This window comes from Klebsiella variicola, from assembly GCF_000828055.2.
GTDB classification, from domain to species: Bacteria; Pseudomonadota; Gammaproteobacteria; order Enterobacterales; family Enterobacteriaceae; genus Klebsiella; species Klebsiella variicola.
Map to the genome: position 1 here is coordinate 5,078,712 of NZ_CP010523.2, position 230,686 is coordinate 5,309,397.

Here is a 230,686-nt window from a genome sequence, read left to right on the forward strand (position 1 = left end):
AGGAACAGCCTGAGCGGCGAGTCACCGGCTTTATGGATGCCGCGGCATTCAGCGCCCATTTGCGCGATTGGCAAGCGTGAGCGACACTTTAGGAGGAAAGATGGAGGAGAACACCGTGCTACGTGAAGACGTCCTGGCAGAAGCCATTAAAATTCTTGAAATTGAAGGTATCGCCAACACGTCGCTGGAGATGGTCGCTGAGCGCGTGTCCTGTCCGACGAGCGACCTGAAACGCTTCTGGCCCGATCGCGAGGCACTGCTGTACGACGCGCTTCGCTATCTGAGCCAGCAGGTGGATGCCTGGCGCCGACAGTTGCTGCTGGACGACACCTTAAGCGCAGAGCAAAAGCTGCTGGCACGCTATGCCGCACTCACCACCTGCGTTAGCAACCACCGCTACCCCGGCTGTCTGTTTATCGCCGCCTGCACCTTCTATCCCGATCCCCAGCACCCCATTCACCAGCTGGCGGAACAGCAGAAGCAGGCTTCGCTGGCCTATACTCATGAGCTGCTGACTCAGTTGGAGGTGGATGACCCGGAAATGGTCGCTAAACAGATGGAGCTGATCGTCGAGGGCTGCCTGAGCCGTCTGCTGATCAAGCGTAGCCAGACGGATGTGGATACGGCCCGGCGGCTGGCAGAAGATATTCTGCGCTTCGCCCAGTGTCGTATGGGCGGCGCCTTAACCTGATTCTGATATCCTAACCGCCACGTCGCGCCTATAATTTCCCCCTCACTGATTGCTGACAGGGATTGATATGCGCGCGTTCTTCTGGGCTGCCTGGCTGGGGCTGTGCTCCACACCTCTGCTGGCGGCTCCCCTGCAAGGTTTTTCCTTTACGCAAAAAGACTGGGAGCTCGCCTGCGATAACACTGGCACCTGCCGGGCGGCGGGTTACGGCGTCCGCATGGGCGAGGTCAGCGTGCTGTTGACCCGCAACGCCGGCAGCGAACAGCGCCTCGCCGCCACGGCCACCTTTGCGCAAATCGAGCACGATATCCCCGCCGACTCCACCGCCAGCCTGCTGATCGACGACCGGGATCTTGGCGCGCTGGACGCCCAGGACGACAGCCACTTCCGTCTGGACAGCGATCAGACTGCCGCCCTGCTACAGGCGTTGACGAATCAGCGCAAAATCGAATTCACCCTTAACGGCCAGCACCTGCCGCTTTCCAGCGCCGGCAGCCGCGAGGTGCTGGGTAAAATGGATGCGTTTCAGCGACGCACTGGCACCGCCGACGCGCTGCTGGATAAAGGCGATGCCGGCGACGATGCCATTTTGCCAGCCACTGCCGCCCCGGAGATTATCGCCGCCCCGGTGATCCATAACGCGCAGCCGGTGGCGCTGAGCATACTTCAGCGCCAGAAGCTGCTGCCCTCCCTGACGCCGCTGCTGAACCAGCGCTGTGACGACTGGCAGAACCCGGCCATCCCGGCGGCAGAGCGCCAGATCACGCTGACCGCGCTGGATAAAACCCATTCTCTGGTGCAGGCGCTCTGCTGGCGAGCGCCCTATAACGACGGCTATGCGCTGTGGCTGGTCGATAACGCCCAGCTGAACAGGCCACGGTTGCTGACCACCGAGGCCTCGAGCTACGCCAACGGCACTATCGTCTTTTTGCACAAAGAACGGGGCATTGCCGACTGCCTAACCGGCGAAACCCGCGTCTGGGACGGTAAAACCTTTACCCCCAGCCTGAAGTACAGCACCGGTATGTGTCGGGAAATCACCCCCGGCGGCACCTGGATGCTGCCGACCTTTGTCAGCCAGGTGATCCCCAGGCAGCAGAAAGAGGCGGATAACCTCGCCCTGCGCACGCTGTATAACGCAGTGCTGAAAGCGCAAAAAAGCGATCCAGAATTGTCGCTGAATAAGGTCGCCGAGCAGTTTCCGTTAACCGGCCATATTACCGACTTCACGCTCACCTACGCCGATGACACCCTGGTTTCGACCAGCAAACCTTCCCCGGATATCAGCGATGACGAGTGGCAGGCGTTTCTGCGCTCCTCGATTAGCGCGGATTCAGAAAACGGCAAAGTCAGCTTTACCCTTATCGACCTCGACGGCGACGGCAAACGCGACCTGATCATCGACAGCTACGTGGGCGGCACCGGGCTCTTCAGCTACACCGGGGTGCTCCGGCGCGGCGATAATGACTTTGCCGCTGTCGACGGCAGCGACAGTGATAACGGCGATGATTTCGATGCCGGGGTGCCCGGCGCCCTCTTTTCTATCAATGGCCGCGGGGCTAACCAATGGAACCACTGGGTCAAAATCAACGGTCAGGTGTATGCCCTGTGGTACAACGGCCAGTTTGGCGAAGATAATCTCTACCTGCTGCGCCCGTTCAGCACTGCGAGCCAGACGCCCGCGGTGACGGTTCGCTATCGCTATACGCTGAACAGCATCCGCTCCCCGGAGAAAGACCAGCCGTTAACCCCACCCCTCAGCGACAGCGATAAAGCGGATCTGCTGCGTTCGCTGGAGGTCATGCAGGGCAGCCTGCTGAAAGACAAACCCGTCAGCGACAACGATGCGCCGATCTGCCCCATCCCACCGGGCACCTCCGCCGACGAGGCGGATAACTACTACAGCGGCGTCGCCATCAACTATATCTATGAGACAGTGGCCTATATTCCGGTCTGGCTGAACGGGAAGTGCTATATCGGCACTATTTTTAGCCACCATGGCGCCTATCGCCACGGCGTGGATGCGGAAATTACGCTGAGCTCCCCGCGCGAGGATGAAGAGGTCATTGGCGATTATATTATCTCCGGGTTGCGCCACGTAATCGCCATTACCAGCGGCTGGAAAACCCGGGAGGGTGATAACGGCATGCAGTGAAGTTAAGTCAAAACGCGCCTTTGAACGCAGAATTGCCGTAAAGATAAGCAATCGATAAGTAATTTAAGAAATTTGGTTGACGGGGTGGGCGGATTACGGTTTAATGCGCCCCGTTGCCCGGATAGCTCAGTCGGTAGAGCAGGGGATTGAAAATCCCCGTGTCCTTGGTTCGATTCCGAGTCCGGGCACCACTATTTAAAGAACCCGCCCAAAAGGCGGGTTTTTGCTTTTCTACATCCGGACTCTTCATCGAACTGCGTTCGATTATTCGCCGCACAGCGGCTCACCCCTTCGGGGCCAGCGCGACAAGCGCGCTGTTCAACGCCTGCGGCGTTAGTCCGAGTCCGGGCACCACTATTTAAAGAACCCGCCCAAAAGGCGGGTTTTTGCTTTTCTGCATCCGGACTCTTCATCGAACTCCGTTCGATTATTCGCCGCACAGCGGCTCACCCCTTCGGGGCCAGCGCGACAAGCGCGCTGTTCAACGCCTGCGGCGTTAGTCCGAGTCCGGGCACCACTATTTAAAGAACCCGCCCAAAAGGCGGGTTTTTGCTTTTCTGCATCCGGACTCTCCATCGAACTCCACTCTATGATCCCCTACCCGGCGGCGCTGCGCTTGCGCGGGCCTACGCTGTTTGAGCCTGCGGGGGGACCCGTAGGCCGGATAAGGCATTTATGCCGCCATCCGGCACAACCGCGGGTACGGCGTCTGATGTGTATCGCCCGGTGGCGCTGCGCTTGCGCGGGCCTACGCTGTTTGAGCCTGCGAAAGGACTCGTTGGCCGGATAAGGCATTTATGCCGCCATCCGGCACAACCGCGGGTACGGCCTCTGATGTATATCACCCGGCGGCGCTGCGCTTGCACGGGCCTGGGGGATGAGGAAACGCCTGCGCAAACGCAGGCCGGATAAGACGAAGCCGTCAGGCAAACGCCATGAAGAAAGGGATTACTCGGCGGCCGTTTTCCCTTTGCCGGGCAGCCTGAACGCTTCGCCATAGGGCTTCGCGATACCCATGCGATATTGCGTCTCTTTGGCCGCCTGGTGGAGGTCGGCAAACTCCTCTTTCGGCGCTGGCGGACGTTGCGCCTTTTTCAGACACTGATTACGATGGTGACGGATCCACTCTCTGTCATCATCGTTCAGGCAGCGCTGCATCACCTCAATCCATCTGGATGCCGCCCGACGGTAGAGCCCACTCGCCTCTAACCGTTCAGCAATACTGTCCCTTATTCTCATCCACCTCGCTCCTCTGATGCTTTCACGATATCCCATGGTATTCCGACACCTGAGCCGGAATACCATGGTAGAGTTAATTTATGACAAAACTATTCCTGTGCAGCGCAAGGAATATATTCATTATAATAATCGCTGTGCATAGCAAACCGCATTCGCGGTAATTACTTCCAAAGAGCTCCGGAATTATATGTCGAATGCCGCCATGGATACCGGATGGTATCGACGGTTGTACCTATCAATAGCTATTTAATTTATTATATTTCCGTTATCAAATACCTTGCGATGTCATCCACTCCCTGTACAACCAAGCCTCATGGCGACCTAACGGAGTGCTCCAGCAGTTTATTTCTGAAGATAAATAAGCAGGCTTCATTAAAATTATCTAACCCCAGTCGCTCATAAAGCGCAGTGCGCTTCCGGTAAAGGCTTTTTACCGAGGTATTCAGATTCACCGCCACCTCCTCCATGGTCATACCCGCCCCAAGCAAACGTAGCATTAACTGTTCAGACAAACTTAAGCGCAGATCGTCAAACCACTCTTTGGTCAGCCGCTTGCTCTTCATCTCCAGAAAAAGCCCAAATAATGTCGCCATATCGGCGGGTGATAATGACATGTTTAAAAACGATTTCAGACTCAGTAAATGCTCTTCCCGATGGCGCATATCGAGGACGATACAACATATTCGCTTTCTGGATTGTGCCGCCTCCATCACCAGGTAATCGTAATGACAAAGCGGCGAACGGCTATCAACCAGCAGAGAGACCTCATCAACCTCATTATCTAAAATCGTTTTTCCGCTAGAATCTAACTGAATGATATCAGGAAAGAAATTCTTAACCCCTTGAAAAAGATAGTAATCCTGAGTAACCAATATCATTGAAGTTGCCACAAATCGTCCCTTTAACATTTAATCAACAAATTCTCGTCAACCAGACGTTTTCCTTCCCCCTTTGGACGCTTCGCATGGCGGTAAAAATAACGAGACCTGTGATTTTTCATTAGCGCGGCATCTGACTCTGGCTGTGAAAACCCTCCTTGCGTTCTGATGGAAAATAAACGGATTAATTATAAATAAAAAAAATCCACAGAAAAGATGCTTTTTTTGGCATTGAGAATTTTTGTCAGAAATCATCTTAAATATCCAGTGAAAAACACCAACCCCTTCACAATATAAGCAGCACATCAATTTTGAAACAAAATTCCAACCCTCTTTCTTTTTTATTTATTTCAGTAAGTTAAAGAAATCAACTTCAACAACGCCGCTCGAATTAAGTCGGTTTTACAGAATTATCTTAAAACGCAGCTCATCATTTATCCATATTTATCCGCTGCCGTATCGGGTATAAATTATCCATTCAATTATCAGCAGGAGATATGTTTATTACTTTGCAATAAGTCATTCACCCGCAGTGCCAGTCAGCTAAATGGGACCATCCTCATCCTTTAACTCACCGTCAAAGGACGGTCGTGTTGTGCAATGGATTCTTGATGAACATATGGCAAATAGAAATGGAAAGATCACCTTATTCAAATACGTTATTGTTTAATCGCAACACGAAACTCTCGCTGTCAATCGGCTTGCTTTTGCTCTTCCCGGCGCTGGTTCAGGGAGCAGATTCGCTCTATGACCAGCAGATCCTGCAAGCGCGTCAAGGCCAGTACGCCCCCTTTCTCTCTTATCTTCAGCAGTACCAGCTGCGGCATGCCTTAACCCCTTCTCAGGTGGCGGACTGGCTGCAGGTAGCTCTCTGGGCCGGCCAGGACGATGAAGTGGTGAAAGTCTGGCGACGCTATCAGGTTTATATGCCGCTTCCCGCACGCGGTACCGCCGCGGCGGCACAGGCCCTGCGTAACCAGAAACAGTGGCAAGCCTCGCTCACCCTCTGGCAGCAGGCTCTCAGCCAGGCCCCTGACAGTGACGATTATCGTATCGGCTATATCAAAACGCTGGCCGATGCCCGCAAGGACGGCGAGGCGCTCAGCGAAGCGCGTCGCCTGGTAGCGGAGCAGGCGAGCGTTGCCCACCTGCAGACGCTCTCTTATGTCTACCTGCGGCTTGGCAAAAGCTGGGACCAGCTGTTGGTGGACACGCAGATCCTCGATCGCGAACCGCAAAACAAAGCCGCGCTGGCCAGCCTGATGGCGACCCTGACCCGCAACCGGATCGATTCCCCTGCTCTCGGCCTGGCGAATAGCGTCGAACTGACGCCTGCGGAAAAGCGCAATCTGCAGTTGAACGCCGCCGCCGAACTGGTGCGCCTTGCCGATACCCCTTCCCGCGAAGAAAACGCGCGTTACGCGCTGGCCCGCACGGCGCTCACGCAGTATGACGCGATGATTGCCGCCTGGCACCCCGACCCACAGGCTGCGTCCGACATCATCCGGGCGCGCATTGATCGTCTGGGTGCGCTGTACGCCAATGCAGATTACGCGCAGGTCATCCGTGAATACCAAAATCTCATCGCGCAGCAGCAGACCGTTCCCGACTGGGCCATCGGCTGGGTCATCTCCTCTTATATCGCCCTTAAGCAAATTGAGCCTGCGCTGACGCTTATTCACCAGCATCCCTCGTGGCTGACAAGCCAACAGAATGAGGAACACGAGCTTTTCTACGCCCTGCTGGACACCGGTCAGTACCCGGCGGCGCAACAGTATGTCGCCCGCCTCACCCGGAATGCACCCTACATCCGTCGTCTCTACGGTTCGCCGACGCCGCAGCCGAATGACGACTGGCTCACCGCACAGTCGCTTAACGTGCACTATTTAGCGGCCACCAACGCCCTGCCGCAGGCCGAAGCCCGGATGCAGCGCCTGGCGGCAACGGCCCCCGGCAATCAGGGCCTGCAGATAGATTATGCCGCCCTTCTGCAGGACAGAGGGCTACCGCGAGCCGCCGAAAGCCAGCTAAAAGCAGCGGAATCTCTGGAACCCGCCAGCCTGCAGCTGGAGCGCCAGCAGGCCTGGGTCGCCCTCGATCTGCAGGAGTGGCGGCAAATGGATCTGCTGACTGACGACGTCGTCGCCCGCTCGCCACGGGATCTGAATACCCAGCGCCTGGCCAGAGCGCGCGAGGTCCATCATCTTTCCGACCTTCGCCTGAGCGTTGGCAAAGGGCTGCACTCCGACAACCCGGTGAGCGGCACCCACGACCTCAGTTTTGAGACGGCGATCTACAGCCCGCCGCTAGCCGACAGCTGGCGGTTGTTCGGCGGGCACCGCTTCGCTGAAGGCAATTTTGAAGAGGGGAAAGGCAGCCGTCGCCAGCTGTTCGCCGGCGTTGAATGGCGCCCGCGCGACTACTGGGGCGAGCTTGAACTCTCCAGCGTCAATTTTCACGGCGAGAACAAGCCCGGCGTCCGCCTTTCCGCCGCCCACGACGTCAGCGATCGCTGGCAGCTGGGCGGCGAACTGGAGCGGATTTCGCAGCAGACTCCGCTGCGCGCGTTACGCAACGGCGTCAGCGCCAACCGCGGCGAAGGCTGGCTGCGCTGGTATCAAAACGAACGCCGGGAATACCGCGTCAGCGTGGCCGCCAGCCGGTTTACCGATCGCAACCGCCGCCAGGAGTACACCCTCTCCGGTAAAGAGCGCCTCTGGCAGACGCCGTGGTTAACGCTGGATCTGCAGCCCGGTCTGTCGGCCAGCGCCAATAGCCGCACCGACACCGCCTACTACAGTCCGGCACGGGACCTCGCCGCCACCGCGGCGCTGGCCGTCGATCACACGCTTTACCAGCGCTATGACACCGTCTGGAGCCAGCAGCTGCTCGCCGGCGGCGGCAGCTACTGGCAAAAAAATCACGCCGCCGGGGCGATCACGGTGCTGGGTTATGGGCAGCGCCTGCGCTGGAACAACGTCGTCGACACCGGGGTGATGCTGAACTGGGACAAACGCCCCTACGACGGTAAACGCGAAAACAACCTCGCCATCACTCTTGATGCAAATATACGGTTTTAAGGATGACCATGCTGAACACGACCCTGCGCAACGGCCTGATGCTTCTCGTCTGGCTGTGCCTTATCTTCAGCGTGCGTGCTGAGGAAGTCCCCTTCCTCGCCCCGCAGCAGCGCCCCCAACCGGAGGCCAATCAACCCTGGCCGGCGGATCGCTTTCTGGTGCTGGCCTACCATGACGTCGAAGACGATGCCGCCGACCAGCGTTATCTTTCAGTGCGCACCAGTGCGCTCAACGAACAGATCGCCTGGCTGCTGCATCACGGCTACCATGCGGTGAGCGTCCAGGACATTCTCGATGCACACCATGGCGTTAAGCCGCTGCCGGCCAAGGCTTTTCTTCTCAGCTTCGACGATGGCTATAGCAGCTTTTACACCCGCGTCTGGCCGCTACTTAAAGCCTGGAATGTTCCGGCGCTGTGGGCGCCGGTGGGCAGCTGGGTGGACACTCCCGCTGGCCAGCCCGTTAATTTTGGCGGCCTGATGACGCCGCGCGAGCGCTTCGCTACCTGGGAGATGGTGCGCGAGCTCAGCCGCTCGCCGCTGGTGGAGATCGGCGCGCACACCTGGGCCTCGCACTACGGTCTGCCGGCCAATCCGCAGGGCAGCCGCGAGCCCGCCGCCGCCAACCGCGGCTGGGATAAAACCACCGGCCGCTATGAAAGCGACGCGCAGTTTACCCGGCGCATGGCCGATGACGTGCAGAAAGTGACGGCGAAAATCCACGAGGTCGCCGGGAAAGCGCCGCGCGCCTGGGTGTGGCCCTATGGCGCCGCCAGCGGCAGCACCCTGGCTATCGCCAAACAGCAGGGGTATCAGCTGGCGTTTACGCTGAACGACGGCCTGGGCAATGTGAAAGATCTGGACAATATTCCGCGCATGCTGATCGCCGGTAACCCGTCGATCAAGGCCTTTGCCAACGCCGTAACCCAGATTCAGGAAGCCGATCCTGTTCGGGTGATGCATGTGGATCTGGACTATGTCTATGACCCCAATCCCGTCCAGCAGGCGAAAAATATCGATAAGCTGGTGCAGCGCGTCTATGACATGAAAATCAGCCATGTCTTTCTGCAGGCCTTTTCCGACCCGCAAGGCGACGGCACGGTCAAGTCGCTCTATTTCCCCAACCGCTGGCTGCCGATGCGCGCCGACCTGTTTAACTTCGTCTCCTGGCAGTTGCAGACCCGCGGCGGGGTGAAGGTCTATGCCTGGATGCCGGTGCTGGCCTTCGATCTCTCGTCCGATCTGCCGCGCGTTCAGCGCTGGGATCCGCAAACCGGGAAGGCGTTACTTGCCCGCCAGCCGTACGTTCGCCTGTCGCCCTGGGATCCCCGGGTTCGCCAGCAGATCACCGACATCTACGAAGATCTGGCCCGGCACGCCAGCTTCAGCGGGATTCTGTTTCACGATGACGCCGTGCTGACCGATTTTGAAGACGTGAGCCCGGAGGCGGTCGCCGCCTGGCGGCAGACGGGTCTGGGGCACGATGCCGGCCCGGTGCCCCAACGTCCGCAAGAGCGCCAGGCATGGATGCGTTTCAAAAGCCAAACCCTGACCCGCTTCACTCTGGATCTACGCCAGGCGGTGCAGGCCATCCGCGGCCCGCAGGTGAAAACGGCGCGTAATCTCTTCGCCCTGCCGATCCTGGAGCCGCAGAGCGAAGCCTGGTTCGCGCAGAATCTGGATGACTTCCTTGCCGCCTATGACTGGACGGTACCCATGGCGATGCCGCTGATGGAGTCCGTACCGATTGACGCCAGCCAGGCCTGGCTGACGCGGCTGGTCCAGGCCGTCGCCAGCCACCCGGGCGCGCTGAAGAAAACCATCTTTGAACTGCAGGCCCGAGACTGGAACCGACGCCAGCAAAACGCCATTCCCGACCAGCAGCTGGCGGACTGGATGCGTTTGCTGCGGCTGAACGGCGTCAAAAACTACGGCTACTACCCTGACGATTTTATTAACAACCAGCCTGATATCTCCCGTATCAGGCCGCAATTTTCTTCCTGGTGGTACCCTGACCATGACTGATCGCATTATCGCATTGTGCATTTTATGCCTCGTATTCGGGCTGCCGTTAGGCGTCGCAGCGGTATTTACCGGCGAGCTTATCCTCGACTTTGTCTTCTTCTGGCCGCTGTTTATGTCAGTGCTGTGGATCACCGGGGGCCTTTATTTCTGGTTTCAGCTGGAACGCCACTGGCCGTGGGGGGAGGATACCCCGCCGCCGACGCTGCCGGGCAATCCGCTGATTTCGATCCTGATCCCTTGTTTTAACGAGGAGAAAAACGCTCGGGAAACCATCAGCGCGGCGCTGGCCCAGCGTTACGCCAATCTCGAAGTGATCGCCATTAACGACGGCTCTTCGGACAACACCGCCCAGGTGCTCCAGCAGCTGGCGCAGGAGGAGCCGAGGCTGCGGGTGATCCACCTTGCCGCCAATCAGGGAAAAGCGGTAGCGCTCAAAGCAGGCGCCGCCGCCGCCCGCGGCGATCTGCTGGTCTGCATCGATGGCGACGCCCTGCTGGACCGGGATACCGCGGCCTGGCTGGTCGCGCCGTTGATCCACTATCCGCACGTCGGGGCGGTCACCGGCAATCCGCGGATCCGCACCCGATCCACGCTGATCGGCCGCATTCAGGTGGGTGAGTTCTCGTCGATCATTGGGCTTATCAAGCGGACGCAGCGGATCTATGGCCGGGTCTTTACCGTCTCCGGTGTGATTGCCGCCTTCCGGCGCCAGGCGCTGGCGGACGTCGGCTACTGGAGCCCGGATATGATCACCGAAGATATTGATATCAGCTGGAAGCTTCAGCTCCGCCACTGGGACATCTTTTTCGAGCCGCGGGCGCTGTGCTGGATCCTGATGCCGGAGACCCTCAAAGGGTTATGGAAGCAGCGTCTGCGCTGGGCGCAGGGCGGCGCGGAGGTTTTTCTGGTCAACCTCCGTCGCCTGTTTCACTGGGAGCATCATCGGATGTGGCCGCTGTTTCTGGAGTATGCCTGCTCCACGCTGTGGGCCTTTGCCTACGCGGTTACCATTCTGCTGTTTATCCTCAGCCGCCTGATGCCGCTGCCTGACAATCTGGCGGTGCACAGCCTGTTTCCGCCGGAGTTCACCGGCATGCTGCTTGGCGTGATGTGCCTGCTGCAGTTCGTCGCCAGTCTGTATATCGAGCGACGCTACGAGAAAAAGGTCGCCAAATCACTGTTCTGGGTGATCTGGTTCCCGATGGTCTACTGGATGATCGGCCTGCTGACCACGCTGGTCGCTTTTCCGAAAGTGATGGTGAAACGTCAACGTTCCCGCGCGCGCTGGGTGAGTCCGGACCGGGGAAAAGGAAGCCTGTGATGAATGAAAATACGCTCATCTTAACCGAACACCGTGTGCTGCCCCGGCTGGTCGACGCCGGTTTAACGCTGCTGGCCTGGCTCGGTTTTCTGTTCTTTCTGTACGCCAATTTGCTGATGCAGTTCATCGCGCCGCCCTCTCCGCGCTGGGAGTCGCTGATGGCTTCACTGAATACGGCGCTGGTGTATCTGCTGATTGCCGCACTGAACGGCTGGCTGTTGATCCTCTGGTATCATTACAACCGGCGCCGCGCTCGCACCCGGCATCATACCGCGGTGCTCACCCTGCGACATGATGAGCTGGCGAGCAGCTTTAACGTTGCGCCGCAGATTATCTCGGAGATGAGCCGCTATAATTTGCTCACCGTTTACCACGATCAAATCGGGCAGATTATTGATTTAAAAAGCCACGCGTTACCGCCGCCGCAGGAAGAGAGCGATCGCGCATGAGAGCAAGGCCGCCGTCGGCGGCCTGTATGGGTTACGACGCCGTGGATCAGCCGCCGGCTTTTTTGATGGCGGCTTCCAGCGAGGCCTGATCCGCCAGCCCCGGGAAGACGGTGATGCTGGCTTCCGTGGCGCCGGTGGTCGGCATCACGATCACGCCCGGCGTGCCGCTCAGACCAATCTCCTGCGCCAGATCGTTAATGCTCTGCAGCACCGGTTCGACGTCGGTGGCCTTCTTCGCATCAAAGCCGGCTTTCTTCGCCTGCTGCTGGATATCCGCCGTCGTCAGCTTACCTTCGTTATGGCCGGTAGCGTAAATCCCGTTATGGTAGGCCAGATAGGCATCCGCCCCTTTCTGCTGATAGATCTGCAGGCCGGTTTTTGCCGCCTCCAGCGAGCTTTCCCAGCGGCCGCCGAAAATCGGCCACTCTTTAAAGGCGAAACGGGTCTGCGGGTGCGCTTTAATCACCTGCTCCATCACCGGCGCCAGACGGCTGCAGTACACGCACTGGTAGTCGAAGAATTCGATCACCGTGACTTTGCCGTTGGCCGGGCCGTAGGTCGGGGTATTTTTATCCTGGGTCAATACAGCCGCGTTTTTCAGCACTGCCTGAGTGGCCGCGCTGGCCTGCTGTTCAGCCTGTATTTGCTGCAATTTCTGGCTCGCCTGCAGGAGGACTTCCGGGTGGGCGACCAGGTAGTCGGCGGCGATTTTGCCGATTTTCGCCTCCTGTTCCGGGGTGAAAGTCGCCGGCGCGTCAGCGGCAGAGGCCATCGCCGGCAGTAAGACAGCGCTCAGCAGGGCGACAGAGAGGTATTTCTTGTGGCCAGACATAGTGGGGATCCTTGCGATAAGTGAACGGCAGGTGAGTCTGGGTGACAAAATATCACCCTTTTTCGCCGAAGCCTTGCCCAACGGCGCGTTGATTCGTAACTTTATTTTTCAGGCACGCTTTTCCCGCGCGACGGCGTGGGTCTGCGTCAGTGGTCAATGCGCCCCAGGCGGAGTACCCTGCGCAGCGGTTTTTCTTGCTCTTTTTTCAGGTGGTTTCTCTCGAAATGAATGCGTTACTCCAACAATGGGACATGGCGGTGATTATGCTGCAGATTGTCGCCATCGATTTACTGCTGGGCGGCGATAACGCCGTGGTGATAGCCATGGCTTGCCGCAAACTGCCGCCACAAAAGCGCACCAAAGCGATCATCATCGGTACCGTGGGGGCGATCCTGGCGCGCGTGCTGCTGCTGGCGCTCGCCCTGTATCTCCTGTCGCTGCCGTGGCTGAAAATAGTCGGCGCGTTGCTCCTGCTGTGGATTGGTATGAAGCTGGTGAGTAATGAGGAAGAAGAGAGCGTGGTCGGCAGCTCCGCGAGCCTGTGGCGCACCGCGATCACCATCACCGTCGCCGATGTGATCATGTCGCTGGATAATGTGTTGGCGGTCGCTGCGGCGGGGAAAGGGCACATTGCGCTGGTCGCCCTCGGCGTGGCGATCAGCATTCCGATTATCGTCGCGGGCAGTAAACTGGTCCTGGTCCTGCTCACCCGCTTTCCCGCCGTGGTGCTGTTGGGCGGAATGCTCATCGGCTGGATTGCCGGCTCAATGCTGGTCAGCGATCCCACCATTCAGCAACTGTTTCCCGCCGCCGGGGACGGCACCGCGCGCGTGGCTGGCGCCGTCGGCGCGCTGCTGGTGCTGTTTGAAGGATGGCGCCGCCGCCCACGGCCGCAGGCGAAAGAGTAGCCTCGCCCACGACGCCGCCGACCCCGACGGCGTCAAGTTTCCGCCACTTTTCTTCCCCTTCAGGGCGCATTTGCCCTACGCTTTATACTGACGCCTGTTCCAGGGAATATGTAACCACCGCACTGAGCATAGATGAGATAAAATCATGGAATTGAAGGATTATTATGCCATTCTCGGGGTGCAACCAACCGACGATCTGAAAACTATCAAGACCGCCTACCGCCGCCTGGCGCGCAAATATCACCCCGACGTCAGTAAAGAAAGCGATGCCGAAGCCAAATTCAAGGATCTCGCCGAAGCCTGGGAAGTCCTGAAAGATGAGCAGCGGCGCGCCGAATACGATCAGCTCTGGCAGCATCGCAACGATCCCGGCTTCGGTCGCCAGCAGCAGACACACGAGCAGAGCTACAGCCAGCAAGATTTCGACGACATCTTCTCCTCCATGTTTGGCCAGCAGGCGCATCAGCGTCGCCGTCAGCATGCCGCACGCGGCCACGATCTGGAGATCGAAGTGGCGGTGTTCCTTGAAGAGACGCTGGCCGAGCAGACCCGCACCATCAGCTATAACCTGCCGGTGTACAACGTGTTTGGCATGATCGAAAGTGAAACGCCGAAAACGCTGAATGTGAAGATCCCCGCCGGGGTAGTCGATGGTCAGCGTATCCGTCTGAAAGGCCAGGGAACGCCGGGCGAAAACGGCGGCCCGAACGGCGATCTGTGGCTGGTTATCCACATCGCTCCGCATCCGCTATTCGATATTGTCGGCCATAACCTGGAGATCGTCCTGCCGCTGGCGCCATGGGAGGCCGCGCTGGGCGCGAAAGTCACGGTGCCCACCCTGAAAGAGAGCATTCTGCTGACGGTGCCGCCGGGCAGTCAGGCAGGGCAGCGACTGCGTATCAAGGGCAAAGGGCTGGTGAGCAAAACCCACACTGGCGATTTGTTCGCCGTCATCAAAATTGTCATGCCGCCAAAACCAGATGAAAAAGCGCGTGAGCTCTGGCAACAATTGGCCGCCGCCGAAGCCAGCTTCGATCCGCGTAAGACATGGGGGAAAGCCTGATGGCTACAGTAACAGTGACGTTTACCATTACCGAATTGTGCCTGCGTACCGGGGTATCGGAAGAGGAGCTGACGGAGATCGTCGGCTTGGGGATGATTGAACCGCACCAGCCGCAGGCGGAAACCTGGCTATTCGACGACAGCGCGGTGACGATTGTCCATCGCGCGGTGCGCCTGCGTAACGAGCTGGAGCTGGACTGGCCGGGGATCGCGGTGGCGCTGACCCTGCTGGATGAAAACGCGCGGCTGACTCGCGAAAATCGCCTGCTGCAGCAGCGCCTGGCCCGCTTCCTCGCCCACGGATAGGGCGACATCCCGGGTGGCAGCGTTCCGCCTTCGTGCCGGATGGCGGCTACGCCTTATCCGGCCTACAAACTAAGCACAGCGCAAGCCGGGGAATTTCCCGGGTCGCGGCGTTCCGCCTTACCCGGGCTACCGGACAGTGCAAACAGTAGCCCGGCTAAGCGCAGCCGAAAGCCGGGGAGTTCCCCGGGTCGCGGCGTTCCGCCTTACCCGGGCTACCGGACGGTGCAAACAGTAGCCCGGCTAAGCACAGCGCAAGCCGGGGAATTTCCCGGGTCGCGGCGTTCCGCCTTACCCGGGCTACCGGACTAGCGCCGCCGGGCATGGCCACAGCCAGGGAGCCGCCTGTATGCCGGGTGGCGGCTACGCCTTATCCGGCCTACAAACTAAGCGGAATTTCCCGGGTCGCGGCGTTCCGCCTTACCCGGGCTACCGGGCAGTGCAAACAGTAGCCCGGCTAAGCGCAGCGCAAGCCGGGGAGTTTCCCGAATAGCGCAAACCGGGAATAGCGCTTAATCCGGTAACGAACCGGCGAGATTACGCGCGGAGACGCTCTCGCTGACCGGCGCGGGTGGCTCCGGCGCCTTAGCTGGAGCCGCCGCTGGCGCGGATGCCGGGGCGGAAGAGGCCGGCTGGATCTCAAGGAACGAAGCCAGCATCTTACGCAGCGTTTCCGGTTTAGTATCTTCCGCCAGCAGCGCCGCCAGCATCGACGGCAGGCGGCTATCGACTTCCCCTAACGCCAGCCCCGCCAGCAGCGCCGTACGCGACATATCGCCGCGGTCGCCACGGTGGTGGGCCTCAATTTTTGCGTCCGCGAAGCGCTCGCTGGCGCTGATATCCGGGCGCAGGTAAATCAGCACTTTTCTGCGATCCAGAGTCATAGACGCTCCTTAACCAATAATTTTCAGACCACGCACCAGGGCAAACTGCGGCTCTTCAGCCACCACGAAACGGTCCTCGCGCAGCCCCATACGTTCACGAATCGCATCGGCCACCAGCGGCGCGCCGCCACCAATCACGATGGCGTGCGAATAGCCTTTAAAGCTATCAATCGCCGTCAGGACGCGGGTGGTCAGACGTTCGATGCTGTTATTGATCACCTTCTTCACCTCAGAAACCGCATCCGGATCGTTGATGTTGTCGGTCAGGTATTCTTCGTCGTGGCGGTTGATGATTATCTGGTCAACGTTATAGCTGGAAGTGTCGGTATTCGCCCGGGCCAGCGCCAGCTTAACGGCATCGGTCACCAGCGACACGCCCAGCTTCGGATCGCCGTAAATGCGCGAAACCGAGGTCATCTGCCCGGCGACCATTGAAATATCCAGCGTGGTGCCGCCGAGGTCGATAATCAGCACCGAATGCGACGGTTTCAGTTCATCGCACAGGCTGATCCCCGCAGGAATGGATTCCGGACGCACGGTAACTTTCGTGATATTGAACACCACGCCTTTGTTCAGTTTAACGTCGCGCAGCAGGCTCTTTTTCTTGCGCTCAATATTGTCGAGGCGATATTGCGCATCTTCGTCGTAAAATTCGGTCAGCGGCAGGGTGACCACAATCTCGACATCCTGCGGCTCAAGACCGCTGGTCAGCAGCGCGTGATGGACAGCGATGGAGTTCAACGGGCTATATTGCCAGTCAATGTTATTGGTGGGGAGCGCATCGGGAGTGATCAGGTCGAATGAGTACTTTTCATCATCCACGGTGTAGTTAAAAGGCTTCCCGGAACCGAAGGTGGCAGACCAGCCGCGTTTGAAACTGTTGGGGCTGATATGGGTGAAAGTTTCGCCATCTTGCTCCCACAGCATTTTGATATTGGTTGAACCATCATCGATAAAAATGCGCATCGCATTGCTCCATCACTGAGACAAATAAGAGAAAAATGTAAGACCCAAAAAGAGTAGCAAGAGTTAAAAAGCCGCGCAAGAGCACGAAAAAGAGACAATTCCGAGTTTTATTTGAGAACAAATGGAGAAACGAACAGTTCAATGCGCCCTGAAAGAGAAATAAATGAGACAAAATAGAGAAATACAGTTTCTCTCTTTCTGTCTGTTTCAGACACTGTTCTTGTACAAAAAGAGAGCATCCCTCCCCTCTTTCCTCAGCGGTTTTCGCACGCTTTTTACACCTGGTTGGGTACCACAATCGGCCGTTCCGGCTCGACGACATTTTCCGGTACCCGGCGATATTTATCCAGCAGGTGAATCTGAATACGGCGCAACATATCGCCATTCAGTTTGTAATAACGGAAATAGAGAAACAGCGTCAGGGCGAAAAAGAGCGTCGGCAGCGCAATCATAATCGCCTGCATCCCCAGCAGCGTGTGAGATGACTGCACAACATTCGGCACGTAGCCGATGATACCGAGCACGATGGCAATAAACCAGGCCGCAAACGCCGAGCCCGCTTTCACCACCAGCGTCTGTACCGAGTAGGCGATGCTTTCGCAGCGGATATTCATCGTATATTCGCCATAGTCGACGGTATCGGCCACCATAATAACCTGCAGCACCCAGAACAGCGCGGTGCCGATATTCAACAGCACCCCGGCCAGCGAAATCAGCGCGATGTTGTAAACGCCGCTCAGCGCCATCAGCAACAGCACGCCGCAGCCCAGCACCGGCATGATCGATGCTCCTGCCCACAGAATGCGCCGCGACAGCCCTTTCACCAGTCGTGGGAACAGGATCAGCGTCAGCAAATTCGCCGCCCCCGCGTAGGACATGTAATACGGGAACATCTCCGCGCTGCCAATCACGTAGGTAAAGTAGTAAATGGCAAAGCCGGCGATAATATTCGCCGCCTTGTTATAGGCCAGCGCCATGCCTAACAGGCAGGCCAGCTGATCGTTTTTATAGATAAGCGCCACCATCTGGCGCAGTGAGAGATGGCTGGAATCTTCGCTCAAACCACTGTCGGAGGAGTAAACCTCATGGACGTTACGCAGGGTGACCAGGGTGGAAACGACGAAGAAGGCGATCAGCACCAGGGTAAACATCTGGAAACCAAAACCGCGGTCGGCGCCGCCCACGGCGCTGACGAACGGCAGCGTGACGCCGGCCGTAACGAATCCCGCCAGACTGGCGAAAAAACGCGGATAAGGTACCAGCTGTTCGCGTTCACGTTTATCGAGGGTAATGGTCGGCACCAGCGACCAGAACGGCACATCCATGATGGTATAGGTGAAGCCCCACAGCAGATAGGTCAGCCACACCCACGCCAGTAGGGCCCCGCCGCTGAAGTGATGGGCGCTGAACAGCATATACAGCACCACCGAGTTGGTTATCGTGCCGATCAGGATCCACGGTTTAAACTTCCCCCATCGCGATCGCGTACAGTTGACGATCCATCCCATGATCGGATCGGCTATCGCATCGAGGATCCTTGCCACCAGGAACAAGGTGCCAACCACCCCAACCGACAGGCCAACAATATCGGTGTAGTAATACATCAGATACATGTAGACGATACCGATAGCGAAATCTTTACCAAAGGCACCAAATCCGTAGCTGAGCTTTGTTGTCATTGAAATACTCATAGGGTCCAGGTCGCTGTCGCCAGCGCCTCCTTCAGCGTTTGATAGAGCGTGACAGGCACCGCCGGGGTCGTTGTCCCGGCGGCATGAGAAGATTAACGGTGCAGCCAGGCCGGCAGCCAGTCGCCATGGCTGGCGATCAGATCGTCCACCAGCGCGTAGATCTCTTCGATCCCCAGCACCGCGGCGGTGTGCGGATCCATCATCGTGGCGTAATAGACGTAATCCCGGTCTTCATTGAGGATCGCCTGCGTCAGCAGCGTTTGTACGTTGATGTTTGTCTGCATCAGCGCCGCCAGATGCGCCGGCAGCGCGCCCACTTTGGTCGGCTGAATACCGTTGGCGTCCACCAGGCAAGCCACTTCCACGCAGCAACCCTGCGGCAGGTTGTCGATGAGACTATCGTTGCGCACATTGCCGTACACCACGCTTGGCTCGCCGGTCCAGATGGCGTTCATGATGGTGCTGGCATACTCGCGGGATGGTTTCACCTCTATGCGCTCGCCGCGCTGATAGCTCTCCAGCTCCTGATGCCAGTTGGCCAGCTGCTCGACGCAGCGTTTAGGGTATTCATCCAGCGGCACTTTATAGTGAGCGATAAGGTCATCGCGGCCCGGCTTGATAAACCATGGCGTATATTCCGCGAAATGCTCCGACGATTCGGTGACAAAGTAGCCCAGCTTTTTGAACATTTCGTAGCGGACGATGTTTTCGCAACGCGGGTTGCCGTGCAGGTTAGGCTTCGGCGCCCGGCCCTCGGCGTAGGCCTGCAGCAGGTCGGGATAGAGACTGCCGTAGCTGCCATCCGCGAGCTTTTTCTCCAGCGACAGATAGAACGCCATATGGTTGATTCCCGCGCAGCGGTAGCGTAAATCCGCCGGATCGAGATCGAGGTCGCGCGCCAGCTCTTCCGCCGTCCCCTGTACCGAATGGCAGAGGCCAACCTGCTTGATATGCGGGTAGCGGGCGTACATGGCCCAGGTATTCATCGCCATCGGGTTGACGTAGTTAAGCAGGGTGGCGTCCGGGCAGACCTCGGTCATATCGTCGCAGATAGCCCACAGGTGCGGGATGGTGCGCAGCGCGCGCATAATGCCTCCCGGCCCCAGCGTATCGGCAATGGTCTGCTCCAGGCCGTGGCGCTTGCAGACGGCAAAATCGGTGACCGTACAGGGCTCATAGCCGCCAATCTGGAAAGCGACCACAACGAAATCGGCGCCCTGCAGGGCGGTTTTACGATCGCGATGGCAGCTGATTTCGCCGTTCGCGCCCACCGAATCCATCAGCTTGCGCACCACGATATGCGACTCTTCCAGCCGGGTTTCATCGATATCCATCAGCGCGATATGCGCCGATTTCAGCGCCGGGCGCTGGAAAACATCACCGAGAATATTTTTGACGAACACCGTCGAACCGGCGCCGATAAAAGTAATTTTTGGGGCGGTCATCACGCACTCTCCATCAGGTCATTGAACACTTGCAGAGTGGCACGTCGTTCAGCGTTACGCTGCCCTGTTCCCGCCGGAGCATTCCCGTAAACTCAGATCGGCCATTAAGCGCCACAAAATCTGAGTTTTTGGCAATAGATCGACTTAAAAGTAGAGAAAACGGGCCGGTTATTCCGCTAAGCTGTAGTCAGTTCTGGCGAAAAATGCAGCCACTCTGACAATCCAGGAATAGGTTAATCATGGAACACCGCTTTACTTCCCTGCCCCCCGATCCCTTTATGTGCAGCAGCGACGAAAAGCAGAGCCGCAGCCCGCTGGCGCTCTACTCCGAGTATCAGCGTATGGATATCGAACTGCGCCCGCCGCACGCCATGCCCACCAGCCACTGGCACGGCCAGGTGGAGGTCAACGTGCCGTTCGACGGCGATGTAGAGTATTTGATTAATAACGAAGTGGTGCGCATTGAGAAAGGCTATATCACCCTCTTCTGGGCCTGTACGCCGCATCAGTTGACCCGCCCCGGCGATTGCCAGCAGATGGCGATATTCAACCTGCCGATGCATCTGTTTCTGTCGTGGCCGTTGGACCGGGAGCTTATCAACCACGTCACCCATGGAATGGTAATTAAGTCCCTCGCCGCGCAGCAGTTAAGCGCCTTTGAAGTGCGCCGCTGGCAGCAGGAGCTGAACCACGACAATGAACAGATTCGCCAGCTGGCGATCGATGAAATCGCCCTGATGCTCAAGCGGCTGAGCCTCTCCGGCTGGCAGCCGATTCTGGTCAACAAAACCTCGCGCACCCACAAGAACAGCGCCACGCGCAGTTTTATGTCAGCCAGATGCTGGAGTTTATCGCCGCCCACTACGACCAGGCGCTGACCGTCAATGCCGTTGCCGAGCACGTGAAGCTCAACCCGAACTACGCGATGGGGGTCTTTCAGCGGGTGATGCAGCAGACCATGAAGCAGTATATTACCGCCATGCGTATCAATCATGTGCGGGCGCTGCTGAGCGATACCGACAAGACCATCCTGGATATTGCCCTTACCGCCGGGTTCCGCTCCAGCAGCCGCTTCTACAGCACCTTTACCCGCTACGTGGGCATGCCGCCGCAGCAGTACCGTAAACTTAGCCAGCAGCGACGTCACGGGCTGGCCTTGCCGGAGGCATAAAAAATGCCGCCGGGGTCTCCCCAGGCGGCATGATTAACAGTGAAAACGGTTAGTCGTTGATACGCGGATGCTGCTGCACCAGACGCGACCGTTTTGCCTGCAGATCGGCGATCTCCTGATCGATATCTTCGATTTTTTGTTCGATGTTATCGTAGTGCTCGCCAAGGATTTCTTTCGCTTCCTGGATATCCGACGCCGCCGGGGTCGCCCCTTTCAGCGGGCGGTTAGCCGTCTCTTTCATCGACAGACCCGTCGCCATCCCCACCACCGCGATGACCATCAGGTAGTACGCCGGCATCATCAGGTTCTGAGTGGTTTCCACCAGCCACGCCGCCAGGGTTGGCGTCAGACCAGCAACCAGCACCGAGATGTTAAAGGCGCTGGCCAGGGCGCTGAAGCGGATGTGCGTCGGGAACATCGCCGGCAACGAGGAGGCCATCACCCCGATAAAGCAGTTCAGCACGACCGCCAGCAGCAGCAGACCAGCGAAAATCAGGCCAATCACGTTGCTGTTAATCATAATGAAGGCCGGGATCGCCAGGGCAAACAGCGCCACGCTACCAATCAGGATGAACGGACGACGGCCAAAGCGGTCGCTGAGCATACCGATAACCGGCTGCACAAATAGCATCCCGACCATGATGGCGATGATGATCAGCACCCCATGATCTTCCGAGTAGTGCAGGTTATGCGACAGGTAGCTCGGCATATAGGTCAGCAGCATGTAATAGGTCACGTTGGTGGAAATCACCAGACCAATACAGGTCAGCAGGCTACGCCAGTGCTTGGTGGCAATCTCTTTAAAAGAGACCTTCGGCCCGTCCTGCAGTCCTTCACGGTCGCCCTGCTCCATGGTGTCCACATGCTGCTGGAACGCCGGGGTCTCTTCCAGCGCATGGCGCAGATAGAGACCGATGATGCCTAACGGCAGCGCCAGGAAGAACGGGATACGCCAACCCCAGTCGAGAAAGTTCTGTTCCCCCACCACGCTGGAGATGAGAACCACCACGCCGGCCCCCATCACAAACCCGGCGATGGAGCCAAAGTCCAGCCAGCTGCCCATAAAGCCGCGTTTACGGTCAGGAGAATATTCCGCGACGAAGATCGATGCCCCGGTATATTCACCGCCGACCGAGAAGCCTTGCGCCATTTTACACAGCAGCAGCAGGATCGGCGCCCAGATGCCTATCGTGGCATACGACGGAATCAGGCCGATACAGAAAGTACTTATCGACATGATCACGATGGTTATTGCGAGGATTTTCTGCCGACCATATTTATCGCCCAGCATCCCGAAAAACAGGCCGCCTAACGGACGAATTAAAAATGGAACGGAGAAGGTACCCAGTGCGGCAATCATCTGCACGCTTGGGTTGGCATCGGGGAAGAAGACTTTACCTAAGGCGTAGGCCACAAAGCCATAGACGCCGAAATCGAACCACTCCATCGCGTTACCCAGGGAGGCCGCGGTGATCGCCTTTTTCAGTTTACCATCATCGATGATGGTCACATCCTTAAGGGTGATGGGCTTTATTTTTTTCCTTTTAAGCATATTTTTCCTCTGCTACTCCGCCTTGAGTACACGCATCATCGCCGAATGACAAGGCCATTCGTATCGTGCGTCAGGAGCGGTGAATTGCTGTGCTCCTCATTTCAAGCGTAGCAGGTTTGCCTGCACTGTCTGCTGACAGAATGTACAACCGAACCTGTTGACGCCTGCTCTGGCTACTGGTGAATAAATAGAGCGGCCGATCGTGATACCCGATGAAATTGACCTGCTCCCCTTTTTTACCCTAACAGCGTTTATATCTGCGATCAACTTCACATAAATTTACCGCCCTATTACAGAGTGTCCGAAAATAAATAAGTTCATTTTACTGGCTGCTCGCAAAAATTATTTCCTCATTCCCCCTTATCCTCTGGCGGATAATTTTGGCGGTTATTCTGCTTTTACCCGAATAAGGTGGTGGGTAATTTTTACTAAAAAAACACCCGACAAAAGTGGGTGATTGCGCTATAATCAGCCACACTTTCGGCTATCAGCCGCTGTTTAGAGGACCAACGTCCTGTTTTCCGACGACATCATGAGGAACGTCATGCAACTGCCACACTGCCCAAAATGCGATTCGACTTACACTTATGAAGATAACGGCATGTACATCTGCCCGGAATGTGCCCATGAGTGGAACCCTGCCGAGGCGACAGAAGAGAGCGACGTTCTGATCGTTAAAGATGCCAATGGCAATTTACTGGCCGATGGCGATAGCGTTACCGTCGTGAAAGATCTGAAGGTAAAAGGCAGCTCTTCGATGCTGAAAATCGGCACCAAAGTGAAGAATATCCGTCTGGTCGAAGGCGATCACAATATTGACTGCAAAATTGACGGTTTTGGTCCGATGAAGCTCAAGTCGGAATTCGTCAAAAAGAACTGATTTATTTCCGGGAGGGCGGCGTCATTATTTTCCTGCACCACCGTCGCCGCTCCCGATATCATCGTGCCCCACCCGCTCCCTGTGCAACCTGTTATTTTCCGCCTCAGTCCCCGCTATTTTCACTGACCATTTCGCCGCTATGCCGCTACACATTTTCGCGCTGCCGTCTGGCTCAACAGCGTCCCCGGCGACTACGCTTTACGGGTTACGGTCACTGAGGTATTCACCATGTCCTTAAGTCCCTACCTTGCCTTTGCAGGCAACTGCGCCGAGGCAATCGCCTTCTATCAGCAGACGCTGGGCGCGGAGCTGATGTTTAAAATGACCTTTGGCGAAATGCCGCCCCCGGCGCAAGAAGCGTCAGACGGCTGCCCGTCTGGCCAGAAGATGGCAGATGATGCCATCGCCCACGCCAGCCTGCGCATCAATAATGGCGAGCTGATGCTGAGCGACAGCGCCTTCGGGCCCGATGTGCATTACGCCGGCTTCACCCTCGTCCTCGATCCCAGCGATGTCGCTGAAGGCCAGCGCTGGTTCGACGCGCTGGCCGTCGGCGGGCGCATTGAGATGGCCTGGCAGGAAACGTTCTGGGCCCACGGCTTCGGCAAAGTCGTCGACCGCTTTGGCGTCCCCTGGATGATCAACGTGGTCAAACAAGGCTGACCCCGCCAGGGCGGCCCGGCCGCCCTGTCATCCGTCTGGCACCAACTCTTCATCCTTTGGTCATCATCACTTAACCGAAATGCAACATAAACCGGTCAGGATCGGCCCACAACGCGAGGGACCTCCTCGCCTATGCTGTGTGAGGCTTGATGACTATGCACCTGTCCAGACATCCGACCAGTTATCCCACGCGCTATCAGGAAATCGCCGCCCGACTTGAGCAGGAGCTGCGCCACCACTATCGCTGCGGCGACTATCTGCCCGCCGAACAGCAGCTGGCGACGCGCTTCGACGTTAACCGCCATACCCTGCGCCGGGCTATCGACCAGCTGGTTGAACGCGGCTGGGTCCAGCGCCGTCAGGGCGTCGGCGTGCTGGTGCTGATGCGGCCGATCGATTACCCGCTTAATGCTCAGGCGCGGTTCAGCCAGAACCTGCTGGAACAGGGCAGCGATCCCACCAGCGAAAAGCTGCTGTCGGTGTTGCGCCCCGCCAGCGCGCATGTTGCCGAGGCCTTTGACATCAATGAGGGCGAGAACATCATCCACCTGCGCACCCTGCGCCGGGTCAATGGCGTCGCCCTGTGCCTGATCGACCACTACTTCGCCGACCTGCGCTTCTGGCCGGTATTGCAAACCTTCAGCCACGGATCGCTGCACGACCTGCTGCGCGATGAACTCGACGTCAAACTGACCCGGGCACGCACCAAAATCAGCGCCCGCCGCGCGCAGGCGAAAGAGAGCAAGCTGCTGGAGATCCCCAACATGGCGCCGCTGCTCTGCGTACGCACCCTCAACAGCCGCCAGGGCGAGCAGACCCCCATCGAATACTCCGTCAGCCTGACCCGCGCCGACATGATTGAATTTACCATGGAGCACTGAATGCACTTCGATACCGCCACCCGCCAGCGCTGGATGTCCGTGCTGGCCCACAGTGAACCGCAAGATCTTCTGGCGCGCATGCAGTCCCTGCAGCTGGCGCCGGCGTATGAATTGATTCGCACCCCGGAAACCGGGCTGGTACAGCTCCAGGCCCGCATGGGTGGCATCGGCGACCGTTTCTTTGCCGGCGACGCCACGCTCACCCGCGCGGCGGTACGTCTGGCCGACGGGACGCTCGGCTACAGCTGGATCTTAGGCCGCGACCGCCCGCATGCCGAACGCTGCGCGGCCATCGACGCCCTGCTGCAGTCGCCTCGCCATTTTCATACGTTAATGGAAACCCTGATAACCCCGCTGGAAGCGCTACGCAGCGCGCGCATTGAAGCCCGACGCGCCGAAGTCAACGCCAGCCGGGTCGACTTCTTTACCCTGGTTCGCGGAGATAACGCATGACCTTACAACCCGCTTTTACCCTGGCTGTGCAGGATGCCCAACACAGTTTTCGTCGCCTGCTGAAAGCGATGAGCGAGCCGGGGGTGATTGTCTCCCTGCAGCAGCTTCAGCACGGCTGGCAGCCATTGAACGTGGCCTCCACCAGCCTGCTGTTGACCCTTGCCGATCATGAAACGCCGGTCTGGCTCGCCAGCGCTCTGCATAACGATCTGGTGGGACAGAATCTGCGCTTTCATACCGGCGCGCCGCTGGTGGATCAGCCGCAGCAGGCGGTTTTTGCCGTCGCCAATGACGGCATCAGCGCCGAGCAGCTCAACGTCCTTTCCGCTGGCACCGTCACTGCTCCGGAAACCGGCGTCACGCTGATTGTTCAGCTCGCCAGCCTCAGCGGCGGACGCATGCTGCGCCTGACCGGGGCAGGCATTGCCGAAGAGCGAATGATTGCGCCGCAGCTGCCGGACTGCATCATCGACGAATTAACTGAACGCCCGCATCCGTTCCCGCTGGGCATCGACCTGATCCTCACCTGCGGCGAGCGCCTGCTGGCGATCCCGCGCACCACCCACGTGGAGGTTTGCTAAATGTATGTAGCCGTCAAGGGCGGCGAGAAGGCGATCCTCGCCGCTCACGCCTTACAGGAACAGAAACGGCGGGGCGATGGACGGCTTCCCGAACTGAGCGTTGATCAGATAGGCGACCAGCTCAACCTGGCGGTGGACCGGGTGATGACCGAGGGCGGCATCGCCGACCGCGAACTGGCGGCGCTGGCGCTCAAGCAGGCCAGCGGTGATAACGTCGAAGCGATCTTCCTGCTGCGCGCCTACCGCACCACCCTGCCGCGGCTGGCGGTCAGCGAACCGATTAACACTGCGGAGATGCGCCTCGAACGCCGCATCTCCGCAGTGTACAAAGACATTCCCGGCGGCCAGCTGCTGGGCCCCACCTACGACTACACCCATCGCCTGCTCGATTTTACCCTGCTGGCCAACGGCGAAGCGCCGTCTGTGCAGCAAGCCGATGGCGAAGCAGAGCCGACGCCGCACGTCTTTAGCCTGCTCACGCAGCAAGGGCTGGCGAAGGCCGAGGAAGATCGCGGCACGCCGCCCGACGATATCACCCGTACCCCGCCGGTCTACCCCTGCTCGCGTTCCTCGCGCCTGCAGCAACTGATGCGCGGCGATGAAGGTTACCTGCTGGCGCTGGCCTATTCGACCCAGCGCGGCTATGGCCGCAACCATCCGTTTGCCGGCGAGATCCGCAGCGGCTACGTGCAGGTGGAAATCGTGCCGGAAGAGCTGGGCTTTAGCGTCAATATTGGCGAGCTGCTGCTCACCGAATGCGAAATGGTCAACGGCTTCGTCGCCCCGCAGGATGAGCCGCCGCACTTCACCCGCGGCTACGGTCTGACCTTCGGCATGAGCGAGCGCAAAGCAATGGCCATGGCCCTCGTCGACCGCGCCCTGCAGGCGCCAGACTATGACGAAGAGATTGCTGGCCCGGCTCAGGATGAAGAGTTTGTGCTGGCCCATGCCGATAACGTCGAAGCGGCCGGCTTCGTCTCGCATCTGAAACTACCGCACTATGTCGATTTCCAGGCCGAACTGGCGCTGTTGAAACGCCTGCAACGGGAGAACGAACGTGGCTAACCCACTGACTGGCTATAACTTTGCTTATCTCGACGAGCAAACCAAGCGCATGATCCGCCGGGCGATCCTCAAAGCGGTGGCCATTCCCGGCTACCAGGTGCCGTTCGGCGGTCGCGAAATGCCAATGCCCTACGGCTGGGGCACCGGCGGCATCCAGCTGACCGCCAGCGTCATCGGCGAGAACGACGTGCTGAAGGTGATTGACCAGGGCGCGGATGACACCACCAACGCGGTGTCGATTCGTCAGTTCTTTAAGCGCGTCACCGGTGTCGCCACCACCGAGCGTACCGAAGACGCCACCCTGATCCAGACCCGCCACCGGATCCCGGAGACGCCGCTGGTGGAGGATCAGATCCTGATCTATCAAGTGCCGATCCCGGAGCCGCTGCGCTTTATCGAGCCGCGCGAAACCGAAACCCGCACCATGCACGCGCTGGAAGAGTACGGCGTCATGCAGGTGAAACTGTATGAAGATATCGCCCGCTTCGGCCATATCGCCACCACCTACGCCTACCCGGTGAAGGTCAATGGCCGCTACGTGATGGACCCTTCGCCGATCCCGAAATTCGATAACCCGAAAATGCACATGATGCCGGCGCTGCAGCTGTTCGGCGCCGGGCGCGAAAAGCGGATCTACGCGGTGCCGCCCTATACCCCGGTGGAAAGTCTCGATTTCGATGACCATCCATTTACCGTGCAGGAGTGGGATGAGCCCTGCGCCATCTGCGGCTCGCGCCACAGCTACCTCGACGAAGTGGTACTGGATGACAGCGGCCAGCGGATGTTTGTCTGCTCCGATACCGACTATTGCCGCCAGCAGAGCGAGGGGCAGAAAAAATGAGCCAGCCATTACTTGCTGTGAATAACCTGACCCATCTCTACGCCCCGGACAAAGGTTTTCGCGATGTCTCCTTCGAACTGTGGCCGGGAGAAGTTCTCGGCATCGTCGGGGAATCCGGCTCCGGTAAAACCACCCTGCTGAAGGCGATCTCTGCCCGCCTGACGCCGCAGCAGGGTGAGGTGCTGTACCAGCAGCGCTCGCTGTATGCCATGAGCGAAGCCGAACGCCGCCGCCTGCTACGTACCGAATGGGGCGTGGTGCATCAGCACCCGATGGACGGCCTGCGTCGCCAGGTCTCCGCCGGGGGCAACATCGGCGAACGGCTGATGGCCACCGGCGCCCGCCACTACGGCAACATTCGCGCCACCGCCGAAAAGTGGCTGCAGGAGGTGGAGATCCCGCCCTCACGCATCGACGACCTGCCCACTACCTTTTCCGGCGGCATGCAGCAGCGTCTGCAGATCGCCCGCAATCTGGTTACCCAGCCGAAGCTGGTGTTTATGGATGAACCCACCGGCGGGCTGGATGTGTCCGTGCAGGCGCGGCTGCTTGATCTGCTGCGCGGCCTGGCGGTGGAGCTGAATCTGGCGGTGGTGATTGTTACCCACGATCTCGGCGTCGCCCGTCTGCTGGCGAACCGTCTGCTGGTGATGAAGCAGGGCCAGGTAGTCGAGAGTGGCTTAACCGACCGGGTGCTCGACGATCCGCATCATCCTTACACCCAGCTACTGGTGTCGTCGGTGTTGCAGAATTGATGCTGTTTTGCCGGGTGGCGGCTGCGCCTTACCCGGCCTACAGGTGCGTTATTCGTAGGCCGGGTAAGCGAAGCGCCACCCGGCAACCCAACCCCGCGAGGGCTAACATGATCCGCGTTGAAAACATCCATAAAACCTTTGTTCTGCACCAACAGCACGGCGTGCGCCTGCCGGTGCTGGCCGACGCCTCGCTGACCGTTAACGCCGGGGAGTGCGTGGTACTCCACGGTCACTCCGGCAGCGGCAAATCGACGTTGCTGCGTTCGCTGTATGCCAATTATCTGCCGGACAGCGGCCATATCCACATCCGCCACGGCGAGGAATGGGTGGATCTGGTCACCGCCACCCCACGCAAGGTACTGGAAGTGCGCAAAACCACCATCGGCTGGGTCAGCCAGTTTCTGCGGGTGATCCCGCGCATTTCAGCGCTGGAGGTGGTGATGCAGCCGCTGCTCGACCTTGGGACGCCGCGTGAAGCGAGCGCCGCGAAAGCCGCCCAGCTCCTGACCCGCCTCAACGTTCCGGAACGCCTGTGGCACCTTGCGCCGTCGACCTTTTCAGGCGGCGAGCAGCAGCGGGTCAACATCGCCCGCGGCTTTGCGGTCGACTATCCGATTCTGCTCCTTGATGAGCCCACCGCCTCACTGGATGCCAAAAACAGTGCTGCCGTGGTCAACCTGATCCACGATGCCAAAGCGCGCGGCGCGGCCATCGTGGGGATTTTCCATGACGAAGGGGTACGCCGTCAGGTCGCCGACCGACTGCACCCCATGGGAATGACAGCATGATTATCAATAACGTAAAACTGGTTCTCGACGACGACGTGGTCCACGGTTCACTGGAAGTCCAGCACGGTCGCATCCTCGCTTTCGCCGAAAGCCAGAGTCGGCTGCCGCAGGCGCTGGATGGGGAAGGCGGCTGGCTGCTGCCGGGCCTTATCGAACTGCATACCGATAACCTCGACAAGTTCTTTACCCCGCGACCGAAGGTGGACTGGCCGGCCCACTCGGCGATGAGCAGCCATGACGCCATGATGGTCGCCAGCGGCATCACCACCGTGCTCGACGCCGTGGCGATTGGCGACGTGCGTGATGGCGGCGATCGTCTTGAGAATCTGGAGAAGATGGTCAATGCGGTGGAAGAGACGCAAAAGCGCGGCCTCAACCGCGCCGAGCATCGCCTGCACCTGCGCTGCGAGCTGCCGCATCACACCACGCTGCCGCTGTTTGAAAAGCTGATTGACCGCGAGTCGGTGAGCATGGTCTCTCTGATGGACCACTCGCCAGGCCAGCGTCAGTACGCCGATCGCAGCAAGTACCGCGATTACTATCAGGGCAAATACCATCTCACTCACGACGAAATGGACCGTTTTGAAGCCGAGCAGATGGCCCTGGCCGCCACCTGGTCGCAGCCGAATCGTCAGACCATCGCCGCCATGTGCCGCGCCCGTCGTATCGCCCTCGCCAGCCACGACGACGCCACCGAGGCGCATGTGGCCGAATCCCGTCAGTTAGGTAGCGTCATCGCCGAGTTTCCCACCACGCTGGCCGCAGCGCAGGCTTCACGTCAGCATGGGATGCACGTCCTGATGGGCGCCCCCAATATCGTGCGCGGCGGTTCCCACTCTGGCAACATCGCGGCGCACCAGCTGGCGAGCAGTGGTTTGCTGGACATTCTCTCGTCTGACTATTACCCCGCCAGCCTGCTGGATGCCGCTTTCCGCATCGCCGACGCCGAGGATAACGCCTTCACCCTGGCGCAGGCGATCCGTCTGGTCAGCAAGCATCCGGCGCAGGCGCTGGGCCTTGACGATCGCGGCGTCATCGCCGAGGGGAAACGCGCCGACCTGGTGCTGGCGCGCCGTCGCGGCGAGCATGTGCACATCGACCATGTCTGGCGCCAGGGAACGAGGGTCTTTTAATGCCGGGAAAACTGATTTGGCTGGTGGGCCCCTCTGGCTCCGGTAAAGACAGCCTGCTGGCGGCGCTGCGCGAGCGCGAGCACCCGCAGCTGCTGGTGGCCCATCGTTACATTACCCGCCCGTTTAACGCGGGCAGCGAGAATCATATCGCCCTCAGCGAACATGAATTTTTTACCCGCGCCGAGCAGCATCTTTTTGCTCTCAGCTGGCACGCCAACAATACTTACTATGGCATTGGCGTGGAGATCGACCTGTGGCTGCACGCTGGCTTTGACGTGGTGGCCAACGGCTCCCGCGCCCACCTGGCGCTGGCCCGGGAACGCTACGGCGAGGTGCTGGTGCCGATCTGTCTCGCCGTCTCGCCGCCGGTGCTCCGCCAGCGGCTGGAGCAGCGCGGCCGGGAAAACGCACTGGAAATCGCCCAGCGTCTGGATCGCGCCGCGCGCTATAAGCCGGACAATTGCCTGACGTTGAATAATGACGGGAGTCTTCGACAATCGGTTGACGATTTCTTCCGCCTGCTGCGCAGCCACGTGGCACGCGTAGAGGATCAGCCGGTATGAGTGAAAGGTGACACGATGAGCCTGACAATCCGTTTAACCGGCACCGGCGGCGCCCAGCTGGTGCCCGTCTTCGGTTGCGACTGCGCGGCCTGCCGCCGCGCCCGCCGCGAGGAGAGCCACCGACGCCGCCCCTGTAGCGGCGTGGTCACGTTCAACAGCGCCGTGACGCTGCTTGATGCCGGACGACCGGATCTGATGGAACATCATCCCGCCGGTAGTTTTCAGCAGGTGCTGCTGACCCACTACCATCTGGATCATGTGCAGGGGCTGTTTCCGCTGCGCTGGGGAGTCGGCGCGTCGATCCCGGTCTATGGCCCGCCGGACGACGCCGGCTGCGACGATCTGCTCAAGCACCCCGGCCTGCTCGATTTTAGCCATACCGTCACGCCGTTTGTGGTGTTTGACCTGCAGGGGTTGCGGGTAACGCCCCTGCCGCTCAACCACTCGAAGCTCACCTTCGGTTATCTGCTGGAGTCGGCCCACAGCCGGGTGGCCTGGCTCTCGGATACCGCCGGGCTGCCGGACAAGACGCTGAAGTTTTTACTCAACAACCGCCCGCAGGCGATGATCATTGATTGCAGTCATGAGCCGCGCGCGCAGACCCCGCGTAACCACAACGATCTAAACACCGTCCGCCACCTTAACCAGGTGATTGGCTGTCCGCGGGTGATCCTCACCCATATCAGCCACCAGTTAGATGTCTGGATGATGGATAACCCGCTGCCGACAGGTTTCGAAGCGGGATATGACGGGATGGAAATCGTGCTGGATTAAGTGCAGGTCCGTTGCGGAGCGATCAGTAGCTATCATCCAGACGACGCTGGTCGCTTTCTAACTGGCGACGATCCTGATCGAGCTGGCGCTGGCGTTCGTCAAGCTGGCGGCGGCGATCGTCCAGTTGCCGTTGTCGATCGTCATACTGACGCTGGCTGTCGCGGCTCTGCTGACGGCTCCCCTGATAGCGCCCGTCATCATACCGGCCATCATCATCGTATCTGTCGTCGTCATCGGAGCGGTTGCTACCCGGGTTATAGGCGTCGTTAATGGCTTGCTGAATATTGCCGATCGCGTCATCGATAATATCGGCGCGAGCGGCCAGGCTGGTCAGCGACAGGGTGCAAAAGAGCAGTGCGGTTGCGTAACGTTTCATCGGGGCCAATCTCGTCAGAGTCCTGCCGCTACCTTAATCAAGCGTACAACCCCCGAGTAGCGGAGGAATCTCAAATCCTCGCGTACGCCGCGCTCAGCGCCTGCGCCAGCTGGGCGCGGGTAAACGGCTTACGCAGCCACTCTACTTCCGGCAGGGCCGGATTCTGCGCCGGACGCAAATCCTGGCCGCTGATCAGCAGCACCGGCAGCGCCGGAAAGCGGCGTCGGGCGGTATGGATCACGTCGGCGCCGCTCAGCGCGCCGGGCAGCATCAGATCGCTAATCAACAGAGCGATATCCGGCGACGCCTCCAGCAGCTGCAGCGCCTCTTCGCCACTCGGCGTCTCCAGCGTCAGCCAGCCCAACTGATGCAGCTGTTCACACAGCGTCTGGCGTACATCTTCTTCATCTTCCAGCACCAGCGCCAGCCGTTCTCCCGCCGGCAGCGGCTCGTCCTCCGCTGGCGCCACCGTCGTCTCAACCTCGGTCATCGCCCGCGGCAGCTGCAGCCGCACCGTCGTCCCCTGCCCCGGCGCGCTCTCCAGCGCCACCCGGCCGCCCGACTGGCGCACAAAACCATACACCATCGACAGTCCCAGACCGCTGCCGCTGCCGGTGGCTTTGGTGGTGAAGAACGGTTCAAACACCCGGGCTTTCACCGCCTGCGACATCCCGCTGCCATGATCGATCACCTCCAGGGCCACCATATCCTGCCGCTGACCGCTGCTGCGGGTGACCCGCTGATTCCATGTGCGTATTTTGATAACCCCGTCGCGCCCGGCCATGGCGTCGCGGGCGTTCATCACCAGATTGATCAGGGCGTTTTCCAGCTGGCCAACGTCTATCCATGCCGGCCACGCCGGCGACTGCGCCTCAATCTCCAGACTTAAGGTCGCTGGCAGGGAGTGACGCATCAGCTCGCTGAGGTTCTCCAGCAGCGGCGCCATCGCCACCGCCTGGGGATGCAGCGCCTGTTTGCGCGAAAAGGCCAGCAGCCGCTGAGTCAGAAGCGCCCCACGCTCCGCCGCCTTCAGCGCCCTGGAGAGGCGCGGCGCATCGCGTGCGTCCGGTTCCACCAGCTCGAGGCTGCCGATGATCACCGCCAGCAGGTTGTTAAAGTCATGCGCCAGCCCCCCGGTCAACTGGCCGACGGCCTTCATCTTCTGGCTGTGCAGCAGCGCCTCTTCCAGCTCCTGGCGCTTAATCCGATCGATCTCCATCTGGGTGGTCTTCTCTTTCAGCAGCCGGGTGGTGTGCTCCAGCGACGCCGTATTGCGGGCGAAAACGTTAAAGGCTCGCGCCAGCTCGCCCAGCTCATCGCGCCGCTGCAGGGCCGGCACCGAGACGTTCGGCTCCCCCTGAGCCAGCCGCGACATCGCCAGGGAGATGGCGGTCAGGTTCGAGCCAAGGTTACGGTAGATATACCACCCGGCGCAGCCGGTGATCGCCAGCGCCAGCAGCGCGGAAAGCAGAATAAACATGCTGATGGAGCGCAGCTCCCGATGGCTCTGCGCTGCCCGCTGCTCTGAGGCTTCCGCCACCCGGGTCACGTACTGATTGATATCCTCGTTAAGCAACGCGACCAGCGCTTTGATGTGGTACATGTACCAGCTGATCGTCAGGTCGCTCTCCTCCAGCTGGGCCGACAGCGGGGCCAGCGTCGCCAGTTCCCGGGTGACGTCGGGCAGGAAAAACGCCAGCGCGGGATCGGCGCTGCCTGCCGGCAGGTCGCCGCGCAGCTGGTCGAGCTGCAGAACGATCGACCGCGGCGTAACGGTATGGATCGCGGCCACGATCAGCCGGTCCATCTCGGCCAGCCGGCGCGGATCGATCGCCTTATCCCCGCCGCGATCGTTAAGATCGGCGAGATGGCGCAGATTGCTCTGATTCTGGTAAAGCGAACTCAGCAGCGCATTGCGCTGCAGATGGCGGCGCTGGCCGCGCTCCAGCATCTCCGCCACGCTCTGCTGCAGCGCGTTGCTGCGTCGAATAATATTGGCCACCCGCGCCTGCTCCTGCTGCGCCAGCGGGGCCGCCGCCAGCTGGGCCAGCGAGTGCTTCAGCGCCTGCTGCGTCGCCAGCAGCCGTTCCGCTTCGCTTTTGTACTCCAGCGCCCCCACCACCTGCGACAGGCGCACCGCCGCCGTGGCGACATTCGCCGTGTCCCGCGCCAGATCCATACTGCCGCGCATGTCGTTGAGAGTCTGGCGCTGCACCTGCTCCTGCAGCTGGCTGGCGTGGTGAAAGCCGAACACCGCCACGCCGCTCACCAACAGGGTGACCACGCCCATCAATAGATTAAAGGAGAGCAGGCGGCCACGGGCGCTGGTGAAAAACGGGTGTCGGCGAGCGGTCATAGCAACTCCAGTGAAGGATAGGTCGGCATATAGGCGTGACGGTGCAGAAAATGACGCCGCGTAACTGTGATCGCGGTTAACTATTTATCACTATGACAAATATGAATGGATTCTGACATTCTGCATTTATTTTCCGGTGGTGGACTGCAGCTATTGTTCTCATAGACAGGAGCGCCGCGATGACCGCCACCCCGGTACTGGAAATGCGCCATATCGCCAAAGCTTTTGGCAAATTCTACGCGCTGAAGGGCGTCGACCTGACGGTCTGGCCAGGGGAGATCCATGCCCTGATGGGAGAAAACGGCGCCGGAAAAAGCACGCTGATGAAGATCCTTGCCGGCGCCTATACCGCCACCAGCGGCGAGATCCTGATCGACGGAAAACCGCAAACCATCCGCGGCCCCAAGGACGCGCTGGCCGCTGGGATCACGTTGATCTATCAGGAGATGCAGCTGGCGCCGAACCTGACCGTCGCGGAAAACATTTTCCTCGGCAGCGAGCTGGCGCGCGGTGGCCTGGTGCAGCGCAAAGCCATGCTCAGCCAGGCGCAGGCGGTGATCGACCGTCTCGGCGCCCAGTTCAAAGCCAGCGACCGGGTGATGACCCTGACCATCGCCGAACAGCAGCAGGTGGAGATCGCCCGGGCGCTCCACCGTCAAAGCCGCATTCTGGTGATGGATGAACCCACCGCCGCCCTCTCCTCGCGGGAAACCCAGCGCCTGTTCGAGCTCATCCTGCGCCTGCGCGATGAGGGGATGGCGATTATCTATATCAGCCACCGCATGGCGGAAGTGTATGAGCTCTCCGACCGCGTCAGCGTCCTGCGCGACGGGCAGTATGTCGGCAGCCTGGTGCGCGACAAGCTCAACGCGCCGGAGTTGGTGCGCATGATGGTCGGCCGCCCGCTCAGCGATCTGTTCAATAAAGAACGCGACATTCCCCGCGGCCAGCCGCGCCTGCGGGTCGAGGATCTGACCGATGGCGGCAAGGTTAAGCCCAGCAGCCTCGTGGTGCATGCTGGCGAAATCGTCGGCCTCGCCGGACTGGTCGGCGCCGGGCGGTCCGAACTGGCGCAGCTGATCTTCGGCGTGCGCAAAGCCACTGGCGGGGTGATTGAGATCGACGGCGAGCCGGTGGTGATCCACTCGCCGCGCGAAGCCATCGACCTCGGGATCGGCTTTCTGACCGAAAACCGCAAAGAACAGGGGTTGTTTCTCGAACTGGCAGCCCAGGAAAACATCACCATGGCGACGCTGGAACGCGACGCGAACTGGGGGATGCTCAACCGCCGGAAGGCGCAAACCATCTCCGATGACGCCATCCAGTTGCTTAACATCCGCGTGCCGCACGCCCAGGTGCGCGCCGGCGGACTGTCCGGCGGCAACCAGCAGAAATTATTGATTTCACGCTGGGTGGCGATTGGCCCGCGCATTCTGATCCTCGATGAACCCACCCGCGGCGTCGACGTCGGCGCGAAAAGCGAGATTTACCGCATCATGAACGACATGGCGCGCCAGGGCGTCGCCATTCTGATGATCTCCAGCGAACTGCCCGAAGTGGTGGGCATGAGCGACCGGGTCTATGTGATGCGCGAGGGCGCTATCGCCGGCGAGTTACAGGCCGGCGATATCAGCCAGGAAAGTATCATGACGCTGGCCACCGGCGTGAACGATTCTCACCTTAAGGCAGGGCAACTATGAGCATACCGAAAGAGACCTCCGCGCCGGTCGCGAAATCCGCTTCGGCGAAAAAAATGTTGATGGGCGACCTGATGCAGACCGTCGGCATTCTGCCGATCCTCATCCTGATCGTCGCCGTTTTCGGCTTTATCGCCCCCAACTTTTTCACGGAAAGCAATCTGCTGAATATCACCCGCCAGGCCTCGATCAACATTGTGCTGGCGGCGGGAATGACCTTCATCATTCTTACCGGCGGCATTGACCTCTCCGTTGGCTCCATTCTCGGCACCACCGCGGTGGCGGCAATGGTGGTGTCGCTGATCCCGGAGCTGGCGTTGCTGTCGATTCCGGCGGCGCTGATGCTCGGCCTGCTGCTTGGGCTGTTCAACGGCGCGCTGGTCGCCTTCGCCGGGCTACCGCCGTTTATCGTCACCCTCGGCACCTACACGGCGCTGCGAGGCGCCGCCTATCTGCTGGCCGACGGCACCACGGTGATCAACTCCGATATCAGCTTTGAGTGGATCGGCAATGACTACCTCGGCCCGGTGCCGTGGCTGGTGGTCATCGCCCTGGCGGTTATCGCGGTGTGCTGGTTTATCCTGCGCCGCACTACCCTTGGGGTGCATATCTACGCGGTGGGCGGCAACATGCAGGCGGCGCGGCTGACCGGCATCAAAGTCTGGCTGGTGCTGCTGTTTGTCTACGGCATGAGCGGCCTGCTCTCCGGTCTTGGCGGGGTGATGAGCGCCTCGCGGTTATACAGCGCCAACGGCAACCTCGGCGTCGGCTACGAACTGGATGCCATCGCCGCGGTCATTCTCGGCGGCACCAGCTTCGTCGGTGGTATCGGCACCATCACCGGTACGCTGGTGGGGGCGCTGATTATCGCCACCCTCAATAACGGCATGACCCTGATGGGGGTCTCCTACTTCTGGCAACTGGTGATCAAAGGGGCGGTGATCATCATTGCGGTGCTGATCGACAAATACCGTACCCGACACCATCAAAGTGCATAACAACACCATCTTACCTGCGAGGAAAAGCGAATGCGTTTAAAACCGATAGTGACCGCGCTGTGTGCTGGCGCGCTGCTGGCCGCCTCCCCCTTTGCGTCGGCCAAAGAACTGAAAGCGATTGGCGTGACAGTGGGCGACCTTGCCAACCCGTTCTTTGTGCAGATCACCAAAGGGGCGGAGCTGGAGGCCCGCAAGCTGGCGGGAGATAATGTCAAAGTGACGCTGGTCTCCAGCGGCTACGATTTGGGCCAGCAGGTGGCGCAGATCGATAACTTTATCGCCGCCAAAGTCGATATGATCATCCTCAACGCCGCCGATTCGAAGGGCATTGGCCCGGCGGTGAAGCGGGCCAAAGAGGCCGGGATCGTGGTGGTGGCGGTTGACGTCGCCGCCGAAGGCGCCGACGCCACCATTACCTCCGATAACACCCAGGCGGGCGAGCTGGCCTGTAAATACATTAGCGACCGCCTGAACAACAAAGGCAGCGTGGTGATCATCAACGGGCCGCCGGTATCTGCGGTACAAAACCGCGTCGAAGGCTGCGAAACGGAGTTCAAAAAACACCCGGATATAAAAATCCTCTCCTCCAACCAGAACGCTAAAGGCAGCCGGGAAGGCGGCCTGGAGGTGATGACCTCCCTGCTGGCGGCCAATCCGAAGATTGACGGCGTGTTCGCGATCAACGATCCGACGGCGATTGGCGCCGATCTGGCGGCGAAACAGGCGCAGCGTAGCGAGTTCTTCATCGTGGGCGTCGACGGCAGCCCGGACGGCGAAGAGGCGCTGAAGCGTAAGAACTCCCTGTTCGTCGCGACGCCGGCGCAGGATCCGCAGGTCATGGCGGCGAAGGCGGTGGAGATTGGCTACGACATCCTACAGGGCAAACCGGCGCCGACCGCGCCAGTGCTAATCCCGGTGACGATGATCGACAAAAACAACGTCAGCTCTTACAAAGGCTGGACCGTGAAATAAGCGCAACCCGGCGCACAATCGTTCCGCCGATTGTGCGCTACGCTTAACGAGTATGACGGCGCGGAGTAGCGATCATGGAACGTAAAGGGATTATTGCCGCAGGCAACATGCTGGTCGATCATGTCCACCAGATCAGGCAGTGGCCGGAGCGCGGCTGGCTGGTGGAAATTGTCCATAGTGAACGCGCCACCGGCGGCGCCCCGCTGAATGTCCTGCTGACCCTGGCTAAAATGCATGCCGGACTGCCGCTGCAGGCGGTTGGCCTGATTGGCGAGGATAACGACGGCGACTACATTACCGCCATGCTCGATCAGTACCATATCAATCGCCAGCTCGTGCAGCGCACCAGCTCCGCACCCACCTCGATGACCCAGGTGATGACCGACGCCGACGGCCAGCGCACCTTCTTTCACTCTCCCGGCGCCAACCGACTGCTTGACCTCCCGGCCTTTGAGCCGCTGGATACGCCGCTGAAGATTTTTCATCTCGGCTATCTGCTGCTGCTCGAAAGCCTTGATCGGCCCGACGAGGCGTTCGGCACCCGCAGCGCGCGACTGCTGGCGCAGATGCGCGATCGAGGCTATGAAGTGTCCCTCGACCTGGTGTCGCGCAAAGGCGATCCGCACTACCGCCCGCGGGTCCTGCCGGCGCTGGCGCATCTCGACTACCTGACCATCAATGAGCTGGAGGCCAGCGAGTTTAGCGGGCTGGAAATCCGTCTGCCCAACGGTGAGCCGCACGTCGCTAATATCGCCCGCGCCGCCAGCGCATTACTTGACGCCGGCGTGCGCCAGCGGGTGGTGATCCATTGTCCGGAGGGCGCATGGGGCGTATCCCGCACGGAAGCCGGGCGCTGGGTACCGTCATGGCGGCTGCCGCCGGAGGAGATTATCGGCAGCGTCGGCGCGGGAGATGCCTTCTGCGCCGGCCTGCTGTATGGCAGTCACGAACGCTGGCCGTTAACCGACAGTCTGCAGCTGGCCCACGCCTGCGCCCGCGCCAGCCTGCAGGCTGCCAACGCGATCGACGGCGCCAAAACGCTCCCTGAGCTGCAGGCGTTTATTCAGTTGCAGAATGGTTAGACTGGGCAGATCCCGCTATCAGGGCGATGCCACAGGAGAACGACGTATCATGGCGAGAAAAGGGATACGGTTTATTCAAATCACGCCTGTTTTACGCTGAGTTCAACAAGCCCGGGCCAGATGACTAACTGCGCCACTCGGCCAACACCTTTTCCAGTTTATCTAATGACTCAGCGCGTTTTATCGCTGGCATCTGATGAATATTGCGCAATTTCCACTGCACGGCAGGCAAATCCTGAATACGCGTTTCCGGCGCTAAACGCCAGTCTGGTTCGCCTCGTTTAAATGACAGCAAAAAATCGACATCCTGTTGCGTGAAACAGGATTTTAACGCATCAATCATCCTGTAGGGGACTGCTGTCAGTTCCTCCAGGGCTATCGTCTCAAATGTCATCCCGCTGAATTCACGGTAAAAGGGTTCAGCAATATCTTTCCAGCGAGGACTAAGCACTTCAGCCAGAGGCCGATTATGGCTAAGTAAATACGCGATAAACCCATTGAAAATGGGACGGTTAAGCTCCTGCGCATCAAGAAGTAATTTCACATCATAAAAATCTCTGGGATGCTGGCGATCCAGCGCCGCGCATAATTTTCCACCGTAGAGATCGGGCAACGAAACCACCGGAAGGCTGGCATAGCCAAAAACGTCCTCTACCGCCCCCACCACCTCTCGCTCCTGTGGTGGATATAATGTTCCCCGTGCGACCGGTGAGACCTCTATCTTTATTTGTGCGCTATCGGTAGTAACAACGACACGCATCTCATCGGAACGATTAGCTTGTAATACAGCGTTCATACCTGCCTGTTGTTGCAGATTAGCGGCAATACGTGCAAGCGCATCCCGTATATGAGGTAAAGCGATCGTTCTGCTTTCCAGGGGCACCCAGGCGAGGTCGATATCCACCGATAATCGTGGGAAATCACGGATAAAGAGATTGATTGCCGTGCCACCTTTCAGAGCAAATTCCCGTTCGACGGCAACATAGGGTAAAACCTGCATTAACAGAGCAACCTGCCGATAATAGGGCGCCTGTATATCCATATTTTTTATTCCTTTTGAAAGCGTTCAGGCACAGTGATTTGATATTGAGCATTGAACTTGCCATTTACCACGATTTGCCGCTTACCCGCACCCAGATCGATTTTTTGGCTATCGATTCGTCTGAGCCAACCATGCTCGTAAAAACTGGCGAAAAAGAGATACAAACGCTTGGTCTGCACGGACTGGCTGACAGAAAGCAGATACTCTACTTTACGAGGATTAAGATTAACCAGTCCCTGGAAAAGCTCTGCCGCGTGGTTAAATGAGAGGGTCCCCGGTACCGCGCTCAACAACTCGTAAGCAGCCAGTTCCGGCGCACTGCCGGTGAGTCTTTTCCCTTTTACATCAAGCATTACGCGGTATTTATCATCCAGCACCGGCAGTTTTTGCCCCGATATGACTATCCACTCCACACCCGGGAATTCCCTGAACCATTTTGGCAGCAGCGCTTTATTTTCCATACTCAACCAGCACTGGTTTTGTTTGAGCTGTAGATAGTGTGAACGACCCTGCCAGACTAAGCTACTGAGCCCCGCGACATACACCGGAGCGGCTAGCTGATTTTGCAAACATGCTAATGCATCGTTCCACTCCGGCTCACGTCCCGCACGCGCGTATACGCCGTTGCCTCGTTTTTTTAACCAGCCACTTTGCGTGTATTTAAAGGCCAGAGAGGGAGAGATGGCATGCCGGCTTAACCAGGACTGAAGGATCACATCTCCGGGAGCACTGTTTTGCAGCAGCCAGTTTAATTTTGATGGCATAGATTAACCCAAGGTGTCACTTTAATAAAAAAAGTAAACTCGCCGCGCTAAATAAAGTCAAGAGCAGGTTGGCAGCACCTCGCCCTACGCCGCCTTATCGCTGTGGGTCACATCGGCGGAAAAGACATAGCCCAGACCGCGCAGGGTTTTAATCAACGTCGGCTGATGCGGGTTTAACTCGATTTTGCGGCGCAGGCGCATGATCAGCACGTCGATGGTCCGGTCGAACACCTCAGTGCTTTCATTATGAGTCAGCGCCAGCAGCTGTTCGCGATTCAATACCCGGCGCGCGTTCTGCGCCAGCGCCAGCAGCAGGCCATATTCTCCCTGGGTCAGCGGGATCGCCTGCTGCTGCGGGTTATACAGTTCGCAGCGCGTGGTATCCAGCCGCCAGCCGTTAAACGTCAGGCCGCTGCCGACGCCCGACGTCTCGCCGGCCAGCGCCCCGCTGCGTCGCAGTACCGCTTTCACCCGGGCGACCACCACCCGCGAGCTGAAAGGTTTGGCGATGTAATCATCGGCGCCCATCTCCAGGCCAACCACTACATCAGACTCACTGCCCAGACCAGACAGCATCACCACCGGCAACTCAGGCCGCGTGCGCTGCAGCTGCTGAAGCACCTGCAGACCATGGGTATCCGGCAGGATCATATCCAGCAAAACCAGCGCGATGTCTGCCCGCTGCGCCACCCTCGCCAGCGCGTCGCCGCCGGTCTGGCAGACCAATACTTCAAACGCGTGCGCGCCAAGCACATCGCTGAGCAGTTCGCCCATCGCTATGTCGTCATCCACCACCAAAATGACTGGTTTCATCTTTGCCTCTGCCCGCGGGGAATTAGTGTCAGTCTGATCGATTCTGCAAGCCTGCGCCGACAAATTCCTCTCCCGGTGACATTTTTTCAAGCGCCGTCACATCTCCGGCGTATCGACACGTCAAATCTGTCGACAGGCTGTTTTTCGTCAGCATTTCGCCCAAAAAAGCCGCGTATCATCAAGGAATATCCACAATGAAAATATGGCATAGAAGATGCATAGTGACGGCGCGATAGCGCAAACGCGCCCATTGAATAACTGGAGCAAGACCGATGAAAAAAGTCGTCACGGTTTGCCCGTATTGCGCATCAGGTTGCAAAATCAACCTGGTGGTCGATAACGGCAAAATCGTTCGGGCTGAAGCGGCGCAGGGGAAAACCAACCAGGGAACCCTGTGCCTGAAGGGCTATTATGGCTGGGACTTTATTAACGATACCCAGATCCTGACGCCGCGCCTGAAAACCCCCATGATCCGTCGTCAACGTGGCGGCAAGCTGGAAGCTGTCTCCTGGGATGAGGCGCTGGATTACGTCGCCACTCGCCTCAGCGCCATTAAAGCCAAATATGGCCCGGATGCGATCCAAACCACCGGCTCCTCCCGCGGCACCGGTAATGAAACCAACTATGTGATGCAAAAATTCGCGCGCGCCGTTATTGGTACCAATAACGTCGACTGCTGCGCTCGCGTCTGACACGGCCCTTCGGTTGCAGGTCTGCACCAGTCGGTCGGTAACGGCGCCATGAGTAATGCCATCACGGAGATTGATAACACCGATCTGGTGTTTATCTTCGGTTACAACCCGGCGGATTCCCACCCTATCGTGGCGAATCACGTCATTAACGCCAAACGCAACGGGGCGAAAATCATCGTCTGCGACCCGCGCAAAATTGAAACCGCGCGCATCGCCGACATGCACATTGCGCTGAAGAACGGCTCGAATATCGCGCTGCTCAACGCCATTGGCCACGTGATTATTGAAGAGGATCTGTACGATAAATCCTTCGTCGCCAGCCGTTCCGAGGGCTTCGAGGAGTATCGCAAAATCGTTGAAGGCTATACGCCGGAGTCGGTGGAAGCGATCACCGGGGTTAGCGCCCAGGAGATCCGCGCCTGCGCCCGGATGTACGCCAGCGCCAAATCCGCCGCCATCCTGTGGGGCATGGGCGTCACCCAGTTCTATCAGGGCGTGGAGACGGTCCGGTCGCTGACCAGCCTGGCGATCCTCACCGGCAACCTCGGCAAGCCGAGCGTCGGCGTCAACCCGGTACGCGGCCAGAACAACGTCCAGGGGGCCTGCGACATGGGCGCGCTGCCGGATACCTATCCGGGCTACCAGTACGTCAAATTCCCGGAGAACCGCGAGAAGTTCGCCAAAGCCTGGGGCGTCGACAGCCTGCCGGAACATACCGGCTATCGCATCAGCGAGCTGCCGCATCGCGCGGCGCACGGTGAAGTGCGGGCAGCGTACATCATGGGTGAGGATCCGCTGCAGACCGATGCCGAACTCTCGGCGGTCCGCAAAGCGTTCGACGATCTGGAACTGGTTATCGTCCAGGACATTTTCATGACCAAAACCGCCTCCGCGGCCGACGTCATCCTGCCGTCCACATCGTGGGGCGAGCACGAAGGCGTGTATACCGCAGCGGACCGCGGCTTCCAGCGCTTCTTTAAAGCCGTGGAGCCGAAGTGGGACCTGAAAACCGACTGGCAGATCATCAGCGAAATCGCCACCCGGATGGGCTATCCGATGCACTACAACAATACCCAGGAGATCTGGGATGAGTTGCGGCATCTGTGCCCGGACTTCTACGGCGCCACCTATGAGAAAATGGGCGAACTCGGCTACGTCATGTGGCCATGCCGCGATGAGTCCGACGCCGACCAGGGGACGTCGTATCTGTTTAAAGAGAAGTTCGATACCCCGAACGGGCTGGCGCAGTTCTTCACCTGCGACTGGGTCGCGCCGATCGATAAGCTCACCGACGAGTACCCAATGGTGCTGTCGACAGTGCGCGAAGTCGGCCACTACTCGTGTCGTTCAATGACCGGTAACTGCGCGGCGCTGGCGGCACTGGCGGATGAACCTGGCTATGCGCAAATCAACACCGCCGACGCCGAACGGTTAGGCATCGAAGATGAAGCGCTGGTGTGGGTGAATTCGCGTAAGGGTCGGATCATCACCCGCGCGCAGGTCAGCGACCGGCCGAACAAAGGCGCGGTGTATATGACCTACCAGTGGTGGATCGGTGCCTGTAACGAGCTGGTCTCAGAGAACCTGAGTCCGATAACCAAAACGCCGGAGTACAAGTACTGCGCGGTCAACGTTGAGCGGATTGCCGATCAGCGCGCGGCGGAACAGTACGTGATCGATGAGTACAACAAGCTGAAAGCCCGCCTGCGCGAAAGCGCGATGGGTTAAGGTTCGAACCTTTGTACCATTGAGTAGCCCCGGTAAGCGGTAGCGCTACCGGGGATTTTCCCCGGAGGCGGCGCATTGCGCCTTCTCCGGGCTACCAAATCGCACAACGCTGTAGCCCCGGTAAGCGTTAGCGCCACCGGGGATTTTCCCCGGAGGCGGCGCATTGCGCCTTCTCCGGGCTACCAAATCGCACAACGCTGTAGCCCCGGTAAGCGTTAGCGCCACCGGGGATTTTCCCCGGAGGCGGCGCATTGCGCCTTCTCCGGGCTACCAAATCGCACAACGCTGTAGCCCCGGTAAGCGGTAGCGCTACCGGGGATTTTCCCCGGAGGCGGCGCATTGCGCCTTCTCCGGGCTACCAAATCGCACAACGCTGTAGCCCCGGTAAGCGTTAGCGATACCGGGGATTTTCCCCGGAGGCGGCGCATTGCGCCTTCTCCGGGCTACCAAATCGCACAACGCTGTAGCCCCGGTAAGCGTTAGCGCCACCGGGGATTTTCTCCGGAGGCGGCGCATTGCGCCTTCTCCGGGCTACCAAATCGCACAACGCTGTAGCCCCGGTAAGCGTTAGCGCCACCGGGGATTTTCCCCGGAGGCGGCGCGTTGCGCCTTCTCCGGATATTTACCCCGCTAATTCCCGCCATTTTCTTCTTTTTCGCCTCCCTTTATACTGCGCGCTATGTTCCTTGCTGATAATAAATACAAATGAAATACCTCTTTTTATTTTTACTGGTTTTCACCAGCGGCGCAGCGGTCGCCACCGAACCGGGCAGCCAGTATCAACAGCAGGCGGAAGCCGGCGATCGACGCGCGCAATATTACCTTGCCGATACCTGGGTCAGCTCCGGCGATTATGAGAAAGCCGAATACTGGGCGCAGAAGGCCGCCGCCCAGGGCGATGGCGATGCACTGGCGCTGCTGGCGCAGCTCAAAATTCGCAACCCTCAGCAGGCGGACTATCCGCAGGCCCGCCAGCTGGCGGAAAAAGCCGTCAAGGTCGGCAGTAAATCCGGGGAGATCGTTCTGGCGCGGGTGCTGGTGAACCGTCAGGCTGGCCCCACCGATGTGGCGCACGCCATCACGCTGCTGCAGGATGCCGCCCGGGATAGCGAAAGCGATGCAGCGGTGGACGCCCAGATGCTGCTGGGGCTGATCTACGCCAGCGGCGTGCACGGCCCGGAAGATGATGTGAAAGCGAGCGAATACTTCAAAGGCAGCTCGGCGCTCTCACGGACCGGCTATGCCGAATACTGGGCCGGGATGATGTTCCAGCAGGGAGAGAAAGGCTTTATCGAACCGAATAAGCAGAAGGCGCTGCACTGGCTTAACGTCAGCTGCCTGGAGGGGTTTGATACCGGCTGCGAAGAGTTTGACCGGATCAGTAAAGGATAAGAAAAAGCCCGGCGTTCGCGCCGGGCTTTGTGTTTTATTGGGCGGTTTTATCAAACTTGCCCAGCACTTCGCGTTCATACGCCAGCGCTTTTTTGCGGTCGAACTTATGCTCCCATTTGGCGATAACCAGCACCGCCAGCGCATTGCCCACCACGTTCAGCGCGGTACGCGCCATGTCGAGAATACGGTCGACACCGGCGATAAAGGCGAGGCCTTCCAGCGGGATCCCCACGCTACCCAGGGTTGCCAGCAGCACCACGAAGGAGACGCCCGGCACGCCAGCGATCCCTTTCGAGGTCACCATTAAGGTCAGCACCAGGGTGATCTCCTGCCAGATAGAGAGGTCGATACCGTACAGCTGGGCGATAAAGATCGCCGCGATGCTCTGATACAGCGTTGAACCATCGAGGTTAAAGGAATAACCGGTCGGCACCACAAAGCTGGTGATCGACGCCGGCGCGCCATAGGCTTCCATCTTCTCGATAATGCGCGGCAGCACGCTCTCCGAGCTGGCGGTGGAGTAGGCCAGAATCAGCTCATCTTTCAGGATACGGATCAGGATCCAGATGCTCAGGCCACACAGACGCGCGACAATCCCCAGCACCACCAGCGCGAAGAACAGGATCGCGAAGTAAACCAGCAGTACCAGCTTGGCCAGCGGCCACAGCGAGGCGAAACCAAAGGTGGCGACGGTCACCGAAATCAGGGCGAACACCCCGATCGGCGCATAGCGCATCACCATGTGGGTGACTTTAAACATGGTTTCGGAGATGGAGCGGAAGACCGTCACCAGCGGCTCACGGTGGGTCGCCGGCAGCGAGGAGAGCCCCAAACCAAACAGCACCGAGAAGAAGATAATCGGCAGCATATCGCCTTTCGCCATCGACGCCACGATGTTGGTCGGGACCAGCGACAGGATAGTGCCCATCAGGCCATGCGCATGGCTTTGCACCTCGGCAGTCGTGCTCTGATATTTCGAAATATCAACCGCCGCCAGCTGTGACATATCAATGCCGGTCCCCGGCTGAAAGACGTTGGCCAGGGTGATACCCAGCACGATCGCCACCGTGGTGATCACTTCGAAATAGATAATGGTTTTGGCGCCGATCCGGCCTAACTGCTTGGCATCGCCCACGCCGGCAATCCCGACCACCAGGGTCGAAATGACAATCGGGACCACGATCATTTTAATCAGATGGATAAAGATATCGCCCGCCGGCGTCAGCAAATTGCTAATCAACCAATCGCGACTTTCGGCGTGGTAATGCAGATAACTGCCCAGAAGGATACCCAGCACCAGGGCTAGCAAGATTTGCCAGGCCAGACTGACTTTTTTCGTTTTCTTCACTACTGACTTCCTCAATGAAAGGCACCATTCCTTTTCGTCATGGTACCCACTGCAGGGGGTATGAATTGTGTTGCGTTGCTTTGTGGGGTTATTTAACGCGCAATATCAGTATCATTTGCACGGCATGCTGCGCAAGCCTTTAAGAATAGGGCTTTCTTCTGGTTTTCTGCATAAAGTCACGAATTTTCCCCAGTTACAATGCATAAGTATTTGTAATAAAAAATATTTCACACCTTCCGTTTCTATAAATTCATTTACGTAATTATTTCACTTCAAAGTTTCATTTGATGAAATTTCACTCAGTTGAATCATTGCGTGATCTGCCCCCCAATTAACAAACAAAGCTGTCAAAACCCCTACTATTAACGTTTGTTTGACATATATTTAACAAGTTCAAAGGAGAAAAAAAGCCATGAGCCAAATACACAAACACCCTATTCCCGCTAATATCGCGGAACGTTGCCTGATTAACCCGGAACAGTACAAGGCGCAGTACCAACAATCCATAACCGACCCTGATACATTTTGGAGCGAGCAGGGCAAGATCCTTGACTGGATACGCCCCTATACCCGCGTGAAGAACACCTCTTTCGCGCCGGGTAATATTTCCATCAAATGGTATGAAGATGGCACCCTGAACCTCGCCGCCAACTGCCTCGACCGCCATCTCGCCGAGCGCGGCGATCAAACCGCCATCATCTGGGAAGGCGACGACGCCAGCCAGAGCAAGCACATCACCTACCGTGAACTGCATGCGGACGTGTGCCGCTTCGCCAATGTGCTGCTCGACCTTGGGATTAAAAAAGGCGATGTGGTCGCCATTTATATGCCGATGGTGCCGGAAGCCGCGGTGGCGATGCTGGCCTGCGCCCGCATCGGCGCCATCCACTCAGTGATTTTCGGCGGCTTCTCGCCGGAGGCGGTGGCCGGACGCATTATCGACTCCAGCTCGCGCCTGGTGATCACCGCTGACGAAGGGCTGCGCGCTGGTCGCGCCATCCCGCTGAAGAAAAACGTTGATGACGCGCTGAAAAACCCGAACGTCAACAGTATTGAGCATGTCGTGGTCCTGAAACGTACCGGCGGCAAAATCGACTGGCAGGAAGGCCGCGACCTGTGGTGGAGCGACCTGATGGCGAACGCCAGCGCCGAGCACCGGCCCGTCGAGATGAACGCCGAAGATCCGCTGTTCATCCTCTATACCTCTGGCTCCACCGGTAAACCGAAAGGGGTGCTGCACACCACCGGCGGCTACCTGGTCTACGCGGCCACCACCTTTAAATACGTTTTCGACTACCATCCGGGCGATATTTACTGGTGCACCGCCGATGTGGGCTGGGTCACCGGCCACAGCTATCTGCTGTATGGTCCGCTGGCCTGCGGCGCCACCACCCTGATGTTCGAAGGGGTACCGAACTGGCCAACCCCGGCGCGTATGTGCCAGGTCGTCGATAAGCATAAGGTCAGCATTCTCTATACCGCCCCGACGGCTATCCGCGCCCTGATGGCGGAAGGCGACAAAGCTATCGAAGGCACAGACCGTTCCTCGCTGCGCATTCTCGGCTCGGTCGGCGAACCGATTAACCCGGAAGCCTGGGAGTGGTACTGGAAGAAGATCGGTAACGAGAAGTGCCCGGTGATGGACACCTGGTGGCAGACCGAAACCGGCGGCTTTATGATCACCCCGCTGCCGGGCGCAATCGAGCTGAAGGCCGGCTCCGCGACGCGTCCGTTCTTCGGCGTCCAGCCGGTGCTGGTGGATAACGAAGGCCTGCCGCTGGATGGCGCCACCGAGGGCAATCTTGCCATCGCCGACTCCTGGCCCGGCCAGGCGCGTACCCTGTTCGGTGACCATGAGCGCTTTGAGCAAACCTACTTCTCCACCTTCAAAAATATGTACTTTAGCGGCGATGGCGCGCGTCGCGATGAAGATGGTTACTACTGGATCACTGGCCGCGTGGATGACGTGCTGAACGTCTCCGGCCACCGTCTGGGTACCGCGGAAATTGAATCCGCGCTGGTGTCGCACCCGAAAATCGCTGAAGCGGCGGTGGTGGGGATCCCGCACAACATCAAAGGCCAGGCCATCTACGCCTACGTGACGCTCAATCACGGCGAAGAACCAACGCCGGAGCTGTATGCCGAAGTGCGTAACTGGGTGCGCAAAGAGATCGGCCCGCTGGCGACGCCGGATGTGCTGCACTGGACCGATTCGCTACCGAAAACCCGCTCGGGCAAAATCATGCGTCGCATTCTGCGTAAGATTGCCGCGGGCGACACCAGCAACCTCGGCGATACCTCGACGCTCGCCGATCCTGGCGTCGTGGAAAAACTGCTCGAAGAGAAGCAGACCATAACGATGCCATCGTAAGCAAGGACCGATTCCCTACACCCTCTCCCCCGCCGGGGAGAGGATAAAAATAAGTCCCTCCCCCAGGATTCCACTCGCAGGAACGCCGTCAGCAAACCGTATCCCGGCGCCATCGCCGGAGGGGTTGCTGTCGCCAGCGTCCGCTGAGTGGATGACGAAAGGGAGACCTCTGGAGACGCTAAGATGAATGAACAACTTTGTCAGCGGATAGAAAATAGTGCGCATTTCAGGGAGTTAGTTGCATCACGGCAACGGTTTGCCGCCATTCTGTCAGTGATTATGTTAGTGATCTACGTGGGCTTTATTTTGCTTATCGCCTTCGCGCCCGGCTGGCTCGGCACTCCGCTGCACGCCGGTACCAGCGTCACCCGCGGGATCCCGCTCGGCATTGGCGTGATCGTCATTTCGTTTATCCTGACCGGTATTTATGTCTGGCGGGCCAATGGTGAATTCGACCGTTTGACCAAGAGCGTTCTCAACGAGGTAAAAGCATGATCAAGAGAGTCCTGACGGCGCTCGCCGCCACGCTGCTGCCCCTCGGCGCTCACGCGGCAGACGCCATTACCGGCGCGGTACAGCGCCAGCCGACCAACTGGCAGGCGATTGTCATGTTCCTGATTTTCGTCGCCCTGACGCTTTACATCACCTACTGGGCCTCAAAACGGGTACGTTCGCGCAGCGATTATTATACCGCCGGCGGCAATATTACTGGCTTCCAGAACGGGCTGGCGATTGCCGGCGACTTTATGTCGGCAGCGTCGTTCCTCGGTATTTCCGCGCTGGTGTATACCTCAGGCTACGACGGCCTGATCTACTCGCTGGGCTTTCTCGTCGGCTGGCCGATTATCCTGTTTCTGATTGCCGAACGACTGCGCAACCTTGGCCGCTATACCTTTGCTGACGTCGCTTCATACCGCCTGAAGCAGGGGCCGATCCGCACCCTCTCCGCCTGCGGATCGCTGGTGGTGGTGGCGCTGTATCTGATCGCGCAGATGGTGGGCGCCGGCAAGCTGATCCAGCTGCTGTTCGGCCTCAATTACCATGTCGCCGTGGTGCTGGTTGGCGTGCTGATGGTGCTCTATGTCCTGTTCGGCGGCATGCTGGCAACCACCTGGGTGCAGATTATTAAAGCGGTTCTGCTGCTGTGCGGCGCCAGCTTTATGGCCTTTATGGTCATGAAGCACGTCGGCTTCAGCTTCAATAACCTGTTTACCGAGGCGATGGCCGTCCATCCGAAAGGGGCGGCGATTATGAGTCCCGGCGGACTGGTGAAAGATCCGATATCCGCGCTCTCTCTGGGTCTGGGTCTGATGTTCGGTACCGCCGGCCTGCCGCATATTCTGATGCGCTTCTTTACCGTGAGCGATGCCAAAGAAGCGCGTAAAAGCGTCTTCTACGCCACCGGTTTTATGGGCTATTTCTATATCCTGACCTTTATTATCGGCTTCGGCGCCATCATGCTGGTCGGCGCGAACCCGGCGTTTAAAGACGCGGCCGGACAGCTTATCGGCGGCAATAACATGGCGGCGGTACATCTGGCGGATGCGGTGGGGGGCAATCTGTTCCTCGGCTTTATCTCCGCGGTCGCTTTCGCCACTATCCTGGCGGTGGTGGCTGGCCTGACGCTCGCCGGCGCCTCAGCGGTGTCGCACGACCTGTACGCCAACGTCTTCCGCAAGGGCGCGACCGAGCGTCAGGAGCTGAAGGTCTCCAAGATCACCGTGCTGATCCTCGGGGTGGTGGCCATTCTGCTGGGTATTCTGTTTGAAAATCAGAACATCGCTTTCATGGTCGGCCTGGCCTTCTCCATTGCCGCCAGCTGTAACTTCCCGATTATTCTGCTGTCGATGTACTGGTCGAAGCTGACCACCCGCGGCGCGATGGTCGGCGGCTGGCTGGGCCTGCTGACTGCGGTCATTCTGATGATCCTCGGCCCGACCATTTGGGTGCAGATCCTCGGCCATGAGAAAGCGCTGTTCCCGTATGAATATCCGGCGCTGTTCTCCATCGCCATCGCGTTCATCGGTATCTGGGTCTTCTCCGCCACCGATAACTCACCGGAAGGGATGCGCGAGCGCGAGCAGTTCCGCGCCCAGTTTATCCGTTCACAAACCGGGATCGGTATCGAACGCGGCCAGGCGCATTAATCGTTCTCTCCCCTTCCCCGGCGCCGTCCGGAGAAGGGGCTCACCCCCGACCTCTTAGTTATAGGTTAAGGTGATCACCCCGGTGGCGTTTGCCGAACCCGCGGTCACCGCGCTCCCCGTCTTGTAATAGTTAGTGGATAAGGCAAGCGTCTGCATGGCCGCGGCCCCGCCTGGGCTGTCGGGGTTGGTGAAATAGCTATAGCTGGCGTCCGCGCCGCTGTTGGTCACCGTCGTGCGGCTCGAAGTATAGAGGCTGATATCGGTATTTAACGGCAGCGCTTCGCCATTCATATTCAACTGAACCCCCACCCCGGTGGCAACATTCTCCTCTGCCGTTAAGGCTATCACCGTGTTGCCAGGGTTATCCCCACTCGCTTGCGCCGCCGCCACACGCATCGAAACGTTGGTTCCCGGCTCGCAGGCAAGGGTCAGGGACTGCCGCGCGTTCCCCACCTTCGTCGCGGTGTTGAACTCGCTGGCATTGATGCTGCCCATGGCAAAACTGAGATTATTGCTACCGACAATACACCCCATCGGGATCATCTGGATGCTGGTGGTGCCGCTGATGTGCAGCCGGGAAATGGAGAGCGTCGCCTTACTATCCTTCGCCGAAACCGTAGCCACCGGATCGCTGAACGATAATTGACTGTTGCTGGCGATAGCGCCGCCGGTGGCCACCAGCTGCAGCTGATATGCCGGGGTGTAATGGGTCGAGGCATAATAATCAAACAGGCCGGTGGGCTTACCGAGATAGTAATTCACATCGCCGATATAATGCACCTGCGAGTCGGGGCTGAAATCATCGGTATCACCGTCATATTCACCGCTGATATTGAGCCACACCTTGACGCGGAGGCCAATCCCCTGCACCGAGGTGGCATAGATATTATCCCCTATCAGCGCCCCGGCATTGTTCGAGGACCAGGCAAACACCGCGTAGGTGCTTCCCTCGCAGTTAATCAGCTCCGTTTGCGCGCGGGTAATTTTCCCCGAGTCATACAGCACGGTGCCCGCGGTGTAGCTCCCGGCGTTGACCAGAATCTTTTCCGGCAAGTTAGTCATCGAGACATCGCCATAGTTGGTTCCCGTGCAGGCCGCCCAGCTATAGAGGGGACACAGTACCAGCATGAACAAGAAGATCAGTTTTTTCATACCCATCCCTGTCGAAACGTTATTTGTAAGCCACATCGAACGTGGCGGTAAAGCCGACAATCCCCGGCCTTACCTGGCCATAGGGCGAAAACATGCGTGCTACCATATTGAAGATATGGACGTCGGCACGGCCACCAAAGGTATAAAGATACTGGTCGCCAGGCCCGAGGGGCTGCTGATCGGCAAGAGTGAGAAGTTGCATACCGACGCCGCTGGCCCCGTCGCTGCCTGTGCGGAAGTTTTTATAAACCGAGGTGTAAGTGTTATCGAATTTTGCTCCGCTAAATGCGATGGTTACCGCCGACGCATCGGCGGAACAACTGGAAAAGACCAGCTTAACCGGCACGCTGGCGCCGCTCGACCCGGCATTTCCGGAGAACGTCTGCGAGGAGACGGTGCCTAAATCGATACTGTTCGACGGTTCCACGGCCACCTCGCAGGAAGGCGCTTCGATGGTGCCCGTGACGTTAAAATTGACCGTGCTGCTGCCTTCATAAGCCAGCGCCGGAAGGGAGAGCAGCAAAAGGCTGGCCACCAGGATGCCCCTTGTGCTGCCGTCTCGCATATTCATATCAGCCCCTTCTTCCATGTTGAAAACCTGCATCCATTACCGGCATTCGGCCTGATAGAACAGAATATCGTCGCCAAGAGCCATGCTGGAGAAGTCGTAATGAACGGTGCACTGCTCACTGCTTTTCTCCCCCCAGCGCGCTAACAGCTGGCCTTTTTTCTGCAGCCCCGTGAGATACACCTGCCCCTCATCGCCGACAATATTGCTGCGCGCCGCGCTGGCGCGATCATTATCAAGTGTCACCAGCGCGCCGAAAGGCACAACACCGTTGCGAGTACGCAGGGTGAGCATCGCCTTATAGCCAATTCGGGTGTCATACTGCACTTTGACGATTGCATTGCGCGTTGGGACCACCGTTCTGGCGACGTTATCCACCTCGGCGCCAGCCATCTGCTGTTCATCCAGCGCCAGGCTGTTGCGATGGTAAGGGCGAACATACGGTACGACGGCATACCCGGCGGCATCCGTCGTCACGTTGGTCTGGCCCTGCACCCGCACATCGCTGACGCCGGGCGTTTCGACCAGCGCAGCACTCTCACCCAGAAAGCGCGACAGCGTGAGCCCGCCCGCGTGGGCAACCATGCCGCCGCGCAGCGAATAATTGTAGTGATTGCTGTAGTGGTCGTAGCCATAGCCGCCGGCGACATCGCCTTTTGAGCCCTGATAATTGACGCTGAGGTTGCCGGAGGTGCTCTTATCCTGGGTGTTGTAACCCTCCTGGAGGCTCCAGTTGAGAGAACGATCCTCGAACGCCGAGCCATTGAGCCCCACGCTGTGCGTGGTGTCGTTATGCCGACCATGGTTCAAGGTGTAATTCGCCGAGAGCGTCTCGCCAAGCGGGATGCTTAGCGTCAGGGAGACGATGGTATCGCTGGCCGGCCGGTTATTGCCGCTGTCATCGGTGCTTTGCACATTGCGGTTATAGGAATAGTTAATAAAGTAGGAGGCCCTGCCAATCGACCCGCTATAGCCCACGCCTACCGACTCCATGCGCGAGCTGTCCCAATAGGTTTCATTGACCAGCGAAAGCGAGAGCGAACCATAGCCGAACAGCGTCTGCGACAGCGAAGCGTCAAACCGGCCTTTCGTTCTGCCGCTCTGCGTACAGCAGTCGCGCTGCGTGGAGGCGTTATCGACAAAATCCTGAAACGAATAGTATCCCGCGGTGGAGTAGCGATAGCCGGCCACGGAAAAGCTGGTGCCCGTCTGCAGAAAGCTTTTGCTGAAGCGGACGCGATACGATTGCCCCTGTTCTTTGCGGGTTGACGAGGCCGTATCGCTGGTTTTCACGTCGGCCCACGACTGAGAGCCGTCAAACGACAGCGCGCCGATGGTGCCAAGGTTAAAGCCAGCGCCTAACAGCAGGTTGGTGTATTTATCTTCCGCCTGCTGAAAGCCGGTATAGAGAGTAAAGTTACTGGTGGCGCCATAGGCCAGGGAAGACTGAATAAAGTTGTATTCTTTATCGTCGGAGCTGCCTGAGCGCGTCCTGCCGCTGCTCAGCGCATAGTCCAGCTGGCCCTCACGCTGCAGGACCGCCAGCGAGGCAAAAGGCACCACAAAGTTTTGCTCGCTGCCGTCAGACTCTTTAACGGTGACGTACAGATCGCCGGCGCTGCCGGTGGCATACAGATCGTTAATCTCAAAGGCGCCGGGAGCGACGGTGGTTTTATAAATGCTGTAACCATTCTGATAAACCGAGACCTCCGCGGTGGTGCGCGCGATCCCTCGAATCGTCGGCGCGAAGCCATGCAGGCTATCCGGCAGCATCTCTTTGTCCGAACTGAGCTGCAGGCCGGTAAAGCTCACACTGTCGAAGATGCCGGAAGAGGTATAGGTATTACCGACCACCAGTTGACTGCGCAGGGTGTGAATATCGCGGGCAAGGTACGAGTAAACCGACTCCCAGCGGCTGCTGTTGTCGCTGTGGCTATAGGTGCTGTAGTTGCGCAGACGCCATGGCCCCAGATTCACCCCAGGCTGCAAGCTAACAAACTGGCTGTCTACGGTCGCGCCATTATGCCGCGGCGCATTGCGCTGCCCGGTGACACTATAGTTGAGAAGACCGGCGTTGATCCCCTGCTGCCACTGGCTCTCCGGTATATAGTCTCTTGGGCGATTCAGCATCGCGGCCTGCGGCACGGTAAAATCGATTCGCTGTTGGGCAAGAGACACCGAAAATGTCATCCCGGGGATCGCCGACAGCCGGGCGCAGGTTTCCCCTGCCGCGAACAGCTGGGGATAGGCGGTGGTATTAATCAACCACGAATTCAGATACTCCGCGGAAAGACAGGGAGAAGCGGTCGCGCCTGCGTCATGGCCAATTTCCTGAAAGGTCAGCGATTCTGAACTGACATACTTATCATTGATGTAAACATCCAGATGATAGGTGCCCGGCGGTACGCCATCTTGCGAAAAATAGGACAGATCCACCGAAGCCGCAGGATCCTCGGCGACTTCGAGTAAATTCGGGTTGAAATATTCACCGGCCTCAGCGCGAGAAGACAAGGTACTCAGGCACAAAACAATAGCGACGCAGATACTTTTGGTTGAAAACAGTAGCTCAACGCTACTGAATGATAGCGGTATATTTCTTCCCTGACATACCATAATCATTAATCACGCTCCATGTGATCTCTTTTTTCCCTGTCGCGGACAGGGTACTCTGCACGGGTATTTTTAAAGTAGAAAATGGGGCAGCAAACCATGCGCCAGAAATATTTTTTCCGTTAAGGCTAACCTGGGAAAAATTCATATACAGCGGTGAGTTATTTTTTACCGTCACCGAGTCCCCCGCTTTTCCCCACTGTAATTTTTCGGCATACGATTCCGGTGTATTGCCTTTTAACGCGGCAGGTCGATAAATCAATTTTATTTTCGAGTTGATGGCAAACTGCACCACATTTTTATCCGGGACATATTCCGTTGCCGGGATCCCTTTGATATTGAGCCAAAACATCGACTCGCGATCGTCGGGTAATTTTTTTCCTGAGCGGACAACGCGCACGAATCCTTTCTCTCCGGCTTTGAGACGGAACAGCGGCGGCGTAATAATAAACGCGTCTTTGGCTGGCGACGCGGCATCCACCACCGAGAGCCAGGACTGGACGATATTGCTGCTCTGATCTTTATTCTCAACCGTGATGACGGCGTTGTTTTTCGCACCATCAAACACCAGACGCGTGCCGCCCACGACCACGCTGGCTTGCGCAATAGAGGAAGACAGCAAAAAACCGACCACAAAAAAAGGATATCTCATACGTTTAATTAAAGGGGAATAGCAGACGATTCCCCTTTCTCCATTCAACAAAACGCCGAATTAATAATAAGTCACGTTATAAGTCACAGTTGTCTGAACGGTACCTTTCGTCGGATCGGTATCACCCGACTTCACCATTTTAACGGTGAATGGAATGGTTGCGGCACCGGAAGAAATATCGACATCCGAACCCTCTTCATTATTCTTCATTACCTTACCCGCTTCGTCGAAAAGCGCCACAGCAACACCGGTTGCCGGCTCATCAGTCGCCTGGTTTTTAAAATAATCGCTGTTCGCGGTATCGGAAACACCGCCAAAAGTGACGCGAGCGATGCTGTTGCCACCGTCTTCCGCGGTCGGGCAATCGGCTAAGCTAAAGGAGAAGTTCTTGGCAGCGCCGAAGGTATACGCTTTCAGATCTGCCACTGAGGTGGTGCCCATATCAATAGCCGTTACGCCGCCGTCAATGGTCGCCGTACAGGTCGTATCGGAAACAACACCATTAAAAGTAATGGTGTTATCGGCCTGAGCAACGGTAGACAGCACGCTGCAGGCAGAGAAAATCAGGGCACCAGCCAGAATTTTTTTACTCATCTTCATATTTATTCCCATATCCATTATAAACGACAATCAGTCCGTCAATTGTTTTATGCAGATATATTAGAGAATGAATTTGCATCCGCGCGGCGTCACATACACATTTACGTGACATATGATTTATGATAATTAATATTATACATAAATAAACGACCAGCATTTGAATCCATTCAATAATACAAGCCCGCGTAAAAAGAATAACGAACAGAGGGTAAAAGCTCAATTATTAATGTAAAAATTGATTTTTAAACAAATCGCCTTAAAAAATGAGAAAAATAAAATGAAGTTCCTTTGAAATCATAGCGATACAAACTTATAAAATTCTTAGAGATAATAAAAAGCCTATACATCATTCGCAATATAATTAGATCACTATTGATTATGAAATATTTAGTTACAAAGAGAGGATGGTAATAAGAATTGCCTTAATCTTTTCTGATGACCAATAACCGGCATAAACAAAAAGGGGCGAAAATAGTTCACAACTATTCCGCCCCTCAATATTTCATAACAACCGGTTACACGAGAACGCTAAAACAGCAGCCAGCGCACTAACGGCGCCGCCAGCACCACCACTACGCCAGACAGCATCATCACCAGGCTGGCCACCACGCCCTCCTGCTGGCCCAGCTCATAGGAGCGCGCCGTCCCGGCACCATGGGAAGCCGCGCCGAACCCGGCTCCTTTCGCCATCCCTTCCCGGATAGCCAGGCGTAAAAACAGCATATCCCCCACCGCCATGCCAAAGACGCCGGTGATCACCACAAACAGCGCCACCAGATCGGGCTGACCACCGAGCGGTTTCGCCGCCGCCAGCGCAAAGGGCGTGGTCACCGAGCGCACCGCCAGGCTGCGCTGGATTTCATCAGACAACATCAATCCGCGCGCCAGCCATACGGAGCTGGTCACCGCCACCACCACCGCCGTTACCACCCCGGCGCTGAGCGACATCCAGTGGCGTTTGATCACCGCGACATTTTCATAGACCGGGACGGCAAAGGCGATAGTGGCGGGGCCCAGCAGCCACAGCAGCCAGTGGGTCTCTCCCATATAGCTCTGATAAGAGATATGGCCCAGCACCAGGATCAGCACCAGCAGGATCGGCGTGAACACCAGCGGCATCAGCGGCAGTTTATGAAAACGGCGATACAGTCTTTTATTGGCGTAATAGAGACCCAGCGTCGCCACCAGACACAGGACGCTCAGCATGACATCATTCATTTTTTTAGCCGGCTCACTTCGTAACGGTAAACCCTGTCGACGACCCAGGCCGTCGCGCCGAGCACCATCAGCGTGCTTAAGGCGATCACCAGGAAAATCCGCCAGCCATCAACCATCAGCAGCTGGGTATAATTGACCACCGCGACCACCGCCGGGACGAAAAACAGCAGCATCTCCGCCAGCAGCCAGCGGGCGCCGGCGCGAACCCAGCTCAGGGGGATCACCCGGCAGACGATCAGCAGCAGGAGCATCACCATGCCGACCAGGTTAGCCGGCAGGGGTACCTGCCACCTGTTCACCAGATATTGCGCAAAAATAAATAACCCGACATAAAGAAGCACCTGCAGCGGGATTTGAAGACGCTGCGCCACGGCGGGGGCAACGCGAGCTGGCGCGAAGGCCATGAGCGATATTCCTGAAAAAAAGAAGTCAGGGGTGCAGTATAGAGAGCCGCCGAAGCGGACAGAAATGAATTAAAATCATCGCAGGTATAGTCTCAGGGAATAATTATGGATATCCGAACGCTGCGCTATTTCGTTGAAGTGGTTCGTCAGCAGAGTTTTACTCGCGCGGCGGAAAAGCTGTTCGTCACACAGCCCACCATCAGCAAGATGCTCAAAAATCTCGAAGATGAACTGAACTGCACGCTGTTGATCCGCGATGGCCGTAAACTGCTGCTCACCGATACCGGGCGCGTTGTTTTTGAACGCGGCCAGGCGATCCTTGGCGAGTTCAGCCAGCTGGAGTCAGAACTGAGCGATATCAACCACCTGCATAAAGGGGTGCTGCGGCTTGGCATTCCACCGATGGTCGGAATGCTGATGGCGGAGCCGATCAGCCGCTTCCGCGAGCGCTACCCGGGCGTCGAGCTGAAAATCGCCGAGTTTGGCGGCCTGACGGTCCAGCAGGCGGTCAGCAACGGCGAGCTCGATATGGCGATGACCGCCCTGCCCATCGAAGAGGGTAGCCACCTCACCACCCTGCCGTTGTTCAACCACCCGCTGTGCGTCCTGACGCCAAGAACCGCGCCGTGGGAGGGCGTGACCTCGCTCTCGCCGGCCGAGCTGGCGGCGTATCCGCTGGTCATCTACAACGAAGAATTTGCCCTCAGCCAGCAGCTGATGCGCCTGTTTGCCGAGCATGACGTAAAGCCGCGTATCGCGGTGCGCAGCGGCCAGTGGGATTTTCTCGCCGCGATGGTGCAGGCCGGCATTGGCGTGGCGATCCTGCCCGAGCCGATTTGCCAGCGTCTCGACCCGCAGAACTTTTGCTGGATCCCATTGCAAAGCGAGCTGCGCTGGGAGCTGGGGATGATTTGGCGGGAGGGCGTGTATATGTCGCGCAGCGCTGAGGCCTGGCTGGCGTGCAGTAAAGCGTTCTGGCTGGAATAATTCCCTGGTGACAACGCATTTCACAGAGGAATGGGTAACCCGGGTCAGGCGCTTGCGCCGCTGCCCGGGTTTCCCCCGGTCGCGCTAACGCTTACCGGGGCGACACATTTACTGCAGTCTCGCCAGTAGCCCGAATAAGCGTCGCGCTATCCGGACTAAAGGTTATTGATCTTCGATTAACAGCGCTTCCAGCAGGTCGAGATCGTGCAGCAGCTTCTGCAGCGTCTCGTTACTGATCTGCCGGGTGGCGCGCAGGTGATACAGCTCTCCACGCTCGGAGCGCAGCGCCGCCAGGCGGAAGCGACGCTCCAGACTCTCCTCCAGCATAGAGGTCTCCACGTCGTTACGACCATCGGCGCGCCGGCGCAGGTTACCGATCACCCGCGAACTGACTTCGGTCAGCAGCTGATTATCGATATTCTCTTTGGTATCCGCCGCCAGGCGCTCTTCCATCTTCTGGATCGCCACAATCGCCACGTCTGCCGTCGCTGCGCGCGCCAGCCGTTCCTCTTTCCGCTGCTGCACGTTGTCACTGGATTCAATGTGGCGCAGCAGGATCGGCAGCGCTATCACCCCGACGAACAGCGAGAACAGGATCACCCCGGCGGCGAGGAAAATCAGCTCATAGCGCGCCGGGAAAACATTCCCGTCCGGCAGCAACAGCGGAATCGAGAGCACACCGGCGAGGGTAATCGCCCCGCGCACCCCGGCCACAGAGGAGATCAGCAGCTCGCGGGTGGTCCAGGAGCCAAACTCCATCGGTTTCTTCTTCAGGAAGCGCTGACTAAGCTTACGCATCGACCACAGCCAGCCAAAACGCACCAGCATCAGCGCGGCATAGATCAGGATGATGTCGGTAAACAGCATCCAGGTCTCGACGTTGGGGTCAGCTTCCGCCGCCACCAGCGAGCTGGAGAGGATATCCGGCAGCTGTAGGCCCAACAGCAGGAAGACCATGCCGTTGAAGACAAATTCCAGCATCGCCCAGGTGCTGTTGGCGCGCAGACGCATGGCCAACGGCGCGGTACGCATCACGCCGGAACGGGTGATGGTCATCCCCGCCGCCACCGCCGCCAGGATACCGGAGACACCGATATGTTCGGCAATCAGATAGGAGGCAAACGGCAGCAGGAACAGCAGGACAATCTGCGTGGCGGGTTCATCCCCGCCCCAGCGGCTGAGGAAACGCATCGAACGGCCATACGACCAGCTCACCACAAACCCGGCCAGCACGCCGCCGATCGCCACCTTCAGAAATTCTACGGTCGCGCCGCCAACGGTGAAGACCATAGTGCCCATCGCCACCGCGACGGCAAACTTGAGCGAAACCAGACCAGAGGCGTCGTTCATTAACGCCTCCCCCTGCAGAATGCCCATGATTTTTTTCGGTATCCGCCCTTCCCCGACGATGCCGGAGAGCGCCACGGCATCGGTCGGCGAGAGTACGGCCGCCAGCGCGAACGCCGGGATCAGCGGAATGCCAGGCACAATCCAGTAGATCAGAAAGCCGATGCCGACCACCGTCACGACCACCAGCGCCAGCGCCAGACCAAGGATCTCCCGCCCGTGTTCAATAAACTCACGGGTCGGCGTTTTCCAGCCGTCGGCGAACAGCAGCGGCGGGATAAACAGGACCAGAAACAGCTCTGGATCAAATTCAACGTGCAAACCGAAGGTCGGCCATGCCAGAAGCGCGCCAATGGCGATTTGCATCAGTGGGAGTGGAACCTGAAAGGGCAGTACACGCGTCACTACCCCGGACAGTGAGACCACGAGGGTCATGATGAGGATGGTAAAGAATATTTCCATGTGTTCCCTGTTTGCTGCGTTTTCTTTTATACCTGTGAGGCGTCGTGCCTGTGAATCATACGCTACCCAGATTAACGCAAATGGAAACAGGATGTGGCTTAAAAATAAAACGGGCGGCCTGAGCCGCCCGTGAGGAGCACGAAGGGTTTAAATCGCCCAACCGCCCGCGTAAAACGCCACCAGCGCCACGGCGATAATTACCGTACCGAGGTTCAGCTTGCGCCACTCGCCGGAGACCAGACGGCCAATCACCAGGGTAGCGAAACCGATCATGATGCCGGTCACGATGTTACAGGTCAGCACGATAAACACCGCGGTGATCAGGCCAGCCATCGCGTCAACGAAGTCGTTGAAATCGATTTTTGCCACGTTGCTCAGCATCAGCAGGCCGACGTACATCAGCGCCGGCGCGGTCGCGTAGGCCGGTACCAGATAAGAGAGCGGGGAGAGGAACAGGATCAGCAGGAACAGGACACCGACCGTCACCGCGGTCAGACCGGTTTTACCGCCAGCCGCGGTACCCGCCGCCGATTCGATATACACTGCCGCTGGCGCCGCGCCAACTAAACCGGAGAAGACGCTGCTCAGGGAGTCGGTGGTCAACGCTTTACCGCCGTTGATGATCTGTCCGTCTTTGTCCAGCAGGTTTGCCTGGCCGGCCACCGCGCGGATAGTACCGGTGGCGTCAAAGACCGCCGTCATCACCAGCGCCAGCACGCTGGGCAGCACGACCGGGTTCAGCGCGCCGATGATGTCGAGGCTGCCGATCAGCGAGTTGCCTTTATCATCGCTCAGGGATGGCATGGCGAAAATACCGGAGAAATGGACGTTCGGATCGAAAATCAGGCCCACAATCGACACGCCAATAATGGTCAGCAGAATACCGCCCGGCACCTTCATTTTTTCCAGACCAATGATCACCGCGAGGCCAATCAGCGACATCACCACCGGGAAGCTGGCAAATTTGCCCAGCGCCACCGGCAGACCGTCCAGCGGATTTTTGATCACCAGACCAACGCCGTTGGCGGCGATCAGCAGCAGGAACAGGCCAATCCCGATCCCGGTACCATGCGCCACGCCCTGCGGCAGGTTGCGCAAGATCCAGCTGCGGATGCCGGTCGCGGAAATCACCGTGAACAGGACACCCATCAGGAATACTGCGCCGAGGGCCACCGGAATACTGATCTGCTGCCCCAGCACCAGGCTAAAGGCGGTGAAGGCGGTCAACGAAATGGCGCAGCCGATAGCCATCGGCAGATTTGCCCATAACCCCATCACCAGCGAGCCAACGCCCGCCACCAGACAGGTCGAGACAAACACCGCGGCCGGCGGGAAGCCCGCTTTACCGAGCATGCCCGGCACCACGATGACGGAGTAAACCATCGCCAGAAAGGTAGTAAGACCTGCAACAATCTCCTGACGCACGGTGCTACCGCGCGCCGAAATTTTAAACCAGGCGTCTAATGAACCGCCGGTACGCGCTGAAGGCGTAGACATAGAAAACTTCCCCTGAAAATTTTTATTGTTCGTTGATATGCGTGGTGGACCCTCCACTGCCAGTTAAACGCGATCTCCTTGTACCGAATCGCAGCGCCAGGGGGGCTGCAAAAAAGCAAACGTTTAACTCCGCGCATACACTACGGTGTGTCAACCTTATCTCCTCCCCCTGGATAGCAGAAAAAAGAGGGAGCAAAACAGAAAGGCAAACGATTATCCGGCCTTTAGATAACCCTTTTCAACCGATGTTTATCGTATTTCGCTAAATTTCGCTTATGACGAGCAGAAAATAACCAGACGATGCGCAAACGTTATCGTCTATGCGCAATCCGCTAACAAATTTTTAGTGAGTTGCTTTCATTTGTCGGCGTCATCGGATCCGCTGATACCTCAGGCGCCGGGTAAGGTGAAGGGACCGCCGCGCTCGATGGCCCGCTGCCAGGCCGGACGCTGCTCCACCCGCTGTCGCCAGGCCTCAATATGGACAAGGTCATGCACGCCACCGCGCGCCAACAGCGCCATCACCGGGAAGCTCATCTGGATATCGGCCATACTTAGACGCTCGCCGGCAAACCATGGCCGCGTGGCAAGATGGTCGTCAATAAACCGCGCATGGGTGGCCAGCTGGGGATCCAGCCACGCTTTCTGAATGCCCTTGCCCAGCAGGGCGCCCAGCGAGCGGACGCCAAAGGGCACAGGGGGTTTACCCAGGCTGGCGAACACCAGCTTCATTAACAGCAGCGGCATCAGCGAGCCTTCGGCATAGTGCAGCCAGAAGCGGTACTGCAGTTTGTCCTCTATCGCCTGCGGCTTCAGCAGCCCGCCGCTGTCCCAGGTCTCCTGCAAATACTCGAGAATGGCCCCGGACTCCGCCAGCACATAGCCGTTGTCTTCCAGCACCGGCGATTTCCCCAACGGATGGACTTTCTTCAGCGCCGCCGGCGCCAGCATCGACTTTTCCCGCTGATAGCGGACTATCTGATAAGGCAGCTGCAGCTCTTCCAGTGCCCACAGTACGCGTTGCGATCGTGATTGATTAAGATGGTGTACCGTCAGCATGGGCCTCTCCCGTGGTTTGTTCAAATTAACTATAGGAACAGGCGCTCATTGCCGGGAAAATTTCGGCAAAATAGTGAGGAAAAAATGACGGCAGCTGCCATAGTTAAAGTGTCGACGCAAACCGGAACCTCCATCAACAGATTGCGCAATACTGAGGGACGTCGATGTCGGGGGAAACCCTCTCGTGAACCAGCGAGATAATGCGAAAGACAAAGACCGGAAAACAACTAAAGCGCCCAGTTGTGGCGCTTTAGTTTTATTATTCCTCTTCCAGCAGCCGGGCGCCGGTCCCCTCTTCCCCCAGCTTATCGCCCGGGTTGCGCAGCGGGCAGTCGCGCCGTGATAAACAGCCGCAGCCGATACAGCCGTCGAGCTGGTCGCGCAACGCCGTCAGGGTATGAATACGCCGGTCCAGCTCCTCACGCCACTGCGATGACAGCATCTTCCACTCTTTTGCGCTGAGGTTGTGCCCTTCCGGCAGTACGCCAAACGCGTCGCCGATGGTCGCCAGCGGGATGCCGATGCGTTGCGCAATTTTGATAATCGCCACCGCGCGCAGGACATCGCGCCGGTAGCGCCGCTGGTTGCCGGCATTCCGCTGGCTATGGATCAGGCCTTTACTCTCATAAAAATGGAGAGCCGAGACCGCCACGCCGGTTCGTTTTGCCACTTCCCCGGGCGTCAGCAGCATTTTGATGCGGGGTGATTTCTTTTCCATAAAGCGCTTTACCTCAAGTTAACTTGAGGAATTATACTCGCCCGCAGACAAAACGACGAATCGAGAATTGAGAGAGGCCGCTTTATGTCCCATCAGGATATTATTCAAACACTGATTGAATGGATTGATGAACATATCGATCAACCACTTAACATTGATATAGTCGCCAGAAAGTCAGGATACTCGAAATGGTATCTGCAGCGGATGTTCCGTACCGTAATGCATCAGACGCTGGGTGATTATATTCGTCAGCGCCGCCTGCTGCTGGCGGCGGAAGCGTTGCGAACCACTCAGCGACCTATCTTTGATATCGCGATGGATCTGGGCTACGTCTCGCAGCAAACCTTCTCCCGGGTGTTCCGCCGCGAGTTCGACCGCACTCCCAGCGACTACCGCCATCAGATCTCCGCGTGACGCGGCGGCTGAGGCCTGCTTATGGGCGTGGGAGCATTCGCTAACCACTGCATAAACTCCCGCGCCGGCATGGCTTTCGCAAACAGCCAGCCCTGACAAAATTGCACGCCGCGCTTGTAGAGCCAGCTTACCTGCTCCGGGGTCTCCACCCCTTCCGCGATAGTTTTTAAACGCAGCCCGCGCGCCATCTCAATGATGTGCTCAGCGATCAGATGGCTGGTGTTGTTGGTGGTCAGCGTATCAACGAAGGTTTTATCGATTTTGAGGATATCGACATTCAGCGCGTGCAGATTATGCAGATTCGAGTAGCCGGTACCGAAATCATCGATCGCAATCTCATAGCCTGCTTCGCGGAACGCCTGGATCACCGGCGTCGTTTTCGCCACGTCGATAAACCCGCGCTCGGTCACTTCGATTTTGATCTGTCCGATGCAGACCGCATAGCTGTGCGCTTTCTCACTGATCTGTGAAATCAGCCGCGCCGAGTGGAAATCGGACGCAGAGAGATTGATCGCCACATACAGCTGCGGATGGCTGGCAAGAAACTCACCCATTTCATAAAACAGCTCATCCACCACGTAGTCCGTGATCTGGGCAATCATGCCTTCATTTTCCGCCAGCGGGATAAACTCCGCCGGGTTCATCACCGGGCCATCAAACCCCGGCCATCGCAGTAGCGCCTCCGCCCCGACGCAGCGGTTATTTTTAATATCGATAATCGGCTGGTAGTGCAGCCGCAGCTGGCGGCAGCTCAGAGCCCGCTGTAGCATATTGCGCGGCGAGTGATACTGGCGGCGGGTTCGTGTCCACACCAGCACCAGTAAAATACTGCAAATGATCCCCAGCGGCAGCGTCAGGCTCGCCTGGTCACAGAAGTTGTGGTAGTAGCTGGCCCGGGAGGTGGACATGATGACCGCGATCGGCCGGATAGCGGAGCGGGCTATCGTATACACCCGACCATTCTGATTAAAAAAAGCATCGCCTTCGCGAATTAACGCCTGGAGTTCGGCGGGCTCAACATTATTACTCAGCGAGAAAAAGAGGTTGGTTTTAGTATCGAAAACGCCATAGGCTAAATCGCGGTCGCTGGCAATCACCGAGCTGAACGAGTAGGGGTTGACCACCACCACATAGGGCCCCTTCTGCATATAATTCATGGCAAAGCCCGGGTAAAACGGCGTATCCCGATAGTAGTAAATCGCCACATCCGGCTTTTTGGTGTAATTCGCCGCGGGCATCCGCCAGCCGGTCTCGGGATGAGCGGACGTTGAACAGATAAAGCGCTGACCGTTGGCGTAGATCAGATCTTCTACATACAGCAGACCGCGAACAATATGCAGTAAATAACGCTGGTGCTCCGCTGAGCATAGCTCACCACGATACTGGCTGGCTTTAAACCGCGCCTGATCCGCTTCCCGGATGACCATTTCTGTTTTTTGCAGCGCCAGCTGCGAAAATGAGTGCAATTGATCAATGGTTTCGGCTTTGGCCCGCAGCTGGGCAAACCACAATGCCAACATCACCGGCAATAAAATAACCAGCCCCATTCCGACAAGTCTGAGCGCCTTATGCGGCGCACTGTCAGCCATTTACGCTTTCATCCATGCGATATGCCTTAATTAAGGTAGCCCGAACACGTTAGCAATCGCGACTGCGATAGACATCAGCAGATATCTGCCAGCCCTTCAGGGCGTCAGCTTTTCAGCTGGTGGTGTTGAATAATACTTATTTATCAGGTATTCGAAAGATATTCTCGTCAGATTAAGAATAGACGCGCATCTGACTCGGTTTCTCCGTGTAATAAACAGGAACTGGTAATAAAACCCGCAGAATAATAATCATTAGCAAGAGAATGAAAATAAGATAATCGGGTTTTGCTTACCTATATCCACACAAAATCAAAGCTTATTCAGCGCAGCGAAAGCTCATTTTTTGGCTGGCGAATAAAGCATCAAGTGTGATATAGTTCACACAAGTTGATGAAACAGAAATGACGTTTCATCACTCTCTAGTTTGCCAGTCGAGACCAGAGCGCTATGCCATCGTCAGTCGCGCCAGGTCATCCATGGCTCCCCGACTTTCTTTGAGGATAGGTTAATGGCTTCCATTACTACCAGTGTCGTTTTGTTGCGCTGGCCCCTGGTGAGCGCGGTACTGATGTTTCTCGCCAGCTCGTTGAATATCCAGTTACGGAAAAGCGATTATGCCGGTCTGGCAGTGATCTGCAGCTGCCTCGGCCTTGCCGCCGCCTGCTGGTTCGCCACCGGTTTGCTGGGCATCACCCTGATCGATATCGCAAAAATCTGGGGTAATATCAAAGATGTGATGATTGAGGTCATGAGTCAGACGCCGCCAGAATGGCCAATGATGATGACCTGAGGTTAAAAAGCTTCCCACCGGGAAGCTTTTTCGTTTTCTACGGTCCTTACTTCCCCAGTTTCGCCATCATCTCCGGGCGCATAAATTTATGGATCACCACCATAAAGAGCAGCGATGGCACCAGCAAAATCAGCGCCGTAATCGACGAGACCTGATAGTTACCCGACATGCTGGCGTTATAGAGCAGTAGCGGCAGCGTGGTGATATCCGGCGCGCCGACAAAGAAGGTGCCGGTAAACTCATCCAGCGACTCCAGAAAAACGAAGATGCTGGCGGCAACGATCCCCGGCGCCGCCTGCGGCAGCACAATGTGCCAGAAGGTATACACCGGTCCGGCGCCAAGGTTACGCGACGCCCGCGCCAGCAGCGGGTCGATGGATGAGAAGGCTGCCACACAGATCCACACCGAATACATCAGGCCGTGGACGCTATGCACCAGCACCACCCCCGCGATACTGCCGTTCAATCCCCACTGATAAAACAATCGGGCAACATTCATGTATACCGTCAGGTTGGGAAAGGCCTGCGGGATGAGAAACAGCAGCATAAACAGCACCCGCAGCGGCATTTTCCGCCGGGAAAGCGCATAGCCGGCGGGGACGGAAATCAGCAAACAGACCCCCACCGATAACAGGGCGATCAACACGCTGGTTAACAGCGAACCGGACACATCGCTGTATGGATTGAAAACCTGATACCAGTACTTCAACCCCCACTGACTGGGCAGCGAATGGGGAAAATACCAGCTTTCCGCTACGGTCCAGATCAACAGGTTCAGCAACGGGCCAAACATCGCCAGCAGCATAAACAGCAGCAGCAGGGTCTGCAGCGCCAGGCTGGCGCGCACTTTACGGCGCCCTTTTATCCACCATGACGGGGATGAGGCGAGAGTCAGCGCTTTCATGATTCCCCTCCTTTTTGCTGCAGGCTGTGGCGCAGGTAAAACCACGACAGCGCGCCGCAGATCGCCAGCGACACCACACCCAGCGCATTCGCCACCGCGTAATCGCCATAGGAATTCACGCGAAACGCCATATCCACCGTCAGCATCGTCGGCGTTCCGACGCCGATCATCAACGGTACCGACAGCACCGACATCATGGTCACCGTCGACAGCACCAGCGCCACGCCGATGGTCGGCAGGACCTGCGGCAGCATGATATCGAACAGGATCCGCGGCCGGGAGGCGCCAAGGTTACGCGCAGCAAGGATCTGCGACGACTCCAGCGCCGCCATCGCCCCGCAGATCAGCAGCGTGGCAAAGGCCAGTTGCTTCCAGACAAAGGTGATCACTATCCCTTTCCATCCCAGCCAGGAGAGCGTCTCCAGCGGTGTGACCAGGTCGGCCGCCACCAGCGCATTGTTCATCAGGCCATTTTTGGCGAGAAAAGTGCGCATCATCTGGGCGACGACAATAAACGGAATAAACAGCGGTAAGCGATACAAAAAACCCAGCAGACGAACAACGGGTCGGCACGGTGACAGCGCAATCACTGCCGACAGAGTAATGGCGATCAGCGCTAACAGCGCCACTGAGACCAGTACGATAATCAGCGAAAAGAGCACATCACTGGCGTAAAGCGCATAGACCTTGCGGAAGTGATCGAGCGTGAACGGCTGTCCCGGCGCGGTAAACGCCGAGACCAGCGAAAACCCCAGCGGATACAAAAACAGGATCGCGATCATCAGCGCCGCCGGAGCAACCAGCAGCAGATATTTTAATGAACTGGACATAATGCACCTGGCGTCAGCACAAGAAAGCGCCCGGGCCGACAACCCGGGCGGGAGAAGGCGTTAGTTGGCCACCTGGCTTTCGTAACCCTCTTTGATGTCGTCAAAATAGGGAGCGATCGGGAAGCTTTTGCCATACTTTGCCAGCGCTTCCGGCGAGATTTCGGCAAACAGCTTTTGCCAGGTCGCCGTATCCAGCTTCGGCTTCACCTGCCCGGCGTCGATGCCCGGATACCAGTTAAACTGCTTAACGATCCCCTGCGCCTGCACTTCCGGACTGGTGGCCAGCGCGATAAAGTCGCGCGCCAGCTGCGGATTCGCCGCCTTCGCCGGGATGACGTAATACATCGGCTGACCCGGCATACCCGGCGCCAGTAAAGCAAGCTTGATCGAGGGCGGCAGCTTGCCCTGATCTTTCCAGCTATAGAACATATCGACCCACACCGGGCCCATGGCGATTTCCCCCCGGCTCAGCATATCGAGCGTCCCGGCGTTGCCCGGGGTAAAAGTTACGTTTTTATTGAACGCCTTCAGCTTCTCATAGGCCTGCTGCCAGCCTTTTTCGACGCTTTTATCATAGGGCCCGGCGGAGAGACGCTGGGCGTCGGTCCCGTAGGCGTAGATCCAGCCCACCACAAAGCTGACGCCGGACATGCCGTTCTTGATGCCGTTATAGCCAAAAGCCTGCGGATGTTTCTGCGTCCAGGCCACCAGCTCGTCATACGACGCCGGTGGGGTACTGAGCAGATCGCTGTTCCAGGCGATAGCGGTCTGGCTTAAGAACATCGGCATGACGTATCCGTCGACGTTAACGCCCAGCGCCTGAGTGGCGCTCGGCGAACTCACCATGCCGCCGGTCTGAATATCCTGACGGTATTTTTGCAGTAATCCCTTTTCCACCTGCTCACCGCCCGCCTTCTGGTGCACTACCGCGACGTCGATATCCCACTGCTGCGCGCCGCTCTCCTGCTGGGCCGTTAGCTTCTCGCTAATTTTATTCGACCCGGCGTCGCCGGGGCCGGTACCGATCACCCGCACCTTGACGCCGGGATGAGCGGCTTCAAATTTTGGCCCCAGCCAGGTTTTTACATAATCCACCATATTCTGATCGCCCGCGGTGGCGACATTCAGAATGGTGTCGGCCTGTGCGCCAAGGCTCAGGAAGAGGGTCGTTACGATCGCTGCTTTCGTCTTAGTCAACATGGATTGTCCCCAGAATGAACACGCTGATATCACTGTGATAGTGGTAAAGGAAAAATATGCAGGGCCGGCGTTGGCACATGGAGCCGAACGCGGCTTTTTGTCGGCCAGCACTGCGCGGCATCGGCCAGTAGCAGGCGGTCATGACAGCGCACGCTGTGGCGATACAGATTGCCCAGAAACGCGCTTTGCTCCACCACGCCCTCCAGAGCAAGTCCCTCCTGCGGCGCAGGCTGCGTTAATTCAGCGAGCGCGGCATCGGCGCTGCGAAAATAAATAACTTTTTCCTCCTGCTGAGCGGCGGATAAACCGGATATTGCGGCAGCGGATAATTCACCGGAGGTTATTTTATTATCGGCGCCCATAAAATCAGCGACGAAGGGCGTCGCGGGACGTTGATATATTTGTTCCGGGGTGCCAGTTTGTTCAATACGCCCCTGATTTAATACCGCAATGCGGTCCGCCATCACTAAGGCTTCCTGCTGATCGTGGGTGACAATTAATGACGTGAAACCCAGTCTCTTTTGCAGAGATTTAATTTCATGGCGCACATTCAGGCGCACTTTGGCATCCAGATTAGATAACGGCTCATCCAGCACCAGCACCTGGGGCTCTATGGCCAGGGCTCTCGCCAGCGCCACCCGCTGCCGCTGACCGCCCGACAGTTCGGTCACTTTCACCTCGCCAAGTCCCTCAAGATTCACTATTCGCAGCAGCTCCGCCACCCGCCGCGCGATATCCGCCCCGCGCCATTTGCGCAGTTTCAGGCCATAGCCGATATTGCGCGCTACCGTCAGGTGCGGCCACAGGGCGTAGCTTTGAAACACCATGGTGATATTGCGCTGCTCCGGCGCAAGATGGGTGATCGTTCGACTGGCAATCGCCATCTCGCCGCTTTGCACCGGAATAAAGCCGCAGAGCGCGTTCAGCAGCGTGGTTTTTCCGCATCCCGACGGACCCAGCAGGGCAATCATTTCCCCTTGCTCGACCGCCAGATCGATATTATGTAAAACCACGTTATCGCCATAACTAATTTTAAGGCCGGTGATCTGTAAATAACTCATATTCGCTACCTGAAAGCGCTGCTGCGGCATTTTTTTAGCAAGGTGAACACGTGTTCATTTGGCTGTAAAAAAAATGCAACGTTAACTCGACATGATGTGAGCCTACTTTGTCGGGTATTTATGACAATTTAATTAAGCGGCAAAAAATTTTGGCGAGGGTCAATGAAAATAGATGTGCTTGGCTGCGGGAGCGCCTTTTCCTGCACGCAAAATACCTCCGCGCTGCGGGTGATCGACGCGGACAACAAACAGTGGTTAATCGACTGCGGCCCCACCGTTCCCCGCGCACTCTGGCAGCGCGGCGGTGGGGTCAATGATATTGACGCAATCTACTTCACCCACGTCCATCCGGATCACTGTACCGGTCTGACGGCGCTGCTGAATTACTGGAAAAGTGGCTCCCGTCAGAAGCCGCTGATTATCTACTGCCAGCCAGCGCAGCAGCCGGTGCTCATGCAGCTGGCCGCGCTGGCGAACTGGCCTCAGGCGGACCCTGGTTTCACCATCGACTGGCAGGAATGCCGCGAAGCCTGGACGTGGCAGGACTGGCAGATCCGCACCGCCGCCACCCAGCATGAGCTGAGTAATCGCGCCATCCGCATCACCATTGCCGGGCAGACGCTGTTTTACAGCGGCGATGGCCGGCCAACCGCCGACTCGATAGCCCTGATGGCCGGCGCCGGGCTGGCGTTTCAGGAGTGTGCCTCAGTGGCGGCCCTTGACGACGATGCTTCTCATGGCGATTTCCCCTCCTGCCTGATGCTGTTCAGAACGCTGAAGCTCCCGGCGCTGGGGCTCTATCACTGCGAGGACGCCGCCCTGTCGGCGCTGAAGCAAGCCTGTCAGCCGTGGCAGGGATTATTCGTGTCGCAGGATGGGGACCACTTTACGCTGCCGCGTCCCGCATTCGCCGACGAGGCGCATGCCCTATGAGCCCACGTAAACCCAGCGTCACCGCCCAGGATGTGGCCAGACTGGCCGGCGTCTCGCGGGCGGTGGTGTCACGCGCGCTGAGCAGCAACGGCAGCATCTCTCCCGACGCCCGGGCGCGGGTGCTGCGCGCCGCCGAAGAGCTGGGGTACCAGGTTAACTTTCTTGCCCAGGGGCTCAATCGCCAGCGCAGCCACTTAATCGGCGTGATCGTCTCACGCATCAGCGATCCTTTTCGCAGCGCCCTGCTTGATGCCCTGCTCAACGAGATCCAGCGCCAGGGCTTTCAGGCGCTGGTGAGCGAGATCCACAGCGAGCAGGACCTGGCGCACACCCTGCGCCGTTTCACGCAGTTTCGCGTCTCAGGCGTTATCGTCACCTCCGGCCAGCCGCCGGAGGCGTTGGTGAATGAGTGCGTCCAGCAGCATATCCCGGTAGTGGGCATAAACCGCCAGCCGACGATACCCGGGGTGGATTATGTCTGCTCTGACAACGTCGCCGGCGCCGAACTGGCGGCCGACCAGCTGCTGCGCAGCGGCTGCCGGCGGTTTGGCTGGCTCAACCACTCACCTTCCACCTGGGCCGGGCGCATGCGTGGGGAAGCATTCAGCCGGGCACTGCAGGCGCGCGGAGTGGACGTCGAACGCAATCTGGCGATCCTCGCCTGCCCGGAAGAGGGCTATACGGGCGGGTTTCAGGCCGCGGCGCTCGCCGACGAGGCGCTGGAGGGGATCTTCTGCGCTAACGCCCAGATTGCCTGTGGCTTTCTCGATGGAATGCGCCAGCGCGGCAAACAGGCGCCTGAGGATTATCAGTTGATTGGTTTTGATAACACGCCGCCGACCGCGCAATATAGCTACCAGCTCACCACGCTACATCAGGATGTGGCGGCGATCTCCCGCCAGACCCTCGCCCGGCTGCAGGAGCGCACCGTCGACCCTTTACAACCTTCACGCACCACCTGGGTGGAGGTGACATTAATTCACCGGCGCACGTCGCCCTTTATTATCTGAGAGCAAGACCATGACGGAAGCACAACGAGAGTCATTATGCGCCTTGATTCGCCAGGCAGGCGCCCACGCCCAGGCGCTGCGCGATGCGGGATTGCAGGTCGATAAAAAATCGCGCCAGGACTTTGTTTCGCAAGCAGATCTCGCGGTAGAACAGGAGATTAAAGGGTGGCTGAAGGCGCACTTTCCGCAGGAGGGTTTCCTCGGTGAAGAGAGCGGTTTCGAAGGCGATGAGCACACCGTCTGGGTGCTTGACCCCGTGGATGGCACCACCAACTTTATCCTTGGCATGGATTACTGGTGCATCTCACTGGCGAGAGTGTGCCAGGGCGAACTCTCGTTCGGCATCATCTACGCCCCCGATCGCAATGAGTTTTTCTTCGCCGGCCGCGGCGAAGGGGCGTTTCTCAACGGTCGTCGCCTGACGCTGCGTGAACCGGATCCCGACGCGGTGGTGATCGGCATGGGGCGCTCCAGCCGCGCCCCGGCCAGCGACTATGCCCGGGCCATCGACACGCTGCTCGACGCCGGCCTGGAGTATCGCCGTTTTGGCGCAGGCGCCCTGATGCTGGCGCATGTCGCTGCCGGTCAGATCCATGGCTATTTTGAAGCGCATATGAACAGCTGGGACGCGCTGGCGGGCATGCTGTTGATTGAGGAGGCGGGCGGAACGTGCAATGCATTTCTCGCCAATGAAGGGCTGCGGCAAGGCAACCTCGTCCTCGCCGGCTGCGCAAGCGTCCAGCCACGAATGGCCGCCCTGCTGGTCAAATAACATCGCGCCGCCGGTAGCCGACCGGCGGCTTTCTCGGGCTAACGCCAGGGTTCACCGCGCGGAATATTATTCGGGCAGCGCTTAATCGCGCAAAAGGACTGGAAAAAACAGGAGTCAGACTGCTTGCCGCCAGCCTGATACGGGCAAGATGGCCGTTCGCGTAATTTCTCCCACTGCGCCTCGTCGTACACCGTAATATTGTAGATTTTTAATGAATGATACTGGTCATTAATTAAAACTCTCGAGGAATAGAGCTTCATCGACTCGCCGGGCAGCAGTATCACATCGGCCTCGTACCACATAATAAATTTTAAGAAACGCAGGCTGGATATTGCCGAAAAGGCGATGCCGGATTGCGGGCAGATGAGAGTATTAAGAATAGTCCATTTCATATTCCTTCCTTATAAAAGATGCTACAAATTATTATCTTATATAGTGATAGCATCCATTATTATAAACTGCAAGCACACCTGACAATTATGTGACTTAAGACAATTCCTAACAACATAACCCATTATCGGTAACCTTAATTTTTCATCAAGAGATTAATGGTTAACCTCTATAAAAAAAGAAATAAATTAACCACAGAAAAGAAAATATAATAAAAAATAAGATAATATAAACATAATTGACAAAACGTCTTAGTCCTTGTGGATGAGCCCTCAGTCATAGGCATCAGGTAATGTCGCGCACAGCGTCGCCAGCGCCTCGGCAGGCATGGTCAGCAGAGTAATTAATGCCCGGGCAGCGGCTGACTGGCTTTTATGCGGCGGGTAAAGCACCGAGAAAGGCCGTGAACGTCCGGCGAACGCCGGAAGAACAGGAACCAGCTCCCCGCGCGCGATCGCCTCCTGCACAATAAACGCATAGCTCTGACAGATCCCCGCCCCCTGCAGGGCCAGCGAGACCACCCCGAGCACATCATCGGAGACATGCAGAGATGACGTCGGTAGCCAGCTGATATCCTGGCCATCCTCACGAAATACCCATTCGGCGACTTTTCCCGTTGCCGGCATAATAAATGTCAGGCATGAATGATGGCGCAAATCGGCTATTTTACTCAGCGGTCTCGCTGTCGAGCGTAAATAGGCCGGCGAGGCCACCAGACATAGCGCCGCATCCTCCAGCTTTTTTGCCACCAGGCCGCTGTCGGGTAAATGTCCCTGGCGCACCACCAGATCGAAGCCCTCAGCGATAATATCGACATTACGGTTGGTAATATTCAGCTCAATCTGTACGTCGGGGTGCAACTGACGGTACAACGCCAGCCGGGCGGGCAAACGATAGTGTCCCCAGGTGGTGGGGGCGCTCAATTTAACGCGCCCGGATAACGCCCCTTTTTGCCCCTGCGTCTCCCGTTCGGCATTATCCAGCACCTCAAACGCCTGGCGGACCTGACTCAGATAGGCGCTTCCGGCCTCGGTCAGGCTGATCCGACGGGTGGAGCGGCGCAGCAGCTGGCACCCCAGACGCGTTTCAAGACGGGTGACGGCCCGGCTTAACACCGACGGCGTCGACGACAGCGCCACCGCGCCGGCGGTAAACGACCCGCGCTCGGCCACCGCCAGAAAGACTTCTACATCCGCAAGATAATCAAACCGCCGGGCCATTTGGTTCTCCAGAGAACAAATGATTGTCATTCCAGGCATCTTATCTTCCCGAAGGGATTTAATAAAATCGTTTACCGAGGCTTAACCGGGCCATCTGCCCCTCTTTTTTACTGCTTTCTGGAGACCATGATGCATCGTTTTTCACTCTTCGTTCTCGGCCTGCTGTCCCTGGGGCAGACCGCACTGGCGGCCGGGCCTGACGCCCCTGCCCATCTGGCGCTATGGCGCAGTTATACCGGGGTCACCTGGCAGCAGCGCGTCGATGCGCATTCCGTCAATGCGCCCATCGCAGGATTGCACTTTGACGCCGCCGGTCGGGCATTTGTTAGCACCCCACGTCTGATTTCGACCCAGGCGCCCGCCACGCTCAGCCTGCTCGATACCAAGTCCCTGAGCGGCCCGGCACGACTCACCGCCTTTCCGTCCACCGCGGCCAACAGCATCAGCGCCGATCCCCGCACGCACCTGCGCAATGTGCTGGGCTTTTACGTCGATAACCGCAACGGCTGGCTATGGGCGTTAGATCAGGGCTTTGTCGCAGGGGAAAAGACGGCGCCGCCGGGGGCGCAAAAAATCATGATCTATGCGCTCAGCGACGGTCATCTGGTGCAGCGTATTCCGCTCGACAGCGTCGCCGACCGGGAAGGAAGCTTCCTCAACGATATTGTGGTCGATGAGGCGCGCCGGGTGGCGTATATCGCCGACAGCGGCCTGCGCAGCGCGCCGGACAATCAGACCGGACTGATCGTCGCGGATGCTAACCGTGGGACGGTCCGCCGGGTACTGAACCAGCACCCGGCGTTGATGCCGGTTGCCGGTCTGCAGGTGGTTTCACATGGGGAAACGGTCTGGCCGGGCAACCCCATTATGCTTGGTATCAATGGTATTGCGCTGTCACCGGACCAGGAAACCCTCTACTGGACGGTCACCACCGGTACCACGGCGCGGACCATCGCCACCGCCGCGCTGCGCGATCCCGCGATGAACGAACGCCAGCTCGCCGCGGCCATCCGTACCGCGGGTGAGGTCGGCGGGAATAGCGATGGGATCGTGGTCGATAAGCATGGCGCACTCTATATCACCGATGTGACCCATAACGGTATTGTCCGTTATCGCCCGCAGAGCGGGCGGTTCACCCTGCTGGCCGCTGACGATCGCGTGTACTGGCCCGATACGCCGACTATCGGCCCGGATGGCGCGGTAATGTTCACCGCCAGCCATTTGAACCAACACTTCGCTCAGGCGGTAAAGCCGGGAGAAGAGAAATATACCATCTGGAAAGTGGTGCAACCCTGATCCACACGGCAGGCAGGCCCGTTGGACCTGCCTGCGTTTTTACCAGGTTTTGCCAATATTAAACTGAAACTGTTCTGCTTTATCGCCATCATACTTTTTAAATGGCTCTGCCCAGGAGAAGACCAGTGGACCGAGGGGAGACATCCACTGCACGGCAATCCCCGCGGAGAGACGAATATGACCCGGATCGCCGTAATCAGGGATCCCTGCCGCCAGCGTCTGCGCGGTGTTCTGCCAGGATGTGCTCCAGACCGTCCCGGCATCAACAAACAGCGAGGTTCGCAAGCTATCGGCGTACTTATCATTCACAAAGGGGGTTGGAATGATAAATTCGCTGTTCAGCACCGCCATGGCATTCCCGCCGACCGCATCAGATGAGGCGTCCAGCGGGCAGGCGCTATAGCTGCTTTCGCTACCATTGCAGCGGTAATAGGCCGCTTTAGGCCCAATGGTGTTAGAAGAGAAGCCGCGCACTGACGACGAGCCGCCGGCGTAAAAGTTATCGTAGAACGGTACACTTTTGCCGTCTAACCCACCGGCATAGCCTGCACGCAAACGTTCCATCCAGACCCAGCGCTTATTCTCGCTCAGCGGCAGATACTGGGCGGTGTCAAATGAGAGCTTGTAGTAGCTATTATCCGAACCGGGGAGGGTCACTTTACCGCTAAGACTGCTCTTGTTTCCCGCACGCGGGAAGAAGCCGCGATCGAGATCGTTATATCCCCATCCAAGACTCACAAAATAGTCGTTGGCGCTATATTTCGCGCCGCTGTCGCCATCTTTCGTCACCACGCTGGGCTCGATTCCCCGGGAGCTGAGGTAGCGCCAGGTCGTCAGCTCCGGATCCATATTGGTCAGGCGATTATGAACATAATCCAGTCCCAGGTTCAGGGAGTTATTTTCGCTAATGGGAAACCCCAGCGTACTGCCTAAGCCATAGCTCTGCTGGTTATAGCTCCCGGCATCCGCATCGGAAGCATCATAGCTGTTATAAAAAATCTTTCCGCCCAGGCTGATGCCATCGACGGTAAACCACGGGTTCGTCGCCCCCAGTTCAAGATAAGACTGGTAGCTGTTGCGCGTCCCGTTGAAGCTAACGCTATTACCCGTTCCCAGCCAGTTATCCTGAGTCACGCCAAGCTGATAGCTCACGCCGCTGTCCGTACCAAATCCCAGGCCCACGTTAAATGAGCCGGTGTTGCGCTCCTTCACCTTGTAGACCACATCGACCTGATCTGCCGTCCCACTGACCGGAACGATCTGCTGTTCAACGTTCTCAAAAAAACCCGTTCGGTCAAGACGTACTTTCCCTTGTTCGACTTTTTCGTTGTTGAGCCACGCCCCTTCCATTTGGCGCATTTCACGACGCAGCACCGCGTCCCGGGAGGTGTCGTTACCGGAAAATCGGATCTGGCGTACCGAGTAGCGGCGGCCCGCGTTGACCTGAATATGCAGCGCCACGCGGTGATGCGCATCATCGATTTCCGGCGTGGTCGTCACCTGCGGCCAGGCATAACCATACTTACCGAAACGCTTTTTGATCTCATTTTCAACTGTGGTGACTTGCGCCCCGCTGTACCATGCCCCCGCCAGCGGCTGGGCAAGGGCCTCGATCTCTGGGCCATGCTGCGCCAGGTCGCCTGTCACCTGAGTTCGGTCGACCCGATAACGTTCGCCTTCATTGAGGGCGATAGTGATATACAGGGATTTTTTATCTGGCGTCATACTGACCTGCGTGGACTCGATAGCAAAGCGCGCATAGCCGCGATCGAGATAAAAACTGCGCAGCGTTTCCAGATCGGCTTCCAGCTTCTGCTTCTGGTATTTTTTATCGGCTACCACGTTCCACCACGGCACATTATCGCGTAGCTGAAGCTGGTCCAGGAGCGTCTCTTCCCGAAACGCCTGATTACCGATAATGTTTATTTGTGCGATTTTCGCCGAGATGCCTTCCTGAAAGACGAACGTTAAGTCAACGCGATTACGCGGTAACGGGGTCACCACCGCGTGAACCTGCGCACTGTATTTCCCCGCACTGTAATAGAAATCCTGTAACCCTTTTTCTATTTCGCTAAGCGAATTTCTGTCCAGTGCGCTACCTGCAGAAATACCGGACGCGGTGAGATTTTCCTTTAGCGCATCATCCTTCACTGACTTATTCCCGGAAAAACTGACGCTGGCAATAGTGGGCCGTTCCTTAACCTGCACCACCAGCGTTTTCCCATCGCGCAGGATCTGGACATTCTCGAAATTGCCGCTCGCATACAGCGCGCGCACAGCCTCGCTGACATCTTCTGGCGTCACCGCATCTCCCGCGTGCAATGGCATACTTAATAGCGCTGCCCCGACGGTCACGCGCTGTAGCCCTTCAAAACGGATATCATCAACTTGATATGATGTTGCGGCATATAACGTTAAAGGGGCGATCAATAATCCGCTGATGATATGAGTCTTTTTTAACATGAATGTGTCGTCTACGAGATAATGAGCAATAGCAGTATTCTGCTGGCGTTGAGCTTATTTGTTCAGGATGCATCTCTAAAATGTGCGACAGAAAATAACCTGAGCGAGGCGCAGAATTACATGCAATTATGGCGATAAAATGGAGAAAAAAAGGATGTTAAATCATCTTTAAAAATATATTTAATGATGGAACTTTTGCTGAACGCCGTGGTTCTAATGGCCAACACCAGGGCTATATTTAGATTTACCTGAACGTTTTTTTATTAAAAAAGCCCCCTTTCTTGTTAATGAAAAGGGGGAAAATTCTCGTTAGGAATGATGCTCTCTGGGATCACCAGGAACAGGGAGAAAAATATCCTGAAACCCAGCAGATATAATGAAGAGAAATTGAATAAATTATGCAACTGATATCACAACATTCTACCCCGTATACACTGCCAAAGGCCGTTAACGAACATCTCCATATTTTCCTCAAAATAGCAGAATACAGTAGGGTCGCCTTATCAAGGCATCAAGGAAAGTCTATCGTTATCTACAATAGCCAAGCAGTGGCGCCTCGCCAGGGAAGGTGAGGCATAGGCTTCGCCATCCTGCCGCCTCCCATCATTAGCAACAGGGAACTGCGTATGACACGCTTACTCAAGACGATCTTACCCGTCATCCTCTGCACCCTCTTTGGGTTATCGTTCGCTTCACCCACGCAGGCTGCCGCCAGTCTGCCGATGGTTCTCCCCGCGCTAACATGCGATGCGCTGAGCGCGACCGACTTCAGCGCCGCCGTTGGCGCAAAGGTCACTATCAACCACACTGAAATGCAAACCTCCGCGCAGGGAAGCTGGTGCAAGGTGAGCGCCACTATCGCCCCCCAGATTGGCGTGCAGATTGCCCTGCCGACCCAACGCTGGAGTCAACGTTTCTTGCAGGTCGGCTGCGGCGGACTGTGCGGGAGTATTAACCTGAGTCTGTCGAATGCCAGCGGCTGCCTGCCGGCAATGAACGGCGAGTTTGTGGTGGCAGCAACCGATATGGGGCACCATGGCAGTATGATGGATGCTTCATGGGCCGAGGATCCGCAAAAGCGCATCGATTTTGCCTGGCGCGCCAACCACCTGACCGCCGTGCTGACCAAAGCGGTGATTCAGACGCTTTACCGCCAGCAACCAAAGTACGCGTACTTTATGGGCTGCTCAGACGGCGGTCGCGAAGCATTGATGGAAGCACAGCGCTTTCCGCAAGATTTTGACGGTATCAGCGCTGGCGCGCCTGCGGCCTTTTTCCAGTTTCAGAATTCCTTCTTCCACGGCTGGAATGTGGCCGCCAATCAGCGTCCGGACGGTACCGCTATCCTGCTGAAAGATCGCCTTCCTCTGATTCACCAGGCCGTGCTGGCTCACTGCCCGACGCTTTCCGGCGTGCAGGATGGTATCCTGCAAAATCCGTATGCCTGTCAGTTCTCTGAGTCATGGCTCCCCCGCTGTCCTGCCGATGCTCAGGACCGTTCTACCTGCCTGACGCAGGAAGAGATCGAGGTGGTGAAAAAACTCTACCGCGGCGCTTACGACAGCCACGGCGCCCAGTTTGTCGCTGGCGGTCTGCCGCTGGGCTCCGAGCTACGCTGGCCGGTGCCCGAGACCCCGACCGGCCACTCGATGTCGGAAATGATGGTACTGCCGGCTCTGCAATCCGTGCTCCTGCCGGGAGGAAAACAGAAGATCCAATCGATGCGGGATTTCCCACTGAACCAGCAGAATTTTGACGCCGTCGCTCAACTGGCACCGCTCTATAACGCGGCAAATACCAATCTTCATGCCTATCAACAGCGCGGCGGCAAGCTTATCCTGTGGCACGGTCTGGCCGATGACTCCGTCAGCCCAGCCTTTTCTATCGCCTATTACCGCGGCGTAGAAGCAGAGATGGGCCATGCCGCAACGGATACCTTCCTGCGGTTATTCCTGCTGCCTGGGGTAGCCCATTGCGGTAATGGCGAAGGTTACGATCAAATTGATCTCCTTACCCCGCTGATGCGCTGGACCGAGGAAGGCATCGCGCCGCAAGAGATCATGGCCGGAAAACGGGCGCCAACCGCCACCAGCCTGCCGCCGATGACAGAAAAACCAGATGCCCAAACGCAGTTTCACGGCGTGCAGAAAGTCAGTCAGCCTTTCGCTGACGCCGCCCCAGCCGTTATCGCGACTCGCCCGGCGTACCCCTTTCCGGCCATTGCCCGTTATAACGGGCACGGCGACGTGAATGACGGCGAAAATTATCATGCAGAGCAATCAACCGCGTTTGGTCATCTGCAGCTGGCAAAACCCGCCAGCGACTATATTGGCCCTGATAATCAAAAAAATTATCAGGTTCGCCACGGCGAACTCACTGTTCAATAAACCCCAAGGCTCCTCGCTGAGGAGCCATTCGTTATGGGATTAGCCGCAATCATGCGTAGCAAAACGCTCCAGCAATCGGTATTAAACGACCTGCTCTTGTGGATCGATAATAATCTGGATAAGAAACTGACCGTCGACGATCTGAGCGATATCTCTGGTTATTCCCCCTGGCATTTATTTCGACTCTTCCGCCATTATTTTGATCGTTCGCCCATGGAATATATCCGCCAGCAGCGCATGTCGCTGTGTTGCCGTTTATTGCTGACGACGCCTGGTTACCGAATCGTCGATATTTGTATGATGGTCGGTTATGACGATCTCAGTGCGTTTAATCGTACCTTCAAAAAATATTATGCGCTCACACCCACTCAGTATCGCTATCAGATCACGCGGCAAAAATAAGGAGGTCCCCCTCCTCCGCATCGCTGCGGTTGGGAATGGAAGGGGGACAGGGGATATTACAGAAGGGAAATAGCAGGATGCTATTATCGAACCCGGTCGGGATCAACGACCTTGCGCGACGGAAATCAGTATAAAAGGATATGTTGAGCTAATAATGTAGAGGGCGTGAAGATTTTGTCACGATTTATAACCGCCTCCTCCGCTCTCATCTGAAATAAAAAAACCGGGTCGCGCTGCACCCGGTTTACTCCTCATCAGCATCATCAGAAATGAGTATTAACGCTCATAAAGAAGGTCCGCCCCGACTCGTTATAGGTCTCCGCACCCGCGCCATACAGATAAGCCCCCGTCGTCGCGTTGCCGGTCGTTTGCGCATTCCCTGCCCGGTAGTGGCGAATATCAAACAGGTTATCTATCCCGCTGGTGAAGCTCAGATTTTTGTTCACATCCCAGGTCGCACTGAGGCCGACAATGCTGTATGGGCTGACTTCGTTTAGTTCGCTGCCGCTGACCGCCTCGCCCTTATAATTAAAGCGTTTTGGTTTCTGTCGACCATACCAGGTAAAGGTGCTCTGCAGGGAGAGATCTTCACGAACCTGCCAGCTCAAAGTCGAGTTCAGGGTAAACTGCGGGATCACTGACAGCCGGTCGCCTGTCGTCTTATTCTTGCTCTGCAGCATCCATGTCAGGTTATTGCTCCAGTTAACCGTCTCCCCCACCGGAAGATTCAGCGTTCCTTCCAGGCCTTCCACTAACGCCTTTGGTACGTTTTCCCACTGATAGATATTGGTGGTGCCGTTGCTGGCGGTGCCCACCGCCGCGTACCCTGACTCAATCTTGTTGTGATAGTCGTTACGGAACCAGGTGATTCCCGCCTGATAGCCATCATGCTTGTACTCAAGACCAATCTCTTTATTAACGCTGGTCTCCGCTTTCAGGTCGCTATTCCCCATCAGATAGCAGGCGGAACTACTGGCATAACAGCCTTGACCGTTGCTGTAGAGAATATAGTTCGGGTTCAACTGGTAGAGGTTAGGTGCCTTGTAAGCGCGGGCAATGCCCAGCTTCAGCGTCCAGTCATCCGTCAACTCCTGGGAGAGGTTCAGTGAGGGGCTCCAGTTATTGCCGACGATGCTGTGGTGATCGAAGCGCAGGGCGGGTGTCAGCATGGTACTGTCCGTTAGCGCCATATTATCTTCGGTAAACAGCGAGAAGATCTCGGCGCTGGAGTACGGGCTACGACCGGTAGCCGACACACCGTCGATAGTCCCGTAAGAGAGCGCCTGGGTTGTCGATACGCCATCTTTCATCCGCTGCTGATTCCATTCGGTGCCCAGCGTCAGATTCTGATCGACCCCCAGCGTAAACGGAATATTCACTTCGCTATGTAGCAGGACATCGGCCAGATCGATATCTGAAAACTCGCTACTGGAGAAGATCCCTTCCGTACCGCCCGCCAGCCCTTCATTCATTCGCGAGTTACGGGTGTGTTCGTACTGGGCATAGCTGTTGCTGGTCACGCCATTATCCCAGCCGCCGGTCCATGTGACGCCGTAAGTTTGCCGGTAGAGACGGTTGGTCTCTTTCCCGTACATACTCTTCACCAACGTACTGGTATTGGTGTTTTGCGTGTCGCCGGCATAGAGGTTGCCCTGGCGGCTGTAGCCGGCCTCAAACTCCAGGGCCTGCATCGGGGCGAACTCCCAGCGTAGCTTACTGTGAATATCTTTGTTCACCACCCCTTCACGTCCGGCGGGATAAGAACCGGCGTAGGAACCGGTACGCTCCGCTTCATGCCCGGCGTTAATGTCCTGAGCATCAGCCTGGGTTTTACTCAGATTACCCCAGAGATTGAAGCTGACACTGTCCGACAGTGGACCATTGAGGCTAAAGTTGGTACGTTTCGTCGCCCCTTCTTTACGGTGCTGCGGAGCATTCATATAGGTATTCCACGACCCGTGCCATTCTGGCGTGGTCGGTTTGGTCACGATGTTGACGACCCCGCCCATCGCGCCATTACCATAGCGCGCCGCCGCCGGGCCGCGGATCACATCGATATGATCGATCATCTCCGCTGGCACCCAACTGGTATCGCCGCGGGAGTCACGATCGCCGCGCCATCCATACCGCACCGAGTTACGGCTGGTCACCGGTTTACCATCGACCAGCACCAGCGTATTCTCGGGCCCCATGCCACGGATATCAATTTGCCGGTTGTTGCCGCGCTGACCACTGGTGGAGTTGCCGGTCAGGTTTACCCCAGGTTGCGTACGAATTAACTCCGATACATCGCGGGCGGGGGGATGTTTGCGAATCTCCTCTGCGGTAATGGTCGACACGCCCGGTGCCTGCAGGTTCTGCCTGGCAGCGGTCACCACCATCGTTTCCTCCTGGTTTTCGGCCGTTGGGGTGCTCTTATCGCGCGTCGATTGTTCTGTCATATTCTCTGCCGCCTGCAGCGGCACGCTACAGGCGAGCAAAGGAATGACGATCCCCAGCGGGAAGTGAGACGTGTATTTCATAGAATATGCCCTGTTTTCTGTTGCTGTCGGGCATAACGCCTTCCCCAATTGAAAAAACAATGGGATAAAATACTCGCCTCTGCGCCTCGCCAGATTTTGGCGTAGGTCAGCCCCTTCCCGATAGTCATGGGAATAAGAAAACAGCATGAGGCATAATAAAATTAAGTGCCCTGTTTCATCATTAGAGAAAAAGCGCTGCGCGCTATTCTTTGATAGCGTAATCCAGACAGCGAATAATAAGAGTAATGTGCTGTGCTACGGTAATAAAAATGAGATTCATTATCAAGATGATAATAATCAATATCGGAGAAAAATAAAATAAACACAAATAATCAAACGGTTACAACAAAACAAATGGAGAAGAATAAAATAAAAATATCATCATCATTTTCTATTTATCATTAAAAAAACACATTTCCGCCATATTATCTCCATAGTTAAAGTAAAGATAAAAGCACATTAATAGCAAGCGATAGAATGGGAGAAGACTATTTGTCGGCATCGTTATGTTTTTTACGCCCTTGTCGTGCCCGGCTAACGGCAGCCGTTCTGCTAAAATAATCACATCCCCCTGCGGAGTGTTCCTCCATGAACGCCAACTTGCTATCACGCCTGTTTATCGCCTGGCTCACCTGCCTCGCGGCGCTGTTATTCGCCCCTATCCTGCTTGCGGCGGAGGCGGAAAAAGCGCCGCCAGTCGCAACCGAAGACAATACGCTGTCGATCCACATCGACGATATGCTGCAGCCATGGAAAGGCGATCTGCCCGGCATGACCGAGCGGCGCACCATTCGGGTATTAACCACCTACAGCAAGACCTTCTTTTTTATTGATAAAGGCACTCAGCGCGGAGCAACCCACGATATCTTTATGGCGCTGGAAAACGATCTGAATAAGCAGTTGGCGAAGGATAAAAAGCTCAAACAGCGCCACCTGAAGCTGCATATCGTTTTTGTGCCGGTCAGCCGGGATAATCTCTTTATCGCGCTTAATGAAGGTAAAGGCGATATTGCGGCTGCCAATCTGACCATCACGCCCTCGCGGGAAGCCCAGGTCGATTTCGCCCAGCCGCTCTACAGCAACGTGAAAGAATTACTGATCTCCGGGCCGGCATCGCCGAAGATCGACAGCCTGGAGCAGCTCTCCGGCCAAACCGTCTTTGTTCGCCGCTCCTCCAGCTATTACGAGAGTCTGCAGGCGCTGAATGCCCGATTTGCCAGTGAGTCGCGGCCGCCGGTTATCCTGGAGGCAGCGCCGGAAGCGCTGGAGGATGAAGATCTGCTGGAAATGCTCAACGCCGGGCTGATTCCGCTGATCGTCGTCGATCAACACAAAGCCGTTTTCTGGAAACAGGTGTTTCCGAAAATTCAGATCCATGACAACGTGGTGCTGCGCGACGGCGGCAACATTGCCTGGGCGGTACGCAAAGACAGCCCGCAGCTGCTGGCGGTGCTAAACAACTTCGTCAAAAAGAATCGTCAGGGCACCACGCTGGGTAATACCCTCCTGCTGCGTTACCTGAAAAATGCCAAATATGTCAAAAATGCCGCCGCGAGTAAGGAAAGGCGCAAGTTCCTCGCCATGGTGGAAGTCTTCCGCAAATATGGCGATCGCTACGATGTCGACTGGCTGCTGATGGCGGCCCAGGGGTACCAGGAATCGCGACTGAACCAGTCGGTGCGAAGCCACGTCGGCGCCGTCGGGGTAATGCAGGTGATGCCCAGCACCGGAAAAGAGCTGAAAGTGGGCGATATTAAACAGCTGGATCCCAACATCCATGCTGGCGTGAAATACATGCGCTGGATGATAGATCGCTACTATGCTGATGAGCCCATGACCCGGCTCGATAAGGCGCTGTTTGCCTTTGCCTCCTATAACGCGGGTCCGGCGCGTATCGCCCGCCTGCGCACCATGACTAAACAGCGAGGATTTGACCCGAACGTCTGGTTCGGTAATGTCGAAAATCTGGCGGCAGAAAAAATTGGCGCCGAGACGGTCACCTACGTCAGTAATATCTATAAGTATTACATCGCCTATCGGCTGATCGTCGATGATATGGCCCGCAAACAGAAAGCGACGGCCGCGCCGCGACAGGAGCCAGCAGCAGAGCCAGTGAAACCGCAGCCCAGCGTGGCGACGCCGGAGACCGCTCAGGCGCCCTCTGCCTGAAACGCTCGTCGCCGCAGGTTAAAAACCGGTTCTGACACGGTGGCGCAGAAAAAATGCTGAAAGGATAAAGAAAAAGCCCCGGCGAAACCGGGGCTTTTTGTATTTTACGGCGCAGGCAACGCGTTTAAGGCAAGCCTTAAAACGGGATGTCGTCGTCGAAGTCCATCGGCGGTTCGTTAGAAGAAGGCGCTGCCGGGGCCTGCTGCTGCGGACGGGACTGTGCGCCGCCGCTGAACTGGTTGCCGCCCTGCGGCTGCTGAGGCTGACCCCAACCGCCCTGCTGCTGGCCGCCGCCTGCCGGCGCGCCGCCACCCTGACGGCCGCCCAGCATCTGCATGGTGCCGCCAACGTTAACCACGACTTCGGTGGTGTATTTCTCCTGACCGGATTGATCGGTCCACTTGCGGGTACGCAGCTGGCCTTCGATATATACCTGAGAGCCTTTGCGCAGATACTCGCCAGCGACTTCCGCCAGTTTGCCGAACAGCACAACGCGGTGCCACTCGGTCTGCTCTTTCATTTCGCCGGTCTGCTTGTCACGCCAGGATTCGGAAGTTGCCAGCGTGAAGTTGGCGACAGCGCCGCCACTTGGCATGTAGCGTACTTCCGGGTCCTGCCCCAGATTACCGACGAGAATCACCTTGTTTACGCCTCTGCTGGCCATGTTCGTGTCTCCTGAATACGTTTCTTAATAGTTTAAACGCGCGAGTGTACCATTTCCACGTAGCATTTTGATAGCTGCGAGGCTGATTCCAGAGATAGCACTCGTACAAGACATTGTTGCACACTCCCCCTGAATTTGCATTCCGATACTGTATATTCATTCAGGTTAAATTGTGTCATAATTAGCCGTTTCTGCCGTTTGTCCTTCAAGCAAACCAGGCAATCCGTGTATCTACCTACCGGGAAAGGTGAATGGATAAGATCGAAGTTCGGGGCGCCCGCACCCATAATCTCAAAAACATCAACCTCGTTATCCCGCGCGACAAACTCATTGTCGTCACCGGGCTTTCCGGGTCTGGCAAATCTTCACTCGCTTTCGACACCCTGTATGCCGAAGGCCAGCGTCGCTACGTCGAATCGCTCTCCGCCTATGCGCGACAGTTCCTGTCGCTGATGGAGAAGCCGGACGTCGACCATATCGAAGGGCTGTCGCCGGCGATTTCCATCGAACAGAAATCAACCTCTCACAACCCCCGTTCGACGGTGGGTACCATTACCGAAATTCACGACTACCTGCGTCTGCTGTACGCCCGCGTCGGTGAACCGCGCTGTCCGGATCACGACGTGCCGCTGGCGGCGCAAACCGTCAGCCAGATGGTCGATAACGTCCTCGCGCAGCCGGAAGGCCTGCGCCTGATGCTGCTGGCGCCCATTATTAAAGAGCGTAAAGGCGAGCACACCAAAACCCTGGAAAACCTCGCCAGCCAGGGCTACATCCGCGCGCGGATCGACGGCGAAGTCTGCGATCTTTCGGATCCGCCGAAGCTGGAGCTGCAGAAGAAGCACACCATCGAGGTGGTCATCGACCGCTTTAAGGTGCGCGACGATCTGGCGCAGCGCCTGGCCGAGTCGTTCGAAACCGCGCTGGAGCTCTCCGGCGGTACCGCCATTGTGGCCAATATGGATGATGAAAAAGCGGAAGAACTGCTGTTTTCCGCTAACTTCGCCTGCCCGATCTGCGGCTATAGCATGCGCGAGCTGGAGCCGCGCCTGTTCTCCTTCAACAACCCGGCGGGCGCCTGCCCGACCTGCGACGGCCTCGGCGTTCAGCAATATTTCGATCCCGACCGCGTGGTGCAGAATCCGGAGCTGTCGCTGGCGGGCGGCGCCATCCGCGGCTGGGATCGCCGCAACTTCTACTACTTCCAGATGCTGAAGTCGCTGGCGGAGCACTATAAATTCGACGTCGAAGCGCCGTGGGGCACCCTCAGCGCCAGCGTGCAGAAAGTGGTCCTGTACGGTTCCGGTAAAGAGAATATTGAATTCAAATACATGAACGATCGCGGCGACACCTCGGTACGTCGTCACCCGTTCGAAGGCGTGCTGCACAATATGGAGCGCCGTTACAAAGAGACGGAATCCAGCGCCGTGCGCGAAGAGCTGGCGAAATTCATCAGCAACCGCCCATGCGCCAGCTGTGACGGCACGCGGCTGCGTCGTGAAGCGCGCCACGTGTTTGTAGAGAACACCCCGCTGCCGACCATTTCCGATATGAGCATCGGCCACGCGATGGACTTCTTCAACAACCTGAAGCTCTCCGGCCAGCGGGCGCAAATCGCTGAGAAAGTGCTGAAAGAGATCGGCGATCGCCTGAAGTTCCTTGTCAACGTCGGTCTGAACTATCTGACGCTTTCCCGTTCGGCGGAAACGCTCTCCGGCGGCGAAGCCCAGCGTATCCGTCTGGCGAGCCAGATTGGCGCCGGGCTGGTTGGTGTGATGTACGTGCTGGATGAGCCTTCTATCGGCCTGCACCAGCGCGATAACGAACGCCTGCTGGGTACCCTGATCCATCTGCGTAATTTAGGCAACACGGTGATCGTCGTTGAGCATGACGAAGACGCGATTCGCGCCGCCGACCATGTGATCGATATCGGCCCTGGCGCTGGGGTCCACGGCGGCCAGGTGGTGGCCGAAGGGCCACTGGACGCCATTATGGCGGTACCAGAATCCCTCACCGGGCAGTTCATGAGCGGTAAGCGCAAAATCGAAGTGCCGAAACAGCGCGTACCCGCCAATCCGGAAAAAGTGCTGAAACTGACCGGCGCGCGCGGCAACAACCTGAAGGATGTGACGCTGACCCTGCCGGTCGGTCTGTTTACCTGCATTACCGGCGTTTCCGGCTCGGGTAAATCGACGCTGATTAACGACACCCTGTTCCCGATTGCTCAGCGCCAGCTTAACGGCGCGACCATCGCCGAACCGGCGCCGTATCGCGATATCCAGGGGCTGGAGCACTTCGATAAAGTGATCGATATCGACCAGAGCCCGATCGGCCGTACGCCGCGCTCCAACCCGGCGACCTATACCGGGGTGTTTACGCCGGTGCGCGAACTGTTCGCCGGGGTGCCGGAATCACGTTCACGCGGCTATACGCCAGGGCGCTTTAGTTTTAACGTTCGCGGCGGGCGCTGTGAAGCCTGCCAGGGTGATGGCGTCATTAAGGTTGAGATGCACTTCCTGCCGGATATCTATGTGCCGTGCGACCAGTGCAAAGGCAAACGCTATAACCGCGAAACGCTGGAGATTAAGTACAAGGGTAAGACCATCCACGAAGTGCTGGATATGACCATTGAAGAGGCGCGTGAATTCTTTGATGCCGTACCGGCGCTGGCGCGTAAGCTGCAAACCCTGATGGACGTCGGCCTGACCTATATCCGTCTCGGCCAGTCGGCGACGACGCTGTCCGGCGGCGAGGCGCAGCGCGTGAAGCTGGCGCGCGAACTCTCCAAACGCGGTACCGGCCAGACGCTGTATATCCTCGATGAGCCGACCACGGGTCTGCACTTCGCCGATATTCAGCAGTTGCTGGAAGTGCTGCATCAGCTGCGCGATCAGGGCAATACCATCGTGGTGATTGAGCATAACCTCGATGTGATTAAAACTGCCGACTGGATTGTCGATCTGGGTCCGGAAGGCGGTAGCGGCGGCGGCGAAATACTGGTCTCCGGTACACCTGAGACCGTCGCCGAGTGCGAAGCCTCGCACACCGCGCGCTTCCTGAAGCCGATGCTGAAATAATTAGCGGGATAGCTGCTGCCGGACCGACTCCGGCAGCATTTTCACCGCCTGCTGGTAAGATGCATCGACCAGGTAGTAGATTTGCGAATCCGGCAGCGAGCCATCCAGAAAGACGGTGCTCCAGTGCGCTTTATTGAGATGCTTGCTGGGCCGGACATCGCGATGCTGCTCTCGCAGCAGCTCCGCCAGTTCCGGGCTCGCTTTCAGCGCGACCGCCGGCCGCTGGTCCTCCACTTCCTTCACCATGGCAAACAGCACGTCCGAGACTTTGATCTGCGTGGCTTTCCAGTCGCTATGGACGCTCTGCTCCGCTCCCGGTTTCGCCATGCAGTACTGCAATAACTCCGAAATTGTCATCTTTTATTCCCCCATGAGCGTCGCAACGATGTGCCGCGAACCGCCGTGTATCCGATGCTCCCCCAGCCAGATGCCCTGCCAGGTTCCCAGCCTGACGCGCCCGTCCTCGACCGGCAGCATCAGCGACACGCCAAGCATCGATGATTTGATGTGCGAAGGCATATCGTCAGGACCTTCATAATCATGTTCGTACGGCGCATTGTCCGGCACGGCGTTGAGAAAATACTGCTCCATGTCATAGCGGACGGTGGGATCGCAGTTTTCGTTGAGCGTCAGGGAAGCGGAAGTATGCTGGAGCAGGAGGTGCAGCAGGCCAACCTTCACCCCGGACAGCCCGCGAATCTGACCGAGGACCTCATCGGTGACCAGATGAAAACCGCGGGATTTTGGCCCAAGCGTCAGGGTTTGCTGATACCACATCATCGACTCCTTTTGCGAATGAATCCTTCTAAGTGTGCAGCAATACGTGAAAAGGTAAAACCTTCCACCCCTGATTTTGCATAAAAAAACGGCAGCGCTACCGCTGCCGTTTATCGCGTTCAGGCGATCGTCAGTATTCGGAATTGACGATCACTTCTTCGCCCAGCGCCCCGGCCATCGGCAGCGGCTTATAGGAGGAGTTGGCGGCCCGCAGCACGCGGATCCCACGGGCGCCGGCCTCACGGGCAGCGGTGATGTCGTTATCCGAATCGCCGTAGAAAACCTTTATCTGCTTCGCCTGCAGCCACTGGGTCTTGGTGTTCTGGCCAGGCTTATCACCGGCGAAAATCACCGGATTCATATTGGCGGCCGGAATGAGAAAATCATCCTGCAGGGTTTTAGAAACGGTTTCTGTTTTGGTCTGGCTGCGGCCGGTGACGAACCAAATGCTGTCCCCACGCTTCACATGCATCGCAATCAGCTGGCGCGCCACCTCTTTCGGCATGCTGAATTCATCCCAGCCGTTGTTCATTTTTTCCCAGAACTGCGGGTTTTTCAGGTAATCCTCACTGCCGGGGGAGAAAGTTTTTTGCCCGCGCCAGAAGCCCGGACTGGAGAAGAGGACGGTGTCATCGATATCAAAACCGACGGCCATCGGCGGCCGCCCCAGCAGGCTGTTCTCGATTTGCGCCACCGAAACCCAGTGGATCGGCGCCTGCTCGGCCAGCTGGGCCACATTGGTGCCCACCCACAGCGGCTGTGGCGTGGAGGCGCGCGCCACAACGGCGCTGTTCAGCGTGAACAAAAGAGAAGCCGCCGCAAAGGCGAGAGTAAGTTTGCGCATATTTATCCCTAAATCTATCAATCATTATTATTTTTAATAATGTGCATGCTTAGCAACGCCCCGACCTTACCCGCCGATCGCGTGGATGAAAAGCCTTTTTCGCGTAGATGTCATAGAAAAAGAGGATGATCACAATCAGAGAGGAGGTTGCCGCTGCCCGTTGACCGGCAGCGGCAACCCACTGGAGAGCGGCTTACATCACCGCAGCAAAGGCTTTCGCCACCTGCTGAACATTACGTGAGTTTAACCCTGCCACGCACATACGACCGCTGGCAATCAGGTAGACGCCAAACTCGTCGCGCAGACGATCGACCTGCGCTGCGCTGAAGCCGGTGTAGCTGAACATCCCGCGCTGCTTAAGCAGGTAATCCACCTTGCTGCCCGGAGCAACCTGCTGCAGCGCGTCGACCAGCGCCTGGCGCATGGTCAGGATGTGCGCGCGCATGGCGTCCACTTCCGCCTGCCAGGTGGCTTTCAGAGCTGCATCGTTCAGCACCGTCGCCACCACCTGCGCGCCAAAGCTTGGCGGGCTGGAGTAGTTGCGGCGCACGGTGGCCTTCAGCTGACCCAGCACGCGGCCTGCAGTTTCGCTGTCTTCACAGACCACTGACAGGCCGCCGACACGCTCCCCGTACAGGGAGAAAATCTTGGAGAACGAGTTGCTGACCAGCATCGGCATCCCGGCGCTGGCGATGGCGCGAATGGCGTAAGCATCCTCTTCCAGCCCCCCGCCAAAGCCCTGGTAGGCGATGTCGAGGAAGGGGATCAGCTGACGCGCTTGTAATACCTCAACCACGCGGTCCCACTGGGCTGGCGTCAGGTCGGCGCCGGTCGGGTTGTGGCAGCAAGGGTGCAGCAGCACAATATCGCGCGCCGGCAGCGTTTGCAGCGTCGCCAGCAGGTCCTCAAAGCGCACGCCGTTGGTGGCTTTGTCAAACCAGGGGTAAGTACTTACTTCGAAGCCAGCCCCTTCAAAAATGGCGATGTGGTTTTCCCAGGTCGGATCGCTGACCCAGACATGAGACTCCGGAAAGTAGCGTTTGAGGAAGTCGGCCCCGACCTTCAGCGCGCCCGAACCGCCGACCGTCTGAATGGAGGCAATGCGGTTTTGCTTAAGCGCGGTATGCTCTGCGCCAAACAGCAGCGGCGCAATCGCCTGACGGTAGCCGCTCAACCCTTCCATCGGCAGATACAGCGAGGCGCCATGCGGCCCGGCGTTCAGGCGTGCTTCCGCTTCCGCCACCGCCTGCAGCTGCGGGATAATGCCGTCATCGTTGTAGTACAGCCCGATACTCAGGTTGACTTTGTCGCTTCGCGGATCTTCTTTGAAGCGTTCCATCAGAGAAAGAATAGGGTCGCCGGCGTAGGCGTCAACTTTTTGAAACACGCGATGTATCTCCAGGTTTACATAGGGCAGGTTCTTACACAATAAACCGGATATGACGACAGGTCGAGAGGATGTTGAGGGGAAAATGACCGCGAGGTGGCATAAACCGCTTTTTCGCTCGCGGCTGTGCCGATGGCGTACCGGATAACATCAGGGTTATCCGGTACGGCTGGTGCTTAGTCGAGGTATTTCATGGCGACGCGGGAGGTCAGTCGCGTAATAAGTTCGTAAGCACTCACTTTCGTTATCTCGGCGATGCGCTCTACCGGGAGTCCCTCTCCCCACAGCACTACCGCGTCGCCGGCTTTATCCTGGGCCTGCGGTCCGAGGTCAACGCAGATCATATCCATCGCTACCCGGCCGACAATCGGCACTTCCCGGCCATTGACCAGCACCGGCGTGCCCGACGGCGCGGCGCGCGGATAACCGTCGCCATAGCCCATCGCCACCACGCCGAGACGGGTATCGCGTTCGCTGATCCAGGTGCCGCCGTAGCCGACGGGCTCCCCTGCTTTATGCTCGCGCACCGCAATCAGGCTGGACGTCAGGGTCATCACCGGCTGGCAGCCAAAATCTTTCCCGGTGGAGCGATCGTCCAGCGGCGACACGCCATACAGGATAATCCCGGGGCGCACCCAGTCGTAATGCGATTGCGGCCACAGCAGAATGCCGCCCGAGGCGGCGATAGAGCGCAGCCCCGGTTTGCCTTCGGTAAAGGTGGTGAAGATATCCAGCTGGCGTTCGGTGGCGCCGCAGGTCGGCTCATCGGCGCGGGCGAAATGGCTCACCACGTTCACCGGCTGGCGGACGTTTTTACACTGGCTCAGACGCTGATAAAACGCCTCGGCTTCCTCCGGGCGCACCCCTAAGCGATGCATGCCGGTATCCAGCTTCATCCACACGGTTACCGGCTCGGGGAGATCGGCTTGCTCCAGCGCCGCCAGCTGTTCGGGGCTATGCACCGCCGTATGCAGGCGCTGGGCGGCGATCACCGCCAGGTCTTCCGCAGCAAAAAAGCCTTCCAGCAGGAGGATCGGCTGGGCGATGCCTCCTGCTCGCAGGCGCAGCGCCTCTTCCAGGCGGGCGACGCCAAAGGCGTCGGCGTCGGTCAGCGTTCGCGCGGTCTCAAGGAGGCCGTGTCCGTAGGCGTTCGCTTTCACCACCGCAACCAGTTTGCTGGCAGGCGCCAGGTCACGCAGACGTTGCAGGTTGTGTCGCAGAGCGCGGCGGTTGATAACTACAGTTGCCGCTTGCATTTGAATTCCTTAAAAAAAGACAGACAGAGTTTTACTCATCGTCATACTGAGGGCCGGCATAATTATCGAAACGCGACCACTGGCCGTTAAAGGTCAGTCGCACGGTGCCGATCGGGCCGTTACGTTGTTTACCAATGATAATTTCCGCGATGCCTTTAAGATCGCTGTTCTCGTGATAAACCTCATCACGGTAAATGAACATGATCAAGTCGGCATCCTGTTCAATGGATCCGGACTCACGCAGGTCGGAGTTGACCGGGCGTTTATCGGCGCGCTGTTCCAGCGAGCGGTTCAGCTGCGACAGCGCCACCACCGGCACCTGCAGCTCTTTCGCCAGCGCCTTCAGCGAGCGGGAGATTTCGGCGATCTCAAGGGTACGGTTGTCGGAGAGCGACGGCACGCGCATCAGCTGCAGGTAGTCGATCATGATAAGTCCGATGCCGCCGTGCTCACGGGCGATACGCCGCGCGCGGGAGCGCACTTCCGTCGGCGTCAAGCCGGAGGAGTCATCGATATAGATATTGCGTTTTTCCAGCAGGATGCCCATGGTGCCGGAGATCCGCGCCCAGTCTTCATCGTCCAGTTGACCGGTACGAATGCGGGTCTGATCGACGCGCGACAGCGAGGCCAGAGAACGCATCATGATCTGTTCCGAGGGCATCTCAAGACTGAAGATGAGTACCGGCTTATCCTGCAGCATTGCCGCGTTTTCCACGAGGTTCATCGCGAAGGTCGTTTTACCCATCGACGGACGGGCGGCGACGATAATCAGATCCGACGGCTGCAGGCCAGCGGTCTTTTTGTTGAGGTCGTCGTAGCCGGTATTCACCCCGGTGACACCGTCATGCGGCTGCTGGAACAGCTGTTCGATACGGGCGACGGTGGCATCAAGCACATCGGCGATGTTTTTCGGCCCTTCGTCTTTATTGGCCCGGCTTTCGGCGATTTTGAAAACCCGGGATTCGGCGAGATCGAGCAGATCTTCGCTGGTTCGCCCCTGCGGGTCGAAGCCGGCTTCGGCGATCTCGTTGGCCACCGAAATCATCTCGCGCACCACCGCGCGTTCGCGCACGATGTCAGCATAGGCGCTGATGTTCGCCGCGCTGGGCGTGTTTTTGGACAGTTCGGCCAGGTAGGCGAAGCCGCCGACGCTGTCCAGCTGCCCCTGACGCTCCAGCGACTCCGCAAGGGTGATCAGGTCAATCGGGCTACCTGACTCCTGCAGACGCGCCATCTCGGTAAAGATATGACGATGCGGACGAGTATAGAAATCTTCCGACACCACGCGTTCGGCGACGTCGTCCCAGCGCTCGTTATCCAGCATTAAACCGCCCAACACCGACTGCTCCGCTTCAATCGAGTGCGGCGGGACTTTCAGCCCGGCGAGCTGCGGATCGCGTTCGCGGGTTTCTGTCTGTGGTTTGTTGAAGGGTTTATTTCCTGCCATAGCCTAACATTTCACCGATACGGAAAAGAGCGTGACAGTATAGCGAGAAAGCCATTGCCGCTAAAGAACCCATTAAGCGTGGCAGGCCTGAGGCGGATAAGAAAATCCGTCGCTGCCGCCGCAGGCTGTTAAGCTTACTGGATAATCTCAGAACAACACAGGAGCGAACATGGCAACACGCATCGAATTTTCAAAACACGGCGGGCCGGAGGTGCTTCAGGCGGTTGAGTTCACGCCCCGCGATCCTGCGGAACATGAAATTCAGGTCGAAAACAAAGCCATCGGTATCAACTATATCGACACCTATGTTCGTAGCGGCCTCTATCCGCCACCATCGCTGCCGAGCGGTCTGGGCACCGAGGCAGCCGGCGTCGTCAGTAAAGTTGGCCATGGGGTAACGCACATTAAGGTAGGCGATCGGGTGGTGTACGCGCAGTCGGCGCTCGGCGCCTACAGCACGGTACACAATGTGCTGGCCGACAAAGCCGCGGTCCTGCCGGACGCCATCTCTTTCGAACAGGCCGCGGCATCGTTCCTGAAAGGATTGACGGTGTGGTATCTGCTGCGCAAAACCTATGAAATTAAGCCTAATGAAGTATTCCTGTTTCACGCGGCCGCCGGCGGCGTGGGGCTGATTGCCTGTCAGTGGGCGAAAGCGCTGGGCGCGAAACTTATCGGCACCGTCGGCAGCGCGCAGAAAGCGCAGCGTGCCAAAGAGGCTGGCGCCTGGCAGGTAATTAACTATCGCGAAGAGCAAATCGTGGAGCGACTCAAGGCGCTTACCGACGGTAAGAAAGTGGCCGTGGTCTACGACTCGGTGGGGAAAGATACCTGGGAAGCCTCTCTGGACTGCCTGCAGCGACGCGGCCTGATGGTCAGCTTTGGCAACTCCTCCGGCCCGGTGACCGGCGTCAATCTGGGGATCCTGAATCAGAAAGGTTCTCTGTACGTCACCCGCCCATCGCTGCAGGGCTATATCACCAACCGGGAAGAGCTGGCGGAAGCCTGCAGTGAACTGTTTTCACTGATCGCCAGTGGGGTAATCAAAGTGGACGTGCCCGAGAGTCAGACCTATCCGCTGACCGAGGCCCGTCGGGCGCATGAAGTTCTGGAAAGCCGGGTAACTCAGGGGTCTAGTCTGCTGCTGCCGTAAGCGGACAAAGGGACAAAAGTTTAGGGCTTCCACCTGGGAAGCCCTTACTTTTTTTTAGTTCGGCTGTATGTAGGGTACAGCGCGATGAATTCGTTAACGCGCTAATAGTGACAGATTTGCTCAGTAATGCCTACGCGGTTGTCTGCAAAATTGTTCAGGTTGTGACAGACCCCTCAATACCTTAGTAACGCCAACGGTTATTGTCGCGATAAGCGTTTCCGTTCGGGGATTTCAGCGCCCGAATAATCCACACCACCACCACGGCCAGCAGCAGCCACGGCAGTAATTTGATCATCAAGGCAAACAACCCGCCGACGAACATCAGCGCGGTAGCGGCCACGATAGCCGCGATAATCCCCAGCAGCGATACGCCGGTCACCAACAGCATGACAAAAAATCCAATGACAAATAGCAGTTCCAGCATGGTTCTCTCCCCAACGAATGAATACTTCACTCTGCAGGTATTACAAAAAGCATGCCAAACATAAACATTTGACTTTAAAAGAAAACGCCCCGCGTCAGTGCGCGAGGCGTGGTCAATTTCACCAGGTTTTCGTCAGAAATTAACGTTTATCGGCCACCAGCTTCAGCGCATGCTCCAGCACCGCAATATCGGCGCCGGCTTTATGCGCGTTCTCGCTCAGGTAGCGACGCCACTGGCGAGCGCCGGGGATGCCCTGAAACAGCCCCAGCATATGGCGGGTAATATGGCCCAGATAGGTGCCATTGCTGAGCTCGCGCTCAATATACGGGTACATGGCTCGCACCACCGCCACCGGATCGGCATCCGCGCCGGCGATGCCGAAAATTTCGCGGTCGACCGAGGCCAGAATACCCGGGTTCTGATAGGCCTCACGCCCGACCATCACCCCATCCATATGCTCAAGCTGCAGTCTGGCTTCGTCCAGCGATTTGATCCCGCCGTTAATCGCCATCGTCAGGTGGGGAAAGTCGCGCTTCAGCTGCCAGACGCGGGGGTAATCCAGCGGCGGGATCTCGCGGTTCTCTTTTGGGCTCAGGCCGGAGAGCCAGGCTTTGCGGGCGTGAATAATAAACATCTCACACTCGCCCTTGCCGGAGACCGTCTCAATGAAATCGCACAGAAACTCATAGCTATCCTGATCGTCAATCCCGATACGGGTTTTCACCGTGACCGGAATCGACACCACATCGCGCATCGCCTTGATGCAGTCGGCCACCAGTGGCGCATTGCCCATCAGACAGGCGCCAAACATCCCATTCTGCACGCGGTCGGAGGGGCAGCCGACGTTGAGATTGATCTCATCGTAGCCACGCGCTTCAGCCAGCTTCGCGCACTGCGCCAGGGCCTGCGGATCGCTGCCGCCGAGCTGCAGAGCAACCGGGTGCTCTTCTTCGCTATAGGCCAGATAGTCACCTTTGCCGTGAATAATCGCCCCCGTGGTCACCATTTCGGTATACAGCAGCGTATGCCGCGACAGCAGCCGCAGGAAGTAGCGGCAGTGTCGGTCAGTCCAGTCGAGCATCGGCGCGATGGAGAAGCGGTGAGCAGGGAAAACAGGTGACGTTGATTCAGGCATCATGGCGAATAAATAAGCATCCGGGTAAAAAGGGGCGCTACTATAGCACAAAGATAAACCACAGGCGCATAGTGCGCCGCGCTTCGCCCCTTCCCCGGGTCGATTACTTTTTCCGCGGCTTGCCGTCGTGTGGACCGAAGAATTGCGGCGGATGGTCAACCCAGCGATCCTGGCGCGTCGCGGCATAGCCTGGATTGAGCGGATAATAGATGCGGTTGTATTTCTTGTTGGCCTCGCCCACCACCAGCAGACGAACCTCCTGCTCGGTGTTATTGAGAAAAGTGTGGCAGATACCGGTACCCGCGGGAAAACCCACGCTGTCCCCTGGCTCCAGCTTCCAGAGATAGCCGTTTATCCACACTTCCGGATAGCCCTCCAGCACGTAGATGAACTCTTCCTCATCGCTCTCCGCGTGCGGGTACGAGGTGCGCCGCCCGGGCGGCAGTCGCTCGTGGTGGATCCCCAGCCGGTTGAGACGTAAACCGCGCCCCAGCGGCGCGCCAATCGAAAAACGCTCCGGGCTGTCGGGATAAGTGGCATCGTCGGGCCCTTCCAGTTCGCGCCAGTGGCGAATGCAATCAGGTCGTTTCATCGTTTTCTCCCGAAAATGAGACACTTCAGATATAGCATACCCAGGGTCATGCGTGTTGCGATTAAATCGGGCAGGACGGTTTTAGCGATCGACTAAGGCGTAGTCTGCACGAAAGTCAGCGGCCAGCACCCGGAACTGGCGCAGGTACCGACAATCTGAAGTATGACCCGTATCACCTGCCGGCTCTCGGTGTTTTCTGAGGAACGTGATAAAGTAACAGATTCAAATTCACGCAACCCGAGGATGCTCATGGATAAGACCCCTTCGCAAGAGATGTTAGCGCATGCTGAAAAGCTATGCGCGCAGCGCGGCGTACGCCTGACCCCACAGCGTCTGGAGGTGTTGCGCCTGATGAGCCTGCAACAAGGGGCGATCAGCGCCTACGATCTGCTGGATCTCCTGCGTGACAAAGAGCCGCAGGCTAAACCGCCGACGGTTTACCGCGCGCTGGAGTTTTTACTCGAGCAGGGCTTTGTTCATAAGGTTGAATCGACCAACAGCTATGTGCTGTGCCATCTCTTTGACCAGCCGACCCATAGCTCAGCCATGTTTATCTGTGACCGCTGTGGCGTGGTGAAGGAAGAGGCGGCGGAAGGGGTGGAAGATATCATGCATACGTTAGCGGCCAGAATGGGCTTTGCCCTGCGCCACAACGTGATTGAAGCTCACGGCCTTTGTGCAGACTGCGTGGAAGTCGAAGCCTGCAGCACGCCGGGACACTGCCAGCACGACCATTCCATTCAGCTGAAAAAGAAAGCCCGCTGAGCGTCAGCCGCAGCGGGAAACAGGGTTAACGGCGCATCCTTACGCCATTCAGACAGGCACTAACACAAATGCTTTATTCTTTGAGCCACGGAACGCTACCAGCGGTAGTCGTTTTTATGCTCCCAGTCTGAGACTTCTTTCTCAGCCTGATCCTTCGCATAGCCGTACCGTTCCTGAATTTTACCGACCAGCTGATCGCGCTTACCTTCGATCACGGTCATATCATCATCGGTAAGTTTGCCCCACTGTTCCTTGGCTTTACCTTTCAACTGTTTCCAGTTACCGCCGATTTCGTCTTTATTCATGATAACGTCCTCATCATTCGGTGGGTTTACAGCCCGTTTTGTACCGGACATGGTATTAACTATAGATGAGAATGCTGGTACCGATTCGTTATTCGGAATTTTTAACCATCATACCGATGGGTAAGGCTGAGGCGATTTTCCCGGCTTGCGCTACGCTGAGCCGGGCTACTGAGTTGCCCCGGTAAGCGGCGCGCAACCGCGGGAATTCATAGATGGCCGTGATGAACGGCAATGACTAGCTAAACCAGGTGCCGTGTCGCCAGTGGCGACGCCAGATCAGCGCCAGAGACAGGCCGCGCAGGGCGAGGAACACCGCCAGCGCCAGCCACAGACCGTGGTTACCGAGCAGCGGGACCGAAAGCAGCGTTACAGCAAACCCCGCCGCGGCGACCGCCATGCTGTTCCGCATCTCCGCGCCGCGTGTGGCGCCGATAAACATGCCGTCCAGCAGATAGCACCAGACGCCCACCACCGGCAGGATGGCCTGCCAGATCAGATAGCGATCGGCCAGCTGCTGCAGAGAAGGCAGCGAGGTTAACAACGCGATGATGTACTCCCCCGCCAGGCTATAAATCAGGGCAAACGCCAGCGCCACCATGCCAGACTGCCGGCAGGCCGCCCGCCAGACTTCCAGCAGCTGGCTGCCGTCGCGCGCGCCGTAGGCCTGGCCGGAGTGGGCCTCCACGGCATAGGCAAAACCATCCAGCGCATAGGCGGTAAAGGTCAGCATGGTCATCAGTACCGCATTGACCGCCACAATGTCGCTGCCCAGACGCGCGCCGTACACGGTCAGCGCGCCAAAGCACAGCTGTAGCAGCAGGGAACGCAGCATGATGTCCCGATTCAACGCCAGCAGACGGCGCAGATCCCCGCGCCAGGCGTTTTTCAGCATTGCCAGCGACACGCCGCGCAGCGTCAGCACCCGCTTCGCCATCATCAGGCCAATAATGAGAGTGGCGTACTCCGCGGTGACCGTGGCCAGCGCAGCCCCCTGGACGTTCATCCGCAGGCCCATCACCAGCCACAGGTCGAGCACAATATTCAACAGATTACCGACCACCAGCAGAATCACCGGCGCCCGTGCGTACTGGACTCCCAGCAGCCAGCCGAGCAGCACCAGGTTGGCCAGCGAAGCGGGGGCGCTGAGCCAGCGAATTTCAAGGAACCGCCGTGCCTGCTCAAGCACCGCCTCACTGCCGCCAACAATATGCAGAGCGAGGTTAATCAGCGGCAGGCGAAACAGGATGATGAGAACCCCGGCGCCCAGCGCCAGGGCCAGCGGCTGCACCAGCGCCCGCGCCAGTCGCAGCGGATCTTTGGCACCCCAGGCCTGAGCGGTGAGCCCGGTGGTGCTCATGCGCAAAAACAGCAGCAGCATGAAGAGGAAACTGGTAGCCGTCGCCCCAACCGCGACGCCGCCGAGGTATACCGGGCTGTCAAGATGGCCGATCACCGCGGTATCCACCAGCCCCAGCAGCGGGACGGTGATATTGGAGAAAATCATCGGGATCGCAAGGCGCCACAGCGCTTTATCGGCAGCGTTGAGCAGCATGTTCGGAGACCTGATTGAGGACAAACGTCGCAGCGTCATGCATCAGATGACGCTGCGCAGGGGCAGGCGTTACAGCCATTCTCCATTACGGATCACGCCAACGGCCAGACCCTCAATGGTAAAACTCTGCTGACGCAGATCGACAACGATAGGGGTAAATTCGCTGTTTTCCGGCAACAGTTCGACGACGTTACCCTGCTTTTTCAGGCGCTTCACCGTCACTTCGTCGTCAATGCGCGCTACCACCACCTGGCCGTTACGCACGTCCTGGGTTTTGTGGACCGCCAGCAGATCGCCATCAAGGATACCGATGTCTTTCATCGACATGCCGCTGACGCGCAGCAGGAAATCCGCGTTGGGTTTAAACATCGACGGGTCGACCTGATAGTGCCCCTCAATGTGCTGCTGCGCCAGCAGCGGCTCGCCGGCGGCGACGCGGCCGATCAGCGGCAGGCCATGTTCTTCTTCCGTCAGCAGGCGGATACCGCGAGAAGCACCGGAGACGATCTCGATCGCGCCTTTACGCGCCAGCGCTTTCAGGTGTTCTTCCGCCGCGTTTGGGGAACGGAACCCCAAGCGCTGAGCAATTTCCGCACGCGTCGGCGGCATGCCCGTCTGGCTGATATGATCCCGAATGAGATCAAACACCTCTTGCTGCCTGGTCGTTAACGCTTTCATTCCGCCCCCTGGGTGTATATACAGTTATGCTGTGAGTATATACAGCTACCGGTGATTTTGGAACCACATGGCACACAAAAATCGGCAGATTGTTTATATTTTGCGAGGCTTAGCGAAGAACGTTAATGATAATGGCTCCACAGCAGCGTTCCCCAGGTGATCAGTGCGATGATAATCGCCAGCAGGACCGCCGCCGATCCCATGTCTTTGGCGCGCCCTGAAAGCTCATGATATTCCGAGCCTATACGGTCCACGACCGCCTCAATCGCGCTGTTGAGAATTTCGACTATCATCACTAGCAGGACCGACCCAATCAGCAATACGCGGGTAATGGCGTCGACGTCCAGCCAGCAGGCTATCGCGACGGCCACGATGGCGGCGATACCTTCCTGACGAAACGCGGCCTCGTTGATCCACGCTGCGCGAAATCCTTTCCAGGAGTAACCTGCCGCCTTAATGATTCGGGTTAACCCGGTGGTATTATTGGCCATCACAAAACCTTTTTACGTAAATGACGTCGATGAGTGTACGCGTTTGCCGCGTGGTAACGGAAATTTTGCCCACTTTCTGTTATTCTTGCCGCGCATTTGCATGATTAACCAGAGGCTTCACATCGTTTATGTCCGGCTGGCAACGAATTTACTATAAATTACTGAATTTACCATTACGGGTGCTGGTAAAAAGCAAGTCTATTCCGGCAGAGCCTGCCCAGGAATTAGGACTCGATACCTCGCGTCCGGTCATGTACGTCCTGCCCTATAATTCCAAGGCGGACCTGCTGACGCTGCGCGCCCAATGCCTGGCGCATGATTTACCCGACCCGCTTGAACCGCTGGAGATCGACGGCGCGCTGCTGCCGCGTTACGTATTCATCCACGGTGGGCCGCGCGTGTTTACCTATTACACGCCAAAAGAAGAGTCCATCAAGCTGTTCCACGACTACCTCGATCTGCACCGCAACCATCCGGACCTCGATGTGCAAATGGTGCCGGTTTCGGTCATGTTCGGCCGCTCGCCGGGTCGTGAGAAAGGAGAAGTCAATCCGCCGCTGCGGATGCTGAACGGCATTCAGAAATTTTTCGCCGTCTCCTGGCTCGGCCGCGACAGTTTCGTGCGTTTCTCGCCTTCCGTGTCGCTGCGTCGCATGGCGGATGAGCACGGTACCGATAAGATCATCGCCCAGAAGCTGGCTCGCGTCGCCCGGATGCACTTTGCCCGCCAGCGCCTGGCCGCCGTCGGCCCGCGTCTGCCGGCCCGCCAGGATCTGTTTAATAAACTGCTGGCCTCGAAAGCGATTGCCCGCGCGGTGGAAGACGAAGCGCGCAGCAAGAAAATTTCGCATGAGAAGGCTCAGCAGAACGCTATCGCGCTGATGGAAGAGATTGCCGCGAACTTCTCGTACGAGATGATCCGCCTGACCGACCGCATTCTCGGCTTCACCTGGAACCGCCTGTACCAGGGGATCAACGTGCATAACGCCGAGCGCGTGCGCCAGCTGGCTCACGACGGCCATGAGATTGTCTATGTCCCCTGCCACCGCAGCCACATGGACTATCTGCTGCTCTCCTACGTCCTGTATCATCAGGGCCTGGTGCCACCGCATATCGCGGCGGGCATCAACCTTAACTTCTGGCCAGCCGGGCCGATCTTCCGCCGCCTGGGCGCGTTCTTCATCCGCCGCACCTTTAAGGGCAACAAGCTCTACTCCACGGTGTTCCGCGAATATCTTGGCGAGCTGTTCAGCCGCGGCTATTCCGTCGAGTATTTCGTCGAAGGCGGCCGCTCCCGTACCGGCCGTCTGCTCGATCCGAAGACCGGTACGCTGTCGATGACCATCCAGGCGATGCTGCGCGGCGGCACCCGGCCGATCACTCTGGTGCCTATCTACATCGGCTATGAACACGTGATGGAAGTAGGCACCTACGCTAAAGAGCTGCGCGGCGCCACCAAAGAGAAAGAGAGCCTGCCGCAGATGGTGCGTGGCTTGAGCAAGCTGCGCAACCTTGGCCAGGGCTATGTCAACTTCGGCGAACCACTGCCGCTGATGACCTACCTTAACCACCATGTGCCGGAGTGGCGGGAAGCCATCGACCCGATCGAAGCCATCCGCCCTTCCTGGCTGACGCCAACGGTGAACAACATCGCCGCTGACCTGATGGTGCGCATCAACAACGCCGGCGCGGCCAACGCCATGAACCTGTGCTGCACGGCGCTGCTGGCCTCGCGTCAGCGTTCACTGACCCGGGAGCAGCTCACCCAACAGCTGGAGTGCTACCTCGCGCTGCTGCGCAATGTGCCCTATTCGCCAGATGCGACGACACCTTCCGCTTCGGCCAGCGAGCTTATCGACCACGCGCTGCAAATGAACAAGTTCGAAGTGGAGAAGGACACCATCGGCGATATCATCATCCTGCCGCGCGAGCAGGCGGTGCTGATGACCTACTATCGCAACAACATTGCCCATATGCTGGTGATACCGTCGCTGTTAGCCGCCCTGGTGACTCAGCATCGTCAGCTCAGCCGCACCGAAGTGCTGCGCCATGTCGAAACGCTGTATCCGTTCCTCAAGGCCGAGCTGTTCCTGCGCTGGGAGAAAGCAGAGCTGGCCGGGGTGGTGGATGCGTTGATTGCCGAGATGCTGCGTCAGGAGCTGATCGTCGTCGATGGCGAGGTGATGAGCCTCAATCCGTCGCACTCTCGCTCCCTGCAACTGCTGGCCGCTGGCGCGCGCGAGACGCTGCAGCGCTATGCCATTACCTTCTGGCTGCTGAGCGCCAACCCGTCGATCAACCGCAGTTCGCTGGAAAAAGAGAGTCGTACCGTGGCCCAGCGCCTGTCGGTGCTGCATGGCATTAACGCGCCGGAGTTCTTCGACAAAGCGGTGTTCAGCACCCTGGTGCTGACCCTGCGCGATGAAGGCTACATTAGCGACACCGGCGATGCCGAGCCGGAAGAGACGCTGAAGGTTTATCGGATGCTGGCGGACTTGATTACGTCGGATGTGCGGCTGACGATTGAAAGCGTCACGCAGGATGACGCGTAACGCGGTGTTTTCTGCCCTCGCTTCCCCCCGATACACCGGGGGGAAGCGGACAGGGGATTACAGGTAGCTCATCGCCAGGCCCAGGAATAGTACCAGCCCGACGTAGTTATTGTTCATAAACGCTTTGAAGCAGTTATCGCGCTCGCGATTGAAGATAAGCTTCTGCTGCCAGCCAAACAGACCTGCCGCGACAAACAACGACCAGTAGTATTCCCAGCCCAGCCCATTCAGCCAGCCCACCGCGCCCATCAGCGCCAGCACGGCCACCTGCAGGATACCGATAATCAGACGATCGTTTTCGCCGAACAGGATCGCCGTGGACTTGATGCCGATCTTCACGTCGTCATCGCGATCCACCATCGCATACTGGGTATCGTAGGCCACCGCCCACAGAATGTTGGCGAGGAACATCAGCCAACAGCTCAGCGGCAGCGATTCGCTAACGGCCGAGAAGGCCATCGGGATCGACCAGCCAAAGGCGGCCCCCAGCACCACCTGCGGCAGATGAGTGTAGCGCTTCATAAACGGGTAGACCCACGCCAGGGCCAGCGCCGCGACCGACAGCAGAATGGTCATGGTGTTGAGGGTGAGCACCAGCAGGAAGGAGAGCAACACCAGAACGATAAACAGCGTTCGCGCCTCTTTCTCGGTAACGTCGCCGCTCGGTAGCGGACGACGGGCGGTACGCTTTACGTGACCATCAAATTTTCGATCGGCATAGTCATTCACCACGCAGCCGGCGGCGCGCATCAGCCAGACGCCGGCGACGAATACCGCCAGGATCCACAGCGGCGGGACGCCCGGCGAGGCCACCCACAGCGCCCACAGCGTCGGCCACAGCAGCAGCAAAGCGCCGATCGGTTTGTCAGTGCGCATCAGGCGATGAAACGCCAACAGCTTATTCTGCGACAGACTCCACTCCATTTTTTCTTCCTCTTAGTACAACGGCGACGCAGGCAAAAACAGCTCGGTCAGCAGCAGGGGTTTGCCGCTCAGCCGCAGGCGGGAACGACGCCCCCACAGCGCTGCATCGCGACCAATTTCAATAAAATCGCGGGTTAATGTCGACGACGTGAACAGGTATCGGCCCAGCGGGATCTGCCCGAGCTGCTGTAGCGCCAGCTCCGGACCACACAGTGTCGACTCCGGCACCACCGTGCGCCCGGCCAGCCAGGGTTCGCCATCGGCATTGAGTATAATCTCCCGCAGCCAGTAGCGCGGCTCGTCAGGTAGCAGCGCCGCTTCGTCAGTCAGCGCCTCACGCTCAATATACCCTTCGTTAATCAGGGTCACGGTGACCTGCTTTCCTTGTTGCTCAAAGCGCTGGGTCATTGAGTCCTCCAGCAGCAGCCAGTCACTCAGGGGCGGCGCCAGGGATGGCATAACGGCAAAATAGCGCAGCGCACGCAGTCGCGTAAGCGCAGGATGGGACATGCCTGATTCTCCGGTACATAACGTGAAAGCATTGTATCGCAGAATAGGCGGTTGGTGGCGGGCAAACGTCAATATACGATCATTCACGCAACAGCCATGCAACAGGCTGCCGCGCGTGCAAAAAAAGGTGCATCCCGAAGGATGCACCTAAAGGCTGTGCCTAAACATCAGCATTGTGGGGAGACGATTACCCCTTGCCTTTTACACTGCTGATAAAGGTGGAACGAGCGGATTTCGAGCCGAGGCGCTCAGCTTCGTTCATCAATTTCAGGGCTTTGTCGATGTCACCTTGTTTCACCGCCTGCTTAATACCGTTGTTGAAGTAGGTTTCGGTATCGCTGAGCATCGGTTCGCTTTTGGCTGCCGGTGCAGCAGCAGCAGCGGCGGCTGGCGCGGCCACCGGCGCGGCGGTATTGCCTACGGTGACCGGACCCGGGCCGGAGGAGCCGAACAGCGGGCCCACCAGCACGCTGGAGGTGCTATTGGTTTTCACTTTCAGCTTCAGCACGCCATCGGTGGTATGTTTAGCGATCGGATCCGGGATATCCGGGGCCGCATTGCCGGCGCCTTTGGCATAGGCTTTCGCCGGATCCAGCAGGGTCGTGGTCTGCTGGAGATCTTTTTCAGTGGTAAACACCAGCACATAGAGTTTTTGCTGGCCCAGCGCCGGGGTCAGGCGCATCACGCCGCCCAGGCGGTCAGCGGTCATGACGCCCGGCTGCTGATAGGTAAAGTAGTTGCTGGGGAAGAACGCCGCTGGCGTCATGTTCTGATCCAGAATCAGCACGTTCGGCGCAAAAATCTGCTTATGTTTGTTAAGTTCGCTGTCGAGCGTCAGGGTCAGCTCACCGATATTGGCCGGTACGCTCCAGGCGGCGACCGGTCCGACGATCCCCGGGACATCCAGGCGTTGACCGCCGGTGGTTAAATCAACGCTCTGCGTCTTTGATTGATCGGCAGGCGTCCAGATCAGCTGCTGCAGCGCGCTGGCAGGAATAGACGGAGCGGCGCTGGTGTTTTGCGGTACAAAGTTAACATCGGCAAGGCTCATCCCCGGCACGCATGCCAACATCCCTGCGGATAAACACAGAGCGACGAGAGTTTTCTTCATTTTCATTCTTCTCACCTTGGATAGCATCGGTTTAGCGGTAGCCAGGCAATAGCGCGCTAACCCTGAATAGTCAGGAGGGGCTGACGCCCCTCCCAGGTTACACCCGTCCTGCGGACGGTATTACCACCACACTTCCATCTGGGCACCGAAGGTAACTTCGCTGTCGTCACCGCGGCTGGAGGTGTACATGCCGCTTCCGCTGCTGTCTTTGGTCTGCAGACCGGAGGCGTTGCTGTAACCCCAGTTTTCATCCCACTTCGCGTAGGTTGCGAAAATACGGATAGCCGGACGAGACCAGACGCTGTTGCCTGCCTGCCACTGTTGAGCCAGAGTAATTTTGTACTGGTTGTTGTTTTCGCTGGTACGCTGGGATTTCACGTTGTCGTAACCGATTTCCAGCTGGGTGCTCATGATCGGCGTCCATTTGTACATCGGACGGACACCCACGGTGTACCAGGTCGAACCGTTTTTGCTGTCCAGGTCCACGTCCTGGTACATCGCCACGTACATCAGGCCCCAGTCATCGTTGAAGTCCATCGCACCGTGATCCAGAACGCGGATCATGCTGCCGTTGTTATCGATGCTGGTCCCTTGAGAGTGGCCGCTGTTCCAGGAGGTCATTGCGTCGGTCGCGTACTGAACGACAAACTTGTTGAAGCCGCCCCAGATGGACTGAGTATGTTCACCGGTCCACATCCAGCCGTCTTTCGACGCGCCGTCTTCCAGGCGGTAGTCATCCTGCGGGTTCGCACGGCCGTAATCGACGCCTAACTCCAGCACGCCGCCCGGGTTGGTTTCCAGGCCCGCCAGACGGATGTCAAAGACGTCGTTGGCCGTTTTCGCTGCATATTTTTTGGTGTCATCGCTGGAGAAGGTATAAGAACCGCCGCTTTCTGAGTTACGGGTAGCGGCCAGAGAGAGCTTACCGAAGCCAAGGTCAACGTTTTCCAGACCTGCACCCGGGCCGGAGATATCCCAGTAGTAGAAGTCGATCATGTGAACGTCATGACGCTGATAGAAGCGTTTACCCGCCCACAGCGTGGAGCCCGGCAGCCAGTCGATCAGGTTTTTACCCTGGATGTTGGCTTCACGGAACGCCGGAGAGGTGCTTTCCCAGTCATCTTCCTGATTCACGGAATAGGCAACGTTAGTATCGAAATAAAAACTCTTATCCCCTTCTTTCCACAGTTCCTGGCCCAGCTTCAGTTCCGCATAGGTTTCACATTCGTTACCAAGACGGTATTTACTTTGAGCACCGGTCGCTTTGAAGCACTGTTGCTCGCCGCCGCTGCCGGTCCAGCCAATGCCGGAACGCGCGTAGCCATGGAAATCGACAGCCAGCGCCTGAGCAGACATTACGCCTGCTGCGACGGCGACCGCCAGAGGAAGTTTGCGCAGAGTAATCATCATTCTATCTCCTGAGATCATTGCTTTTCTTTGAACGCTTCGCCGGTGTACCGCCTGCCGGGTTCGCGCCTTTTTTTAATGGGAAGCCTTACACGCCCGGCTCTTTATGCAGCCGACGACAAGCGGTGCCATCCTCACGGAATAAGTGGCAACGTTCTGGCGGCAAACCGATGGCGAATGTGGCTCCTTCTTCTACCAACACCACGTCGTTCTGGCGGTAAACCAGGTTCTGACGGATGGCGGGGATCTGGATATGAATTTGCGTTTCATGACCGAGCTGTTCGACGACCTGAACCTCGCCTTCGAGGGTCACATCGGCGATATCGCTGGGCAGTAAATGCTCCGGGCGGATACCTAAGGACATGTTGGCGCCCACCTGAACGTTGGCGCTGTCCACCGGCAGCCAGACTTGCTGACGGTTCGGCAGTTCTACCTGCACCTGATCGATAGCCGTCGCCGTGACTTTGACCGGCAGGAAGTTCATCTTCGGCGAACCGATAAAGCCAGCAACGAAGCGGTCAGCCGGATAGTGATAGAGCTCCAGCGGTTTCCCGACCTGCGCCACACGGCCGGCGTCCAGAACCACGATCTTGTCGGCGAGGGTCATCGCTTCCACCTGATCGTGGGTGACATAAATCATGGTGCGGGCCAGTCGCTTATGCAGACGGGAGATCTCGATACGCATCTGGACGCGCAGGGCGGCATCCAGGTTAGAGAGCGGTTCATCCAGCAGGAAGACGCTTGGCTCTGCCACCAGCGTACGACCGATCGCCACACGCTGGCGCTGACCACCGGAAAGCGCTTTCGGTTTACGCTCCAGGAGATGCGCCAGCTGTAAGACCTCAGCCACCTGAGTCACACGCTGGTTAATAACCTCTTTTTTCGCGCCGGCCAGCTTGAGGCCGAAAGACATATTTTCGGCAACGGAAAGATGGGGATAAAGCGCATATGACTGGAATACCATGCCGATGCCACGTTCGGCTGGCGGCACGTCGTTCATCCGGGTATCGCCAATAAACAGATCGCCGCTGGTGACGGTTTCCAGTCCGGCAATCATACGCAGCAGGGTGGATTTGCCGCAGCCCGACGGTCCAACAAACACGACGAACTCCCCATCCTGGATCTCGAGATTGATATCTTTAGATACCACCACGTCGCCCCAGGCTTTCGTTACATTTCGCAGCTGTACGCTCGCCATGCCCTTCTCCCTTCGTTACAACCTGTCACTTAAAGACACATTCAAGATGGGTCGACTATGCGGCATTCCTTAGGCTGGCAAATCCTCCACCCCCCGGCTTTTTTATGGGGGAGGAGATGGGAGGATGAGAGATTGCCTCTCGCCGCGGGGGATGGCGGACGCAGCGTGATTTCGTGATGGGGACGACAAAATTGGGCACTTTTTTCTGTGCTCCAGGACGCAATACGGCCGTTTTTGCAATGGAGATCACACAACCAGCGGGTGGGGCGTAGACCTAGGGAGGATGGAAAGGGGTTGTTAAAAAAGGAAACTCATCATCGTTAAGCCACCGAAGTGTATCCACGAGTACATCACCAAATAGGACGGGTATATGAAAATCAAAACTGGCGCTCGCATCCTCGCGCTGTCAGCACTGACCACGATGATGTTTTCCGCCTCTGCCCTCGCAAAAATTGAAGAAGGTAAGCTGGTTATCTGGATTAACGGCGACAAAGGCTATAACGGCCTCGCTGAAGTGGGTAAAAAGTTTGAAAAAGACACCGGCATTAAAGTTTCCGTAGAGCATCCGGACAAGCTGGAAGAGAAGTTCCCGCAGGTTGCGGCGACCGGCGACGGCCCGGACATCATCTTCTGGGCGCATGACCGTTTCGGCGGCTACGCGCAGTCCGGCCTGCTGGCTGAAATCACCCCGGACAAAGCGTTCCAGGACAAACTCTATCCCTTCACCTGGGATGCCGTGCGCTTTAACGGCAAACTGATCGCCTATCCGGTGGCGGTTGAAGCCCTGTCCCTGATTTATAACAAGGACCTGGTGCCGAACCCGCCGAAAACCTGGGAAGAGATCCCGGCGCTGGATAAAGCGCTGAAAGCGAAAGGTAAGAGCGCGCTGATGTTCAACCTGCAAGAACCGTACTTCACCTGGCCGCTGATCGCTGCCGACGGCGGGTACGCCTTCAAGTTTGAAAACGGCAAATATGACGTGAAAAACGTCGGCGTAGACAGCGCAGGCGCGAAAGCGGGTCTCACCTTCCTGGTTGACCTGATCAAGAACAAGCACATGAATGCCGACACGGATTACTCCATCGCGGAAGCCGCCTTCAACAAAGGCGAAACCGCCATGACCATCAACGGTCCGTGGGCGTGGTCTAACATTGATAAGAGCAAGGTTAATTACGGCGTCGCCCTGCTGCCGACCTTTAAAGGCAAACCATCGAAACCGTTCGTTGGCGTGCTGAGCGCCGGTATCAACGCCGCCAGCCCGAACAAAGAGCTGGCGAAAGAGTTCCTCGAAAACTACCTGATGACCGATCAGGGTCTGGAAGCGGTTAACAACGACAAACCGCTGGGTGCTGTCGCGCTGAAATCCTTCCAGGAGAAACTGGAAAAAGATCCGCGCATCGCCGCCACCATGGCGAACGCCCAGAATGGCGAAATCATGCCTAACATCCCGCAGATGTCTGCCTTCTGGTATGCCGTTCGTACCGCGGTAATCAACGCCGCCAGCGGTCGCCAGACGGTCGATGCTGCACTGAAGGATGCACAGAGCCGTATCACCAAGTAAGAAAACGGCGGGTGGCGCTTGCGCTTACCCGCCCTACCACTGCGGCTCGGACCGTAGGTCAGGTAAGCGAAGCGCCGCCTGACAAATAAGTTTTCACCGCTGTAGAGGATGATCCCCATGGATGCCGTTAAAAAGAAACACTGGTGGCAAAGTCCGCAACTCACATGGTCTGTGATTGGCTTACTATGCCTGCTGGTGGGTTACCTTGTTGTTTTGATGTACGCCCAGGGGGAGTACCTGTTCGCCATCATGACGCTGATTTTAAGCTCAGTTGGCCTGTATATTTTCGCTAATCGCAAGGCTTATGCCTGGCGCTATGTCTATCCCGGCCTCGCCGGCATGGGTCTGTTCGTCCTGTTTCCGCTGATCTGTACCATTGCCATCGCCTTCACTAACTACAGCAGCACCAACCAGCTGACCTTTGAACGTGCGCAGCAGGTGCTGATGGATCGCTCTTTCCAGGCTGGCAAAGCCTATAACTTCACGCTGATCCCGGCGGGGGACGAGTGGAAACTGGCCCTGACCGACGGCGAGAGCGGTAAAAACTACCTTTCCGACGCTTTTAAATTCGGCGGTGAGCAGAAGCTGGCGTTAAAAGAAACCGATGCCCTGCCGGAAGGCGAGCGCGTCAGCCTGCGCGTCATTACCCAGAACCGCACCGCGCTGAACCAACTGACCGCGGTGCTGCCGGATGACAGCAAAGTGATCATGAGCTCGCTGCGTCAGTTCTCTGGCACTCAACCGCTGTATACGCTTAGCGAAGATGGGGTGCTGACCAACAATCAGACCCACGTTAAATACCGCCCGAACAATGACGTAGGCTTCTACCAGGCGATTAACGCCGACGGCAGCTGGGGCACTGAAAAGCTGAGCCCGGGCTACACCGTGACGATCGGCTGGGATAACTTCACTCGCGTCTTCCAGGACGAAGGTATCCAGAAACCGTTCTTCGCTATTTTCGTCTGGACCGTGGTGTTCTCGGTGCTGACGGTGATTTTGACCGTGGCCGTGGGAATGGTGCTGGCTTGTCTGGTGCAGTGGGAAGCGCTGAAAGGCAAAGCAATTTACCGCGTCCTGTTGATTCTGCCGTATGCCGTACCGTCGTTTATTTCGATTCTGATTTTCAAAGGGCTGTTCAACCAGAGCTTTGGTGAAATCAATATGATGCTCAGCGCGCTGTTCGGCATTAAGCCGGCCTGGTTTAGCGACCCGACCACCGCGCGTACCATGATCATCATCGTCAATACCTGGCTGGGCTATCCGTACATGATGATCCTGTGCATGGGGTTGCTGAAGGCGATTCCGGACGATCTGTACGAAGCGTCGGCGATGGATGGCGCCGGTCCGTTCCAGAACTTCTTTAAAATTACGCTGCCGCTGCTGATCAAACCGCTGACACCGCTGATGATCGCCAGCTTCGCCTTTAACTTTAACAACTTCGTGCTGATTCAGCTGTTGACCAACGGTGGTCCGGACCGTCTCGGCACCACCACCCCGGCCGGTTATACCGACCTGCTGGTGAGCTACACCTATCGCATCGCCTTTGAAGGCGGCGGCGGTCAGGACTTCGGCCTGGCGGCGGCTATCGCAACGCTTATCTTCCTGCTGGTTGGCGCGTTAGCGATTGTGAATCTGAAAGCCACGCGCATGAAGTTTGATTAAGGGAGATAACGATAATGGCTATGGTCCAACCCAAATCTCAAAAGCTGCGTCTCTTTACTACGCATCTCCTGCTACTGATTTTTATCGCGGCGATTATGTTTCCGCTGCTGATGGTTATCGCCATCTCGCTGCGCGAGGGTAACTTCGCCACCGGCAGCCTGATCCCGGATACCATCTCCTGGGAACACTGGCGTCTGGCGTTAGGCTTCAGCGTCGAACACGCCGATGGCCGCGTCACGCCGCCGCCGTTCCCGGTGCTGCTGTGGCTGTGGAACTCGATTAAGGTCGCCGGCATTACCGCGATCGGTATCGTCGCCCTCTCCACCACCTGCGCCTACGCTTTTGCCCGTATGCGCTTCCCGGGGAAAGCGACGCTGCTGAAAGGGATGCTGATTTTCCAGATGTTCCCGGCGGTGCTGTCGCTGGTGGCTCTGTATGCGTTGTTTGATCGCCTGGGCCAGTACATCCCGTTCGTCGGCCTCAACACCCACGGCGGCGTGATCTTCGCTTATATGGGCGGTATCGCGCTGCACGTCTGGACGATTAAAGGCTACTTCGAAACCATCGATGGTTCGCTGGAAGAAGCGGCGGCGCTGGATGGCGCGACCCCATGGCAGGCTTTCCGCCTCGTGCTGCTGCCGCTGTCGGTGCCGATTCTGGCGGTGGTGTTTATTCTGTCGTTCATCGCGGCCATCACCGAAGTGCCCGTCGCCTCGCTGCTGCTGCGCGATGTGAACAGCTATACCCTGGCGGTAGGTATGCAACAGTATCTCAACCCGCAGAACTATCTGTGGGGCGACTTCGCCGCTGCGGCGGTGCTCTCCGCCATCCCGATCACGGTCGTCTTCCTGCTGGCGCAGCGCTGGCTGGTTAACGGCCTGACGGCGGGTGGGGTGAAAGGTTAAGTTTTTTTGTAACACCGGCCCCAAATTTCAGATGAGGGCCGACGGTCTAGCCGCAATACACGACCCCAACCGGGTATTGTCGCCGTCGCCCTCAGCTGAAAAAGTAAGGCCAATGCCACTGCTATCCTCAACTGGACCCTACATAAATTTTATTTGTGACTGTTGGTCAGCGGCCCTGGAGGCCGCTTTTTTTTATTCGCGTTTCAGGCGATTGGAGTTACACAGCCAGAGCGTAATCACCAGAATCAGGATCGCCGCGGAGTAAATCAGCACCGCCATCGGCGACTCATGGTCGATGATAATCAGGCGCACAATCGCGGTGATGCCGATATAGACGAAATAGCGCAGCGGGAAGTGGAACCCCGACTGAAAATACTTGACGATCAGCGCGATAAACTCGAAGTAGAGGAAGTAGACCACCAGACCTTCCACCAGCCGGTACTTACTGGTCGGCTCCGGGGTAAAGAGGACATCGGCCAGATGCAGCGTCTCTTTCCCGAGGAAGACGATCAAAATAATCCCCAGGCACAGCAGCCCAAGATTCAAAACCGTTTGCATCGCGGTGGCGATAAAATTCACCAGCGGACGATAAACCGACGACATAAATACCCCTCATCATTATGCTTCTTTGAGACCTGTATAACGCAAAAATGTGATCCAGATCGACATTATTCGCTAACTTTTTGCCACCACCGGCGAAGATGTAACAATCACAGCCCAGACGGACGGGTTAAAAAGGAAACAACCATGCTGAAGATTCGTACCGCACGCGCAGAGGATGCGGCTTTACTCAATGAAATGGGCAATGCCAGCTATCGCCATCACTTTGCTCACCTCTGGCATAACGCCGACGAGCTGGCGTGCTACCTGCAACAAGAGTATTCCCTGGCCTCGCTGCAACGCAGCCTGACCGATTCCCAGTGCTGTTGGTTGATTGCTGAAGCCCCCCACCCTGTCGGCTTTGCGAAATACGCCTGTCGTCAGGCGATAAGTCCTGAAGGTCCGTCCGGTACGCTGTTGCATAAGCTCTATCTGCTGCCTGACACAACGGGCCGACGCTACGGCGAGCAGATATTTCGCGCCGTCGAGGCGAGAGCAAAAGCGGCCGGTGAACGCTGGCTGTGGCTGGAAGTGCTCGCCGATAACCCCGCTGCGCGCCGCTTTTACGAACGTCAGGGGATGCAGCACGTGAAAGATGTCGCATTTCATTCCGCCAGCCAGCAAAGCACCTTACATATTCTGGCCAAACCGATCTGAGAGGCACTATGCATACCCTTCGGGAAACGGCGATCCGCAACGTCACCAGCGGTGAGAACGTGGTGATCTACCTGCCCGCCAACCTGTACGACTGTGTCCTTGGCGATAACGTCTTCGTCGGGCCGTTCGTTGAGATCCAGGGGAATACCCGCATTGGCGCGAACAGTAAAATTCAGTCCCATACTTTTATCTGCGAGTACGTCACCATTGGCCAGCGCTGCTTTATCGGTCACGGCGTGATGTTTGCCAACGACCTGTTTCGCGAGGGTAAACCAAACGCCGACCGCGCCAGCTGGGGGCGAATTGAGATTGGCGATGACGTGTCGATCGGCAGTGGCGCCACGATTCTGGCCGTCAGCATCTGCGACGGCGTGGTGATTGGCGCGGGCAGCGTGGTGACGAAGTCCATTACCGAGAAAGGGGTGTGGGCGGGAAATCCGGCGAGGCTGCTGCGGCGGCTGTAAAAAAAATGCCGACCTAAGGGTCGGCATTGCGTCTTAGCTGCGCAAGATTATGCGCGCCAGGCTTTATAACGGTTAATCAGGCCGTTAGTCGAGCTGTCGTGGCTGCTAACTTCGCTGCCGTCTTTCAGCTCCGGCAGGATGCGGTTAGCCAGCTGTTTGCCCAGTTCAACGCCCCACTGGTCGAAGGTGAAGATGTTGAGGATCGCCCCCTGGGTGAAGATCTTGTGTTCATACAGGGCAATCAACGCCCCCAGGCTGAACGGGGTGATTTCACGCAGCAGGATGGAGTTCGTCGGACGGTTGCCTTCAAACACTTTGAACGGCACCACGTGCTCCAGGGTCGCCGGATCTTTACCCTGATCGCGGTATTCCTGCTCGACCACTTCACGGGATTTACCGAAAGCCAGGGCCTCGGTCTGAGCGAAGAAGTTGGACAGCAGCTTCGGATGATGGTCGGACAGCGGGTTGTGGGTGATAGCTGGGGCGATGAAATCGCACGGTACCATTTTGGTGCCCTGGTGGATCAGCTGGTAGAACGCGTGCTGACCGTTGGTGCCCGGCTCACCCCAGATGATCGGGCCAGTCTGGTAGTCTACCGCGTGGCCGTTACGGTCAACATACTTACCGTTGGACTCCATGTTGCCCTGCTGGAAGTAGGCGGCAAAACGGTGCATGTACTGGTCGTACGGCAGAATCGCTTCGGTTTCTGCTCCGAAGAAGTTGTTGTACCAGATACCGATCAGCGCCAGCAGCACCGGCAGGTTTTTCTCCGCCGGGGTGGTGGAGAAGTGTTTATCCATCGCATGCGCGCCGGACAGCAGCTCAACGAAGTTGTCGAAGCCCACGGAGAGAATGATGGACAGGCCAATCGCCGACCACAGGGAGTAGCGGCCGCCAACCCAGTCCCAGAATTCAAACATGTTGGCGGTGTCGATGCCGAACTCGCCAACCGCTTTCGCGTTGGTAGAGAGCGCGGCGAAGTGTTTAGCCACGTGCTTGTCGTCGCCCGCGGTCGCCAGGAACCAGTCGCGCGCGCTGTGGGCGTTGGTCATGGTCTCCTGGGTGGTGAAGGTCTTGGACGCCACCAGGAACAGGGTCGTTTCCGGATCCACGTTCTTCAGCACTTCGGCGATGTGGGTGCCATCGACGTTGGAGACAAAGTGCATGTTGAGGTGGTTTTTGTACGGACGCAGCGCTTCGGTGACCATGAACGGACCGAGGTCGGAACCGCCGATACCAATGTTAACCACGTCGGTGATCGGTTTGCCGGTATAGCCTTTCCAGCTACCGGAGATAATCGCTTCTGAGAAGGTTTTCATCTTCTCCAGCACAGCGTTCACTTCCGGCATCACATCTTTGCCATCAACCACAATCGGCGTATTGCTGCGGTTGCGCAGCGCGACGTGCAGTACCGCACGGTCTTCGGTACGGTTGATCTTTTCGCCGGAGAACATCGATTTAATGGCGCCTGCCAGATCGGTCTCTTTCGCCAGATCCTGCAGTTTAGCCAGCGTCTCTTCGGTGATGCGGTTTTTGGAGAAGTCCACCAGCATCAGATCGTCGAACGTCGCGGAAAACTTAGAAAAACGGTCGCTATCTTTGGCGAACAGCTCGCTGATAGTGACATCTTTCATTTCGTCGAAGTGTTTCTGTAATGCCTGCCAGGCAGAGGTCTGCGTTGGGTTGATGTTTTTCATTAGCAATACTCTTCTGATTTGAGATTGTGACTTCGGTCGATTGTAGCGCCGGTGACGGAAAATTGTGATGATTTTTGTGACTTGTCCCTGACGCCGGTCAGGAATCGGGTCAAAACGGAGTAAAAAGCCCCATTAGTATAGCTATCATAAGGCTTTTTTCTGTTAGCCGCAGGGGCATGAAAAATCCGCATAACCGCAGCGTTGACATAGCTGGTGTTAAGCCTTTATATATCCGCAGTGCTTACGTATTGGTAGGTATCTATTGCTCGCGCATTTCACGCTACAGCGAAAGGGTATTCGCGGGGGATATAATGTCCCTGTTCCCCCGGCCAGGTGAAAGACGTCGGTAATTGCCAGAAGAGGTGCGTTGCCCAGGTAACCGTATTGGAGGAACCAGTCCGGGGAAAATACGTGAGGGGGAGCAACGCCGAGGTGAAAGAGCGTCTGGTCACGCTCCTCACCGGCCACAGGGGCTGAATCCCCTGGGTTGTCACCAGAAACGTTCGCAGTCGGGCGTTTCATACCCGAACACCTCAGCGCCCAGAGCGGTGAGTCGGGTCTACAAGGTGGAGCACTTCTGGGTGACATCGTAGTTGTTTATCACTCTGCGCCACCCTGTTTATCGCTCTTCCCTTGTGCCATGGCTGAATAATTTGGCCTGGCTTATTAAGACATTTTGTTGCGATCCGGCGGCGTCCAGCCCCTGCCACGATCGGTGTTCAGGAATCGTTTTAATAAGTCAGGCCCCCTGACACGAGGTTGTTATGACAGATCTAGTCGTCGCCAAATTTGGCGGCACCAGCGTTGCCGATTTTGACGCTATGAACCGCAGCATCGATGTGGCGCTGCTCGATGCCAATACCCGTATTGTTGTGCTCTCCGCCTCCGCCGGCGTGACCAACATTCTGGTGGCCTTAGCGGGAGGGCTGGAACCCACCGAACGTTTTTCCCAGCTGGATGCTCTGCGCCAGATCCAGTTCAATATTCTGGAGCGTTTGCGCTATCCCAACGTGATCCGCGAAGAGATTGAGCGCCTGCTGGAAAATATCACCACGCTGGCGGAAGCCGCCGCGCTCGCCTCCTCGACCGCCCTGACCGACGAACTGGTCAGCCATGGCGAACTGATGTCCACCCTGCTGTTTGTAGAAATTCTGCGTGAACGCGGTATTCAGGCGCAGTGGTTTGACGCCCGTAAAGTGCTGCGCACTAACGATCGCTTTGGCCGCGCCGAACCGGACATCGCCGCCGTCGCCGAACTGACCCAGCAGCAGCTGGCGCCGCGCCTGGCGGAAGGCCTGGTGGTGACGCAGGGCTTTATCGGCAGCGAAGCGAAAGGCCGCACCACCACCCTCGGCCGCGGCGGTAGCGATTATACCGCCGCTCTGCTCGGCGAAGCGCTGAATGCCACCCGCGTCGATATCTGGACCGATGTGCCCGGGATCTATACGACCGATCCGCGCGTGGCGCCAGCGGCGAAACGCATCGACGTCATCGCCTTTGAAGAGGCAGCGGAAATGGCCACCTTTGGCGCCAAAGTGCTGCACCCGGCGACCCTGCTGCCCGCTGTGCGCAGCGATATCCCGGTGTTTGTCGGCTCCAGTAAAGAGCCTAAAGCGGGCGGTACGCTGGTGTGTAAAACCACCGAGAACCCGCCGCTGTTCCGCGCGCTGGCGCTGCGTCGCCGCCAGACGCTGCTGACGCTGCACAGCCTGAATATGCTGCACTCCCGCGGCTTCCTCGCCGAGGTATTCGGCATTCTGGCGCGCCATAACATCTCAGTCGATTTGATCACCACCTCCGAAGTGAGCGTGGCCCTGACCATGGATACCACCGGCTCAACCTCTGCAGGCGATACCCTGCTGACCCAGGCGCTGCTGACTGAACTCTCCTCGCTGTGCCGCGTGGAAGTGGAGGAAGACCTGGCGCTGGTGGCCCTGATTGGCAATGAGCTGTCGAAAGCCTGCGGCGTCGGCAAAGAGGTCTTTGGCGTCCTCGAGCCGTTTAATATCCGCATGATTTGCTATGGCGCCTCCAGCCATAACCTCTGCTTCCTGGTGCCTGGCGCCGATGCGGAGAAGGTGGTGCAGAAGCTGCATCATAATTTGTTTGAGTAAAATTTCTTAGCACGATAAACAATACCTATAGCCGGGCTCGAACCCGGCTTTTTTATAACAACATCAACACAACCAGCGGACCTGCTCGCCGCCCCATCGGGATGGCGCGGCCCGGTTCGCGTATCGCAAGGAACACAACATGCTCGCAACTCTGACGCGGCTGTTCCCGTTATGGGCACTGCTGCTCTCCGTTCTGGCCTATTACACTCCCACCACCTTCACCCCAATTGGCCCATGGGTCACCACCCTGCTGATGCTGATCATGTTCGGTATGGGTGTGCATCTGAAGCTGGAGGATTTCAAACGCGTCCTGTCGCGCCCGGCGCCGGTCGCTGCAGGGATCTTTCTCCATTATCTGGTGATGCCGCTCGCCGCCTGGCTGCTGGCGCTGCTGTTTCATATGCCGCCGGAGCTTTCCGCCGGGATGGTGCTGGTCGGCAGCGTCGCCAGCGGGACCGCCTCCAACGTGATGATCTTTCTTGCCAAAGGGGATGTGGCGCTGTCGGTGACCATCTCCTCGGTCTCCACCCTCGTCGGCGTCGTGGCGACACCGCTGCTCACCCGTCTGTACGTCGACGCGCATATTCAGGTCGACGTCATGGGCATGTTGCTCAGCATTCTGCAGATTGTGGTCATCCCCATCGCGCTGGGACTGATTGTCCATCATCTGCTGCCGAAGGTGGTGAAAGCGGTAGAGCCGTTCCTGCCCGCTTTCTCGATGGTATGCATACTGGCGATCATCAGCGCGGTGGTGGCGGGTTCCGCCGCCCATATCGCCTCCGTCGGCCTGGTGGTGATTATCGCGGTGATCCTGCATAACACCATTGGCCTGCTTGGCGGCTACTGGGGCGGACGTCTGTTTGGTTTTGATGAATCCACCTGCCGTACGCTGGCGATCGAGGTGGGGATGCAGAACTCTGGCCTGGCGGCCGCGCTGGGTAAAATTTACTTCGGCCCGCTGGCGGCGCTGCCAGGCGCGCTGTTCTCCGTCTGGCATAACCTGTCCGGTTCGCTGCTGGCCGGGTACTGGTCAGGAAAGCCTATCGCCAAAAAAGCCGACAAGCGCTGAGCGTGATACGTCCGGGCGCAGGCCCGGGCGTGTGCGTTATCCAATCTGCAAACGTACTGGTTTACCTAACTTCATTAACATCATGACTAACGCATCCAGGGTAAACTTACTGGTTTTCTGATTGACCACATCTGAAATACGCGGGCGCGAAATGCTCAACTTCGCGGCAGCATCGGCCTGCTTCAATTGATGTTCATCTATCCACTCAGCGATTTCCTGCATTAACTGTCGTTTAAGCGCCATCAACTGCTCAACTTCTTTTTCCGCTTGTCCCCGAAGCTGCTCTGCGTCAGCATCATCAAAGCCCAGTTCACTGAATATATTGCTCTCTTCAGAGGTCACATGACGAATACCATCCACCCTCTTACGATTCATTTATGACTCCTGTGTTCCTGCTGTATTACCTGCAAACGGTTTCTGACAATCTGTTTTTCGTGTTCGGCGGTACGCCGCGTCTTTTTGTTAAAACAGTGCAGGACATATATCGCCTCTGCAAAACGGGCCAGATAAATTACCCGATATGCACCGGAAAAGTGGCGCAGGCGGATTTCTTCAACGCCCCGCCCCAGTTGAGGCATCGCTTTCCAGTCCGCAGCCTCTAAACCCGACTGTAAACGATAAAGCTGGAATCCGGCATCTCTGCGGACGTCCTCAGGAAACTGGCGCAGATCGTCAAAGGAAGAGCCCATCCAGACGATACGCCTTAATCTCTGTTGCTGATTGAGCATATCACATCCTTGTATAAAATTTTATACATCACCCACCCAAAATTTGTCGTCATTGGACGGTAGACGTGCCATTACCCTAAGCCAGACCCGCGCACTGGTCACGAACGAGGGAAATATTCTGCGAGGCGCTTTCCGGATGCGTTCTATTTTGCGCTGATTGCCGTACACTGGGTGCTCTGGTCTGACTGAGGGCACCACCATGGCACTCCCCCGTATTACACAAAAAGAGATGACCGAGCGCGAACAGCGCGAATTGAAAACGCTGCTTGACCGCGCGCGCATTGCGCATGGCCGCCCGCTGAGCAATGCGGAAACGAACAGCGTGAAAAAGGAATATATCGATAAGCTGATGGCGCAGCGTGAAGCGGAAGCGAAGAAAGCCCGCCAGGTGAAAAAACAGCAGGCTTATAAAACGGATAAGGAAGCGACCTTTTCCTGGTCGGCGAATACGCCGACCCGCGGCAGGCGTTAACGCCCTTTCTTTTTACGTCCCGGCTGGGTGAAACGTTTCCCGTTAGCAGCCGGGCGGCCCTTATCGTTGCTATTTTCCATCTTCACCACCGGGCGCTTGATGCCGGGAGTCGCCGCTTTGGCCTTCGGCCTGGCTTTCGGCTTCGCTTCGGAAGAGGAGTTTTCAATCAGCTTGAACAGGTCGATCAACTCGTCATCGGTTAGATCACGCCATTCCCCCAAGGGGATCCCCGTCAGGCTCACGTTCATAATCCGCGTACGCTCAAGCTTCGTCACTTCATAGCCAAAGTGCTCGCACATACGACGGATCTGGCGATTCAGCCCCTGCACCAGAGTGATGCGGAAAACGAACGGCGCCTCTTTCTTCACTTTACATTTTTTCGTCACCGTCCCGAGAATCGGCACCCCCGCGCCCATCCCGCGAATGAACTCATCGGTCACTGGCTTATCGACCGTCACCAGATACTCTTTTTCATGGTCGTTGCCGGCACGCAGGATCTTGTTCACCAGATCACCGTGGTTGGTGAGGAAGATCAGCCCCTGAGAATCTTTATCCAGACGGCCAATAGGGAAGATACGCTTGCTGTGGTTGACGAAGTCGACAATATTGTCGCGTTCGCCATCTTCGGTGGTGCTCACAATACCGACCGGCTTATTCAGCGCAATCAGCACCAGATCATCCGCTTCACGCGGCTCAATCAACCGTCCGTTCACTTTGACCAGGTCACCAGGCTTCACCTGATCGCCAATGGTGGCGCGCTTGCCATTGATAAAGACGTTGCCTTGTTCAATAAAGCGGTCCGCTTCGCGACGCGAGCAGATGCCGCTTTCGCTGATGTATTTATTTAATCGGGTTGATGAGTCGGGCAGCATAGATTCTCCTGTAAAAGCGAAATATACCCTACCTTGTGGGCGAGAAAAAAGATGTGCCTTTGCGCCCTCCGGCGCAAGGTGTGATCGACTACGCCTTTTTTCACAAAAGTGTCCCGCTCAACGCCTGGCAACTTTGCATGATGAAATATCACAGAATCAGCGATTTAGCGTGCAATGCACAAAGGTGCCAACAACCCGCTATTGATAACGCAAATGTGCAAGATTATTCGCCAGATTAGGGTGATGAAATAAAAGAAAATCGCTTTAAACGGTGGCTCTAATAGGGTTATATCAGATCAACAGCACAAACCCGCGATTTGCACAAATGTGCAGGAGCCTGCAGATGACCATGGAAAACAGCGATGATATCCGGTTGATTGTCAAAATCGCCCAGCTCTATTACGAGCAGGATATGACTCAGGCGCAAATCGCTCGCGAGCTGGGGATCTATCGCACCACCATCAGTCGCCTGCTGAAGCGCGGCCGCGAGCAGGGCATTGTTACCATCGCCATCAACTATGACTACAATGAAAACCTGTGGCTCGAGCAACAGCTCAAGCAAAAATTTGGCCTGAAAGAGGCGGTGGTTGCCAGCAGCGATGGGCTGCTGGAAGAAGAACAGCTGAGTGCGATGGGCCAGCATGGCGCCCTGCTTGTCGATCGGTTGCTGGAGCCAGGCGATATCATCGGTTTTTCATGGGGCCGCGCCGTGCGTTCGCTGGTGGAGAACCTGCCGCAGGCCAGCCAGTCACGCCAGGTGATCTGCGTCCCCATCATCGGCGGGCCTTCCGGTAAACTGGAGAGCCGCTACCATGTGAACACCTTAACCTACGGCGCGGCAGCCAGACTGAAAGCGGAATCCCACCTTGCCGATTTTCCAGCCCTGCTGGATAACCCGCTGATCCGCAACGGCATCATGCAGTCCCAGCACTTTAAAACCATCTCATCCTACTGGGACAGCCTGGATGTGGCGCTGGTGGGTATTGGTTCACCGGCCATTCGCGACGGCGCAAACTGGCACGCCTTCTACGGCAGCGAAGAGAGCGACGATCTCAACGCCCGCCACGTCGCCGGGGATATCTGTTCGCGTTTCTACGATATTAACGGCGGGTTAGTCGATACCAATATGAGCGAAAAAACCCTGTCGATCGAAATGGCGAAGCTGCGCCAGGCTCGCTATTCCATCGGCATCGCCATGGGGGAAGAGAAATACTCTGGCATTCTTGGCGCATTGCACGGACGCTATATTAATTGTCTGGTGACAAACAGAGAAACGGCTGAGTTATTACTGAAATAACACACAGGATATGATTTCACGCAGCACCCGCTGCGGGGGATCCCTTTATCTAAAGAAATGGGAGTGAATAATGAATACCTGGTTAAATTTAAAAGATAACGTCATTATCGTGACCGGCGGCGCCTCGGGAATTGGGCTGGCCATTGTCGATGAATTATTATCACAAGGTGCTCATGTCCAGATGATTGATATTCATGGCGGCGATCGTCATCACAATGGCGATAATTATCACTTCTGGCCGACGGATATTTCCAGCGCGACAGAGGTGCAACAGACTATCGATGCCATTATTCAGCGCTGGTCGCGTATCGATGGTTTGGTCAATAACGCTGGCGTGAATTTCCCGCGTTTATTAGTCGACGAAAAAGCACCGGCCGGCCGCTATGAATTAAACGAAGCCGCTTTTGAAAAAATGGTCAATATCAACCAGAAAGGGGTGTTTTTCATGTCGCAGGCGGTGGCGCGTCAAATGGTCAAACAGCGCGCCGGTGTGATTGTCAATGTCTCTTCGGAGAGCGGCCTGGAAGGCTCTGAAGGTCAAAGCTGCTACGCCGCGACCAAGGCCGCGCTCAACAGCTTTACCCGCTCCTGGTCCAAAGAATTGGGTAAATATGGGATCCGCGTGGTCGGCGTTGCGCCGGGGATCCTCGAAAAAACCGGTCTGCGGACACCGGAATATGAAGAGGCGCTGGCCTGGACGCGCAATATCACCGTCGAGCAACTTCGCGAGGGATATACCAAAAACGCCATTCCCATCGGGCGGGCAGGAAAGCTCTCGGAAGTGGCTGATTTTGTTTGCTATCTCTTGTCAGCGCGCGCCAGCTACATCACCGGAGTCACCACTAACATTGCCGGCGGAAAAACGCGCGGGTAAGGAGGCAGTATGGTTCACGCTATCTTCTGCGCCCACGGCCAGCTGGCCGGGGCCATGCTTGATTCGGTATGCATGGTCTACGGCGAGGTTAACGTCAGCGCCGTCGCGTTTGTCCCCGGCGAAAACGCGGCGGATATCGCCATTAACCTGGAAAAGTTAGTAAGCGCCCACACCGATGAGGAGTGGGTAATCGCGGTAGATTTGCAGTGCGGAAGCCCATGGAATGCCGCAGCTGGGCTGGCAATGCGTCACCCGCAGATCCGGGTGATTAGCGGCCTGTCGCTGCCGCTGGCGCTCGAGCTGGTGGATAACCAGCATACCCTGAGCGCCGATGACTTATGCCAGCATCTGCAGGCCATCGCCAGTCAGTGCTGTGTGGTCTGGCAGCAGCCAGAAACCGTTGAGGAGGAGTTCTGATGCAAATTACCCTCGCCCGTATTGATGACCGACTGATTCATGGCCAGGTCACCACCGTGTGGTCAAAAGTCGCCAACGCCCAGCGGATAATTATCTGCAATGACGATGTATTTAACGATGAGGTTCGCCGGACCCTGTTGCGCCAGGCGGCTCCGCCAGGCATGAAGGTAAACGTTGTCAGTCTGGAAAAAGCGGTTGCGGTCTATCATAACCCGCAATATCAGGACGAGACCGTCTTTTATTTATTTACCAATCCACACGATGTTTTAACGATGGTGCGCCAGGGCGTGCAGATCGCCACGTTAAATATTGGTGGCATGGCCTGGCGACCCGGTAAAAAACAGCTAACCAAAGCCGTTTCTTTGGATCCGCAGGATATTCAGGCATTCCGTGAACTCGATAAACTGGGCGTAAAACTCGATTTACGCGTGGTCGCATCAGATCCGTCAGTCAATATTCTCGACAAAATTAACGAAACAGCTTTCTGCGAATAAAAAATAGCGCCTGTTGTGATATGCCGTAGCAGGCAGGATGACTCACACCTTAAAGGTCAAAAATTATGGAAATTAGTACCCTACAGATAATAGCCATATTTATTTTTTCCTGTATTGCCGGAATGGGCAGCGTGCTGGATGAATTTCAGACCCATCGGCCCCTTATCGCCTGTACCGTGATTGGCCTCATCCTGGGCGATTTAAAAACCGGGGTTATGCTCGGCGGTACGCTGGAGCTGATCGCCCTCGGCTGGATGAACGTGGGGGCAGCGCAGTCGCCAGATTCGGCGCTGGCCAGCATTATCTCCGCCATTCTGGTGATTGTGGGCCACCAGAGCATTGCCACCGGTATCGCCATTGCTCTGCCGGTGGCCGCCGCCGGGCAGGTGCTGACCGTTTTCGCCCGTACCATTACCGTGGTGTTCCAGCACGCCGCGGACAAAGCGGCCGAGGAGGCGCGCTTTCGCACCATCGACCTGCTGCATGTCTCCGCACTGGGGGTGCAGGCACTGCGCGTGGCAATCCCGGCGCTGGTGGTCTCGCTGTTCGTTAGCGCGGACATGGTCAGCAGTATGCTCAGCGCGATCCCGGAATTCGTCACCCGCGGCCTGCAGATTGCCGGTGGTTTCATTGTCGTCGTGGGCTACGCGATGGTGCTGCGAATGATGGGCGTGAAGTACCTGATGCCCTTCTTTTTCCTCGGTTTTCTCGCCGGGGGTTATCTCGACTTCAGCCTGCTGGCCTTCGGCGGCGTGGGCGTCATCATCGCGCTGATCTACATCCAGCTCAATCCACAGTGGCGTAAGGCTGAACCCGCCGCCTCCACTGCCCCCTCTGCCCCCGCCCTTGACCAGCTTGACGACTAATGGAGCCGAAAATGGAACAGAAAAAAATCACGCAAGGCGACCTGGTGAGCATGTTTCTCCGCTCCAACCTCCAGCAGGCCTCCTTTAACTTCGAACGTATTCATGGCCTGGGATTTTGCTACGACATGATCCCGGCGATCAAACGCCTGTATCCGCTCAAAGCCGATCAGGTCGCGGCGCTGAAGCGTCATCTGGTGTTCTTTAATACCACGCCGGCGGTGTGTGGCCCGGTGATCGGCGTCACCGCCGCCATGGAGGAGGCCCGGGCTAACGGCGCGGCCATTGACGATGGCGCTATCAACGGCATCAAAGTGGGTCTGATGGGCCCGCTGGCCGGCGTCGGCGACCCGCTGGTCTGGGGCACGCTGCGGCCGATTACCGCGGCCCTTGGCGCCTCGCTGGCCCTCTCCGGCAATATTCTGGGACCTTTGTTATTTTTCTTTATTTTCAATGCAGTGCGGCTGGCAATGAAGTGGTACGGCCTGCAACTGGGCTTCCGTAAAGGGGTCAATATCGTCAGCGATATGGGCGGTAACCTGTTGCAGAAGCTGACCGAAGGCGCCTCCATTCTCGGCCTGTTTGTCATGGGGGTGCTGGTGACCAAATGGACCACCATCAATGTGCCGCTGGTGGTGTCCCAAACGCCCGGTGCAGACGGCGCCACCGTCACGATGACCGTCCAGAACATCCTCGATCAGCTCTGCCCCGGCCTGCTGGCGCTGGGCCTGACGCTACTGATGGTGCGTCTGCTGAACAAGAAAGTGAATCCGGTCTGGCTGATTTTCGCCCTTTTCGGCTTAGGCATTATCGGCAACGCCCTCGGCTTTCTGTCCTGATTATTCCGCCCCGGCGATGCCGGGGTGACGTCAACAACATAGCCCCGAAAGATGAAGGGGATGAGGTGGTTTATGCAAACAACAACGGCCCTGCGCCTGTATGGCAAACGAGACCTGCGCCTGGAAACCTTTACCCTCCCGGCGATGCAGGACGATGAGATCCTCGCCCGGGTGGTCACGGACAGCCTGTGTCTTTCCTCATGGAAAGAGGCCAATCAGGGTGCCGATCATAAAAAGGTGCCAGATGATGTGGCCACCAGGCCCATTATTATCGGTCATGAATTCTGCGGCGAAATCCTTGCCGTCGGTAAAAAGTGGCAGCATAAGTTTCAGCCAGGGCAGCGCTACGTGATTCAGGCCAACCTGCAGTTGCCCGACCGACCCGACTGCCCCGGCTACTCATTCCCATGGATCGGTGGCGAAGCCACCCATGTGGTGATCCCCAATGAGGTGATGGCGCAGGATTGCCTGCTCACCTGGGAGGGGGATACCTGGTTTGAAGGATCGCTGGTGGAGCCGCTCTCCTGCGTCATTGGCGCTTTCAACGCCAATTATCATCTGCAGGAGGGGAGTTACAACCACGTGATGGGGATCCGTCCTCAGGGACGCACTCTGATCCTGGGCGGGACGGGGCCGATGGGGCTGCTGGCTATCGACTATGCGCTGCACGGCCCCATCAATCCTTCACTACTGGTAGTGACCGATACCAATAAGCCGAAGCTCAGCTACGCCCGCCGTCATTACCCCTCTGAGCCGCAGACGCTGATCCACTACCTCGACGGCCATGAGGCCAGTCGCGATACGCTGCTGGCGCTCAGCGGCGGCCATGGCTTCGACGATATCTTCGTGTTTGTGCCAAACGAACAGCTGATCACCCTGGCCTCCTCGTTGCTGGCCCCGGACGGCTGCCTGAATTTCTTTGCTGGCCCCCAGGATAAGCAATTCAGCGCCCCGATCAACTTCTACGACGTGCACTACGCCTTTACCCACTACGTCGGCACCTCCGGCGGTAATACTGACGATATGCGCGCCGCGGTGGCGCTGATGCAGGCGAAAAAGGTCCAGACGGCGAAAGTGGTCACCCATATTCTCGGCCTGAACGCCGCGGGCGAAACCACCCTCGATCTGCCTGCCGTCGGCGGGGGAAAAAAGCTGGTGTATACCGGAAAAGCCTTCCCGCTCACGCCGCTGGGCGAGATCGCCGATCCCGAACTGGCAGCGATTGTGGCGCGTCACCATGGGATCTGGTCCCAGGAGGCTGAAGCGTATCTGCTGGCCCACGCGGAGGATATTACGCATGATTAACCGCGATACGCTGCTGTGCATCTCCCTGGCGGGTCGCCCCGGCAACTTCGGCACCCGCTTTCATAACTATCTGTATGACAAGCTGGGATTGAACTACCTCTACAAAGCCTTTACGACTAAGGATATTGAGGCGGCGGTAAAAGGGGTTCGCGCATTGGGTATCCGCGGCTGTGCGGTCTCCATGCCGTTTAAAGAGAGCTGCATACCGTTTCTTGACGCGATCGATCCGTCAGCAAAAGTCATCGACTCCGTCAACACCATCGTCAATGACGACGGGAAGTTAACCGGGCTAAACACCGATTACATCGCGGTCAAAAGCCTGATCGCCAGCCATCGGCTCGATACCAACGCCAGAGTGATGATTCAGGGTAGCGGCGGCATGGGGAAAGCCGTCATTGCCGCCTTCCGTGATGCCGGTTTCCGCGACGTGATCATTGCGGCCCGCAATCGCCAGCGCGGCCTGGCGCTGGCAAAACAGTATGGCTTTCAGTGGCAGCCCCTGCCGGAAGGGATCGCAGCCGAGATTCTGGTCAATGTCACACCGCTGGGCATGGCAGGGGGAGCGGAAAGTAACACGCTGGCGTTCAGCAAGGCCATGGTGGCCCAGGCCAGCGTCGTGTTTGACGTGGTCGCGTTGCCGGCGGAAACTCCGCTGATCCGCCTGGCGCAACAACGGGGTAAGCAAACCATCAGCGGTGCGGAAGTCATTGCCCTGCAAGCTGTCGAGCAGTTCGCCCTTTATACCGGCGTACGACCGGATAACGCGCTGGTGGCAGAAGCCTCGGCGTTTGCCAGAAGCTAGGATGTCCCTCCCGGGAAGGCGTCAGCCACGTCCCGGGAGGGCTACCTCGCCAGAAAAGAAGCGACATAGACGGAAAAATAATCCGTCTCAGTAGTCATCCCGTTCGTCGTCTTCATCCGGCTGCTCCATCACGCTGTAAGCCACTGAGCAGAACAGGCTGTTCAGACGCTTCATATCCCCCAGCAGCGCCAGGTGCAACGTACTGGTTTCGATACTCTGCACGTTCTGCTGATGCAGACGGTCAACGTGCGCATGCGAGTAACGGCGGTTAAGAATGCGGAACCGGTGTTTGCTGCGCCGCAGACGGCGGGCGCTGGGTACATCGCTGGAGAAGAAGACCGACATCGCCAGCTGCAGATTGCTGAGCAACAGATCGTACAGCGCATCCAGCTCCTTTAACCCTTCCACCGAGAAGGCGCGCCGCGCCGCCAGCGATTTATCGGCGATCTCGCTGCCCATCCGCTCGACGATATCGGACGCCTGCTCGAGGTTTAGCGACATCTCAATGATTTCCGCCCAGCGCCGGGACTCCTCCTCCGCCAGCTCATCCTTTGGCATTCGCGCCAGATAGAGCTTAATGGCGGTGTAGAGCACGTTGATATCGTCCGCCATACGACGTAGCTCTTTCTCCTGACGCGGTTCGCCATGCATCACTTTATGCAGGCTCCCCAGCATCTGCTCCATCGCATCTCCAATGCGCAGCGTCTCGCGCGCGGCATTGGCCAGCGCCAGCGCTGGCGTATCCAGCGCCGACGGGTCAAGATGCTTGGGTTTCAGCTGGTTATCCAGCTCGGGCTCATCGCGGATCATACGCTGGCACAGCTTCGCCATCGGTCCGGCAAAGGGCACCATCGCGATGCAGCGCAGCAGGTTATAAAAGACGTGGAAGTAGATAACCAGCTCAGACTCCGCCAACGGCAGCTTGTGCATCGCCGCGGCCAGCGGATGGACAAATGGCAGAATAATCAGGCTCCCCACCAGCTTAAACAGCAGGCTACCCAGCGCCACGCGGCGCGCCGCCGCGTTTGCCGCGCTGTTGTTGAGCATCGCCAACAGCCCGGAGCCCAGGTTGGCGCCAATTACCAGGCACAGCGCCACCGGGAAGGAGATTGCTCCCGCCGCGGTCAGCGTCGCCGTCAGCAGCACCGCCGCCAGGCTGGAGTAGCTGATGATCGCGAATACGGCGCCAATTAAGGCATCCAGCATGATATCGCCGGTCAGCGAGGCGAAAATCACCTGCACGCCGTTGGCCTGGGTGATGGGGTTCACGGCCTGCACAATCAGCTCCAGGGCCAGCAGGATCAGCCCCAGACCAATCCCCACTCGCCCCAGCTGCCCGGCGCGGGTTTGCTTGCGGCCAAGGAAGAAGATCACCCCGATAAAAATGAGTAGCGGCGATAGCCACGACAGGTCGAAGGTCAGCACCCTCGCCATCAGCGCCGTCCCGACGTCGGCCCCCAGCACCATTACCAGCGCTGGCGTCAGGCCCACCAGATCCTGGGCGACAAACGAGGTCACCAGCATGGTGGTGGCATTGCTGCTTTGCACCAGCGCAGTGACGCCAAGACCCGCGCAGAAGGCGAGCGGCTTTTTCTCTACGCTGCTACTGAGAACGGTACGCAGGCGAGCGCCATAGACGCGCATCACCCCGGTACGCACAATATGCGTGCCCCACACCAGCAGAGCAACCGCGGACAACAGGTGTAGCAGAGTTAACACGGAATCAGCTTCTCCTTATCGTTATAGGTTTTCCGAAGATCAGGAACCTCTCTCAGTATAAGGGGTTAACCTCAATAAAGAGACAAGGCGCTCACAGAGCGCCTTGTTTGTTGTAAGGAAAGGTGACGATTTAGTCGGCATCATAGCCCAGATTAGGCGCTAACCAGCGCTCGACTTCCGCCGGGGTCATCCCTTTACGCAGCGCGTAGTCTTCGACCTGGTCGCGCTGGATCTGCGCCACGGCGAAGTACTTGCTGTCCGGATGGCTGAAGTACCAGCCGGAAACCGATGCCCCCGGCCACATGGCGAACGATTCGGTCAGCTTCATGCCGGTATGGGCTTCGACGTCCAGCAGCTGCCAGATGGTGCCTTTTTCGGTGTGCTCCGGACAGGCCGGATACCCCGGCGCCGGACGGATCCCCTGGTAATTCTCGCGAATAAGTTCCTCATTGCTGAGGTTCTCATTGGCCGCATACCCCCAGTAGACCTTACGCACTTTCTCGTGCAGATACTCGGCGAAGGCTTCCGCCAGACGATCGGCGATGGCCTTGATCATGATCTTGTTATAGTCATCATGCTGCGCTTCATAGGCGTCCGCCAGCGCGTCCTCTTCCAGGCCGCCGGTCACGGCAAAGGCGCCGATGTAGTCCGCCTTGCCGCTCAGCTTCGGCGCGACAAAATCGGCGAGGCAGTAGTTCGCGAAGCCGACCTTCTCCGTCTGCTGGCGCAGATGATGGCTCACCATCAGCACGTGGGTGCGGGTTTCATCGCGATAAATTTCAATATCGTCGCCCACGCGGTTGGCCGGGAACAACCCGACCACGCCGCGCGGGTTCAGGGTTTTCTCTGCGCTGAGTTTATCTAACAAATCGTTGGCGTCTTTGAACAGGCGCTGTGCCTCTTCGCCCACCACTTCATCTTCCAGAATCCGCGGGTATTTACCCGCCAGCGACCAGGTCATGAAGAACGGCGTCCAGTCGATGTAGTTGCGCAGCGTCTCGATGCTCGCTTCCACCTCCTGTACCCCCAGGCGATGGGCCACCGGCGGCGTGTAGCTCTCCCAGTCGAAGGCCAGATCGTTTTCCCGCGCGGCGGCCAGGGTCACCGGCGGCGTGCGCGGTTTTTTACGCCCATGCTGAATACGCACGGTCTCATACTCTTTACGCGTGCGGGCGACAAAATCATCGCGCTGCGTATCCGAGAGCAGCGCAGCCACCACCCCGACGGTGCGCGAGGCGTTCTGTACGTAAACGGTCGGGCCACTGTAGTTCTGCTCGATTTTCACCGCCGTATGCGCTTTCGAGGTAGTCGCGCCACCGATCAGCAGCGGGATGGTAAAGCCCTGGCGCTCCATCTCTTTCGCCACGTTAACCATCTCGTCCAGTGACGGGGTAATCAGCCCGGAAAGGCCGATCAGATCCGCATTGACCTCTTTGGCGGTTTTGAGAATTTTATCCGCCGGGACCATCACGCCAAGATCGATAATTTCGTAGTTATTGCACTGCAGCACCACGCCGACAATGTTTTTACCGATGTCGTGAACGTCGCCTTTTACGGTGGCAATCACCATTTTGCCGTTACTGGAGCCCTGTTCTTTGCTGGCTTCGATATAAGGTTCGAGGTAGGCCACCGCCTGTTTCATCACGCGAGCGGATTTCACCACCTGCGGCAGGAACATTTTACCTTCGCCGAACAGGTCGCCGACCACGTTCATGCCGTCCATCAGCGGCCCTTCAATCACCTCAATCGGGCGGGCAGCCTGCTGACGCGCCTCTTCGGTGTCCTGTTCGATAAATTCGGTAATGCCCTTCACCAGCGAATATTCGAGACGCTTTTTCACGTCCCAGCTGCGCCATTCCGCCTGCTGAGCATTCGCGCCGTCGTCCGCTTTGCTGCCGCGATATTTTTCCGCCAGCTCAAGTAACCGTTCGGTACTGTCATCGCGGCGGTTAAGGATCACATCTTCGACCGCGTCGCGCAGCTCGCCCGGCAGATCGTCGTAAATCGCCAGCTGGCCGGCGTTGACGATCCCCATATCCATGCCGTTACGGATCGCATAGTAGAGGAACACGGCGTGGATCGCCTCACGTACCGGGTCATTACCGCGGAACGAGAAAGACACGTTGGAGACGCCGCCGGAGATCAGCGCATGCGGCAGCTCGCGCTTAATGTCTTCACAGGCGCCGATAAAGTCCTGCGCATAGTTGTTGTGCTCTTCGATACCGGTCGCTACCGCAAATATATTGGGGTCAAAGATGATATCTTCTGGCGGGAAGCCGACCTCTTCGGTAAGAATTTTGTAAGCGCGACGGCAAATCTCAATTTTGCGTTCGCGGGTGTCGGCCTGGCCGACTTCGTCAAAGGCCATCACCACTACCGCGGCGCCATAGCGGCGAACCAGCTTCGCATGGTGGATAAAGGGTTCGACGCCCTCTTTCATCGAAATCGAGTTAACAATGCCTTTGCCCTGAATGCATTTCAGACCCTTTTCAATGACTTCCCACTTGGAGGAGTCGATCATGATCGGCACGCGGGCAATGTCCGGCTCGCCGGCAATCAGGTTGAGGAAGCGCACCATCGCCGCTTCCGCGTCGAGCATCCCCTCATCCATGTTGATATCGATAATCTGCGCGCCGCTTTCGACCTGCTGACGGGCAACGTCCAGCGCTTCGCTGTACTTCTCTTCTTTGATCAAGCGCTTAAATTTCGCCGAGCCGGTGACGTTGGTACGTTCGCCGACGTTAACGAACAGGCTGTCGTCGCCGATGTTCAGCGGCTCCAGGCCGGCGAGGCGGCAGGCCACCGGCAGTTCCGGCAACTGGCGCGGCGGTAAACCGGCCACCGCCCGGCTCATAGCGGCAATATGCTCCGGGGTCGTACCGCAGCAGCCGCCGACGATATTGAGGAAACCGGCTTCCGCCCATTCGCGAATTTGCGTCGCCATGGTGTCGGCATCCAGATCGTATTCACCGAAGGCGTTGGGCAGACCGGCGTTCGGGTGCGCCGTGACGTAGCATTCGGCGATGCGCGACAGCTCCTGGACATACTGCCGCAGTTCGTCCGGCCCGAGGGCGCAGTTCAGACCAAACGATAAGGCTTCGGCGTGACGCAGCGAGTTATAAAAGGCTTCGGTGGTCTGTCCGGAAAGCGTGCGGCCGGACGCATCGGTGATGGTGCCGGAGATCATCAGCGGCAGGTCAACGCCCAGCGCCTCCAGCTCCTCTTTCACCGCATAGATGGCCGCTTTGGCGTTCAGAGTATCAAATACCGTTTCAATCAGGATCAGATCCACGCCACCTTCCACCAGCGCCCGGGTGGATTCGCGATAGGCGGCCACCAGCTGGTCAAAGGTAATATTACGGAACGCCGGATCGTTCACATCAGGCGAAATAGAGGCGGTACGGTTGGTCGGGCCAAGCACGCCCGCGACGTAGCGCGGTTTTTCCGGCGTGCGGGCCGTCCAGGCGTCGGCGCTGGCGCGGGCCAGCTTCGCCGCGGCAAAGTTGATCTCGGCCGACAGGGATTCCATCTGGTAATCCGCCATCGCGATGGTCGTCGAGTTAAAGGTGTTGGTCTCAATGATATCCGCACCGGCCTCGAAGTAGGCGTCGTGGATCTCGCGGATCACCTCGGGCTTGCTGAGCACCAGCAGGTCGTTGTTGCCTTTCAGGTCGCACGGCCAGTCAGCAAAGCGCTCACCGCGAAAGTCCTGCTCACTCAGACGATAGCCCTGGATCATGGTGCCCATGCCCCCATCCAGAACCAGAATACGTTCTTTTAACTGCTGATGCAGTTGCTCAACTTTGCTGCTCACACTTGCTCCCGACAACGCTCAACTCAGGCCAAATAGCCAACAAACCATACTGGCATAAACCACCGGAGCGGAAAAGACAACAACAGGCAATATGAGACATGTTCAGCTTCACTCCTCCGATGAGTCCGGTTGTGATTGCATTATCGCCAAATAAAACGAAAATCATTTCCACGATACAGAAAAAGGAGTCCGCGATGGCCACTACCCCCGTTCCCGCGAAACGCGGCAGAAAACCCGCGGCTGCCACCGCCCAGCAGGCTGGCGGTCAGGTTCAGTCGCTGACCCGCGGCCTGAAATTGCTCGAATGGATTGCCGAGTCTCACAGCAGCGTCGCGCTGACCGAGCTGGCGCAGCAGGCGGGTCTGCCCAACTCCACCACCCACCGCCTGCTGACCACCATGCAGCAGCTGGGTTTCGTCCGCCAGGTCGGCGAGCTGGGCCACTGGGCCGTCGGGGCGCATGCCTTCGTGGTGGGCAGCAGCTTTCTGCAAAGCCGCAATCTGCTGGCGATTGTCCACCCGATCCTGCGCCAGCTGATGGAAGATTCCGGTGAAACGGTGAATCTGGCGGTGCTTGACCAGAGCGACCACCAGGCGATCATTATCGACCAGGTGCAGTGCACCCAGCTGATGCGTATGTCGGCGCCGATCGGCGGTAAGCTGCCGATGCACGCCTCCGGCGCCGGGAAGGCGTTTCTCTCGCAATTAAGCGAAGAGCAGGTCACCAGCCTGCTGCACCGTAAAGGGCTGCATGCCTATACGCATGCCACGCTGGTCTCGCCGCTGCATCTGAAGGAAGATTTAGCGCAGACCCGCAAGCGGGGCTACTCTTTCGATGACGAGGAGCACGCGCTCGGCCTGCGCTGCGTCGCCGCCTGCATTTATGATGAACATCGCGAACCGTTCGCGGCAATCTCCATCTCCGGGCCGATTTCACGCATGACCGATGACCGGGTGACCGAGCTGGGCGCGCTGGTGATCAAAGCGGCGAAGGAAGTGACGCTGGCGTATGGCGGGGTTAAATAAAAAAATGCCCCACAGGGGCATTTTAAGTAGGCCTGATAAGCGTAGCGCCATCAGGCAGATCGGCGCACCCTGCCGGATGGCGGCGTAAACACCTTATCCGGCCTACTGTCAGCGCCATAGCGCACGCTAAAACGCTGCTTGCGCCGGTAGGCGTAAACATCTTCCACATGGCCGTTTTTAATCCGCGTCTGCAGCTCGCGCCAGTAGTCCGCGCGCAGCAGGTCGGCATGCATCTCCTCAAACAGCGGCCCAACGCGCGGGTCGGCGCACAGCCAGTGGCGGAACTCCTCCGGAAACACATCCCCCGGCGAAACGCTGTACCACGGCTCGCTGGCCAGCTCATCTTCCGGATAGCGCGGCGGCGGGATCTGGCGGAAATTTACCTCTGTCATATAGCAAATTTCGTCATAGTCGTAGAACACCACCCGGCCGTGGCGGGTGACGCCGAAGTTTTTAAACAGCATATCGCCGGGAAAGATGTTGGCGGCGGCCAGCTGGCGGATAGCATTACCATACTCTTCTACCGCATCACGCAATGCCTGGCCGTTAACCTGCTCCAGCCACAGGTTGAGCGGCACCATTCGCCGTTCAATATAGAGATGACTGATGACGATGCGGTCGCCGAGATCGGTAAGTTTGTTCCCCGCTTCCGCCTGCAACAGCGCCAGCAGCCCCGGCGCGATTTGCCGTTTATCCAGCACGAAATTTTCAAACTCCTGGGTATCCGCCATCCGCCCGACGCGGTCGTGTTCCTTTACCAGCTGATAGCAGGCGCGCACGTGGGCGGCGGTCACCTCTTTCTGCGGCGCGAAGCGGTCTTTGATCACCTTAAACACCCGGTCAAACCCCGGCAGGGTAAACACCAGCATCACCATCCCGCGAATGCCCGGCGCTTCAATAAACTGCTCATCGCAGCGAGTAATGTAGTGTAAATATTCGCGATAGCTTTCGGTTTTGGCGTGCTTCTGACAGCCAATCGCCATGTACAGCTCGGCCGTCGTTTTGCCCGGCAGGATCTCACGCAGCCATTCCACCAGAGCGCCGGGCAACGGCGCATAAACCATAAAATAGGAACGCGCGAAGCCAAAAACGATGCTTGCTTCGGCATGGGTGGTCAGGCAGGTGTCAACAAACAGCTCACCCTCATCGCTGCGGTGGATCGGCAGCAAAAAAGGCAGCGTCGCCATCGGCATGACCAGTTTGCCCACCAGCCAGGCGGCTTTATTCCGGTAGAACAGTTCATTGGCGACCTGCAGATGACAGGTGGCGAGCAGTTCCTCCCCCAGCGCCTCCTGCAGACTGGCAATGATATAGCCGATGTCCCGCGCTTTGTTCTGCCACGGCAGCCGCAGCGGCAAATCGGACAGTACTTTGCCCAGCAGGTGCGACCAGCCGCGTTCCGGAAAGAAATCTTTCGCCAGCGGTCGCGGTAGGGTGCGAAAGGGACGCTCGGGCTGCGAACTGAAAATAAAGAGCCGCTCGGGGGTCAGCGAGCGGTGGTCAAACAGTCGGCAGTAGACCGAATTGAAAAAGCTCTCGGCAATTTCAAAGCGAGGGTAATCCGGCAACAGTTGGGTGTACTGCTGTTTCACCCGCAAAAGAAAATCGACGTCGGTACTTTTCCCTTCGGTAATGCAGCGCAGCTGCTCTACCACCAGGCCAACGTGGTGATCGTAGAGATGGATACGCTGCTTCATCGCCTGCTGTACGGCGTGCCAGTCAGCCTGTTCAAAGCGCTGCTGCGCGCCGGAGGTCACCTCCAGGAAACGCCCGTACTGGGCGTCGAATCCCTGTAAAATGGTTTGGGCAATCAGTAGTTCCAGGCCACGCGTCATCGCTTTCCCCCATCCGGCACCACGTCATGCCGGATGGCGCGCTCGCTTATCCGGCCTGCATCCCTTCCCAGGCCCGGCCAGCGTCGCGCCGCCGGGCATGGCTCAAAACTGATCTTCTTCGGTCGAGCCGGTCAGCGCCGTCACCGATGAGGCGCCGCCCTGGATAATGGTAGTGACTTTGTCGAAGTAGCCAGTGCCCACCTCCTGCTGGTGCGAGACGAAGCTATAGCCTTCCGGCGCGGCAGCGAATTCCGGCTGCTGCACTTTCTCAACATAGTGGCGCATCCCCTCACCCTGAGCGTAGGCATGGGCGAGGTCGAACATGTTGAACCACATGCTGTGGATCCCGGCGAGGGTAATAAACTGGTATTTGTATCCCATGTCCGACAGCTGCTGCTGGAAGCTGGCGATGGTTTTATCATCGAGATTTTTCTTCCAGTTAAACGACGGCGAGCAGTTATAGGCCAGCAGTTTGCCAGGGAAACGCGCATGGATAGCCTCAGCAAAGCGGCGCGCCTGCTCAAGATCCGGTTTCGACGTTTCGCACCACACCAGATCCGCATACGGCGCATAAGCCAGCCCGCGACTGATCGCCTGCTCGATCCCGGCGTGGGTGCGGAAGAACCCTTCGCTGGTGCGATCCCCGGTAATAAACTCACGATCGTACGGATCGCAGTCAGAGGTAATTAAATCGGCCGCATCGGCATCGGTACGGGCGATCACCAGCGTCGGGACCCCCATCACGTCGGCTGCCAGACGCGCCGCCACCAGCTTCTGAATCGCCTCCTGGGTCGGGACCAGCACTTTACCGCCCATATGACCGCACTTCTTCACTGACGCCAGCTGATCTTCGAAATGAACCGCCGCTGCACCGGCTTCAATCATCGATTTCATCAGCTCAAAGGCGTTAAGGACGCCGCCAAAACCGGCCTCCGCATCCGCCACGATCGGCAGGAAGTAGTCGATATAACGCGGATCGTTCGGTTCAATCCCGACCGACCACTGGATCTGATCGGCACGACGGAAAGTGTTGTTGATCCGATCCACCACCGCCGGTACCGAGTTGGCCGGATACAGCGATTGATCCGGATACATGCTGGACGCCAGGTTAGCATCCGCCGCCACCTGCCAGCCGGAGAGATAAATGGCTTCGATACCCGCCTTCGCCTGCTGCAAAGCCTGGCCGCCGGTCAGCGCGCCGAGACTGTTGACGTACCCTTTTTTCGCCTCACCGTGCAGCAGACGCCACATTTTCGCCGCGCCAAGCTGCGCCAGCGTGCATTCCGGATTCACCGAGCCGCGTAACTTCACCACCTCTTCCGCGCTGTACGGGCGGGTAATGCCTTCCCAGCGCGGGTTCGTCCACTCTTTATTTAATTCTTCGATTTGTTGGGTACGGGTTTTCATGTGCAGATGCTCCATATAATTTCCTGGCTCCCCAGGCGCATTGGTGAAGGACTAAATGGCGAACCACACCATCTGGCGATCAGGCCAGCAGGCGGTAGCCCGGTAATGTCAGAAAATCAATTAGCTCGTCGGAGGTGGTGATCTGCTCCATCAGTCGCGCCGCATCGTCAAAGCGGCCGTGGCTGAAACGGTGCTCTCCCAGCTCCTCCTGAATCACCATCAGCTCTTCCGCCAGCCACTGGCGGAACAGCGCCTTCGTGACCGGGGTGCCGTCGTTCAGGGTTTTCTGATGATGGATCCACTGCCAGATAGAGGTGCGCGAGATCTCGGCCGTCGCGGCGTCTTCCATCAGGCCATAAATCGGGACGCAACCGTTGCCGGAGATCCAGGCTTCGATGTACTGCACCGCCACGCGAATGTTGGCGCGCATCCCGGCTTCCGTGCGCTCGCCCTCGCAGGGGGCCAGCAGCTGTTCGGCGGTAATTGGCGCATCCGCGCTCCGGGTGACCGAGAGCTGATTCGGCTTATCGCCCAGTACGCGGTTAAACACCGCCATAGCGGTATCCGCCAGCCCCGGGTGGGCAATCCAGGTGCCATCGTGACCATTGTTCGCCTCCAGCTCTTTATCGGCGGTGACTTTGCTCAGCACCTGACGGTTACGTTCGGCATCTTTGCTCGGGATAAACGCCGCCATGCCGCCCATCGCAAACGCACCGCGTTTGTGGCAGGTCTTAATCAACAACCGTGAGTAGGCGCTGAGGAACGGTTTATCCATCGTCACCACCTGACGGTCAGGCAACACGCGGTCCGGATGGTTTTTCAGCGTTTTGATATAGCTGAAGATGTAGTCCCAACGGCCACAGTTCAGGCCAACAATATGGTCGCGCAGCGCATGCAGGATCTCATCCATCTGGAACACCGCTGGCAGCGTCTCAATCAGCAGCGTGGCCTTGATGGTGCCGCGCGGCAGGTCAAAGCGATCTTCCGTAAAGCTAAAGACATCGTTCCACCATGCCGCCTCCTGCCAGGCCTGGGTTTTTGGCAGATAGAAGTAGGGACCGCTCCCCTTCGCCAGCAGCGCCTGGTAGTTATGAAAAAAATAGAGCACAAAATCGAACAGACTGCCGGGGATGGCCTCATTACGCCAGGTGACGTGCTTTTCCGGCAGGTGCAGGCCGCGCACACGGCATACCAGCACAGCGGGATTGGGCTGCAGCTGGTAGATTTTGCCGGCCTCGTTGGTGTAGCTAATAGTCCCGTTCACGGCATCACGCAGGTTAATTTGGCCATCAATGACTTTACGCCAGTCAGGCGCCAGCGAATCCTCAAAGTCCGCCATAAAGACTTTGACGTTGGCATTCATCGCGTTAATGACCATTTTGCGTTCAACGGGACCGGTGATTTCAACACGGCGATCCTGCAAATCCGCCGGGATACCGCGGATGGTCCAGTTTCCATTTCTAATGGAAGCGGTTTCCGAAATAAAGTCAGGAAGTACACCTTGATCAATGGCCTGCTGCTGCTGCTGACGCGCGGCCAGTAGCTTATTACGCGCCGGCGCAAAGCGGCTCACCAGTTCCGTCAGAAATTCTACCGCCTCAGGCGTTAAGATCTGCTTCTCCTGCTCGCCATAGGGCTGACTAAAGGCCAGTTCATCGGTGATTGTCGCCTGCTGCGTCATTGTGCTGTTCCTCTTGGTTGATCCGCTGGAAGCGAGCGAGAGATCGTTGTGTAGTTTTCGCTCAGCACAATTAAGACTACTCAATTAATTTCCAAAATCAAAAACAATTTCCATTTTAATTTTAAAACAGACTTAACATATTGATAACAATGGAATTAAAGTTATCATCGAGCATGAAGTGAATTTCGGAAATAAAAAAGGCACCCGAAGGTGCCAGAGGCAAAGTGCTGAAACGCTTTAGGATCGTTTCGTGTAGAGTATTACTCCAGTGTAGGATTCATATGGCGCAGATCGTATGGTGTAATCTGGTAGACATAATAGTTAAGCCAGTTAGCAAACAGCAGATTGCCGTGGCTCCGCCAGGTGGCGCGCGGTTTGTTCTGCGGGTCGTTTTGCGGAAAATAGTTGTAAGGAACCTCTGGATTCAAACCGGCTTCCACATCGCGGAAATATTCGCTTGCCAGGGTATTGGCATCGTACTCCGGGTGGCCGGTAACAAAGGCGATGCGCTTATCTTTGCTGGCAAACAAATACGCATCGCCCTCTTCCGTCTCCGCGAGGATCTCGAGATCGGTGTAGTCGCGGATAAGTCCCGCCGGAAAATCAGCATAGCGTGAGTGCGGGGCCAGGAAAGAGTCGTCGAAACCGCGGGTCAGTAAGGCGTGTGGATGCAGAATATGGTGTTCATAAACGCCAGAAATCTTTTCGGCGCGGGTCTGCTTCGGAATGCCGTACAGAATATTCAGCGCGGCCTGAACCGCCCAACAGACGAACAACGTGGAGGTGACGTGATCCTTCGCCCACTCCAGCACCTGTTTGATCTGTGGCCAGTAAGCAACATCGTTAAACTCAACCAGGCCTAAGGGGGCACCGGTGACAATCAGGCCATCAAAATTCTGATCGCAGATCTCATCGAAATTGCAGTAAAAGTTATTCAGATGCTCCGCCGGCGTATTACGCGACTCACGCGCATCAATACGCAACAACTGGATGTCCACCTGCAGCGGAGAGTTCGACAGCAGACGCAGGAACTGATTTTCCGTCTCGATTTTCTTCGGCATCAGGTTGAGGATTAACACCTTCAGGGGGCGAATTTCCTGAGTCGTTGCACGTGTTGTCGTCATCACAAAGACGTTTTCATTGCGCAAGAAACTGACGGCTGGTAGCTCGTCCTGCACCCGAATTGGCATAACTGTATTACCTCATAGCATACGTATAAACGTTTAGACATCCAGATAGCTGAAGATAACCAGGAATCGGGTGAATGTCGAGTCTGCATGTTCACGGTGAGAAAATTTCACGGCGCGCATTGAGTTAGAATATAAGAATGAAGAAAAGGAGAAACTATGGTTATTAGCATCCGCCGTTCCCGGCCAGATGAAGGGGATAAACTGATTGCGATATGGTGTCGGTCGGTCGACGCCACGCACGATTTTCTGTCAAAAGCGTATCGAAAGGAGCTGGAGGAGATGGTACGCGCATTTTTACCGGAGGCTCCGCTGTGGGTGGCGGCTAACACCCAGGACCAGCCGATCGCCTTTATGCTGCTTACCGGAGAGCATATGGATGCGCTGTTCGTCGATCCGGATGTCCGCGGCTGCGGCGTGGGGAAATTGCTGATTGAGCATGCCCTGTCGTTAACGCCAAAGCTGACGACGAATGTGAATGAGCAGAATGAACAAGCGGTCGGGTTTTATCAGAGGATGGGTTTTAACGTGACAGGGCGTTCTGAGACGGACGATCTGGGGCAACCGTATCCGTTATTGAATTTGATACATGAGCAGCAGGCTGAAGCAGACTAAGATTGACGTCGCAACTGCTGACCCTTAGACAGGGACCTCCCCGGAGGCGGTGCTGCGCACCTTGTCCGGGCTACAGGTCGTGCAGGGCGGGTGCGAATCCGTAGCCCCGGTAAGCGCAGCGCCACCGGGGAGACATACCCACACAGCAAAAAACCCCGCACCTTTCGGGACGGGGTTCTTGTTAAAACGCAAAAACAAAAAGCTCAGTCTTTCGACTGAGCTTTCTGCTTTGTTTGATGCCTGGCAGTTCCCTACTCTCACATGGGGAGACCCCACACTACCATCGGCGCTACGGCGTTTCACTTCTGAGTTCGGCATGGGGTCAGGTGGGACCACCGCGCTAGTGCCGCCAGGCAAATTCTTTGTGATCAGTACGCAATTCTTTATCGCATCAGCCGCGTTGCCTGCGCTCGTAAAGTCAGTCACATACTTCAGTATGCTCCTTCCTTTACTTCGCTTGTCGCCTTGCTGCTGCGCAAATTATTGCGTACTCAACTCTGAATCTAAGCTGAAAATTCTCTCAAATCCGCCAAAACAGCTTCGGCGTTGTAAGGTTAAGCCTCACGGTTCATTAGTACCGGTTAGCTCAACGCATCGCTGCGCTTACACACCCGGCCTATCAACGTCATCGTCTTCAACGTTCCTTCAGGAGACTTATAGTCTCAGGGAGAACTCATCTCGGGGCAAGTTTCGTGCTTAGATGCTTTCAGCACTTATCTCTTCCGCATTTAGCTACCGGGCAGTGCCATTGGCATGACAACCCGAACACCAGTGATGCGTCCACTCCGGTCCTCTCGTACTAGGAGCAGCCCCCCTCAATTCTCCAGCGCCCACGGCAGATAGGGACCGAACTGTCTCACGACGTTCTAAACCCAGCTCGCGTACCACTTTAAATGGCGAACAGCCATACCCTTGGGACCTACTTCAGCCCCAGGATGTGATGAGCCGACATCGAGGTGCCAAACACCGCCGTCGATATGAACTCTTGGGCGGTATCAGCCTGTTATCCCCGGAGTACCTTTTATCCGTTGAGCGATGGCCCTTCCATTCAGAACCACCGGATCACTATGACCTGCTTTCGCACCTGCTCGCGCCGTCACGCTCGCAGTCAAGCTAGCTTATGCCATTGCACTAACCTCCTGATGTCCGACCAGGATTAGCTAACCTTCGTGCTCCTCCGTTACTCTTTGGGAGGAGACCGCCCCAGTCAAACTACCCACCAGACACTGTCCGCAACCCCGGTCAGGGGCCTACGTTAGAACATCAAACATTAAAGGGTGGTATTTCAAGGTTGGCTCCACGCAGACTGGCGTCCACGCTTCAAAGCCTCCCACCTATCCTACACATCAAGGCTCAATGTTCAGTGTCAAGCTATAGTAAAGGTTCACGGGGTCTTTCCGTCTTGCCGCGGGTACACTGCATCTTCACAGCGAGTTCAATTTCACTGAGTCTCGGGTGGAGACAGCCTGGCCATCATTACGCCATTCGTGCAGGTCGGAACTTACCCGACAAGGAATTTCGCTACCTTAGGACCGTTATAGTTACGGCCGCCGTTTACCGGGGCTTCGATCAAGAGCTTCTCCTTACGGATAACCCCATCAATTAACCTTCCGGCACCGGGCAGGCGTCACACCGTATACGTCCACTTTCGTGTTTGCACAGTGCTGTGTTTTTAATAAACAGTTGCAGCCAGCTGGTATCTTCGACTGGTCTCAGCTCCATCCGCAGGGACTTCACCTACACACCAGCGTGCCTTCTCCCGAAGTTACGGCACCATTTTGCCTAGTTCCTTCACCCGAGTTCTCTCAAGCGCCTTGGTATTCTCTACCTGACCACCTGTGTCGGTTTGGGGTACGATTTAATGTTACCTGATGCTTAGAGGCTTTTCCTGGAAGCAGGGCATTTGTTACTTCAGCACCGTAGTGCCTCGTCATCACACCTCAGCGTTAAAAGGTACCGGATTTACCTGGAACCTCCGCCTACATGCTTAAACCGGGACAACCGTCGCCCGGCTAACATAGCCTTCTCCGTCCCCCCTTCGCAGTAACACCAAGTACAGGAATATTAACCTGTTTCCCATCGACTACGCCTTTCGGCCTCGCCTTAGGGGTCGACTCACCCTGCCCCGATTAACGTTGGACAGGAACCCTTGGTCTTCCGGCGAGCGGGCTTTTCACCCGCTTTATCGTTACTTATGTCAGCATTCGCACTTCTGATACCTCCAGCAACCCTCACAGGTCACCTTCGCAGGCTTACAGAACGCTCCCCTACCCAACAACACATAGTGTCGCTGCCGCAGCTTCGGTGCATGGTTTAGCCCCGTTACATCTTCCGCGCAGGCCGACTCGACCAGTGAGCTATTACGCTTTCTTTAAATGATGGCTGCTTCTAAGCCAACATCCTGGCTGTCTGTGCCTTCCCACATCGTTTCCCACTTAACCATGACTTTGGGACCTTAGCTGGCGGTCTGGGTTGTTTCCCTCTTCACGACGGACGTTAGCACCCGCCGTGTGTCTCCCGTGATAACATTCTTCGGTATTCGTAGTTTGCATCGGGTTGGTAAGTCGGGATGACCCCCTAGCCGAAACAGTGCTCTACCCCCGAAGATGAATTCACGAGGCGCTACCTAAATAGCTTTCGGGGAGAACCAGCTATCTCCCGGTTTGATTGGCCTTTCACCCCCAGCCACAAGTCATCCGCTAATTTTTCAACATTAGTCGGTTCGGTCCTCCAGTTAGTGTTACCCAACCTTCAACCTGCCCATGGCTAGATCACCGGGTTTCGGGTCTATACCCTGCAACTTAACGCCCAGTTAAGACTCGGTTTCCCTGCGGCTCCCCTATACGGTTAACCTTGCTACAGAATATAAGTCGCTGACCCATTATACAAAAGGTACGCAGTCACACCCGAAGGTGCTCCCACTGCTTGTACGTACACGGTTTCAGGTTCTTTTTCACTCCCCTCGCCGGGGTTCTTTTCGCCTTTCCCTCACGGTACTGGTTCACTATCGGTCAGTCAGGAGTATTTAGCCTTGGAGGATGGTCCCCCCATATTCAGACAGGATACCACGTGTCCCGCCCTACTCTTCGAGTTCACAACCTGTGTATTTTGGTGTACGGGACTATCACCCTGTACCGTCGGACTTTCCAGACCGTTCCACTAACACACAAGCTGATTCAGACTCTGGGCTGCTCCCCGTTCGCTCGCCGCTACTGGGGGAATCTCGGTTGATTTCTTTTCCTCGGGGTACTTAGATGTTTCAGTTCCCCCGGTTCGCCTCGTTAACCTATGTATTCAGTTAACGATAGTGCAACGAATTGCACTGGGTTTCCCCATTCGGACATCGCCGGCTGTAACGGTTCATATCACCTTACCGACGCTTTTCGCAGATTAGCACGTCCTTCATCGCCTCTGACTGCCAGGGCATCCACCGTGTACGCTTAGTCGCTTAACCTCACAACCCGAAGATGTTTCGTAAAACACCATCGTGTCGCGAAAATTTGAGAGACTCGAACACACCATTAAAGATGTGTCGTTTCAATTTTCAGCTTGATCCAGATTTTTAAAGAGCAAATATCTCAAACGTCACCCGAAGATGAGTTTTGAGATACATCGGCACGCGTCTTTCACTCACGAACCAGCAAGTGGCGTCCCCTAGGGGATTCGAACCCCTGTTACCGCCGTGAAAGGGCGGTGTCCTGGGCCTCTAGACGAAGGGGACACTGAAGTCTCAATCGCAAGACGCCTTGCTTCTTTACTTTCATCAGACAATCTGTGTGAGCACTACAAAGGCAGGTTCTTTAAGGTAAGGAGGTGATCCAACCGCAGGTTCCCCTACGGTTACCTTGTTACGACTTCACCCCAGTCATGAATCACAAAGTGGTAAGCGCCCTCCCGAAGGTTAAGCTACCTACTTCTTTTGCAACCCACTCCCATGGTGTGACGGGCGGTGTGTACAAGGCCCGGGAACGTATTCACCGTAGCATTCTGATCTACGATTACTAGCGATTCCGACTTCATGGAGTCGAGTTGCAGACTCCAATCCGGACTACGACATACTTTATGAGGTCCGCTTGCTCTCGCGAGGTCGCTTCTCTTTGTATATGCCATTGTAGCACGTGTGTAGCCCTGGTCGTAAGGGCCATGATGACTTGACGTCATCCCCACCTTCCTCCAGTTTATCACTGGCAGTCTCCTTTGAGTTCCCGGCCGGACCGCTGGCAACAAAGGATAAGGGTTGCGCTCGTTGCGGGACTTAACCCAACATTTCACAACACGAGCTGACGACAGCCATGCAGCACCTGTCTCACAGTTCCCGAAGGCACCAATCCATCTCTGGAAAGTTCTGTGGATGTCAAGACCAGGTAAGGTTCTTCGCGTTGCATCGAATTAAACCACATGCTCCACCGCTTGTGCGGGCCCCCGTCAATTCATTTGAGTTTTAACCTTGCGGCCGTACTCCCCAGGCGGTCGATTTAACGCGTTAGCTCCGGAAGCCACGCCTCAAGGGCACAACCTCCAAATCGACATCGTTTACAGCGTGGACTACCAGGGTATCTAATCCTGTTTGCTCCCCACGCTTTCGCACCTGAGCGTCAGTCTTTGTCCAGGGGGCCGCCTTCGCCACCGGTATTCCTCCAGATCTCTACGCATTTCACCGCTACACCTGGAATTCTACCCCCCTCTACAAGACTCTAGCCTGCCAGTTTCGAATGCAGTTCCCAGGTTGAGCCCGGGGATTTCACATCCGACTTGACAGACCGCCTGCGTGCGCTTTACGCCCAGTAATTCCGATTAACGCTTGCACCCTCCGTATTACCGCGGCTGCTGGCACGGAGTTAGCCGGTGCTTCTTCTGCGGGTAACGTCAATCGGTGAGGTTATTAACCTCACCGCCTTCCTCCCCGCTGAAAGTGCTTTACAACCCGAAGGCCTTCTTCACACACGCGGCATGGCTGCATCAGGCTTGCGCCCATTGTGCAATATTCCCCACTGCTGCCTCCCGTAGGAGTCTGGACCGTGTCTCAGTTCCAGTGTGGCTGGTCATCCTCTCAGACCAGCTAGGGATCGTCGCCTAGGTGAGCCGTTACCCCACCTACCAGCTAATCCCATCTGGGCACATCTGATGGCATGAGGCCCGAAGGTCCCCCACTTTGGTCTTGCGACATTATGCGGTATTAGCTACCGTTTCCAGTAGTTATCCCCCTCCATCAGGCAGTTTCCCAGACATTACTCACCCGTCCGCCGCTCGTCACCCGAGAGCAAGCTCTCTGTGCTACCGCTCGACTTGCATGTGTTAGGCCTGCCGCCAGCGTTCAATCTGAGCCATGATCAAACTCTTCAATTTAAGTTTGATGCTCGTGAATTAAACTTCGTAATGAATTACGTATGTTCACTCAGAGACTTGGTATTCATTTTTCGTCCGAGGACGTTAAGAATCCATGTCACTTTGAGTGCCCACACAGATTGTCTGATAAATTGTTAAAGAGCAGTTGCGACGCGCTTTAGCGCTCTGTCGCGAGGTGGCGTATATTACGCTTTCCTCTTTCAGAGTCAACCCTGAATTTCAGGATTTTTCTCTTCAACCGAACCGGCTGTTTGTGTGAAGTGATTCACATCTGCCGTGTCGATGGAGGCGCATTATAGGGAGTTCTCGAGCGCCTGCAATAGAAAAATGGCAGAAAAATGACTGATTGCTGCATTCCCCAGCAAAACCCCGCTTTATACCCTTTTACACACAGAATTATCCACAGAAGCGCGATGAAAGGGCGACAAAAGCCCGGTGGGTCAGCTTCTATATAAAGAAGAAACGGTGCCTGAAAGAGAAAGATAAAAATTCGCGAGCGTTGCGCAAACGTTTTCGTTACAATGCCGCGCTATGACACGGATGCCCGGTTGGGTGCGTTAGGTGAGTTTTTAGGCAAAAACTCACCTAACGCTCTCTGTAATGTTCAAATCCTGGGGATTTAATACCATGCAACAACGTCGTCCAGTCCGCCGCGCTCTGCTCAGTGTTTCTGACAAGGCCGGTATCGTCGAATTCGCGCAGGCGCTTTCCGCTCGTGGTGTCGAGCTGCTGTCCACCGGCGGCACCGCCCGCTTGCTGGCAGATAAAGGCCTGCCGGTTACCGAAGTCTCTGACTACACCGGTTTCCCGGAAATGATGGATGGACGCGTGAAGACCCTGCATCCGAAAGTACACGGCGGCATCCTCGGTCGTCGCGGTCAGGATGACGGTATCATGCAGCAGCACGGTATTGCGCCTATCGATATGGTGGTCGTTAACCTTTACCCGTTTGCCCAGACCGTCGCTCGTGAAGGATGCTCGCTGGAAGACGCGGTGGAAAACATTGATATCGGCGGCCCAACCATGGTGCGCTCCGCAGCGAAGAACCATAAAGACGTCGCTATCGTAGTGAAGAGCAGCGACTACGACGCCATCATTAATGAGATGGACGCCAACGAAGGCTCCCTGACGCTGAACACCCGCTTCGACCTCGCCATTAAAGCCTTCGAACACACCGCAGCTTACGACAGCATGATCGCTAACTACTTCGGCAGCATGGTTCCGGCCTATCACGGCGAAAGCAAAGAAGCCGCTGGCCGCTTCCCACGCACCCTGAATCTGAACTTCATTAAGAAGCAGGATATGCGCTACGGCGAAAACAGCCACCAGCAGGCTGCCTTCTATATAGAAGAGAATGTCAAAGAAGCTTCCGTGGCGACCGCCACTCAGCTGCAGGGCAAAGCGCTCTCCTATAACAACATTGCCGATACCGATGCGGCGCTGGAGTGCGTGAAAGAGTTCAATGAGCCAGCCTGCGTGATCGTTAAGCACGCTAACCCATGCGGCGTTGCCGTCAGCGACTCGATTCTCGACGCCTACGATCGCGCCTATAAAACTGACCCAACCTCCGCGTTCGGCGGCATCATCGCCTTTAACCGCGAGCTGGATGCAGAAACCGCGCAGGCGATCATCTCTCGCCAGTTCGTCGAAGTGATCATCGCGCCGTCCGCCAGCGAAGAAGCGCTGAAGATCACCGCCGCGAAACAGAACGTCCGCGTACTGGTCTGTGGCCAGTGGGATACTCGCGTTGCCGGCCTCGATTTCAAACGTGTCAATGGCGGCCTGCTGGTTCAGGACCGCGATCTCGGCATGGTCACTGCGGGCGAACTGCGCGTGGTCAGCAAACGTCAGCCGAGCGAGCAGGAACTGCGCGATGCGCTGTTCTGCTGGAAAGTGGCGAAATTCGTTAAATCCAACGCCATCGTCTATGCCAAAGACAACATGACCATCGGCATAGGCGCCGGTCAGATGAGCCGCGTCTACTCAGCGAAAATTGCCGGGATTAAAGCCGGTGACGAAGGTCTGGAAGTGAAAGGCTCCGCCATGGCCTCTGACGCCTTCTTCCCGTTCCGCGACGGCATTGATGCCGCAGCCGCAGTAGGCATCACCTGTGTGATCCAGCCGGGCGGCTCTATCCGCGACGAAGAAGTGATTGCCGCCGCGGACGAACATGGTATCGCCATGATCTTCACCGACATGCGCCACTTCCGCCATTAATTCACGGAGCAGCAGATGAAAGTATTAGTAATCGGCAACGGCGGGCGCGAACACGCGCTGGCCTGGAAAGCGGCCCAGTCGCCGCTGGTTGATACCGTCTATGTCGCGCCGGGCAACGCGGGTACCGCCCTGGAGCCGGCGCTGCAAAACGTCGCCATCGGCGTCACCGATATTCCGGCGCTGCTTCGCTTTGCGCAGGATGAGAACATCGATCTGACCATCGTTGGCCCGGAAGCGCCGCTGGTCATTGGCGTGGTTGACGCGTTTCGTGCCGCAGGGCTGACCATCTTTGGGCCAACCGAAGGCGCCGCGCAGCTGGAAGGCTCAAAAGCCTTCACCAAAGATTTCCTCGCCCGTCATCATATCCCGACGGCGGAATACCAGAACTTCACCGAGGTCGAGCCTGCGCTGGCTTATCTGCGGGAGAAAGGCGCGCCGATCGTCATCAAAGCCGACGGTCTGGCGGCAGGTAAAGGCGTTATCGTGGCGATGACCCTTGAGGAAGCCGAAGCGGCAGTCGAAGATATGCTGGCCGGCAACGCCTTTGGCGATGCTGGCCACCGTATCGTGATTGAAGAGTTCCTCGATGGCGAAGAGGCCAGCTTTATTGTGATGGTCGACGGCGAGCACGTCCTGCCGATGGCCACCAGCCAGGATCACAAACGCGTCGGCAACGGCGATACCGGCCCGAACACCGGTGGGATGGGCGCTTATTCTCCGGCGCCGGTCGTGACTGATGAAGTCCATCAGCGCACCATGGAGCGGATTATCTGGCCAACCGTGAAAGGCATGGCCGCTGAAGGCAATACCTATACCGGTTTTCTGTATGCCGGTCTGATGATCGACAAACAGGGTAACCCGAAGGTAATTGAGTTCAACTGCCGCTTTGGCGATCCGGAAACCCAGCCGATCATGCTGCGCATGAAGTCCGACCTGGTAGATCTGTGCCTCGCCGCCTGCGCGGGCAAACTGGACGAGAAAACCTCCGAGTGGGATGACCGCGCGTCGCTGGGTGTGGTGGTTGCCGCCGGCGGCTATCCGGGCAATTACAACACGGGTGATGAGATCTTCGGCCTGCCGCAGCAGGAAGCGGCAGATGGTAAAGTCTTCCATGCCGGCACCAAACTGGCAGACGACCAGCGCGTCGTCACCAACGGCGGGCGCGTGCTGTGCGTGACCGCGCTGGGTGAAACCGTGGCGCAGGCGCAGCAGCGCGCCTATCAACTGCTGACCGATATTCGCTGGGACGGCAGCTTTAGCCGTAACGATATCGGCTGGCGCGCCATCGAACGTGAAAAAGCTAACGGCTAAGTTTTGCCAGCAGCGTTTTCCGCGTAATGCCTAACTGACGGGCGGCTTCAGTTTTGTTGCCGCCCGTTTTTTCCAGCGCCGCCAGAATCACCTCTTTTTCAACTTCCACTAACGGCTGAATCAGCGCGTTCTCGCTACCACCCGACGGCAACGGCGTGCCCGCTATCGCCAGCGGCAGTTCTCGTTCGGAGATATAGTTTCCGGTCAGCAGCACCACCGCCCGCTCCACCGCGTTTTCCAGTTCACGGATATTACCCGGCCAGGGGTAGTGGATCAGCAGATCCATCGCCTGCGGCGTAAACCCCTGCACCGTTTTGCGATTGCGTTCGGCATAGCGCTTAAGAAAGTGTTGCGCCAGTAGAGGAATGTCTTCCCGGCGCTGACGCAGCGGCGGCATATCAATGGTCACGACGTTCAGGCGATAATAGAGATCCTGGCGAAAGCGCCCGGCGCTCACCTCCTCCGCCAGATTACGATGGGTAGCGGCAATCAGCCGCACATCAACGGCAAGCGTCTGGTTACTGCCAACGCGCTGCACCTCGCGTTCCTGAATCGCCCGCAGCAGACGCACCTGCATCAGCGGTGAGATATCACCAATTTCATCAAGGAACAGCGTGCCGCCATCCGCCTCGACAAAACGCCCTTCCCGCCGCCGATCCGCCCCGGTAAACGCCCCTTTTTCATGACCGAACAGCTCGGACTCCAGCAGCGACTCATTCAGCGCCGCGCAGTTTAGCGTCACCAGCGGCTTCTCGCGGCGTTCGCTGCAGGCGTGAATGGCGCGCGCCACCAGTTCTTTACCGGTTCCCGATTCGCCGCAGATCAGCACCGTCGCATCCGAGGGCGCCACCAGCGTAATATTGTTGATAAGCGCCTGCATTGCCGGGCTATCGCCAATCATTCCCCATCGTAATTCTGTCGCGCCGCTGAAATCGCCCTCGCTCTGCCGGGTGTGTGCCAGCGCCTGAACCAGCGTCTGCTGTAGGGTGTCAAAATCCAGCGGTTTGACCAGATAATCCAGCGCCCCGGACTTAATGGCCTCCACCGCCGTGCCGACGCTGGAAAACGCCGTCATGATCAGCACCGGTATCGCCGGGTTATAGGCTTTTATCTCTTTTAACGTCGCGATACCGTCCAGCTCCGCCATACGGATATCGCACAGCACCAGGTCGAAGACCTGGTGATGGATCTGCTCCAGCGCCTGCAGGCCGTTGTGAGCTAATGCCACCTGATAGCCCCAGCCGCGTAGCAGCGCCTGCAGGATCGTGCAGTGGCTGACGTCATCATCGACAACCAGAATCTGTACTTTATCGCTGCTCATCTTCCCTCCGTTGAGCCTCCACCGGTAACCAAAGCGTAAATATCGCTCCGGCCCCCGGCTGGCTTTCGGCGCGGATTGTCCCGCCATGTTGTTCGATAATATTCTGTACCACCGCCAGCCCCAGCCCCGTGCCGTCCGCCTTGGTGGTGAAATACGGTGTGAAGATGGCCTGCAGCTCTTCATCGCTCATCCCCTTACCGCTATCCGTGACGACGATTTTCACCCGCTGACGATCGGCTTCGCTTGCCGATACGTGAATGACGCCATCACGGCCAATCGCCTGCATCGCGTTCAGGTACAGGTTCAACAGCACCTGGTTCAGGCGGTCAGCATCGGCGTTGATCGTGGTTAACTCAGGGCGCGGAGTAAATTGCAGCGCGATCCCGCGACTCTGCGCATCCTGGCTTACCAGCTGCAATGAGTGCCGGATAAGCGCGTTGATATCCACCGGCTGGTAATTTAAATGCGCGGGCCGGACCAGCTCCAGCAGCTCGCTGACCACCCGGTTCAGGCGGTCGGCTTCTTTCGCCATCACCTGGGCTAATTGCTGCGCTTCGCCGCCTGGGGGAGTGCGTTCGGCAAAATACTTCGCCAGCCCTTTAATCGAAGAGAGCGGATTGCGGATCTCATGCGCGACACCCGCCGCCAGATGGCCAAGCGCCACCAGCTTTTCTTTGCGGGCCATCGCCTCCAGCAGCTGCTGGCGTGAGCGACGATAGCGGCGGAACCAGAACTGAGCGAGGATCGTCGCCGCGATGACCAGCGCCGCGGCACCCAGCATGATCATCATGTTACGCTGGCCGCGGGCCTGCGCCGCATCCAGCTCGCGGCTATCAAAGGCGATAAAAATCACCTGCGGGACAGTGGGCTGAGCCAGCGCGCTGTTGCCGCGATTCATCATCCCCATATGATGGCCGCGAGCAGGATTGAGCGGGCGGAACTGGCGATAGATCTCCAGTGCCGGCTGCGGTTCGTTAAGCCGGCGCCAGCGGGCCTGTTCGCTCACGTGGAGTTCGCGCATCTGCGCCGGACTGTACAGCGCGTTATCCACCTGTTGCGGATCGCTATGGGCGATGATTTTACCGTTTTCATCGGTCACCGCGAACCACAGCACTCCGGGTTGCCAGGCCATCTCTTCCAGCAGGGCCTGCAGTTGCGCATGATGCATACGCATCCCCATCCCGACGCGCGTGCCAGACTCCAGCGCGCGGATCAGCACGCTCCCCTTCTCCTCAATGGTTTGTCGGGCGGCGGTCGTCTCACGACCATAGTCGCGGACGATCATTACGGAGAACAGCATGACCAACAGCACCATTGTGCCGGTCAGCAGCCAGCTCAGGGCGTCCGCAGTGGCGTGCCGGGAGAAAGGTTTGATCTTCATCGGTGAGTCCTTGTCATCTCTTTTTCGCTTTCTGCAGGATCCTTCAGCAGAAATCATGCCATTTTCCCACGCCGTCAATCCTGTTCTCAAACATATCGCCTGCGGTTTAGCGAGTAAAAATGACCCACCTGATCCGCCAGGAACGAGTCATTTTTACTCACCTTCCCCATCGGCTCCTCCGGCAGGCCCGTACGGGCGGGCTTTTTCAGGCTGGCATGGAAGATGCAATAACGAGAGAAACCACACAGGAGATAATGCCATGAAACGGAACCGTAACTTACCTCTCACCCTCGTCACCCTTGCCGTACTGACCTTTGGCAGCAACGCGGCCTGGGCCAACCATCACTGGGGCAATAACACCGGGATGGGCAATCAGCGTTACAGCCAGCTGACCCAGGAGCAGCAGGCTACCGCGCAAAAGCTGCATAACGATTACGCTGCGCAAACCAGCGCCCTGCGCCAGCAGCTGCAGTCCAAACGCTATGAGTACAATGCGCTGCTCACGACGCAAAAGCCGGACAGTGGAAAGATTGAAGCTGTCGCTCAGGAGATGGAAGGCTTACGCCAGAAGCTGGATCAGCAGCGGGTGAAGTTTGATGTCGCCCTGGCTGAGGCGGGCGTTCCCCGTGGCGCAGGAATGGGATACAACGGCTGCCGCGGTAACGGCGGTGGTCATAGGGGCATGAACCACTGGTAATCGTTAGAAGCTTTTTTCTGTCGGCTGCCAGGTGCAGAAGTTTTCATTGGCGACCAGCAATAGTTGAGAGCCTTCAGACGCCTCCAGCCAGGCGATGCTCACCGCGGCGGAGGAATGACTCTGGCGATGTTCAATATGCGCCAGGGCCCGGCTATCGAGGTCAGGCTTAACCGTCTGACCTTCACAGGTCAACACGGTATGCGCGGCAGCGTTCCAGCGCCCCTGACGCAGGACGACGCGTCCCTGCCGGAGAGCATCGCTGGTCTGGCGGATCTGCTCGGCGCGATAACGATACAGTGCGACCTGGTCGCTGGAGAGCTGTTGCTTCTGCCCGTCGACTTCCCGCTGCATAAAGCTGAGATCGCCCTGCGCGTCGAAGCGGGCGCGAATATGTTCCGGCGGCTTACCGTAGACATTGAGTTCGATAAACGTCAATTGATCGCCCTGCCAGCGATATTCACTGGTCGAGGTATCCCCGTGACGCCACGGGCTGAAAGCGGCGAGAAGATGGACTTCATCACCTGAATCTTTACGCCAGATACGCATCGCCCCCTGATTATCCGCATAACCGCTGGCGGTAAACGGTGGAAGCGAGGCGTCGTGGCTGCAGGCAGTCAGCAACAGGATGCCCGCCAGCGCCAGAGGCCGGCGCCAGACAGACAAAAGGGGCTTAATAGCCCCTTCGATAAAACTGTTCACTGCCACGCGGTCTTACTTAACTGCGTCTTTCAGTGCTTTGCCAGAAACAAATGCCGGCACGTTAGCTGCAGCGATTTTGATCTCTTTACCGGTCTGCGGGTTGCGGCCAGTACGCTCAGCGCGGTGGTTCACTTTGAAGGTACCGAAACCAACCAGTTGAACAGCATCACCTTCTTTCAGAGACTCAGTAATTGCAGCCAGGGTAGATTCCAGGGCAGCTTTAGCCTGTGCTTTGGACAGGTCAGCTTTGTCCGCAATTACATCAATCAGTTGAGTCTTGTTCATAAGTTATCCTTACAATGTGTTTATCGCTTGCTAAGCATCGAGTGCGACGGAAATGCCAAAAAAGCACCCTCCTGCATACACGCACCGATAGCCACTTTTTTTCGCCCTCCAAATGTAGACCAGACGGGGGGCGGAATGGAAGCCTTCAGACGCTACAATTCAGGCGGTAAATCACGTTTTCTGGTCTCACTGCTGAAAATTTATACCAATATTGCTCTCACCGGCCTCACGCAGGTCCGCGCGCAGACCTTTTATCAGCTCAAGGTCACGCTCTTCGCAGTCGGCCAGCAGGCGGAAAATTTCCCACTGAATATCCCATTCCTGCTCTACCGCCGGGTTCGCTTTCAGCTCTTCATCGGTCATTTCGCGACCGGCCTGGGTCATTTCCAGCATCGCCACGCTGGTGATGGATGTCTTGCTCACCTCAATCGCGTGCTCAAGTGTTTCACCGCTCAGACGCGAATGGATCAGTTCGCTCAACGCCACGCAGGCGTCTATAGCCGGGTAAACACCGTACAGGTCGAAATCATCTGCCGCCGGGATGGCCTCTTCCAGCTTCTCCAGCTGACTGTCGAAATTCACCTTCGCATCTTTAACCGTCAGCGTTTCCCAGATCAGGTCCAGGATACGACGGTACAGCTGGCCGTCGCCGAACTCGGTTTGCTTGCAGAACATGGCGTAGTTAGGGTACATACGCTCGCACAGGCAGGCCATAAAAGTGACATGCTGCCAGCTTTCCAGCTTCTCCAGGCGCAGGTGAATCGGGTTTTGTAACATGATGAATTCTCGAAGTCAGAAATTAGGCGCAGTGTACCTGAATCAGCCGTGATTTGCTTGCCAACGCACAAACGACGGACGACGGGACGCCACCGCATCGGCCCAGCGCGTCGGCTCGGGGAGACGATAGCCTCGCATGCAGCGCTCAACCCACATTAAGGCGCTGTCCATGCCCACCCGGTGACCGGAGCTAATAAACAGCGGGTTGCAGCGCACTTTGCTGCGCCAGACCCAGGCCAGTTGCTCATTTTTATCCATCAGCGGGGCCAGTGCGCCGGGCTCATCACCCAGTTCGCCGATTTTTCCGCACAGCCGTTTTTTCGCCACCCCGATGGTCGGCACGTCAATCATCAGACCAAAATGGCTGGCGACGCCGAGCCGCCGGGGATGGGAGATACCGTGGCCGTCGACGAAGAGCAGGTCCGGTTTTTGCGAAAGCTGCTCCCACGCCGCCAGCAGCGCAGGTGTTTCGCGAAATGAGAGAAAGCCGGGAATATAGGGCATGGTGGTGGCGACGCGCGCCACCTGATACTCCACCAGCTCAAGCTCAGGCCAGGTCAGCAGCACCATCGCAGCCCGGGTCACTTCCCCTTCCTGCTCAAACCCGACATCCGCGCCGCCGATCAACGCCGGCGGGTCGCGATCCAGTCGATCCGCTCGCTCGACCGACGCGGCTAACTGTTGTTGTTGGGTACGTAGCGCGGCTAAATCCATACGGCTTATCTCCTATTGATGATAGGGTGTGGAAAGACGATGCACCGCCTCAACAAAGACGCCCGCATGCTGCGGGTCGACATCCTGATGGATGCCGTGACCAAGGTTAAAGACATGGCCTTCGCCCTGGCCGAAGCCGGCGAGAATAGTCGCCACTTCCTCTTCAATACGCGGGGCTGGCGCATACAGCATCGACGGGTCCATATTGCCCTGGAGCGCCACTTTGTGACCTACGCGACGGCGAGCATCGGCGATATCGGTGGTCCAGTCGAGTCCCAGCGCATCACAGCCGGTCTCCGCCATCGCTTCCAGCCACTGGCCACCGCCTTTGGTGAACAGGGTCACCGGCACGCGGCGGCCTTCGTTCTCCCGCAGCAGGCCATCGACAATTTTATGCATGTAGTAGAGCGAGAACTGCTGATAGTCGCGACCGGTCAGCACCCCGCCCCAGGTGTCGAAAATCATCACCGACTGCGCGCCGGCTTTGATCTGCGCGTTGAGGTACAGGGTGACGCTCTTCGCCAGCTTCTCCAGCAGCGCATGCAGCGCCTGCGGTTCGGCGTACATCATCTTTTTGATCACAGTGAACGCTTTGCTGCTGCCGCCTTCCACCATATAGGTCGCCAGCGTCCAGGGGCTACCGGAGAAGCCGATCAGCGGCACTTCGCCTTTCAGTTCGCGGCGAATGGTACGCACGGCGTTCATGACATAGCCCAGTTCCTGCTCCGGATCCGGGATTGGCAGCTTGTCGACGTCGGCTTTGCTTTTTATCGGCGAGGTGAAGCGCGGACCTTCGCCAGCTTCAAAGTACAGCCCCAGACCCATGGCGTCCGGGATCGTCAGGATGTCCGAAAAGAGGATCGCCGCATCCAGCGGGTAACGGCGCAGCGGCTGGAGCGTCACTTCGCAGGCCAGCTCGGCATTTTTACACAGCGACATAAAGTCGCCCGCTTGCGCACGGGTGGCTTTGTACTCCGGTAAATAGCGGCCCGCCTGGCGCATCATCCACACCGGGGTGACATCAACCGGCTGACGCAGCAGCGCGCGCAGGTAACGATCGTTTTTCAGTTCGGTCATTTTTACATTCCTTTAGCGTTGATGCGCCCAGTGTAACATGTCACTCGAACTCTGCCCGACACATCGCCACCGTATCTTCGATAAGCCGACGCGCCACCGTGCCCGGCGGTGGCAGGAGCGGTAGATTGTCATAGCGGTACCAGTCCGCGGTCAGCAGCTCTTTTTTGTCGACCACGATATCGCCATCCGCGTAATCCGCCATAAAGGCGGTCATCAGCGACTGCGGGAACGGCCACGGCTGAGAGGTCACATAGCGCAGGTTTTTCACCTTGATGCCGCTCTCCTCCATCACCTCGCGGGCCACTGCCTGCTCAAGGGTTTCACCCACTTCGACAAACCCGGCCAGCACGGTGTGCACGCCGTTACGATGGCGGGTATGTTGCGCCAACAGGATCGAATCATCGCGACGGATAGCGACGATAATGCAGGGGGCAATTTGCGGGTAATAGCGTTCACGGCAGTGGCTGCACAGCATCGCCCATTCGCTTTTGCTGGCATGCATCGGATGGCCACAGTAGCCGCAAAATTTATGCGATCGATAAAATTCGGCGAGCTGGATCCCTCGCCCCGCCAGCTGGAAGAGACCCGGATCCTGATCCAGAACCTGGCGTAACGATCCCATGTCATGGCGGCGATCCTGGCGCACCATCCAGACGGACTCGCCCTGCCACTCGCCAATATGCAGCGCATGCTGTCCGACAAGATCGAAATTAACCGCTTCGCCATGTGGTAATTCTCCACCAGGCAACCATAATTTTTGTTCGTGACTGACAACCCACCAGCCGCGATCTAATTTTTCAATAATACGATCCATATCTATTGCACTACCTTTGCTTCACTGGCATGTTGTTAACATTATATTTACATTTTGGTGAGCAGATTTAAATCAAAACTAGCGGAGTCAATCATGCTAAACCAGCTGGAAAATCTGACGGAGCGCGTTGGCGGTAGTAATGAACTGGTCGATCGCTGGCTACAAGTGCGTAAGCATCTGCTCGTGGCTTACTACAATCTGGTTGGCCTGAAACCGGGCAAAGAGTCATTTATGCGGCTAAACGAAAAGGCGCTGGATGACTTTTGCCAAAGTCTGGTGGATTACCTCTCATCCGGTCATTTTAGTATTTATGAACGCATTATTGGCGAAATGGAAGGCGATACCCCACTTTTAGCCGCCACCCGGCTTTATCCACAGCTGGAAGCCAATACCCAGCAGATGATGGACTACTACGATACCTGCCTCGAAAACGCTATCGATCACGATAACTACCTTGAATTTCAGCAGGCGCTGTCGGATATCGGCGAGTCGCTGGAAGCACGTTTCGCGCTGGAGGATAAACTGATCGCCCTCGCCGTCGCGCATAATCTGAGCAACGACGTGCGCGATAATATTGCGCCGACCGCTTGAGTTGTGCGCAATTAACGAGTAGTTTACCTCCGTTCCCCCTCTCCGGAGGGGACGTCATCTTGTCGGAGTGCCTATTTTCCATGCGCTGGCTAAAGTGGAAAAGGCTGAGACCGTTAATTCGGGATCCGCGGAACCTGATCAGGCTAATACCTGCGAAGGGAACAAGAGTAAACTGCTGGTCGCACCTGTCCGTTCTGGATCGGTCGCATCTGTTACTCCATCCGTCGTCTGACAAGCCATCTCCTTTTTTAACTGGAATGCGCTATGTCTACTACCAAACTCACCCGTCGGGAACAACGCGAGCACGCGCAGCGATTCATTGATACGCTGGCAGGTACCGCTTTTCCCAATTCACGCCGCATCTACGTTCACGGCTCACAAGCGGATATCCGCGTCCCGATGCGTGAAATTGAGCTCAGCCCGACCCTCGTCGGCGGCGATAAAGATAACCCCCGGTACGAAGCCAATGAACCGATCCCGGTATATGACACCTCCGGCCCTTATGGCGACCCGGATATTGGCATTGATGTCCGCCAGGGGCTGGCAAAGCTGCGCCAGCCGTGGATCGACGCGCGTAACGACTGCGCTCCGCTCAGCGAACGCAGCTCGGCCTATACCAAAGCGCGGCTGGCCGATGACGGTCTCGATGAGCTGCGCTTCAGCGGCCTGCTGACGCCCAAACGCGCCGTCGCCGGGAAATGCGTTACCCAACTGCACTACGCCCGCCAGGGGATCGTCACCCCGGAGATGGAGTTCATCGCCATTCGCGAAAACATGGGTCGCGAACGTATCCGCAGCGAGGTTCTGCGCCAGCAGCATGCCGGGGAAGGCTTCGGTGCCCGCCTGCCGGAAAACATTACCCCCGAGTTCGTCCGCGATGAAGTTGCCGCCGGACGCGCCATCATCCCCGCCAACATCAACCACCCGGAATCTGAGCCGATGATTATCGGCCGCAATTTCCTGGTGAAAGTGAATGCCAATATCGGCAACTCGGCGGTGACCTCTTCCATCGAAGAGGAGGTGGAAAAACTGGTCTGGTCAACCCGCTGGGGCGCCGACACGGTGATGGACCTCTCCACCGGCCGCTATATCCACGAGACCCGCGAGTGGATCCTGCGCAACAGCCCGGTGCCGATTGGTACCGTCCCGATTTACCAGGCGCTGGAGAAGGTCAACGGCATTGCCGAGAACCTGACCTGGGAAGCCTTCCGCGATACCCTGCTGGAACAGGCCGAACAGGGCGTCGACTACTTCACGATTCACGCCGGCGTACTGCTGCGCTACGTGCCGATGACCGCGAAGCGCCTGACAGGTATCGTGTCGCGCGGTGGTTCCATCATGGCCAAGTGGTGCCTGTCGCATCATCAGGAAAACTTCCTCTACCAGCACTTCCGCGAAATCTGTGAAATCTGCGCCGCCTATGACGTGTCGCTGTCCCTCGGCGATGGTCTGCGCCCCGGCTCGATCCAGGACGCCAACGACGAGGCGCAGTTCGCCGAGCTGCATACGCTGGGCGAACTGACGAAAATCGCCTGGGAGTATGACGTGCAGGTGATGATTGAAGGCCCCGGCCACGTGCCGATGCAGATGATCCGCCGCAATATGACCGAAGAGCTGGAGCATTGCCACGAAGCGCCATTCTACACCTTAGGCCCGCTCACCACCGACATCGCGCCGGGCTACGACCATTTCACTTCCGGTATCGGCGCGGCAATGATTGGCTGGTTTGGCTGCGCGATGCTGTGCTACGTCACGCCAAAAGAGCATCTCGGCCTGCCCAACAAAGAGGATGTGAAACAGGGGCTGATTACCTACAAAATCGCCGCCCACGCCGCCGACCTCGCGAAAGGCCACCCCGGGGCGCAGATCCGCGACAACGCGATGTCCAAAGCGCGTTTCGAATTCCGCTGGGAAGACCAGTTCAACCTCGCGCTCGACCCCTTCACCGCGCGGGCCTATCACGATGAAACCCTGCCGCAGGAGTCCGGCAAGGTCGCCCATTTCTGCTCCATGTGCGGGCCGAAATTCTGTTCGATGAAAATCACCCAGGAAGTCCGCGACTACGCCGCGAAGCAAAATATCGAAGCTGGCATGGCCGATATGTCGCATCACTTCCGCGCCCGTGGCGGCGAAATCTACCTGAAACAGGAGGAAGCCTGATGTATCAACCTGATTTTCCACCCGTCCCATTTCGTCTTGGACTCTACCCGGTGGTTGACAGCGTGGCGTGGATTGAGCGCCTGCTGGAGGCGGGAGTGCGTACTCTTCAACTGCGCATCAAAGACCAACGTGACAGCGACGTGGAGGATGACGTGATCGCCGCCATCGCCCTTGGCCGCCGCTATCACGCCCGGTTGTTCATTAACGATTACTGGCAGCTGGCGATTAAGCATCAGGCCTACGGGGTACACCTGGGGCAAGAAGATCTGGAAACCACCGATCTGAGCGCTATCCGCAAAGCCGGACTGCGTCTCGGCGTCTCCACTCACGACAATATGGAAATTGATGTCGCGCTGGCGGCGCGCCCCTCTTACATCGCGCTGGGCCACGTCTTCCCGACGCAAACCAAACAGATGCCTTCCGCGCCGCAGGGCCTCGACCAGCTAGCCAGACATATTCAACGCCTGGCGGATTACCCCACCGTCGCGATCGGCGGCATCAGTCTGGAAAAAGCGCCGGGCGTACTGGCGACCGGCGTCGGCAGCATCGCGGTAGTCAGCGCTATTACCCAGGCGGCGGACTGGCGGGCAGCAACAGACCAGCTGCTGGCGCTGGCGGGAGCAGGCGATGAATGATCACGACTTTATGCGCTATAGCCGCCAGATGCTGCTGGAGGATATTGCCATCGAGGGGCAGCAGAAACTGTTAGCCAGCCGGGTGCTGATTATCGGCCTTGGCGGGCTGGGCTCCCCGGCGGCGCTCTATCTTGCCGGAGCGGGCGTCGGGACGCTGACCCTGGCCGATGACGACGCCGTGCATCTCAGCAACCTGCAGCGGCAGATCCTGTTCACCAGCGAAGATATCGACCGGCCAAAAGCCGCGGCGGCAAAGACCCGGCTCAGTCAGCTAAACCCGCAGATCAAACTGGTTGCGCTCCAGCAACGTCTGAGCGGCGAGGCGCTGCGCGCTGAGGTGGCGAAAGCGGACGTGGTGCTGGACTGCACCGATAACATGGTGACCCGCCAGGCAATCAACGCCGCCTGTGTGGCCCTCGACACCCCGTTAGTGACCGCCAGCGCCGTCGGCTTCGGCGGTCAGTTGATGGTATTGACGCCCCCCTGGACGCAGGGCTGCTATCGCTGCCTGTGGCCGGATAGCGACGAACCGCAGCGCAACTGCCGCACCGCGGGGATCGTCGGCCCGGTCGTCGGCATGATGGGCACGCTGCAGGCGCTGGAGGCGATTAAGCTGATCAGCGGCATGACGACGCCGCGTAATACCCTGCGGCTGTTCGACGCCCGCACCAGCAACTGGCGTAATCTGGCGCTACAGCGCTCCCGGAATTGCCCGGTGTGCGGAGGGCGGCATGCAGATTTGGTTTAACGACGAGCCGCTGGCATGTGCCGACAATCTCAGCGTCAGCGCCCTGCTGACCCAGCTCGAACAGCTGCAGCCGGGCGTTGCGCTGGCGCTTAATCAACACATCCTGCCGCGCGACCGGTGGGAAGATCATCTCTTACAGGAAGGCGATCGGATCCTGCTTTTTCAGGTTATCGCTGGAGGCTGACATGTTACGTATTGCAGACAAAACGTTTGAATCCCATCTTTTTACCGGTACCGGCAAATTCGCCGCCCCGGAGGTGATGGTTGAGGCGATTCGCGCCTCGGGAAGCCAGCTGGTGACGCTGGCGATGAAGCGCGTCGATTTACGCCAGAACAATGACGCGATTCTCGCGCCGCTGCTGGCGGCGGGCGTTAACCTGCTGCCGAATACCTCAGGCGCCAAGACGGCGGAAGAGGCGGTGTTTGCCGCCCGCCTGGCGCGGGAAGCCCTGGGCACCCACTGGCTGAAGCTGGAGATCCACCCGGATGCCCGCTGGCTGCTGCCTGACCCGATTGAAACCCTGAAGGCAGCGGAGCTGCTGGTGCGCGAAGGGTTCGTCGTCCTGCCCTACTGCGGCGCCGATCCGGTGCTGTGTAAACGGCTGGAAGAGGTTGGCTGCGCGGCGGTGATGCCGCTGGGCGCGCCGATCGGCTCCAATCAGGGGCTGGAAACCAAAGCCATGCTGGAGATTATTATCGAGCAGGCGGCGGTACCGGTGGTGGTCGATGCCGGAATTGGCGTGCCGAGCCATGCGGCGCAGGCGCTGGAGATGGGCGCAGATGCGGTGCTGGTCAATACCGCCATTGCCGTCGCCGACGACCCCGTGACCATGGCCCGCGCCTTCCGTATGGCAGTCGATGCCGGATTACTGGCGCGTCAGGCCGGACCGGGGGCACGCAGTACGCAGGCGCAGGCCACCAGCCCGCTGACCGGATTCCTGGAGGCGCTGGCATGAAAACCTTCAGCGATCGCTGGCGGGAGCTGGAGTGGGACGACATCCGCCTGCGCATCAACAGCAAAACCGCCGCCGACGTCGAACGGGCGCTGGCGGCCAAACAGCTCACCCGTGACGACATGATGGCCCTGCTTTCACCGGCGGCGGCCAACTATCTTGAACCGCTGGCCCAGCGCGCGCAGCGGCTCACCCGGCAGCGCTTCGGCAATACCGTCAGCTTTTACGTACCACTGTATCTCTCCAACCTGTGCGCCAATGACTGCACCTACTGCGGCTTCTCAATGAGCAATCGCATTAAGCGCAAGACGCTGGATGCCGCCGAGATTGCCCGCGAGTGCGCCGCGATCCGCGACCTGGGCTTTGAGCATCTGCTGCTGGTGACCGGCGAACATCAGGGCAAGGTGGGAATGGATTATTTCCGCCAGCACCTGCCGGCTATCCGCAGCCAGTTTGCCTCGCTGCATATGGAGGTGCAGCCGCTGGCGACCGAAGAGTATGCCGAGCTGAAAACGCTGGGGCTCGACGGGGTAATGGTCTATCAGGAGACCTACCATGAAAGCATGTATGCCCAGCACCATCTGAAAGGGAAAAAACAGGATTTCTTCTGGCGGCTGGATACACCGGATCGCCTGGGCGAGGCGGGGATCGATAAGATCGGCCTCGGCGCGTTGATTGGTCTTTCCGACAGCTGGCGGGTGGACTGCTTTATGGTCGCCGAGCACCTGCTGTGGCTGCAGCAGCGCTACTGGCGCAGCCGCTACTCGGTCTCCTTCCCGCGCCTGCGTCCCTGCGCCGGCGGTATTGAACCAGCTTCGCTGATGAATGAGCGCCAGCTGGTGCAGACCATTTGCGCCTTCCGCCTGCTGGCGCCGGAGGTTGAGCTGTCGCTTTCAACCCGTGAATCACCCTGGTTCCGCGACCGGGTGATCCCGCTGGCGATCAATAACGTCAGCGCCTTCTCTAAAACGCAGCCCGGCGGCTACGCCGACGATCATCCGGAGCTCGAGCAATTTGCCCCACATGACGATCGCCGCCCTGAAGAGGTCGCCAGCGCGCTAGCCGCCCGTGGCCTGCAGCCGGTATGGAAAGACTGGGACAGCTGGCTGGGACGCGCCTCGCAATCATCATGAAGTATGTTGCAAGCCGCTGATTATTTTGCGTGCCTGCACGAGAGATGAAAAATGGGGAGTCGCCCGATTGCCGCCGTTTTTCTATTCTGCCCGGGTCAGCAGCGGACGCTGACCAGGGCGAACGTTTTCTTCCTCATTTTCGCCCTGCCTCTCCGCGCTGCGCGAGGGCCGGTTCATTATCGACGAATATAAATCACGATAGATGAAGGCCTCAGAGTTATAATTGAGCAATAGTTAACTGATTCGATCGGCAGGCTCGCTGACACAAGCTGCGTTCGGACCCTTGGTTTATACATCCGGGACGATTAACGATTCATGGCGCTACACAACAGAAAACTCTCTTTTACGACACCAATCGTCGTGGGGTTTGCCGGCATTTTGCTCAGTTTCATGCTGATTGCTACTTTTGTAACCCTGGCACAGCGGAAAGATTTTCTCGAAGATTATCACGATATTAACCGCAACTTTACCCACAACCTGGCCATCAACTATACGGAAACGCTGCTGCGGGAAAATGATTTTATCCTCGGCCGCGCGGCCACCTTCTTTGCCCGTAATGACGAACTGAACCGCGCGGTGAACGTTGATCCGGAGAAAGGGTTAACCACGCTAATGCAGTTACAGAACATGATGCCAAGCGTCTCATCCATCTCGCTGGCGGATACCGAGGGCCACTATCTGCGCGCCCCGGAAGTACTGAAAAATGAAGACAGCCTGGCTTTCGACCCCAAAACGCGGCCCTGGTTTATCAAACAGGCAGAAGCCAGCACCTTCAGCCACTACACCAGCCCGTATATGGACTTTTTCACCCACCATCCGACGATTACCATTTTCAAACCCATCATTACTCCGGAGGGTAAACTCAAGGGCAGCCTGGCTTTTCATCTAGATCTCACCTCCATGGGGTTCGCGCTACGGCAGATGGTCGCCCCCGTACAGGGGGAATTTTTTGTGGTGCAGCGGGATGGCAAAGTTGTCCTGCACTCCGACCCGGGCGCGCTGTTTAAACCCTTCGTCAGCGACGAACTGATGGATAAAATGACCAGCGGAGAGGGGCAGCTTTACGATGTCAGGAGCGATACCTGGTATTACTACTACTCCTTTACCAATCCCGACTGGTTCGTGATTTACCGTGTCGATAACGCCACCCTGATCAATCTGACGCGCCATGAGACAAACTTAGTGATCGGCGGTTTCTCACTCGCGGCGATTATCATCCTCTTGTTCGGCCTTTATCTGCGTCATGCTTCCCGTACCGTGCTGATGAATATCATCAATGCGATTAAAACCGGCGACGTCAAACGCGCTCCGCGCCTTGAGGCAATGCTGAGTAAAGCCATTGAAACCAACAAACAGCGTGAACTGACCTACGTTCGCCAGGCCACCATCGACGCCCTCACTGGCTGCAAAAACCGCCGCGCCTTCGACAGCGATATCGCCGCGCTGATGAACGATCACCAACCTTTCGCCCTTGCCCTGGTCGATATCGATAACTTCAAATCGATCAACGACACCTGGGGACACCTCAACGGCGATATCGTCCTGCGCAACGTCGCCCGCGAGGGGCTGCAGGTCCTCCAGCCGCTGGAGATTTCCCTTTATCGCTACGGCGGTGAAGAGTTCGCGGTGGTCTTTCCTGCCGAACACATCGATAACGCCCGAACGCTACTGGAAACATGGCGGGTCAACGTCGAACGGCGTACCTGGCGCGAAGATGGCCTGACGGTCACCTTTAGCGCCGGACTGGGGGAATGGAATATGGAGCCGCTGGATAAGCTGGTGGTGAGCGTCGATGAGGCACTTTACAAAGCCAAGCAACAAGGTAAAAACCGCATCCTCCGCGCGTGAGACAACAGGACGCGGCCGCCCACTTCGGTGGGCTTTTTTATTTTTATCGGCAAAAATGAAACCGGTTTCAATTTTTGTGTGATGACTTACACACAATCACGGTAAAGCGGTTGTCGCATCGCCAGGGCCGCGATAAAGATAAGACATCACGGAACACAAGGGCCACTGACTATGAAGAATATCGTTTTGTGCTGTGCCGCCGGTATGTCCACCAGCATGCTGGTTCAGCGTATGCAAGATGCCGCGCAGAAAAAAGGTGTTGAGGTTTCTATCAAGGCCGTCCCGGTCGCCGAGTTTAAAGATAACCTGGCCGCCGCCGACATTATTTTGCTCGGCCCGCAGGTGAAATATGAGCAGGCGAAACTGCAGGCGCTGGCCGATCCATTCGGCAAGAAAGTCGCGGTGATCGATATGATGGACTACGGCATGATGAAAGGCGATGCCGTTCTGGATAAAGCCCTGAAGATGCTGGAGTAATCGATGGAAGATTTAGAAACGATCATCATGGAGCTGTTGGTTAATGCCGGTTCCGCACGTAGCGCGGCGCTCACTGCTCTCCAGTTAGCACGGAAAGGTGACTTTGCGGCAGCCGAGCAGGCCATGGCCGAGTCCCATGAGTTCGTCAAACATGCGCATAAAATCCAGACCCAGCTCATCGGCCTGGATGAAGGCACCGGTAAGCTGCCGGTCAACCTGATCACCGTTCACTCTCAGGACCACCTGATGAACGCCATGGTCATTCAGGATCTGGCGACCGATATGATTGAACTCTATCGTCGTCTGCCGCTCGCGCAGTAATCTCGCGGATTTAACGGGCGCCGCTGCCGGCGCCCGTCCCCTCTCAAAGAAAACCATACATCGCGGCGAATACCCAGCCAAACACGCAGGAGACACCGACGCCGATGAGCCCGGGCAGGATGAAGCTATGGTTAATGACAAAGCGGCCGATATGGGTGGTCCCTGAGCGGTCGAACTGGATCGCCGCCAGATCGCTTGGGTAGGTCGGCAGAATATAGTAGCCATAGCAGGCCGGCGCGGAAGCCACGATATAGGCCGGGTCGACGCCGATGGCCAGCGCCACCGGAACAATCGCCGCCAGCGCTGCCGCCTGAGAGTTCACAAACTTCGAAACCAGCAGCAGTACGATGGCGTAAGCCCACGGGTACTCCTTCACCATCTCCCCGAGCACACCTTTAATCTCGGTCATATGCGCGCCGAACATAGTCTCCGCCATCCACGCGATGCCGTATACCGCGACGATAGCGATCATCCCCGAACGGAAAACCTCATTTTTAGAAATCGACGCCGGGTTGGTTTTGGTAATGATGATGATTAATGCCCCGGAGAGCAGCATGAACATCTGGATCACCAGCACCATCGACAGCGGCTTACCGTCGAAGGCCGGACGCAGTTCGGAAAACGCGCCGAGCAAGGCCACCACGGCGATGGAGGCCAGAAAGATCCACATCGCAATCCAGTTGCTGGTCGGCAGCTTTTTATCCAGCAGCGTCGCCGTATCGCCATAGACATAATGGCGATTTTCCGGTACCGCAATAAACGCCTGGAAGGCTTCGTCTTTATCCAGATCTTTGCCACGGAACCAGCTGAAGATACCAATCGCCAGGATCCCCAACAGCGTGGACGGAATGGTTATCGCCAGCAGGTCGAGAAATTCCAGGTGTTTACCGTTAAAGGTAAAATTCCCCAGCATCGCCACCAGCGACACCACTGCTACCGAGACCGGGCTGGCGATGATCCCCATCTGGGCGCCTATGGAGCTGGCCGCCATTGGACGCTCCGGACGAATGTTATTCTTAATGGCGACATCGTAGATAATCGGCAGGATCGTGTACACCACGTGTCCGGTACCGCAGAGAATGGTCAGCGTGCAGGTGACGAAAGGCGCGACGATCGAGACATATTTCGGGTTGCGCCGCAGCAGCTTCTCGGCAATCTGTAACATAACATCCAGCCCGCCCGACGCCTGTAGCGTCGCCGAAGCGGCCACAACGGCAATGATGACTAACATCACATCAACCGGCGGTTTACCCGGCTGGAGATGGAACACAAAAACAAGGATAACCAAACCGATGCCGCCCAACAGGCCCAGCGCAATACCGCCTTTTCGGGCACCATAAAACAGACAAATTAAGATAATAATGAGTTGTATCGCAAATTCCATGCAGCCCCCAGAGCCTGTCCACTCAGACCAAAAGAAATGACCAACACCTGCCTGCCGGTATTATTTCTGCGTCTTATCGGGAGAAGCATGAGATGCGGCGATCCCTCTCCAGAGCCGTAGCTCCGAAGATAAAGCAGCAGAAGTAATCCCATGATTCATTAGGTATTTTGAATATATCGCCTTTGAATTGATTGTTTTTTGATATGAGTAGAACTTTTACCCATATATAAACAAAGGTTTTTCCAGTGAACGGGGGATGGATATTTTATATGAATTAATTGCTAAAAATATGCGGCGTTAATATGTCGTAAATGTAATTAAAGAAGAGGGTGAGGCGGCGAACAAACAATAAAAAAGCCGGTCAGGAAACCTGACCGGCTTTTTAGCAGTGCATCAACGATTAATCGTTGTCAGAACCGCCCAGGCCTGCGTTCAGCAGTTCTGCCAGGTTGGCAGACGCTTCTTCTACGCTCACCTGCGGGGCAGCTGGCTGTTCGCCCGCTGCGCGACGGCGCATACGATCCTGGTGGTACGCATAGCCGGTACCCGCCGGGATCAGACGACCCACGATGACGTTCTCTTTCAGACCGCGCAGTTCGTCGCGTTTGCCCGCAACGGCTGCTTCGGTCAGCACGCGAGTGGTCTCCTGGAACGAGGCCGCGGAGATGAAGGACTCGGTTGCCAGAGACGCTTTGGTGATACCCAGCAGGTCGCGGGAATAGGTTGCCGCCACTTTGCCATTCGCTTCAAGCTCGCGGTTAGCGATCTTAACGCGGGAGTATTCAACCTGCTCGCCTTCGAGGAAGTCGGAGCTACCAGCACTTTCGATGGTCGCTTTACGCAGCATCTGACGAACGATAACTTCAATGTGCTTATCGTTAATCTTAACGCCTTGCAGACGGTAAACGTCCTGCACTTCGTTGGTGATGTAACGCGTTACCGCGTGCACGCCACGAAGACGCAGAATGTCGTGCGGTGCTTCCGGACCGTCGGAAACCACGTCACCACGTTCTACACGTTCACCTTCGAACACGTTCAGCTGACGCCATTTCGGAATCATCTCTTCGTACGGTTCGCTACCGTCTACCGGGGTGATAACCAGACGACGTTTCCCTTTGGTTTCTTTACCGAAGGAAATGATGCCGCTGATTTCAGCCAGGATTGCCGGCTCTTTCGGACGACGTGCTTCGAACAGGTCCGCAACGCGCGGCAGACCACCGGTGATGTCCTTGGTACCGCCGGATTCCTGCGGAACACGCGCCAGGGTGTCACCAGAGCTGATCTGTACGCCATCTTCCAGCTGAACAATCGCTTTACCCGGCAGGAAGTACTGAGCAGGCATATCGGTGCCTGGGATCAGAACGTCGTTGCCCTGAGCATCAACAATTTTCAGCGCCGGACGCAGATCTTTACCACCGGAGGTACGTTCTGCGGAATCCAGAACCACCAGCGAAGACAGACCGGTCAGCTCGTCGGTCTGACGAGTAATGGTCTGGCCGTCGATCATGTCAGTGAAGCGGACGAAACCACTCACTTCGGTGATAACCGGCATGGTATGCGGATCCCAGTTTGCAACGGTTTCACCGCCGGCAACCTGTTCGCCATCGCCTTTCGCCATAACGGAGCCGTAAGGCACTTTATAGCTTTCTTTGGTACGACCGAATTCGTCGATCAGTTTCAGCTCGGTGTTACGCGAGGTGATAACCAGTTTACCGCTGGAGTTCACAACCGACTTCGCGTTGCTCAGACGGATGCTACCTTTGTTTTTCACCTGGATGCTGGATTCAGCAGCCGCACGAGATGCCGCACCACCGATGTGGAACGTACGCATCGTCAGCTGTGTACCCGGCTCACCGATGGACTGTGCCGCGATAACGCCGATAGCCTCACCTTTGTTGATGAGGTGGCCACGCGCCAGGTCACGACCATAGCAGTGCGCACATACACCAAAGTCGGTGTCACAGGATACAACGGAACGAACTTTGACGGAGTCAACGGAGTTCTCTTCCAGCAGGTCACACCAGTGCTCATGCAGCAGCGTGTTGCGTGGAACCAGAATGTCCGCGGTACCCGGCTTCAGAACGTCTTCAGCAGTCACACGACCCAGTACGCGATCGCGCAGCGGCTCTTTAACGTCGCCACCTTCGATAACCGGCGTCATGGTGATGCCTTCCAGGGTGCCGCAGTCGTCTTCAGTGACGACCAGGTCCTGGGCAACGTCAACCAGACGACGAGTCAGGTAACCGGAGTTCGCTGTCTTCAGTGCGGTATCCGCCAGACCTTTACGCGCACCGTGGGTGGAGATGAAGTACTGGAGTACGTTCAGACCTTCACGGAAGTTCGCGGTGATCGGCGTTTCGATGATCGAGCCATCCGGCTTCGCCATCAGACCACGCATACCAGCCAGCTGACGAATCTGTGCCGCAGAACCACGCGCACCGGAGTCGGCCATCATGTAGATGCTGTTGAAGGAAACCTGCTGCTCTTCCTGACCGTCACGGTTAATCACGGTTTCGGTTTGCAGGTTATCCATCATCGCTTTGGATACACGATCGTTCGCCGCAGCCCAGATATCGATAACTTTGTTGTAGCGCTCGCCCGCGGTGACCAGACCAGACTGGAACTGTTCCTGAATCTCAGCAACTTCCGCTTCCGCTTCGCTGATGATTTCGTATTTTTTCTCCGGGATGACCATGTCATCGATACCAACGGATGCACCTGAACGCGCTGCATAAGCAAAGCCGGTGTACATCGTCTGGTCCGCAAAAATAACGGTCGGTTTCAGGCCCAGAATACGGTAACAGGTGTTCAGCATCTTGGAGATCGCTTTCTTACCGAGCGCCTGGTTCACGATAGAGAACGGCAGACCTTTCGGTACGATCATCCACAGAATGGCACGGCCAACGGTCGTGTCTTTCAGGCTAGTCTTCGCGACGAATTCACCATTCTCGTCTTTTTCGTATTCAGTGATACGCACTTTAACGCGCGCATGCAGAGAGGCCAGACCGGCGCGATAAATACGCTCCGCTTCTTTCGGGCCAGTCAGCACCATGCCTTCGCCTTTGGCGTTAACACAGTCACGGGTCATGTAGTACAGACCCAGTACAACGTCCTGAGACGGAACGATGATTGGTTCGCCGTTCGCCGGGGACAGGATGTTGTTGGTAGACATCATCAGCGCACGCGCTTCCAGCTGGGCTTCCAGCGTCAGCGGTACGTGAACAGCCATCTGGTCGCCATCGAAGTCGGCGTTATAGGCAGCACAAACCAGCGGGTGCAGCTGAATAGCTTTACCTTCGATCAGAACCGGTTCGAATGCCTGGATACCTAAACGGTGCAGCGTTGGCGCACGGTTCAGCAGTACCGGGTGTTCGCGGATAACTTCGTCCAGGATATCCCAAACAACGGCTTCTTCGCGCTCAACCATTTTCTTAGCGGCTTTGATGGTGGTGGCCAGGCCACGCAGTTCCAGCTTGCCGTAAATGAACGGTTTGAACAGCTCCAGCGCCATTTTCTTCGGCAGACCGCACTGATGCAGACGCAGGTATGGACCTACGGTGATAACAGAACGACCGGAGTAGTCAACACGCTTACCGAGCAGGTTCTGACGGAAACGACCCTGTTTACCTTTGATCATATCGGCCAAAGATTTCAGAGGACGTTTGTTAGAACCGGTGATCGCACGACCGCGACGGCCGTTATCCAGCAGGGCGTCAACCGCTTCCTGCAGCATACGTTTTTCGTTGCGTACGATGATGTCCGGCGCAGCCAGATCCAGCAGACGTTTCAGACGGTTGTTACGGTTAATGACGCGACGATACAGATCGTTCAGGTCAGAAGTCGCAAAACGGCCGCCATCGAGCGGAACCAGCGGACGCAGATCTGGCGGCAGAACCGGCAGAACGGTCAGGATCATCCATTCCGGCTTGTTGCCAGACTGAACGAACGCTTCCAGCAGTTTAATGCGCTTGGTCAGCTTTTTACGCTTGGTTTCGGAGTTGGTTTCGTTCAGCTCTTCACGCAGCTGTTCGCATTCCTGCTCCAGATCCATATTGCGCAGCAGCGCCTGGATCGCTTCCGCACCCATTTTCGCGTCGAATTCGTCACCGAACTCTTCCAGCGCATCCAGGTACTGCTCTTCAGTCAGAATCTGGTTGCGTTCGAGGTTGGTCATGCCACCTTCGATAACCACGTAGGATTCGAAGTACAGTACACGTTCGATATCGCGCAGCGGCATATCCAGCAGCAGGCCGATACGGGACGGCAGCGATTTCAGGAACCAGATGTGCGCCGTCGGGCATGCCAGCTCGATGTGGCCCATGCGCTCACGACGCACTTTAGTCTGGGTCACTTCAACGCCGCACTTCTCACAGATCACACCGCGGTGTTTCAGGCGCTTGTACTTACCGCACAGGCACTCATAGTCTTTTACTGGCCCGAAAATACGAGCACAGAACAGACCGTCACGCTCAGGCTTGAACGTACGGTAGTTAATGGTTTCCGGCTTTTTAACTTCACCGAAAGACCATGAACGGATCATGTCTGGCGATGCCAGAGCAATTTTGATCGCATCAAACTCTTCGGTTTTAGTTTGCGCTTTCAGAAACTTTAATAAGTCTTTCACGGATTTGCTCCCGTCGGAGTTAGCACAATCTGGCGCCGGGTTTTATCCCGGCACCAGTGACCTGTTTGAGCGAGAGTTACTCGTCTTCCAGTTCGATGTTGATGCCCAGCGAGCGGATTTCTTTCAACAGTACGTTGAAGGATTCCGGCATGCCCGGTTCCATCTGGTGGTTGCCGTCCACGATGTTTTTATACATCTTGGTACGACCGTTCACGTCATCAGACTTAACGGTGAGCATTTCCTGCAGGGTGTAGGCCGCGCCATAAGCTTCCAGCGCCCACACTTCCATCTCACCGAAGCGCTGACCACCGAACTGCGCCTTACCACCCAGCGGCTGCTGAGTAACCAGGCTGTAGGAACCGGTGGAACGAGCGTGCATTTTGTCGTCGACCAGGTGGTTCAGTTTCAGCATGTACATGTAACCCACGGTTACCGGACGTTCGAACTGTTCACCGGTGCGGCCGTCAAACAGGGTGATCTGACCGGAAGTCGGCAGGTCGCCCAGCTGCAGCAGCTCTTTGATTTCAGCTTCTTTCGCACCGTCGAATACCGGCGTTGCGATCGGCATGCCTTTACGCAGGTTTTCAGCCAGACGCAGAACTTCTTCATCGCTGAAGGTATTCAGGTCAACTTTCTGGCGAACGTCAGCGCCCAGATCGTAAGCACGCTGGATGAATTCGCGCAGTTTCGCGACTTCTTGCTGCTGTTTCAGCATGGCGTTGATCTTATCGCCGATGCCTTTCGCAGCCATACCCAGGTGAGTTTCCAGGATCTGACCGATGTTCATACGAGACGGTACGCCCAGCGGGTTCAGTACGATATCTACCGGCGTACCGTTAGCATCGTGCGGCATATCTTCGATCGGGTTGATCTTAGAGATAACACCCTTGTTACCGTGACGGCCTGCCATCTTATCACCAGGCTGGATACGGCGTTTAACGGCCAGGTATACCTTAACAATCTTCAGCACACCCGGTGCCAGATCGTCGCCTTGGGTGATTTTACGGCGTTTCGCTTCGAGTTTTTTCTCGAACTCGTGTTTCAGTTCGTCATACTGCTCAGCCAGTTGCTCCAGCTGATTCTGTTTCTCTTCGTCGGTCAGGCCCAGTTCCAGCCAGCGATCGCGCGGCAGTTTGTCGAGCTTCTCAGCTTCAACGCCACCGGAGACCAGCACCGCGTAGATACGACTGAACAGACCGGCTTCGAGGATCTGCAGTTCTTCAGACAGGTCTTTCTTCGCCTGCTTCAGCTGCATCTCTTCGATTTCCAGCGCACGTTTGTCTTTTTCTACGCCATCACGGGTAAAGACCTGAACGTCGATAACGGTACCAGAGACACCGTTCGGTACGCGCAGAGAAGAGTCTTTAACGTCAGACGCTTTCTCACCGAAGATCGCACGCAGCAGTTTCTCTTCCGGCGTCAGCTGGGTTTCACCTTTCGGCGTTACCTTACCAACCAGAATGTCGCCGCCGGTCACTTCCGCGCCGATATAAACGATACCGGACTCATCCAGTTTAGAGAGCGCAGCTTCACCCACGTTCGGGATGTCAGCGGTGATCTCTTCCGGCCCCAGCTTGGTGTCACGGGACACGCACGCCAGTTCCTGAATGTGGATGGTGGTGAAACGGTCTTCCTGGACAACACGCTCGGAGACGAGGATGGAGTCTTCGAAGTTGTAGCCGTTCCACGGCATGAACGCTACGCGCATGTTCTGACCCAGCGCCAGTTCACCAAGGTCGGTGGACGGGCCGTCGGCCAGCACGTCGCCGCGCTCAATGGGTTCGCCCAGGGACACGCAAGGCATCTGGTTGATGCAGGTGTTCTGGTTAGAACGGGTGTACTTGGTCAGGTTATAGATGTCGATACCTGCTTCGCCCGGGTACATCTCGTCTTCGTTAACTTTGATAACGATACGGGAAGCATCCACGTACTGAACGGTACCGCCACGTTTAGCCACCGCAGTAACACCGGAGTCAACGGCAACAGCACGTTCCATACCGGTACCAACCAGCGGCTTATCAGCGCGCAGAGTCGGAACCGCCTGACGTTGCATGTTCGCACCCATCAATGCACGGTTGGCGTCATCGTGCTCCAGGAACGGGATCAGGGACGCACCGACGGATACCACCTGCTGGGTGGATACGTCCATGTAGTCAACCTGGTCGCGGCTGAACAAGCTGGATTCGCCTTTGCTACGGCAGGTAACCAGGTCTTCTACGAAGTGGCCGTTTTCATCCAGGTTGGAGTTCGCCTGAGCAATAACGTAGTTGCCTTCTTCGATAGCAGACAGGTAGTGAATTTCATCGGTAACCACACCGTCGGTCACTTTACGATACGGGGTCTCAAGGAAACCGTATTCGTTAGTCTGTGCGTACACGGACAGGGAGTTGATCAGACCGATGTTCGGACCTTCAGGCGTTTCGATTGGACATACGCGACCGTAGTGCGTCGGGTGTACGTCTCGAACTTCGAAGCCTGCGCGTTCACGGGTCAGACCGCCTGGGCCGAGTGCGGAGATACGACGTTTGTGCGTAATCTCAGACAGCGGGTTGTTCTGGTCCATAAACTGGGACAGCTGGCTGGAACCAAAGAACTCTTTCACTGCTGCGGAAATCGGCTTGGCGTTGATCATATCCTGAGGCATCAGGGTATCCAGATCGCCCAGAGACAGACGCTCTTTAACCGCACGCTCTACACGTACCAGGCCAACGCGGAACTGGTTTTCCGCCATTTCGCCAACGGAACGGATACGACGGTTGCCGAGGTGGTCGATATCATCGACTTCGCCTTTACCGTTACGGATATCGATGAGCTTCTTCATCACTTCGATGATGTCGTCTTTGCTCAGGATACCGGAACCTTCGATTTCGTCGCGCAGCAGAGAACGGTTGAACTTCATACGACCAACCGCGGACAGATCGTAGCGGTCTTCGGAGAAGAACAGGTTCTCAAACAGGCTTTCAGCCGCTTCGCGAGTCGGCGGCTCACCAGGGCGCATCATGCGGTAGATTTCTACCAGCGCGCTCAGACGATCGTTGGTCGGGTCGACGCGTACCGTTTCAGAAATGTACGGACCGTGGTCCAGATCGTTGGTGAACAGCGTTTCGATACGCTTGTGGCCGGACTGGCTCAGTTTAGCCAGCAGATCCAGGCTCAGCTCCATGTTCGCCGGGCAGATCAGTTCGCCGGTCGCTTCGTCGATGTAGTCTTTAGAAGCAACTTTACCCGCGATGTACTCAACCGGAACTTCGATATGTTTGATATCGTCTTTTTCCAGCTGGCGAATGTGGCGCGCAGTAATACGACGGCCTTTCTCAACGTACACTTTACCGTTGGCTTCGATATCGAAGGAGGCGGTTTCACCGCGCAGACGCTCCGGTACCAGCTCCATCTGCAGCTTGTTGTCGCGAATTTCAAAGACCACTTTCTCGAAGAACAGGTCAAGGATCTGCTCAGTGGTGTAATTCAGCGCGCGCAGAATGATGGTTGCCGGCAGTTTACGACGACGGTCGATACGAACGAACAGGTTGTCTTTCGGGTCGAATTCGAAGTCCAGCCAGGAACCGCGGTAAGGGATGATACGTGCGTTATACAGGACCTTACCGGAGGAGTGGGTCTTACCTTTGTCACTGTCAAAGAAGACGCCCGGGCTACGGTGCAGCTGAGAAACGATAACACGCTCGGTACCGTTGATAACAAAGGTACCGTTGTCGGTCATGAGCGGGATTTCGCCCATGTAGACTTCTTGTTCTTTGATGTCTTTAACGGTGCCTTCCGGCGCTTCGCGCTCGTAGATCACCAGACGCAGTTTTACGCGCAGCGGTGCAGAATAAGTCACGCCACGGATCTGACATTCTTTAACATCAAAAACAGGTTCGCCCAGACGGTAGCTGACGTATTGCAGCTCTGAATTACCGCTGTAGCTCTGAATCGGGAATACGGAACGGAAGGCTGCTTCCAGACCATACTGCCCTTCAGGATCTTGCTCGATAAACTTCTGGAACGAATCAAGCTGGATAGAAAGGAGATAAGGTATGTCCAGAACTTGTGGACGTTTACCAAAATCCTTACGAATACGTTTTTTCTCGGTATAGGAGTAAACCATAGGGTTCCTCAGCTCGCTGACAAGTCGACCCGTCTGCCTAAGTAAGGCAGTTTTTTATGCAACACTATTTTGTTGACCGGAAAATGGAACACTTTCCGCAATACCTGTTGCTATCACGCTTAAACCATTTCGTTGCGATTTACACAGCCCAGGAACCCTAACCTGTCGCAGTATATTAAGTCGTCGATAGAAACAAGCATTGTCAGGCAAACCAGCAGTCAAACAGTGTGAAATGCTACTGGCGCCTTACAGCGCAAAAAGGCTGGTGACTAAAAAGTCACCAGCCTCAGCCTGATTTCTCAGGCTGCAACCGGAAGGGTTGGCTTATTTAACTTCAACTTCAGCGCCAGCTTCTTCCAGAGATTTTTTCAGAGCTTCAGCGTCGTCTTTGCTGATGCCTTCTTTCAGTGCAGCCGGAGCAGATTCTACCAGGTCTTTAGCTTCTTTCAGACCCAGGCCAGTTGCGCCACGTACTGCTTTGATAACAGCAACTTTGTTAGCGCCAGCAGCTTTCAGAATTACGTCGAATTCAGTTTTTTCTTCAGCAGCTTCAACCGGGCCAGCAGCTACAGCTACAGCAGCAGCAGCGGAAACACCGAATTTTTCTTCCATTGCAGAGATCAGCTCAACAACGTCCATTACGGACATAGCGGATACTGCTTCAATGATTTGATCTTTAGTGATAGACATTTAAATTGTTCCTGAATATCAGAATAAGTTTATACGTAAGCGAATGCTTTATAAAGATAACTGCGATTAAGCAGCTTCTTTCGCATCGCGTACAGCAGCCAGAGTACGAACCAGTTTGCCAGCCGAAGCTTCTTTCATGGTTGCCATCAGGCGTGCAATTGCTTCTTCGTAGGTCGGCAGAGTTGCCAGGCGGTCGATCTGCGACGCCGGGATCAGCTCACCTTCAAAGGCAGCGGCTTTGACCTCAAATTTTGCATTCGCTTTCGCGAACTCTTTGAACAGACGAGCAGCAGCGCCCGGGTGTTCCATAGAGTATGCAATCAGGGTCGGACCAACAAACGTGTCTTTCAGGCACTCGAACTGAGTACCTTCAACGACGCGGCGCAGCAGGGTGTTACGAACAACACGCATGTATACGCCAGCTTCACGACCTGCTTTACGCAGTTCAGTCATTTTATCTACAGTTACGCCACGGGAATCCGCAACTACTGCAGACAGCGCGCCTTTGGCTACTTCGCTGACTTCAGCAACAATCGCTTGTTTGTCTTGAAGATTTAAAGCCATTAGCTTTGCTCCTGGATGTTTGCCAGAGCTTATGCTCTGGAACTCACTTCACTCAATTCAACGAAAAGAGCGTCTAAATACGGTGAGCAGAAACAAGCCAGAGTATCCAAAAATAATCTTAGCGTTCTGTCACCGTCTACGCAGGGGATTAAGTTTCTTGCGAAACACCTGCGGTCTTCGACGGAGGCCTGGATAGGCCAGGCTCCAACGAACAAATTCTTCCTATGACTTCGTCCTTCGAACCGCAGCGGCGTTAGCTGCTCTCGTTCACACCGGTCATGTAGTTAACTACACTCCCGGTGATTCACTCGATTGCTGCCTTGCTGCAATTCAAATGACTCGCATAGCGTCTGTCTTATTGACAGAATCGTGGGGGTAAGATTGTAGACAAAATCACCGCCCACGTAAAGGCATTAGTTTGCAGAAGCGTTCAGGCCAGCCTGATCTACTGCAACACCTGCACCCATGGTGGTGGAGATGCTAACTTTCTTGATGTACACGCCTTTCGCCTGAGTCGGTTTTGCTTTTTTCAGCGCAACCAGCAGAGCTTCCAGGTTTTCTTTCAGTTTGTCAGCGTCAAAGTCCACTTTACCGATGGTGGTGTGGATGATGCCGTTTTTGTCGTTACGATAACGAACCTGACCTGCTTTAGCGTTCTTAACCGCTTCAGCAACGTTAGGGGTTACGGTACCCACTTTCGGGTTTGGCATCAGGCCGCGCGGACCCAGAACCTGGCCCAGCTGGCCAACAACGCGCATTGCATCCGGGGAAGCAATAACAACGTCAAAGTTCATTTCGCCTTTCTTGATCTGGTCAGCCAGATCTTCCATACCTACCAGCTCAGCGCCTGCAGCTTTAGCAGCTTCAGCGTTTGCGCCCTGGGCAAATACGGCAACGCGAACAGAACGGCCAGTACCGTGCGGCAGTACAGTTGCACCACGTACGTTCTGGTCAGATTTACGAGCATCGATGCCCAGGTTTACAGCAACGTCAACGCTTTCAACGAACTTAGCAGTAGCCAGTTCTTTCAGCAGAGAGATGGCTTCGTTGATGTCATACTGTTTAGTTGCATCAACTTTGTCACGGATCACGGACATGCGCTTGGTCAGTTTAGCCATTTCTTAGTCCTCCACTACCAGGCCCATGGAACGTGCAGTACCTTCGATGGAGCGAGTCATCGCTTCAATGTCGGCACCAGTCATGTCGGCAGCTTTGGTCTGCGCGATTTCCTGCAGCTGAGCGCGGGAAATTTTACCCACTTTATCTTTGTTCGGCTTACCAGAGCCGGACTTGATACCAGCCGCTTTTTTCAGCAGAACTGCTGCCGGCGGGGTTTTGGTAACGAAAGTGAAAGAACGGTCAGCGTAAACGGTGATAACAACCGGGATTGGCAGACCTTTTTCCATGGATTCAGTTTTTGCGTTGAACGCTTTGCAGAATTCCATGATGTTAACGCCCTGCTGACCCAGTGCTGGACCAACCGGCGGACTCGGGTTTGCCATACCAGCTGCAACCTGCAGCTTGACGTAGGCTTGTACTTTCTTAGCCATTCTTAAATCCTCAAATTGGGTATTAACGCTTCAGAGAAGCTCCCCGTGATTAAACATCGTTTTACGGGCCAGGCCCATAAAAACAAAAGGCGCGAAATTGTATGCCAATTTCGCGCCCTATGCAACGATTAAATCGCTGCTTTTTTGATCGCCGGCTTACGCCTTCTCAACCTGACCGAAGTCCAGTTCTACCGGCGTCGCACGACCGAAGATAGAAACAGAAACTTTCAGGCGGGACTTCTCATAGTCCACTTCTTCAACGACGCCGTTAAAGTCAGCGAACGGACCATCGTTGACACGAACCATTTCGCCCGGCTCAAACAGCGTTTTCGGACGCGGCTTATCGCCAACCTGCTGCAGGCGGTTCATGATGGCATCGACTTCTTTGTCGCTGATCGGCGCCGGACGGTCGGAAGTACCGCCGATGAAGCCCATCACACGCGGTACGCTGCGCACCAGGTGCCAGCTCGCGTCGTTCATGACCATTTGAACCAGAACGTAGCCTGGGAAGAATTTACGTTCGCTTTTGCGACGCTGGCCGCCACGGATTTCAACCACTTCTTCGGTTGGAACCATGACTTCGCCAAACAACTCTTCCATGTTGTGTAATTTGATATGTTCACGCAGCGAAGTAGCTACGCGACCTTCAAAACCGGAAAACGCCTGAACGACGTACCAGCGCTTTTTAGGAGCTTCAGACATCTCAGAACCTCAGGCCAGTGATAAAGGAGACCAGGCGAACCAGAATACCATCCAGTCCCCACAGGATCAGTGACATTACTGCAGTCACGGCAGCAACAATCAGCGTAGTATGCAGCGTTTCCTGGCGAGTCGGCCAAATCACTTTACGCACTTCAGTTCGCGCTTCGCGAGCAAAAGCAACGGTCGCCTTACCTTTCGTCGTCAACAGCGCGACGCCACCGGCAGCAGCAATAAGAATAACCACGGCCAGCGCACGCACCGCCAGCATAATGTCGCGATAAAGGAAGTTGCCCACGATCGCCACGATCAGCAGCACGGCAACGATAATCCACTTCATCGTTTCCAGGCCGCGCCCGCTCCCTTGAGCTTCGGTATTCGCACTCATAAACCAACCTGTCAGAAGTATTCTACAAACAATTTCACCCCGCGGGGGCGAGGCGATCCAAACCGAAATTAAGTTTCGGATTATACACTGAACGCGTTCAAACTGCTTCAACGCTGGCGGTTCTGGCGCCTCTTCCCTGCTATTGCAAAGGAGAACGCTGACTTGCCGTCGCGCTACCGCTCGAATGGTTTGGTGTATAAACGCCCTCTTCAGAGCCTGTCTCAGCAATGATTATGACAAAAAAAATCACTGATGAGCCAGGTTCTGGTATGAAAGCGTGCAAAAAGGGCATCAAATGATGCCCTTTTATTGCGCATTGCGTCAAATGTTATCAGCGATTAGCCGAGAACTTTAGCAACCACGCCCGCGCCAACGGTACGACCGCCTTCACGGATTGCGAAACGCAGACCATCGTCCATCGCGATCGGGTGGATCAGGGTAACAACCATTTTGATGTTGTCGCCCGGCATAACCATCTCTACGCCTTCCGGCAGTTCGATGGTGCCAGTCACGTCAGTAGTACGGAAGTAGAACTGCGGACGGTAGCCTTTGAAGAACGGAGTATGACGGCCGCCTTCGTCTTTGGACAGGATGTACACTTCAGATTCGAACTTGGTGTGCGGCTTGATGCTGCCCGGCTTAGCCAGTACCTGACCACGTTCGATTTCTTCACGTTTGATACCACGCAGCAGAACACCAACGTTCTCACCAGCACGGCCTTCGTCCAGCAGTTTGCGGAACATTTCAACGCCAGTACAGGTGGTCTTCGCGGTTTCTTTGATACCAACGATTTCAACTTCTTCACCGACTTTGATGATACCGCGCTCTACACGACCGGTAACAACGGTACCACGACCGGAGATAGAGAATACGTCTTCGATCGGCAGCAGGAACGGCTTGTCAATCGCACGCTCTGGTTCCGGGATATAGGTATCCAGGTGGCCAGCCAGTTCGATGATTTTCGCTTCCCACTCTGCGTCGCCTTCCAGCGCTTTCAGAGCAGAACCACGAACGATCGGGGTGTCGTCGCCCGGGAAATCGTACTGAGACAGCAGTTCACGAACTTCCATCTCAACCAGTTCCAGCAGCTCTTCGTCATCAACCATGTCGCATTTGTTCAGGAACACGATGATGTACGGAACGCCTACCTGACGACCCAGCAGGATGTGCTCACGAGTCTGCGGCATCGGGCCGTCAGTCGCAGCAACAACCAGGATCGCGCCGTCCATCTGCGCAGCACCGGTGATCATGTTTTTAACATAGTCGGCGTGGCCCGGGCAGTCTACGTGCGCGTAGTGGCGAGTCGGGGTGTCATATTCAACGTGAGAGGTGTTGATGGTGATACCACGAGCTTTTTCTTCCGGTGCGTTATCGATCTGGTCGAATGCACGAGCAGAACCACCGTAGGTTTTAGCCAGAACGGTAGTGATGGCAGCGGTCAGCGTTGTTTTACCATGGTCAACGTGGCCGATAGTACCGACGTTAACGTGCGGTTTTGTACGTTCAAACTTTTCTTTAGACATCGATTGTCCCTCTAAGACACGGATAAATCGGTGATATCACCACATCAACCAGGCAACATGCCCGACTTGTTGAATGAAAATAACAGAAGAGAAACAGGGAAGGAGAGAAAAGAAGTGGTGCTGATACCCAGAGTCGAACTGGGGACCTCACCCTTACCAAGGGTGCGCTCTACCAACTGAGCCATATCAGCACGTCTGGAGCGGGCAGCGGGAATCGAACCCGCATCATCAGCTTGGAAGGCTGAGGTAATAGCCATTATACGATGCCCGCATCCTGAAACTCGGCTACCCAGTTCTTTCTGTAATACTAAAGAGACTGCTCTCTTTAGTATTGAGCTGATTAGTTTACCCAACCAACTCCGGCTACGCAAAGCGTCGCCAGAAAGTGGTGGTGGGGGAAGGATTCGAACCTTCGAAGTCGATGACGGCAGATTTACAGTCTGCTCCCTTTGGCCGCTCGGGAACCCCACCCAAATTGTTATGGTGCCGACTACCGGAATCGAACTGGTGACCTACTGATTACAAGTCAGTTGCTCTACCTACTGAGCTAAGTCGGCATCAAGTAGCGCGCATTCTAGGGAGAGGAGCGAGTTCATGCAACTAAAAATTTGCATAAAACGTTCTCTTGCTCACATTTTGTGCTCTTACACGAAAAAACGGTGTAATTTCAAACAGGGCAGTGCAAATATTCGCCAGCAATCCAGCTCATCAGGAGCGGTTCCAGTCACCCGCTGATGCCCAGGATGTATGCGGACGACTGACAGAAAGGTAACGGGCCGTTAGCACTATCCTGCTGGTTTACTACGAATAAGAAACTTATTCCTCTCTTGTGATGCTGGCGCGAGAAAGCAGCATTCAATGAGTTTTTTTCTTATTATTCCCGGCAATCTGGTGTTACCCTCCTGCCCATTGTCCTGATTAACTCGTGTGAAGCATCGCCGTTTCAACGTATACGGCGATGGTAAGAACATGCTTATGAGCCAAAAAGAGCAGACGTTAATGACACCGTACCTACAATTTAACCGCCACCAATGGGCTGCACTTCGTGATTCTGTCCCGATGACGTTAACCGAGGATGAAATCACGCGGTTAAAAGGCATCAACGAAGATCTCTCTCTGGAAGAGGTTGCCGAGATCTATTTGCCGCTGTCGCGTTTGCTCAACTTCTATATCAGTTCTAACCTGCGTCGTCAGGCTGTTCTCGAACAATTTCTTGGCACCAACGGTCAACGCATTCCCTATATCATCAGCATCGCTGGCAGCGTTGCGGTGGGGAAAAGCACCACCGCGCGTGTACTGCAGGCCTTGCTTAGCCGTTGGCCGGAGCACCGCCATGTTGAACTCATCACTACTGACGGTTTTTTGCACCCTAACTCAGTATTGAAAGAACGCGGATTAATGAAGAAGAAAGGCTTCCCGCAGTCCTATGATATGCATCGACTGGTGAAGTTTGTCTCCGATCTTAAATCAGGTGTACCGCAGGCAACCGCGCCGGTTTATTCCCATCTGATTTATGATGTTATTCCCGACGGCGATAAAACCGTCGCGCAGCCGGATATTTTAATTCTTGAGGGACTCAACGTTCTGCAAAGTGGAATGGATTATCCGCACGATCCTCATCATGTATTTGTATCCGATTTTGTCGATTTTTCTATTTATGTCGATGCACCGGAAGAATTACTGAAAAGCTGGTATATCAACCGTTTTCTCAAATTCCGAGAAGGGGCGTTTACCGATCCTGACTCCTACTTCCACAATTACGCTAAGCTGTCGAAGGAAGAGGCGGTGGATATTGCCACCTCGCTATGGAACGAGATTAACTTAATGAATCTTAAAGAAAACATCCTTCCAACCCGCGAACGTGCCAGCCTGATCATGACCAAAAGCGCCAATCATTCTGTGAATCAAGTACGCTTACGTAAATAAAGCAAAGGGAGCCGAAGCTCCCTTTTTTATTCTGCGCTGCGCAATGATATTTCACCGCCAACCCAGGCTTTTATCACCCCATCCTGTTCCAGCAATAGTGCGCCTTGCGCATCAATGCCACGGGAAATTCCATAGATTTCTTTATCACCGATAATGAGTTTTACCGGGCGATGAATAAAGTTATCCAGTTTCTCCCAGCGCGGCAGATAGGGCGCTAACCCTTCCTGCTCGAACAGTTCCAGGCCCAGACGTAGCTCTTTAATCAGGCGCGCGGCGAGGAGGTTGCGGTCGATGACAACCCCCGCCTCCTGAAGGCTTATCCACCCCTGATTGACCACGTCAGACTCCACGCGACGCATCACAAGATTGATACCCGCGCCACTAACGATTTGTGCAGCATCACCCGTTTTCCCGGTCAGTTCCACGAGGATCCCTGACAGTTTACGATCTTGCAGGTAAATATCGTTTGGCCATTTCACACGAACCTGATCGGCCCCGAGCTGCTGCAGAACTTCAGCGATCACGATACCAATCACCAGGCTGAGTCCAATAGCCGCCGCCGGCCCCTGCTCCAGGCGCCAGTACATCGAGAGATAAAGATTGGCGCCAAAGGGCGAGAACCATTTTCTACCTCGCCGTCCTCGCCCTGCCTGCTGATATTCAGCCACACAGGCATCCCCGGATGTCAGCTCATCAAGCCTGTCCAGTAAATACTGGTTAGTGGAGTCAATCACGGGGAGAACCGTCACTCGGCCATGTTCAATCTGTTGGGAAATCTTTTTCTCATCCAACAGATGAATGGGCTCCGGCAGGCTGTAACCCTTGCCTGGCACTGTAAACACATCGACGCCCCAGTCGCGTAAGGTCTGGATATGCTTATTAATCGCCGCCCGGCTCATACCTAACTGCTCACCAAGCTGTTCACCTGAGTGGAACTCGCCATCAGCCAGGATAGAAATCAACGTTAAGGGAATAGTATGGTCTTTCACGCAATGCTCTCCTCTGCGTTGACTTCACCATGCGTTCCAATGAAGCGCACCTCGGGCTGAAGCCATACATCGAATTTCTTACCCACCTGCTGGCGAACGTAATGGGCTAGTTTTACCACGTCCTCGCTGGTCGCTCGATCTTCATTAATGAGTACCAGGGCCTGTTGTCGATGGACGGCCGCGCCGCCAATGCGTTGCCCTTTGAGCTGACATTGATCGATTAACCAGCCCGCGGCCAGCTTGACGGTGCCGTTTGCCTGCGGATAATGCGGCGCCTGGGGGAATTGCGCCAGCAGCGCTTCAGCAACCTGAGCGCTGACGATCGGATTCTTAAAGAAACTTCCGGCATTGCCGTTAATCCTGGGATCCGGCAACTTAGTCATTCGCATATGACAAACGGAATCGAATACCTGCTGCGGGGTGACGGTCTGTGGATCAAGACGCGTTAAATCACCGTAACTCAGTACAGGCTGCCATGCTTTCGCTAACGTTAAACCAATCGCGACGATGGCGTAGCGATCCTGGTATTCATGTTTAAAGATACTGTCACGGTAGCCGAAACGGCATTCCGCCGCTGAAAGACGCTGCTTACGACCCGTTTCCAGCTCAATGCAGTCCACATAGTTGCAAACCCGCTGGAGCTCGACACCGTAGGCGCCAATATTCTGGATCGGCGAAGATCCTGCGCAGCCAGGGATCAATGCCAAATTTTCCAGACCTGGCATCGCATGCTGTAGCGTGAACTGCACCAATTGATGCCAGTTTTCGCCGGCGCCGACGTGCAAGCACCAGGCTTCCGGCGTTTCGCTCACCTCGATCCCCATAATTCGGTTGAGGATCACCGTACCGGCATAGTCGTTCAGAAACAGGACATTACTACCTTCCCCAAGGATCAGCGTGGGTTCGCCTGCCGCGACAGCAGTTTGCCAGGCGCTTAATAACTGCTGCTCAGTTTCGGCGCGTACAATCGTCCTGGCGGAGCGCTCAATGCCAAAGGTATTCCAGGGTTTGAGGGAGTGGTTCATAGTGGCTTCCTGATGCAAAATCGGCGTTAGTTTACCGTATCTGGCGGGGGAAGGCTTGCCTGATTGCAGGGGCAGTGACATTGGGGGCGTTACCGGTAATGATGCGGTGTACCGGTCCGGGCTACAGGTCGTGCAGGGCGGGTGCGAATCCGTAGCCCCGGTAAGCGCAGCGCCACCGGGGAGACATACCGGCACGGTTGCCGGACCACTGAAACGCAAAAAGCCCATCCGGCAGGATGGGCTCTTCACTTGTTTGATGCCTGGCAGTTTATGGCGGGCGTCCTGCCCGCCACCCTCCGGGCCGTTGCTGCGCAACGTTCAAATCCGCTCCCGGCGGATTTGTCCTGCTCCGGAGAGCGCTCACCGACAGACAACAGACAAAACAAAAAGCTCAGTCTTTCGACTGAGCTTTCTGCTTTATTTGATGCCTGGCAGTTCCCTACTCTCACATGGGGAGACCCCACACTACCATCGGCGCTACGGCGTTTCACTTCTGAGTTCGGCATGGGGTCAGGTGGGACCACCGCGCTATCGCCGCCAGGCAAATTCTGTTTTCAACACGTCTTAACGACGCATCGAGTAATCTGTATCAGAGCTGAAAATTCTCTCAATTCCGCCAAAACAGCTTCGGCGTTGTAAGGTTAAGCCTCACGGTTCATTAGTACCGGTTAGCTCAACGCATCGCTGCGCTTACACACCCGGCCTATCAACGTCATCGTCTTTAACGTTCCTTCAGGAGACTTAAAGTCTCAGGGAGAACTCATCTCGGGGCAAGTTTCGTGCTTAGATGCTTTCAGCACTTATCTCTTCCGCATTTAGCTACCGGGCAGTGCCATTGGCATGACAACCCGAACACCAGTGATGCGTCCACTCCGGTCCTCTCGTACTAGGAGCAGCCCCCCTCAATTCTCCAGCGCCCACGGCAGATAGGGACCGAACTGTCTCACGACGTTCTAAACCCAGCTCGCGTACCACTTTAAATGGCGAACAGCCATACCCTTGGGACCTACTTCAGCCCCAGGATGTGATGAGCCGACATCGAGGTGCCAAACACCGCCGTCGATATGAACTCTTGGGCGGTATCAGCCTGTTATCCCCGGAGTACCTTTTATCCGTTGAGCGATGGCCCTTCCATTCAGAACCACCGGATCACTATGACCTGCTTTCGCACCTGCTCGCGCCGTCACGCTCGCAGTCAAGCTAGCTTATGCCATTGCACTAACCTCCTGATGTCCGACCAGGATTAGCTAACCTTCGTGCTCCTCCGTTACTCTTTGGGAGGAGACCGCCCCAGTCAAACTACCCACCAGACACTGTCCGCAACCCCGATAAGGGGCCTACGTTAGAACATCAAACATTAAAGGGTGGTATTTCAAGGTTGGCTCCACGCAGACTGGCGTCCACGCTTCAAAGCCTCCCACCTATCCTACACATCAAGGCTCAATGTTCAGTGTCAAGCTATAGTAAAGGTTCACGGGGTCTTTCCGTCTTGCCGCGGGTACACTGCATCTTCACAGCGAGTTCAATTTCACTGAGTCTCGGGTGGAGACAGCCTGGCCATCATTACGCCATTCGTGCAGGTCGGAACTTACCCGACAAGGAATTTCGCTACCTTAGGACCGTTATAGTTACGGCCGCCGTTTACCGGGGCTTCGATCAAGAGCTTCTCCTTACGGATAACCCCATCAATTAACCTTCCGGCACCGGGCAGGCGTCACACCGTATACGTCCACTTTCGTGTTTGCACAGTGCTGTGTTTTTAATAAACAGTTGCAGCCAGCTGGTATCTTCGACTGGTCTCAGCTCCATCCGCAGGGACTTCACCTACACACCAGCGTGCCTTCTCCCGAAGTTACGGCACCATTTTGCCTAGTTCCTTCACCCGAGTTCTCTCAAGCGCCTTGGTATTCTCTACCTGACCACCTGTGTCGGTTTGGGGTACGATTCAATGTTACCTGATGCTTAGAGGCTTTTCCTGGAAGCAGGGCATTTGTTACTTCAGCACCGTAGTGCCTCGTCATCACACCTCAGCGTTAAAAGGTACCGGATTTACCTGGAACCTCCGCCTACATGCTTAAACCGGGACAACCGTCGCCCGGCTAACATAGCCTTCTCCGTCCCCCCTTCGCAGTAACACCAAGTACAGGAATATTAACCTGTTTCCCATCGACTACGCCTTTCGGCCTCGCCTTAGGGGTCGACTCACCCTGCCCCGATTAACGTTGGACAGGAACCCTTGGTCTTCCGGCGAGCGGGCTTTTCACCCGCTTTATCGTTACTTATGTCAGCATTCGCACTTCTGATACCTCCAGCAGCCCTCACAGGCCACCTTCGCAGGCTTACAGAACGCTCCCCTACCCAACAACACATAGTGTCGCTGCCGCAGCTTCGGTGCATGGTTTAGCCCCGTTACATCTTCCGCGCAGGCCGACTCGACCAGTGAGCTATTACGCTTTCTTTAAATGATGGCTGCTTCTAAGCCAACATCCTGGCTGTCTGTGCCTTCCCACATCGTTTCCCACTTAACCATGACTTTGGGACCTTAGCTGGCGGTCTGGGTTGTTTCCCTCTTCACGACGGACGTTAGCACCCGCCGTGTGTCTCCCGTGATAACATTCTTCGGTATTCGTAGTTTGCATCGGGTTGGTAAGTCGGGATGACCCCCTAGCCGAAACAGTGCTCTACCCCCGAAGATGAGTTCACGAGGCGCTACCTAAATAGCTTTCGGGGAGAACCAGCTATCTCCCGGTTTGATTGGCCTTTCACCCCCAGCCACAAGTCATCCGCTAATTTTTCAACATTAGTCGGTTCGGTCCTCCAGTTAGTGTTACCCAACCTTCAACCTGCCCATGGCTAGATCACCGGGTTTCGGGTCTATACCCTGCAACTTAACGCCCAGTTAAGACTCGGTTTCCCTGCGGCTCCCCTATACGGTTAACCTTGCTACAGAATATAAGTCGCTGACCCATTATACAAAAGGTACGCAGTCACACCATAAAGGTGCTCCCACTGCTTGTACGTACACGGTTTCAGGTTCTTTTTCACTCCCCTCGCCGGGGTTCTTTTCGCCTTTCCCTCACGGTACTGGTTCACTATCGGTCAGTCAGGAGTATTTAGCCTTGGAGGATGGTCCCCCCATATTCAGACAGGATACCACGTGTCCCGCCCTACTCTTCGAGTTCACAACCTGTGCATTTTGGTGTACGGGACTATCACCCTGTACCGTCGGACTTTCCAGACCGTTCCACTAACACACAAGCTGATTCAGACTCTGGGCTGCTCCCCGTTCGCTCGCCGCTACTGGGGGAATCTCGGTTGATTTCTTTTCCTCGGGGTACTTAGATGTTTCAGTTCCCCCGGTTCGCCTCGTTAACCTATGTATTCAGTTAACGATAGTGTGACGAATCACACTGGGTTTCCCCATTCGGACATCGCCGGTTATAACGGTTCATATCACCTTACCGACGCTTTTCGCAGATTAGCACGTCCTTCATCGCCTCTGACTGCCAGGGCATCCACCGTGTACGCTTAGTCGCTTAACCTCACAACCCGAAGATGTTTCACTTCTGATTGCGAAAATTTGAGAGACTCGAACACACATTAGCTGTGTGTCGTTTCAATTTTCAGCTTGATCCAGATTTTTAAAGAGCAAAACTTCGCAGTGCACCTTTTCAGGTTCACTCTGAAGTTTTCTTGTGTTTGCAGTAAAGATGGTGGAGCTATGCGGGATCGAACCGCAGACCTCCTGCGTGCAAAGCAGGCGCTCTCCCAGCTGAGCTATAGCCCCATCGTTTGCAACCTCTTCAAATTTGCTTCGCAAATTTGGTAGGCCTGAGTGGACTTGAACCACCGACCTCACCCTTATCAGGGGTGCGCTCTAACCACCTGAGCTACAAGCCTGTAGAGGTTTTTACTGCTGTTTTTCATCAGACAATCTGTGTGGACACTACAAAGGCAGGTTCTTTAAGGTAAGGAGGTGATCCAACCGCAGGTTCCCCTACGGTTACCTTGTTACGACTTCACCCCAGTCATGAATCACAAAGTGGTAAGCGCCCTCCCGAAGGTTAAGCTACCTACTTCTTTTGCAACCCACTCCCATGGTGTGACGGGCGGTGTGTACAAGGCCCGGGAACGTATTCACCGTAGCATTCTGATCTACGATTACTAGCGATTCCGACTTCATGGAGTCGAGTTGCAGACTCCAATCCGGACTACGACATACTTTATGAGGTCCGCTTGCTCTCGCGAGGTCGCTTCTCTTTGTATATGCCATTGTAGCACGTGTGTAGCCCTGGTCGTAAGGGCCATGATGACTTGACGTCATCCCCACCTTCCTCCAGTTTATCACTGGCAGTCTCCTTTGAGTTCCCGGCCTAACCGCTGGCAACAAAGGATAAGGGTTGCGCTCGTTGCGGGACTTAACCCAACATTTCACAACACGAGCTGACGACAGCCATGCAGCACCTGTCTCACAGTTCCCGAAGGCACCAATCCATCTCTGGAAAGTTCTGTGGATGTCAAGACCAGGTAAGGTTCTTCGCGTTGCATCGAATTAAACCACATGCTCCACCGCTTGTGCGGGCCCCCGTCAATTCATTTGAGTTTTAACCTTGCGGCCGTACTCCCCAGGCGGTCGATTTAACGCGTTAGCTCCGGAAGCCACGCCTCAAGGGCACAACCTCCAAATCGACATCGTTTACAGCGTGGACTACCAGGGTATCTAATCCTGTTTGCTCCCCACGCTTTCGCACCTGAGCGTCAGTCTTTGTCCAGGGGGCCGCCTTCGCCACCGGTATTCCTCCAGATCTCTACGCATTTCACCGCTACACCTGGAATTCTACCCCCCTCTACAAGACTCTAGCCTGCCAGTTTCGAATGCAGTTCCCAGGTTGAGCCCGGGGATTTCACATCCGACTTGACAGACCGCCTGCGTGCGCTTTACGCCCAGTAATTCCGATTAACGCTTGCACCCTCCGTATTACCGCGGCTGCTGGCACGGAGTTAGCCGGTGCTTCTTCTGCGGGTAACGTCAATCGATGAGGTTATTAACCTCACCGCCTTCCTCCCCGCTGAAAGTGCTTTACAACCCGAAGGCCTTCTTCACACACGCGGCATGGCTGCATCAGGCTTGCGCCCATTGTGCAATATTCCCCACTGCTGCCTCCCGTAGGAGTCTGGACCGTGTCTCAGTTCCAGTGTGGCTGGTCATCCTCTCAGACCAGCTAGGGATCGTCGCCTAGGTGAGCCGTTACCCCACCTACCAGCTAATCCCATCTGGGCACATCTGATGGCATGAGGCCCGAAGGTCCCCCACTTTGGTCTTGCGACGTTATGCGGTATTAGCTACCGTTTCCAGTAGTTATCCCCCTCCATCAGGCAGTTTCCCAGACATTACTCACCCGTCCGCCGCTCGTCACCCGAGAGCAAGCTCTCTGTGCTACCGCTCGACTTGCATGTGTTAGGCCTGCCGCCAGCGTTCAATCTGAGCCATGATCAAACTCTTCAATTTAAGTTTGATGCTCGTGAATTAAACTTCGTAATGAATTACGTATGTTCACTCAGAGACTTGGTATTCATTTATTGTCCGAAGACATTAAGAATCCATGTCACTTTGAGTGCCCACACAGATTGTCTGATAAATTGTTAAAGAGCAGTGCCGCTTCGTTTTTCACTGCGGCGCGGGGTGTGCATATTACGCCTTCCCGCTTCAGAGTCAAGCATTTATTTTTGCTTTTCTCTGCGAGGTTCTCACCGGAACCCCGCTGACCCGGCGGCTTGCTTGCCGTTGTTCCGTGTCAGTGGAGGCGCATTATAGGGAGTAATTCTGAGGTGACAAGGGGAAATTCAAAAAAACTTTTCGTTCGCTCGATTTTCCATCACAACGCGAGTTTTACGCGCTATTTGCGCGCCATTTGTGCGATTTCCCGAGCAAACCGGGATACCTGTTGCCAGTCGGTATAGACCACTTCTTTGCGGGTATCCGTTTCCCCCCCGGTCATTTTCATAATCAGGCGGATCATAAACCGATCGTACCAGCTGTAGCGCGGGTAGCGCAGCGCGCCGGCAAATACCGCGCAGCTCTGCGGCTGCCACGGCGAGTTCAGCAGAAACTTACGCGTATAGCTGTTGGTCTGCGGCGTGCGCTTCTCGGGTTTACGCGCCACCAGGTTAACAGAGAAGAATGCTCCCGGCAGCGCCTGCAATGATGCCAGATGCTTTTTCACAAAGCGGTCCACCGCCGGATGAAAGTGCCCGTAGCGAATCGACGCGCCGATGACCACCCGATCGTAGTGATGCCATTCGACGACATCGGTACGGTTCAGGTTCAAGGTGTCCGCGTCGATGCCCAGCTCTTTCAGCTCGGAGGCCAGAAACGAAGCGATTTCACGGGTCTGCCCGTCGCGGGTGGAGAAGAGTATTAAAGTTTTCACGAGCACTCCTGTTATTCGCGCCAGAAAGTGGGAGTAAAGAGCACCAGTAAGGTGAACACTTCCAGACGACCAAACAGCATATTAGCAATCAGGATCCATTTCGCGACCGGGTTCATAGTGGCAAAGTTGTCCGCGACAACGCCAAGCCCAGGCCCGAGGTTGTTCAACGTCGCCACCACGGAGGCGAAGGCAGAGAAATCATCCACCCCGGTGGCGATAATAGCCAACATACTAATGATAAAGACCAGCGCATAGGCGGAGAAGAACCCCCACACGGCTTCAAGAATACGTTCCGGCAAGGCGCGGTTACCTAACTTGATGCTATAAACCGCATTCGGGTGTACCAGACGCTTAAGCTCACGGTTGCCCTGCTTAAACAGCAACAGGATACGGATCACCTTTAAGCCACCGCCCGTGGAACCGGCACAGCCGCCGATAAATGCGGAGCAGAGCAGCAACACCGGCAGGAATAGCGGCCAGCGCGCAATGCTATCGGTAGTGAATCCCGCGGTGGTCGCCATCGACACCACCTGGAAAAATGCCTGATTCAGCGTCGTCAGCACCGACCCATACACGTTATGAAGCCATAGCACCAGCGTACAGATGATGACCAGCGTCAACTGGACGCCAATGAACATGCGAAATTCTGGGTCGCGCCAGTACACCTTCAGGCTGCGTCCGCTCAATAACGAAAAATGCAGACCGTAGTTACAGCCAGAGATCAGCAAAAAGATCGCGATGATAGAGTTAATCATCGGGCTATTGAAATAGCCGACGCTGGCATCGTGAGTCGAGAAACCGCCGATGGCGATAGTGGCAAAGCTGTGCCCAATCGCATCGAACGCCGGCATACCGGCAAACCAGAGCGCCAATGCGCAGGCTATCGTCAATAACACATAGATTAGCCACAGCGTCTTCGCCGTCTCGGCGATACGCGGGCGCATCTTGTTGTCTTTCAACGGACCGGGCATTTCCGCGCGGTAGAGCTGCATCCCCCCTACGCCGAGGATAGGCAGAATCGCCACCGCCAGCACAATGATCCCCATGCCGCCGAACCATTGCAGCATCTGCCGGTAAAAGAGGATTGCATGAGGTAATGAGTCCAAACCCACCAGGGTGGTCGCTCCGGTCGTCGTCAGGCCGGAAAATGACTCGAAGAAGGCATCGGTCACCGTCAGGTTCGGCTGCTCGGCGAAAATAAAGGGCAAGGCCCCCACGCTCCCCAGCACGGTCCAGAACAGCACCACAATCAGAAACCCTTCGCGGGATTTCAGTTCGCCTTTTTGTTTACGATTCGGCCACCACAGCATGGAGCCAATCGCCAGCGCAACAAAAAAGGTTTGCGTGAAGGCCCGCCCCGCGCCATCGCGATATATCAGGGCCACTAATCCCGGAACGATCATCGTCCCCGAAAATAAGATGACCAACAGTCCAACGATTCGGGTTATGGCGCGAAAATGCATCTCTGGCGCTTCCTTTGATAGGCAAAAAAACAGAGGGGATTATTCGTCAATCTTCAGTAATTGCAATGAACCGCGACTAAAATCAGCCAGTTTTGCTGAAAAAGCCGCCACTTCGGCCCGGGGAAGCGCCACGCGCAGCCGAACCGACGCCAGATATTCGCTTTCGACTACCTTCCCGGAGAATTGGGCGAGCAGCGCTTCGATACCGGCCAGTTGCCCATACTCACATTGCAAAGTATATGCTGTTAACGGTGTCTTGCGCTGCGTCGTCAGCTGCGCCAGCGCCTGATGAACACCGCCGCCATAGGCTTTCACCAGGCCGCCAGTGCCCAGCAGGATACCACCGTAGTAGCGCACGACGACAGCGGTTATCTCACCCACGCCGCACCCCATCAGTTGCGCCAGCATCGGTTTACCCGCCGTCCCCGCCGGTTCGCCATCGTCAGAAAACCCCAGCTGTTGCGAATCATCAGGCGGCCCGGCGACCCACGCCACGCAGTGGTGGCGGGCATCAGGGTGATCCGCTCTGACGGACTCGACAAACGCTTTTGCCGCCGCCACGCCGTCGGTATGCGCCAACAGCGTGATAAAACGGCTTTTTTTAATCTCCTCAACGACGGTAACCGGCGCCGCCGGGATTAACCAGCTTTCCATTACGCCAGCTTCAGATCGCGCGTCATATTTTCAATGCTGTTTTCGTGAACCACCACGTTATCTTCGATACGGATCCCGCCAAACGGCTTCATGGCGTCAATTTTCTGCCAGTTGAAGTGCTTGCTGAACGGGCCTTCACGCCACGGCGCCAGTAACGACTCGATGAAGTAGATGCCGGGTTCAATAGTCAGCACCATGCGCGGCTCGATAATACGGGTGCAGCGCAGATACGGGTATTTCGACGGCGCCGCCAGATGCGTACCGGTGTCATCCTGCATAAAGCCAGCGACATCATGCACCTGCAGACCCAGCGGATGGCCAATCCCGTGCGGCATAAACGGCCCGGTCAGGTCATTCTCCACCATCGCCTCTTCGCTTATGTCGGTAACCAACTGGTGTTTACGCAGTAGCTTTGCGATGCGCTGATGGAACTGGATATGGTAATCAACATAACGAGTCCCGGCCTTCATGGTGCTAATCAGCGCCAGCTGCTCGTCATTAACGTCTTTGATCAGATGGGCAAAGTCGTTGTCGCCGTGCGCCGCCCAGGTTCGCGTCAGATCCGCGGCATAGCCGTTATATTCTGCGCCAGCGTCGAGCAGGAAGCTGCGCATCTCCGCCGGGGCGCGATGATCCAGTTTGGTGTAGTGCAGGACGGAGGCATGCTCATTCAGCGCGACAATGTTGCTGTAAGGCACGTCGGTATCGCGGTGACCAGTGGCGGTGAGATAGGCCTGGTTGATATCGAATTCGCTCATCCCGGACTGGAAAGCTTCATAGGCCGCGCGATGACCATTGACCGCCGATTTCTGCGCTTCACGCATACAGGCCAGCTCGTAATCCGTTTTGTAAGCCCGATAGTAGTGCAGGTAATCGATAACCCCTTTCGGGTTGATCTTATCCGCAGCGATACCCAGCCCCAGCGCGCGCTCCGGTACCGGCCCAATATAACCGATATTACCGCGAGCGGCAGGTAGCTGGCTGCCGATGCCATCGGCCTTCGGCAGAGCAATGACGTCAACTTCTTCGGTCCAGAATGCGGTCGGTAGCGGCTCGACGTTGTGCCAGTAATCGACCGGCAGATAGAACCACAGCTTCGGTTTGTTAACGCCATCCACCAGCAGCCAGCAGTTAGGCACCTGCGTCACTGGCACCCAGGCTTTGAACTGCGGATTGACCTTGAACGGGTACGGGTGGTCGTCAAGGAAGACGTTAACCAGCTCACCGGAGTGAATCAGCAGCGCATCCATCTGAAAACGGGCCAGCACGTCGCGGGTACGTTCTTGTAGGGTAACAATATGATTTTTATAGAGCGCGGACAGGGATTCCATCTTTCATCCTTTGCTTTTATGGGATCGTGATACTCCGCATCTTAGCACATCACCCTGCGTGCGGGTGATTTCCGCCGGATGTGATCCGACCAGCAATTATTTAAAGAGTAATTTGCAATTCTTTAACATAAATTCCACACTCCGTTTCATCTGGTATGACCAGATCATATTGCTGGATTCAGGAGACTGACATGCTCTACAAAGGCGACACCCTGTACCTCGACTGGCTGGAAGATGGCATCGCCGAACTGGTGTTCGATGCCCCAGGTTCGGTCAACAAGCTTGATACCGCAACCGTAGCCAGCCTCGGTCACGCGCTGGACGTACTGGAAAAACAAAACGATCTCAAAGGTCTGCTGCTGCGCTCTGAAAAAGCGGCGTTTATCGTCGGCGCGGATATCACCGAATTCCTCTCGCTGTTCCTGGTCCCTGAGGAGCAGTTAAGCCAGTGGTTGCATTTTGCTAACAGCGTTTTCAATCGTCTGGAAGATCTTCCCGTCCCGACGATCTCTGCCGTCAATGGTTACGCGCTGGGCGGCGGTTGTGAATGCGTCCTGGCGACCGATTACCGCCTGGCGACGCCGGATCTGCGTATCGGTCTGCCGGAAACCAAGCTTGGCATTATGCCGGGCTTCGGCGGTTCTGTGCGTCTGCCACGCTTGCTCGGCGCCGATAGCGCGCTGGAAATTATTGCCGCCGGGAAAGACGTCGGCGCCGATCAGGCGCTGAAAATCGGCCTGGTGGATGGTGTGGTCGCAGCGGAAAAACTGCGTGACGGCGCGCTGGCGATCCTGCGTCAGGCGATTAATGGCGATCTGGACTGGAAAGCAAAACGTCAGCCGAAACTAGAGCCGCTGAAGCTCAGCAAAATTGAAGCTACCATGAGCTTCACGATTGCCAAAGGCATGGTCGCACAAACTGCCGGGAAACATTACCCGGCGCCGATCACCGCGGTGAAAACCATTGAAGCCGCCGCACGTCTTGGTCGTGAAGAAGCCCTGGTGCTGGAAAATAAAAGCTTTGTCCCGCTGGCCCATACCAATGAGGCCCGCGCGCTGGTTGGTATCTTCCTGAACGACCAGTACGTCAAAGCGAAAGCGAAAAAGTTGACCAAAGATGTCGAGACGCCGAAGCATGCTGCTGTCCTGGGCGCTGGCATTATGGGCGGCGGTATCGCATACCAGTCGGCCTGGAAAGGCGTGCCGGTGGTGATGAAAGACATTAGCGACAAATCGCTGACCCTGGGCATGACCGAAGCGGCGAAACTGCTGAATAAACAGCTGGAACGCGGCAAAATCGACGGTCTGAAGCTGACCGGAGTGATCAGCACCATTCAGCCAACCCTGGAATACAGCGGTTTTGATCGCGTCGACGTGGTTGTTGAAGCGGTGGTCGAAAACCCGAAAGTGAAGAAAGCGGTGCTGGCCGAAACCGAGGCAAAAGTGCGCCCGGATACCGTGCTGGCATCCAACACCTCAACAATCCCCATCAGCGAACTGGCCAGCGTTCTGCAACGCCCGGAAAACTTCTGCGGTATGCACTTCTTTAACCCGGTGCATCGCATGCCGCTGGTTGAAGTGATCCGCGGCGAAAAAACCTCGGATAAGACCATTGCCAAAGTTGTGGCCTGGGCCAGCAAAATGGGCAAAACGCCGATCGTGGTCAATGATTGTCCCGGCTTCTTCGTTAATCGCGTGCTGTTCCCCTACTTCGCCGGCTTCAGCCAGCTGCTGCGCGACGGGGCGGATTTCCGCAAAGTCGACAAAGTGATGGAAAAACAGTTTGGCTGGCCAATGGGCCCGGCCTATCTGCTGGACGTGGTCGGCATCGATACCGCCCACCATGCTCAGGCCGTGATGGCGGCGGGCTTCCCGCAGCGGATGCAGAAAGATTATCGCGACGCCATCGACGCCCTGTTTGACGCCAACCGTTTCGGCCAGAAGAACGGCCTCGGTTTCTGGCGTTATAAAGAAGACAGCAAAGGTAAGCCGAAGAAAGAAGAAGACGCTGCCGTCGACGGCCTGCTGGCCGACGTCAGCCAGCCGAAGCACGATTTCAGCGATGAAGAGATTATCGCCCGCATGATGATCCCGATGGTTAACGAAGTCGTCCGCTGCCTGGAAGAAGGCATTATCGCCAGCCCGGCGGAAGCGGATATGGCGCTGGTATACGGCCTGGGCTTCCCTCCGTTCCACGGCGGCGCATTCCGCTGGCTGGACACCATCGGCAGCGCGAAGTATCTCGATATGGCACAGCAATACCAGCACCTTGGCCCGCTGTATGAAGTGCCAGCCGGTCTGCGTGACAAAGCGCGCCATAACGAAGCGTATTATCCCCAGGTAGAGCCAGCCCGTCCGGTTGGCGCTCTGAAAACGGCTTAAGGAGTCACAATGGAACAGGTTGTCATTGTCGATGCAATTCGCACCCCGATGGGCCGTTCGAAGGGCGGCGCCTTTCGCAACGTGCGTGCGGAAGACCTCTCCGCGCACCTGATGCGTAGCCTGCTTTCGCGTAACCCGTCGCTTGAGGCGAGCGCGATTGACGATATTTACTGGGGCTGCGTGCAACAAACGCTGGAGCAGGGTTTCAACATTGCGCGTAACGCCGCGCTGCTGGCAGAAATCCCGCACTCGGTACCGGCGACGACGGTTAACCGTCTGTGCGGTTCCTCCATGCAGGCGCTGCACGATGCGGCCCGTATGATCATGACCGGCGATGCCAGCGTCTGCCTGATTGGCGGCGTTGAGCACATGGGCCATGTGCCAATGAGCCACGGTGTCGATTTCCATCCGGGCCTCAGCCGTAATGTGGCGAAAGCCGCCGGCATGATGGGGCTGACCGCGGAAATGCTGGCGCGTCTGCACGGCATCAGCCGCGAAATGCAGGATCAGTTCGCCGCACGCTCTCACGCTCGCGCCTGGGCGGCGACGCAATCAGGCGCCTTCAAAGCCGAGATTATCCCGACCGGTGGCCACGATGCCGATGGCGTACTGAAGTCTTTTAACTATGACGAAGTGATCCGCCCGGAAACCACCGTCGAAGCGCTGGCGGCGCTGAGACCGGCATTTGATCCGGTGACCGGCACGGTAACGGCAGGCACCTCTTCCGCCCTTTCTGACGGCGCGGCGGCAATGCTGCTGATGAGCGAAAGCCGCGCCCGCGAGCTGGGGCTGAAGCCACGCGCCCGCGTCCGTTCGATGGCGGTGGTCGGCTGCGACCCGTCCATTATGGGTTATGGCCCGGTTCCGGCCTCAAAGCTGGCGCTGAAAAAAGCGGGCTTATCCACCAGCGATATCGACGTCTTTGAAATGAATGAAGCGTTTGCCGCGCAGATCCTGCCGTGTATTAAAGATCTGGGCTTAATGGAGCAGATTGACGAGAAGATCAACCTCAACGGCGGCGCGATCGCGCTCGGACATCCGCTGGGCTGCTCCGGGGCGCGCATTAGCACCACGTTGATCAATCAGATGGAACGCAAAGACGCTCAGTTCGGTCTGGCGACCATGTGTATCGGTTTAGGTCAGGGTATTGCCACTGTGTTTGAGCGGATTTAATCGAAGGGTTATCTCAACGCCATTGCGACCAGAAGCAGGCAGCAATGGCGAAGAGAGCAGGTTTAGTTGCCGTTCTTCCCGCCTGTCAGGGGCGGGTTTTTTATTTTCAGATAAACGCAAACGCATCGCCAAACAGGCGATCTTCACGCGCGCCGCGTTCGTTGCAGAACAGGTCGCGGGCAATCTTGGCCATCTCAAAACGACCGGCAATGTAGATATCATGCTCGGCCAGCGTGCCGTAATCCTGCAGCACGGCAGTCAGTACCGTACCGGAACGACCGCGCCACCCTTCTTCCGGTTGCTCGACCACCGGCTCGATGCGCAGATTCGGATGCTTGATGCTTAACGCTTCCAGCTCGGCCAGATCGTACAAATGCTTAGCCTCGCGGCCGCCCCAATAAATGGCGATATCGCGATCCGGGTTACGCGCCAGCGCGGTTAACAGAATAGAACGCACATAAGAGAAACCGGTGCCGCCGGCGATCAGAATCAGCGGGCGATCTTCGTCATCGCGCAGCCACGCTTCGCCATGCGGAATATCAACCTCAATTTCACGCTCTTTCAGAATGCGATCCATCACCGCCATCGCATACAGATTGAGTTCAGAAGCACCGATATGCAGCTCGATAAACTCGTGCTCTGACGGCGTGGAAGCCATAGAGAACGGACGCTTATCGCGCTCGTCCATTACCACCATCAGATACTGGCCAGCGCGGAAAGAGAATGCCGCTTCCGGTACTAATCGAACGCGATACACGGTATCGGTAATCGCCTCCACTGAGGTCACTTTACAGCTTAAGGTTGTCATGCGTCCCCTCTGTCGGGTCTATAGAGCAAAACAGCGGCGTTAGCCCCGCTTACTGTTATTTAAAGATGGCCAGTTCATCCCAGATGGCGTCGATGCGCGCCGTCACCTGAGGATCTTTTTTGATTGGACGACCCCATTCACGCTGGGTTTCGCCAGGCCATTTATTTGTGGCATCCAGCCCCATTTTTGAACCCAGGCCGGAAACCGGCGAGGCAAAATCCAGATAATCTATTGGCGTATTTTCTACCAGTACCGTATCACGAGCCGGGTCCATACGGGTAGTAATCGCCCAAATCACGTCGTTCCAGTCGCGTGCGTTGACGTCGTCATCGCATACGATCACGAATTTGGTATACATGAACTGGCGCAGGAATGACCAGACGCCCATCATCACGCGCTTGGCATGGCCCGCGTACTGTTTTTTCATGGTCACCACCGCCAGGCGATAAGAACACCCTTCCGGCGGCAGATAAAAGTCGACGATTTCCGGGAACTGCTTTTGCAGAATGGGCACAAAGACTTCGTTCAGCGCCACGCCCAGCACCGCAGGTTCATCCGGCGGACGACCGGTATAGGTCGAATGATAAATCGCGTCTTCGCGCTGGGTAATGTGGGTTACCGTAAACACCGGGAAGCTATCCACTTCATTGTAGTAGCCAGTATGATCGCCATACGGGCCTTCCGGCGCCATCTCACCGGCCTCAATGTAACCTTCGAGCACAATTTCCGCGCTGGCCGGGACTTCAAGGTCATTGGAAACGCACTTCACCACTTCGGTCTTGGTGCCGCGCAGCAAGCCTGCGAAAGCATATTCCGACAGGGTATCGGGCACCGGCGTCACCGCGCCCAGAATGGTCGCCGGATCGGCGCCAAGCGCCACGGATACAGGGAAACGCTCGCCAGGATGCGCCGCGCACCACTCCTGGAAATCCAGGGCGCCGCCGCGGTGAGACAACCACCGCATGATGAGTTTATTTTTGCCGATCAGCTGCTGGCGATAAATACCCAGATTTTGCCGCTCCTTGTGCGGGCCTCGGGTCACCGTCAGCCCCCAGGTGATCAGCGGCGCGGCATCTTCAGGCCAGCAGGTCATAATCGGGATTTTATTCAGGTCGACGTCATCGCCCTGGATGATTTTTTGTTGGCAGGGCGCACCGCGCAGGCGTTTGGTCGGCATATTCAGCACTTGCTTGAACTGCGGCAGCTTATCAAACAGATCGCGGAAGCCTTTTGGCGGCTCCGGCTCTTTCAGAAAGGCCAATAGCTTCCCGACTTCCCGTAGCGAACTGACGTCTTCCTGGCCCATCCCTAGCGCCACACGACGCGGCGTGCCAAACAGATTGCACAGCACCGGCATCGAGTAGCCTTTCGGGTTTTCAAACAGCAGCGCCGGGCCACCGGCACGCAGGGTCCGGTCGGCAATTTCGGTGATTTCCAGATGAGGATCGACCGGCAGAGTGATACGTTTTAGTTCGCCCTGTTGTTCCAGGAGTGTCAGAAAGTCGCGAAGATCGTGGTATTTCATGAAAGTGTTATTGACCTCTCTACAGGCGGCTAATTATACGGTGTTCGACGGCGCGATGCTGTAATTTTGTTAAATTAGCGTGAAAGAACGCTGAAATTTGGATTTCAATTATAATGGCTTTCGCGATTACACCAGCCATTTGTTATGCTTGCCGTTATTAGAAGTGGAATGAGTCATTATGCAAGCCTGGTACTTACTGTATTGCAAACGTGGGCAGCTACAACGAGCCCAGGAACATCTGGAACGTCAGTCAGTTAACTGCCTGATGCCGACGATTGCGCTGGAAAAAATCATTCGCGGTAAACGCACCATGGTCAGCGAACCGCTGTTCCCGAACTACCTGTTTATTGAGTTCGATCCAGAGGTGATTCATACCACTACCATCAGCGCCACCCGCGGGGTTAACAACTTCGTGCGCTTTGGCGCCCTGCCCGCTGTCGTTCCCTCGGCGGTGATTCATCAGCTCTCTATCTACAAACCAGAAGGCATTACCGACCCGGAAACGCCGCATGAGGGCGATAGCGTGCTAATCACCGACGGCGCGTTCGAAGGCTTACAGGCTATCTTCACCGAGCCGGACGGCGAAGCTCGTTCTATGTTGCTGTTAAACCTGCTGAATAAGCAAGTCCTGCAGAGCGTTAAAAATACCGACTTCCAGAAAATCTAAACGCCGTTAACGTCGATGCCAAACAGCGTCCTGACGTTTGCGTCCGTTTGCGCCTCCAGCCATTGCGTCTCTTCGCCCCGCCAGCTCGCGACGCTGGCCAGGATATGCGGCAAATACGCGGGCTCGTTACGCCGCGAGGCCGGTCTCGGCTTGAGGTCGCGAGGCAGCAGATAAGGCGCATCGGTCTCCAGCAGCAGACGTTCCGCCGGGATCGCCGGCAGCAGCTCGCGCAGCTCCAGTCCCCGCCGCTCATCGCATACCCAACCGGTAATACCGATAAACAGGCCCAGATCCAGGCATTCCTGCACCTCGCTGCGGCTGCCGGTAAAGCAGTGCAGCACCGCGCCCGGGATCTTCTCAAGCCAGGGTTTAAGCAACGCCAGAAACCGGTCGTGGGCGTCGCGGCAGTGTAAAAACACCGGCATCGACAGCTCAGCGGCCAGCGCCAGCTGGGCGCTGAACGCTGCCTCCTGCTCCTGCGGCGTGGAGAAATTACGGTTGAAATCCAGACCGCACTCACCTATCGCCACCACCTGTGGCTCGCGGGCGAGGGTATAAATCGCCTCGGCGACCGCTGGCGACCAGCTGCTGCCGTCATGGGGATGAACCCCTGCCGTGGACCAGCAACCGGAATAATGGCTCGCCATTCTCTGGGCCTGCTGGCTCTCCGGCAAATTTGTGCCGGTCAGCAGCATGCCGTGAACCCCCGCCGCCCGGGCGCGCGCCACCACCTCATCATGGTCGCGGGAAAACTGCGAACTGGTGAGATTAACGCCGATATCAAACATGATCGCTCCCATATGACAACCGCCCTGACGGGCGGTTGGCGGTATTACTCTTCTCTGTGCTCCGCGGCTTCAGCTTCGGCCGCAGCGTCGTCATCACGCGTCAGGCGCTTCCCGGTGTAGAAGCGGGCGAAGAACACCCCGACTTCAAACAGACAGTACATCGGAATGGCCAGCAGCGTCTGCGAGAATACGTCCGGCGGTGTCAGCAGCATGCCCACCACGAAGGCGCCCACCAGCACATACGGCCGTTTTTTGCGCAGTTCTTCCGGCGTAGTAACGCCCATCCAGCAGAGCAGCACAATGGCGACCGGTACCTCAAAAGAGACCCCGAAAGCCATAAACAGCGCCATCACGAAGTCGAGATAGCTGCGGATATCGGTCGAGACCAGCACCCCCTCTGGGGCAGCATGGGTCAGGAAGCCGAACGCCAGCGGAAACACGACAAAATAAGCGAAAGCCATGCCGATATAGAACAGCAGCGTACTGGATACCAGTAAAGGCACCACCAGCCGGCGCTCGTGCTTATACAGCGCCGGCGCGACGAAGGCCCATACCTGGTAAAGAATAATCGGCACTGACAGGATCACCGACACCATGAAGGTCAGCTTTATCGGCGTAAAGAAAGGTGAAGCGACATCAGTGGCGATCATCGTCGCGCCTACCGGCATCTTGCTGATAAGCGGGGCCGAGACCAGCTGGTAGATATCATTGGCGAAATAGACCAGCGCCAGGAAGATCACCAGGATAGCAATGATGCTGTTGAGCAGACGCTTGCGCAGCTCAATCAGATGCGAAATTAGCGGTTGTGTATCGTCTACGCCCATGTTTACGGTTTATCACTCGATGCGGGGGAAGAATGAGGGGCTGCCGCCGTAGCGGATGTTTTCTCTGCCGGAAGTTCAGCCGGTGAAGCGGGTTGCTCATCGGCGACAGGATCCGGCGCATGAGCCGGAGCGCTGGCCTGATGTTCTGCCGTCGCCGGCGTGACGTCCTGGCGCTGCGCTTCACTGCCTTTCACCACCGGATTAAGGATGGTATTGGCTTCGTCGCTGGCCTTTTCAGGATCGTGGGCGCTATAGGAGCGCTTCATCGACTCCGCGGCCTCGCGCAGTTCATCCATGGAGGCTTTCAGCTCCGGCGTCAGGTTATTCAGGCTGGCCTTTTCCACCTTCTTGAGGCTCTCCTGGAACTCCTGCAGTTTTAGCTCCTGGGCCAGCTCATTTTGTACCGTGGTCGCCAGCGAGCGTAGCGTACGGATCCAGCCAACCACCGTTTTAACCGCGACGGGAAGCCGCTGTGGCCCCAGAACAATGAGGCCAATCACAAACACCAGCAGTAGTTCACTAAAACCAATATCGAACACGAGTTACACCTGCTCTTTGTCGTGGCGTTTTGTCTCGTCTTTTTTTGCATCATCCTGTTTATCGGCGATGGTTTTCGCCGTGAAATCTGCGTCTGGCGCCGACTTTTCGGGTTTATCATCATCACTCATGGCTTTTTTAAAGCCTTTGATAGATGCCCCTAAGTCTGACCCCAGTGAGCTCAGCTTCTTCGTCCCAAAAAGCAGAACTACGATGACGACAACAATTAATAACTGCCAAATACTGATACCACCCATACACGTTCCCCTATGACAGATGATGAATTATGTGGACGCATTATACACGCCATCCTGCGAGCCGCCTCTTCGTCAGGCGACTGGCATGATTTTGCGCAAATAAGCCTGCGTCATGAAGAGGCGAACCGATCAGTGGGTTTTCCGCCAGCCAATCAGCCAGGTCACCACACCGCCGGCCATCAACCAGCCGGGCATCATTCCCCACTCAGGGCGATGGATAAAGAGCAGCGTACCACTGAGCAATAAAACCGCGCCTATACCAAACAGATAACGGGATTGGCCCTGGCGCACATGACGCACATGCATATCCCGCACGATGGTATCGACGCTGGTCTGCAGCTGTTTGCTCTGCTGCAGGCTCTGATACACCAGCTCAGGTATTTCAGGCATTCTTTCGATCCAGAACGGCGCTTTGTCTTTAAACGCGCGCACCAGCGCCGGAATGCCGACCTGATCTTTGATCCACGACTCGAGGAAAGGCTTCGCCGTTTTCCACAAGTCTAACTGAGGATAGAGCTGCCGGCCTACCCCTTCTACGTAAAGTAATGTCTTCTGTAGTAAAACGAGCTGCGGCTGGACTTCCATATTGAAACGCCGCGCGGTATTGAACAGATTAAGCAGCACGTGGCCGAAGGAGATCTCCGCCAGCGGCTTCTCAAAGATCGGCTCGCAGACCGTGCGGATCGCGAACTCAAACTCTTCGACATTCGTATCGGGCGGTACCCAACCGGAATCGACGTGCAGCTCAGCCACCTTACGATAATCGCGGTTAAAGAAGGCGATAAAGTTTTCCGCCAGATAGCGCTTATCTTCTTTGTTCAGCGAGCCGACAATACCGCAGTCGATGCCGATATACTGCGGATCTTCCGGGTGCTCGTAGCTGACGAATATGTTGCCAGGGTGCATATCGGCATGAAAGAAGCTGTCGCGGAACACCTGGGTAAAGAAGACCTGCACGCCCCGCTCCGCCAGCAGCTGCATGTTGGTCCCCTGGGCCTCCAGCGCCTCCACGTCGGACACCGGGATACCGTAGATGCGCTCCATCACCATCATGCTTTCGCTGCAGTAGTCGGGGTACACCTCCGGCACGTACAGCATCGGACTATCTTCGAAATTACGCCGCAGCTGAATGGCGTTGGCGGATTCCCGCAACAGGTTCAGCTCGTCCAGCAGCGTTTTTTCATATTCGCGAACCACCTCCTGCGGGCGCAGACGGCGGCCGTCAGGCAGTAGACGCGGTACCCAGCGCGCCAGGCGGTAGATGAGCTTCATGTCCGCTTTAATGATCGGCAAAATATCCGGGCGGATAACCTTGATCACCACCTCTTTGCCATTCTCTTTCAGACGTGCGGTATGCACCTGGGCGATGGACGCCGAGGCTAACGGCTCTACGGAGAAATCATCAAACCAGGCTTCCACCGGCAGGCCCCCCATCGCTTTCTCTATCTGCTGCTGCGCGAGCTTTCCTTCAAAGGGCGCTACGCGGTCCTGCAACAGCGCCAGCTGATCGGCAATATGCGGCGGGAAGAGATCCCGGCGGGTGGAAAGCATCTGGCCAAATTTAATCCACACCGGCCCCAGCTCCTGAAGCGCCAGGCGCAGACGAGTGCCAAGGGGTTGGTCTTGATGACGATTTGGCATCCAGAACAGCATCCGCCGCCAGATACGCAGCGGCAGCGTGAGACGAATTTTGGGGATGAGCTCATCGAGCCCGTAGCTCAAAAAGGTGTGGATGATGAAATACAGGCGCCGTAATTCTCCTGGCGTCATTTGCCCTCCAGCGTTTCCAGCCGTTTTTCCAGTGCGGCCAGCGCGCGTTCAATAGCCGTCGTTTCTTCCGCAAACCATGCCAGCTCCAGCGGCCCCGGTGCCAGTCGCCACTCTTCAGTGATCGCTTCTGCGACATAGCGCTGCTGGCGCTGCGCGCCTTTCAGTAAAAACTGAGCGCCGCCGCGGAGGACTTTGCCAACGCCTTCAGCCACGATATCGCCAGTATAAGGCGCCAGCAGTTCAGCGGGATCGAACTCCGCCAGATCGCACAGGGAGACCATATTCTGCACCACCTGCAGATCGCCCTGCACTTCCAGATCTCCGCTACGGATAAGCGCCGTGAGCTGCTGACGATTACGCAGTTTGGGCAGCACGCTGAGCCGGGTAATCACAGTGCAGTCGGCCTCTCCCTCCCAGGCGCTCAGGACATCAACCTGGCGTTCGCTGAACGCTAGTACGATCGGGGTGGAGAAGTCCTGCAGTTGAACTCGCAATACCTTACCCAGCAGGCGCTGACGAGCGGGTTTTAGCGCCTTGTCACGCCAGAGAAAAGTATTCAGCGCCGTCTCAATGCTAGCGGTCACCAGGGGTGTGAAAGGCATAGCGTCCCTCCTGTCAGAACTTGTAACCGCGATGCAAGGCAACGATACCCGCCGTCAGGTTGTGGTAGTCGACACTTTCAAAACCTGCATCCTGCATCATCCCTTTCAGGGTTTCCTGATCCGGGTGCATACGGATAGATTCTGCCAGGTAGCGATAGCTGTCGCCGTCTTTTGCCACCAGTTCCCCCACCTTCGGCAGGATATGGAAGGAGTAAGCGTCGTAGGCTTTGCTGAGCGGTTCGATAATCGGTTTAGAAAACTCCAGCACCAGCAGACGTCCGCCTGGCTTCAGCACGCGGTACATCGAACGCAGCGCTTTTTCTTTATCGGTAACGTTACGCAGACCGAAAGAGATGGTGATGCAGTCAAAGGTGTTATCAGCAAACGGCAGGGCTTCCGCGTTGGCCTGAACATACTCAACGTTGCCCACGATGCCGATATTACGCAGCTTTTCGCGGCCCATTTTGAGCATGGAATCATTGATATCAGCAAGCATGACGCGGCCGGTTTCTCCTACCAGACGGGAGAACTTGGCCGTCAAATCGCCGGTCCCCCCTGCCAGATCCAGCACGGTCTGCCCGCGACGTACGCCGCTGCAGTCGATGGTGAAACGCTTCCACAAACGATGGATACCAAACGACATCAAGTCGTTCATCACATCATACTTTGCCGCGACAGAATGGAATACATGCGCCACCATGTCCTGTTTCTGCTCTTTAGCGACCGTCTGAAAGCCAAAGTGCGTCGTTTCTTGTGAATCCTCAACCATCTCTATGCCTGCTTGCTTTTCAAGAAAATGTTCACTGAGTGTATCAGATTCAGCGCATTTCCCATACGTTTCAACGTGGCGGAGCCGCCTCCCGATTATGTAACGCCTCGGCAGAGTCGGCTGAAAATGCGTCATTTTCCGGGAGGTTATCCTCGTCTTCAAGACGATATTCATCGTCCTGGGCAGTGGCTTGTTCGACTAAATCAGGATTTATCCCGCGCTTCACCTCCACCCCCAGGCCGCGAAAGGCTTCCGCCTGGGCCAGCAGGTTCCCGCGCCCGGAAGCGAGCTTTTTCATCGCCTGGCGATAGTTCTCTTGCGCCTTATCCAGACTCTGGCCGATGGCGGACATATCATCCACAAACAGGCGCATTTTGTCGTAAAGGCGCCCCGCCCGCTCGGCGATCTTCTGCGCGTTGCGGCTCTGATGCTCATAGCGCCACAGATTGGCGATAGTACGCAGGGCTACCAGCAGCGTCGTCGGGCTGACCAGCATGATATTATTTTGCAACGCCTCGCTGATGAGCTCGGGCTGACGGTCGATGGCCACCAGGAACGCCGGCTCGACGGGAATAAACATCAGCACGTAGTCGAGAGAGCGCAGCCCCGGCAGTTGTTGATAATCCTTGCGTCCCAGCAGGCGAATATGGTTTCGCACCGAGGCAAGATGTTCCTGCAGCGCGACTTCGCGGGTGTAGTCGTCTTCGGCGTTGAAATAGCGCTCATAGGCGACCAGGGTCATTTTGGCGTCTATCACCACGTCCTTGCCCTGCGGCAGGCGGACAATGACGTCCGGCTGCATCCGCGAGCGGTTATCGGTCTCGATACTGACCTGGGTCTGGTACTCATAGCCTTCGCGCAGGCCGGAAGCCTCCAGCACGCGGGTTAAGACCACTTCCCCCCAGTTGCCCTGGGTTTTGTTATCACCTTTCAGCGCTTTCGTCAGGTTCAGTGCCTCCTGCGCCATCTGCGCGTTCAGCTGCTGAAGATTGCGGATCTCATGCGCCAGGGTGTGCCTTTCCCGCGCCTCCTGGCCAAAGCTCTCCTGCACCTGGCGGCGGAACCCGTCGAGCTGTTCGCGCAGCGGGGTCAGCAGACCATGCAGACTCAGGCGGTTTTGCTCATCGACGCGCCGGTTGCTGTGTTCGAAAATACGGTTGGCGAGGTTTTCAAACTGCTCGCTCAGGCGCTGCTCGCTGTTAACCATCTGACGGATCTTATCTTCCGCATGCAGCTGGGTGGATTCGAGCCGGGTGGTGACCTCACGCAGATCGGCCTCCAGCGAGGTATTGATATCCCGCAGACTGCGCAGCTCATTGTTCAGCAGCTCGCACTCCTCACGCCAGTGGGCCTCCTGCACCAGCTGCTGACGGGCGGCGCTCAGCTCAATATCCAGCTCTCGCCGCTCCTCAATGAGATCGGCCCGGATTTGGTCGGCGCGCGCTTTGGTTGCCAGCCAGCCGACCATTAACCCGGCAGCCAGTGCGATAACCGCGCTGATAATGATTGAGAGATCCACGACGCCCCCTGCGATAACCTGATGGCACAAAATAGAATTGTGCTGTACAAACGTCCAGTTTAAAAGGGATTTCCTGCGAGGAGCAACGCAAAAAAGAAAGGCCGGAGGATCCGGCCTGACAGAGAAGGGGTTGAATTACAGCAGACGACGCGCCGCTTCCACGACGATTTTGACCGCGTGGCTTTCGGTTTGCTTCATGGTTTCGGCGTTAGGGATCTCTTGCTGGGTACGGTTCACAATAACCCCGGCGACCATCCCGGCACGCAGGCCCTGGCTGGCGCACATGGTCAGCAGCGTGGCGGATTCCATTTCATAGTTCATCACGCCCATTGCCTGCCACTCTTCCATTGAGCCCTTGAAGCGGCTCACCACGCGGCCGGAGAAGGTGTCGTAACGCTCCTGGCCTGGGTAGAAGGTATCCGAAGAGGCGGTCACGCCGATATGGGTGGTGGCACCAATAGATTTCGCCGCTTCCACCAGCGCGGTGGTGCAGGCGAAGTCTGCGACGGCCGGGAACTCCATCGGCGCGAAGTGCAGGCTGGCGCCGTCCAGGCGAACGGAAGCGGTCGTAACCAGCACATCGCCAACGTTAATGTGCGGTTGAATCGCGCCGGTGGTGCCGATACGCAGGAAGGTACGCACGCCCAGCTGCGCCAGCTCTTCCACGGCGATAGAAGTCGACGGGCCGCCGATGCCGGTAGAGCAGACGATCACCGGCTTGCCGTCCAGCTCCGCGCGCCAGGAGGTAAATTCGCGGTGGGATGCCAGCTTGACCGGCTTATCCATCAGCGCGGCGATCTTTTCCACACGCTCCGGATCGCCAGGGACGATAGCCAGCGTAGCCCCTTGTAAATCGTTCTTGGTGAGGCCGAGATGAAAAACATCAGACTTGGACATAAAAAACTCCTCTGTGGGTCGAATTATCAGCAGAAGCAAAACGGTACTGTACAGAAGCCCCTGGCAACATTTTGTGATGATAGTCACCAAGACCAATAATGATTGCAGTTGTTTTTCAGTAAATAGTGATACACATCACATTAACAAGTTATATTCATCGTCACAGAACAAAAGATAGCCGCTTTCAGGCACTGTGCTTTATTACCGCCCGAACTAAAGGTAAAGGGTCTATAGTTATTGATGCGCTAATAAATAAGGGTACGGAGAATACCATGACCACCACCAAGCAACCTGGATTCGCACCTGCAGCTTCACCACACGCCGCCACCGCCGTTCATACGCCGGAAGAGCATATTATCGCCGGAGAGACGTCTATTCCCTCTCAGGGTGAAAACATGCCGGCCTACCACGCCCGCCCGAAAAATGCCGACGGTCCGCTGCCGATCGTTATCGTGGTACAGGAAATTTTCGGCGTGCATGAACATATTCGCGATCTTTGTCGCCGCCTGGCGCAGGAAGGCTATCTGGCTATTGCGCCTGAATTGTACTTCCGTCAGGGCGATCCGAATGAGTACCACGATATCCCGACCCTGTTCAAAGAGCTGGTTACCAAGGTGCCGGACGCGCAGGTGCTGGCGGATCTCGACCATGTCGCCAGCTGGGCGGCGCGCCACGGCGGCGATGCCCATCGTCTGCTAATCACCGGCTTCTGCTGGGGCGGACGCATTACCTGGCTGTATGCCGCGCATAACCCGCAACTGAAGGCAGGCGTGGCCTGGTACGGCAAGCTGGTGGGAGAAAAATCGCTGAATTCACCGAAGCATCCGGTAGATATCGCGGTCGATCTCAACGCCCCGGTGCTTGGTCTGTACGGCGCTAAAGACGCCAGTATTCCACAGGACACCATCGAGACCATGCGTCAGGCGCTGCGGGCGGCCAACGCCACAGCGGAAATCGTGGTCTATCCCGAAGCCGATCATGCCTTTAACGCCGACTATCGCGCCAGCTATCATGAAGAGTCAGCCAAAGACGGCTGGCAGCGCATGCTCGCGTGGTTTGCCCAGTATGGCGGTAAAAAAGGGTAATCACCCGATGCAAAAAAAGGAGGCAAATGCCTCCTTATTATTTTTCGCCTGACTATCAGGCGGATTCGCGCAGATTCTGCGCCGCTTGCACCATATTCGCCAGCGCGGCGCGGGTTTCCGGCCAGCCGCGAGTTTTCAGGCCGCAGTCCGGGTTAACCCACAGCCGCTCCGCCGGGATACGCTGCGCGGCTTTTGCCAGCAGCGCTTCTATCCACTCCACGCTCGGCACGTTCGGCGAGTGAATATCATATACCCCCGGCCCGATCTCATTGGGATACTCGAACGCTTCGAACGACTCCAGCAGCTCCATATCGGACCGCGAGGTTTCAATGGTGATCACGTCGGCATCCAGCGCGGCAATGGAGTCCATGATGTCGTTGAACTCGCAATAGCACATGTGGGTGTGGATCTGCGTGTCGTCTTTGGCGACCGCAGCATTAAGGCGGAAGGCTTCCACACCCCACTGCAGATAGGAATCCCAGTCGCTGCGCTTCAGCGGTAACCCTTCGCGCAGCGCCGGCTCATCAATCTGGATGATGCCGATCCCCGCCGCTTCCAGATCCGCCACTTCATCACGCAGGGCCAGCGCAATCTGTTTCGCGATGGTTTCACGGCTGACATCTTCCCGCGGGAAGGACCAGCACAGAATGGTCACCGGTCCAGTGAGCATCCCTTTCACTGGCTTGTCGGTCAGCGACTGCGCGTACTTCGCCCAGTCGACGGTGATCGCCTGCGGACGGCTGACGTCGCCGATCACCACCGGCGGCTTCACGCAACGGGAACCATAGCTCTGCACCCAGCCGTTTTGCGTGAAGATAAAACCGTCCAGATGTTCACCGAAGTATTCCACCATGTCGTTCCGCTCGGCTTCTCCGTGCACCAGTACGTCTAAACCTAACCGCTCCTGCTCGACGATCGCCTGCTTAATATGTTCCGCAATCCCCGTCCGATAATGACTGGCGTCAAGGTTGCCCTTTTTGAAGTCCAGGCGCAGACCGCGGATCTCCGTCGTTTGCGGGAATGACCCGATGGTGGTGGTCGGCCATTTCGGCAGGTTAAAGCGCTGGCGCTGTGCCTGCGCGCGAACCTCATAGGGGCTGGCACGCTGGCTGTCCTGAGCGGTGATCGCCGCCAGCCGTTTTTCCACTTCCGCGTTGTGCACGCGGGTCGAATGGCGACGGGCCTGGATTGGCGCGCTCCACTCGGTAATCGCCGCCGTATCGCCGCTGTTCAGCGCATCGCGCAGCAGCGCCAGCTCGCCGCATTTCTGCAGCGCGAAGGCAAACCAGCTCTTCACTTCCGCATCAAGGCGCGTCTCCACGCTCAGATCGATCGGGCTATGCAGCAGAGAACAGGATGACGCGACCCAGAGGTCGCGTTTACCGACGAGGTCTTTAATTTGCGCATACTTTTCGGTGAGATCGGCGCGCCAGACGTTGCGCCCATTGATCAGACCCGCAGACAGCAGCCAGTCGGCCGGCAGGCGGTTGTGCAGCTCGGCAACATCATCTTTGCCGTGCACCAGATCGACGTGCAGCCCCTGGACCGGTAGCGCAGCAATGGTCGCGAGATTGTCACTAATGCCTTCAAAATAGGTGGTCAGCAGCAGTTTCACCTGGCCCTGCAGGGCGTCATAAGCCGGTTTAAAGGCCTCCAGCCACGCTGGCGGCAGCTCCAGCACCAGCGCCGGTTCATCAATCTGCACCCACTCGATGCCGCGCTTCGCCAGTTCGGCCAGCACCTGCTGGTAAACCGGCAGGATGTCATTCAGCAGGCTCAGACGGTCAAACGGTTCACCTTTCACTTTACCCAGCCACAGGTACGTTACCGGCCCCAGCAGCACGGGCTTGATCTTGTGGCCCAGCGCCAGCGCTTCGTCTACTTCATCCAGCAGTTGGGTCCAGGTCAGTTTGAACTGCTGGCCCTTCACGAACTCCGGCACCATGTAGTGATAGTTGGTGTTAAACCATTTGGTCATTTCCGCAGCGGCGGCCGGTTCGCCAGTCGGCGCACGGCCGCGGCCAATGCGGAACAGGGTATCGATATCGATGGATCCGTCTTTGTTCTGATGACGAGCCGGCACGTTGCCAAGCAGCAGGCTGGTAGTCAGAACATGGTCGTACCAGGCGAAATCCCCCACCGGCAGCAGATCAACGCCCGCCTGTTTCTGCTGCTCCCAGTGGCGGGCACGCAGCTCACGGCCTACTGTCAGCAGTTCCTCGCGAGTGGCGTTGCCCGCCCAGTAGCTCTCTTGCGCTTTTTTCAGCTCGCGGCGCAGGCCAACGCGAGGAAAACCGAGGGTGTGGTTAATAATTGTCATTTTTGTTCCTCTCTTATTTCATTGAATCTGAAGAAAAACTCTAAATAGTTCGGCTTGCAGGAAGGCGGCAACGATGCGCATCCCCAGGAGCTTACTGAAGTAAGTGACTGGGGTAAGCGAGGCAGCCAACGCATCTGCAAGTCGAAATATGACGAGTTTTAGACGTCCAGATGTTTACACATCCATAATTGACAGTTACTGTATATTCCTCAAGCGCAAATTGCTCATGGCGAAGTGAAGGACTTTCATGATCGAAATTAAACATCTGAAAACGCTGCAAGCGTTGCGGAACAGCGGTTCACTGGCGGGTGCGGCAGCGGCCCTGCACCAGACCCAGTCCGCCTTGTCTCACCAGTTCAGCGATCTGGAACAGCGCCTTGGCTTCCGTTTGTTTGTGCGTAAAAGCCAGCCACTACGCTTCACGCCGCAAGGGGAAATTCTGCTGCAGTTGGCCAATCAGGTGCTGCCGCAGATCGCTCGCGCCCTGCAGGACTGTAACGAACCACAGCAGACCCGGCTGCGCCTGGCTATCGAATGTCACAGCTGTATTCAGTGGCTGACGCCGGCGCTGGAGAATTTCCGCGCCCGCTGGCCGCACGTGGAGGTCGACTTCCATTCCGGAGTGACCTTCGACCCGCAGCCTGCGCTGCAGCAGGGCGAACTGGATCTGGTGATGACCTCCGATATCCTGCCGCGCAGCGGTCTGCACTACTCGCCGATGTTTGATTATGAGGTGCGTCTGGTGCTGGCGCCCGAGCACCCGTTAGCCACGAAGACGCTGATTACGCCAGAGGACCTGGCCGCGGAAACACTGCTGATTTATCCCGTGCAGCGCGGGCGCCTCGACATCTGGCGCCATTTCCTGCAGCCGGCCGGCATCAGTCCCCAGCTGAAAAGCGTCGATAACACGCTGTTGCTGATCCAGATGGTGGCCGCAAGGATGGGCATCGCCGCGCTGCCGCACTGGGTGGTGGAAAGCTTTGAACGCCAGGGTCTGGTGGTCACCAAAACCCTGGGTGAGGGATTATGGAGCCGGTTGTACGCGGCCGTCCGCGATGGCGAACAGCGTCAACCGGTCACCGAAGCGTTTATTCGCTCTGCGCGGAACCACGCCTGCGATCATCTGCCGTTTGTCCGGAGTGCGGAGCGACCCAGCGGCGATGGACCCACAGCGAGGCCAGGATCACCAACGCTCCGCTAATAAAGCTCGGCCAGTGCGGCTGCTCCTGCCAGATGGCGAGGTTTACCAGTAGACCCGCGGGGACATGGACGTTATTCATGATCCCCAGCGTGCCGGCATCCACCTGCGTGGCGCCATAGTTCCACATAAAGTAACCCAGCCCGGAAGCCACCACGCCGAGCCACACCAGCACGCTCCACTGCAGCGTGGTGGTCGGCAGCTTCTGGGGGTTGCCCAGCATAAACCACGCTGCCACCGCCACGATAAAGGCCCCGACATAAAACCAGGCAAAGGCATTGTGCTGCGGCATCGGACGTACCTCCATCAGGCGCTTGTAACCCACCATGCCGATAGCGAAGCAGAGGTTTGACAACTGCACCAGTAACAGCCCGGTCCAGAAATGATCGCTGACTTTGTCATAGCGGATAATCGCCGCCCCCAGCACCGCCAGCGCAGCACTCAGCAGATAGCCCCAGCGCAGCTTACGTCCGCTGAGCAGGTCGTAGATCAGCGTGATATACAGCGGGGTAAACACGGTAAACAGCAGAAATTCCGAAACCGTCAGATAGAGATAGGCGCGGAAAGCCAGCAGATACATGATGCCAAGCTGCATCGCGCCCACCAGCATATAGAGCACGATCGTGCGCGGAGACTGGCCGCGCGTGCGCAGGAAAGGCAGGAACACCAGCGCCGCCAGGCCCACACGCATCAGCACCGAAAAATAGCTGTCGACGCTACCGGCCAGGTATTCGCCAATCAGGCTAAAAGAAAAGGCCCACAGGATAGTGGTGATAATTAACAGCGCCACAATGGTCGTCTCGTTGGATAAAGAACAGGCATTGTAGCGAAGAGTCAGGTTGACGACTGGACAGTTATTCGCCAGTCGTCAATCTTTTTCAGTCGAGGTATAGCTTACGCAGGTAGTGCGGGACCGCATCGTCGGCGTTACTGCCGATCACTTCCAGTTCCGGATGCAGATCCTTCAGCCGTTGATGGGCGTTGGCCATGATGCAGCCTTTGCCGGCCATCGACAGCATCTCAGCGTCGTTCATACCGTCGCCGAAGGCGATGCAATCGGCAAGAGTGTAACCGAGCATTTTCGCCACCGCCTCCAGCGCATGCCCCTTCGATACCCCACCCGCCATGACTTCCAGGCAGGTTAAGGTGGAGAAGCTGACGTTCACGCGATCGCCCCAGCGGGCGTTCATCGCCTGCTCCAGCGGCAGCAGATGCTCGTGATCCTCGCAGGTAAAGAATACTTTGCTGATCCCCTGCGGATCCAGTTCGCCCGGCTCATACAGCTTGTAGTTAAACACCGCCTCCTTGAAGAAGCGCATCTCTTCCGGACGATGGCGGTTCATATACCACTCGTCTTCCCGATAGACGTTAGTGACGATTTTCGGGTCGTTACGCACGATCTCAAACAGGTCGGCGGCAATATCGCGGTCGAGGTTATGGGCAAAGATTTGCTGACCATCGCTATCGTGAACCCGGGCGCCGTTAGAGGTGATCATGTACGACCGGATGCCGAGATTATCGCGGATCTGCCCGACGTCGATGTAGTGACGGCCGGTGGCGAAGACGAAATTGATCCCACGGGCGGTGAGCAATTTCAGCGTCTCTTTGGCATACGGGGTCAGGAAATGATCGGGGGAAAGCAGCGTGCCGTCTAAATCAGACGCAACAACCTGGTACATAAAAAAGTTAACCTCTAAGCAGGGCGACGAGCGTTATCGTCGGATTAAGTATGTCGATTGAAAAACTCGACGATGGCATTGAGCGCGACTGAGCGCATAGCGTCCTTTTCAAAAAGGATCTCATGATATGCCCCTTCAATGACGAGCGGTTTACCGCCCTCACAGGGATGGCCGGCAGCGGCCCGTAATTCACAATAGCGGTCGTGCATCAGATTATCGACCACCCGCTCCTCCTCTGCCTGTAAAAGCAGCGTCGGGGCGGTATCTTTTTCCACATTCGCCAGCACTTCGTCGCTGGCCAGCATGCCCTCACGCACCCAGTGCCAGGTCGGGCCGCCAACCTGCAGTCGCGGTTCATCGGCATAGAAGCGCAGGTTGCGACTATAGCGTTGTCGACTGTGCGTCAGCACGTTAACGGCAAAAGGCAGCGCCCGCCAGCGCCCGGTACCGATGGCATACTCTTCGCGAATGCGCTGATGGCCCTCAGCCCAGTCGAGAATATGGCGCACCATCCAGTCCGGCAATCGAATGATAATCCCGAACATCGGCGCGCAGAGCGCAATCGCATCGCAATGCGCCTGGTAACGTTGCAGAAAAAGCGTGGCAATCGCCCCGCCCATAGAGTGAGCGAGGATAAACCGTTTTCGCCAGTGTCCGGGGACCACCTGCTGCTGCCAGAGCGCCGCCAGGTCATCGACATAGTCGCTGAAGTTGACGACGTGTCCGCGGTGGGTATCAGAGAGCAGGCGGCCCGAGCGTCCCTGGCCGCGATGATCGATGATCATCACGTCAAAGCCGCTGTGAAAGAGATCGTAGGCGACTTCGGCATACTTCACGTAGCTTTCAATGCGCCCGGGGCAAATCAGCACCAGACGATCGTTATTTTGCGCGCAGAAGCGAACAAAGCGTACCGGTACATCATCGACGCCTTTAAATTCAGCCTCTTCGCGCTGTCGCCAGAAATCCGTCAGCGGCCCCATACTAAAGGCCGCAAACGCGTTTTCTCGTGTTTCCCAGTCCTTTTTCTGCCCAAACATCGGGTTTACACCCCTGTTAACCGCTGAAAATCGTTTTTTTGCCGTGTATCACACAATGCTGACACAATAGCGTATTGTGGCATAAAAACAGACAATCAGGGAGTTTCTCATGACCATTGAGTGGTGGTTCGCCTACCTGCTGACATCAATCATTCTCAGCCTGTCACCAGGTTCCGGAGCGATTAATACCATGACCACCTCCATTAACCACGGTTACCGCGGCGCGGCGGCGTCGATTGCCGGTTTGCAGACCGGGCTGGTTATTCATATCGTGCTGGTTGGTGTTGGTCTCGGCACCCTTTTCTCCCGCTCGGTGCTGGCCTTTGAAGTGCTGAAATGGGCCGGCGCGGCTTATCTTATCTGGCTGGGGATCCAGCAATGGCGGGCGGCGGGGGCGATCGACCTGAATACGCTGGCGAAGGCGCAGACGCGCGGCAAACTGTTCCAGCGCGCGGTGTTCGTGAATCTCACCAACCCCAAAAGCATTGTGTTTCTGGCCGCCCTGTTTCCGCAGTTTATCCTGCCGCACCAGCCGCAGGTGATGCAGTATCTTGTTCTGGGCGTCACCACCATTGTCGTCGATATCATTGTGATGATTGGCTATGCGACCCTGGCGCAGCGCATTTCAGCATGGATCAAAGGGCCAAAGCAGATGAAGGCGCTGAACAAAGTCTTTGGTTCGCTGTTTATGCTGGTCGGGGCGCTGCTCGCCTCCGCCCGTCACGCCTGAATCATGGAATCTCGCTCGCAAAGAGAGGTTTGCCGGGCGAAAAACGCGCACTCTCTGCACGAGCCGACACGCAAAGCGGGTAATTAATTTTTTTACCCGCTGTCGGCGTTGAACCCACCGTGTCAGGATGCCGCCAGATACGTGATTCACGGATGAACGGCGATGGCGGAAACGGCGACTCCTCATGATGCGGTATTTAAAACCTTTCTCTCGCGGGTAGAGACGGCGCGCGATTTTATCGAGCTCCACCTGCCTTCGTCGTTAATACAGATCTGCAAACTGGATACCCTGCGTCTGGAATCCGGCAGCTTTCTCGAAGACGATCTCAGGCCTTACTACAGCGATATCCTTTATTCGCTGGAAACCACCCGCGGTGCGGGCTATGTCCATGTTCTGATCGAGCACCAGAGCGCACCTGATAAGCTGATGGCCTTTCGCTTAATGCGCTATGCTGTCGCCGCCATGCAGCGGCACCTGGAGAGCGGCCATAAAACGCTGCCTCTGGTTATCCCTATTCTCTTTTATCAGGGACGACGCAGCCCCTATCCCTGGTCGATGCGCTGGCTGGATAATTTTGCCGATCCTGAGACCGCCCGCCAGCTCTATAGCGGGGCGTTTCCGCTGGTCGATATCACGGTGATCCCCGACGACGACATCATGCAGCACCGCAGCATGGCAGCCCTGACGCTGGTGCAAAAGCACATCCGCCAGCGCGATATGGCGCAATTGCTGGATAAGTTGACCCATCTCTTACTGCTGGAGCAGATGAGCGGACAACAAATCACCGTATTGGTAAACTATATGGCTCAGGCAGGAGATGCCGAGGATACTCGGACACTCTTGTACGGACTGGCACAGCGCGTGCCGCAGCATGGAGGATTACTGATGACGCTGGCGGAAACATGGCTTGCAGAAGGTATGGAGAAAGGCGTACAGCAGGGCATAAAAGAAGGTAAACACCAGGCCTTGCTGCAGGTTGCCGAAGCAATGCGCAAACGTGGTATTGATGACGCAGCTATTATGGAAATGACCGGTCTGGCTGAGGATGAGCTGCAGCGGCTTCGCCACTGACACTTTCCCACCCGGAAACAGCCGGGTGGGAAACAGCATACCGGTTAACGCGAGATAATCAGGTGGATGCCGAAGCCCGCAAACAGCGTACCGGCGATACCATCGATCCACTTCGCCATCCGCTGATAGCCGCGGCGCATCCCCGGCAGGGCGAACAGGCTGGCAACCACCATAAACCAGGCCAGCGTCTCGACGATAATCAGCAGGAAAATACCCCAGCGCGCACCAGCGCCGACGCTGTCACCCACGAACAGCGAGAACACCGAGCCGAAGTAGATGATCGCTTTCGGATTCGCCAGATTGGTCAGCAGTCCCTTCACGAAGCTGCGTCCGCTGCGGGCCAGCTCCACCTGCGGCTCCGCCGAGGCCACCGCCTCTTTTTTCAGCGCGCCGCGCAGCATCTGGTAGCCCATCCAGCACAGATACAGGCCGCCACCGACCATGATGATGTTATGCAGCCACGCCATCTGCGCGAGGATCAGGTTCAGGCCGAGCAGGGCAACCCCCGCCCAGATCATGACGCCGCAGGTGATCCCCAGCACACCCATCATCGCCTCTCTGCGCGAGCGGCTGATGGCCGTTTGTGAGACAAAGAAAAAGTCCGGCCCCGGGCTCATCAGCGCAATGATATGCACCAGCGCCACGGTGAGGAAAAGCATCAGCATAGTTAACTCGCAGGAAAATAGTGAAGAGGGAAACTATTCTGGCACCTTTTCCCGCGGCTGACTACTCATCATCACCATCGACATGAGCGCGTATCAATGCCATGAATTCTTTACCGAAGCGCTCAAGTTTACGCGTCCCCACGCCGTTGACGCTGAGCATCTCCCCGGCGGTGAGTGGCGACTGTTCCGCCATCTCGATCAGCGTCGCGTCGTTGAAGACCACGTATGGCGGGATATTCTCTTCGTCGGCGATCGCTTTACGCAATTTGCGCAGCTTGGCAAACAGCTTGCGGTCGTAATTGCCGCCAAAGGATTTCTGCATCGCCTTCGGCTTCAGCGCCACGATACGCGGTACGGCAAGCTGCAGCGGCACCTCGCCGCGCAGCACCGGTCGTGCGGCTTCGGTCAGCTGCAGTGCGGAGTGCTGGGCGATATTCTGCGTCACCAGCCCAAGGTGAATCAGTTGGCGGATCACGCTCACCCAGTGCTCGTGACTCTGCTCCCGGCCGATACCGTAAACCGGCAGCTTATCGTGGCCCATGTCACGGATGCGCTGGTTGTTGGCCCCGCGCAGAACCTCCACCACGTAACCCATCCCGAAACGTTGATTCACCCGGTAAATCGTTGAAAGCGCCTTGCGCGCATCCATTAAGCCATCGTACTGCTTTGGCGGATCAAGACAGATATCGCAGTTGCCGCACGGCTCCTGACGCCCTTCGCCAAAGTAGTTCAGCAGCACCAGACGACGGCAGGTTTGCGCTTCAGCAAACGCCCCCATCGCATTCAGCTTATGCCGCTCGATATCCTGTAGCGGTCCGGCGGGCTTTTCTTCCAGACAGCGGCGCAGCCACGCCATATCCGCCGGATCGTAAAACAGCATCGCTTCCGCCGGCAGGCCATCACGCCCGGCGCGGCCGGTTTCCTGGTAGTAAGATTCAATATTGCGCGGGATATCGAAGTGCACCACAAAGCGGACGTTCGGCTTGTTGATACCCATCCCGAAGGCCACCGTCGCCACCACGATCTGCAGATCGTCGCGCTGGAATTTCTCCTGCACGTCGGCGCGAACGGCGTTTTCCAGACCAGCATGGTAAGCCGCCGCGCTGATGCCGCGGCTCTGCAGACGCGCGGCGGTATCTTCCACTTTCGAGCGGCTGTTGCAGTAGATGATGCCCGATTTGCCGCGCTGATCCTGAACGTAGCGCATCAACTGGTCGAGCGGTTTGAATTTCTCCATCAGCATATAGCGGATGTTTGGACGGTCGAAGCTGCTGACCTGAATCAGCGGATCGTTAAGCCCGAGCAGACGGACGATATCGCGGCGGGTGGTGTCATCGGCGGTGGCGGTCAACGCCATAAACGGGATCTGCGGCATCCGCTGGCGCAGCTGGCCCAGCGCGGCATATTCCGGACGGAAGTCATGGCCCCACTGGGAGATACAGTGCGCTTCGTCTACCGCCAGCATCGCCAGGTTCCAGTTCGCCAGATGCTCAAGAAAGTTATCCAGCATCAACCGTTCCGGCGCGATATACAGCAGACGAACCTGCCCGCTGCGACAGCCGGCCATCACTTCCTGCTGCTGCTCGCGGCTTTGCGTCGAGTTCAGACAAGCCGCCGCCACGCCGTTGGCCAGCAGTTGATCGACCTGGTCTTTCATCAGCGAGATCAGGGGTGAGACCACGACTGTCAGACCGCCCATGACCAGCGCCGGCACCTGATAGCACAGCGACTTGCCGCCACCGGTCGGCATGACCACCAGGCAGTCCCGGCCCTCAAGCACCGTCTCGATAATCGTTTCCTGGCCAGGACGGAACTGCTGGTAGCCGAAGGTCTCTTGTAAAACCTGCTTCGCCAGCGATTCCTGATTTAATACTTCCGCCTGTGCCACGTTGACCCCATTTGCCTGAAAAGAAAACAGGCGCTATTTTCAGCGCCTGCGAGCCAGAGTGCAACGATTAAAACAGATCGTTGAGCATTAGCCCGACGCCGACGCGCGTTTGATTAAAGTTGTAGTCGATAAGCGATTCGCCGTAACCGCTGTAGATCTGCGTATAGGCGCGAACATGTTTGGTAATGGGATAGCTCACGCCGAGCTCCGCCCCGCCATAGCCGGTGTTCCAGTTATATTGCCCCTGCGCGCTGAGGATCGCCTCTCCCAGCTGGTAGCCCACCTTCAGCCGGTAATAGCCCATATATTTGGTGATATCCGGGTTATCATCGGTGTTGCCCACCACATACCAGGGCTTCACTTCCACCAGCCAGTTGCCGTTTTGCGCCATCAGGCGGGCGTAAAGCCGGTTCCAGCTGCGCGAGGTGGGGTCGGAACGACCATTCGAGTCGTGGTTATACCCCATCTCGATGTCACGCAGCGTCCAGCCGGCAAACTGGTAGTCGGTCGCAAAGCCCAAAAACAGCTGGGGTTCGTAATTGGTTTCGCGAAACGGCGCCGACTCTTTGCTGTTGGAGAGCTGCCACCAGGATTTCTGGGTGTACGATGCGCCGAGCAGCGAATTATCGCCCAGGATGCCGCGCCACAGCGGGAACGCCAGACTCAGCTGAAATTTCACTTCATCTTTACGGGCATTTTCGGCCCAGTCATAGCTGCGGATCGCCTCTTTATTGAGGTCGCTGGTCCATGTGTAGAGCAGATAGTTGCTCTCATAAGGGTAGAGCAGGAAAGGATTATCATGGTCCTGGAGCAGGTTGGCGATAATGCTGCCGCGCACTGCCGGTTTGTCGTGAACCGACGCATCCTGCGCCATAACACCGGCCGGTAGCGCGCACAACGCCACCAGGCAGGCCAAAGAGATACGCATGCTGGTCTCCTGATAAATAGTTTTTATTTTTGTTTAACCTGAAGCCATTCTACCTGTTTATTAATCACCTGCCCCCTAATCCGCTCCGAAAGTGGAAATCAATATCTTAGAAGCATAAAATCAACATTTTGTTAACGAATGGAACCGGTGTTATGTCTGAACTTACTGCCGAAGCAGCGCTGAAACTGGTGGGGGAGATTTTCGTCTATCACATGCCGTTTAACCGTGCCCTCGGTCTCGAACTGGAGCGCTATGAAAAGGCGTTTGCCCAGCTCAGCTTTAATAATCAGCCGATGATGGTCGGCAACTGGGCGCAGAGTATTTTGCATGGCGGAGTGATCGCCTCCGCGCTGGACGTCGCCGCTGGCCTGGTCTGCGTCGGCAGCACCCTCACCCGCCATGACACCATCAACGAAGAAGAGCTGCGTCAACGCCTCTCCCGCATGGGAACCATCGACCTGCGCGTAGACTACCTGCGTCCGGGCCGCGGTGAACGGTTTACCGCCACCAGCAGCCTGCTGCGCGCCGGCAATAAAGTGGCGGTAGCCCGCGTGGAACTGCATAACGAAGCTCAGGTCTATATTGCCAGCGCAACGGCCACCTATATGGTGGGTTGATTGGCCAAAATCGAGTAACATCACTCTCTTTGGCAATGGATTTTACCGATGGATGCGAAACAGACGCGGTTGGGGATCATTCTGGCCCTCGCCGCCTACTTTATCTGGGGTATCGCGCCAGCGTACTTCAAACTTATCTACTATGTTCCCGCCGATGAAATTCTGACCCATCGCGTGATCTGGTCCTTCTTCTTCATGGTGGCGCTCATCAGCGTCAGCCGCCAGTGGCCGCAGGTGAAAAAGCTGCTGAAGACGCCGCGCAAGATCTTCCTGCTGGCGCTCTCGGCAGTGCTGGTCGGCGGTAACTGGCTGTTGTTCATCTGGGCGGTGAATAACCACCATATGCTGGAAGCCAGCCTCGGCTACTTTATCAACCCGCTGGTGAATATTTTGTTGGGGATGATTTTCCTCGGCGAACGCTTCCGTCGCCTGCAGTGGCTGGCGGTGATCCTCGCCTTTTGCGGCGTGCTGGTCCAGCTGTGGACCTTTGGTTCGCTGCCGATAATCGGCCTTGGGCTGGCCTTCAGTTTTGCCTTTTACGGTCTGGTGCGGAAGAAAATCGCTGTCGACGCGCAGACCGGCATGCTGGTGGAAACGCTGTGGCTACTGCCGGTGGCGGCAATCTGGCTGTTTGGCATCACTGATAGCCCGACCAGCCATATGGGGGAGAACCCCTGGTCGCTCAATCTGCTGCTGATGGCCGCGGGCGTAGTCACGACCATTCCCCTGCTGTGCTTCACCGGCGCGGCAACGCGCCTGCGGCTCTCCACGCTGGGCTTTTTCCAGTACATCGGCCCAACGCTGATGTTCCTGCTGGCGGTGACGTTCTACGGCGAAGTGCCGGGCAAGGATAAAATGGTGACCTTCGGCTTTATCTGGGTCGCGCTGGCGGTATTTATCGTCGATGCGCTGTATACCCAGCGCCGGCTGCGCAGAGGCTAAGCTGGCCTCTGACAATAAAAAAGGGAGCCGACGCTCCCTTTTTTTACAGCCAGTTTTTACGCTTGAAGTAGAGATATGGCGCCAGGCCGGCCAGCATCATAAAGACGATCGCCCCCGGGTAGCCGAAGCTCCAGTGCAGCTCAGGCATAAATTCAAAGTTCATCCCGTAGCTGGACGCCACCAGGGTTGGCGGCAGGAACACTACCGAGACCACCGAGAAAATTTTGATGATGCGGTTCTGCTCGATGTTGATGAAGCCCATCGCCGCCTGCATCAGGAAGTTCACCTTCTGGAACAGCGATTCGTTGTGCGGCAGCAGGGATTCGATATCGCGCAGGATCTCCCGCGCCTGTTCCAGCTGGCCCGCCGGCAGGCGCGCCTTACGCACGAGGAAGTTCAGCGCGCGCTGGGTATCCATCAGACAGAGGCGGACCTTCCAGCCGATATCTTCCAGTTCCGCCAGCGTCGACAGCGCTTCATCGTACTCGTCGCCCTGATGGCCTTCCATAATCACGCGGCTCAGCTTTTCCAGGTCGCTGTAGATATTTTCAATTTCATCCGCCAGCTGCTCGATTTTGGTTTCGAACAGGTCGAGCAGCAGTTCGTAGGCGTTACCGTCGACCAGCGTCTGGTTGCGCACGCGCATACGGTACAGGCGGAAAGCGGGCAGTTCGCGCTCGCGCAGCGTGAACAGGCGGCCTTCGCGGATGGTAAACGCCACGGTAGAGTTGCCGGCGTGATCTTCCGCATCTTCAAAAAAGAAGAACGAGTGGATGTGTAACCCGTCTTCATCTTCAAAGAAACGCGCGGAGGCTTCGATATCTTCCAGTTCCGGGCGCGTCGCCAGGTTCTGACCCAGTTCCGTCTGCACGCGGCTTCGCTCATCGTCGTCAGGCTCGACCAGATCGACCCACACCGAGCTGGCGAGGTGCTTGATCTCATCGGCTTCCAGGCGCGTTAAACGATTGTTTTCCAGTTGAAATGCGCTCAGCATGACCGGGACTCCCAATGCAAAAAAATTATCGGACAGTTCGGTGGGCACACAGAAACAAATTGGGTTTCAGACCATTAAGCCTGACTCAGCGCGACGGGAATAGGGCAGGTCGCTGACAACCGCTAAGGCTATCAGCATAAGAGGATAGCCTTAGGAGTTGTTCCTGAATGACAGGAAGTTGAGCCAGCATCTACTGGGTGTGTCCAAGGCGAATGTCCTCTTAGCGTAATCGTGCGCGCATGTTACGCCAGCGCAAAATCGGCGTCAACACGCAACGGAACGCGAAAGCGCAAATCAGGCGCCTTAACGTATAAAGGTAGCAGAATATTACAAAATAATGATATTTTTCTTAAAGTTACACCGTCTCAAGCCGCGCGTAAGCCGCCACCAGCCATTTGATTCCCTGGCCCTGAAAAGCCACCTGCAGCCGGCTGTGCTCGCCGCTGCCTTCGAGGTTGACGATAGTGCCTTCGCCAAACTTCGGATGGCGCACCCGCTGACCTAACTTGTAGCCGGTATCGCTCTCGGCAATCGGCGCCCCCAGTCGCTGGTGGTTTACCGGACGGCTCACCGTGGCCCGCAGACGCACTTCTTCTACGCACTCCTGCGGCAGTTCTCCAATAAAGCGCGACGGGCGATGGTAAACCTCTTTGCCGTACAGACGGCGGGTTTCGGCGTAGGTCAGCGTCAGCTTCTGCATGGCGCGCGTCACGCCAACGTAGGCCAGGCGACGCTCTTCTTCCAGGCGGCCGCCTTCATCAAGGGCCATCTGGCTCGGGAACATCCCTTCTTCGACGCCGACGATAAACACCTGCGGGAATTCCAGCCCTTTCGCCGAGTGCAGGGTCATCAGTTGAACCGCGTCCTGCCAGGTGTCCGCCTGCCCCTCGCCCGCTTCCAGCGCGGCGTGGGAGAGGAACGCCTGCAGCGGCATCAGGTCTTCATCTTCTTCGTTGTAGCTGAACTGGCGCGTCGCCGTCACCAGTTCCTCTAAGTTTTCAATACGGGTCTGGCCCTTCTCGCCTTTCTCCTGCTCGTACATCGCGCGCAGCCCGGAGTCTTTAATCACCCGATCGGTCTGAACATGTAGCGGCATATCGGCGGTTTCCTGCGCCAGCGCGTCAATCAACTCCATAAAGCGCTGCAGAGCGCTGGCGGCACGGCCAGCCAGCACTTTCTCTTTCAGTAGCTCGCGGCAGGCCTGCCACAGCGTCAGCTGACGATCGCGCGACGTCTGGCGTACCACGTCCAGCGTACGATCGCCGATGCCGCGAGTCGGCGTATTGACCACCCGCTCAAACGCTGCATCGTCGTTACGGTTGGCAATCAGGCGCAGGTAAGAGAGCGCATCTTTGATTTCCTGACGTTCGAAGAAGCGCATACCGCCGTAGATACGGTACGGCATGCTGGCCTGCAGGAGCGCCTCTTCCAGCACGCGCGACTGGGCGTTACTGCGATAGAGAATGGCACATTGCTCCAGCGCGCCGCCGTTCTCCTGCCAGGTTTTA

195 protein-coding genes, 8 tRNA genes, 6 rRNA genes, 5 pseudogenes and 2 riboswitches (2 of these 216 only partly in view) are annotated in these 230,686 nt (G+C 57.0%); of the genes and pseudogenes, 89 read left to right on the forward strand and 125 right to left on the reverse strand.

Going from position 1 to position 230,686, the window contains the following annotated elements:
• The 4 genes from SP68_RS23720 to SP68_RS23735 all read left to right on the forward strand — a co-directional run.
• Window positions 1-80: the 3' portion of a protein-disulfide reductase DsbD gene (locus tag SP68_RS23720; protein ID WP_040971122.1), read on the forward strand. The gene continues 1,717 nt to the left of window position 1, outside the view; 80 of the gene's 1,797 nt are visible here — the last part of the coding sequence; its start codon lies beyond the left edge, outside the window; it ends in the stop codon at window positions 78-80.
• A gap of 35 nt (window positions 81-115) precedes the next feature.
• Window positions 116-691: a transcriptional regulator gene (locus tag SP68_RS23725; protein WP_032691323.1), complete on the forward strand. Its 576-nt coding sequence runs from the start codon at window positions 116-118 to the stop codon at window positions 689-691.
• Between the two features lie 67 nt (window positions 692-758).
• A complete protein-coding gene (locus SP68_RS23730; protein WP_040971120.1) occupies window positions 759-2,846 on the forward strand; it encodes a DUF1176 domain-containing protein in 2,088 nt (695 codons plus the stop codon).
• A gap of 115 nt (window positions 2,847-2,961) precedes the next feature.
• Window positions 2,962-3,037, forward strand: a tRNA-Phe gene (locus SP68_RS23735).
• Between the two features lie 757 nt (window positions 3,038-3,794).
• On the opposite strand, the gene SP68_RS23740 is transcribed toward SP68_RS23735, so the two are convergent.
• Window positions 3,795-4,151, reverse strand: a complete 357-nt coding sequence (locus tag SP68_RS23740; protein WP_306047856.1) for a PerC family transcriptional regulator — start codon at window positions 4,149-4,151, stop codon at window positions 3,795-3,797.
• A gap of 128 nt (window positions 4,152-4,279) precedes the next feature.
• Between SP68_RS23740 and SP68_RS28675 the strand changes: the two are divergent.
• Window positions 4,280-4,399, forward strand: a pseudogene (locus SP68_RS28675) (hypothetical protein); the annotation flags it as partial.
• Here SP68_RS28675 and SP68_RS23745 read toward each other — a convergent pair.
• Window positions 4,397-4,963, reverse strand: coding sequence for a helix-turn-helix transcriptional regulator (locus SP68_RS23745; protein WP_012969132.1), 567 nt, complete (start codon window positions 4,961-4,963; stop codon window positions 4,397-4,399). The pseudogene SP68_RS28675 and the gene SP68_RS23745 overlap by 3 nt on opposite strands.
• 632 nt (window positions 4,964-5,595) lie before the next feature.
• Here SP68_RS23745 and pgaA point away from each other — a divergent pair.
• From pgaA to pgaD, 4 genes are read left to right on the forward strand one after another with little or no spacing between them, the layout of a single operon-like run.
• Window positions 5,596-8,043, forward strand: coding sequence for a poly-beta-1,6 N-acetyl-D-glucosamine export porin PgaA (gene pgaA, locus SP68_RS23750; RefSeq protein WP_162500016.1), 2,448 nt, complete (start codon window positions 5,596-5,598; stop codon window positions 8,041-8,043).
• An 8-nt stretch (window positions 8,044-8,051) separates the two neighbouring features.
• A complete protein-coding gene (gene pgaB / locus SP68_RS23755) occupies window positions 8,052-10,067 on the forward strand; it encodes a poly-beta-1,6-N-acetyl-D-glucosamine N-deacetylase PgaB (protein WP_012969134.1) in 2,016 nt (671 codons plus the stop codon).
• Window positions 10,060-11,388 (forward strand): poly-beta-1,6-N-acetyl-D-glucosamine synthase, encoded by a 1,329-nt coding sequence (pgaC, locus tag SP68_RS23760; RefSeq protein WP_008807230.1) that lies wholly within the window; start codon window positions 10,060-10,062, stop codon window positions 11,386-11,388. Before pgaB ends, pgaC begins: the two co-directional genes overlap by 8 nt.
• Entirely contained in the window at window positions 11,388-11,837 is a 450-nt protein-coding gene (gene pgaD / locus SP68_RS23765; RefSeq protein ID WP_012543140.1) for a poly-beta-1,6-N-acetyl-D-glucosamine biosynthesis protein PgaD, read from the forward strand. The genes pgaC and pgaD overlap by 1 nt, the downstream gene beginning before the upstream one ends.
• A 46-nt stretch (window positions 11,838-11,883) precedes the next feature.
• Here the strand turns inward: pgaD and SP68_RS23770 are convergent, their stop codons facing one another.
• The gene (locus tag SP68_RS23770; RefSeq protein ID WP_008807232.1) at window positions 11,884-12,669 is read right to left on the reverse strand and encodes a DsbA family protein; all 786 of its coding nucleotides are present in this window, start codon (window positions 12,667-12,669) and stop codon (window positions 11,884-11,886) included.
• A gap of 224 nt (window positions 12,670-12,893) precedes the next feature.
• On the opposite strand from SP68_RS23770, the gene SP68_RS23775 reads away from it, so the two are divergent.
• Entirely contained in the window at window positions 12,894-13,577 is a 684-nt protein-coding gene (locus SP68_RS23775) for a TerC family protein (protein ID WP_040976024.1), read from the forward strand.
• On the opposite strand, the pseudogene SP68_RS28680 reads toward SP68_RS23775, so the two are convergent.
• Window positions 13,540-13,647 (reverse strand): annotated as a pseudogene (locus tag SP68_RS28680) (hypothetical protein); the annotation flags it as partial. The gene SP68_RS23775 and the pseudogene SP68_RS28680 sit on opposite strands and share 38 nt — an antisense overlap.
• A 75-nt stretch (window positions 13,648-13,722) precedes the next feature.
• Here SP68_RS28680 and cbpA point away from each other — a divergent pair.
• Together cbpA and cbpM are read left to right on the forward strand one after the other, a co-directional pair.
• Complete coding sequence (gene cbpA, locus SP68_RS23780; RefSeq protein ID WP_008807234.1) at window positions 13,723-14,640, forward strand: curved DNA-binding protein; 918 nt, start codon at window positions 13,723-13,725, stop codon at window positions 14,638-14,640.
• A complete protein-coding gene (gene cbpM / locus SP68_RS23785) occupies window positions 14,640-14,945 on the forward strand; it encodes a chaperone modulator CbpM (protein ID WP_012543142.1) in 306 nt (101 codons plus the stop codon). Before cbpA ends, cbpM begins: the two co-directional genes overlap by 1 nt.
• A gap of 509 nt (window positions 14,946-15,454) precedes the next feature.
• Here cbpM and SP68_RS23790 read toward each other — a convergent pair.
• The 5 genes and pseudogenes from SP68_RS23790 to melA all read right to left on the reverse strand — a co-directional run bounded on the left by SP68_RS23790 (window position 15,455) and on the right by melA (window position 19,928).
• Window positions 15,455-15,826 (reverse strand): plasmid partitioning/stability family protein, encoded by a 372-nt coding sequence (locus SP68_RS23790; protein WP_016160127.1) that lies wholly within the window; start codon window positions 15,824-15,826, stop codon window positions 15,455-15,457.
• A gap of 9 nt (window positions 15,827-15,835) precedes the next feature.
• Window positions 15,836-16,792: a plasmid segregation protein ParM domain-containing protein gene (gene parM / locus SP68_RS23795; protein WP_004146678.1), complete on the reverse strand. Its 957-nt coding sequence runs from the start codon at window positions 16,790-16,792 to the stop codon at window positions 15,836-15,838.
• 138 nt (window positions 16,793-16,930) lie between these two features.
• Window positions 16,931-17,062 (reverse strand): annotated as a pseudogene (locus SP68_RS29155) (hypothetical protein).
• 5 nt (window positions 17,063-17,067) lie between these two features.
• Complete coding sequence (melB, locus tag SP68_RS23800; protein ID WP_040971117.1) at window positions 17,068-18,483, reverse strand: melibiose:sodium transporter MelB; 1,416 nt, start codon at window positions 18,481-18,483, stop codon at window positions 17,068-17,070.
• A gap of 92 nt (window positions 18,484-18,575) precedes the next feature.
• The gene (melA, locus tag SP68_RS23805; protein ID WP_040971116.1) at window positions 18,576-19,928 is read right to left on the reverse strand and encodes an alpha-glucosidase/alpha-galactosidase; all 1,353 of its coding nucleotides are present in this window, start codon (window positions 19,926-19,928) and stop codon (window positions 18,576-18,578) included.
• Window positions 19,929-20,167: 239 nt separating this feature from the next.
• On the opposite strand from melA, the pseudogene melR reads away from it, so the two are divergent.
• Window positions 20,168-21,099 (forward strand): annotated as a pseudogene (melR, locus tag SP68_RS23810) (transcriptional regulator MelR).
• Window positions 21,100-21,148: 49 nt separating this feature from the next.
• Here melR and proP read toward each other — a convergent pair.
• Window positions 21,149-22,651: a glycine betaine/L-proline transporter ProP gene (gene proP, locus SP68_RS23815; protein ID WP_008807240.1), complete on the reverse strand. Its 1,503-nt coding sequence runs from the start codon at window positions 22,649-22,651 to the stop codon at window positions 21,149-21,151.
• Window positions 22,652-23,195: 544 nt separating this feature from the next.
• Between proP and SP68_RS23820 the strand changes: the two genes are divergently transcribed.
• The 12 genes from SP68_RS23820 (at window position 23,196) to phnP (ending at window position 32,028) form a co-directional block, all read left to right on the forward strand.
• Window positions 23,196-23,531: a zinc ribbon domain-containing protein YjdM gene (locus SP68_RS23820; RefSeq protein WP_008807241.1), complete on the forward strand. Its 336-nt coding sequence runs from the start codon at window positions 23,196-23,198 to the stop codon at window positions 23,529-23,531.
• A 228-nt stretch (window positions 23,532-23,759) separates the two neighbouring features.
• Window positions 23,760-24,194, forward strand: coding sequence for a VOC family metalloprotein YjdN (gene yjdN / locus SP68_RS23825; RefSeq protein WP_002885221.1), 435 nt, complete (start codon window positions 23,760-23,762; stop codon window positions 24,192-24,194).
• A gap of 155 nt (window positions 24,195-24,349) precedes the next feature.
• Window positions 24,350-25,075 carry a phosphonate metabolism transcriptional regulator PhnF gene (phnF, locus tag SP68_RS23830; protein WP_032701139.1) on the forward strand — a complete coding sequence of 242 codons (726 nt, stop codon included), beginning with the start codon at window positions 24,350-24,352 and terminating at the stop codon, window positions 25,073-25,075.
• Window positions 25,076-25,528 carry a phosphonate C-P lyase system protein PhnG gene (gene phnG, locus SP68_RS23835; RefSeq protein WP_008807243.1) on the forward strand — a complete coding sequence of 151 codons (453 nt, stop codon included), beginning with the start codon at window positions 25,076-25,078 and terminating at the stop codon, window positions 25,526-25,528. It abuts the gene before it with no gap.
• Complete coding sequence (gene phnH, locus SP68_RS23840; protein WP_008807244.1) at window positions 25,525-26,109, forward strand: phosphonate C-P lyase system protein PhnH; 585 nt, start codon at window positions 25,525-25,527, stop codon at window positions 26,107-26,109. Before phnG ends, phnH begins: the two co-directional genes overlap by 4 nt.
• Window positions 26,110-27,174, forward strand: coding sequence for a carbon-phosphorus lyase complex subunit (locus SP68_RS23845; RefSeq protein ID WP_008807245.1), 1,065 nt, complete (start codon window positions 26,110-26,112; stop codon window positions 27,172-27,174).
• Complete coding sequence (locus tag SP68_RS23850) at window positions 27,167-28,015, forward strand: alpha-D-ribose 1-methylphosphonate 5-phosphate C-P-lyase PhnJ (protein ID WP_002885202.1); 849 nt, start codon at window positions 27,167-27,169, stop codon at window positions 28,013-28,015. Before SP68_RS23845 ends, SP68_RS23850 begins: the two co-directional genes overlap by 8 nt.
• Complete coding sequence (phnK, locus tag SP68_RS23855; protein ID WP_012543148.1) at window positions 28,012-28,770, forward strand: phosphonate C-P lyase system protein PhnK; 759 nt, start codon at window positions 28,012-28,014, stop codon at window positions 28,768-28,770. Before SP68_RS23850 ends, phnK begins: the two co-directional genes overlap by 4 nt.
• Window positions 28,771-28,877: 107 nt before the next feature.
• Window positions 28,878-29,558, forward strand: a complete 681-nt coding sequence (gene phnL / locus SP68_RS23860; RefSeq protein ID WP_008807247.1) for a phosphonate C-P lyase system protein PhnL — start codon at window positions 28,878-28,880, stop codon at window positions 29,556-29,558.
• The gene (gene phnM, locus SP68_RS23865; RefSeq protein ID WP_040971115.1) at window positions 29,555-30,691 is read left to right on the forward strand and encodes an alpha-D-ribose 1-methylphosphonate 5-triphosphate diphosphatase; all 1,137 of its coding nucleotides are present in this window, start codon (window positions 29,555-29,557) and stop codon (window positions 30,689-30,691) included. The genes phnL and phnM overlap by 4 nt, the downstream gene beginning before the upstream one ends.
• Window positions 30,691-31,254 carry a ribose 1,5-bisphosphokinase gene (phnN, locus tag SP68_RS23870; protein ID WP_012543150.1) on the forward strand — a complete coding sequence of 188 codons (564 nt, stop codon included), beginning with the start codon at window positions 30,691-30,693 and terminating at the stop codon, window positions 31,252-31,254. The genes phnM and phnN overlap by 1 nt, the downstream gene beginning before the upstream one ends.
• Window positions 31,255-31,269: 15 nt before the next feature.
• Window positions 31,270-32,028: a phosphonate metabolism protein PhnP gene (gene phnP / locus SP68_RS23875; RefSeq protein ID WP_008807250.1), complete on the forward strand. Its 759-nt coding sequence runs from the start codon at window positions 31,270-31,272 to the stop codon at window positions 32,026-32,028.
• A gap of 22 nt (window positions 32,029-32,050) precedes the next feature.
• Here phnP and yjdP read toward each other — a convergent pair whose 3' ends face one another.
• A complete protein-coding gene (yjdP, locus tag SP68_RS23880; RefSeq protein WP_012543151.1) occupies window positions 32,051-32,404 on the reverse strand; it encodes a DDRRRQL repeat protein YjdP in 354 nt (117 codons plus the stop codon).
• Between the two features lie 70 nt (window positions 32,405-32,474).
• Window positions 32,475-34,760, reverse strand: a complete 2,286-nt coding sequence (locus SP68_RS23885) for an ATP-binding protein (RefSeq protein WP_023296905.1) — start codon at window positions 34,758-34,760, stop codon at window positions 32,475-32,477.
• Between the two features lie 179 nt (window positions 34,761-34,939).
• On the opposite strand from SP68_RS23885, the gene SP68_RS23890 reads away from it, so the two are divergent.
• The 4 genes from SP68_RS23890 to SP68_RS23905 all read left to right on the forward strand — a co-directional run bounded on the left by SP68_RS23890 (window position 34,940) and on the right by SP68_RS23905 (window position 39,509).
• Window positions 34,940-36,460 carry a sugar ABC transporter ATP-binding protein gene (locus SP68_RS23890; RefSeq protein WP_008807253.1) on the forward strand — a complete coding sequence of 507 codons (1,521 nt, stop codon included), beginning with the start codon at window positions 34,940-34,942 and terminating at the stop codon, window positions 36,458-36,460.
• Window positions 36,457-37,455 (forward strand): ABC transporter permease subunit, encoded by a 999-nt coding sequence (locus SP68_RS23895; RefSeq protein WP_004206363.1) that lies wholly within the window; start codon window positions 36,457-36,459, stop codon window positions 37,453-37,455. Before SP68_RS23890 ends, SP68_RS23895 begins: the two co-directional genes overlap by 4 nt.
• Before the next feature lie 30 nt (window positions 37,456-37,485).
• The gene (locus SP68_RS23900; RefSeq protein WP_012543155.1) at window positions 37,486-38,427 is read left to right on the forward strand and encodes an ABC transporter substrate-binding protein; all 942 of its coding nucleotides are present in this window, start codon (window positions 37,486-37,488) and stop codon (window positions 38,425-38,427) included.
• Between the two features lie 74 nt (window positions 38,428-38,501).
• Window positions 38,502-39,509 carry a carbohydrate kinase family protein gene (locus SP68_RS23905; protein ID WP_022065799.1) on the forward strand — a complete coding sequence of 336 codons (1,008 nt, stop codon included), beginning with the start codon at window positions 38,502-38,504 and terminating at the stop codon, window positions 39,507-39,509.
• Window positions 39,510-39,633: 124 nt separating this feature from the next.
• On the opposite strand, the gene SP68_RS23910 is transcribed toward SP68_RS23905, so the two are convergent.
• The 3 genes from SP68_RS23910 to SP68_RS23920 all read right to left on the reverse strand — a co-directional run bounded on the left by SP68_RS23910 (window position 39,634) and on the right by SP68_RS23920 (window position 42,128).
• Entirely contained in the window at window positions 39,634-40,551 is a 918-nt protein-coding gene (locus tag SP68_RS23910) for a nucleotidyl transferase AbiEii/AbiGii toxin family protein (RefSeq protein ID WP_040971114.1), read from the reverse strand.
• A 5-nt stretch (window positions 40,552-40,556) separates the two neighbouring features.
• Window positions 40,557-41,315 (reverse strand): type IV toxin-antitoxin system AbiEi family antitoxin, encoded by a 759-nt coding sequence (locus SP68_RS23915; protein WP_040971113.1) that lies wholly within the window; start codon window positions 41,313-41,315, stop codon window positions 40,557-40,559.
• 84 nt (window positions 41,316-41,399) lie between these two features.
• On the reverse strand, window positions 41,400-42,128 hold the full coding sequence (locus SP68_RS23920) for a response regulator transcription factor (protein ID WP_008807258.1): 729 nt from the start codon (window positions 42,126-42,128) through the stop codon (window positions 41,400-41,402).
• A 272-nt stretch (window positions 42,129-42,400) separates the two neighbouring features.
• Between SP68_RS23920 and fdhF the strand changes: the two genes are divergently transcribed.
• Both fdhF and SP68_RS23935 read left to right on the forward strand, forming a co-directional pair.
• Window positions 42,401-44,548 (forward strand): formate dehydrogenase subunit alpha, encoded by a 2,148-nt coding sequence (gene fdhF / locus SP68_RS23930; protein WP_077598880.1) that lies wholly within the window; start codon window positions 42,401-42,403, stop codon window positions 44,546-44,548.
• A 705-nt stretch (window positions 44,549-45,253) separates the two neighbouring features.
• Window positions 45,254-45,940 (forward strand): tetratricopeptide repeat protein, encoded by a 687-nt coding sequence (locus tag SP68_RS23935; protein WP_008807260.1) that lies wholly within the window; start codon window positions 45,254-45,256, stop codon window positions 45,938-45,940.
• Between the two features lie 34 nt (window positions 45,941-45,974).
• On the opposite strand, the gene gltP is transcribed toward SP68_RS23935, so the two are convergent.
• Both gltP and SP68_RS27090 read right to left on the reverse strand, forming a co-directional pair.
• Window positions 45,975-47,288 carry a glutamate/aspartate:proton symporter GltP gene (gene gltP, locus SP68_RS23940; RefSeq protein ID WP_012543161.1) on the reverse strand — a complete coding sequence of 438 codons (1,314 nt, stop codon included), beginning with the start codon at window positions 47,286-47,288 and terminating at the stop codon, window positions 45,975-45,977.
• Window positions 47,289-47,399: 111 nt separating this feature from the next.
• Window positions 47,400-47,600 (reverse strand): annotated as a pseudogene (locus tag SP68_RS27090) (hypothetical protein).
• A 100-nt stretch (window positions 47,601-47,700) separates the two neighbouring features.
• Between SP68_RS27090 and acs the strand changes: the two are divergent.
• From acs to actP, 3 genes are all read left to right on the forward strand, one after another.
• On the forward strand, window positions 47,701-49,659 hold the full coding sequence (gene acs / locus SP68_RS23945) for an acetate--CoA ligase (RefSeq protein ID WP_040971109.1): 1,959 nt from the start codon (window positions 47,701-47,703) through the stop codon (window positions 49,657-49,659).
• A 183-nt stretch (window positions 49,660-49,842) separates the two neighbouring features.
• Window positions 49,843-50,154 (forward strand): DUF485 domain-containing protein, encoded by a 312-nt coding sequence (locus tag SP68_RS23955; RefSeq protein ID WP_004177812.1) that lies wholly within the window; start codon window positions 49,843-49,845, stop codon window positions 50,152-50,154.
• A complete protein-coding gene (actP, locus tag SP68_RS23960) occupies window positions 50,154-51,806 on the forward strand; it encodes a cation/acetate symporter ActP (protein WP_024623073.1) in 1,653 nt (550 codons plus the stop codon). The genes SP68_RS23955 and actP overlap by 1 nt, the downstream gene beginning before the upstream one ends.
• Before the next feature lie 54 nt (window positions 51,807-51,860).
• Here the strand turns inward: actP and SP68_RS23965 are convergent, their stop codons facing one another.
• The 7 genes from SP68_RS23965 to SP68_RS23995 all read right to left on the reverse strand — a co-directional run bounded on the left by SP68_RS23965 (window position 51,861) and on the right by SP68_RS23995 (window position 59,010).
• Window positions 51,861-52,958: a type 1 fimbrial protein gene (locus SP68_RS23965; protein ID WP_040971106.1), complete on the reverse strand. Its 1,098-nt coding sequence runs from the start codon at window positions 52,956-52,958 to the stop codon at window positions 51,861-51,863.
• Between the two features lie 19 nt (window positions 52,959-52,977).
• Window positions 52,978-53,529, reverse strand: a complete 552-nt coding sequence (locus SP68_RS23970) for a fimbrial protein (protein WP_032701148.1) — start codon at window positions 53,527-53,529, stop codon at window positions 52,978-52,980.
• Between the two features lie 36 nt (window positions 53,530-53,565).
• Window positions 53,566-56,145 (reverse strand): fimbria/pilus outer membrane usher protein, encoded by a 2,580-nt coding sequence (locus SP68_RS23975; protein WP_022065205.1) that lies wholly within the window; start codon window positions 56,143-56,145, stop codon window positions 53,566-53,568.
• Window positions 56,099-56,788, reverse strand: coding sequence for a fimbrial assembly chaperone (locus tag SP68_RS23980; protein ID WP_032691118.1), 690 nt, complete (start codon window positions 56,786-56,788; stop codon window positions 56,099-56,101). Before SP68_RS23980 ends, SP68_RS23975 begins: the two co-directional genes overlap by 47 nt.
• Window positions 56,789-56,848: 60 nt before the next feature.
• A complete protein-coding gene (locus tag SP68_RS23985) occupies window positions 56,849-57,406 on the reverse strand; it encodes a fimbrial protein (RefSeq protein ID WP_074442684.1) in 558 nt (185 codons plus the stop codon).
• A 510-nt stretch (window positions 57,407-57,916) separates the two neighbouring features.
• Complete coding sequence (locus tag SP68_RS23990) at window positions 57,917-58,606, reverse strand: LrgB family protein (RefSeq protein ID WP_023296899.1); 690 nt, start codon at window positions 58,604-58,606, stop codon at window positions 57,917-57,919.
• Entirely contained in the window at window positions 58,603-59,010 is a 408-nt protein-coding gene (locus SP68_RS23995; protein WP_022065207.1) for a CidA/LrgA family protein, read from the reverse strand. Before SP68_RS23995 ends, SP68_RS23990 begins: the two co-directional genes overlap by 4 nt.
• Before the next feature lie 105 nt (window positions 59,011-59,115).
• Here SP68_RS23995 and SP68_RS24000 point away from each other — a divergent pair, with 105 nt between their 5' ends.
• Complete coding sequence (locus SP68_RS24000; RefSeq protein WP_012543171.1) at window positions 59,116-59,997, forward strand: LysR family transcriptional regulator; 882 nt, start codon at window positions 59,116-59,118, stop codon at window positions 59,995-59,997.
• 162 nt (window positions 59,998-60,159) lie between these two features.
• On the opposite strand, the gene SP68_RS24005 is transcribed toward SP68_RS24000, so the two are convergent.
• The 4 genes from SP68_RS24005 to soxR all read right to left on the reverse strand — a co-directional run bounded on the left by SP68_RS24005 (window position 60,160) and on the right by soxR (window position 65,080).
• Window positions 60,160-61,806, reverse strand: coding sequence for a Na+/H+ antiporter (locus tag SP68_RS24005; protein WP_004206334.1), 1,647 nt, complete (start codon window positions 61,804-61,806; stop codon window positions 60,160-60,162).
• 147 nt (window positions 61,807-61,953) lie between these two features.
• A complete protein-coding gene (locus tag SP68_RS24010; protein WP_008807272.1) occupies window positions 61,954-63,303 on the reverse strand; it encodes an NCS2 family permease in 1,350 nt (449 codons plus the stop codon).
• A 390-nt stretch (window positions 63,304-63,693) separates the two neighbouring features.
• On the reverse strand, window positions 63,694-64,362 hold the full coding sequence (locus SP68_RS24015) for a glutathione S-transferase family protein (RefSeq protein ID WP_008807273.1): 669 nt from the start codon (window positions 64,360-64,362) through the stop codon (window positions 63,694-63,696).
• A 259-nt stretch (window positions 64,363-64,621) separates the two neighbouring features.
• A complete protein-coding gene (soxR, locus tag SP68_RS24020) occupies window positions 64,622-65,080 on the reverse strand; it encodes a redox-sensitive transcriptional activator SoxR (RefSeq protein ID WP_004206331.1) in 459 nt (152 codons plus the stop codon).
• Between the two features lie 84 nt (window positions 65,081-65,164).
• On the opposite strand from soxR, the gene soxS reads away from it, so the two are divergent.
• On the forward strand, window positions 65,165-65,494 hold the full coding sequence (gene soxS, locus SP68_RS24025) for a superoxide response transcriptional regulator SoxS (RefSeq protein WP_004151738.1): 330 nt from the start codon (window positions 65,165-65,167) through the stop codon (window positions 65,492-65,494).
• Here the strand turns inward: soxS and SP68_RS24030 are convergent.
• Window positions 65,479-67,083, reverse strand: a complete 1,605-nt coding sequence (locus SP68_RS24030; RefSeq protein WP_008807274.1) for an EAL domain-containing protein — start codon at window positions 67,081-67,083, stop codon at window positions 65,479-65,481. The two genes, soxS and SP68_RS24030, sit on opposite strands and share 16 nt — an antisense overlap.
• A gap of 508 nt (window positions 67,084-67,591) precedes the next feature.
• Between SP68_RS24030 and SP68_RS24035 the strand changes: the two genes are divergently transcribed.
• On the forward strand, window positions 67,592-67,873 hold the full coding sequence (locus SP68_RS24035; RefSeq protein ID WP_008807275.1) for a YjcB family protein: 282 nt from the start codon (window positions 67,592-67,594) through the stop codon (window positions 67,871-67,873).
• A 46-nt stretch (window positions 67,874-67,919) separates the two neighbouring features.
• Here SP68_RS24035 and SP68_RS24040 read toward each other — a convergent pair whose 3' ends face one another.
• From SP68_RS24040 to SP68_RS24055, 4 genes are read right to left on the reverse strand one after another with little or no spacing between them, the layout of a single operon-like run.
• Complete coding sequence (locus SP68_RS24040; protein ID WP_008807276.1) at window positions 67,920-68,777, reverse strand: ABC transporter permease; 858 nt, start codon at window positions 68,775-68,777, stop codon at window positions 67,920-67,922.
• Window positions 68,774-69,607, reverse strand: coding sequence for an ABC transporter permease (locus SP68_RS24045; RefSeq protein ID WP_008807277.1), 834 nt, complete (start codon window positions 69,605-69,607; stop codon window positions 68,774-68,776). The genes SP68_RS24040 and SP68_RS24045 overlap by 4 nt, the downstream gene beginning before the upstream one ends.
• 60 nt (window positions 69,608-69,667) lie before the next feature.
• A complete protein-coding gene (locus tag SP68_RS24050; RefSeq protein ID WP_008807278.1) occupies window positions 69,668-70,807 on the reverse strand; it encodes an ABC transporter substrate-binding protein in 1,140 nt (379 codons plus the stop codon).
• A 29-nt stretch (window positions 70,808-70,836) separates the two neighbouring features.
• Window positions 70,837-71,868 carry an ABC transporter ATP-binding protein gene (locus tag SP68_RS24055; protein WP_016160114.1) on the reverse strand — a complete coding sequence of 344 codons (1,032 nt, stop codon included), beginning with the start codon at window positions 71,866-71,868 and terminating at the stop codon, window positions 70,837-70,839.
• A 162-nt stretch (window positions 71,869-72,030) separates the two neighbouring features.
• Between SP68_RS24055 and SP68_RS24060 the strand changes: the two genes are divergently transcribed.
• Genes SP68_RS24060 through SP68_RS24070 form a run of 3 tightly spaced genes read left to right on the forward strand, consistent with a single transcriptional unit; the run spans window position 72,031 to window position 74,583 of the window.
• Window positions 72,031-72,801 carry an MBL fold metallo-hydrolase gene (locus SP68_RS24060; RefSeq protein WP_012969156.1) on the forward strand — a complete coding sequence of 257 codons (771 nt, stop codon included), beginning with the start codon at window positions 72,031-72,033 and terminating at the stop codon, window positions 72,799-72,801.
• A complete protein-coding gene (locus tag SP68_RS24065) occupies window positions 72,798-73,811 on the forward strand; it encodes a LacI family DNA-binding transcriptional regulator (protein WP_023323471.1) in 1,014 nt (337 codons plus the stop codon). The genes SP68_RS24060 and SP68_RS24065 overlap by 4 nt, the downstream gene beginning before the upstream one ends.
• A 10-nt stretch (window positions 73,812-73,821) precedes the next feature.
• On the forward strand, window positions 73,822-74,583 hold the full coding sequence (locus SP68_RS24070; RefSeq protein WP_023339416.1) for an inositol monophosphatase family protein: 762 nt from the start codon (window positions 73,822-73,824) through the stop codon (window positions 74,581-74,583).
• A 38-nt stretch (window positions 74,584-74,621) separates the two neighbouring features.
• Here the strand turns inward: SP68_RS24070 and SP68_RS24075 are convergent, their stop codons facing one another.
• Both SP68_RS24075 and SP68_RS24080 read right to left on the reverse strand, forming a co-directional pair.
• Complete coding sequence (locus SP68_RS24075) at window positions 74,622-74,975, reverse strand: anti-adapter protein IraM (RefSeq protein WP_008807283.1); 354 nt, start codon at window positions 74,973-74,975, stop codon at window positions 74,622-74,624.
• Window positions 74,976-75,245: 270 nt separating this feature from the next.
• Window positions 75,246-76,193: a LysR family transcriptional regulator gene (locus SP68_RS24080; RefSeq protein ID WP_040971097.1), complete on the reverse strand. Its 948-nt coding sequence runs from the start codon at window positions 76,191-76,193 to the stop codon at window positions 75,246-75,248.
• Between the two features lie 129 nt (window positions 76,194-76,322).
• On the opposite strand from SP68_RS24080, the gene SP68_RS24085 reads away from it, so the two are divergent.
• Window positions 76,323-77,489 (forward strand): L-dopachrome tautomerase-related protein, encoded by a 1,167-nt coding sequence (locus SP68_RS24085; RefSeq protein WP_040971095.1) that lies wholly within the window; start codon window positions 76,323-76,325, stop codon window positions 77,487-77,489.
• 39 nt (window positions 77,490-77,528) lie between these two features.
• Here SP68_RS24085 and bamA read toward each other — a convergent pair whose 3' ends face one another.
• Window positions 77,529-79,952, reverse strand: a complete 2,424-nt coding sequence (bamA, locus tag SP68_RS24090) for an outer membrane protein assembly factor BamA (protein ID WP_012969159.1) — start codon at window positions 79,950-79,952, stop codon at window positions 77,529-77,531.
• 626 nt (window positions 79,953-80,578) lie between these two features.
• Here bamA and SP68_RS24095 point away from each other — a divergent pair.
• Both SP68_RS24095 and SP68_RS24100 read left to right on the forward strand, forming a co-directional pair.
• Window positions 80,579-82,339: a tannase/feruloyl esterase family alpha/beta hydrolase gene (locus SP68_RS24095; RefSeq protein ID WP_040971093.1), complete on the forward strand. Its 1,761-nt coding sequence runs from the start codon at window positions 80,579-80,581 to the stop codon at window positions 82,337-82,339.
• A gap of 33 nt (window positions 82,340-82,372) precedes the next feature.
• A complete protein-coding gene (locus tag SP68_RS24100) occupies window positions 82,373-82,741 on the forward strand; it encodes a helix-turn-helix transcriptional regulator (RefSeq protein ID WP_008807288.1) in 369 nt (122 codons plus the stop codon).
• A gap of 263 nt (window positions 82,742-83,004) precedes the next feature.
• Here SP68_RS24100 and SP68_RS24105 read toward each other — a convergent pair whose 3' ends face one another.
• Entirely contained in the window at window positions 83,005-85,263 is a 2,259-nt protein-coding gene (locus tag SP68_RS24105; protein ID WP_008807289.1) for a TonB-dependent siderophore receptor, read from the reverse strand.
• A 588-nt stretch (window positions 85,264-85,851) separates the two neighbouring features.
• Between SP68_RS24105 and SP68_RS24110 the strand changes: the two genes are divergently transcribed.
• Entirely contained in the window at window positions 85,852-87,432 is a 1,581-nt protein-coding gene (locus tag SP68_RS24110) for an MltF family protein (RefSeq protein ID WP_040971091.1), read from the forward strand.
• Window positions 87,433-87,568: 136 nt separating this feature from the next.
• Here SP68_RS24110 and ssb1 read toward each other — a convergent pair whose 3' ends face one another.
• Complete coding sequence (gene ssb1, locus SP68_RS24115) at window positions 87,569-88,096, reverse strand: single-stranded DNA-binding protein SSB1 (RefSeq protein WP_008807292.1); 528 nt, start codon at window positions 88,094-88,096, stop codon at window positions 87,569-87,571.
• 251 nt (window positions 88,097-88,347) lie between these two features.
• On the opposite strand from ssb1, the gene uvrA reads away from it, so the two are divergent.
• Complete coding sequence (gene uvrA, locus SP68_RS24120) at window positions 88,348-91,173, forward strand: excinuclease ABC subunit UvrA (RefSeq protein WP_008807293.1); 2,826 nt, start codon at window positions 88,348-88,350, stop codon at window positions 91,171-91,173.
• Here the strand turns inward: uvrA and SP68_RS24125 are convergent, their stop codons facing one another.
• The 6 genes from SP68_RS24125 to dnaB form a co-directional block, all read right to left on the reverse strand.
• Entirely contained in the window at window positions 91,174-91,530 is a 357-nt protein-coding gene (locus SP68_RS24125; RefSeq protein ID WP_008807294.1) for an MmcQ/YjbR family DNA-binding protein, read from the reverse strand. It lies immediately after the preceding gene.
• A 3-nt stretch (window positions 91,531-91,533) separates the two neighbouring features.
• Window positions 91,534-91,950 (reverse strand): secondary thiamine-phosphate synthase enzyme YjbQ, encoded by a 417-nt coding sequence (locus tag SP68_RS24130; RefSeq protein ID WP_008807295.1) that lies wholly within the window; start codon window positions 91,948-91,950, stop codon window positions 91,534-91,536.
• 130 nt (window positions 91,951-92,080) lie between these two features.
• Window positions 92,081-92,794, reverse strand: a complete 714-nt coding sequence (gene aphA / locus SP68_RS24135; RefSeq protein WP_008807296.1) for an acid phosphatase AphA — start codon at window positions 92,792-92,794, stop codon at window positions 92,081-92,083.
• A gap of 193 nt (window positions 92,795-92,987) precedes the next feature.
• Entirely contained in the window at window positions 92,988-94,181 is a 1,194-nt protein-coding gene (tyrB, locus tag SP68_RS24140) for an aromatic amino acid transaminase (protein ID WP_008807297.1), read from the reverse strand.
• Between the two features lie 176 nt (window positions 94,182-94,357).
• The gene (gene alr, locus SP68_RS24145) at window positions 94,358-95,437 is read right to left on the reverse strand and encodes an alanine racemase (RefSeq protein ID WP_008807298.1); all 1,080 of its coding nucleotides are present in this window, start codon (window positions 95,435-95,437) and stop codon (window positions 94,358-94,360) included.
• Window positions 95,438-95,468: 31 nt separating this feature from the next.
• A complete protein-coding gene (gene dnaB / locus SP68_RS24150) occupies window positions 95,469-96,884 on the reverse strand; it encodes a replicative DNA helicase (RefSeq protein ID WP_008807299.1) in 1,416 nt (471 codons plus the stop codon).
• A gap of 169 nt (window positions 96,885-97,053) precedes the next feature.
• On the opposite strand from dnaB, the gene SP68_RS24155 reads away from it, so the two are divergent.
• Window positions 97,054-98,037, forward strand: a complete 984-nt coding sequence (locus SP68_RS24155; protein WP_008807300.1) for a quinone oxidoreductase — start codon at window positions 97,054-97,056, stop codon at window positions 98,035-98,037.
• A gap of 181 nt (window positions 98,038-98,218) precedes the next feature.
• Here the strand turns inward: SP68_RS24155 and pspG are convergent, their stop codons facing one another.
• The 3 genes from pspG to SP68_RS24170 form a co-directional block, all read right to left on the reverse strand.
• Window positions 98,219-98,461: an envelope stress response protein PspG gene (gene pspG / locus SP68_RS24160; RefSeq protein ID WP_040971088.1), complete on the reverse strand. Its 243-nt coding sequence runs from the start codon at window positions 98,459-98,461 to the stop codon at window positions 98,219-98,221.
• Between the two features lie 139 nt (window positions 98,462-98,600).
• Complete coding sequence (gene dusA / locus SP68_RS24165; protein WP_049138258.1) at window positions 98,601-99,599, reverse strand: tRNA dihydrouridine(20/20a) synthase DusA; 999 nt, start codon at window positions 99,597-99,599, stop codon at window positions 98,601-98,603.
• Between the two features lie 100 nt (window positions 99,600-99,699).
• Window positions 99,700-100,188 (reverse strand): cupin domain-containing protein, encoded by a 489-nt coding sequence (locus SP68_RS24170; RefSeq protein WP_002884935.1) that lies wholly within the window; start codon window positions 100,186-100,188, stop codon window positions 99,700-99,702.
• Between the two features lie 249 nt (window positions 100,189-100,437).
• Between SP68_RS24170 and zur the strand changes: the two genes are divergently transcribed.
• Window positions 100,438-100,953, forward strand: a complete 516-nt coding sequence (gene zur / locus SP68_RS24175; protein ID WP_012543190.1) for a zinc uptake transcriptional repressor Zur — start codon at window positions 100,438-100,440, stop codon at window positions 100,951-100,953.
• Between the two features lie 95 nt (window positions 100,954-101,048).
• On the opposite strand, the gene SP68_RS24180 is transcribed toward zur, so the two are convergent.
• The 4 genes from SP68_RS24180 to SP68_RS24195 all read right to left on the reverse strand — a co-directional run bounded on the left by SP68_RS24180 (window position 101,049) and on the right by SP68_RS24195 (window position 103,979).
• Window positions 101,049-101,258, reverse strand: a complete 210-nt coding sequence (locus tag SP68_RS24180; protein WP_004206293.1) for a CsbD family protein — start codon at window positions 101,256-101,258, stop codon at window positions 101,049-101,051.
• A gap of 235 nt (window positions 101,259-101,493) precedes the next feature.
• Window positions 101,494-102,810 (reverse strand): MATE family efflux transporter DinF, encoded by a 1,317-nt coding sequence (gene dinF / locus SP68_RS24185; RefSeq protein WP_008807305.1) that lies wholly within the window; start codon window positions 102,808-102,810, stop codon window positions 101,494-101,496.
• Window positions 102,811-102,879: 69 nt separating this feature from the next.
• Window positions 102,880-103,488, reverse strand: coding sequence for a transcriptional repressor LexA (lexA, locus tag SP68_RS24190; protein ID WP_004206291.1), 609 nt, complete (start codon window positions 103,486-103,488; stop codon window positions 102,880-102,882).
• A 122-nt stretch (window positions 103,489-103,610) separates the two neighbouring features.
• Window positions 103,611-103,979, reverse strand: a complete 369-nt coding sequence (locus SP68_RS24195; RefSeq protein ID WP_008807306.1) for a diacylglycerol kinase — start codon at window positions 103,977-103,979, stop codon at window positions 103,611-103,613.
• Window positions 103,980-104,107: 128 nt separating this feature from the next.
• On the opposite strand from SP68_RS24195, the gene plsB reads away from it, so the two are divergent.
• Entirely contained in the window at window positions 104,108-106,531 is a 2,424-nt protein-coding gene (gene plsB / locus SP68_RS24200; RefSeq protein ID WP_008807307.1) for a glycerol-3-phosphate 1-O-acyltransferase PlsB, read from the forward strand.
• 57 nt (window positions 106,532-106,588) lie between these two features.
• Here the strand turns inward: plsB and ubiA are convergent, their stop codons facing one another.
• The 5 genes from ubiA to malK form a co-directional block, all read right to left on the reverse strand.
• Window positions 106,589-107,455 carry a 4-hydroxybenzoate octaprenyltransferase gene (gene ubiA / locus SP68_RS24205; protein WP_008807308.1) on the reverse strand — a complete coding sequence of 289 codons (867 nt, stop codon included), beginning with the start codon at window positions 107,453-107,455 and terminating at the stop codon, window positions 106,589-106,591.
• A 12-nt stretch (window positions 107,456-107,467) separates the two neighbouring features.
• The gene (gene ubiC, locus SP68_RS24210) at window positions 107,468-107,965 is read right to left on the reverse strand and encodes a chorismate lyase (RefSeq protein WP_008807309.1); all 498 of its coding nucleotides are present in this window, start codon (window positions 107,963-107,965) and stop codon (window positions 107,468-107,470) included.
• Window positions 107,966-108,152: 187 nt separating this feature from the next.
• Window positions 108,153-109,082: a maltose operon protein MalM gene (gene malM / locus SP68_RS24215; RefSeq protein WP_008807310.1), complete on the reverse strand. Its 930-nt coding sequence runs from the start codon at window positions 109,080-109,082 to the stop codon at window positions 108,153-108,155.
• A gap of 114 nt (window positions 109,083-109,196) precedes the next feature.
• Window positions 109,197-110,486: a maltoporin gene (locus tag SP68_RS24220; protein ID WP_008807311.1), complete on the reverse strand. Its 1,290-nt coding sequence runs from the start codon at window positions 110,484-110,486 to the stop codon at window positions 109,197-109,199.
• Window positions 110,487-110,571: 85 nt separating this feature from the next.
• Complete coding sequence (malK, locus tag SP68_RS24225) at window positions 110,572-111,681, reverse strand: maltose/maltodextrin ABC transporter ATP-binding protein MalK (protein WP_008807312.1); 1,110 nt, start codon at window positions 111,679-111,681, stop codon at window positions 110,572-110,574.
• Between the two features lie 370 nt (window positions 111,682-112,051).
• Here malK and malE point away from each other — a divergent pair, with 370 nt between their 5' ends.
• The 3 genes from malE (at window position 112,052) to malG (ending at window position 115,809) form a co-directional block, all read left to right on the forward strand.
• Window positions 112,052-113,242 carry a maltose/maltodextrin ABC transporter substrate-binding protein MalE gene (malE, locus tag SP68_RS24230; RefSeq protein WP_008807313.1) on the forward strand — a complete coding sequence of 397 codons (1,191 nt, stop codon included), beginning with the start codon at window positions 112,052-112,054 and terminating at the stop codon, window positions 113,240-113,242.
• A 117-nt stretch (window positions 113,243-113,359) separates the two neighbouring features.
• The gene (gene malF, locus SP68_RS24235; protein WP_008807314.1) at window positions 113,360-114,904 is read left to right on the forward strand and encodes a maltose ABC transporter permease MalF; all 1,545 of its coding nucleotides are present in this window, start codon (window positions 113,360-113,362) and stop codon (window positions 114,902-114,904) included.
• 14 nt (window positions 114,905-114,918) lie between these two features.
• Window positions 114,919-115,809, forward strand: coding sequence for a maltose ABC transporter permease MalG (gene malG, locus SP68_RS24240; protein ID WP_002884725.1), 891 nt, complete (start codon window positions 114,919-114,921; stop codon window positions 115,807-115,809).
• Window positions 115,810-116,001: 192 nt separating this feature from the next.
• Here the strand turns inward: malG and psiE are convergent, their stop codons facing one another.
• Complete coding sequence (gene psiE / locus SP68_RS24245; RefSeq protein WP_004206282.1) at window positions 116,002-116,412, reverse strand: phosphate-starvation-inducible protein PsiE; 411 nt, start codon at window positions 116,410-116,412, stop codon at window positions 116,002-116,004.
• Window positions 116,413-116,556: 144 nt separating this feature from the next.
• Here psiE and SP68_RS24250 point away from each other — a divergent pair, with 144 nt between their 5' ends.
• Both SP68_RS24250 and SP68_RS24255 read left to right on the forward strand, forming a co-directional pair.
• Window positions 116,557-117,066, forward strand: coding sequence for a GNAT family N-acetyltransferase (locus SP68_RS24250; protein ID WP_008807315.1), 510 nt, complete (start codon window positions 116,557-116,559; stop codon window positions 117,064-117,066).
• Window positions 117,067-117,074: 8 nt separating this feature from the next.
• Window positions 117,075-117,530 (forward strand): acyltransferase, encoded by a 456-nt coding sequence (locus SP68_RS24255; protein ID WP_022065223.1) that lies wholly within the window; start codon window positions 117,075-117,077, stop codon window positions 117,528-117,530.
• Window positions 117,531-117,577: 47 nt separating this feature from the next.
• Here the strand turns inward: SP68_RS24255 and pgi are convergent, their stop codons facing one another.
• Window positions 117,578-119,227 (reverse strand): glucose-6-phosphate isomerase, encoded by a 1,650-nt coding sequence (gene pgi / locus SP68_RS24260; protein ID WP_008807317.1) that lies wholly within the window; start codon window positions 119,225-119,227, stop codon window positions 117,578-117,580.
• A gap of 349 nt (window positions 119,228-119,576) precedes the next feature.
• A riboswitch (Lysine riboswitch) is annotated at window positions 119,577-119,812 on the forward strand.
• Window positions 119,813-119,991: 179 nt separating this feature from the next.
• Between pgi and lysC the strand changes: the two genes are divergently transcribed.
• Complete coding sequence (lysC, locus tag SP68_RS24265) at window positions 119,992-121,341, forward strand: lysine-sensitive aspartokinase 3 (RefSeq protein WP_008807318.1); 1,350 nt, start codon at window positions 119,992-119,994, stop codon at window positions 121,339-121,341.
• Window positions 121,342-121,480: 139 nt separating this feature from the next.
• On the forward strand, window positions 121,481-122,410 hold the full coding sequence (gene panS, locus SP68_RS24270; RefSeq protein ID WP_002884627.1) for a ketopantoate/pantoate/pantothenate transporter PanS: 930 nt from the start codon (window positions 121,481-121,483) through the stop codon (window positions 122,408-122,410).
• A 36-nt stretch (window positions 122,411-122,446) separates the two neighbouring features.
• On the opposite strand, the gene SP68_RS24275 is transcribed toward panS, so the two are convergent.
• Both SP68_RS24275 and SP68_RS24280 read right to left on the reverse strand, forming a co-directional pair.
• Complete coding sequence (locus tag SP68_RS24275; protein ID WP_008807319.1) at window positions 122,447-122,785, reverse strand: helix-turn-helix domain-containing protein; 339 nt, start codon at window positions 122,783-122,785, stop codon at window positions 122,447-122,449.
• Window positions 122,782-123,138, reverse strand: a complete 357-nt coding sequence (locus tag SP68_RS24280; protein ID WP_008807320.1) for a type II toxin-antitoxin system RelE/ParE family toxin — start codon at window positions 123,136-123,138, stop codon at window positions 122,782-122,784. The genes SP68_RS24275 and SP68_RS24280 overlap by 4 nt, the downstream gene beginning before the upstream one ends.
• A 199-nt stretch (window positions 123,139-123,337) precedes the next feature.
• Here SP68_RS24280 and SP68_RS24285 point away from each other — a divergent pair, with 199 nt between their 5' ends.
• Complete coding sequence (locus SP68_RS24285; protein WP_004177859.1) at window positions 123,338-123,610, forward strand: YjbD family protein; 273 nt, start codon at window positions 123,338-123,340, stop codon at window positions 123,608-123,610.
• Here SP68_RS24285 and rluF read toward each other — a convergent pair.
• Window positions 123,607-124,482 (reverse strand): 23S rRNA pseudouridine(2604) synthase RluF, encoded by an 876-nt coding sequence (gene rluF / locus SP68_RS24290; protein WP_008807321.1) that lies wholly within the window; start codon window positions 124,480-124,482, stop codon window positions 123,607-123,609. The two genes, SP68_RS24285 and rluF, sit on opposite strands and share 4 nt — an antisense overlap.
• A gap of 349 nt (window positions 124,483-124,831) precedes the next feature.
• On the opposite strand from rluF, the gene SP68_RS24295 reads away from it, so the two are divergent.
• The 8 genes from SP68_RS24295 (at window position 124,832) to SP68_RS24330 (ending at window position 131,373) form a co-directional block, all read left to right on the forward strand.
• Window positions 124,832-125,779: a sugar-binding transcriptional regulator gene (locus SP68_RS24295; protein WP_002884616.1), complete on the forward strand. Its 948-nt coding sequence runs from the start codon at window positions 124,832-124,834 to the stop codon at window positions 125,777-125,779.
• A gap of 70 nt (window positions 125,780-125,849) precedes the next feature.
• A complete protein-coding gene (locus SP68_RS24300; protein ID WP_002884614.1) occupies window positions 125,850-126,653 on the forward strand; it encodes an SDR family oxidoreductase in 804 nt (267 codons plus the stop codon).
• A 9-nt stretch (window positions 126,654-126,662) separates the two neighbouring features.
• Window positions 126,663-127,070: a PTS sugar transporter subunit IIA gene (locus SP68_RS24305; protein ID WP_002884611.1), complete on the forward strand. Its 408-nt coding sequence runs from the start codon at window positions 126,663-126,665 to the stop codon at window positions 127,068-127,070.
• Window positions 127,070-127,564 carry a PTS sugar transporter subunit IIB gene (locus SP68_RS24310; protein WP_004151751.1) on the forward strand — a complete coding sequence of 165 codons (495 nt, stop codon included), beginning with the start codon at window positions 127,070-127,072 and terminating at the stop codon, window positions 127,562-127,564. The genes SP68_RS24305 and SP68_RS24310 overlap by 1 nt, the downstream gene beginning before the upstream one ends.
• A 65-nt stretch (window positions 127,565-127,629) precedes the next feature.
• Entirely contained in the window at window positions 127,630-128,430 is an 801-nt protein-coding gene (locus SP68_RS24315; RefSeq protein WP_002884608.1) for a PTS mannose/fructose/sorbose transporter subunit IIC, read from the forward strand.
• 11 nt (window positions 128,431-128,441) lie between these two features.
• The gene (locus SP68_RS24320; protein ID WP_002884590.1) at window positions 128,442-129,266 is read left to right on the forward strand and encodes a PTS system mannose/fructose/sorbose family transporter subunit IID; all 825 of its coding nucleotides are present in this window, start codon (window positions 128,442-128,444) and stop codon (window positions 129,264-129,266) included.
• 72 nt (window positions 129,267-129,338) lie between these two features.
• On the forward strand, window positions 129,339-130,571 hold the full coding sequence (gene sorE / locus SP68_RS24325; RefSeq protein ID WP_008807323.1) for an L-sorbose 1-phosphate reductase: 1,233 nt from the start codon (window positions 129,339-129,341) through the stop codon (window positions 130,569-130,571).
• Window positions 130,564-131,373, forward strand: coding sequence for a shikimate 5-dehydrogenase (locus SP68_RS24330; RefSeq protein WP_008807324.1), 810 nt, complete (start codon window positions 130,564-130,566; stop codon window positions 131,371-131,373). The genes sorE and SP68_RS24330 overlap by 8 nt, the downstream gene beginning before the upstream one ends.
• An 87-nt stretch (window positions 131,374-131,460) precedes the next feature.
• Here SP68_RS24330 and SP68_RS24335 read toward each other — a convergent pair whose 3' ends face one another.
• The gene (locus tag SP68_RS24335) at window positions 131,461-133,092 is read right to left on the reverse strand and encodes a Na/Pi cotransporter family protein (RefSeq protein WP_008807325.1); all 1,632 of its coding nucleotides are present in this window, start codon (window positions 133,090-133,092) and stop codon (window positions 131,461-131,463) included.
• Between the two features lie 130 nt (window positions 133,093-133,222).
• Window positions 133,223-136,906 carry a methionine synthase gene (gene metH, locus SP68_RS24340; RefSeq protein WP_023339410.1) on the reverse strand — a complete coding sequence of 1,228 codons (3,684 nt, stop codon included), beginning with the start codon at window positions 136,904-136,906 and terminating at the stop codon, window positions 133,223-133,225.
• Between the two features lie 194 nt (window positions 136,907-137,100).
• Here metH and iclR point away from each other — a divergent pair, with 194 nt between their 5' ends.
• Window positions 137,101-137,931, forward strand: a complete 831-nt coding sequence (gene iclR / locus SP68_RS24345) for a glyoxylate bypass operon transcriptional repressor IclR (protein ID WP_004206826.1) — start codon at window positions 137,101-137,103, stop codon at window positions 137,929-137,931.
• Between the two features lie 50 nt (window positions 137,932-137,981).
• Here the strand turns inward: iclR and aceK are convergent, their stop codons facing one another.
• From aceK to metA, 4 genes are all read right to left on the reverse strand, one after another.
• A complete protein-coding gene (gene aceK / locus SP68_RS24350; RefSeq protein WP_040971036.1) occupies window positions 137,982-139,766 on the reverse strand; it encodes a bifunctional isocitrate dehydrogenase kinase/phosphatase in 1,785 nt (594 codons plus the stop codon).
• A 102-nt stretch (window positions 139,767-139,868) separates the two neighbouring features.
• Complete coding sequence (aceA, locus tag SP68_RS24355) at window positions 139,869-141,173, reverse strand: isocitrate lyase (protein ID WP_032701149.1); 1,305 nt, start codon at window positions 141,171-141,173, stop codon at window positions 139,869-139,871.
• Between the two features lie 79 nt (window positions 141,174-141,252).
• Entirely contained in the window at window positions 141,253-142,854 is a 1,602-nt protein-coding gene (gene aceB / locus SP68_RS24360; protein WP_040971035.1) for a malate synthase A, read from the reverse strand.
• Window positions 142,855-143,114: 260 nt separating this feature from the next.
• A complete protein-coding gene (metA, locus tag SP68_RS24365; RefSeq protein ID WP_008807331.1) occupies window positions 143,115-144,044 on the reverse strand; it encodes a homoserine O-acetyltransferase MetA in 930 nt (309 codons plus the stop codon).
• 156 nt (window positions 144,045-144,200) lie between these two features.
• On the opposite strand from metA, the gene SP68_RS24370 reads away from it, so the two are divergent.
• Window positions 144,201-144,656, forward strand: coding sequence for an acetyltransferase (locus tag SP68_RS24370; RefSeq protein ID WP_008807332.1), 456 nt, complete (start codon window positions 144,201-144,203; stop codon window positions 144,654-144,656).
• Between the two features lie 238 nt (window positions 144,657-144,894).
• Here the strand turns inward: SP68_RS24370 and rrf (SP68_RS24375) are convergent.
• From rrf (SP68_RS24375) to SP68_RS24390, 4 genes are all read right to left on the reverse strand, one after another.
• Window positions 144,895-145,010 (reverse strand): 5S ribosomal RNA (rrf, locus tag SP68_RS24375).
• A gap of 196 nt (window positions 145,011-145,206) precedes the next feature.
• A 23S ribosomal RNA gene (locus SP68_RS24380) occupies window positions 145,207-148,110 on the reverse strand.
• Window positions 148,111-148,301: 191 nt separating this feature from the next.
• Window positions 148,302-148,377: transfer RNA gene (locus SP68_RS24385), tRNA-Glu, on the reverse strand.
• A gap of 85 nt (window positions 148,378-148,462) precedes the next feature.
• Window positions 148,463-150,002 (reverse strand): 16S ribosomal RNA (locus tag SP68_RS24390).
• The 16S, 23S and 5S rRNA genes sit together here with 1 tRNA gene alongside, the layout of an rRNA operon.
• Window positions 150,003-150,629: 627 nt before the next feature.
• Here SP68_RS24390 and purH point away from each other — a divergent pair.
• A complete protein-coding gene (gene purH / locus SP68_RS24395) occupies window positions 150,630-152,219 on the forward strand; it encodes a bifunctional phosphoribosylaminoimidazolecarboxamide formyltransferase/IMP cyclohydrolase (RefSeq protein ID WP_022064764.1) in 1,590 nt (529 codons plus the stop codon).
• A gap of 15 nt (window positions 152,220-152,234) precedes the next feature.
• Window positions 152,235-153,530 carry a phosphoribosylamine--glycine ligase gene (gene purD, locus SP68_RS24400; RefSeq protein ID WP_040971032.1) on the forward strand — a complete coding sequence of 432 codons (1,296 nt, stop codon included), beginning with the start codon at window positions 152,235-152,237 and terminating at the stop codon, window positions 153,528-153,530.
• On the opposite strand, the gene zraR is transcribed toward purD, so the two are convergent.
• Both zraR and zraS read right to left on the reverse strand, forming a co-directional pair.
• Window positions 153,520-154,851, reverse strand: a complete 1,332-nt coding sequence (zraR, locus tag SP68_RS24405; protein WP_016160093.1) for a sigma-54-dependent response regulator transcription factor ZraR — start codon at window positions 154,849-154,851, stop codon at window positions 153,520-153,522. The genes purD and zraR overlap by 11 nt on opposite strands.
• Window positions 154,838-156,232, reverse strand: a complete 1,395-nt coding sequence (gene zraS / locus SP68_RS24410; RefSeq protein WP_038421987.1) for a two-component system sensor histidine kinase ZraS — start codon at window positions 156,230-156,232, stop codon at window positions 154,838-154,840. Before zraS ends, zraR begins: the two co-directional genes overlap by 14 nt.
• 259 nt (window positions 156,233-156,491) lie before the next feature.
• On the opposite strand from zraS, the gene zraP reads away from it, so the two are divergent.
• Window positions 156,492-156,929 carry a zinc resistance sensor/chaperone ZraP gene (gene zraP, locus SP68_RS24415; RefSeq protein ID WP_040971030.1) on the forward strand — a complete coding sequence of 146 codons (438 nt, stop codon included), beginning with the start codon at window positions 156,492-156,494 and terminating at the stop codon, window positions 156,927-156,929.
• Between the two features lie 3 nt (window positions 156,930-156,932).
• Here zraP and SP68_RS24420 read toward each other — a convergent pair whose 3' ends face one another.
• From SP68_RS24420 to nudC, 6 genes are all read right to left on the reverse strand, one after another.
• A complete protein-coding gene (locus tag SP68_RS24420; protein ID WP_040971028.1) occupies window positions 156,933-157,628 on the reverse strand; it encodes a DUF1481 domain-containing protein in 696 nt (231 codons plus the stop codon).
• Window positions 157,629-157,640: 12 nt separating this feature from the next.
• Window positions 157,641-157,913: a nucleoid-associated protein HU-alpha gene (gene hupA / locus SP68_RS24425; protein WP_002884342.1), complete on the reverse strand. Its 273-nt coding sequence runs from the start codon at window positions 157,911-157,913 to the stop codon at window positions 157,641-157,643.
• Between the two features lie 186 nt (window positions 157,914-158,099).
• Window positions 158,100-158,690: a YjaG family protein gene (locus SP68_RS24430; protein WP_012543208.1), complete on the reverse strand. Its 591-nt coding sequence runs from the start codon at window positions 158,688-158,690 to the stop codon at window positions 158,100-158,102.
• 42 nt (window positions 158,691-158,732) lie between these two features.
• Complete coding sequence (nfi, locus tag SP68_RS24435) at window positions 158,733-159,404, reverse strand: deoxyribonuclease V (RefSeq protein WP_012969177.1); 672 nt, start codon at window positions 159,402-159,404, stop codon at window positions 158,733-158,735.
• Window positions 159,405-159,416: 12 nt separating this feature from the next.
• Entirely contained in the window at window positions 159,417-160,481 is a 1,065-nt protein-coding gene (gene hemE, locus SP68_RS24440; protein ID WP_008807993.1) for a uroporphyrinogen decarboxylase, read from the reverse strand.
• Between the two features lie 40 nt (window positions 160,482-160,521).
• On the reverse strand, window positions 160,522-161,295 hold the full coding sequence (gene nudC / locus SP68_RS24445) for an NAD(+) diphosphatase (protein WP_008807994.1): 774 nt from the start codon (window positions 161,293-161,295) through the stop codon (window positions 160,522-160,524).
• A 93-nt stretch (window positions 161,296-161,388) separates the two neighbouring features.
• Here nudC and SP68_RS24450 point away from each other — a divergent pair, with 93 nt between their 5' ends.
• The 10 genes from SP68_RS24450 to SP68_RS24495 all read left to right on the forward strand — a co-directional run bounded on the left by SP68_RS24450 (window position 161,389) and on the right by SP68_RS24495 (window position 170,161).
• Complete coding sequence (locus SP68_RS24450) at window positions 161,389-161,886, forward strand: Rsd/AlgQ family anti-sigma factor (protein WP_002884324.1); 498 nt, start codon at window positions 161,389-161,391, stop codon at window positions 161,884-161,886.
• 53 nt (window positions 161,887-161,939) lie between these two features.
• Window positions 161,940-162,064: riboswitch (TPP riboswitch) on the forward strand.
• Between the two features lie 86 nt (window positions 162,065-162,150).
• Window positions 162,151-164,046 (forward strand): phosphomethylpyrimidine synthase ThiC, encoded by a 1,896-nt coding sequence (thiC, locus tag SP68_RS24455; RefSeq protein WP_016160091.1) that lies wholly within the window; start codon window positions 162,151-162,153, stop codon window positions 164,044-164,046.
• The gene (thiE, locus tag SP68_RS24460) at window positions 164,046-164,681 is read left to right on the forward strand and encodes a thiamine phosphate synthase (protein WP_032734021.1); all 636 of its coding nucleotides are present in this window, start codon (window positions 164,046-164,048) and stop codon (window positions 164,679-164,681) included. Before thiC ends, thiE begins: the two co-directional genes overlap by 1 nt.
• Window positions 164,674-165,429: a thiazole biosynthesis adenylyltransferase ThiF gene (gene thiF, locus SP68_RS24465; RefSeq protein ID WP_040971015.1), complete on the forward strand. Its 756-nt coding sequence runs from the start codon at window positions 164,674-164,676 to the stop codon at window positions 165,427-165,429. Before thiE ends, thiF begins: the two co-directional genes overlap by 8 nt.
• Window positions 165,413-165,613, forward strand: a complete 201-nt coding sequence (gene thiS, locus SP68_RS24470) for a sulfur carrier protein ThiS (RefSeq protein WP_008807998.1) — start codon at window positions 165,413-165,415, stop codon at window positions 165,611-165,613. The genes thiF and thiS overlap by 17 nt, the downstream gene beginning before the upstream one ends.
• A 1-nt stretch (window position 165,614) precedes the next feature.
• Window positions 165,615-166,385, forward strand: coding sequence for a thiazole synthase (gene thiG, locus SP68_RS24475; RefSeq protein WP_023296880.1), 771 nt, complete (start codon window positions 165,615-165,617; stop codon window positions 166,383-166,385).
• Window positions 166,382-167,515, forward strand: a complete 1,134-nt coding sequence (gene thiH / locus SP68_RS24480; protein ID WP_032734020.1) for a 2-iminoacetate synthase ThiH — start codon at window positions 166,382-166,384, stop codon at window positions 167,513-167,515. The genes thiG and thiH overlap by 4 nt, the downstream gene beginning before the upstream one ends.
• A gap of 315 nt (window positions 167,516-167,830) precedes the next feature.
• On the forward strand, window positions 167,831-169,363 hold the full coding sequence (locus tag SP68_RS24485; RefSeq protein WP_012543212.1) for a sensor domain-containing diguanylate cyclase: 1,533 nt from the start codon (window positions 167,831-167,833) through the stop codon (window positions 169,361-169,363).
• A 171-nt stretch (window positions 169,364-169,534) separates the two neighbouring features.
• The gene (locus SP68_RS24490; protein ID WP_002884150.1) at window positions 169,535-169,840 is read left to right on the forward strand and encodes a PTS sugar transporter subunit IIB; all 306 of its coding nucleotides are present in this window, start codon (window positions 169,535-169,537) and stop codon (window positions 169,838-169,840) included.
• 3 nt (window positions 169,841-169,843) lie between these two features.
• On the forward strand, window positions 169,844-170,161 hold the full coding sequence (locus SP68_RS24495) for a PTS lactose/cellobiose transporter subunit IIA (protein WP_008808002.1): 318 nt from the start codon (window positions 169,844-169,846) through the stop codon (window positions 170,159-170,161).
• Window positions 170,162-170,204: 43 nt separating this feature from the next.
• Here SP68_RS24495 and dcuB read toward each other — a convergent pair whose 3' ends face one another.
• From dcuB to SP68_RS24565, 14 genes are all read right to left on the reverse strand, one after another.
• On the reverse strand, window positions 170,205-171,545 hold the full coding sequence (dcuB, locus tag SP68_RS24500) for an anaerobic C4-dicarboxylate transporter DcuB (RefSeq protein WP_008808003.1): 1,341 nt from the start codon (window positions 171,543-171,545) through the stop codon (window positions 170,205-170,207).
• Between the two features lie 400 nt (window positions 171,546-171,945).
• Window positions 171,946-176,169: a DNA-directed RNA polymerase subunit beta' gene (rpoC, locus tag SP68_RS24505; protein ID WP_008808004.1), complete on the reverse strand. Its 4,224-nt coding sequence runs from the start codon at window positions 176,167-176,169 to the stop codon at window positions 171,946-171,948.
• 76 nt (window positions 176,170-176,245) lie between these two features.
• Complete coding sequence (rpoB, locus tag SP68_RS24510) at window positions 176,246-180,274, reverse strand: DNA-directed RNA polymerase subunit beta (protein ID WP_008808005.1); 4,029 nt, start codon at window positions 180,272-180,274, stop codon at window positions 176,246-176,248.
• A gap of 324 nt (window positions 180,275-180,598) precedes the next feature.
• Complete coding sequence (rplL, locus tag SP68_RS24515) at window positions 180,599-180,964, reverse strand: 50S ribosomal protein L7/L12 (protein ID WP_002884142.1); 366 nt, start codon at window positions 180,962-180,964, stop codon at window positions 180,599-180,601.
• Between the two features lie 66 nt (window positions 180,965-181,030).
• Window positions 181,031-181,528 carry a 50S ribosomal protein L10 gene (gene rplJ / locus SP68_RS24520; protein WP_001207203.1) on the reverse strand — a complete coding sequence of 166 codons (498 nt, stop codon included), beginning with the start codon at window positions 181,526-181,528 and terminating at the stop codon, window positions 181,031-181,033.
• A gap of 413 nt (window positions 181,529-181,941) precedes the next feature.
• Entirely contained in the window at window positions 181,942-182,646 is a 705-nt protein-coding gene (rplA, locus tag SP68_RS24525) for a 50S ribosomal protein L1 (protein WP_008808006.1), read from the reverse strand.
• 3 nt (window positions 182,647-182,649) lie between these two features.
• The gene (gene rplK, locus SP68_RS24530) at window positions 182,650-183,078 is read right to left on the reverse strand and encodes a 50S ribosomal protein L11 (RefSeq protein ID WP_008808007.1); all 429 of its coding nucleotides are present in this window, start codon (window positions 183,076-183,078) and stop codon (window positions 182,650-182,652) included.
• Window positions 183,079-183,234: 156 nt separating this feature from the next.
• Entirely contained in the window at window positions 183,235-183,780 is a 546-nt protein-coding gene (gene nusG, locus SP68_RS24535) for a transcription termination/antitermination protein NusG (RefSeq protein ID WP_007665882.1), read from the reverse strand.
• A 1-nt stretch (window position 183,781) separates the two neighbouring features.
• Window positions 183,782-184,165 (reverse strand): preprotein translocase subunit SecE, encoded by a 384-nt coding sequence (gene secE / locus SP68_RS24540; protein ID WP_040970812.1) that lies wholly within the window; start codon window positions 184,163-184,165, stop codon window positions 183,782-183,784.
• 338 nt (window positions 184,166-184,503) lie between these two features.
• Window positions 184,504-185,688, reverse strand: a complete 1,185-nt coding sequence (gene tuf / locus SP68_RS24545) for an elongation factor Tu (protein ID WP_012543214.1) — start codon at window positions 185,686-185,688, stop codon at window positions 184,504-184,506.
• Window positions 185,689-185,803: 115 nt separating this feature from the next.
• A tRNA-Thr gene (locus SP68_RS24550) sits at window positions 185,804-185,879 on the reverse strand.
• Between the two features lie 5 nt (window positions 185,880-185,884).
• Window positions 185,885-185,959: transfer RNA gene (locus SP68_RS24555), tRNA-Gly, on the reverse strand.
• 115 nt (window positions 185,960-186,074) lie between these two features.
• Window positions 186,075-186,159: transfer RNA gene (locus SP68_RS24560), tRNA-Tyr, on the reverse strand.
• 10 nt (window positions 186,160-186,169) lie between these two features.
• Window positions 186,170-186,245, reverse strand: a tRNA-Thr gene (locus SP68_RS24565).
• Between the two features lie 418 nt (window positions 186,246-186,663).
• On the opposite strand from SP68_RS24565, the gene coaA reads away from it, so the two are divergent.
• Complete coding sequence (gene coaA, locus SP68_RS24570; RefSeq protein WP_012543215.1) at window positions 186,664-187,614, forward strand: type I pantothenate kinase; 951 nt, start codon at window positions 186,664-186,666, stop codon at window positions 187,612-187,614.
• 26 nt (window positions 187,615-187,640) lie between these two features.
• On the opposite strand, the gene birA is transcribed toward coaA, so the two are convergent.
• The 11 genes from birA to pepQ form a co-directional block, all read right to left on the reverse strand.
• Window positions 187,641-188,603: a bifunctional biotin--[acetyl-CoA-carboxylase] ligase/biotin operon repressor BirA gene (gene birA / locus SP68_RS24575; protein WP_008808010.1), complete on the reverse strand. Its 963-nt coding sequence runs from the start codon at window positions 188,601-188,603 to the stop codon at window positions 187,641-187,643.
• Window positions 188,600-189,628 (reverse strand): UDP-N-acetylmuramate dehydrogenase, encoded by a 1,029-nt coding sequence (gene murB, locus SP68_RS24580; protein ID WP_012969181.1) that lies wholly within the window; start codon window positions 189,626-189,628, stop codon window positions 188,600-188,602. Before murB ends, birA begins: the two co-directional genes overlap by 4 nt.
• A 426-nt stretch (window positions 189,629-190,054) precedes the next feature.
• A 5S ribosomal RNA gene (gene rrf, locus SP68_RS24585) occupies window positions 190,055-190,170 on the reverse strand.
• Window positions 190,171-190,265: 95 nt separating this feature from the next.
• A 23S ribosomal RNA gene (locus SP68_RS24590) occupies window positions 190,266-193,170 on the reverse strand.
• 169 nt (window positions 193,171-193,339) lie between these two features.
• Window positions 193,340-193,415, reverse strand: a tRNA-Ala gene (locus SP68_RS24595).
• A 36-nt stretch (window positions 193,416-193,451) separates the two neighbouring features.
• A tRNA-Ile gene (locus tag SP68_RS24600) sits at window positions 193,452-193,528 on the reverse strand.
• Between the two features lie 69 nt (window positions 193,529-193,597).
• Window positions 193,598-195,137, reverse strand: a 16S ribosomal RNA gene (locus SP68_RS24605).
• Window positions 195,138-195,525: 388 nt separating this feature from the next.
• Window positions 195,526-196,059, reverse strand: a complete 534-nt coding sequence (hemG, locus tag SP68_RS24615; protein WP_012543216.1) for a menaquinone-dependent protoporphyrinogen IX dehydrogenase — start codon at window positions 196,057-196,059, stop codon at window positions 195,526-195,528.
• A gap of 11 nt (window positions 196,060-196,070) precedes the next feature.
• Window positions 196,071-197,522: a Trk system potassium transporter TrkH gene (gene trkH / locus SP68_RS24620; protein WP_008807923.1), complete on the reverse strand. Its 1,452-nt coding sequence runs from the start codon at window positions 197,520-197,522 to the stop codon at window positions 196,071-196,073.
• A 39-nt stretch (window positions 197,523-197,561) separates the two neighbouring features.
• A complete protein-coding gene (locus SP68_RS24625) occupies window positions 197,562-198,176 on the reverse strand; it encodes an IMPACT family protein (protein WP_008807924.1) in 615 nt (204 codons plus the stop codon).
• Complete coding sequence (pepQ, locus tag SP68_RS24630) at window positions 198,176-199,507, reverse strand: Xaa-Pro dipeptidase (RefSeq protein WP_012969182.1); 1,332 nt, start codon at window positions 199,505-199,507, stop codon at window positions 198,176-198,178. The genes SP68_RS24625 and pepQ overlap by 1 nt, the downstream gene beginning before the upstream one ends.
• 191 nt (window positions 199,508-199,698) lie before the next feature.
• On the opposite strand from pepQ, the gene fadB reads away from it, so the two are divergent.
• Together fadB and fadA are read left to right on the forward strand one after the other, a co-directional pair.
• The gene (gene fadB, locus SP68_RS24635) at window positions 199,699-201,888 is read left to right on the forward strand and encodes a fatty acid oxidation complex subunit alpha FadB (RefSeq protein ID WP_040970808.1); all 2,190 of its coding nucleotides are present in this window, start codon (window positions 199,699-199,701) and stop codon (window positions 201,886-201,888) included.
• 9 nt (window positions 201,889-201,897) lie between these two features.
• Entirely contained in the window at window positions 201,898-203,061 is a 1,164-nt protein-coding gene (fadA, locus tag SP68_RS24640; protein WP_008807927.1) for an acetyl-CoA C-acyltransferase FadA, read from the forward strand.
• A gap of 106 nt (window positions 203,062-203,167) precedes the next feature.
• On the opposite strand, the gene fre is transcribed toward fadA, so the two are convergent.
• Both fre and ubiD read right to left on the reverse strand, forming a co-directional pair.
• On the reverse strand, window positions 203,168-203,869 hold the full coding sequence (fre, locus tag SP68_RS24645; protein ID WP_008807928.1) for an NAD(P)H-flavin reductase: 702 nt from the start codon (window positions 203,867-203,869) through the stop codon (window positions 203,168-203,170).
• 55 nt (window positions 203,870-203,924) lie between these two features.
• Window positions 203,925-205,394, reverse strand: a complete 1,470-nt coding sequence (gene ubiD, locus SP68_RS24650) for a 4-hydroxy-3-polyprenylbenzoate decarboxylase (RefSeq protein ID WP_008807929.1) — start codon at window positions 205,392-205,394, stop codon at window positions 203,925-203,927.
• Between the two features lie 178 nt (window positions 205,395-205,572).
• Between ubiD and rfaH the strand changes: the two genes are divergently transcribed.
• Window positions 205,573-206,061, forward strand: a complete 489-nt coding sequence (gene rfaH, locus SP68_RS24655) for a transcription/translation regulatory transformer protein RfaH (RefSeq protein WP_008807930.1) — start codon at window positions 205,573-205,575, stop codon at window positions 206,059-206,061.
• Here rfaH and tatD read toward each other — a convergent pair.
• From tatD to udp, 9 genes are all read right to left on the reverse strand, one after another.
• Window positions 206,058-206,861 carry a 3'-5' ssDNA/RNA exonuclease TatD gene (gene tatD / locus SP68_RS24660; protein WP_162493294.1) on the reverse strand — a complete coding sequence of 268 codons (804 nt, stop codon included), beginning with the start codon at window positions 206,859-206,861 and terminating at the stop codon, window positions 206,058-206,060. The genes rfaH and tatD overlap by 4 nt on opposite strands.
• Before the next feature lie 32 nt (window positions 206,862-206,893).
• On the reverse strand, window positions 206,894-207,673 hold the full coding sequence (tatC, locus tag SP68_RS24665) for a Sec-independent protein translocase subunit TatC (RefSeq protein WP_004886745.1): 780 nt from the start codon (window positions 207,671-207,673) through the stop codon (window positions 206,894-206,896).
• Between the two features lie 2 nt (window positions 207,674-207,675).
• Entirely contained in the window at window positions 207,676-208,212 is a 537-nt protein-coding gene (gene tatB / locus SP68_RS24670) for a Sec-independent protein translocase protein TatB (protein ID WP_008807932.1), read from the reverse strand.
• Between the two features lie 3 nt (window positions 208,213-208,215).
• Complete coding sequence (tatA, locus tag SP68_RS24675; RefSeq protein WP_002883425.1) at window positions 208,216-208,467, reverse strand: Sec-independent protein translocase subunit TatA; 252 nt, start codon at window positions 208,465-208,467, stop codon at window positions 208,216-208,218.
• Between the two features lie 129 nt (window positions 208,468-208,596).
• The gene (ubiB, locus tag SP68_RS24680) at window positions 208,597-210,237 is read right to left on the reverse strand and encodes a ubiquinone biosynthesis regulatory protein kinase UbiB (protein WP_008807933.1); all 1,641 of its coding nucleotides are present in this window, start codon (window positions 210,235-210,237) and stop codon (window positions 208,597-208,599) included.
• Window positions 210,234-210,839: a ubiquinone biosynthesis protein UbiJ gene (ubiJ, locus tag SP68_RS24685; RefSeq protein WP_008807934.1), complete on the reverse strand. Its 606-nt coding sequence runs from the start codon at window positions 210,837-210,839 to the stop codon at window positions 210,234-210,236. The genes ubiB and ubiJ overlap by 4 nt, the downstream gene beginning before the upstream one ends.
• A 13-nt stretch (window positions 210,840-210,852) precedes the next feature.
• A complete protein-coding gene (gene ubiE, locus SP68_RS24690) occupies window positions 210,853-211,608 on the reverse strand; it encodes a bifunctional demethylmenaquinone methyltransferase/2-methoxy-6-polyprenyl-1,4-benzoquinol methylase UbiE (RefSeq protein ID WP_008807935.1) in 756 nt (251 codons plus the stop codon).
• A gap of 70 nt (window positions 211,609-211,678) precedes the next feature.
• A complete protein-coding gene (rmuC, locus tag SP68_RS24695; RefSeq protein WP_008807936.1) occupies window positions 211,679-213,127 on the reverse strand; it encodes a DNA recombination protein RmuC in 1,449 nt (482 codons plus the stop codon).
• A 135-nt stretch (window positions 213,128-213,262) separates the two neighbouring features.
• Complete coding sequence (gene udp / locus SP68_RS24700; RefSeq protein ID WP_002883419.1) at window positions 213,263-214,024, reverse strand: uridine phosphorylase; 762 nt, start codon at window positions 214,022-214,024, stop codon at window positions 213,263-213,265.
• Window positions 214,025-214,296: 272 nt separating this feature from the next.
• Between udp and SP68_RS24705 the strand changes: the two genes are divergently transcribed.
• The gene (locus SP68_RS24705) at window positions 214,297-215,109 is read left to right on the forward strand and encodes a dienelactone hydrolase family protein (protein ID WP_012543223.1); all 813 of its coding nucleotides are present in this window, start codon (window positions 214,297-214,299) and stop codon (window positions 215,107-215,109) included.
• Window positions 215,110-215,164: 55 nt separating this feature from the next.
• Here the strand turns inward: SP68_RS24705 and metE are convergent, their stop codons facing one another.
• Window positions 215,165-217,429: a 5-methyltetrahydropteroyltriglutamate--homocysteine S-methyltransferase gene (gene metE, locus SP68_RS24710; protein WP_022065872.1), complete on the reverse strand. Its 2,265-nt coding sequence runs from the start codon at window positions 217,427-217,429 to the stop codon at window positions 215,165-215,167.
• A gap of 247 nt (window positions 217,430-217,676) precedes the next feature.
• Between metE and metR the strand changes: the two genes are divergently transcribed.
• Entirely contained in the window at window positions 217,677-218,630 is a 954-nt protein-coding gene (gene metR, locus SP68_RS27130; RefSeq protein ID WP_022065873.1) for an HTH-type transcriptional regulator MetR, read from the forward strand.
• Here metR and SP68_RS24725 read toward each other — a convergent pair.
• The 3 genes from SP68_RS24725 to pldB form a co-directional block, all read right to left on the reverse strand.
• A complete protein-coding gene (locus tag SP68_RS24725; protein WP_012969187.1) occupies window positions 218,518-219,417 on the reverse strand; it encodes a carboxylate/amino acid/amine transporter in 900 nt (299 codons plus the stop codon). The genes metR and SP68_RS24725 overlap by 113 nt on opposite strands.
• An 88-nt stretch (window positions 219,418-219,505) precedes the next feature.
• Window positions 219,506-220,306, reverse strand: coding sequence for a sugar/pyridoxal phosphate phosphatase YigL (gene yigL / locus SP68_RS24730; RefSeq protein WP_008807941.1), 801 nt, complete (start codon window positions 220,304-220,306; stop codon window positions 219,506-219,508).
• Window positions 220,307-220,350: 44 nt separating this feature from the next.
• Window positions 220,351-221,343 carry a lysophospholipase L2 gene (gene pldB / locus SP68_RS24735; protein ID WP_040970802.1) on the reverse strand — a complete coding sequence of 331 codons (993 nt, stop codon included), beginning with the start codon at window positions 221,341-221,343 and terminating at the stop codon, window positions 220,351-220,353.
• Window positions 221,344-221,452: 109 nt separating this feature from the next.
• Between pldB and rhtB the strand changes: the two genes are divergently transcribed.
• Window positions 221,453-222,073, forward strand: coding sequence for a homoserine/homoserine lactone efflux protein (gene rhtB, locus SP68_RS24740; RefSeq protein ID WP_008807943.1), 621 nt, complete (start codon window positions 221,453-221,455; stop codon window positions 222,071-222,073).
• Between the two features lie 162 nt (window positions 222,074-222,235).
• Window positions 222,236-223,144, forward strand: a complete 909-nt coding sequence (locus tag SP68_RS24745; protein WP_012969188.1) for an Rpn family recombination-promoting nuclease/putative transposase — start codon at window positions 222,236-222,238, stop codon at window positions 223,142-223,144.
• 44 nt (window positions 223,145-223,188) lie between these two features.
• Here the strand turns inward: SP68_RS24745 and rhtC are convergent, their stop codons facing one another.
• From rhtC to pldA, 3 genes are all read right to left on the reverse strand, one after another.
• A complete protein-coding gene (gene rhtC / locus SP68_RS24750; protein ID WP_008807945.1) occupies window positions 223,189-223,809 on the reverse strand; it encodes a threonine export protein RhtC in 621 nt (206 codons plus the stop codon).
• A 61-nt stretch (window positions 223,810-223,870) separates the two neighbouring features.
• Window positions 223,871-225,697 carry an ATP-dependent DNA helicase RecQ gene (gene recQ, locus SP68_RS24755; RefSeq protein WP_012543233.1) on the reverse strand — a complete coding sequence of 609 codons (1,827 nt, stop codon included), beginning with the start codon at window positions 225,695-225,697 and terminating at the stop codon, window positions 223,871-223,873.
• A 67-nt stretch (window positions 225,698-225,764) separates the two neighbouring features.
• Window positions 225,765-226,625 carry a phospholipase A gene (pldA, locus tag SP68_RS24760; protein ID WP_002883408.1) on the reverse strand — a complete coding sequence of 287 codons (861 nt, stop codon included), beginning with the start codon at window positions 226,623-226,625 and terminating at the stop codon, window positions 225,765-225,767.
• A 152-nt stretch (window positions 226,626-226,777) separates the two neighbouring features.
• Between pldA and yigI the strand changes: the two genes are divergently transcribed.
• Together yigI and rarD are read left to right on the forward strand one after the other, a co-directional pair.
• On the forward strand, window positions 226,778-227,242 hold the full coding sequence (gene yigI, locus SP68_RS24765; RefSeq protein ID WP_008807947.1) for an acyl-CoA thioesterase YigI: 465 nt from the start codon (window positions 226,778-226,780) through the stop codon (window positions 227,240-227,242).
• A gap of 48 nt (window positions 227,243-227,290) precedes the next feature.
• Window positions 227,291-228,184 carry an EamA family transporter RarD gene (gene rarD, locus SP68_RS24770; protein WP_002883402.1) on the forward strand — a complete coding sequence of 298 codons (894 nt, stop codon included), beginning with the start codon at window positions 227,291-227,293 and terminating at the stop codon, window positions 228,182-228,184.
• 43 nt (window positions 228,185-228,227) lie between these two features.
• Here the strand turns inward: rarD and corA are convergent, their stop codons facing one another.
• The 3 genes from corA to uvrD form a co-directional block, all read right to left on the reverse strand.
• Window positions 228,228-229,178, reverse strand: a complete 951-nt coding sequence (corA, locus tag SP68_RS24775) for a magnesium/cobalt transporter CorA (protein WP_012543234.1) — start codon at window positions 229,176-229,178, stop codon at window positions 228,228-228,230.
• 150 nt (window positions 229,179-229,328) lie between these two features.
• On the reverse strand, window positions 229,329-229,385 hold the full coding sequence (gene ysgD, locus SP68_RS29160) for a YsgD/CorL family protein (protein ID WP_349815745.1): 57 nt from the start codon (window positions 229,383-229,385) through the stop codon (window positions 229,329-229,331).
• A gap of 148 nt (window positions 229,386-229,533) precedes the next feature.
• Window positions 229,534-230,686, reverse strand: the 3' portion of a protein-coding gene (gene uvrD / locus SP68_RS24780; RefSeq protein WP_012543235.1) for a DNA helicase II. Its footprint extends 1,010 nt past the window's final position; only the last 1,153 of its 2,163 coding nucleotides appear in the window; its start codon lies off the right edge, out of view — the gene reads right to left on this strand; its stop codon occupies window positions 229,534-229,536.

Bases quoted from the DNA above. Each gene is read 5' to 3' on its own strand.
- SP68_RS23970 (WP_032701148.1), bottom strand. From the start codon at position 53,529: ATGAATATGCGAGACGGCAGCACAAGGGGCATCCTGGTGGCCAGCCTT.
- SP68_RS23895 (WP_004206363.1), top strand. From the start codon at position 36,457: ATGAGCATACCGAAAGAGACCTCCGCGCCGGTCGCGAAATCCGCTTCG.
- bamA (WP_012969159.1), bottom strand. From the start codon at position 79,952: ATGTTAAAAAAGACTCATATCATCAGCGGATTATTGATCGCCCCTTTA.
- thiF (WP_040971015.1), top strand. From the start codon at position 164,674: ATGAATGATCACGACTTTATGCGCTATAGCCGCCAGATGCTGCTGGAG.
- SP68_RS24180 (WP_004206293.1), bottom strand. From the start codon at position 101,258: ATGAATAAAGACGAAATCGGCGGTAACTGGAAACAGTTGAAAGGTAAA.
- SP68_RS24030 (WP_008807274.1), bottom strand. From the start codon at position 67,083: ATGGCTGACAGTGCGCCGCATAAGGCGCTCAGACTTGTCGGAATGGGG.
- corA (WP_012543234.1), bottom strand. From the start codon at position 229,178: ATGCTGAGCGCATTTCAACTGGAAAACAATCGTTTAACGCGCCTGGAA.
- phnL (WP_008807247.1), top strand. From the start codon at position 28,878: ATGATCCGCGTTGAAAACATCCATAAAACCTTTGTTCTGCACCAACAG.
- phnF (WP_032701139.1), top strand. From the start codon at position 24,350: ATGCACCTGTCCAGACATCCGACCAGTTATCCCACGCGCTATCAGGAA.
- malE (WP_008807313.1), top strand. From the start codon at position 112,052: ATGAAAATCAAAACTGGCGCTCGCATCCTCGCGCTGTCAGCACTGACC.
- SP68_RS24430 (WP_012543208.1), bottom strand. From the start codon at position 158,690: ATGTTACAAAACCCGATTCACCTGCGCCTGGAGAAGCTGGAAAGCTGG.
- SP68_RS23910 (WP_040971114.1), bottom strand. From the start codon at position 40,551: ATGGATATACAGGCGCCCTATTATCGGCAGGTTGCTCTGTTAATGCAG.
- nudC (WP_008807994.1), bottom strand. From the start codon at position 161,295: ATGGATCGTATTATTGAAAAATTAGATCGCGGCTGGTGGGTTGTCAGT.
- SP68_RS24055 (WP_016160114.1), bottom strand. From the start codon at position 71,868: ATGAGTTATTTACAGATCACCGGCCTTAAAATTAGTTATGGCGATAAC.
- fadB (WP_040970808.1), top strand. From the start codon at position 199,699: ATGCTCTACAAAGGCGACACCCTGTACCTCGACTGGCTGGAAGATGGC.
- acs (WP_040971109.1), top strand. From the start codon at position 47,701: ATGAGCCAAATACACAAACACCCTATTCCCGCTAATATCGCGGAACGT.
- rarD (WP_002883402.1), top strand. From the start codon at position 227,291: ATGGATGCGAAACAGACGCGGTTGGGGATCATTCTGGCCCTCGCCGCC.
- lexA (WP_004206291.1), bottom strand. From the start codon at position 103,488: ATGAAAGCGTTAACGACCAGGCAGCAAGAGGTGTTTGATCTCATTCGG.
- SP68_RS24705 (WP_012543223.1), top strand. From the start codon at position 214,297: ATGACCACCACCAAGCAACCTGGATTCGCACCTGCAGCTTCACCACAC.
- uvrA (WP_008807293.1), top strand. From the start codon at position 88,348: ATGGATAAGATCGAAGTTCGGGGCGCCCGCACCCATAATCTCAAAAAC.
- SP68_RS23905 (WP_022065799.1), top strand. From the start codon at position 38,502: ATGGAACGTAAAGGGATTATTGCCGCAGGCAACATGCTGGTCGATCAT.
- SP68_RS24155 (WP_008807300.1), top strand. From the start codon at position 97,054: ATGGCAACACGCATCGAATTTTCAAAACACGGCGGGCCGGAGGTGCTT.
- malK (WP_008807312.1), bottom strand. From the start codon at position 111,681: ATGGCGAGCGTACAGCTGCGAAATGTAACGAAAGCCTGGGGCGACGTG.
- pgaD (WP_012543140.1), top strand. From the start codon at position 11,388: ATGAATGAAAATACGCTCATCTTAACCGAACACCGTGTGCTGCCCCGG.
- plsB (WP_008807307.1), top strand. From the start codon at position 104,108: ATGTCCGGCTGGCAACGAATTTACTATAAATTACTGAATTTACCATTA.
- thiG (WP_023296880.1), top strand. From the start codon at position 165,615: ATGTTACGTATTGCAGACAAAACGTTTGAATCCCATCTTTTTACCGGT.
- hemE (WP_008807993.1), bottom strand. From the start codon at position 160,481: ATGACCGAACTGAAAAACGATCGTTACCTGCGCGCGCTGCTGCGTCAG.
- nusG (WP_007665882.1), bottom strand. From the start codon at position 183,780: ATGTCTGAAGCTCCTAAAAAGCGCTGGTACGTCGTTCAGGCGTTTTCC.
- yjdN (WP_002885221.1), top strand. From the start codon at position 23,760: ATGTCCTTAAGTCCCTACCTTGCCTTTGCAGGCAACTGCGCCGAGGCA.
- aceB (WP_040971035.1), bottom strand. From the start codon at position 142,854: ATGACGCAGCAGGCGACAATCACCGATGAACTGGCCTTTAGTCAGCCC.
- proP (WP_008807240.1), bottom strand. From the start codon at position 22,651: ATGCTTAAAAGGAAAAAAATAAAGCCCATCACCCTTAAGGATGTGACC.
- yjdP (WP_012543151.1), bottom strand. From the start codon at position 32,404: ATGAAACGTTACGCAACCGCACTGCTCTTTTGCACCCTGTCGCTGACC.
- thiS (WP_008807998.1), top strand. From the start codon at position 165,413: ATGCAGATTTGGTTTAACGACGAGCCGCTGGCATGTGCCGACAATCTC.
- SP68_RS23980 (WP_032691118.1), bottom strand. From the start codon at position 56,788: ATGAGATATCCTTTTTTTGTGGTCGGTTTTTTGCTGTCTTCCTCTATT.
- SP68_RS24110 (WP_040971091.1), top strand. From the start codon at position 85,852: ATGAACGCCAACTTGCTATCACGCCTGTTTATCGCCTGGCTCACCTGC.
- dinF (WP_008807305.1), bottom strand. From the start codon at position 102,810: ATGCTGCTCAACGCTGCCGATAAAGCGCTGTGGCGCCTTGCGATCCCG.
- purD (WP_040971032.1), top strand. From the start codon at position 152,235: ATGAAAGTATTAGTAATCGGCAACGGCGGGCGCGAACACGCGCTGGCC.
- thiE (WP_032734021.1), top strand. From the start codon at position 164,046: ATGTATCAACCTGATTTTCCACCCGTCCCATTTCGTCTTGGACTCTAC.
- SP68_RS24170 (WP_002884935.1), bottom strand. From the start codon at position 100,188: ATGAAACGACCTGATTGCATTCGCCACTGGCGCGAACTGGAAGGGCCC.
- malM (WP_008807310.1), bottom strand. From the start codon at position 109,082: ATGAAAATGAAGAAAACTCTCGTCGCTCTGTGTTTATCCGCAGGGATG.
- SP68_RS23935 (WP_008807260.1), top strand. From the start codon at position 45,254: ATGAAATACCTCTTTTTATTTTTACTGGTTTTCACCAGCGGCGCAGCG.
- pspG (WP_040971088.1), bottom strand. From the start codon at position 98,461: ATGCTGGAACTGCTATTTGTCATTGGATTTTTTGTCATGCTGTTGGTG.
- SP68_RS23790 (WP_016160127.1), bottom strand. From the start codon at position 15,826: ATGACTCTGGATCGCAGAAAAGTGCTGATTTACCTGCGCCCGGATATC.
- thiC (WP_016160091.1), top strand. From the start codon at position 162,151: ATGTCTACTACCAAACTCACCCGTCGGGAACAACGCGAGCACGCGCAG.
- SP68_RS24625 (WP_008807924.1), bottom strand. From the start codon at position 198,176: ATGGAAAGCTGGTTAATCCCGGCGGCGCCGGTTACCGTCGTTGAGGAG.
- dnaB (WP_008807299.1), bottom strand. From the start codon at position 96,884: ATGGCAGGAAATAAACCCTTCAACAAACCACAGACAGAAACCCGCGAA.
- zraR (WP_016160093.1), bottom strand. From the start codon at position 154,851: ATGAGCAGCGATAAAGTACAGATTCTGGTTGTCGATGATGACGTCAGC.
- SP68_RS23915 (WP_040971113.1), bottom strand. From the start codon at position 41,315: ATGCCATCAAAATTAAACTGGCTGCTGCAAAACAGTGCTCCCGGAGAT.
- SP68_RS23975 (WP_022065205.1), bottom strand. From the start codon at position 56,145: ATGATTATGGTATGTCAGGGAAGAAATATACCGCTATCATTCAGTAGC.
- hupA (WP_002884342.1), bottom strand. From the start codon at position 157,913: ATGAACAAGACTCAACTGATTGATGTAATTGCGGACAAAGCTGACCTG.
- soxR (WP_004206331.1), bottom strand. From the start codon at position 65,080: ATGGAAAAGAAATCACCCCGCATCAAAATGCTGCTGACGCCCGGGGAA.
- SP68_RS24275 (WP_008807319.1), bottom strand. From the start codon at position 122,785: ATGAATCGTAAGAGGGTGGATGGTATTCGTCATGTGACCTCTGAAGAG.
- panS (WP_002884627.1), top strand. From the start codon at position 121,481: ATGCTCGCAACTCTGACGCGGCTGTTCCCGTTATGGGCACTGCTGCTC.
- SP68_RS24255 (WP_022065223.1), top strand. From the start codon at position 117,075: ATGCATACCCTTCGGGAAACGGCGATCCGCAACGTCACCAGCGGTGAG.
- SP68_RS24370 (WP_008807332.1), top strand. From the start codon at position 144,201: ATGGTTATTAGCATCCGCCGTTCCCGGCCAGATGAAGGGGATAAACTG.
- secE (WP_040970812.1), bottom strand. From the start codon at position 184,165: ATGAGTGCGAATACCGAAGCTCAAGGGAGCGGGCGCGGCCTGGAAACG.
- SP68_RS24045 (WP_008807277.1), bottom strand. From the start codon at position 69,607: ATGTCCAGTTCATTAAAATATCTGCTGCTGGTTGCTCCGGCGGCGCTG.
- rluF (WP_008807321.1), bottom strand. From the start codon at position 124,482: ATGCTGCCCGACTCATCAACCCGATTAAATAAATACATCAGCGAAAGC.
- malG (WP_002884725.1), top strand. From the start codon at position 114,919: ATGGCTATGGTCCAACCCAAATCTCAAAAGCTGCGTCTCTTTACTACG.
- lysC (WP_008807318.1), top strand. From the start codon at position 119,992: ATGACAGATCTAGTCGTCGCCAAATTTGGCGGCACCAGCGTTGCCGAT.
- pgaC (WP_008807230.1), top strand. From the start codon at position 10,060: ATGACTGATCGCATTATCGCATTGTGCATTTTATGCCTCGTATTCGGG.
- SP68_RS24305 (WP_002884611.1), top strand. From the start codon at position 126,663: ATGGTTCACGCTATCTTCTGCGCCCACGGCCAGCTGGCCGGGGCCATG.
- parM (WP_004146678.1), bottom strand. From the start codon at position 16,792: ATGCGCATTTTTATCGATGATGGTTCAACCAATATCAAAATGCTGTGG.
- coaA (WP_012543215.1), top strand. From the start codon at position 186,664: ATGAGCCAAAAAGAGCAGACGTTAATGACACCGTACCTACAATTTAAC.
- zur (WP_012543190.1), top strand. From the start codon at position 100,438: ATGGATAAGACCCCTTCGCAAGAGATGTTAGCGCATGCTGAAAAGCTA.
- SP68_RS24015 (WP_008807273.1), bottom strand. From the start codon at position 64,362: ATGCTGACGGTACACCATCTTAATCAATCACGATCGCAACGCGTACTG.
- SP68_RS24000 (WP_012543171.1), top strand. From the start codon at position 59,116: ATGGATATCCGAACGCTGCGCTATTTCGTTGAAGTGGTTCGTCAGCAG.
- sorE (WP_008807323.1), top strand. From the start codon at position 129,339: ATGCAAACAACAACGGCCCTGCGCCTGTATGGCAAACGAGACCTGCGC.
- murB (WP_012969181.1), bottom strand. From the start codon at position 189,628: ATGAACCACTCCCTCAAACCCTGGAATACCTTTGGCATTGAGCGCTCC.
- SP68_RS24250 (WP_008807315.1), top strand. From the start codon at position 116,557: ATGCTGAAGATTCGTACCGCACGCGCAGAGGATGCGGCTTTACTCAAT.
- SP68_RS24070 (WP_023339416.1), top strand. From the start codon at position 73,822: ATGACGGAAGCACAACGAGAGTCATTATGCGCCTTGATTCGCCAGGCA.
- rplL (WP_002884142.1), bottom strand. From the start codon at position 180,964: ATGTCTATCACTAAAGATCAAATCATTGAAGCAGTATCCGCTATGTCC.
- SP68_RS23740 (WP_306047856.1), bottom strand. From the start codon at position 4,151: ATGGTATTCCGGCTCAGGTGTCGGAATACCATGGGATATCGTGAAAGC.
- aphA (WP_008807296.1), bottom strand. From the start codon at position 92,794: ATGCGCAAACTTACTCTCGCCTTTGCGGCGGCTTCTCTTTTGTTCACG.
- fadA (WP_008807927.1), top strand. From the start codon at position 201,898: ATGGAACAGGTTGTCATTGTCGATGCAATTCGCACCCCGATGGGCCGT.
- nfi (WP_012969177.1), bottom strand. From the start codon at position 159,404: ATGGATTTAGCCGCGCTACGTACCCAACAACAACAGTTAGCCGCGTCG.
- SP68_RS24005 (WP_004206334.1), bottom strand. From the start codon at position 61,806: ATGGAAATATTCTTTACCATCCTCATCATGACCCTCGTGGTCTCACTG.
- melB (WP_040971117.1), bottom strand. From the start codon at position 18,483: ATGAGTATTTCAATGACAACAAAGCTCAGCTACGGATTTGGTGCCTTT.
- alr (WP_008807298.1), bottom strand. From the start codon at position 95,437: ATGCAAGCGGCAACTGTAGTTATCAACCGCCGCGCTCTGCGACACAAC.
- SP68_RS24010 (WP_008807272.1), bottom strand. From the start codon at position 63,303: ATGTCTACGCCTTCAGCGCGTACCGGCGGTTCATTAGACGCCTGGTTT.
- dusA (WP_049138258.1), bottom strand. From the start codon at position 99,599: ATGATGCCTGAATCAACGTCACCTGTTTTCCCTGCTCACCGCTTCTCC.
- tatA (WP_002883425.1), bottom strand. From the start codon at position 208,467: ATGGGTGGTATCAGTATTTGGCAGTTATTAATTGTTGTCGTCATCGTA.
- cbpM (WP_012543142.1), top strand. From the start codon at position 14,640: ATGGCTACAGTAACAGTGACGTTTACCATTACCGAATTGTGCCTGCGT.
- udp (WP_002883419.1), bottom strand. From the start codon at position 214,024: ATGTCCAAGTCTGATGTTTTTCATCTCGGCCTCACCAAGAACGATTTA.
- rhtB (WP_008807943.1), top strand. From the start codon at position 221,453: ATGACCATTGAGTGGTGGTTCGCCTACCTGCTGACATCAATCATTCTC.
- SP68_RS24490 (WP_002884150.1), top strand. From the start codon at position 169,535: ATGAAGAATATCGTTTTGTGCTGTGCCGCCGGTATGTCCACCAGCATG.
- SP68_RS24195 (WP_008807306.1), bottom strand. From the start codon at position 103,979: ATGGCCAATAATACCACCGGGTTAACCCGAATCATTAAGGCGGCAGGT.
- SP68_RS24280 (WP_008807320.1), bottom strand. From the start codon at position 123,138: ATGCTCAATCAGCAACAGAGATTAAGGCGTATCGTCTGGATGGGCTCT.
- SP68_RS24035 (WP_008807275.1), top strand. From the start codon at position 67,592: ATGGCTTCCATTACTACCAGTGTCGTTTTGTTGCGCTGGCCCCTGGTG.
- phnP (WP_008807250.1), top strand. From the start codon at position 31,270: ATGAGCCTGACAATCCGTTTAACCGGCACCGGCGGCGCCCAGCTGGTG.
- SP68_RS23775 (WP_040976024.1), top strand. From the start codon at position 12,894: ATGAATGCGTTACTCCAACAATGGGACATGGCGGTGATTATGCTGCAG.
- SP68_RS24095 (WP_040971093.1), top strand. From the start codon at position 80,579: ATGACACGCTTACTCAAGACGATCTTACCCGTCATCCTCTGCACCCTC.
- phnN (WP_012543150.1), top strand. From the start codon at position 30,691: ATGCCGGGAAAACTGATTTGGCTGGTGGGCCCCTCTGGCTCCGGTAAA.
- pgaA (WP_162500016.1), top strand. From the start codon at position 5,596: ATGGAAAGATCACCTTATTCAAATACGTTATTGTTTAATCGCAACACG.
- melA (WP_040971116.1), bottom strand. From the start codon at position 19,928: ATGACCGCCCCAAAAATTACTTTTATCGGCGCCGGTTCGACGGTGTTC.
- pepQ (WP_012969182.1), bottom strand. From the start codon at position 199,507: ATGGAATCCCTGTCCGCGCTCTATAAAAATCATATTGTTACCCTACAA.
- cbpA (WP_008807234.1), top strand. From the start codon at position 13,723: ATGGAATTGAAGGATTATTATGCCATTCTCGGGGTGCAACCAACCGAC.
- SP68_RS24495 (WP_008808002.1), top strand. From the start codon at position 169,844: ATGGAAGATTTAGAAACGATCATCATGGAGCTGTTGGTTAATGCCGGT.
- yigL (WP_008807941.1), bottom strand. From the start codon at position 220,306: ATGTACCAGGTTGTTGCGTCTGATTTAGACGGCACGCTGCTTTCCCCC.
- soxS (WP_004151738.1), top strand. From the start codon at position 65,165: ATGTCCCATCAGGATATTATTCAAACACTGATTGAATGGATTGATGAA.
- tatD (WP_162493294.1), bottom strand. From the start codon at position 206,861: ATGGGAGCGATCATGTTTGATATCGGCGTTAATCTCACCAGTTCGCAG.
- SP68_RS24450 (WP_002884324.1), top strand. From the start codon at position 161,389: ATGCTAAACCAGCTGGAAAATCTGACGGAGCGCGTTGGCGGTAGTAAT.
- metE (WP_022065872.1), bottom strand. From the start codon at position 217,429: ATGACAATTATTAACCACACCCTCGGTTTTCCTCGCGTTGGCCTGCGC.
- pldB (WP_040970802.1), bottom strand. From the start codon at position 221,343: ATGTTTGGGCAGAAAAAGGACTGGGAAACACGAGAAAACGCGTTTGCG.
- metA (WP_008807331.1), bottom strand. From the start codon at position 144,044: ATGCCAATTCGGGTGCAGGACGAGCTACCAGCCGTCAGTTTCTTGCGC.
- SP68_RS24220 (WP_008807311.1), bottom strand. From the start codon at position 110,486: ATGATGATTACTCTGCGCAAACTTCCTCTGGCGGTCGCCGTCGCAGCA.
- pgaB (WP_012969134.1), top strand. From the start codon at position 8,052: ATGCTGAACACGACCCTGCGCAACGGCCTGATGCTTCTCGTCTGGCTG.
- SP68_RS23920 (WP_008807258.1), bottom strand. From the start codon at position 42,128: ATGAAACCAGTCATTTTGGTGGTGGATGACGACATAGCGATGGGCGAA.
- zraP (WP_040971030.1), top strand. From the start codon at position 156,492: ATGAAACGGAACCGTAACTTACCTCTCACCCTCGTCACCCTTGCCGTA.
- rhtC (WP_008807945.1), bottom strand. From the start codon at position 223,809: ATGCTGATGCTTTTCCTCACCGTGGCGCTGGTGCATATCATTGCGCTG.
- SP68_RS24065 (WP_023323471.1), top strand. From the start codon at position 72,798: ATGAGCCCACGTAAACCCAGCGTCACCGCCCAGGATGTGGCCAGACTG.
- psiE (WP_004206282.1), bottom strand. From the start codon at position 116,412: ATGTCGTCGGTTTATCGTCCGCTGGTGAATTTTATCGCCACCGCGATG.
- SP68_RS23965 (WP_040971106.1), bottom strand. From the start codon at position 52,958: ATGAAAAAACTGATCTTCTTGTTCATGCTGGTACTGTGTCCCCTCTAT.
- SP68_RS24130 (WP_008807295.1), bottom strand. From the start codon at position 91,950: ATGTGGTATCAGCAAACCCTGACGCTTGGGCCAAAATCCCGCGGTTTT.
- SP68_RS23990 (WP_023296899.1), bottom strand. From the start codon at position 58,606: ATGAATGATGTCATGCTGAGCGTCCTGTGTCTGGTGGCGACGCTGGGT.
- rplJ (WP_001207203.1), bottom strand. From the start codon at position 181,528: ATGGCTTTAAATCTTCAAGACAAACAAGCGATTGTTGCTGAAGTCAGC.
- phnK (WP_012543148.1), top strand. From the start codon at position 28,012: ATGAGCCAGCCATTACTTGCTGTGAATAACCTGACCCATCTCTACGCC.
- SP68_RS24320 (WP_002884590.1), top strand. From the start codon at position 128,442: ATGGAACAGAAAAAAATCACGCAAGGCGACCTGGTGAGCATGTTTCTC.
- pgi (WP_008807317.1), bottom strand. From the start codon at position 119,227: ATGAAAAACATCAACCCAACGCAGACCTCTGCCTGGCAGGCATTACAG.
- SP68_RS23890 (WP_008807253.1), top strand. From the start codon at position 34,940: ATGACCGCCACCCCGGTACTGGAAATGCGCCATATCGCCAAAGCTTTT.
- SP68_RS23955 (WP_004177812.1), top strand. From the start codon at position 49,843: ATGAATGAACAACTTTGTCAGCGGATAGAAAATAGTGCGCATTTCAGG.
- SP68_RS23995 (WP_022065207.1), bottom strand. From the start codon at position 59,010: ATGGCCTTCGCGCCAGCTCGCGTTGCCCCCGCCGTGGCGCAGCGTCTT.
- thiH (WP_032734020.1), top strand. From the start codon at position 166,382: ATGAAAACCTTCAGCGATCGCTGGCGGGAGCTGGAGTGGGACGACATC.
- SP68_RS24310 (WP_004151751.1), top strand. From the start codon at position 127,070: ATGCAAATTACCCTCGCCCGTATTGATGACCGACTGATTCATGGCCAG.
- SP68_RS23900 (WP_012543155.1), top strand. From the start codon at position 37,486: ATGCGTTTAAAACCGATAGTGACCGCGCTGTGTGCTGGCGCGCTGCTG.
- SP68_RS23885 (WP_023296905.1), bottom strand. From the start codon at position 34,760: ATGACCGCTCGCCGACACCCGTTTTTCACCAGCGCCCGTGGCCGCCTG.
- aceA (WP_032701149.1), bottom strand. From the start codon at position 141,173: ATGAAAACCCGTACCCAACAAATCGAAGAATTAAATAAAGAGTGGACG.
- yigI (WP_008807947.1), top strand. From the start codon at position 226,778: ATGTCTGAACTTACTGCCGAAGCAGCGCTGAAACTGGTGGGGGAGATT.
- ssb1 (WP_008807292.1), bottom strand. From the start codon at position 88,096: ATGGCCAGCAGAGGCGTAAACAAGGTGATTCTCGTCGGTAATCTGGGG.
- ubiD (WP_008807929.1), bottom strand. From the start codon at position 205,394: ATGAAATACCACGATCTTCGCGACTTTCTGACACTCCTGGAACAACAG.
- SP68_RS24040 (WP_008807276.1), bottom strand. From the start codon at position 68,777: ATGAAAGCGCTGACTCTCGCCTCATCCCCGTCATGGTGGATAAAAGGG.
- SP68_RS24050 (WP_008807278.1), bottom strand. From the start codon at position 70,807: ATGTTGACTAAGACGAAAGCAGCGATCGTAACGACCCTCTTCCTGAGC.
- SP68_RS24075 (WP_008807283.1), bottom strand. From the start codon at position 74,975: ATGAAATGGACTATTCTTAATACTCTCATCTGCCCGCAATCCGGCATC.
- SP68_RS24085 (WP_040971095.1), top strand. From the start codon at position 76,323: ATGCATCGTTTTTCACTCTTCGTTCTCGGCCTGCTGTCCCTGGGGCAG.
- tuf (WP_012543214.1), bottom strand. From the start codon at position 185,688: ATGTCTAAAGAAAAGTTTGAACGTACAAAACCGCACGTTAACGTCGGT.
- ubiB (WP_008807933.1), bottom strand. From the start codon at position 210,237: ATGACGCCAGGAGAATTACGGCGCCTGTATTTCATCATCCACACCTTT.
- SP68_RS23770 (WP_008807232.1), bottom strand. From the start codon at position 12,669: ATGTCTGGCCACAAGAAATACCTCTCTGTCGCCCTGCTGAGCGCTGTC.
- SP68_RS23845 (WP_008807245.1), top strand. From the start codon at position 26,110: ATGTATGTAGCCGTCAAGGGCGGCGAGAAGGCGATCCTCGCCGCTCAC.
- rfaH (WP_008807930.1), top strand. From the start codon at position 205,573: ATGCAAGCCTGGTACTTACTGTATTGCAAACGTGGGCAGCTACAACGA.
- aceK (WP_040971036.1), bottom strand. From the start codon at position 139,766: ATGACGCGTGGCCTGGAACTACTGATTGCCCAAACCATTTTACAGGGA.
- metR (WP_022065873.1), top strand. From the start codon at position 217,677: ATGATCGAAATTAAACATCTGAAAACGCTGCAAGCGTTGCGGAACAGC.
- phnG (WP_008807243.1), top strand. From the start codon at position 25,076: ATGCACTTCGATACCGCCACCCGCCAGCGCTGGATGTCCGTGCTGGCC.
- SP68_RS24330 (WP_008807324.1), top strand. From the start codon at position 130,564: ATGATTAACCGCGATACGCTGCTGTGCATCTCCCTGGCGGGTCGCCCC.
- phnH (WP_008807244.1), top strand. From the start codon at position 25,525: ATGACCTTACAACCCGCTTTTACCCTGGCTGTGCAGGATGCCCAACAC.
- iclR (WP_004206826.1), top strand. From the start codon at position 137,101: ATGGCCACTACCCCCGTTCCCGCGAAACGCGGCAGAAAACCCGCGGCT.
- trkH (WP_008807923.1), bottom strand. From the start codon at position 197,522: ATGCATTTTCGCGCCATAACCCGAATCGTTGGACTGTTGGTCATCTTA.
- zraS (WP_038421987.1), bottom strand. From the start codon at position 156,232: ATGAAGATCAAACCTTTCTCCCGGCACGCCACTGCGGACGCCCTGAGC.
- SP68_RS24285 (WP_004177859.1), top strand. From the start codon at position 123,338: ATGGCACTCCCCCGTATTACACAAAAAGAGATGACCGAGCGCGAACAG.
- ubiA (WP_008807308.1), bottom strand. From the start codon at position 107,455: ATGGAGTGGAGTCTGTCGCAGAATAAGCTGTTGGCGTTTCATCGCCTG.
- SP68_RS23745 (WP_012969132.1), bottom strand. From the start codon at position 4,963: ATGATATTGGTTACTCAGGATTACTATCTTTTTCAAGGGGTTAAGAAT.
- purH (WP_022064764.1), top strand. From the start codon at position 150,630: ATGCAACAACGTCGTCCAGTCCGCCGCGCTCTGCTCAGTGTTTCTGAC.
- SP68_RS24295 (WP_002884616.1), top strand. From the start codon at position 124,832: ATGGAAAACAGCGATGATATCCGGTTGATTGTCAAAATCGCCCAGCTC.
- ubiE (WP_008807935.1), bottom strand. From the start codon at position 211,608: ATGGTTGAGGATTCACAAGAAACGACGCACTTTGGCTTTCAGACGGTC.
- pldA (WP_002883408.1), bottom strand. From the start codon at position 226,625: ATGCGTATCTCTTTGGCCTGCCTGGTGGCGTTGTGCGCGCTACCGGCC.
- SP68_RS23820 (WP_008807241.1), top strand. From the start codon at position 23,196: ATGCAACTGCCACACTGCCCAAAATGCGATTCGACTTACACTTATGAA.
- SP68_RS24080 (WP_040971097.1), bottom strand. From the start codon at position 76,193: ATGGCCCGGCGGTTTGATTATCTTGCGGATGTAGAAGTCTTTCTGGCG.
- fre (WP_008807928.1), bottom strand. From the start codon at position 203,869: ATGACAACCTTAAGCTGTAAAGTGACCTCAGTGGAGGCGATTACCGAT.
- SP68_RS24300 (WP_002884614.1), top strand. From the start codon at position 125,850: ATGAATACCTGGTTAAATTTAAAAGATAACGTCATTATCGTGACCGGC.
- malF (WP_008807314.1), top strand. From the start codon at position 113,360: ATGGATGCCGTTAAAAAGAAACACTGGTGGCAAAGTCCGCAACTCACA.
- SP68_RS24125 (WP_008807294.1), bottom strand. From the start codon at position 91,530: ATGACAATTTCGGAGTTATTGCAGTACTGCATGGCGAAACCGGGAGCG.
- rplA (WP_008808006.1), bottom strand. From the start codon at position 182,646: ATGGCTAAACTGACCAAGCGCATGTCCGTGATCCGTGACAAAGTTGAT.
- SP68_RS23730 (WP_040971120.1), top strand. From the start codon at position 759: ATGCGCGCGTTCTTCTGGGCTGCCTGGCTGGGGCTGTGCTCCACACCT.
- rpoB (WP_008808005.1), bottom strand. From the start codon at position 180,274: ATGGTTTACTCCTATACCGAGAAAAAACGTATTCGTAAGGATTTTGGT.
- SP68_RS24100 (WP_008807288.1), top strand. From the start codon at position 82,373: ATGGGATTAGCCGCAATCATGCGTAGCAAAACGCTCCAGCAATCGGTA.
- rplK (WP_008808007.1), bottom strand. From the start codon at position 183,078: ATGGCTAAGAAAGTACAAGCCTACGTCAAGCTGCAGGTTGCAGCTGGT.
- SP68_RS24315 (WP_002884608.1), top strand. From the start codon at position 127,630: ATGGAAATTAGTACCCTACAGATAATAGCCATATTTATTTTTTCCTGT.
- SP68_RS24105 (WP_008807289.1), bottom strand. From the start codon at position 85,263: ATGAAATACACGTCTCACTTCCCGCTGGGGATCGTCATTCCTTTGCTC.
- dcuB (WP_008808003.1), bottom strand. From the start codon at position 171,545: ATGGAATTTGCGATACAACTCATTATTATCTTAATTTGTCTGTTTTAT.
- SP68_RS23985 (WP_074442684.1), bottom strand. From the start codon at position 57,406: ATGGATATGGGAATAAATATGAAGATGAGTAAAAAAATTCTGGCTGGT.
- SP68_RS24060 (WP_012969156.1), top strand. From the start codon at position 72,031: ATGAAAATAGATGTGCTTGGCTGCGGGAGCGCCTTTTCCTGCACGCAA.
- phnM (WP_040971115.1), top strand. From the start codon at position 29,555: ATGATTATCAATAACGTAAAACTGGTTCTCGACGACGACGTGGTCCAC.
- ubiJ (WP_008807934.1), bottom strand. From the start codon at position 210,839: ATGCCTTTCACACCCCTGGTGACCGCTAGCATTGAGACGGCGCTGAAT.
- tatC (WP_004886745.1), bottom strand. From the start codon at position 207,673: ATGGGCGTAGACGATACACAACCGCTAATTTCGCATCTGATTGAGCTG.
- ubiC (WP_008807309.1), bottom strand. From the start codon at position 107,965: ATGTCCCATCCTGCGCTTACGCGACTGCGTGCGCTGCGCTATTTTGCC.
- SP68_RS24745 (WP_012969188.1), top strand. From the start codon at position 222,236: ATGGCGGAAACGGCGACTCCTCATGATGCGGTATTTAAAACCTTTCTC.
- SP68_RS24485 (WP_012543212.1), top strand. From the start codon at position 167,831: ATGGCGCTACACAACAGAAAACTCTCTTTTACGACACCAATCGTCGTG.